This is a genomic window from Nocardioides perillae, assembly GCF_013409425.1.
Taxonomy (GTDB): Bacteria; Actinomycetota; Actinomycetes; order Propionibacteriales; family Nocardioidaceae; genus Nocardioides; species Nocardioides perillae.
The window spans coordinates 1,312,079-1,542,764 of sequence record NZ_JACCAC010000001.1; the positions used below are offsets into that span (position 1 = coordinate 1,312,079).

Genomic DNA, 230,686 nt, shown 5'->3' on the forward strand with positions numbered 1-230,686 from the left:
GGCCACTTCGACAAGGCCGGGGTCACCCCCCGCCGCCACCTGGTCGAGGTCCGCACCGCCGACGCCGCGTCCTACACCGTCGGGCAGGAGATCACCCCCGACGTGTTCGCCGCCGGCGACGTGGTCGACGTGACCGCCACCAGCAAGGGCAAGGGCTTCGCCGGCACGATGAAGCGCCACGGCTTCGCCGGCGTCTCGGCCTCGCACGGTGCCCACCGCAACCACCGCAAGCCGGGCTCCATCGGCGCCTGCGCGACCCCCGGTCGCGTCTTCAAGGGCATGCGGATGTCGGGCCGGATGGGTGGCGACACCGTCACGACCCAGAACGTCACGGTGCACGCCGTCGACGCCGAGAAGGGCCTCGTGCTGCTGAAGGGTGCCGTCCCCGGCCCCAAGGGCGGCGTCGTGGTGCTGCGCTCGGCCGTGAAGAAGGAGGGCCGCAAGTGAGCGCCGCCAAGAAGGTCGACTTCCCGGCCGACGTCTTCGACGTCGACGTGAGCGTCGCCGTGATCCACCAGGTCGTGGTGGCCCAGCAGGCCGCCGCCCGCCAGGGCACCCACGCCACCAAGACCCGCGCCGACGTGCGCGGTGGTGGCCGCAAGCCCTACAAGCAGAAGGGCACCGGCCGCGCCCGCCAGGGCTCGACCCGCGCCCCGCAGTTCGCCGGTGGTGGCGTCGTGCACGGCCCGCAGCCGCGCAGCTACGACCAGCGGACCCCCAAGAAGATGAAGGCCGCCGCCCTCAAGGGCGCGCTGACCGACCGCGCCCGCAACGGCCGCATCCACGTCGTCGACGCGCTGGTCTCCGGCGAGAAGCCCTCGACCAAGGCCGCCCTGGCCTCGCTCGCGGACCTCTCGACGCGCCGCCGCTTCCTCGTCGTGCTCGAGCGCAGCGACACCCTCACGTGGCTCTCGCTGCGCAACGCGCCCGACGTGCACCTGATCGCGGTCGACCAGCTCAACACCTACGACGTGTTGCTCAGCGACGACGTGGTGTTCAGCCAGGCCGCGTACGACGCCTTCGTCGCCCGCTTCGCCACCGCCGAGGAGGCCGCCCAGTGAGCACGCTGCACAAGGACCCCCGCGACGTCGTGATCGCGCCGGTCGTGTCGGAGAAGAGCTACAGCCTGCTCGACGAGGGCAAGTACACCTTCCTCGTGCGGCCCGACTCCAACAAGACCGAGATCAAGATCGCCGTCGAGAAGATCTTCGACGTCAAGGTCGTCTCGGTGAACACGATCAACCGCCAGGGCAAGGCGCGTCGCACCCGCTTCGGCATCGGCCGCCGGCCGAACACCAAGCGCGCGATCGTGACCCTGCGCGAGGGCGACCGCATCGACATCTTCGGAGGTCCGGTCTCCTGACCGGATGACGAGCGAGGACTGAACTGATGGCAATCCGCAAGTACAAGCCGACCACCCCGGGCCGCCGCGGCTCGTCGGTCGCCGACTTCGTCGAGGTCACCCGGACCACGCCGGAGAAGTCGCTGACGCGCCCGCTGCCCAAGAAGGGCGGCCGCAACAACCAGGGCCGGATCACCACCCGGCACCAGGGTGGTGGCCACAAGCGCGCCTACCGCATCATCGACTTCCGTCGCTACGACAAGGACGGCGTGCCGGCCAAGGTCGCCCACATCGAGTACGACCCGAACCGCACCGCGCGCATCGCGCTGCTGCACTACGCCGACGGCGAGAAGCGCTACATCGTGGCGCCGAAGGGCCTGACGCAGGGCACCGCGGTCGAGTCGGGCCCGAACGCCGACATCAAGGCGGGCAACAACCTGCCGCTGCGCAACATCCCCGTCGGCTCGACGATCCACTGCGTGGAGCTGCGTCCCGGCGGCGGCGCCAAGATCGCCCGCTCGGCCGGCAACAGCGCCCAGCTGGTCGCCCGCGAGGGCACCCGCGCCACGCTGCGCATGCCCTCGGGCGAGATGCGCTTCGTCGACGTGCGCTGCCGCGCGACGGTCGGCGAGGTCGGCAACGCCGAGCAGTCGAACATCAACTGGGGCAAGGCCGGCCGCATGCGCTGGAAGGGCAAGCGCCCGACCGTGCGCGGTGTGGTCATGAACCCGGTCGACCACCCGCACGGCGGTGGTGAGGGCAAGACCTCCGGTGGTCGCCACCCGGTCTCGCCCTGGGGCAAGCCCGAGGGCCGCACGCGCAAGCGCAAGGCCTCCGACTCCCAGATCATCCGTCGTCGCAAGTCCGGCAAGGGTAGGAAGTAACGCACATGCCTCGCAGCCTGAAGAAGGGTCCCTTCGTCGACGACCACCTGCAGAAGAAGGTGGACGCGGAGAACGAGAAGGGCTCCCACAACGTCATCAAGACCTGGTCGCGCCGCTCGATGATCGTCCCGGACATGATCGGTCACACGATCGCCGTCCACGACGGTCGCAAGCACGTCCCGGTCTTCGTCACCGACTCGATGGTCGGTCACAAGCTGGGCGAGTTCGCGCCCACCCGCACCTACCGCGGGCACGTGAAGGAAGACCGGAAGGGACGTCGTCGATGAGCACCACCGAACGCCGGCGCACCAGCGCCCGTCGCGAGTCGCTGCTCGGTGACCAGCCGGGCGCCTTCGCCACCGCGAAGCACACCCGCATCACCCCGATGAAGGCCCGCCGCGTGGTCGACATGGTCCGCGGCCTGCCCGTCGACGAGGCCCTGGCGCTGCTGCAGTTCGCGCCGCAGTCGGCCTCCGAGACGGTCTACAAGGTGCTCGAGAGCGCCGTGGCCAACGCCGAGACCACCGAGGGTCTCGACACCGCTGACCTGGTCGTCGCGGCCGGGCGGGTCGACGAGGGCCCCACGATGAAGCGCTGGCGCCCGCGCGCCCAGGGCCGGGCGACGCGCATCAACAAGCGCACCAGCCACATCACCCTGGTCGTCCAGCCGGCCGACGTCGTCGCGCAGAAGAAGGGACGGACTGCCTGATGGGGCAGAAGATCAACCCGAACGGCTTCCGCCTCGGCATCTCCACCGACCACAAGAGCCGGTGGTACGCCGACAAGCTGTACCGGTCCTACGTCGGTGAGGACGTCGCGATCCGCAAGCTGCTCTCCAAGGGCATGGAGCGGGCTGGCATCTCCAAGGTGGAGATCGAGCGCACCCGTGACCGCGTGCGCGTCGACATCCACACCGCGCGCCCGGGCATCGTCATCGGTCGCCGCGGCGCCGAGGCCGACCGCATCCGCGGCGAGCTCGAGAAGCTCACCGGCAAGCAGGTCCAGCTGAACATCCTCGAGGTCAAGAGCCCCGAGGTCGACGCTCAGCTGGTCGCCCAGGGCGTCGCCGAGCAGCTCGCCGGCCGCGTGCAGTTCCGCCGCGCGATGCGCAAGGCGATGCAGACCACGATGCGCTCGGGTGCCAAGGGCATCCGGATCCAGGTGTCCGGCCGCCTCAACGGCGCCGAGATGTCGCGCACCGAGTTCTACCGCGAGGGCCGCGTGCCCCTGCACACCCTGCGCGCCGACATCGACTACGGGTTCTACGAGGCCCGCACGACCTTCGGCCGCATCGGCGTGAAGGTCTGGATCTACAAGGGCGAGGTCGCGGGCACCCGCGCCGAGCGTCAGGCCCAGGCGGCCGCCCGTGCGGGCGCCCCGGGTCGTGGTGGCCGTCCGCAGCGCGGGGGCGAGCGTCCGGGCCGCGGCTCGCGCGGCGACCGCCCCACGCGTGCGGACCGCACCGACGCGCCCGCCGTCACGGAGGCCCCGGCCGGCGGCGACACCGCCCTGGCCACGCCTGCCGCCGAGCAGAGCCAGGAGGGCTGAGACCATGCTGATGCCCCGCCGTGTCAAGCACCGCAAGCAGCACCACCCCGACCGTCGCGGCGCCGCCAAGGGCGGCACGTCGCTGGCGTTCGGCGAGTTCGGGATCCAGGCGGTCGAGGGTCACTACGTGACCAACCGCCAGATCGAGTCCGCCCGAATCGCCATGACGCGCCACATCAAGCGTGGCGGCAAGGTGTGGATCAACATCTACCCCGACCGTCCGCTGACGAAGAAGCCGGCCGAGACCCGCATGGGCTCCGGCAAGGGCTCGCCCGAGTGGTGGGTCGCCAACGTCAAGCCGGGCCGCGTCATGTTCGAGCTCTCCGGTGTCAGCGAGGACGTCGCCCGCGAGGCCATGCGCCGCGCGATGCACAAGCTCCCGATGAAGTGCCGGTTCGTGACCCGCGAAGCAGGTGAATTCTGATGGCCAAGACCGATCTTGCGGCCCACGAGCTCGACGAGCTCAACCAGGTCGACCTCGAGGCGAAGCTCCGCGAGGCCAAGGAGGAGCTGTTCAACCTCCGCTTCCAGGCCGCCACCGGGCAGCTCGAGAACAACGGCCGGCTCCGCACGGTCAAGAAGGACATCGCGCGGATCTACACCGTGGTGCGCGAGCGCGAGCTCGGCATCCGCACCGCGCCCGAGGCAGACGAGAAGGACGGTGCCGCGTGAGCGAGCAGACCACCGAGCGCTCGGCGCGCAAGGTCCGCGAGGGCCTCGTCGTCAGCGACAAGATGGACAAGACGATCGTGGTCACGGTCGAGGACCGCGTGAAGCACGCGCTCTACGGCAAGGTGCTCCGCAAGACCTCGCGCCTCAAGGCGCACGACGAGCAGAACCAGTGCGGCGTCGGTGACCGGGTCCTCATCATGGAGACCCGCCCGTTGTCGGCCACCAAGCGCTGGCGCCTCGTCGAGGTCCTCGAGAAGGCCAAGTGAGCCCACGTCCGACCCGCTCCGGCGGGCTCGGCACCATCCCATCCAGTTCGGCCAGGCTCGGCCCCGCTGAGGGCCGCAGAACCGGCACGACAACCAGGAGAGACTGATGATCCAGCAGGAGTCGCGACTCAAGGTCGCCGACAACACCGGTGCGAAGGAGATCCTCTGCATCCGTGTTCTCGGTGGTTCGGGTCGCCGCTACGCCGGTATCGGCGACGTCATCGTCGCCACCGTGAAGGACGCGATCCCCGGTGGCAACGTCAAGAAGGGTGACGTCGTCAAGGCCGTCGTCGTGCGCACCGTCAAGGAGCGCCGACGCCCCGACGGTTCCTACATCCGGTTCGACGAGAACGCCGCCGTCATCCTCAAGAACGACGGCGAGCCCCGCGGCACCCGCATCTTCGGCCCCGTGGGCCGCGAGCTGCGCGAGAAGAAGTTCATGAAGATCATCTCGCTCGCTCCGGAGGTGCTCTGAGATGGCGAAGAGGGACATGAACATCAAGAAGGGCGACACCGTCAAGGTGATCGCCGGCAAGGACAAGGGCGCCGAGGGCAAGGTCATCGCCGTCCACCGCGAGGACCAGCGGGTCGTCGTCGAGGGCGTGAACCGCGTCAAGCGGCACACCAAGGCGGTCCAGGGCTCGACCGGCGGCATCATCACCGCCGAGGCCCCGATCCACGTGTCCAACGTGATGCTCGTCGAGGGCGACGGCGTGACCCGGGTCGGCTTCCGCCGCGACGAGGTCACCAAGCGCCGCAGCGACGGCTCGACGTACACCGCCCAGCGCAGCGTCCGCGTCTCGCGCAAGACCGGCGAGGAGATCTGATGTCGGAGCAGACCGCAGTGGAGGCGCCGGCCGTGCCGCGCCTCAAGACCCGCTACCGCGAGGAGATCCTCCCCGCGCTCCAGGCGGAGTTCGAGATCAAGAACGTCATGCAGGTGCCCGGCCTGACCAAGATCGTGGTCAACATGGGCGTCGGCGAGGCGGCGCGCGACTCGAAGCTGATCGAGGGCGCGATCCGCGACCTCACCGCGATCACCGGCCAGAAGCCGCAGGTCACGAAGGCCCGCAAGTCCATCGCGCAGTTCAAGCTGCGCGAGGGCATGCCGATCGGCGCGCACGTCACGCTGCGCGGCGACCGCATGTGGGAGTTCCTCGACCGCCTGCTCTCGCTGGCGCTGCCCCGCATCCGCGACTTCCGCGGCCTCTCGCCGAAGCAGTTCGACGGTCGCGGCAACTACACCTTCGGTCTCACCGAGCAGGTCATGTTCCACGAGATCGACCAGGACAAGATCGACCGCTCCCGCGGCATGGACATCACCGTGGTGACCACCGCGACCAACGACGAGGAGGGCCGGGCGCTGCTCAAGCAGCTCGGCTTCCCCTTCAAGGAGAACTGACATGGCGAAGACGTCGCTGAAGGTCAAGGCGGCCCGCAAGCCGAAGTTCGCGGTCCGCGGCTACACCCGCTGCCAGCGCTGCGGCCGGCCGAAGGCGGTCTACCGCAAGTTCGGCCTGTGCCGCATCTGCCTGCGCGAGATGGCGCACCGCGGCGAGCTGCCCGGTGTCACCAAGTCCAGCTGGTAATCCAGACCTCCCGTCCCACACAAACGTCGCTGCAGGTCGTGCCTGAGGTGCAGGTGCGAAACCACGGTGGAGAAAGGGCCTCGCGGCCATGACGATGACTGACCCGATCGCAGACATGCTCACGCGTCTGCGCAACGCCAACCAGGCGTACCACGACGCGGTGACCATGCCGTACTCCAAGCTGAAGGCCGGCGTCGCCGAGATCCTCCAGCAGGAGGGCTACATCACCGCGTTCGAGGTGAAGGACCCCGCCGAGGGCGAGGTCGGCAAGAGCCTGACCATCACGCTCAAGTACGGCCGCAACCGGGAGCGCTCCATCGCGGGCGTGCGCCGGATCAGCAAGCCGGGCCTGCGCGTGTACGCCAAGAGCACCGGCCTGCCCAAGGTCCTCGGTGGCCTGGGCGTCGCGATCATCTCGACGAGCCAGGGCCTGCTGACCGACCGCCAGGCCAACCAGAAGGGCGTGGGTGGGGAAGTCCTCGCCTACGTCTGGTGACGAGAGACCGAGAAGAGAGGACTGACGCATGTCACGCATCGGCAAGCTCCCGATCACGGTCCCGTCCGGTGTCGACGTCGCCATCGACGAGCGCCTGGTGACCGTCAAGGGGCCCAAGGGCACCTTGAACCACACCGTCCCCGCCCCCCTCACGGTGGAGCAGGCGGACGGCGTGCTGGAGGTCAAGCGTCCCGACGACGAGCGCGAGAGCCGCTCGCTGCACGGGCTGACCCGCACCCTGATCAACAACATGGTGGTCGGCGTGACCGAGGGCTACACCAAGCGCCTCGAGATCACCGGCGTGGGCTACCGCGTCCTGCCCAAGGGCCCGACGCAGCTGGAGTTCCAGCTCGGCTACTCCCACCCGATCATCTTCGACGCCCCCGCGGGCATCACCTTCACCACCGACGGCCCGACCAAGGTCGGCGTCGAGGGCATCGACAAGCAGCTCGTCGGCGAGGTGGCCGCCAACATCCGCAAGCTGCGCAAGCCGGAGCCCTACAAGGGCAAGGGCGTGCGCTACGCCGGCGAGCAGATCCGCCGCAAGGTCGGAAAGGCTGGTAAGTGACCATGGGCATCTCCCTGTCGAACAACAAGCACACCGCGTCGCGGGTGCGTTCGCGCCTGCGCCGCCAGATGCGCGGCCGCAAGCGGATCTCCGGCACGCCGGAGCGTCCGCGCCTGGTGGTCACGCGCTCGGCCAAGCACATCTCCGTGCAGGTCGTGGACGACCTGGTCGGCAAGACCCTCGTCTCCGCCTCCACCATGGAGAAGGACGTGCGCTCCCTCGAGGGCGACAAGACGGCGAAGGCCACCAAGGTCGGCGAGCTCGTCGCCGCCCGTGCCAAGGCCGCCGGTGTCGAGGGCGTGGTCTTCGACCGCGCCGGCAACAAGTACCACGGCCGCATCGCGGCCCTCGCGGACGCTGCCCGCGAGGGTGGCCTGGCCTTCTGATCGCAGACGAAGAAGAGAAGAGGAAAGTCTCATGAGCGGAGCCCAGCGCGGACAGCGCGCCGGTGGCGGGGGTCGCGGTCGCGACGACCGTCGCGGCGGCGGTGCTGCTGACAAGACCGCCTACGTCGAGCGCGTCGTCGCGATCAACCGTGTCGCCAAGGTCGTGAAGGGTGGTCGTCGCTTCAGCTTCACCGCCCTCGTCGTCGTCGGCGACGGTGACGGCCTGGTCGGCGTCGGCTACGGCAAGGCCAAGGAGGTGCCGGCCGCCATCGCCAAGGGCGTGGAGGAGGCCAAGAAGGCCTTCTTCAAGGTCCCCCGGATCCAGGGCACCATCCCGCACCCCGTCCAGGGTGAGAAGGCCGCCGGCGTCGTCATGCTGCGCCCGGCCTCGCCCGGTACCGGCGTCATCGCCGGTGGTCCGGTGCGCGCGGTGCTCGAGTGCGCCGGCATCCACGACATCCTGAGCAAGTCGCTCGGCTCGTCGAACCAGATCAACATCGTGCACGCGACCGTCGAGGCGCTGCGGATGCTGGAGGAGCCGGAGGCGGTCGCCGCCCGTCGTGGCCTGCGCGTCGAGGACGTCGCCCCGAAGGCGCTCCTGCGGGCGCGCGACGAGGTGCCCGCGGGCGTCTCGGCGGAGGTGTCGGCCTGATGGCACAGCTGAAGGTCCAGCAGAAGAAGTCGACGATCGGCTGCAAGGCCAACCAGCGCGACACCATGCGCTCGCTCGGTCTCAAGCGCATCGGCGACGTCGTCGTCAAGGAGGACCGCCCGGAGATCCGCGGCATGGTCCACACCGTCCGTCACCTGGTGACGGTCGAGGAGGTCGAGTGACATGACGCTCAAGCTGCACCACCTGCGTCCCGCCCCGGGCGCCAAGACCGCCAAGACCCGCGTGGGTCGCGGTGAGGGCTCCAAGGGCAAGACCGCCGGTCGAGGCACCAAGGGCACCAAGGCCCGCTACCAGGTGCCGTCCGCCTTCGAGGGTGGCCAGATGCCGCTGCACATGCGGCTGCCGAAGCTCAAGGGTTTCAAGAACCCCTTCAAGGTCGAGTTCCAGGTCGTCAACCTCGACCGCCTCGGCGCGCTCTTCCCGCAGGGTGGGGCCGTCGCGGTGGAGGACCTCGTGGCGAAGGGTGCCGTCCGCGACGGCCACCCCGTCAAGGTCCTCGGCCAGGGCGAGATCTCGGTCGCCGTCCAGGTGAGCGCCGACGCGTTCTCCGCCTCGGCGCGCGAGAAGATCGAGGCCGCCGGCGGCTCGGTCACCGTCCGCTGAGCGACGGCTGACCCACCTGCCACACGCACGACGTCGGGGCGCGGTGACCTGCACCAGCAGGGCGCCGCGCCCCTCGTCGTACCCCGGCCTCTCTCGGGGCCACGTCGGTGGCGGCCGCCCGCGGCGGCCGTGACCGGCGACACCGTCCGCCCCTGTTAGGCTTCCGGCGTCCTTCGCGGAGCTGCGGGGGCCCTTGCCTGCAACGAAAGAGGTATCCGTGCTTCGCGCGTTCGCCAACGCCTTCCGGACGCCGGACCTGCGCCGCAAGCTGCTGTTCGTCCTCGGCATCATCGTGCTCTTCCGCCTGGGCTCCCAGGTGCCGGCACCCGGTGTCGACGTCGAGAACGTGCAGGCGTGCATCGACGGACTGGACGACAACGGGGTCTACAACCTCATCAACCTGTTCTCCGGCGGCGCACTGCTCCAGCTGACGATCTTCGCGCTGGGGATCATGCCCTACATCACCGCCAGCATCATCCTGCAGCTGCTCGTCGTGGTGATCCCGCGGCTCGAGGCGCTCAAGAAGGAGGGCCAGGCGGGGCAGACCAAGATCACGCAGTACACCCGCTACCTCACCCTCGCGCTGGCGATCCTGCAGGCCACCGGCATCGTGGCGCTCGCGCGCTCGGGTCAGCTGCTGCAGGGCTGCACGCGCCCGCTGCTGCACAACGACGGCACCGCGACCTTCCTGGTCATGGTCATCACGATGACCGCCGGCACCGCGGTGATCATGTGGTTCGGCGAGCTCATCACCGACCGCGGCGTCGGCAACGGCATGTCGATCCTGATCTTCACCCAGGTGATCGCGACCTTCCCCAGCTCGCTGTGGCAGGTGCAGGTCTCGCAGGGCTGGTGGACCTTCGGCATCGTGATGGTGATCGGCCTGGTCATCGTGGCCGGCGTCATCTTCATCGAGCAGGCGCAGCGGCGCATCCCGGTGCAGTACGCCCGGCGCATGGTGGGCCGCAAGATGTTCGGCGGGTCCTCGACCTACATCCCGCTCAAGGTCAACCAGGCGGGCATCATCCCGGTCATCTTCGCCAGCTCGCTGCTCTACCTGCCGGCGATGGCGGTGCAGTTCAACACCAACTCGACCAACCCGGTCGTCGACTTCCTCAACACCTACTTCGTCAGCGGCACGCACCCGCTCTACATGGCGGTCTACTTCGCGCTGATCATCTTCTTCACGTACTTCTACGTCTCGATCACCTTCAACCCCGTGGAGGTCGCAGACAACATGAAGAAGTACGGCGGCTTCATCCCCGGGATCCGGGCGGGCAAGCCGACCGAGGACTACCTGTCCTACGTCCTGTCCCGCATCACGCTGCCAGGTGCGCTCTACCTCGGCCTGATCTCGTTGGTGCCGCTGATCGCCTTCGCGGTCATCGGGGCCAACCAGAACTTCCCCTTCGGCGGCACGTCCATCCTGATCATGGTGGGCGTCGCGCTCGACACGGTGAAGCAGGTGGAGAGCCAGCTCCAGCAGCGCAACTACGAAGGATTCCTCCGCTGATGCGTCTGATCATCATGGGGCCCCCGGGGGCCGGCAAGGGCACCCAGGCGAAGGTCGTCGCCGCCCGCTACGGCGTCCCGGCGATCTCGACCGGCGACATCTTCCGCGCCAACGTCGGCGAGGGCACGCCGCTGGGCCTCGAGGCCAAGCGCTACATGGACGCCGGCGAGTACGTCCCCGACGAGGTCACCAACCAGATGGTGCGCGACCGCCTCGCCGAGACCGACTGCGAGCCCGGCTTCCTGCTCGACGGCTACCCCCGCACGGTGGCGCAGGTCGAGGTGCTCGACGGCATCCTCGCCGAGGCGCACTGCCCGCTCGACGCGGCGCTGGTGCTCACCGTCGACGACGAGGAGCTCGTGCAGCGCCTCCTGCACCGCGCGCAGACCGAGGGTCGCAGCGACGACACCGAAGAGGTCATCCGCAAGCGCCAGGCGGTCTACAACGAGCAGACCGCGCCGCTGCTGGAGACCTACGACGCCCGTGGGCTGCTGGTGCGCGTCGACGGCATGGGCGGGGTCGACGAGGTCTCCGCGCGCATCGGCGCGGCGCTCGACGCCCACCGCGGCTGACCCCGCGACCGTACGACGAGGGGACGGGGCCGGCTGTGGGCTTGCGCGACCGCGGGGTCGAGGTGAAGACCCCCGACCAGGTCGACCTGATGCGCAAGGCCGGCCTCGTCGTCGGGCGCACGCTCGAGCTGTTGCGCTCCTCGGTGCGCGCCGGCGTCTCGACCGCCGAGCTCGACGCGGTGGCCGAGGACGCGATCCGCTCGGCCGGCGCGACCCCGTCGTTCAAGGGCTACCACGGCTTCCCGGCCTCGATCTGCACCTCGGTCAACGACGAGGTGGTCCACGGCATCCCGGGCGGCCGGGTGCTCGCCGAGGGCGACGTGGTCTCGATCGACTGCGGCGCGATCGTCGAGGGCTGGCACGGTGACGCCGCGATCACGATCGCGGTGGGCTCGGTGCCGCCCGAGGTCGAGGCGCTGATGGTGGTGACCGAGGAGGCGATGTGGCGCGGCATCGCCGCGGCGCGCCCCGGCGGGCGGGTCACCGACATCTCCCACGCCATCGAGACCCACGTGCGCGCGCAGGGGTCCTACGGGATCCTCGAGGACTACGTCGGCCACGGCATCGGCTCGCAGATGCACCTGCCGCCCAACGTCCCCAACTACGGCAAGCCGGGGCGCGGGCCCAAGCTGGTCGAGGGGCTCGCGCTCGCCGTCGAGCCGATGGTCACCCTCGGGGGCAAGGAGACCGACGTGCTCGACGACGACTGGACCGTCGTCACGACCGACCACTCGTGGGCGGCGCACTCCGAGCACACCTTCACCCTCACCGCCACCGGCACCTGGGTGCTGACCGCGCTCGACGGCGGCGAGGAGCAGCTCGGGCGATTAGGGGTGCCTTTCGGCGGACGGTAGGTTCGCCCGGTGCTGCTGCGGACCTTCGGCTTCTCCTTCCTCGTCACCGTCGTCGGACTGGTGGCGGCCTTCCTCCACGCCGGCCCGAGCGCCCTGGCGATCGCGGCGATCCTCATCGTGCTCGAGGTGTCGCTGTCCTTCGACAACGCCGTGGTCAACGCCAAGGTCCTGCGCGGGATGTCGCAGTTCTGGCAGATGATCTTCCTGACCGTCGGCATCCTCATCGCCGTCTTCGGCATGCGGCTGCTCTTCCCGTTCGTGGTCGTCTGGGCGTCCGCGGGGCTGCCACCCACCGAGGCGTGGGAGCTGGCGATGGCCGGCGAGGACGTGCCGCAGGGCGAGGAGACCTACGCCGAGATCCTCGAGGCCGCCCACCCGGTCATCGCGGCCTTCGGCGGCATCTTCCTCATGATGATCTTCCTCGACTTCTTCCTCGACTCCGAGAAGGAGCGGCACTGGCTGAAGCCGGTGGAGAAGCACTTCCAGACCCTCGGGCAGATCGGTGGCGCGGCCATCGTCATCTCGCTCGGGCTGCTGCTGGGCCTCGGCTACGCCTTCGAGCGCGAGGAGCTCGGCGGCGTGCTCGCCGCGGGCATCCTCGGCCTGCTGACCTACCTCTTCGTCACCGGGCTCGGCGACCTCTTCGCCCGCACGTCGGGCATCGAGGACCGCGCGGAGGAGGCGTCCGGGTCGGGCGGGAGCAGCTCGGGGGCGTCCGAGGGGTCGACCGGCCAGGTCAGCGCGGCCGCCGGCGACCCCGGCACCGCCGGCTCGGGCCGCGGCGGCGTCGGCACCCAGGTCGAGCACGACGCGGAGTCGGCGCAGGAGATCGAGTCGAGCGGGTCGGCCGGCCAGCTGGCCCTGGCCACCGGCAAGGCGGCGTTCTTCATGTTCCTCTACCTCGAGGTGCTCGACGCGAGTTTCTCCTTCGACGGCGTCATCGGCGCCTTCGCGATCACCAGCGACCCGATCACGATCGCGATCGGCCTGGGCGTGGGCGCGCTCTACGTCCGCTCCATCACCGTCTACCTCGTGCGCAAGGGGACGCTGTCGCAGTTCGTCTACCTCGAGCACGGCGCGCACTGGGCGATCGGCGCCCTCGCGGTGCTGCTCTTCATCACGATGGGCGTGCACATCCCCGAGGTCGTCACCGGCCTGATCGGCGTGGTCTTCATCGTCTCGTCGTTCCTGTGGAGCGTGCGGCACAACAAGCGCCACCCCGAGGAGTCGCACGTCGACGTCTGAGCGCGTGGCCCTCCGCTGGCAGCGGCGTCGTCGGGCCGGGGTGGGCGCCGAGTGACGCGGGCGGCACCCCCGAGGCGGCCCCCACCCGTGCCGTACGCGTCACTCGGCGGCGTGCGGCCTCGCGACGGGTCGGGCTCCGCTCACCGTGAGGAGACGGTGCGCGACCAGGCCGAGGGGCGGGAGGCGCCGGCCGCGTTCACCGCGACCACGCGCAGGCGGTAGCGGCCGCGCGGCACCTGCAGGCTGACCCGCACGACCGGGCCGCCGACGCGCACCGACGCGCTGGCCAGCACCCGACCAGTGCGGGAGAGCCGCTGAACCTGCACGCGCTGGGCGGTGAGCGCGACGTTGGAGACCGCGGCGCGCCAGGACCCGAGCACGGTCAGCTGGCCGCCGGCGGGGCCCGGCACGAGCCGCACGCGGCTCGGGGCGGCGGGGCGCACCGGGGTGGGCTCGACCCGCGGCACCGTCACCACCGCGCGGGCCTCGAGGCCGAGGCCGTCGGCGGTGACGGCGGCGACGGCGAGCTCGTGGCTGCCGGGCGGCAGGGAGTCGAAGGTCGCGCTGCGGGCCTCGGGGCCGAGCACCGTGGGGGTGGCCCCGACCCGGCGCACCGACCACCCGGTGACGGGCGCGTCGCCCGGGGCGGCCGGCGGGGCGGTCCAGGTGAGGGTCGCGCGGCGCGTCGTGGCGTCGTACGCCGTGGTGAGGCCGGTCGGCGCGGGAGCGGCCGCCCCGGGGGAGCAGGAGGGCGCGACGCCGAGGGTGTAGCCGCCGAGGCTGGCGTAGGCGCTGTAGCCGTCGGTGGCGGGGTTGCGCGCGCCGACGCCGTCGACCAGCAGGGTGTAGGCCCCGGCCGGCAGCGCGGCGAGGTCGAGCGCGGCGTCGAGGCCCGCGGCGGGGGAGTAGGGGTCGGTCGCCGGCCCCGTCGAGGCCGGGTCGGCGGTGGCGACCGTGCGGCCGTCGGCGTCGACCAGGCGCAGCCGGGCGTCGAGGTTGGGCCCGACCGAGGCGACCGACACGGTCGCGGCGAAGGCGCCGTCGCAGCCCTGCTGCACCGCGAACGCGTCGACCTCCCCGGTGCTGCTGACGACCCCCGCGGCCCTCGAGGTCAGCGGGGTCGCGGTCTCCGGCGTGCCGCCGTGGTCGTCGGTGCGCGCGGGCAGGCCGCTGCGGCGCACGACGTCGAGGTCGTCCTGCAGCGGCACCTGGCGCACCGCGCCGTCGACGTAGGCGTAGTTGACGGCGCCGGCGTACTCCCCGCGGCTCCACTGCGTCAGCGAGGCGTAGCCGCCGCCCATGATCGGACCCCAGACGCCGTGGCCGGGGTAGTACTCCTCGCTCGGGGTCGCGTCGTGCTCCAGCCCGAGCGTGTGGCCCACCTCGTGGCTGATCGTCTCGGCGAGCTGCACGGGGTCGTTGTCGAGCGGGCTGCTGAAGGCCCACGCCGGCCCGAGCTCACCGCTGCTCACCGCGTCGAAGACGCCGATGAAGGCGACGCCCACGCAGCCGAGGCCGCACAGCACCGACGGCGCCTCGGTCGAGCGGGTGACGAGGGCACGCACGCCGTAGACCTGGTCGGCCGTGCTGCTGCGCAGCAGCACGGCCTCGCTCTCGGGCCGCTCGGTGGTGACGTCGACTGCGAACGGGGCGAAGTCCTCGGCCACCCGCTGCCAGACCTCCTGCACGATCGCGCGCTCGGCGCTGCTGAAGGTGGCGGGGTCGCCGTCGCGCTCGTTGAGCCCGGGGTAGAACGCGTCGGGCAGGCTCGGGCCGCCGCCGGGCGGCTCCTCGTTCCACCAGGTGCCGGCGACCTCCGCCCCGTCGAAGTCGAGGTAGATCGTCCGCTGGGCGCCCGGGAGGCTGTGCAGCCGGAAGGTGTCGGCGAGGGGGTGGGGCGTGCGCGCAGCGCCCGTGCGTGCCTGCGCGTCCGCGCGGGTGCCCGACGTCGGCGCGGGCGGCTCGTCGCCGCCGGTGTCCACGACGTACGACGGGCCGCCGGGGAAGCTGCGCACGGTGCTGCCGCCGTCGGCGTGCTCGCCCGGTGCGGTGCCGTCGACCGAGCCGGCCGCGCCGGCCGGGCCGGCCTCGCTCGCGGCCGCGGTCGGCACGCCGCCGGTGGCCGCGGCGGTCAGCGTGAGCGGCAGGAGGGCGGCGGCCAGCAGCCGCGCGGGGGAGCGCACACCGGGGTGATCGGTCGTCGCGAGGCCGACCTGAAGGGATCAGAGGCGGCTGCGGCCGTCCCACCCGCCGCGCGGTGCCCCGAGGCCGAAGAACTGCGCCAGGGTGGGCGCCACGTCGACGGTGTGGGCGTGCGCCGAGGAGGTGCTGCGGCGGCGCACGGCCGGGTGGCCGCCGGCGAGGAAGAACGGGATCGGCCGGGTCGCCGGGTGCCCGTGGTTGCCGGGGATGGGGTTGCTCGACGGGTCGGGGTCGGAGAAGCGACAGCCGGCCTTGCAGTAGACGACGACGTCGCCGGCGTTGGGGCCCAGGCGCAGGCCGGGGGTGCGGGCGCGGTCGTGCGCGACGAGCACGCCGGGGTGGGCGCGCGCGATGCGCAGCATCCGGTCCACGCCGGCCTGGCGGCGGGTGGCCGGGCCGGTCCAGTAGAGGAGGTCGGCGCCGCCGTTCTGCGCGATCGCGACGTTGCCGGCCAGCAGCGGGTCGTCCTCGAGCGGCCCGGCCAGGGTGATGAGGTTGCCCGGCGTGGACCAGTCCATCGAGTGGTCGGCGAGGAACACCAGCAGGCTGTCGCGCCAGCGCCCGGTCGACCTCAGCAGGTCGACGAGCCGGGCGACCTGCTGGTCGGTGGCGGTGAGGGCGGCGCGGCGCGCGAGGCGCGCGTCGGCGTAGGGGCCGGTGACGTCGCTGTGCCCGGTGCGGTCGATGTCGCCGAGGTTGACGAAGACCAGGTGCGGGTCGAAGGCCTCGACCATGTCGAGCGTCGCCTGCATGGTGAACAGGTCGGGCGCGTGCTCGCTGACGGGGATGATGGGGGCCGGCTCCCAGCGGTGGGTGGCGCGGTTGCCGAAGACGCCGTAGAGGTACTCCTTGCTCAGCACCGTGCCGGTCACGCGCCCGGTGGCGTTGAGCCGGCTGATCACCGTCGCCGCGCGGATGTCGCCGCGGCGGTCCATCGTGCGGTCGGCGCCGAGCTTCCGGTCGTAGATGTCGTTCGCCGGCACGCCGCTGCGGTCGGGCCGCACGCCGGTCATCATCATCACGTGGTTGGGGATCGTCTCCATGATCGGCAGCGACGAGGCCCGCGGGAAGTTGCGGCCGGCCGCGCGGAGCCCGGCGACCGTCGGCATCGTGGTCGGCGTGATCTCGTCGGGCCGGCAGCCGTCGAGCACGACGACGTAGGCCCGCTTGCGCCCGCCCGCGCGGGCGTCGGCCGCCGCAGCGCTCGGGGCGCCGAGCGCCGAGGAGATCGCGGTGGCCGCGGCGCCCGCGCCTGCCACCTGCAGGAGGTTGCGGCGACCGGTGCGCAGCAGCTCGGCGCCCTCGGCGAAGCGCTCGCCGGGGTGGGTGCAGCCGGTGTGCCCGCACATCAGCGGTCGCCTCCGTCCGTGCGGGGGCCGACAGGGGCGTCGGCGGCCTCGACGCGGCCGGTGCCGGCCAGGGTGCGGTAGCTCACCGACCAGACGGCCTCGGCGGCCCGGTCGGCGCGCGGGTCGGTGGCGCCGCTGCCCTCGCGGGGGCGCAGGACGAACCAGTCCATCTGCGCCCGGGCCGGGGTCACGTCGAGCACCGAGAAGCCGTGGGAGTCGAAGTCGAGGTACTTGATGTGGCGGTTGTTGGCCAGGATGCCGGCCTCCACCACCTCGGTCGTCGCGCCCGACGGGTCGCCGGTGATGTCCTTGAGGTTGTTGCTGGTGACCGAGGAGCAGACGAACTCGACGCCCGCGGAGTCGCTGAGCGGAGCGGTCGCCACGTCGTACGGCAGCTCGCAGGCCCAGCCGGAGTGGATGTCGCCGGTGAGGAAGAGCGCGTCCTTCACCCCGCGGTCGCGGATGTGGTCGAGCACCTCGCGGCGGTCGGCGGTGTAGCCGTCCCACTGGTCGGTGTTGTAGGGCGCGCCGTCGGCCGGCAGCAGCCCGGTCACGTCGTTGACCGGGTCGAGCAGGTCGCGGGGGACCTGCCCGAAGGTGACCGGCGCGATCATCACCGGGTTGCCGACCAGCTTCCACTGCGCGCGCTCCTGCTGCAGCGAGGCCTTGAGCCACGCCATCTGCTGGCGCCCGAGGATCGTGCGGTCGGGGTCGCTCACGGTGGCGTCGGGGTTGGGCACGGGCGTCGGCACGCCGCCGACCTGCTGGCTGCGGTAGGTGCGCAGGTCGAGCATGCTCAGCTCAGCGAGCTGGCCGAACTGCAGCCGGCGGTAGAGCCGGGCGCCGTCGCCGAGACGGGCGGTGCCGTCCATGAGCACCGGCATCCACTCGTCGTACGCGCGGTGGGCGCGGGCGCGCCGGCGGACGTAGTCGCCCTCGGAGGCGTCGTGGTTCTCCGCGCCGTCGCGCCACTGGTCGTTGGTGACCTCGTGGTCGTCCCAGGTGACGATCATCGGCGCCAGCGCGTGGAGGTCCTGCAGGTCGGGGTCGCGCTTGTACTGCGCGTGGCGCTGGCGGTAGTCGGCGAGGCTGACCATCTCGCGCGCGGGCACGTGGCGGCGGACGTCCTCGTTGCCCTGGCCGCGGCCGTACTGGCCCGGGGCGTACTCGTAGAGGTAGTCGCCGAGGTGCAGCACGGCGTGCAGGTCGCGGCGCCGCGCGAGGTGGCGGTAGGCGCTGAAGAAGCCGGCCTGCAGATTGGCGCAGGAGACCACGCCGAGGCGCAGGTTGCCCGGCAGCGCGTCGCGCGCGGGGGCGGTGCGGGTGCGGCCGGGACGGCTGGCGACGCCGCGGTGGACGAAGCGGTAGTGGTACCACGTCGCGGGGCGCAGGCCGGTCGCGAGCACCTTGACGGTGTGGTCGCGGCTGGCGCTGGTGGTGACCGTGCCCTGCTTCACGATCCGCCGGAAGCGGGCGTCGGTGGCGACCTGCCACGTCACGTGCGCCTTCGGGCCCTTGCCGGAGCCCGGGGTCGCCGCGGCGGTCGGGGTGAGGCGGGTCCACAGCACGACGGCCGTCGGTTGCGGGTCGCCCGAGGCCACGCCGTGCGCGAAGAGCTGCGCGCTGCTGCGGCGGGGTCGGGTGCGGGGGGCCGGCTCGGCGGCGGCGCTGCCGCTCGCGAGGGCGGTCGCGCCGACGGCGCCGGCCGCGCCGGTCGCGAGGACGGTGCGGCGCGCGACGTGCTGGGGGTCAGGGGTGGTCACACTGGATTGAACGACGCCGGGAGGGGGTGGTGACGGTGGTTCGGCGAAAGTCGCCGGTTGTTCGGCTGCTGGTCACCGGGGGCGGTGGGGCCTCGGCGCGGCGTGCGTCATGCGGAGGCGACGCGATCGCGCGCGCTCCGCATGACGCAGGCGGCGTGACGGAGTGGCCGGCGAGGGCGCGCGGCGGCGGGCGCGGCGTACTGGCTGGGGACGACGGGCGCCTCGGGCCTGCCTGTGGACGCACGACGGCCGACCCCCGTGCGGGGGCCGGCCGGCGTGGGGCAGCGTCGGGGTCAGAGGCGGCGCAGGACCGCGGTGACCTTGCCGAGGATCGTGGCGTGGGTGCCGTCGATCGGGTCGTAGGCGTCGTTGTGGGGGAGCAGCCAGACCTGGCCGTCCTTGCGCTGGAAGGTCTTGACCGTCGCCTCGCCGTCGATCATCGCCGCCACGACCTCCCCGTTGTGGGCGGTGGGCTGCTGGCGCACGACGACGTAGTCGCCGTTGCAGATCGCCGCGTCGACCATCGAGTCGCCGGAGACCTCGAGCATGAAGAGCGTGCCGTCGCCGACGAGCTGCTGGGGGAGCGGGAAGACGTCCTCGGTGCGCTGCTCGGCGAGGATCGGCCCGCCGGCGGCGATGCGGCCGACCATGGGGACGTACTGGGCGGCGGGGAGCGCGTCGCCGATGCCGGTCTCGTCGAAGCCGGTGTCGGTGGCCGCGCCGACCGCGCGGCGCCCGGCGGCGGACTCGGGCAGGAAGACCTCGAGGGCGCGGGGGCGCTTGGGGTCGCGGCGGATGAACCCCTTCTCCTCGAGCACCTTGAGCTGGTGGGCCACCGAGGAGGAGCTCGACAGGCCGACGGCGTCGCCGATCTCGCGCATGCTCGGGGGGTAGCCGCGGTGCTCGACGGCGTCGCGGATCACGTTGAGCACCCGCTGCTGGCGCGGGGTCAGGCCCGTCGCGTCGGGGGGTCCGTCGGGCAGCTCGGCCACCCGCTTCTTCGTGCCTGCCATCGTGCGCCTCCCGTGCCCGCGCCGGAGCCGTCGCGCGGGTGCGTCAGCGCAGGGCCGGGCGCCCGGGAGGCTCCGTGGTCCCGCCGTTCGGGACCGGTGAGCGCACGCTAGCGCGAGCGGGCGGGGTGGTTCAAACACCTGTTCGAACGGCGTGTCGGGCAGACTCGCCGCCATGAGCACTCCCGCCGCCGGCCCGTCCGTCCTGTCCGCCGTCGTCACGGGTGCCGCGCGCGGCATCGGCCGGGCGGTGGCGGAGAAGCTGGTGCAGCGGGGGTACGCCGTGGTGGTCACCGACGTCGACGGCGCGGGCGCCGAGCAGGCCGCGGCCGAGATCGGGGCCGTGGCCGGACTGGCGCAGGACGTGCGCTCGGAGGCCTCGCACGCGACCGTCGCGGCGGAGGCGGCGCGCCACGGTCGCCTCGCGGTGTGGGTCAACAACGCCGGCGTCGGTCACGACGGCGCCCTCGCCGACCTGCCGTCGGACCAGGTCGACCGGCTCGTGGACGTCAACCTCAAGGGTGCGCTGTGGGGCACGCGTGCGGCGCTGGCCGGCTTCGGGCCGGCCGGCGGCGACGTCGTCAACATCGCCTCGTTGTCGGGCCTGGGTCCGGTGCCGGGGCTGTCGACCTACGCCGCCACCAAGGCCGCGGTCGTCTCCCTCACCATGTCGGTGCAGGCCGAGACGCCCGACGAGGTGCGCGTGCACGCACTGTGCCCCGACGGCGTCGACACCGAGATGGTCGCCACGATGCGCGACGACGGCCTGGCCAAGGCGCTCGTGCGCTCCGGGGGTCGGCTGCTGAGCGTCGACGAGGTGGCCGCCGAGGCGGTCGGGCTCGTCGGCGGTCACCGCGTCGTGCGCACGCTGCCCGCCTGGCGCGGCGGGGTCATGCGTGGCAGCTCGCTGCTGCCGTCGCTCGCGCAGCAGGGGATCGCGGTCTTCGCCAAGCAGGGGCGCGCCGCGCTCCGCCGCAACTGACGCGGCTGCCGCTCGTCCCGGCGTACGTCTGGGCCCCGGTGGTGGGGCAATTGCTGGGTTGTGGCCCGGTTACCGACGCGTAACCGGGCGCCAACCCAGCAATTGAACGGTCGCGGCGGGGTGATGGCGCACCCCGAGCGCGAGTCGAACACACTTTCGGCCAGGCCCTTGTGCTGTTCGAACACGTGCTCTAACGTCGTACGTGTGTTCGATCGAACGTGTGGTCGACAGCAGCGCCGCAGCCCGGCTCGTGAGGACTGTCGGTGGTCGCCCGTAGACATCTGCTCGACCGGACACACCCGACGCGGCTGACCGCCCCTTCCCCGGAGGTCCCCATGAGCACGATGACGATCGACCCCACCTTCCTGAGCCCCGCCCGCACGACTCAGGGCCGCACGACTCAGGGCCGCACGAGCCAGGGCCGTACGACGCCCGCTCGCCGCCCTGCCGCGGCCCGCGGCGAGCTGCGGCTCACCCGCCGCGGCCGGCTGGTGGTCTTCGGGCTCTGCCTCGCCGTCGTGCTGGGCGCCGCGCTCTTCCTGGGCCAGTCGTCGGTCGCCACCGACCGCCCGGGCACCGACGTGCCGACCGAGGTCATCACCGTCGGCACCGGCGACACGCTGTGGGAGATCGCGAGCGAGCGCGCCGCGACCGGCTCCGACATCCGCGAGGTGATGGTGCAGATCGAGCGGCTCAACGCCCTCGAGTCCGCCGCCCTCGACGCGGGCCAGCGCCTGCGGGTGCCGCTCGCCGGCTGATCGTCGTCCCGCCGGGCCCCACGCCCGGCGTCGTGCCGACCTTGCTCGGTCGGCACCACGGACGCCCGCGGGTCGCCTCGACCCCGACCTGCGGACCTGGGGAAGACGGAGGGCGGGACACCCCACGGTCCCGCCCTCCGGCCACGTCCGGGGTCGGCGAGCGCCCCGACCCTCCCCGAGCCAACCAGCGCCGCAGCCGAGCCGGCCCACCCGAGCAGCAGCGCCTCAGCGCGCGGCGCGCCGCCCGCCCTTGGCGCGCGGACCCGCCGCCGGGTCGCGCACCAGCCCGAGGGCGCGGGCGAGCATCGTCACCAGCATGAGCGCGACGAAGAGGCACGCGATCGCCCCGAGGCTCGCGAGCGCGAGGAAGGCCCACGCCGAGCCCTGCCCGCCGCGCGCGGTGGCGCCGAAGTCGATGGCCGAGCGCACGAGGTAGAACCACGCCAGCGTGGTGAGCGCGGTGCCGAGCACCATCGCGACGACCCGGCCGCGGCTGCCGGGGGCGCTGCGGGGCGCGGCCCGGCGCGGGGCTGCGCGCTTGCCGCTCACCGGCGGCCCACCGCTCGCCCACCTCGTCGCTGCACGCCGCACCCTCCCACGAGGCCATCTTCCCCGACGACGGTGACGTGGGACGGGCGACGTGCGGGCGGGTGTGGCCCTACCGTGTGGCCGTGGTGCAGGAGCAGGTGACCGACGGCCTGGAGTCGGCCAGCGACGTCGACGGGGTCGCGACCGCCGTGCTGCACCTGCTGACCGCCCGGCCCGACGCCGTGCGCGCGGGCCTCGCCGTCGCGGAGGGTGGCGGCCGCCGGCTGCTGCTGTGCCTGAGCGACACCCTGCTCCCCGACGCCGACGGCACCCCGGGCGCGCCCGCGTGGTGCGAGATCGACGCCTACGACGACGTGCCGCTGACCCGCGCCGTGCGCACCGGCCGCACGGTCGCGGGGGCCCTGGACACGCTCGCGCTGCCGGAGGCCTTCGTCGAGCGCCAGCGCGGCTTCGGCGTCAGCGCGATCGTCGCCGCGCCGCTCGACGCCGAGCGGCGCTGCGGCGCGCTCGCCCTCTTCCTGGCCCGGCCACCGGCCCCCGAGGACCGAGCCGCCGTCGAGGTGCTCGCCGCCCGGGCAGCGACCGCTCTCCAGCGGCTGCGCGGCGCTGCGGTCGGCGACCCCGTCGAGGCCGACGACGGCACCGACGACACCGACGACACCGACGGGGGCGGCCACGGGCGGGCGGCGCGGCTGCGGCTCCCGGGTGAGCCCGTCGCCCCCGGCGCCGCCCGGCGCTTCGTGCGCGCGCGGCTGGGAGAGTGGGGCGTCGACGACGACGTGGTCGACGACGCACTGCTCTGCGTCTCCGAGCTCGTCACCAACGCTGTTGTGCACACCGGCACCACCGTCGACGTCGACGTCGCGGTGGAGGACGTGGTCGGCGGCGCACGGGTCGTGCTCGGGGTGCGCGACCACGGCAGCCGCCCGGTCGACCCGCGTGCGCTGGTCGCGGCCGTCCGCGGCGGTGACGCAGGGGGCCCCGCCGACCTGGTCGTCTCCGGCCGCGGCCTCGGCCTGCTCGACGCGCTCAGCAGCGAGTGGGGGGCCGAGGCGGGCAGCCCGGACGGCCCTGGTCTGCGGGTCTGGTGCGTCTTCGCCGCCGACGACCCCGGTGCCGACCACGTGGGCGGCTCGGGGAGATGACCACCTGTTCGGGGCGCAGCCACCGTCGCCCGCAGGGGCTACGATCGAGCGCATGACCCACCCCTCGGGACGGTCCGACGGGTCTGGGTTTACCACGCCGCCACCCGTCGTGCCGCCGCAGCCCGCCCGCAGCGCCGCGCCCGCGACCGCGTCGACCGGCCCCACCGCCACGCTGAGCCCGGGCTCGGTGCTCGAGCACGCGCCGTACGGCGTGCTGGTCGGCGACCTCTCCGGCGCGCTGCTCTCGTGGAACCGCGCCGCGGCCGAGCTGCTCGGGCTCGACGAGGCGGCGATGGGCTCGGCGATCTCGTCGTGGTTCGGCGACCCGACGCCGGTCGACGACGCCTTCGGGCTGGCGCAGGCCGGCCTGCTCGACGGCCGCTCTCCCACGCACCTCGTCCACACCCGCGACGGCGCCGTCCACGAGATCACCGCGGTGCCCACGCGGCTCGAGGGCGAGCAGTCGGCGGTGCTGGTGCTCATCAACGACGTCACCGAGCGCACCCGTGCGGTCAACCGCCACGACCGGCTCAAGGCGCAGGTCGCGCTGCTCAACCAGGTCTCGGAGACCCTGAGCGGCGCGCCCGACGCCGACGAGGCGATGGACCGCCTCGCCCAGCTCGTCGTGCCGCGGATGGCCGACTGGGTCACGATGAACACCTACGACGAGCGCGGCCGCACGGTGCGCAGCCACGTGCTCCACAGCGACCCCGACTTCGCCGCGCTGGCCGCGGTGACCGGCGACGAGCTGCCCGACGCGGTCTCCGAGGAGCTGCCCAGCCGCCGCCTGGCGCGCGGCGAGCCGGCGATCCTCATCGAGCGCGTCACCGAGGAGCACCTCGAGGCCTTCGTGCCCGACCCCGAGGTGCGCGCCATGCTGCGCGACCTCGACGTGCACAGCGCGATGGCCGTGCCGATGCCCGGCACCAGCCGGGTCATGGGCTCGATGGTGCTGGTCAACCGGGCCGCCTCGCCCACCTTCACCGCCGAGGACCTCGCGGTCGCCACCGAGCTGGCCCGCCGCGGCGGCGTCGCGCTCGAGCGGGTCGCGGCCGCAGCCGAGCAGCGCGAGCTCGCGACCGCCCTGCAGGCGAGCATGCTCACCGAGCCGCCGGTGCTGCCCGACGCCGAGGTCGAGGTGCGCTACGAGCCGGCCTCGCACGCGGCGCAGGTCGGCGGCGACTGGTACGACGTCTTCGTCGAGCGCAGCGGCTCCGTCGTGCTCTCCATCGGCGACGTCAGCGGCCACGACCCGCAGGCCGCCGCGATGATGGGCCAGATCCGCGCGCTCCTGCGCGGCCTGGCCTTCGGCACCGAGTCGGGCCCCGCCGACCTGCTGACCCACCTCGACACCACCCTCGACGCCCTCGGCATGCGGGCGACCGCCACGTCGGTCGTTGCGCGCCTGCTCCCGGCCGGCGACGACGGCAGCCGCGTCGTGGCGTGGTCCAACGCCGGCCACCTGCCGCCGGTGCTGGTGCCGGCACCGGTCGACGGCGTGCGCCAGCCCGCCCGCGCGCTGGAGAGCCCGCCCAACGTGCTGCTCGGGCTGTGGCCGGAGGCCGCCCGCGACGAGCACCGCGTGGAGCTGGAGCCCGGCGCCGTGCTGCTCTTCTACACCGACGGCCTCGTCGAGCGGCGCCGCGAGGTGATCGACGCCGGCGTCGGCCGGCTGCTCTCCGCCGTCGACGCGCTGGCGGTCGGCGACGACCTCCCGCTCGGCGAGCTGTGCGACTCGCTGCTCGAGAAGCTGCTGCCCGGCCAGGGCGACGACGACGTCGCGCTGCTGGCCGTGCGGCTGCGCGGCTGAGCCCTGGTCGTGGCACCGCCGGCGCGCGCCTGCCCCGTCGAGCTCGAGCTGCAGCCGCAGCGGAGGCCGTGACGTGGAGGTGCTGCCCGACGTCGCCGCGCCCGGCCTCGACGTGCTCTTCTGCGGTCTCGCCGGCGCCGAGAGCATTAAGCTCCGCGACCACCGCTATGAGGGGCCCGGCAACTCCTTCTGGGACTCGCTGCACCGCTCCGGCTTCACCCCGCGCCGCCTCGCGCCGGAGGAGGACGGCACCGTCACGGCGTACGGCGTGGGGCTGACCGACCTCGTCGGCCACTGGGACCCGCGCTGGGTCGAGGTCGACCGGCTGGTGGCGCTGTGCGAGCAGACCGAGCCGGAGTGGCTGGCCTTCACCAGCAAGGGCGCGGCCGGCGAGGCCGCCCGGGCGCTTGGGGTGCGCCCGCTGGCGGCGGCCACCCGCCTCGGCCCGCAGTCGTGGTCGGTGGGGCCGGCGCAGGTGTTCGTGCTGCCGGGGGTGAGCGCGGCCAACCAGCGCCGCGACTACGACGGGCGGCCCACGCGGCTGTCGTGGTGGGCAGACCTCGCGATGCTGTGCGGCCGGGCCTGACCGGGCCCTAGACTCCGCGGCGAGGGGTGGGGGACACAGCATGGGAGCAGCGGTGGCACGGGTGCGCGCACGACGGCGGGACGTCGCGGTGCTGGTGGTGGTCCTCGCGACCCTCGCGGCGCTGGTGGCCTGGGCGGTGCCCACGGCCGGGCCCGACGGTCGGCAGGTCGCGGCGCCCCTCGGGGCCCAGGCGGTGGCCGCCACGGGCACGCCCGTCGCGGCGGAGACGGCGCCGGGCCGGCGCCGGCCCAACGTCGTGGTCTTCCTCGTCGACGACATGCGCGCCGACGAGCTGCGGTGGATGCCGCAGACGCGCCGGCTGCTCGCCGAGCGCGGGCTGACCTATCGTCAGGCGCTCTCGCCGCACCCGCTGTGCTGCCCGGCGCGCGCGGGGCTGCTCACCGGGCAGTACGCGCAGAACAACGGCGTGCAGCACAACAAGGGCCTGCGCGGCGGCTACCAGTCCTTCGACCCGCGCTCGACGGTGGCGACCTGGCTGAAGCGCGCGGGCTACCGCACCGGCTTCGTCGGCAAGCACCTCAACCGCTACGAGCGCTCCGGGCGCCTCGACCCCGGCTGGGACCGCTTCCTGCCGCTGGTCGGGCACACCTACGAGTTCGTCCGCTTCCGCTTTCGCGGCGAGGCGGCCCGCAACGGCTACGTCACGCGCGCGATCCAGGCACGCACGCGCCGGCTGGTGGAGGAGTTCGCGCCCGGGCGTCGGCCCTTCTTCGTGCTGGCCGACCACCTCGCGCCGCACGGCACCAACATCGGCGGCGTCACCGGCCCGCCGGTGCCCGAGCAGCGCTACGCGACGGCGTACGCCGGCACGCGGCCGCCGTCCTTCGACGACCCGGCCTACGACGAGGCCGACACGAGCGACAAGCCCGGGGGACTGGGGCAGTGGGGGCGCGTCGACGACGACGAGACGCGCCGCGAGTTCCTCGCGCGCATCCGCTCGCTGGCCTCGGTCGACGACGCGGTGGGCCAGACGGTCGCGACGCTGCGGCGCCTCGGCGAGCTCGACGACACGGTGCTGGTCTTCACCTCCGACAACGGCTACGCGCTGGGCGAGCACCGCTACCACGGCAAGAACCTCCTCAGCGACGAGGTGCTGCGGGTGCCGTTGCTCGTGCGCGGCCCGGGCGTGCCCGTCGGGGCCGTCGACGACCGCCACGCCACCCTGCTCGACCTGACCGCCACGATCGTCGACCTCGCCGACGCCCGCCCGGGGCTGCGCCTCGACGGTGCGTCGCTGGTGCCCGGGTGGGGTGCCAGGTCCGGCGGGGCGTCGGCGTGGCGGGACACGACGCTGGTGCAGACCGGGGAGCTGGCGCAGCGCGGCGACCCCGCGAGCGGCTGGTCGTGGCGCGGGGTGCTCACCGAGCGCTACTCCTTCGGCTACGACCCGCAGCGGCCCAGCGTGCGGTTCCTCTACGACCGGCTGGTCGACCCCCACGAGCTCGACAACCGCGCCGAGCACCCGGCGTACGCCGCCGTGCGCGTCGAGCTCGCCCGGCGCACCCGCCTGCTCGGCGCCTGCGCCGGCGCGGACTGCCGCCCCACCTTCGGCCCCCTCCCCGAGCCCGTCGGCTAGGTCGGACTGCTCCGCCCCGGCTCACCCCCAGGGCCGGTGTCGGTGGTCCCTGGCAGGCTCCGCGACACGCCGGGAGCACCTCCTCGCCGACCCCTCGCAGCGCTCTGACCTGCGGTTTCGCGACCGCCGTGCAGACCCGTCCAGACAACCGTCAGGACACGCCGCGAGCGGGTTGCGCGGCTGGTGGCCCGGGCGTACTGTCACCACCACATCTAGTACTTACAGCCGTGTAGTTATCCACATCTAGTGCACAGCCGGATGCGGAAGACCCACAGGGACATGGCTGTTCTCCACAGGTAGACCCACAGTTCCATCCCCAGACCAGCCCCTCGCGGAGGGGTTGTCGAGCGCGCCCTGCACACCCCGGAGAGGAGGCCCCGCGATGCACTGCCCGTTCTGCCGGCACACCGACACCCGGGTCCTCGACAGCCGGGTCGCCGACGACGGCGGCGCGATCCGCCGGCGCCGCACCTGCAGCGCCTGCGAGAAGCGCTTCACCACGGTGGAGCAGATGCAGCTCGCGGTGATCAAGCGGTCGGGGGCCAGCGAGCCCTTCAACCGCGAGAAGGCCGTCTCGGGCGTCCGGAAGGCCTGCAAGGGCCGCCCGGTCTCCGCCGACGACCTCAGCCGCCTCGGCCAGCAGGTCGAGGACGCACTGCGCTGCCTCGGCTCGGCCGAGGTGCCCGCCCACGAGGTGGGCCTGGCCATCCTCGGGCCGCTGCGGCAGCTCGACGAGGTCGCCTACCTCCGCTTCGCCTCGGTCTACCGCTCCTTCACCTCCGCCGAGGACTTCGAGCGCGAGATCGACATGCTGCGCCTCGAGCGGGCTACCGCCCCGGCAGGCGACGCCGCAGCCCCTCCGGGCTGACCTCAGACCGCCCGGCACGTAGTGGGGAAGCTGCGTGCCGGGCGCACCACCTCTTCCTCCGAGCACCCGCGAGACCCAGCGCGACCGCACCACCCCGGGACCAGCCAGACCGCCCGGACCACACGACGTACACGAACCACCAGCCGAGGAGACGACAGCACATGACCGAGACGGTGAGCGGAGCCGGATCCGCCCAGGCGAGCCAGCGCGGCAAGGGCCTGACCATCCAGCGCGTCTTCTCGACCGAGGGGGTGCACCCCTACGACGAGATCACGTGGGAGCGCCGCGACGTCGTGCAGACCAACTGGAAGACCGGCGAGACCGTCTTCGAGCAGCGCGGGGCGGAGTTCCCCGACTTCTGGAGCGTCAACGCCTCCACCATCGTCACCTCGAAGTACTTCCGCGGCGCGGTCGGCACCGAGGCGCGCGAGCAGAGCCTGCGCCAGCTCGTCGACCGGGTCGTGCACACCTACGTCAAGGCCGGCCGCGAGCACGGCTACTTCGCGACCGACGCCGACGCCGAGGTCTTCGAGCACGAGCTGACCTGGCTGCTGGTCCACCAGTACTTCTCGTTCAACAGCCCCGTGTGGTTCAACGTCGGCACGCAGAGCCCGCAGCAGGTCTCGGCCTGCTTCATCCTCTCGGTCGACGACTCGATGGACTCGATCCTCAACTGGTACAAGGAGGAGGGCTTCATCTTCAAGGGCGGCTCCGGCGCCGGCCTGAACCTCTCCCGCATCCGCTCCTCCAAGGAGCTGCTCTCCTCCGGCGGCACGGCGAGCGGCCCGGTCTCCTTCATGCGCGGCGCCGACGCCTCCGCGGGCACCATCAAGTCGGGTGGCGCGACGCGCCGCGCGGCGAAGATGGTCGTGCTCGACGTCGACCACCCCGACATCGAGGAGTTCGTGCAGACCAAGGCGCGCGAGGAGGACAAGATCCGCGCGCTGCGCGACGCCGGCTTCGACATGGACCTCGGCGGCGCCGACATCACCTCGGTGCAGTACCAGAACGCCAACAACTCGGTGCGCGTCAGCGACGAGTTCATGCGCGCGGTCGAGGAGGGCGGCTCCTTCGGGCTGCGCTCGCGCGGCACCGGCGAGGTCATCGAGACCGTCGACGCCCGCGACCTCTTCCACAAGATCGCGAAGGCCGCGTGGGAGTGCGCCGACCCGGGCCTGCAGTACGACGACACCATCAACGACTGGCACACCAACCCCGAGACCGGCCGCATCACCGCGTCCAACCCGTGCTCGGAGTACATGTCGCTCGACAACTCCTCGTGCAACCTGGCGTCGCTGAACCTGCTGAAGTTCCTGAAGGACGACGACACCTTCGACGGCGAGACCTTCGCCAAGGCCGTCGAGCTGATCATCACCGCGATGGACATCTCGATCTGCTTCGCCGACTTCCCGACCGAGCCGATCGGCCAGACCACCCGCGACTACCGCCAGCTCGGCATCGGCTACGCCAACCTCGGCGCGCTGCTGATGGCGATGGGCCTGGGATACGACTCCGACGGCGGTCGCTCGATGGCCGCGACCATCACCTCGCTGATGACAGGCGTCTCCTACAAGCGCTCCGCCGAGCTCGCCGGCATCGTCGGGCCCTACAACGGCTACGCCCGCAACGCGACCGCCCACAAGCGCGTGATGCGCAAGCACCAGGCCGCCAACGACGCCGTGCGCACCCTGCACGTCGCCGACAACCAGGTGCACAAGCTGGCGACGCAGGCGTGGGCCGACGTCATCAAGCTGGGCGAGGACAACGGCTTCCGCAACGCGCAGGCCTCGGTGCTCGCGCCCACCGGCACCATCGGCTTCATGATGGACTGCGACACCACCGGCATCGAGCCCGACTTCTCCCTGGTGAAGTTCAAGAAGCTCGTCGGCGGTGGCTCGATGCAGATCGTCAACCAGACCATCCCGCGCGCGCTGAAGAAGCTGGGCTACCAGCCCGAGCAGGTCGAGGCGATCGTCGCCTACATCGGCGAGCACGGCCACGTCATCGACGCCCCCGGCCTGAAGACCGAGCACTACGAGGTCTTCGACACCGCCATGGGCGCCCGCTCGCTCAAGCCGATGGGCCACGTGCGGATGATGGCCGCCTGCCAGCCCTTCCTCTCCGGTGCGATCTCGAAGACCGTGAACCTCCCCGAGGACGCCACGGTCGAGGAGATCGAGGAGGTCTACCTCCAGTCGTGGAAGCTGGGCCTCAAGGCCACCGCGATCTACCGCGACAACTGCAAGGTCGGCCAGCCGCTCTCCGACGGTGGCGGCAAGGCCAAGAAGGACGCGGCCGACAAGGCCGATGCCGCCGATGCTGCCGAGGCTGCCGAGGCGGCGACCAAGGTCGTCGAGAAGATCGTCTACGCCCCGACCCGCAAGCGCCTGCCGAAGTCGCGCACCTCGCGCACCACCTCCTTCACCGTGGGCGGCGCCGAGGGCTACATGACCTCCGGTGCCCACGACGACGGCGAGCTCGGCGAGGTCTTCCTCAAGCTCGGCAAGCAGGGCTCGACCCTGGCCGGCGTGATGGACGCCTTCTCGATCGCGGTGTCGATCGGCCTGCAGTACGGCGTGCCGCTGGAGACCTACGTCTCGAAGTTCACCAACCTGCGCTTCGAGCCCGCCGGCCTCACCGACGACCCCGACGTGCGGATGGCGCAGTCGATCATGGACTACATCTTCCGCCGCCTGGCCTTGGACTACCTGTCCTTCGAGTCCCGCTCGGCGCTGGGGATCTACTCCGCCGAGGAGCGCCAGCGCCACCTCGAGACCGGCTCCTACGAGCCCGTCGAGGAGACCGGCTCGGCCGCCGAGCTCGTCGACGCGCCGGTGGTCGAGGCGCGGGCCACGACCGCCGAGCCCGTCGAGGCCGAGCTCGTCGAGACCAAGGACACCGAGGGCGCCAGCGCCCGCGAGGTCCCCGCGCAGCGCAGCGCCGGTGGTGCCCACACCACCGCCGAACTGATGGAGAAGATCACCGGCACCGCGGTCGACTCCCCGCTGTGCTTCACCTGCGGCACGAAGATGCGCCCTGCTGGCTCGTGCTACGTGTGCGAGGGGTGTGGCAGCACCAGTGGTTGCAGCTGACCGGTAAACGCCCGACGAGGGCCCGCGGCGTTGCCGCGGGCCCTCGTGCTTGGCGAGTGAGGATTGATCCTGCCAGTCGCCGCCCTCCTTGGGCCTTGGGTGGCCCTGGGCGACACGCGGTTGGTCGCCCTAGATCACCCCACGGTCGGAGGAGTTCGAGGCCAGGCATCCACAAGTGGCCAGGTCGACGACCGGTCGTGCGCTCGAGCGGGACGTCCACCGGCTGCTCAACTGCAGGGAGTGTGGTTGCCGCGTGCCGTGTCGGGGGGTTAGATCCTGTCGTGACAAACAACCTGGTGTCGCTGTTCGACGTTCTCAACCATCGGCTCCTCAGAGTTGCCGAGTACCAGCGGCCCTACGCGTGGGAATCGAAGCAGCTGGCAGACCTGTGGGGCGATCTCGACCTGGTCGGCAAGGACGCCCACTACGCGGGGACCCTCGTGCTGCAGAAGACCGGGGCGCCGGTGGTGGAGAGCTCGGCGGGCACCGACCTCACGACCTTCGAGGTGGTGGACGGCCAGCAGAGGCTCACGACGTGCATCCTCCTGCTCGACCGCCTGCGGCTGGCTCTGGAGAAGGTGGATCCCGCCTCGCACGAGGGTCTGGCAGAGGCCGTGGCGGACTTGAAGCGGCTGGTCCACGTCCGGGTCGACGGAGTTGATCGGGTGCGGCTCGAGCTGGCGTCGGAGCTCGACCACTACTGGGCACAGAACTTGCTGCAGGGCGTGCCCTACGTCGGCACCATCATGGTGGGAGGCCAGCAGCGGCTCAAGGCTGCTGCGGAGTTCTTCGAGGCGAGGTTGCACGACCTGGTCGAGGGTGTCGACGAGTCGTTGGCTGCCGAACGGCTAATCGACCTCAAGAAGCGGGTGGGCCGGCTGCGGTTCCTGGTGTACCCCGTGGAGTCGAGCGCCGAGGTGGGCGTGCTCTTCGAGACCCTCAACGAGCGCGGGCAGTCGCTGACGGAGCTGGAGAAGGTCAAGAACTACCTTCTCTACCTCGCTCGTCAGCTGCCTCCGGGCCAGCAAGAAGCGCTCGGGAAGGAGATCCAGCGTGCCTGGGCCGAGATCTTCCGCAACACCGCCGCGTTCTCCTGGGCCGACGACGCAGTGCTGCGTGCCCATTGGCTTGCCACCCAGGACCCCCGACCTCGCGAGTGGAAGGGGACCGCGTCGATCAAGGCCAAGTTTCCTCGATCGCGCTACGTGCCCGGGTCGGTGCGGCTCGAGGCCGTCGGCCGCCCCGTCCTGGACGAGGACAAGACTGCAACCTGGGACAGTCTCTACAACGACGTGCGGGACTACGTCAGCACGTTGGAGCGCTGTTCGGCCTACTTCCGGGACCTCCACTCGGAGGGTGCCGCATACGACGGGTTCGCGGCGGCCGACGCGCAGGAGGCCCGCCGGTGGAACGCTGCCCTGGCGCGCAGCGACGTCCAGTTCCCGTTCCGCCCGCTCTTGTTCGCCGCCCGCCTCCGCTACCCGTCGGACGGGGCGTTCTACGCCGAGCTGACCAGGCTCTGCGAGCACTTCTCCGCGCGCGTCTTCGCGATCTGCCGCTTCAGGAGCAACGGGGGGCAGAACGACCTGAGCCGCGCCGCGCACGAGCTCTACACCGGGGCGAAGTCGCAGGCCGAGATCCTCGACTCGATGCGACGGTGGATCTGGGCATGGGCACCAGACGAGCGCGTCGAGCTGGCGTTCCGGCTCGAGGAGGATTGGTACGGACGGCGGAGCCACAAGTACGTCCTCTACGAGTACGAGCTCTACCTGAGCGGCAAGGCGTCCACGGATGCGCGTCCCTGGCGTGACTTCATGGACTCGCGCAACCGCAAGACGACCGAGCACATCCTCCCGCAGCACCCGGATGCGGACAGCCAGTGGCTCCAGGACTTCCCGGGCGACCAGCACCGGCGACTCGTCAACAGCCTGGGAAACCTGGTGCTGACCTACGACAACTCCTCCTACCGCAACTTCGAGTACACGAAGAAGCGGGGCGTGGAAGGGCAGGGCACCTGCTACTACTCGGTGAAGGCGACGGCTGGCGAGCGGCACATCGCCAGCACGTACGGTGAGTGGACCCCGGCCTCGGTGCGCCATCGGCTCGACGAGATCCGGGTGTGGGCACTTGCGCGCTGGCACGTGGACCCGGTGGTCGACGCCGAGGCCGACGAGGATCCGTTCGAGGAGGGAGACGTCCCTGTCGAGGAGGTCCAGACGGGCGGGGATGGATGAGGGGGTCCGGGGGCTCGCAGAGGCTTCGCCGCTCTGTCGGCACGCCACTGCCCTGCCAGCACGACCCGATCCATCGCTGGGCCCGTCTCGCGGAGCAGTCCAGTGTCGCGGCAACCGCTGACGAGGGGAGGTCGGGTGTCGTCCCACAGTCTTGAGGTCGGAGGGTTGTACGACCCCACGCGCACCTCGTGGCCCACGACCGAGCAGGTCCGGCTCGGCCGGTCCATGGCCGAGCTCGTGCGCTTCTGGCCTGGAGCGACCGAGGGCGAGCTGCGGGCTCACGACAGAGGCGGCGCGCAGTTCGCACTCGTCGACGAGAGCCCCGACCTGCTCGTCCTCGCCTACCGGTTCGGGGACCTCGAGTGGTCCGACGCGCCGTTCCAGGCCCAACGGATGACGACCACAGGGGCAGGCTGGCCGAGCGGTGGGCCGGCCGCTCCGGTCGTCTTCAGGACCGTCCTCGTGGACTCGCGTTCCGGGCGCGTGTTGTCGCTGCGCCACGACGAGTGGTCCGTCGCTTTCTCGAACGCCGTCCGTGTCTCCGTGGCTGAACAGCTGGTCGTGCAGCCCGACGACCAGGCGGCGGGCCAGCGGCTGGACGCGTTGTACGACCGGTTCCGCACACCGCTCGACATGGTGCGAGCCGTCGCCGTGGCGGGATGCCGGACGGAGGCTCCCATGACATCAGGCGCGTCTGTCCACTTCTACTGACACTGAAGGCAAGGATGGTGCCCGTGCGGACCCACGCGGTGTACGTGGCGGCTTCGCGGGCGGCGCAGCTCAACTTGGAGACAGGCCTGGGTCACCAGGTCTGGGGGTGGCGGCTGGGTGCTGTGGACGACGAGGTGCGTCGACGGCTCAAGGCGGGTGACCACGTCCTCCTGGGGGCAGGCGGTCCGTCGCCCCGGGTGCCTCCCGGTGGATGGCGTGACGCCGCGCTGGGAAGGCTCGTCCGCTGCGAGGCCCTCTCAGGCATTCATCACGGGACCGAGCCGGTCTGGTCGGACGAGGTCTACCCGTTGCGAGTCCGACTGAAGATCCTTTCCGACCAGCGACGTCCTGCGCTCGATGGGTGCAGTCCCAGAGGTCCTGGAGGCCATGCGGATGTCGGCGAACAAGCGCGGCGCTCCGGTCATGGTCACGCCTTAGGAGCAGGCGCAGCGCGACGGCTGCCGGCTCAAGCCTCCCGGAGGTCCGGCTGGGCGCACCAGCCGTCGACGTACTCGTCCCAGAGTCGTTTCGCCATGTGCTGGACGGCCCAGAAGGCGGTCTGGAGCTCGCCGAGGTCGAGGTCGTCAGCAGCGAGCTCGTGCTCGATGACGACTACTCCCTCACGCCAGAACGTGCGGCAGAACACGGCGCCCCCATTCACCTCGTTCATCTCGAACAACAGCTGAGGACTGAGCGGGACGTCCAGGCCCAGGTGTCCCCGGAGCCAGACGTAGTAGTCGCTGTCGCCCTGCACCCCGACCCACATCCGTCCGCCGCCGAGGAGAGGGAACGGCCAGTCGCCGTCGGAGTCCTGCGCGACGTGGTCCTGCTCGATGACGCGCTCGAGCAGCTTCTCGACGTGCGCCTGCACGAAGTCCTTCCGCACGTTGTCCCTTCCTTCGGTTGGAGCTGGCTGGCAGGACGGTAGGTCGATCAGGGCGTCGCCCGCAGATGTTCCGGCAATTCGCCCCTGCTCGCGGCCGGCGCGCGTCCGAGCGGGTGTCGGTGGCCTGGCATAAGCTTCGTGCTCGTGTTCGACTTCGTTGATCTCTTCGCCGGCGTGGGCGGTTTCCACGCTGCTCTCAGCAGCGTCGGCGGGAGGGCCGTGCAGGCGTCCGAGATCGACCCGAAGCCCGCGGCTGTCTACGAGTCGAACTGGGGTCTGCGGCCCGACGGTGACGTCCGGGCCCTGGCGGCCGATGCTGGTCGGCTCGTCAAGGACCACGCAGTCCTCACTGGCGGCTTCCCGTGCCAGCCGTTCAGCAAGTCAGGTCGCCAGCTGGGGGTCGCGGAGGACCGCGGGACGCTCTTCCACGACATCATCCGGATCTTGCAGGCAAAGACCCCGCCCGTGGTCATGCTGGAGAACGTCCGCAACATCGCCGGGCCCAGGCAGCGCGAAGCGTGGCACGGCGTCGTGGACGGTCTGCGCAGTGCCGGCTACCGCGTGTCCAGCACGCCATGCGTCTTCTCTCCGCACCTCCTGGCACCTGACGACGGCGGCGCAGCGCAGCTGCGCGAGCGCGTCTACATCATGGGTGTCCACGTGGGGCGGGAACGCGCACTCCTGGAGACCGCCGTGGCGCCTGTCGTGGCCAACGCACCGCAGAACGGCTGGGATCCCTGGCGCTGGAGGGTCGCGGACCACGTGCTGCTCGAGGAGCCCAGCGGCGCAGACCGTCAGCGGTACGCCGTCGACGGGGTCGAGGCGGACATCATCAACACCTGGAACGAGCTGCTCGCGCTCCTCGGACCAGACGTGAGGCTGCCGGGGTTCCCGATGTGGGAGCCGATGTGGCGGGTGCGTCGTCCAGCCCTGCGCGCACTACCGCCGTGGAAGCAGGAGTTCGTCAAGGCGAACCACCAGTTCTACCTGGACAACCGCGGCCCCATCGACGAGTGGCGTCGTGCTCGTCGCCGGCTGCCGATCGCGCGGTTCCCCATGAGCCGCCGCAAGCTGGAGTGGCAGGCACAGGACGGTGAGCGTGACCTCTGGCAGCACCTCGTGCAGATGCGGCCGTCAGGCATCAGGGTGAAGCGGGCGACATGGACGCCGGCGCTGGTGGCCATGAACCAGACGCCGATCTACGGTCCTGGCCGACGTCGCCTCACGCCGCTGGAGACCGCGCGGTTGCAAGGGTTCGACCCCAGCACGTTCTCCTTCGGGGGGCAGGCCGAGTCCCTTAGCTACAAGCAGATGGGGAACGCCGTCAACGTCGGGGCGGCGGCGTACGTCTTCCGACGTTTCGTCGAGGCGAATGCAGCGGACATCGCGGCGCACGGTCCCTGCGGCAGGTCGGTGGTGGAGACCGTCCTGGACCACGTTCCGCCGGCGGTGGAGGGTGCCGCTTAGAACCCGAAGGTCGCGTCGATGATCTCGCGCAGCCGCAGGGCCGCGGCCCGGTCGAGCTGGATCGTCTGGCTTACCTTGGGATGGCTCACCCGGGTGTCGGACCCGTAGGTGCTGAGCTGGAGCAGGCGGGCTCCGCCGGGCGTGCTGAGGACCTGCCAGCCGCAGTCGACCTCGGTGGGGTGAGGCCTGCTGTCGCCGTTCATCTCGGAGAGGTCTCGCACGCGTGCCATGCCGGCGACACTAGTGGCTGGGTCAGGTGTCCGTCCGTCGTTCGAGAGCGGCGCGCCACGCGCGTTCGACGAGGTCAGCCGCGTCCTCTGGTGGAACGTGCTCCCAGATGCGGAGCGCCCGCCAACCCTCCGCAGTGAGCTGCGCGTCGGTGTCCCGGTCGCGCTCCTGGTTCCGCCTGATCTTCCAGTCCCACCATTCTGCATTCGAGCGCGGCCTGTGGTGGTGCTGGGGGCACCCGTGCCAGAAGCACCCGTCCACGTAGACAGCCAGCCTGGCCCGGGTGAAGGCGATGTCGATCGTCCGGCGCCGGTTGCCAGGCACCTTCACCTGCACCCGGAAGCGCAGTCCTCGACGGTGCAGCTCGCGGCGCAGCAGCAGCTCGGGGGCGGTGTCGCGGCGCGCGAGCGTCGACATCTTTTTTGATAGCGCCCCACCGGGGCTGACCCGTCCGGGTTCGTCCGAGCGGGCCGACATGAGGACGAGTCTCGCAAATGGTCGCTCGCTGAGCGCTTCGGAACGTAGGGTCGAGGTGCACAAAGCTGCAAGCTCGGGAGGAGTGGCGTGGCAGACAGCGAGATCAGCATCCGTCCTGGAGTGGCGATGCTGGGCTTGTTCCCCCACATGAAGTACCAGCCCTGGTACGCCTTGGGTGAGCTGGTCGACAACGCCATCCAGAGCCACCTGGCCAACAAGGAGGCTCTGCTCGAGGTCGACCCGGACCACCGGCTCGTGGTGAGCATCGAGTTCGAAAGGGCCGACGGAGGATCCATCACCGTCACGGACAACGCCGCGGGCATCGATGCTCGGAACTGGGAGCGCGCCTTCCGCGTGGCGGAGCCACCCGCCGACGCCTCCGGTCTGTCCCAGTTCGGCGTCGGCATGAAGGCGGCCTGCTGCTGGTTCGCGCGCGAGTGGTCGTTGAGGACCAAGGCGCTCGCTTCCGACGTCTCGCGGACCGTCAGCTTCAACGTCCCCGAGATCGTCGCCAGCCGTGACGAGACGCTCGTGGTCCTCGAGGAGCCGATGGACGTGCGCGAGCACTTCACGGTCATCGAGATGCGCAACCTGCACCGCCCGGTCAACAAGGTCATGCGCGACAAGGTGACTCAGTACCTCGGCGGCATCTACCGGCAGTTCATCCGCGACAAGGAGCTGACGCTGCTGGTCGACGGCACCAAGGTCGACTACGACGACCCGCCCGTCCTCGTCGCGCCGTTGTACAACGACGCGGGTGGCGAGCTGCACACGTGGCGCCAGGACGTCGACATCCGTCTCGACTCCGGTCGGCGCGTCACCGGGTTCGTGGCCATCCGCGAGACCGGGCAGACGAGACAGGCAGGCATCGCGCTCTTCTACCGCCGCAAGGTCGTCACCGGTTCGGGCGAGGAGTTCTACAAGCCCTATGAGATCTTCAAGTCCGGCAACAGCTTCGAGTCGCAGCGCATCTTTGGCGAGCTGCACATGGACGACTTCGCCGTGACCTACACCAAGGACGCGCTGGTCTGGTACGACGAGGAGGACGAGTTCGTCGACCTGCTCCGGGCCGAGCTGGACGCTGCACCGTGGCCCCTGATAAGGCAAGCTCGGGAGCATCGCAAGAGGACGCCCGAGCAGGAGCCGGGCGAGGCAGCCAAGAAGATGCTGGACCACATAGTGGAGGCCTTCGTCGCGGTCGAGCACGACATCGAGGGCGCCTCGGGTGACGACACGTCGACCGAGCAACCCGTGCTCCCGGGTGTCGGCACAGGTCAGCCGGAGCAGCCGCCCGGCCCGCCGGTGGACCGGGTGATCACGATCGACTTCCAGGGGACCACCTGGGACGTCGACCTCCGTCTCGTCTCGGACAACGCGGTCCTCCGGTGGCTGACGGTCAAGAAGGAAGGCGACCGCAGCCTCGTCATCAGCGTCAACCAGGCGCACCCGTTCATGCGCGCCTTCTGCGAGACACCGAGCCAGGAGCTCGAGCCCGTGTGGCGCGTGGCCGTGGCCCTGGGGCTCGCGCAGGAGATGGCACGCCTGGGTGGGGCAGTCATGCCCGGACTGGTGACCGAGAACGTGAATGCGCTGCTCCGCGGCGTCCTGGCGCACAAGAGCTGAGGGGAACAATGACGCAGCAGCACGTGCAGGTAATTGAGGGGCGGGGCCCCCAGGCCGGCCAGGTGAGGTGGGTCCCGGTGGTCGGGCCGGAGACCACTCGGCTGCTCAGTGCGTCGCAGCTCGACGAGGACGGCGAGAACAACGTCAGGACGCAGTCCGTCGGTGTCCTGGCCCGCTGCGCCGACCCGACGAGCGACGAGTGCCGCACCGGGCTGGTCGTCGGCTACGTCCAGAGCGGGAAGACCCTGTCTTTCACCACGGTGATCTCGCTGGCGAGGGACAACGGGTTCCCGCTCATCATCCTCCTGGCCGGGACCAAGCAGAACCTGCACGAGCAGACGTCGCAGCGGCTCTCCCACGACCTTGCGGTCCAGCGCGACGGCGGCTTGTCCCCGTGGGCGCTGCTCGAGAACCCGACGGCCGCATCGGCGGCAACGGTTGCCCAGAACGTCGTGTCGATGACCGACCCGACCGTGCCGGAGATGTTCCGCCGCGCCACCGTCGTGACCGTGATGAAGAATCCGGCCCGCCTGAGGCGGGTGAAGGAGCTCATCGAAGCGCTCCCGCAGTACGGCGTCGACGGCTCGGAGGTGCCGGTGCTGGTCGTGGACGACGAGGCGGACCAGGCAGGTCTCAACGCCGCCGTCCAGGACGACGACGCCACGGCGACGTACCAGTCGATCCTGGAGCTGCGCGCCGCGCTGCCGCGGCACACCTACCTCATGTACACCGCGACTCCCCAGGCGCCGCTGCTCATCAACCTCGCCGACGTCCTGTCGCCAGACTTCGTCTCGGTGCTGACGCCTGGGTCGGGATACACAGGCGGGCAGCACTTCTTTGTGGACCACAAGAACCAGTTCGTCCGACGGCTGTCGACGAGTGCCGTGAACGAGGCCCTCTCGGTCACCGACGAGCCGACCGAGGACCTCAAGCTGGCCCTGGCGAGCTACTTCCTGGTGGTCGCCCAGCGCGCGAAGGGCCCGGTGTCGATGCTGGTGCACCCCAGCCACACCACGGACCTCCAAGAGACGTACGGAGGCTTCGTCGCGGCGCTCAGCTCGCAATGGCGCCAGCTCCTGCAGCTGCCGGGCGAGGACCGCGAGGAACTGGTCGACAGGTACTTCCGGAAGGCGTACGACGACCTGGTGGCTGGGGGAGCGGCGATGCGGTCGCTAGAGGACCTGCTGGTCGCGGTGCCGCACTGGATCGGAGCCACACAGGTCAGGGTGGTGAACTCCGGCACTCCTGCCGACAGCGACATCCGCTGGAACACCGCCCCGAGCTGGATCCTCGTGGGCGGCAACAAGCTTGACCGGGGGTTCACGGTCGAGGGCCTGACCACGACGTTCATGCCCAGGCGGCTCGGTGCCGGTCAGGTGGACTCAGTTCAGCAGCGTGCCCGGTTCTTCGGCTACAAGGGGTCGTACGCCGACCTTTGCCGCGCCTGGCTGAACGGCACCACAGCCGACGCCTTCGAGCACTACGTCCATCACGAGAAGCTGCTGCGGGAGGAACTGGTGAAGGTCGACGAACAAGGCATCAGCCTGAAGGACTGGAAGCGCCTGATGCTCCTCGACCCGACGTACAAGCCCACTCGCAAGGCTGTCATTGACCTGCCCTACTTCCACGACCGCATCAAGGGGGACTCCTGGGTGTCGGTGGCCAAGGTGCCGGCCGTCGACGTCTCGACCAACATCGCGTCGGCGGACAGGCTGCGCACGGACCACGCGGCCGGTGTCACGCGTGACGAGCGAGATGGGCGCGACGACCGCCGCAACACCAAGGTCCTCGTGCCGATGGAGGACTTCCTGGAGTTCCTCGCCGACTGGACGGGACACCCGGACGACGTGGCCCTGGTGAACCAGATGGGACTTCTCCTGCGTGCCCGTCTCGACGACGATCCATCGCTCAAGGTCGAGGTCTACTTCATGGACGACGGCGAGCTCCGGTCGCGCACACCGGTCGACGGCACCCTGCCCCTTGCAGTCGGTCACTCGGCGAAGTACATCGGTGACGCGAAGTTCTTCACGCCCGGGTTCACCTCGGTCCAGCTGCACCAGGTGCGGGTGGCTACCAGCGAGCAGGTCGTGGTCGGGCTCAGCGTCCGCGTCCCGGCGAGCCTCGCCGGCGCGGTGCTGGTGCAGGCGTGAGCGAGCTCACCGGAGCCGACCTGCTCGGCGAGCTGCGCAAGGTGGTGGCCCCCGCGGCCGCGGGATTCGCCGTGCGCGACGTGCCGTCATCGCCGGGCTACAAGGTCGGCCGCGGGGCGGACGGCGTGATCGCGCTCCTCACCCCAGCGGATCCGCAACCAGAGCCGCCGACCCGGCTGCGGACGCTGGACCTGGACCCTCGGGTGAAGGTGACGATCGAGGACGGCGGACGCACCGTCGAGGCCGAGCACGGGCTGGTCCGATTGCGCCTCGACGACGACGAGCTCCTCGAGCCCTTCCTCGGCGTCGCTGCCGCGATCATCCGGTTGCTGGGCCGCAGGCCCTCGCCGGGGCAGGTGAGCGCCGGGATGCGGCGACTGGTCCGCATCTTCGACCCGGCGCAACCGCCTCGCGGCAGCGTCCTCGGACTCTGGGCAGAGCTGGTGCTGGTCCTGCACTCCGCGGACCCCCGCGCCCTGGTGGACGCGTGGCACGCTCATGTGGACGCGCGGTTCGACTTCTCTGCCGAGGGCTCACGGCTGGAGGCGAAGGCGACGACCCGTGACGCCCGGGTGCACATGTTCAACCTGCGGCAGCTCAAGCCGGTCACCGGGGCCGAGGTCCACGTCGCCAGCATGATGACGACCGAGACCGGGGCTGGCCGGTCGGTGGGCGAGCTCGTCGAGCAGCTCGAGAGCCTGCTCTCGGGCGACGGGGCCCGGCAGATGAAGGTGCACACCATGGTGGCCGACACCCTGGGCAGCGACTGGGCGCGCCACCTTGGTCGCAAGTTCGACGAGCGGCAGGCACGCGAGTCGCTCGTGCTGCTCGAGCCGGCGCAGGTTCCCCAGGTCGAGGAGCCGCCGTCGGAGGTGCTGGAGGTGTCGCTCACGGTCGACTGCACGGACGTCCCGACGGTGCGACCGTCCAGAGGGCTCGCCGCGCTGGTCGGCCCTGTCGCAGCCCGCGGGAGGGCAGTCGGTGCGCGCTGACTCCGGTCGCTGGACTGAGATCGCACCCTCCCGCTTCCCGCACGAGCGCGAGGGGCTGGAGCACGTCCGTGCTGAGCTCCCCGACGCCGCGCCGTACCACGCGTGGAGCAACTTCGAGTTCGTCGCGCTCGACGGGACGCCGCACGAGGTCGACCTGCTCGTGCTCGGCCCCGCAGGCTTCCACCTCGTCGAGCTGAAGGCCTGGTCGGGGCGCATCGAGCTCGACCCGATGGGCGGTGAGCACGACTGGCTCGAGCACGTGCCTGGCCGCGGTCGCCCCCTGCAGCGGCGCAGCCCGCTCGGTCTCACCCGGCTGAAGGCGCAGTCGTTCCGCAGCTGGCTCGAGCGCCACGCCCGCGGCACCGCGACCGGCGTCCCGTTCGTCCACGAGTCGCTGTTCCTCCACGGGCCGGGTGTCGACTGCCGACTCCCGCAGCACCTGAAGGCGCGCGTGTTCGGCCGCGAGGACGCCGCGGGCAACCGGCTCGGCCGGATCGTGCTCGACCGGCTGGCGATGCCGCCGAACCGCGGCGCCGGCGTGTCGGAGAGCCAGGCGCGCGGGCTGGTCCGCCTGCTGGAGCGGGCAGGTCTCCGTCGACCGGCGCAGCCCCCGCGGGTCGGGCAGTGGCGGCTGGAGGCCGAGCCGCTCGACGCGGGCTGGGGCTGGCAGGACACCCTCGCGGTGCACGACGCCTTCACCGACGAGCGGGTGCGCGTCCGTCGGTGGTTCGTGCCACCGGGCACCTCCGCGCACGACGAGGTGGCGGTCCGTCAGGCGGCCGAGCGCGAGTTTCGGATGCTGCGCGGGCTCGACCACCCCGGCCTGGTGACGCCCACGGAGTACCTCGAGGTCGAGGGGGCCGTCGCAGCACTCGTCTTCCCCCACGACCCTGGTGCGGTCGAGCTCGGGAGCTGGCTCGCCGGCGCCGGCCGCCAGGCGGGCCTCGACCGCCGCCTCGACCTCGTCCGCGCGTTCTCCGAGGTCGTGCGCTACGCCCACGACCACGGCCTGGTCCACCGGGGGTTGCGGCCCAAGGCCGTGCTCGTCTCGGCCGACGAGGCGGTGCGCGTCAAGGACTGGCAGGCGGCGGGTCGGGCCGAGGCCGGGACCGCGACGGCCACCACGCACGCGCGCGACCTGCTGGAGCACGACCACGCAGCCAGCCTGTACGCCGCGCCGGAGGCGCTGCTCGGCGCGGCCGGCGATCGTCGCGTCTCCGACGTGTTCTCCGTGGGCGCCATCGCCTACGAGGTGCTCACCGGGGTCGCGCCGGCGGCCCACCCCGACCAGCTGCGGCAGCGGCTCAGCAGGGACGGCGGCCTCGACGTCGCCGCGGTGCTCGACGGGGCACCCGAGACGCTGGTCGACCTCCTCCGCGAGGCAACGGCACCCGTCGTCGCGGACCGGTTGCCGAGCATCGACGACCTGATCGCCGGCCTCGACCTCGTCCTCGAGGAGCTGACCGCTCCTGACGAGGAGCCCCGCCTGGCGGTCGACCCGCTGGACGCCGCGCCGGGCGACGAGCTGGAGGGCGGCCTCGTCGTCGTCCGGGCCCTCGGCGAGGGAGCGACCTCGAAGGCAATGCTCGTGCGCCGTGCCGACGGCACGCAGGCGGTGCTGAAAGCCGCACGCGACCACAGCCGCAGCGGCCGCCTCGTCGAGGAGGCCGCCAGCCTCCGGCGGCTACCGGAGGCGTCGCAGCTCGTGCGGCTGCTCGACGGCCCGCTTGAGGTGGGCGGCCGGACCTGCCTCCTCCTCGACGTGGCTGGCGAGCGCTCGCTGGCCCACCACCTGGGCAGGGGGCGGCTCACCCTCGACCAGCTCCGGCGGTGGGGCCGGGACCTGCTCGAGGTCCTCGCGGTGCTCGAGCGCGCCGGCACCTTCCACCGGGACGTGAAGCCGGCGAACCTCGGGGTGCGCACGCGCAGCACCGACGGCCAGCCGCACCTGGTGCTCTACGACTTCTCGCTCGCCGCCGTCCCTGCGACCGACCTCGCGGCCGGCACCGCGGGCTACCGGGACCCTTTCCTGGGGCCGCCCGCCCGGCTGGCCTACGACGCCGCGGCCGAGCTCTTCAGCGGGGCGGTGACGCTGCACGAGATGGCGACCGGCGCGCTGCCGGTGTGGGGCGACGGCATCACGCCGGCCGCCCTGCAGGACGGCGAGGTAGTGCTGCACCGTGCGGCGTTCGACCAGGTGGTCGCCGACGGCCTCCTGGCCTTCTTCCGGCGTGCGCTTGCTCGAGACGTGGAGCGCCGGTTCGACAACGCCGACGACATGCTGCAGGCATGGGAGCGGATCTTCGTCGACGCCGAGCGGCAGCAGGCGACACGCACGCCCGACGAGGAAGCAGCGGCAGCGACCCTCACGACGCCGCTGGCGACGAGCGGCTTGTCGCCGCAGGCGGTCTCGGCACTCGAGCAGCACGGGGTCGCGACGGTGGGCGACCTGGTGACCCTCTCCGCCTTCGACCTCGCTCGCACCCCGGGTGCCACCCAGTCGACCAAGGACGAGCTGGTCCGCCGCGCACGCCAGTGGCGGGCGACCCTCACCTCCGACAGCACGCCGACGGCCGCCAGCGTGGATGCCGTCCTGCAGCAGGTGCTCCCGGAGGGCGACGACGTCGCCGCGCGGGCGGTCCGCCTCGTCCTTGGGCAGGTGGACGAGGTCACGGGTGCCGGACCGCTCGCCTGGCCGACAGCAGCTGTTCTCCGCAACGAGCTCGGCGCTGACCGCTCCGTGGTCGCGGACGCCTGGAGCCGGTTCCTGCCGACGGTGGCTGACTCGCGCCTGGTGCAGGAGGTCCGCGACCAGGTCTTCGACCTCGTGGCAGGCCTCGGTGGCGTCGCCACCGCTGACGAGGTCGCGCAGCGCTTGCTCGAGCGCCGAGGCTCCCACGCGGGCGGGGAGCAGCGTCACGCGCAGGGGCTGGCGCTCGTGCGGGTCGCGGTCGAGTCGGCGCCCGGCAAGGCCGTCGTCCGGCGGGCAGGCGACGTCCTGCTGGTGACCGCCGACACGCAGCTCGACCTCACCGCCGCTGACGACGCTCTCGAGGCGGCTGCGCGGCTGGGACGGTCGGCGCAGGACCTCTGCCAGGGTGACGCCCTCGCGGCGCCGGCCACGGTGGTCGAGGTGCTGCGAGCCGTCGTCACCGGCACGCCGCTGGAGGACCTGCCCGAGGTTCGCCTGCGCGAGCTGGCGGCCGCCGCGGGCGGCATCGCGGTGAGCGCGCGGGGCGAGCTCTACCCCCGGGGCATGTCCGCCGTCAGGGCCCTCCGGCTCTCGGCCGGCGCCCTGGTACCTGGTTCGGGCGGTCTGCATCCCCGGACCATCCAGCAGCGCGTGCGTGCGCGCTTCCCCGAGGCCCAGGCGGTCCCGGACCGCCCGCGGCTCACCGACCTCCTCGAGGAAGCCGGCGTGGCGCTGACCTGGGGCGGGGACGCGTACGTCGCCCCTGCGTCGCTCGGCACCTCCCGGTCCAGCGTCACCGCCAGCAGCCACCACGCGGGTTCGGCGCCGGAGGACGTCCGCACGGTCGACGCTCGCCTGCGACGCAGCATCGACGAGCGCGGGTTCCTGGCGCTGGCCGTGCCGCAGCGCTACGCCGGCGACGCCGTCGTGAGGCTCGAGCGCGAGCACGGCGCGAGCAGGTGCGACGTCGACGCCTGGGTCCTCGAGCAGCTTCACGAGGAGTCACGCCAGCACGGGGTCGGCTGGGGCTTCATCCTGCGCACCGACGCCCGGTCGCTGCCGGACCCCGACCGCGTCCAGCTCGACGGCATCGTCCGTCGGGTCGCCTCGAACCTCGAGGAGCACGTCCGTCACCAGGCAGGTCCGGTGCTCCTCGTCGGGGCGGGCCTGCTGGCGCGCCACCGGTGCGTCGACCTCCTCGAGCCGTTGGCGTCCCTGGCCACCGCGCGCTCGCACGCCGTCTGGCTGCTCGCCCCGCAGCCGAGCGCTGCTCCGACCCCGACCCTCGACGGCGCCGCCGTCCCCCTAGCCTCGCCGACCCAGTGGCTGGCGCTGCCCAGCCGCTGGGCGGTCGACCGACCCACCGCCGTCCCGGCCTGAAGGAGCACCACCCGTGACCGTCGACCAGCGCGCCCTTCTCACCGACCTGCAGAAGCAGGTCCGGTCCTTGGAGGACGACGTCCGCGAGCGTGCGGCCGCAACCACCCAGGTCGACGACCGGCTGCGCGCCGAGCACGCCGAGGCGAGGCGGGTGGGACGGACGGCGTCGTCGTTCGGCGAGTGGCGAGACTCGCAAGTGACGCAGGCCGCCGTGGCGTGGGTCCTCGGCACCGTCTTCGTGCGGTTCTGCGAGGACAACCGACTGGTCGACGAAGCGTGGTTCGCCGGCCCCGGTGACCGGCTGCGGGAAGCAGGGGAGCGGCAGACCGACCTCCTGGTCCGCCGGCCGGAGCTGAACGACCGGGACTGGTTGCTCGCTGCGTTCGACCACCTCGCCGGCCTGCCGGCGGTGGCCGCGCTGTTCGACCAGCGGCACAACCCGCTGTACCGGCTGGCCGTGTCCGCTGATGGTGCCGAGGCGCTCCTGGCGTTCTGGCGCCGACGCCGCGAGGACGGCGCGCTGGTCCACGACTTCACCGACCCGGACCTGTCGACCCGGTTCCTCGGCGACCTCTACCAGGACCTGTCGGAGGCGGCACGCAAGCAGTACGCGCTCCTGCAGACCCCGGACTTCGTCGAGGAGCTGATCCTCGACCTGACGCTCGATCCGGCGATCGAGACCTTCGGGCTGGAGGGACTGCGGCTGATCGACCCGACCTGCGGGTCGGGCCACTTCCTGCTCGGCGCCTTCGACCGGCTGCTGGAGGCGTGGACCAGGCAGTCGCCGGGCCTGCCGGTGCGCGACCGAGTAGCCAAGGCGCTCGGGTCGATCCACGGCGTCGACGTCAACCCGTTCGCCACCGCGATCGCCCGCTTCCGGCTGACGGTCGCGGCACTCAAGGCGGAAGGGGTCACGAGGCTGGCCGAGGCGCCTGGGCACCGGCTGCACCTCGGCACCGGCGACTCCCTGCTTCACGGCAAGACCGAGGGCGGCGAGCTGTTCGACTCCGGTCTTGGCGGCCACCTGTACGGCGTCGAGGACCTGGACCAGCACCCGGGGATCCTGCAGCGGGGGCGGTACCACGTGGTGGTCGGCAACCCGCCGTACATCACCGTCAAGGACAAGGCGCTCAACGAGGCCTACCGCGCCGGCTACCAGACGTGCTCGGGTAAGTACGCGTTGTCGGTGCCCTTCGCCGAGTTGCTCTTCAAGCTTGCGGTGACTGACGGGGACCGGCCCGGCTACGTCGGCCAGATCACGTCGAACTCGTTCATGAAGCGCGAGTTCGGGAAGAAGCTCATCGAGCAATTCCTGCCTAGTCAGGACCTAACGCACGTCATCGACACTTCTGGCGCGTACATCCCTGGTCACGGCACGCCAACTTTGATCCTGGTAGGTCGTCGTCGGCACCCGCGCTCAGGGAAACTCCGCGCCGTCCTTGGCATCCGCGGTGAGCCGTCCGCCCCGGTCCACCCAGCGCGCGGTCTGGTATGGCGATCGATCGTAGACCACCTAGGCCGGGGTGGCTTCGAGAATGAATACATCTCTGTCGCGGACCTTCCCCGTGCCCGGCTCGCTACGCATCCCTGGTCTCTATCTGGTGGGGGCGCGGAAGGCCTCAAGGCCCTAATAGAGCAGTGCCCAACTGTTCTCAGCGCAAGGACGAACGAGGTCGGGATCGTCGCCGTGCTCGGCGAAGAGGAGGCTTTTGAGACGGCACGCCACTGCAGTGAGCGAACTGTTCAACTCGTGGTCGGAGAAGCAATCCGAGATTACAGCCTCACGTCGTCTCCGCGATGGTGGCCATACGGTGACGACCTCTCGGTCCGTCCAGACGCCTCGAACTCCCGGTGGATGTGGCCCTTCCGCCGACTAGTCGCGGGCTATCTCATGTTCGGGAAGACCCGCGAGGAACGGGGAATGGAATGGTTCGAGTACGGAATGCTTGCGAGGTCGAAGTTGCGAACGCCGCTCGCCATCAGCTTCGCCGAGGTCGCGACGCACAACCACTTCGTGCTCGACCGCGGCGGGAAGGTCTTCAAACAATCGGCGCCGGTCATCAAGTTGTCGAAGGGTGCGACGGAGGATGAGCACATGGCGCTGCTGGAGGTCTTGAACTCATCGACCGCGTGCTTTTGGCTGCGGCAGGTCTGCGGCGCAAAAGGCGGGTCCGGTATTGGCCGGGGGATCCAGCCCGAGGACTGGATGGAGCGATATAACTTCAACTCCTCGAACGTGCAGAATTTGCCGCTCCCAGCCGAGATGGCTTCAAGTCGAGCGCGGGACATAGAGGGTTACGTTCGTCGGATGGAAACATCGAGCCCTGAGGGTCGGGTCGCGGCGGGTGTCGTTGGCCGCGACCAGCTGGCGGCGGCGCGTGTCGAGTACGAGAGTGCGCGCCAACTCGCCATATCGGCGCAGGAGGAACTCGACTGGGATGTCTACAGGCGCTACGGAATTCTCGATGAGGACCTCGTTGCCCCGAGCGAGCTACCCGATCTACGACTAGGAGAACGGGCTTTCGAGATCAGACTCGCGCGCATGGTAGCCGGAGGTGAGGCTGAGACGGCGTGGTTCGAGCGGCACCGCTCCACGCCGATCACAGATATCCCGGACCGCTGGCCCGAGTCTTACCGCGAACTCGTCGAACGTCGGATGGAACTCATCGAGACGCACCCGCACCTGAGGTTGCTCGAGCGCCCGGACTGCAAGAGGCGCTGGGCCGACGACCCGTGGGAGGTCAAGCAGGAGCGCGCGCTGCGCGGCTGGCTGCTCGACCGGCTGGAGGACGAGTCGCTGTGGCGGGACGCCACCGGGCGGCCGCTGGTGCAGTCGGTGGCCCAGCTCGCCGGCCGGGTGGCCTCCGACCAGCAGCTGCTCGAGGTGCTGGAGCTCTGGGCCGACCGGCCCGTCGCCGACCCGGCGAAGGAGCTCGCCCGGCTGGTGGCGGACGAGCACGTGCCGTACCTCGCGGCGCTGAGGTTCAAGCCGTCCGGCCTGCGCAAGCGCGAGGAGTGGGAGCACACGTGGGCGCTCCAGCGCCGCGAGGACGCCGGCGAGACGGTCGACGTGCCGGTGCCCCCGAAGTACACCACCGCCGACTTCCTCAAGACGTCGTACTGGCGGCACCGCGGCAAGCTCGACGTGCCGAAGGAGCGGTTCATCTCCTACCCCGGCGCCGAGCGCGGCGCGGACACCAGCCTCGTCCTCGGCTGGGCCGGCTGGGACCACGCCGAGCAAGCGATGGCGTTGGCCACTCTGGTGCTCGACCGGCAGCGCCAGGACGCCTGGGAGGCCGACCGGCTCACCCCGCTGCTCGCGGGCGTGGCCGAGCTCGAGCCGTGGGTGCACCAGTGGCACGGGGAGGTCGACCCCCGCATGGGCATGTCGCCGGCCCAGGCCGTGACGGCCACCCTCGAGCAGCAGCTCGCCCGGCTGCACCTCACCCGCGCCGACCTGGCAGCCTGGCGACCCGCGGCACCGGCTCGTGGCCGACGCCCGCGCACGACCGACGCCTGAGGAGACCCGTGACCACGTACCTGCGCGACGTCATCACCATCCCCGAGCGGGTCAGCGCGAGCGACTTCGTCGTGGGCCTGGCCGAGGGGGTCCAGGACAAGCGCCGGACGCTCGACGACTACGTCGTCACGCCGCAGCTCGCCGAGTGCTTCGACAAGGCGCTGGGGCTGGTCGCCGGGGCGCTGCAGGACCGGCGCTCACGGGCAGCGTTCCTGCACGGTTCCTTCGGCTCCGGCAAGAGCCACTTCATGGCGGTGCTCTACCAGCTGCTCCAGCGCGACCCCGAGGCACGGGCCGTCCCCGAGCTGGCACCGGTCGTGGCCAGGCACGACCCCGCCACGCAGGGGAAACGGGTGCTGCCGCTCACCTTCCACATGATCGGCGCCACGTCGCTGGAGCAGGCGGTCCTCGGTGGCTACGTCCGGCAGGTCCGGCAGGAGCACCCCGACGCGCCGCTCCCACCGGTGCACCGCAGCGACGCCCTCATGGAGAACGCCGACCAGCAGCGCTCCCGGATGGGCGACGAGGCGTTCTTCGCCGCCCTCGCAGAGGGATCGACGTCCGGCAGCGGAGGCTTTGGCGGGATGGCGGCCGGCACCTCGGCTGGCGGCTGGGACGCCGCGTCGTACGACGCCGCACGGCAGGCGCCGCAGGGCGACCCCCGTCGCGACCGCCTCGTCAGCGACCTCGTGCGCACGCTGTTCACCTCGTTCGAGGCGAGCGCCAGCTTCCTCGACCTGGACACCGGCCTCGCGGTGGTCGCCCGGCACGCCGCGTCGCTCGGCTACGACGCGGTGGTGCTCTTCCTCGACGAGCTCATCCTGTGGCTCGCCTCCCACCTCGGCAACCGCGAGTTCGTGACCAGCGAGGGCGCCAAGCTGGCCAAGCTCGTGGAGTCGCAGGACGCCAGCCGCGCTGTCCCCCTGGTCAGCCTCATCGCGCGTCAGCGCGACATCACCGAGTTCCTCGGCAGCCACGTGCCGGGCGCCGAGCGCACCGCGTTCGGCGACGTCTTCGGCTGGTCCCGCGGCCGCTTCGACGACATTCGGCTCGAGGACCGCAACCTGCCCGTCATCGCCGAGAAGCGGCTCCTCAAGCCGAAGGACGAGCAGGCGCGGCGCGTCCTCGACGAGGCGTTCGCCGCCGTCGACCGCCGCCCCGAGGTCTGGGACGTGCTCCTGACCGGCAGCCAGGTCGAGGGCGGTGGCACCGGCTCCGACCACGACGCCTTCCGCCGCACCTACCCGTTCAGCCCCGCCCTCGTCGCCACGCTCGTGGCGATCTCGCAGGCGCTGCAGCGGGAGCGGACGGCGTTGAAGGTGATGCTGCAGCTGCTCGTCGACGGGCGTGAGGAGCTGCAGGTCAACGACCTGGTCCCGGTGGGCGACCTCTTCGACGTCCTCGTCGACACCGACGCGCAGGCGGTCACCGAGGAGCTCAAGAAGTCCTTCGACACGGCCCGACGGCTCTACCACTCGAAGCTGCGCCGGGCGCTCCTCGACCAGCACCAGCTGACCCCGGAGCAGGCCGAGGCGCTGCCGCGCACCCATGCCTTCGTGGCCGACGACCGTCTCGTCAAGACCCTCCTGCTCGCGGCGCTCGCCCCCGACGTCCCCGCGCTCACCGGCCTCACGGCCAGCCGCCTGGCCGCGCTCAACCACGGGACCATCCAGGCGTGGATCCCCGGCATGGAGGTCGCCGTCGTCCTGCAGAAGATGAAGGACCTCGCCGCGCAGGTCAGCGAGGTGTCCGTGGGCGAGGGCGACGACCCGGTCATCTCCGTCGAGCTGTCCGAGGTCGACTACGAGGGCGTCATCGAGCGCGCCCGCGGCGTCGACAACGAGGGCAACCGGCGTCGCGCCCTCCGCCAGATGGTGTGGGACCAGCTCGGCGTCCGCGAGGAGAGCACGCTGGGCGGTGGTCAGTCCTGGAGCACCGTGTGGCGAGGGCGCCGGGTCAGCGTCGACCTGGTCTTCGGCAACGTGCGCGACCGCGGCGAGCTGCCCGACTCCGCCGTGGTGGCCGACGGCGAGCGGTGGAAGGTGGTCGTCGACTACCCGTTCGACGCGGAGGGGCAGAACCCCCGCAGCGACTTGTCGCGCGTCGAGGAGCTGCAGGGCACGGGAGTGCGGTCCAGCACGCTCTTCTGGATCCCGGCCTTCCTGACCAGCCAACGGCTCGAGGACCTCGGGACGCTCGTGGTGCTCGACCACCTGCTCACCGGGTCAGGTGACCGCTTCTTCCAGTACGCCCAGCACCTCAGCCCGATCGACCGGGAGCAGGCCCGCCAGTTCCTGCAGCAGCGCCGCACGTTGCTGCGGGAGAAGCTCACCGGCTGCCTGAAGCAGGCCTACGGGGTCGCCGCCCGCAACGAGGCCGACATCGACGCCGCTAGCGCGCTCGAGAGCCCCTTCGCCACCTTGGCCGAGGGCTTCCGACCGGTGCACCCGGTGGGTGCCACGCTCGGCGACGCCTTCGGCCACCTCGTCGACCAGGCGCTCAGCCACACCTGGCCGGGCCACCCGAAGCTCGTCCCGGGCGACCAGGAGGTGCGGCCCGCCGACGTCCGCAAGGTGCTCGAAGCCTGCACCGCCGCCGTCGAGCAGCCGGGCGGCCGGCTGCAGGTCGAGCAGCGCGACCGGCCGGTGCTGCGGCGGATCTGCAACACCCTCGAGGTCGGCCGGTTCCACGAGAACCACCTGCAGCTCGACGAGGGCACCTTCCCCTGGGGCCGCCGGCTGGCGCAGGCCGCCGCGCGGGAGTCGCTCGGCGACCGGCTGCCGGTCGGCCGGCTGCTCGGCTTTCTCGACGAGCCCGAGCCGCGGGGGCTCGACCGGTCCACGAGCGGGTTGGTGATCAGCGTCTTCGCCCTGATGCAGGACCTCGCGTGGTACCGCGAGGGCGCGCCGGTGCCGGCGCCGGCCGTCGATCAGGTCACCTCGGCGTACGAGCTCCGCAAGCCGGCGCTGCCCGACGTGGCGACCTGGACGGCGGCCCGGGAGACCGCCCGCGCCGCGCTCGACGTGCGGGTGACCGAGCTGCTCAGCGCGGCGAACGTCGCCCGCCTGGTGGCCGGTGTCCGCCAGGCAGCCGACCGGCACGCCGACGGCGCCGCCGAGCTCGACCGGCTGCTCTCCCAGCACCGCGACGACCTCGGCCTCGCCGACGGCGCCCCGCGGTGCGCCACCGCTGCGGCCGCTCGCTCGCTCGTGGAGGCGGTGCGGAGCACGCCCGCCGACGCGGACGTGCTGCGGCTGCTGGCCTCGGTGGAGTGGCCGTCGACGGCCGAGGCTGCGCGTCGCTCGCTGGAGCAGGCGGCAGGCGTGGCACGCGCCCTGCGCTCGGCCAACTGGGAGGTGCTGCGGGTGCTGCGCGCCGTCGAGGACCACCGTCGCGACCAGGCCGAGTCCCTCGCGCGACGCCTCGAGGACGCCGCACGGCACGACGAGATGGCCACCAGCCTTCCTCCAGAGCTCACGACCGTCGAGCGCGAGGCCGTCCGCCTCCTCGCAGTGACGCCGCCAACGCCGCCAACGCCGCCCCCGCCGCCCGCTGGTGAGCGGCGCACCGTCGTGGCGCGCGACATCGCGCAGGTGCTCGACGAGCTGAGGGCCGCCGCTGCCGCGCAGCCGGACGCCACCGTCGTCGTCACCTGGACGGTCCAGCCGTGACCGGAGCCCCCGTGGTCGACCAGCGGGACGTGCGCGCCGCCGTGCACAGGGCCTGGGTCCAGCAGCAGCGTCCCGAGCGGCTGCTGCTGCTGCGCGGCCAGCCTCAGTGGGCAGGTGGCGACGTCGTGCGCGTCGACGACGTGGACGTCAGGGTGGCGCCGGCCGTGTCGCCGCTCGCCGTCCGCGACCTGCTCGCCTCCCACCCGGACGACCGGCTCGTCGTCGTGACCGACGTGCCGGAGTCCGAGCTCGGTGCCGACCTCCTCTCGCGGGCCGTGCGCCAGCGGGTCGGGGCGGTGGACACCTGGGACGCCGTGCGCGGCGCCTTCGGCGTCACCCGGCCGGAGGCCCTCGACCCTGCCCTGGTCCGCGACGGCGAGGTCCTGGCGAGGGCGCTCCTGGACCGGATGCCGCCCGGGGGGTGGCCCTCGCCCGTGTCCGGCCTGCTGACCCGCGAGCACGCGTACCGCAGCCTCGCCTCGGAGCTGCTGCGCACGCCGAGGGACCTCGACGCCGCCGGTCTCCTCGACTGGTCCAGGGACGCTCTCGGGACCCTGGCGTTGCACGAGATGGAGCCGCGGCTCCGCGAGCTCCTCGTCCCCTGGGTGCTGCGGCACACCGGCTCGGGCACCGGGCCGGTGGTCGACCTCGCGGTCGCCGGCCGAGGCACCGACGCCGTCGCCATGGGGCTCGTCGCCGGCGCGGCCTGGTCCACGGGGTCGAACGACCGGGTCAAGGGCAAGGTCGAGCAGGTGCTGGGCCGCCCGACGCTGCCGGCCGACGAGGCCAGCCGGTGGGCGGAGCTGTCGCTCGGCTGGGTGCTGCGCCGGCTCGGCACCGACCGCCGCGCGGTCGACGAGGTCCTCGAGCAGGCCGACCGGCTCCTGGCCGAGCTGGGCGCCGAGGCCCTGGCCGGTCACAGCAAGGTGGTGCCGTCGGGCCTGCGGGCGCGTTGTGCTGCCGTCGCCGAGGTGCTCCCCGGGGCCGCCGCGGGGGACCGTCGCGCGCTCGACCAGGCGGAGACCCGGATCCTGGCAGTGCGGGCACACGTCCTGGCGGGCACCGACCCGGTGGCACAGGCGCTGGAGATGGCAGTGCGCCTCGTGCGCTGGCTGCAGGTGCGCGAGGGGCTCCCGGCCCACGCCGAGGAGGCCCTTCGTTGGCAGGTCGCCACGGGTGGGTGGGTCGACCGCGCCCGGCAGGTGGTGGCGAACGGCGTCAGCGACCCCCAGGTGCAGGCCAGCCTGGCCGCCGTCCACGCCGCGGCGAGCGCGCGCCGCGCTGACGTCGACGCGGCCGCTGCAGCGCACGTGGCGTCGGCAGTCGCGGCCGACCAGCCTCCCGGACGGCTCGTCCCGGTCGAGGACGCACTGCAGAGGTTGGTGCAGCCGCTCGCGGCGTCCGCCCCGGTCCTGCTCCTCGTGCTGGACGGCATGTCCGCCGCGGTCGCCTCCGAGATCGTCGAGTCCGCAGCTGCCATCGGCTGGACCGAGCACCAGCGCGACCCGGCCGCGGGCCGCGACGTGCTGATGGCCGGGCTGCCCACCGTGACGGAGGTGTCGCGCACGAGCCTCCTCGCCGGCCGGCGGACGCGGGGCGGCCAGCGCGAGGAGCGCGCCGGCATCGCAGAAGTGCTCGGCGCCGGGACAGCGCTGTTCCACCTCGGTGACCTCCTGGCGGGCGCCGGCCGCGACCTCCCCGACGAGGTCCGCGACGCCGTGCAGGACACCTCGACGCGCGTGGCGGCCGCCGTCCTCAACGCCGTCGACGACAGCCTGTCGGGCGGGGACCCGGCACGGACGCGCTGGACGGTCGACAAGGTGCGGCACCTCGAACCGTTGCTCGAGCGGGCGCGCGCTGCGGGCCGGGTGGTCGTCCTCACGTCCGACCACGGCCACGTCGTCGACCAGGGACCAGCGAGCGACGTGCTCTTCCAGCGGTCCGGCGCCGGAGCGCGTTGGCGTGCCGGCGCCGACGACGTAGGGCCCGAGGAGGTCCGGCTCAGCGGACCCCGCGTCCTGCAGTCGGACGGCGACGTCGTGGCGGCCGTGGGGGAGCGGCTGCGGTACAAGCAGCGCAGCGAGGGCTACCACGGCGGCGCTGCGCTGGCCGAGCTGGCAATCCCGTTCGTCGTGCTGGCACGTCGAGGCTCCGAGGTTGTCGGTCACGGGCAGGTGGGGACTGTCGCTCCGGAGTGGTGGACGTCGCCCGCGGTGGCCGACTACGGGACACCAGGGGAGGACACCTTGTTCGACTGACGGCTGTCGGTGGGTCGTGTGACCATCGTCGGCGGAAGGAGACGCACATGCCGATCCCGCTCATCGCGGCTGGCCTGATCGCCGCTGGCGCTGCCTCAGGGGGCGGTGGCCTCGCCCTCGGCGGCAAGGGAGCCCGCGACCTCAAGAAGGCCAACGACCGGCTGAGGGGAGCCGCGCGTCGTCCCACCGCGGAACGAGACCTGACCGAGGCAGCCGTCGCGCGCACGAACGCGGGGCTGCAAGAGCTGGGGGAGCAGCAGGATCGGTGCCTCCAGGACGTCGTCCTCAGGATGGGTGAGTTCCTGCGGCGCCATGCCCGGCAGGTCAAGGAGAGCGAGCGGCTCCTGGTCGACGGCATCGACGCCACCGTCAGTGCTGTGCCAGGTACGTCGAGGATCGACGCCGACGCGGTCGCCTGGGTCCGCGGTGCGGTCACCACGGCCTTGGCCGGCACCACGGTGTCCGCGGGTGTCACGGGAGCCGTCGGCACCTTCGGGGTCGCGAGCACCGGGGCTGCGATCTCCGGGCTCTCAGGCGCAGCGGCGGAGAGCGCCACCCTCGCCTTCCTCGGCGGTGGCAGCCTCGCGTCCGGCGGTGGTGGGATGGCCCTCGGTGCGACCGCCCTCAACTTCGTGACGCTAGGACCTGCGGTCCTCGTCGGCGGTCTCGTCGTCGCGAACCAAGGCACGAAGGCACTCACCAAGGCACGGGAGTACGAAGCGAGGATCGAGGTGACCGTTGCCGAGCTCTCGGCGACGCGAGCCCGCCTCGAGGCCATCGACGCACGCGTGGCAGAGCTGGCGGACCTGCTCGAGAGACTCCGCGATCGCGGCACGCGAGCTCTCGACCTGCTGGAGTCCGAGCCTTTCGAGCCCGATCGGCACGTCGACCGGTTCCAGGCGGCGCTCACCGTCGCAATGGCCGTGCGGGACGTCGCTGCGACGCCCGTGGTCGACGGCGCTGGGGACCTCAACGACAGGACGGCGACGTTCTCCGTGAAGTACCGACCAATGACAGAGGAGCCAGGTGACTGACGACAAGAAGGTCCACGTCGGCAAGGTGGTCAAGCAGGGCGGCGAGGTCGCCACGGGTGCGTCGGGCATCAACGCACTGCACAACCTCGTCCAAGCGGCGAAGGAAGTCTTCGTCGTCCACGAGGAGGAGAGCACCAAGCGCAAGCGGCTTGACGCGTACGAGGCCACGGAGGTTGCGAGGATCAGGGCTGCGGAGAGCGCCCTCAAGGACTACTTCGCGCAGGTCTTCGCCGAGCGGCGCCACGTGATCGACGAGAGCTTCGAGCGGTTGGACCGTGCCATGGAGGACGGCGATGCTGCCACGGTGCACCAGGTAGTGCGCGGCATCGTGGACATCGCGCAGTCATCGCCGCTCGCCGACCTCGGGGACCTCGGAGAGATCCGCAAGGCCCTCGACGACCCGGACCAGGTCTGGGAGCTCTGAAGCTCCAGCGCGAAGCCTGTCGCACGAGGTCAGGCAGCACTCTGCGCTATCGGCGGACGTGCGCCCTCGCCCCGCCGTACCGTTGCGCCGCCGGACGACGCGCAGGGGAGGGCCCATGTCGATCGAGCAGGCGGTGCGGGCGACGCTCGCCGCTCATCCGTGGAGCAGCAAACGAGTCATCGGCGGTCTACGGCACCATGAACGGCGACGAGCGAGAGCTCTTGTTGCCTGCCTTCAAGGAGCGCGACACCACGGTCCTCACCGCGCCCCGCGTGCTCGACGAGGGCGTCGACGTGCCGGAGGCGGACCTCGGCGTCATCGTCAGCGCGAGCAGCAGCAAGCGCCAGATGATTCAGCGCATGGGCCGCGTGCTGCGTCTGAAGCAGGGCGATCGCACGGCGCGCCTTGTCGTCCTCTTCGCTGAGGGAACCGTGGAGGACCCCCGAGAGGGGGCTTACGAGAGCCTCATCGGCTTCGCGTGGGAGGTCGCCGACGAGGCGGAGGTCTTCGCGTCCTCGGCCTCCGTGCCGCGCGTGCTCGAGTTCCTGCGTCCGACGTTCGACGGGCCCGAGGCGCCCTCGACCCGGGACCGCGGCTGCGCCCCGTCGTACGCCCCGCGGCCACGTTGAGGAGCACCGCTCCCTGCAGTCCGGCGGGCACGATCGCCCGTTGATGTGTGCCGAGTGGCGCGATTCCGCAGCACTGTGTCGGTGGCTCGACCTAGGTTGCTGCGGAGCAAGGGGGATCGATGGACAAGTGGGACGAGTACAACCGATGGAACGCCGCGGTCGCCGAGGTCGTGTTCCCGGCGCTCGAGCAGCCTGGACCTGTCTACCTCGACTTCGAGGACGACGTGATCGAGGCGCTGTCGACGCGGATGAGCCTGGCGACGGACCGGGTGCCCGCGGCGCTCGCTGCGGCAGTGGCGGCCACGTTGGTGGATGGGGGCCCGGCAGCGGTCTTCGAGCTGCACATGACTCGGTTGCGCCGGTGGGTGCGGGCAGGGCGGCCGGGGTCACCCCCATTCCTGGCGGTGCTCGCCTCGTTCTGCCTCGCGGCCGAGCAGATGACCCGCGGCGACGGCATGGCGGCCCACAACTTCTTCGGTCGGTTGCGCGCGGTGCTTGGGTGGGACCTCGAGGACTCACGGCTCGACCAGGCCTACCGGCGGGTGGCGGAACGCTTGTGGGGCGAGCTCAACCGGTGGCTCGTCGAGCTCGACGGCCAGCGCGGACTGCCCACCGCGTACGCCCTCAGCCACCGCTTCGTCGGTCTGACCGTCTCGCAGGCTCTGGTGCGGAGCGGTGACCGCGAGAAGCTCAAGCACTTCTTCCGCCAGTACGGCTTCTCGCCGGGCGCCGACGTGGCGCCAGGTGAGCTCGCACTCGTCCTCGACAGCTGGATGTCGCAGCAGCCGTGCCCTGTCTCAGCGAGCCTCGAGCGGCTCTGGCGTCGTGGTCAGGCACGCGAAAGGATCGCTCAGGCAGCGGCAGTCGCCCTCTCTTCCTGGGACGGTGGTGTGCGCGAGCGTCGTGGCTCTGCCGATGGCAAGCCCGCCGCTGGCCACCTCGCACTGACCCTCGAGCTGGGGTCGTTCCCGAGGAGGCGCTTCGCGCTGCAGGCCCTGCTCTACCTGCCGCAGCCGGAGCGTCCCCGGGACGCGACCGTGCTGACGGCGACCCCTCGTGCAGACGTCGAGCTGGTGCCCGACCTCCCAGGCACGCTCAGCCTCGGGCGTGGCAGCTCCTTGCACGCCGGTGACGTGCTCGGCGGGCTCCTCCGGTTGCAGGACACGCTGACCGGTCAGGTCCTCGAGCGTCGTCCGCGGCGGTTCGTCCTCTTCCGGGAGGACGAGCTGTCGAAGCGCTGGGTCGAGGCACCGCAGGTGATGCTCGGCGACAGCGTCCGCATCCTGGTGCACAACGACCTCGTGCCGCGTCTGCGGTCCGTGCTCGAGGTGGTCGCCCGACCAGGCTGGGCCGAGCTCCAGCGTTACGCTGGCCAGCCGGACGAGTGGTCCCTGTTCGGCGGTGTCGAGGTCTTCACTCACCCGGGCGACCTGGTCAACCCCCAACGCATGGACGACTTGTTGCCGCTGATCCCGCTCACGCGGAGCCAGCTCAAGGTGGCAGGCGGCTTCTCGCTGCCGGGGCAGGTCCGCGGCAAGTGGCACACGTGGTCGCCTCCTGAGATCCGCGCGGTCAGCGACGCCCCTGGCGGCTTCCTCGTGCGACTGGTCGACCTCGGAGGTCGTGGCCTCGGCGAGGACGTGACCGAGACGGTGCTGGGCGAGTGGCAGGACTCCGGGGCGGGCGTGCTGGTACAGCCGCTGGCAGAGCTCGAGCTCGAGGACGGGGACTACCGTGTCGAGCTGGTCAGCCTCGTCTCGAAGGGCGTCCTATCGACGACATCCGTCCTGCTCCGTAGCGCCGACTCGCCAGACACCCGGCAATGGGCCCTGCTCGACCCGATCTCCTACGGACCCGGCGTCGGCGTGCTAGGGGCGCCCGTCGAGGCCGAGACGCCGGTCGTCCGGGGACACCTCGTCCAGGGGGCCCGCGGAGCTGCCCTCCTGCAGGACAGGGTGCCGGGACGTCCCGGCTGGTCCACCGGGGAGCGCTCTTCCGCACGGACCGAGTCCAGCGTCCGGCTCACCATCCCGGACGCTGACTCGTGCGTGTTCACCGGCAAGCACCGCGAGCACGTCGACACGGTCCCGGTCAACTCGTCGGGAAAACCGCTCGAGCCGTGGTCCTTCGGCCGGTGCACCGGCTGCGGACTGGTCCGCCGCTACCCCACACGGCTCAAGCGGTCGACGTACGGGCGCCGCCGCGACGACGCGCCGCCCGTCGAGGTCAGGAGGCAGAACGACGTGAGCGACCTGCCCGCAGCGGTGGTCGAGCACGACCGCCAATGGGCGACCGCGTTCGACGCCATGCTTCACACCGGAGGAGGGTCCTGGGCACAGCTCGAGCGCATCGCGTTCCAGCTCGAGCCGTCGGCGCTGTTCCTCGACCAGATGGCCCGCACGCTCGAGGTGCTCGGCCACCTCGACGTGCGACGGAGTGCAGACACCCTCGACCCCGTGGCCTGGGAGGTGTCGCCCACCATCCTCGCGGGCACGACCGACGGTTTTCTCTTCTCCGGCTTCTGGCCCGGAGCGATGTACGTGACCGTCGGATCGGCCATCGAGGACGCGGGCGGCACGCTCGCGGTCGACGATCCGTCGGACGACTTCGCCTCGTACTATGCGAACGCCTCACCCGACGAGCTCCGCGAAGCCCTGATGACTGTCGGGGAGGACATCCCGGTGGTCCCACAGGCGTGGGAGGCGCTCGCCGCGGAGCTGCCCCCGCTCAGCGAGGTCCTGACTGCTCTGCCGCGCCAGCGAGCCGTGCCCACGGGCGAGATCACGTGGTTCCAGCCTAGGGACGCGACATGGTCGAAGGTCTCGTCCCTCGACGCGCCCGGCGCGTTCCGGGTACGGAGGTTCAAGACGCTCGACGTCGTCCGTAGTCAGGCAGACGTCGACGAGGGGACCTTCGCCCGGTCGACCGTGCAGCTGAGCAAGCACCTCGGCGCATTGATCGCCGGTCGCGCGCCTCTCGTCGCCTACGACGACGTGCGGGGGCACCTGGTGGTGCCGCTCGGGGCTGACCTCCCGGGCCTCTACGGCCGCGCCCTCGTCGCTGCCTCGGGACGGCCGCCGACGGCCGATCGACGCACGCGACTGCTGCGTTACGCCGACGTCCCTCCCGACCTCGCCGGTCACGTCTACCACCTCCTGAGGAGCTGAACGTGCGCCCCGTCCCCGCACCGCACCAGGTCGCGTCGTCCCTCGAGGACGACCTGCTGTCCTACATCGACACCGCCTACTGGCTTCGGGACCCCGAGGTGATGACAGAGCGGAGAGCCGTCCTCACGGCGCCGGGCACGCTCTTCCAGGAGCCCCTGCTCGAGCCCGTGCTTCCATATCCGGGGACGGTCGACGCAAGGACCACCTGTGTCCGAGCGGGGTTGTCGGAGTCCGAAGCCGACGTGCTGCTCCGCAGCGTCTTCGGCGAGACCGCTGCTGTCGGGATGAAGCTCCGCCAGCACCAGGCCGACACGATGCTGTGCTCCCTGTCAGAGGGCGAGGGCGCACGCCACCCCGTGGTGACGTCCGGCACCGGCTCGGGGAAGACGGAGTCCTTCCTGCTGCCGGTGCTCGCTAGGTTGCTGGTCGAGGCTCGCGGGTGGTCCGCCGACGAAGAGCTCCGCCCATGGTGGGACTCCCAGCCGCTCAAGTGGCGTCCCACGCGCTCGGGCGGACGTCCTGCGGCGGTGCGGGCCATCGTCCTCTACCCGATGAACGCCCTGGTCGAGGACCAGGTCGCACGTCTTCGGCGCACGCTGCGGCGGCTGGAGCGTCTGGGCGGGCCGCGACTCTGGTTCGGCCGCTACACCGGGGCGACGGTTGGACGCTCCGGCATGCCGAGCGGCGGTCGGCACAGGGACCTCGTGAAGGTCGCGGGTGAACTTCGGGCCATGTGCCAGGAGATGGACGACTTGGCCACGGCTGGCGACGACCTGACGTCACAGCTGACAGATCCACGCGCGGTCGAGATGGTGACGCGCTGGGACATGGTGGCGGCCCCCCCGGACGTCCTGGTGACGAACTACTCGATGTTGAACGTCATGCTCATGCGACAGGTCGAGCAGCCGATCTTCGAAGGCACTCGTGCTTGGCTCGCGGCTGACGGCGACCGAGTCGTCACCTTGGTCGTCGACGAGCTCCACCTGTACCGGGGCACTCAGGGCGCTGAGGTCGCCATGATCGTCCGGAACCTGTGCGACCGCCTGGGACTGGCGCCGGACAGCCCGCAGCTCCGCATCATCGCTACAAGCGCGTCCTTGGACGACGACCGTGGTGACTACCTGCAGTCGTTCTTCGGGACGCCAGCGGAGCGCTTCATGACGGTCCCCGGCCAGCAGGCCGAGCTCGGGGTCCACCGCCGGCTGGACCCCGTTCAGGTGCGACGAGATCTCGACAGCGGCGACATCGGCGGCCTGGACCGTGACATCGCAGCGGCGTGCTTCGACGGGACGCCTGGCGCGCCGCTTCGCGCGACCGCCCTCTCGACGGTGGCGGACCGGCTGTTCGGCAACCGCGACCACGACGCCCTGCTCGCGGAGGTGCTCGCTCGTCTCGGTGACCAGCCCGCGGAGGGACAGATCCCCTTCAGGACCCACCTCCTCCTGCGATCGATGCGAGGGATGTGGGCGTGCTGTGATCCGTCGTGCACAGAGGTCGAGCCCGCGGCCTCAAGGGCAGTCGGCAAGTTGTACGCCCGCCCGCGGCACTTCTGCCGGTGCGGCGGACGTGTCCTCGAGCTGTTGTACTGCGACCACTGCGGTGACCTCGGACTCGGCGGCTACCTCATCTCAGGCGGGGAGGACGGCTGCTTCCTCGCGGCGACTCCGGCGGACGTCACCCCCGACGCTGAGAAGGTCGTGTTCCGGCGGCCTGCCAGCTCCTACGTCTGGTACCGACCAGGTCTCCCCAACCACCTGCCGACCTGGGAGCACCCCAGCCCCGGTGACACCAAGATCAGGTTGACCTTCCTCCCGACCGAGCTGCACCCGCGGCTCGGCTACCTCGACCACACTTCTCGCACGGACGCCACCGGCGTGACTTTGTCGTGGAGCGGCGGTCCTCCTGGCTGGGCACCGCCTGCGCTACCTTCGAGGTGCCCCTCCTGCGGCCACGCGGACGTGCAGCAGCGGTTCCGGCAAGGCGTCGTGCGGTCGCCGGTCCGTGCCCACACGCAAGGCACCGACCAAGCCGTCCAGCTGCTCGTGTCGAGCGTGGTGCGGGCAGTCTCCACGTCCGAGCGCCCGGAGAAGACGATCGTCTTCACCGACAGTCGTGAGGATGCCGCCGCCACGGCGATGGGGCTGGCCGAGAACGGCTTCGCCGACCTCGTGAGACAGCTCGTCGGTCGCAGCCTGGAGAAGGAGGACGACGTCGTCCGCGTGCTGCGCGACGGGGCGGTCGGCGGCAGGCTCGCTCCGGGTGAGATGGCACGTTACGACCAGCTCCGCCAGCAGCACCCCGAGGTCAGTCTCGCCTACGCGGCGATGGCCATGGGGTTGGCGCAACCGGTGCACCTCGAGCAGGTCGCGGCTTTCGAGGCGAGCCGGGGGAGGGGGCGCGCCACGGCGTGGCCAGACCTCGTGGACCAGCTGATGGTCGAGCTGGTCGCACTGGGGGTGCCGCCGGGGGGTCAGCGAGCGATGCTGCTGCAGCTCGAGGACGGGTCACCGTGGCACCGGGTCTTCGAACCGCCCGCGCCAGGAGATTGGGATCCTCTCCCTCACGGGCCAGCGCGCCAGAAGTACCACGAGCTCTATCGACGCTACCTGGTGATGGCGCTCGGTGACGCACTCCTCGGCGGTCGCGGACGTGACCTCGAGATGACGTTGGTCGGCCACCTGTCGCTCCGAGGCGCTGCCGAGCGGATCCCACCGGACCTCGGGGAGGTGCTCCCGACGGCGCTCAGGCTGATGGGAGCGAGCAACCGGTGGTCGCCGGGTCACCAGCCGGCGAAGACCGTTCTCCCCCGGCGCGTCAAGGACTACCTCCTACGGGTCTGCGCCTCGCGAGGGCTGCCGGCCGAGGAACTGGAATCGTTGGTGGTCGAAGCACTGGGGCTGGTGACCGAGGAACGGAACTTGGCGCTAGGTCGTCTCGACCTGCCGCTCGAGGTCCAAGCCCCGGGTGAGCAGGTGTGGATCTGCCAGTCGTGCGCCGCCCGTCACCTCCACCCCTCAGCAGGTGTCTGCATGCGGGAGAGATGTACCGGCGCGCTCGTGGCACAGCCGTTGGCGCCTCTGGCCGCAGACGACTACTACGTAAGGCTGGGTCGACTCACGCCTGCCCGGATGGCTGTGGCTGAGCTGACGGGCCAGACGAGCCCTCCATCGTTGGCTCGTGCGAGGCAACGCCGGTTCCGGGGAGCGCTGCTGCCGCGTCCGCAGGAGAACGAGCGCAGCTCTCCGCTCGACGTGCTGAGTGTGACGACGACGATGGAAGTAGGTGTCGACATCGGGTCGCTCAGCTCGACGGTGATGGGAAACATGCCTCCGCAGCGGTTCAACTACCAGCAGAGAGTGGGGCGCGCGGGTCGCGCGGGTCAGCCGTTCTCGTACGCAGCGACGCTGTGCCGAGACCGTTCGCACGACGACTACTACTTCAACGAGTCGATGAGGATCACCGGAGAGGCGCCACCCCAGCCTTTCCTGGACACACAGCGTGTGGCGATCCTGCGACGCGTCGCCGCGGCCGAGGTGCTCCGTCAAGCGATGTTGTCATTACCTGAACCGCCTGCTCCGGGTCGGAGCGTGCACGGCTCCTTCGGGCGCGCCGCAGACTGGGGCGCGCGCAGACAGGGAGTGGCCAACTTTCTCGCGACGTCCCCAGCGGTGGAGCGTGTTGTTCGTCGACTCGCCGCCCACACCGGAGTCAGTGACGTGGAGGTCGACGACCTGGTGTGCTGGTTGCGCCAGCGGCTGGCCGACCGCATCGACGCTGTCGTCACGGACCCGCTTTTCACCCAGTGGGAGCTGTCGGAGCGGCTGGCCAACGCCGGTGTCCTGCCGATGTTCGGCTTCCCGACGCGAGTGCGCACCCTGTGGTACCCCGCGGGCGGAGGCAAGGTGGAGGAGGTGTCGGACCGGCCGCTAGGGCAAGCCGTGTCCTTGTTCTCATCAGGCTCCCTCGTGACGAGGGACGGTTGGGTCTACGAGGCCGACGGTTTCGCCGACTACGACCACCGGGGGCGGTCACGAAACCCGCTCGAGGCACGCGTCGAGATCAGGCGGTGCACGGTGTGCAGCTTCGCGGACTCCGACACCGGGACGGCGACGAGACCGGGGTGCCCAGTCTGCGGTGGGCAGGTGCGGGCGTCGACGATGTTCCAGCCAGGTGGGTTCCGGGCCGGCGGCCGCAGCGACAGACGGGGCGAGGACCTCGAGTCGACGAGTGCCAGCAGGCCGGTCCTCGGTTGGGTCGAGACGTCGAAGGACGCGCTCCGGGCAGGAGCCATGGACTTGTGGGTCGTCGACCAGGGCAAGCTCCTGACGGTGAACGACAACGCCACTCGATTGTTCGCGACAAAGCGCGAGGCGGACGGCAGCTATGTGGTGGTCGAGGACGGCGGCGGGGGGCCCAGAGGTGCCATCGGTGAGGTCAGGGTGACCGACGCCCTGCTGATCCTGCCCAGGGACGTCTCGCTGCCCGGAGGCGTCGTCCCCACGCTTCGTCACGAGTGCCGGAACGGCGGCCCCGCACTGCACTCCTTCGCGGAGGCCCTTCGGCGCGGTGCGCAGGCCGAGCTCGACATCGAGCCCAATGAGATCACGGTCGGTCTGCAAGGCAGGCGAGTCCACGATGTCGTGACGGCCAATCTCTATGTCGCGGACACGTTGGAGAACGGCGCTGGGTACGCCTCTGAGCTTGGTGTCCCTGACCGTCTGCTCACCGTGGTCCGCAGGATCGCCGACGGTCTGGGCCAGACATGGACGAGCGACGCCCACACGTCGTGTGACTCTGCCTGCCCCGACTGCCTCCGCGCTTACGACAACAGGCACATGCATCCGGTGCTCGATTGGCGGCTCGCTCTCGACGTCGCCGATCTCGCGCTAGGCCGTGAGCTCGACGAAGCACGGTGGCTCGGGCTGGCGCCCGAGGTCGTCGATCGCTTCATCACCGCCTTCGGTGGAGTGCTCGGCGGGGTAGCACCTGGGGAGGTCAACGGGTTGTCCTACGTACGCCACGGCAAACGCGCAGTCGTGCTCACCCATCCGATGTGGCGTTCCGACAGCCCACAGCACGTCCCGCGGTTGCAGGAGGTCGTCTCTGCACTTCGCAGCGAGAGCGCGTCGGCAGTCGCGACCCACGACGTGCGTTCGGCGCGCTCTTACCCTGAAGGCCTTTACCGACTGCTGCTCGATTGATCAACTTTTGGGAAGGCATCGTCTTGCGCAACCGATTGGTCACCCTGCTCGACCTGGGCCTCGACGAAAGTTTCAATGCGGCAATGGCATTCGTGCAGGGGGTGCTGAGCAACGTCAATGCTGGCTACACGGTTCCGCACCTCGATGTGGACTTCGTCCGGTCGAGGGACCCGCTGACGATCCAGGGAGCCATCTCGTCGAGGTGCGACGTGCTGCACGTGATGGCGCACGGTGACCACTCTGCGAGCCCGTCTTTCGTGTCGTCCGACGGCGCGACCGAGGTGGACCTCGGAGTCCTGGCTGAGGGCCTTGCGCGAGGCCTCGACGGGATTGCGGGCGGTGCGGTGGTCATTGCCGACGGCTGCAAGACCGGTATCGGCATCTGGCAACGAGCGATCCGGGACTGTCTCGAAGGCGAGATCACCTACATCGGGACCACCGCCAACATCGGATGGCACGAGTCAACGGTCTTCTGCTCGGCCTTCTACGGGTCGCTGCTTCGGGACCGAGGCCGCGGAAGGTCGGCTGCCCAGCAAGGTATGGACGCAGCAGAACGCGCCGCCAAGGCATACGAGGTGCTGACCGACAGGAAGTGCCCGTTCAGGGTGTCGACCCTGACTCCGAGCAGTCGTGCCAAGAGGGCGATACGCGGTGCGAACGGGTGACAGGGTGGTTGGAGGCAGCCAGACGGCTGACCGTTGATCTGGGGCTCGATGCCGACGACGCCTGGGGCCGATGCGCGACGCGCTGAAGGGCGCTGGCTATCCGCGGCCCAGGGCTCCGTGCCGGCCCCGGGCCGTCGCAATTGATCCTTCGCCACGGGTAGACCCCCACTCTGCCGCAGGCAGAGGGGACGTCAGTGAGGGCTTGTCGCCCGCGGCAGCGGGAACGGCCCCGACCCCTGCACCCGCCGCGGCGGCCTGAACACCTGAGCCGGGCGCCCGACCGACTCCTGCGACAGCACCTCGTTGCCCGACTTGTCGACGACGGGCTCGAGGAACTCCCGCATGCGACGGTTGAAGGTGTCGCGCTTGAGCGGTTCGCCCAGCACCGCCTCGTGGGCGTGCCGCAAGCGGCTCAGCGTGAACGGCGCGCGCAGCAGCCCGTCAGGGTCTGGCAGCCGCTCGTAGCGGCGCCGCATCCGGCGCAACCCGGTGGTCACCATGTCGTCGTGGTCGTAGGCCAGCGGCGTCCGGGTGACCCGCCGGCCTCGCGAGGCGTCGCCGCGCACCTGCACGGTCTGCGCCTCGGGCGTGAGCCGGGCCAGGTCGTGCTCGGTGATCGCGGCGGACCACGCCAGCGACACCACCCATCCGCGCGGATCGCGCGACGGGTCGTCGTACACGCCGAGCATGCGGAGGTCGAGTCGCCGGGGGCGGTGGCCGAGCTTGACCTCGAGGACGTCGCCGACGGTCTCGGTGACCCGCTGGCACTCACGCACGAAACGACCCGGCAGGGCTAGGGGGTCGGGCCCGGCGTCGAGGGCGACCACGCCCAGTGCGTGGCGCCCTCCCTCGGGATCCGGCACCAGCGTGAAGAGCGCCAGGTCGACGGCGAGGTTGGGTCGGGGGTAGTCGTCGAGGGGGCGGCTCACGCCGGTCACCTTAGCGAGCATCTGCGGGAAGTTTGCGCAGACCTGCGCCAATGTCTGCTACAGTCCTTTTTGTGAGGATCTGCGCAAAGCGGATCCGGTGAGGAGGTGGACGATGCTCCACGTAGGACAGGGCACGACGATCGGGGCACTGACCGTGTTCCCGGTGTGGAACGGCCGGGCGGGCGTCCGGCACTACGTCACGGACGCGGCGGCGCTCGAGGTCGCCGAGGTCGAGGGCGGCGCGGTGCCGCAGCTCGGCGCCGTCAACCGGGGCAGCAAGGACGTGCTGGTGCTCGACGGCCAGCTCTTCGAGGGCGGGTGGCAGCACCGGATGGCGGCGCGCTCCGCCGTCGTCGGGGCCGGCGAGCGCGGCACCGTCGACGTCGTGTGCGTCGAGCAGGGACGCTGGGGTGGGGCGCGCGAGCAGGTGACGCGCGGCCGCCGCGCCTCGACCTACGTCCGTGGCGGTCTCGACGCCCGCGGCGCGGACGACGCGCAGTCCGAGGTGTGGCGCCGGGTCGGCCGCGACGCCGTCGGCCTACCGACCGGCTCGTTCGTCGAGCACCTCGACCGCGCCGGCGACCGGCTGCAGCGACGGGTGGCCCGTCTGCGCCCGCTGCCCGGGCAGACCGGCGTGCTCGTCGGCGTCGGTGGGCACCCGCTGCTGCTCGAGGACTTCGACCACCCGCGCACGCTCGCCGAGCAGTACGACGCGATCCTGCGCGCCGCCGTTCTCGACTGCGCCGGCCGCCCGGCCGAGCCGACGCCCGGGCGGCGCGCGCGACGGGTGGTCGAGCGGTTGAGCCGGGTGCGCCCGGAGGGGCCGCTCGACGCGGACGGGCGCAGCCGGCTGCTGCGCGCCCGCACCGACCGGCTCGACGTCGCCGTGCTCGAGCGCGACGGGCGACGCGTGCACCTGCGCGTCGTCTCGCCCCACCACCCGGTGGTCGTCGGTGCCTGAGAGCGCGGTGGGCCGTGTCGTGGCCCTCGTCGCTTCGGGCAGGGTCGACGCGGCGGAGGTCGTGCCGGCGCTGCGAGCGGCGCTGGGAGCCGGCGGAGTCGCAGACGACAGCCTCGACGCCACGCTCCGCAGGCTGGCCGGCGTCGAGGACGACCGCGACGGCGGCGGCACCTGGACCGAGGTCGAGGCGGCGCGGGTCACCGGGCGCCTCACCGAGGAGCAGTACGCCGTGCTGCGCGCCGGCGTGCTCGGCCACGGCCGGTGACGCTGTCGGCGCGCGACCGTACGGTGGGCCCATGCCTCGACCACGTCTCTGTCGCCACACACGGCGCTAGTCGTCCTCCCGGCCGGGTGGGCGGCGCGCCGACCGGACGACGGAGGCGAACGAGGTGGCCCACACCGACAAGACCGACCCGTTCAGGGTCAAGATCTGGCACGGCGCGCTGGGGCGCGTGGCCGAGCACGACCACACCGACGGCATCTGCGACCTGCCGCGCACGTTGGCGGACTTCCTCGCCCAGGATCCTCGCCGCACGTCGGCCTGCACGTGGTCCTGGGCTGACGACGGCACGGGGCTCTGCGGTTGCGAGGTCTGCCGCGGGCAGACGTCGGAGCGCCGCGTGCGTCGTGGCGAGCGCCGCCGGACGCGGATGAGCCTCGGCGAGGAGCGCAAGCGGTGGCGTGCCGCCGGCTCGCTGAGCGCGACCGCCGCTGTCGGTGGTCCCTGACACGCTGAGGCACGAGGTCGGGTCGCCGCACTCAGCGGCTGCGGCGGCTCGGCCTCGACGGGGACCGCCGCCGCTCGGGACTGGCCGCCCCACGGCTCGACAGCTGTGGCTCCGCCGCCGCGACGCGGGACGGCGTCGCTTCCACCACGACCGGCATGCCGGTCCCGCTCGGCGGGTCCGCACGCCGACCAGCACCCACCACCCGTCGCACTCCGCGCCGGGTCCGCACCACAACGGGGGAACACCATGAAGCTCGATGCCCACCTCGGCGTCGACGTCGTCGCCCACGAGGCCGACGACACCGTCGACGTCCTGCTCCACCTCGAAGCGCCCACGGCGCACACCGTCGACCGCGCGCCCAGCACGCTGCAGGTCGTGCTCGACCGCAGCGGCTCGATGGCCGGCCGTCCGCTCGACGGCGCCAAGCGGGCCCTCGTCGCCCTCGTCGAGCGGCTCGAGCCGACCGACAACCTCGGTCTTGTCGTCTTCGACGACACCGCCGAGGTGGTGGTGCCCGCCGGACCGCTCACCGACAAGGCCGGGGTGCTCGACCGCATCCGCGCCGTCCGGCCCGGCGGCACCACCGACCTGAGCGCCGGCTACGTCCGGGCGCTCCGCGAGGTGAAGCGTGTGTTCGCCGAGCCGTGGGACGTGCTGTTCCCCGACGGCGATGACCCGCAGGCCACCACCGGCCGCGCAGGAGCGACGGTGCTGATCATCAGCGACGGTCACGTCAACGCCGGGCTGCGCGACGTTGACCGGTTCGCCGACCTCGCCCGCGCGGCGTACGCGGACCGGGTGACGACCACGACCCTCGGCTACGGCGAGGGCTACGACGAGACGTTGCTCAGCGCGCTGGCGCGCGGCGGCAGCGGCAACCACGTCTTCGCCGCCGACCCCGACGCCGCCGGGGCGGCGATCGCCCAGGAGGTGGACGGCCTGCTGGAGAAGGTGGCGCTGGCCGCGTCGTTGACGGTGCGGTTCGCGCCCGAGGTGGCGATGCTGCGGCTCTTCAACGACCTGCCCGCCCAGCAGGTCGGCGACGGAGCCGTCATGGTCGAGCTGGGTGACCTGTGGTCCGGGGAGGCGCGCAAGCTGCTGCTGCGGCTGCACGTCCCGGCGATGCCGGCCCTCGGGCTGGCGCAGGTCGCCTCCCTTGACCTGCAGTGGGTCGAGCTGCCGGGTCTCGTCGAGCACACCGTGTCGCTGCCGATCAGCGTCAACGTGGTGCCGGGCGACGAGGCGGCGCAGCGGGTCCCCGACCCGACCGTGCGCTCGGAGGTGCTCTTCCAGGAGGCCCAGGAGGCCAAGCGCAAAGCGTCGGAGGCGTTCGAGCGGGGCGACCTCGACGTCGGCCGCACCTACCTCGGTGAGACCGAGCTGCTCCTCGACGGGGCCGCCGGGCTGCTCGACGGCGCCGGCAAGGCCGAGCTGGACGCCGAGCGCGCCGACGTGCGACGGATGCAGCAGCTCAGCACGGAGGCGCCGCCGACCCACGTGTCGAAGCTGACGCGGGCCAGCTACCACCAGCAGAACCGCAAGCGCGGTCGGCGCCGCGAGTCGGACGGTGGCCAGTGAGCCCGATGCGCCCGGTGGAGCCGACGCGGCTGACCACCTCGCAGACCGACCGCGCCGCCGGGGTGCTGCTCACCGCTGCGTGTGGTGACGCGCTCGGCGTGCCCTACGAGTTCGCCCGCCCGCCGGCTGCCGACGAGCTCGCCGAGATGCTCGGGGGCGGCCTGGGCGACGGCGCGCCGGGGGAGTGGAGCGACGACACCGCGATGGCCGCTGCTATCGGCCGGGTCGCGGCGACCGGGGCCAACCTGACGAAGCGCGAGGCGCTCGACGAGGTCGCGCTCGGGTTTCTCCAGTGGTTCGACGGCGGCCCGCCCGACGTCGGCATCCAGACCTCCGCCGTGCTGACGGCGAGCGCGCGGCGGCTGGCGGCCGAGGGTGGTCCGCCGTCCGAGGTCCTGGCCGCCGAGGCTGCGGCCTACGCCGAGCGCAACCCGCGCTCGGCCGGCAACGGCGCGCTCATGCGCACCGGCCCGGTGGCGCTGGCCCACCTGCGTGACCGGGACGCGTGTGCCCGCGCGGCCCGCGCTGTTGCCGAACTGACCCACGCCGACCCGCTGGCGGGTGACTCGTGCGTGCTGTGGTCGGAGGCTGTCCGCGCGGCGGTGGTCGACGGCCGGCTCGACGTCGAGGCCGGGCTCGACCTCATCCCGGGCGAGCGCCGCGAGCAGTGGGCGGCGTGGCTCGCCGAGGCGCAGGACGTGTTGCCCGACGGGGAGGTGCCCGGGCGGCGCTTCACACCCAACGGGTTCACGGTCACGGCGCTGCAGGCGGCGGTCGCTGCGGTCACGGGCACGCCGGTGCCTGACCTGCGACCGCGCGAGGCGTCGTACCCGTGCCTGCACCTGCAGCACGCGCTGCACGCAGCGGTGCGCATCGGTGACGACACCGACTCGGTCGCGGCGATCGCCGGGGCGTTGCTCGGTGCACGGTGGGGCGCGAGCGCGGTGCCGTGGCGCTGGCGCCGGCTCGTCCACGGCTGGCCCGGGCTCGACGGGCGTGACCTCGTCTCGCTGGCGACGAAGGCGGCCCGCGGCGGTCGGCTCGACAGCAAGGGGTGGCCGGACGTCGACGACGTGCCCTACGACGAGTACGCCTCGCCTCACGTCGTGCTGCACCCCTACGACGACGGCGTGGTGATCGGGACGACGCGCACTCGCGGCGCGGGCGTCGACGCGGTCGTCTCGATGTGCCGGGTGGGCCGCGCGCAGGCGTGCTTCGACGGCGCGACCGAGCTGGTCGAGTCGCGGCTCATGGACGCCGAGGACCGCGACGCCAACCCCAACCTCCACTTCGTCCTGGCCGACACCGCCGACGCGGTGCGTGGGCTGCGGGCGGAGGGCAAGCGGGTGCTGCTGCACTGCGTCGCCGCCCAGCAGCGGACGCCGAGCGCGGCCGTCGCGTACGCCGTCATGCTCGGCGCCGACCCGGAGGAGGCGCGCGAGCGGGTGCTCGCGGTGTTGAACGAGGCGCGAGGGTACGGGCGGGTGTGGGAGGCGGCGGGGGAGGTGCTGGCCCGCTGAAGGGTCCGGATTCGGCGCCCGGCGTTGTTCGTTCTGGCTGTCCGCTTGCCGTCGGCGCCGCTCCGGCGTGCCCTTTTCAGCACCGAGCAAACTCTTGGCGTCGAATTGCGTCATGTTTGGACTGTGGGCGCGTGTCACCCACGTTCGGCACGGGAACGGCCCGTGTCTCGGGATCACGGCCAAGGCCGCGGAGGGGTATGTCGTGCGTGTGTTGGTGAGGGCCGTCTCGGTCCTGCTGATCGGCGGGGTCCTGGCAATCGGAGGGGTCGTTGCGCTGACCGCTGTCGGCCTGGTCGATTTCAAGTGGCCGTTTTCCACCACGACCATCGACCGGAGTCAGCCGGTGCTGCTCGAGTCCGTGCAGGACGTCAATCGTTACGTCGGCGCTGTCGGGAACCTCGAGGTGGTTGTCGACCTGGAGCGAGACGTTGAGTGGTTGCCCGGTTTCCTAGCCGGTGAGCGTTCCCTCTTCGTCGCCGCTGGCACAGTGGACGCGTACGTTGATCTGGCGAGCCTGGAGGCCGGTGACCTCGTCGTGTCCGACGACCGCACCAAGGTCACCATCACCCTCCCGTCCGCGGTGCTGGGCGAGCCAAATCTCGACCAGGATCGCACCTACTTGTTCGACCAGGAACGGGGCGTCCTGGACCGTCTTGAAGATGCCCTTTCGACGCCGGATCAGCAGGAGCTCTATCAGGAAGCGGAGTCGAAGATCGGCGCCGCGGCGGAGGCGTCCGATTTGAAGGATCAGGCCGAGGCCAACACCGAGGCGATGCTGGTCGGCATGTTCGCCGGGATGGACATGACGACAACGGTCACCTTCGATGAGTGAACGCATTGACTGACCGCGGCCCGCTGGGTCGGCATGACGAGAACGGGGGAATCGCGGTGGCTGGGAACGAAGCAGCGGAGCGTGTCGAACTACAGGTGATCGCCGACGACGACGGTGTGGCGGTGCTCGGTCCGCCGGCCGAGGTCGAACGCTTCCTCGTCGCGGAGGGACTGGTCGACGCCCGGCCGCTCGAGCTCTCCCGACTGCATGGAGCGGCCAGCGTGGGTGGTGCCGTCGCCCAAGCCGGCTCGAGCATCGCGGCGGACTCCGGTCGCTGGGTCAAGCTGACCAAGGAGTCGGCGAAGGCGATCGAGCGACACGGGCTCCGACAGAGCTCGAAGAGCGGCCTGACGACCGGCGTCATCAGGGGCCCGAAGGGTCAGGTGAAGGGGTTCGTCGAGTTCGCCAGGGGACCGGGGGCGTCGCTCACCAACCCGGCGGTGCTCGCGGGTGCTGCGGGGATCATGAGCCAACTCGCCATGCAGCAGGCGATGGACGAGATCACCGACTACCTCCAGCGCATCGACGCCAAGCTCGACGACGTCCTGCAGGCGCAGAAGGATTCGGTCGTGGCGAGGCTCGTCGGATCGGGCTTCGTCATCGACGAGGCGGTCACCGTGCGCAACCGGCGCGGCCGCGTCGACGAGGTGACGTGGTCGAAGGTGCAAGCAGTGCCATCGACCATCGCGGAGGTGCAGGGTTATGCGTTGGCGCAGCTCGACGCGCTGGCGCAGAAGCTCGAGGGTGCTCGCAGGGTCGGCACCATCGCCGACGTCGTCCAGGAGGCGGAGGGCAAGACGCAGGAGTGGCTCGCAGTCCTCGCGCGCACGTTCCAGCTCCAAGACGGGATCGCGGTGCTCGAGCTGGACCGGGTGCTGGACGCGGCGCCGGAGGAGCTCGATGCCCACCGCACCGGGCTGCGGGAGGCACGCCAGGACCGGCTCCACCTCATCGAGCAGGCGACCCGCCGGCTGCTCGACCGGATCAGCGAAGCTGCGACGGTCGCCAACCAGAAGGTGCTCCGGCACCCGTCGGCCTCGCCCACAGCTGTCGGCGCAGGGGAGAAGGTCACCCGGAAGATCGAGGACTTCTACGAGTTGCTCGGGTTGTCCGGCGAGCGTCGGGAGATGGAGGTGCGGCGGTGGACCACGGCTGCCGGGGAGGTCCGTGACCGGGCGCTCGAGCAGGGCGTCGACACGGCCCAAGCCGTTCGCCGCCGAGGTGGTGCCGTGGCGGGCACCGCTCGCGACGGCGCCCGAGATGCTCGCGTTCGGCTCGGAGCGCGGTTGAAGCTCGTGCGTGGCGCCGGTCCAGACGAAGTGGACGACCCCGACGAGTGACGAGCAGTGATCAGTCGTCGCAGAGCTCGCACACGCCCGAGACCGACCGCTCGACGAAGTGGACCTCGCACGTGCCGCGCGAGCCTCGTCGCGGCTCGTGCCACCGCCACCCCCGTGCGCCTTGAACCACGGCAGCTCGACCAACGGGCGACCCTTCGCATCGACGTACCCCTTGCCGATCCACGCGGCGACCTGGCCGTCGCCGGCGAGCGCGATGTAGGAGCCGCTCGACGGGATCCAGACCAGCTCCCAGGTGACGCCTTGGAGCGCGTCGCGGATGAGGCGCTTGGCCTGGTCCGACCGGTGGCCGAAGGCCTCGAAGGCCGCCTCGATGTCGAAGTACTGCCGCCCGACGCCTGCGACCTCCTTCTCGCAGTGGCTGCGCAGTCCGTTCTGGTCGACCTGTGCGGGGGTGGCCTCGGTCAGCTCCGAGTCAGCGAAGAGGTGAGGACAGGCACGGATGTGCACCTTGCCCCGCGGGTTGGTGCCGAACAACGGCTCTCGGCTCAGGTCGGCGGTCACCCTGCAGAGTCTCCGCCGCCTGGAGGCGGGCGGCGTCATCCTCGCGGGTCCGACTGTCGGTGGTCACCCCTAGCGTGGACCTCGGGTCGAGATGAAGGGGGATGGCTCATGGGGGATGCACGACAGGCGTCGTGGGGGCGCGCGGTGGACGCGGCGTGGCTCGCGTTCCGACAGCAGCTCGCCGACCACCTCGCGGAGTTCGAGGACGGCGCGAAGCTGGTGATCGAGCTCGAGATGGGCGTCGACCACGACGACCTCGACGGGTCGCTGCCCTACGTCCAGTTCGTCGGCTGGGACGACGGCCGTCAGGTGAGGGCCGAGGTGTCGTCGCAGCACTACCTCGACCCGCGGTACGCCGTGGGACCGCACGGTGCGCAGGTGCTGCGCAGCGTGGGCTGGGAGCCGCCGACCCACGCGCCGGACGAGCAGCCCGACGACGGCTCGTCCAACTGGTGGGCGGACCACGAGCTCCGCGAGGCCGATCTCGCGGCCTGCCGCGCCACCGTCGCCCTGCGCGACGTCTTCGGCGCGCCGCACCCGTCGTTCCTCCGCACCGACGCCCGCCTGCAGCTCACCGGCGCCGCCGGCGGCGGTGGGGCGGAGGCCACCGCCGACGAGCGTGGGGCAGGTGAGGGCGACGACGAGGAGCCGCCCGTCCGCTTCCCCCACGGGGTCGACGAGCTGCGGGGGATGGTGGTCGAGGCGCTCGGGCGGGTCGTCGACCACCCGGTGCAGCTCGACGATGACGGTGACGTCCCGCTGGTCGCCGGCCGGAGCATGCTCTTCGTGCAGGCGCTGCCGGACGAGCCGACCCTGCAGCTGTGGTCGCCGCTCGTGAGCGGGGTCGACGACCCGGACCGCGCCGCAGACGAGGTCGCCCTGCTCAACCGCGACGTCCTCTTCGGCGCGTTCGTGCTCACCGACACGGGCGACGTGCACTTCCGGCACCACCTGTGCGCGATGCCGTTCGCGCCGCTGCAGCTGCGACTGGTGGTGGCGCGGGTGCTCTCCGACCTGGACCGTCGTGCCGGCGACCTCGTGCGGCGCGTCGGCGGGACGCGGTTCTTCGACGACCTGGAGCCGGACGAGGACGACGACGTGCCGGTCCTCGAGGTGAGCGAGGGCGCCGACCCCGACGAGCACCACCACAGCCACGACGAGGCGGACGGTCGCCTCCGCGGTGAGCTGCTCGTGCTGCGCGAGCTGATCGCGGCCGGGGCCGCGGCACCCGCGACGGTGGCGGCGCTCTTCGACGGTGACCTCGAGCTGATGGCGCTCGTCGTCGACGACCTGCTCACCGACCCGCCCGCGACGCTCGACGTCGCCGACGCGGTCGCCGCGCTGCGCGGTGGCCTCGTCTTCGCCGCGGAGCGCACGGCTCGGTTGCGCTGGTCGCGGTCGGCCCGCCCGCCCGGGCGGCGGCCGCGGTCGCAGCAGCAGGAGCTGCTCACCTCCGACGACCTGGGCGAGCCGGTGCTCGACCTCGGCGGCGATGGGTGAGTCGCGCCGCCATGGCGGCCGTGCGCGGGAGAGGGTGACGACGTGCCTCGACTGATGCCCGAGCAGCCGACCTTCACCACCGACTCCGAGCGCGAGGTGTGGGAGCGGCTGCGCGACGGGCTGGGCGACGACGACGTGCTGATCGCGGGGCTCCGTCTGACCGACGTCGACAAGGACCACGAGGCGGACCTGGTGGTGCTGATGCCCGACTTCGGGGTGCTGGTGATCGAGGTCAAGGGCAGCAGCGTCTGGTTCGACGACGGCGGGTGGTGGCAGCAGCGCGGCGGCAAGGCGCGCAGCATCGACCCCGTCACACAGGTGCGCACCACCAAGTACGCCGTCCGTGACTACGTCGCCCGCGACCCGCGGTGGCAGCGCGCCAACCACGTCTCGTGGGGCCACATGCTCGCGTTGCCCTACAGCGAGGTCGCCGACGACTTCGACGCCCCCGACTGCCCGCGGTGGGCCGTGCTCGACCGGCACGACCAGGTCGACCTCGCCGAGCGGCTGCGGGCGATGGCGCCGCGCACCTGGCAGGGCAAGCCCCCGCCCACGGCAGAGCAGGTCGAGGTGATCGCCGAGATCCTGCACGGCCGGCCGTCGGGCACGGCGTACGACGTCAATGCCGAGTCGGACGAGCGCGCGGCCGCGGCCGACCGCCTGACCCAGGAGCAGGCGACCATCCTCGGCGTCACCCGGCTGCTCAACCGCGTCGAGGTGCGCGGCGGCGCCGGCAGCGGCAAGACGGTCCTCGCACTGCAACAGGCCAAGCAGCTCAGCCACGGCGGGCACGGCAAGCCGCGTCAGCGCGTCGCGCTGCTGTGCTACTCGCTCGGCCTGGCTGCCTACCTCAAGCGGGTCACCGAGTCGTGGCACCGCAAGGACCGGCCCGCCTTCGTCGGCACCTTCCACGACTTCGGTCGGCAGTGGGGAGCGCCCGAGGGCGACCGCCAGGACAGCAGCTTCTGGGAGCAGGAGCTGCCGCGGACGATGGGCGAGCTGGCCGAGGGGCTCGCCGACAAGGACCGCTACGACGCGATCATCGTCGACGAGGCGCAGGACTTCGCCGACGACTGGTGGCGCCCGGTGCTGAAGGCGTTGCGCGACGAGGAGCAGGGCGGGCTGTACGTCTACTCCGACGAGAACCAGCGCATCTTCGCCCGCTTCGGCCGCCCGCCGGTGCAGCTCGTCCCGCTCGTGCTCGATCACAACCTGCGCAACACCCGGCAGATCCACGAGTCGTTCGGCCCGCTTGCGCCGTCGCGCATGTACGCCCGCGGCGGCGACGGGCCCGCCGTGCGGTTCATCGCCGCGAGCACCGAGGACGCCGTCGAGGTGGCCGACGACGCGGTCCTCGAGCTCCTGGACGCGGGGTGGCGGCCCGAGCACGTCGCGCTGCTCACCACCGGGCAGCGCCACCCCGTGCAGGTCGAGCGCACCGAGCACCGCGACCAGGACGGCTACTGGCAGAGCTTCTGGGACGGCGACGACGTCTTCTACGGCCACGTCCTCGGCTGCAAGGGCCTCGAGCGGCGCGCGGTCGTCCTCTGCCTCAACGAGTCGACGGTCCGCGACCGCGCTCGCGAGCGGTTGTACGTCGGGATGTCGCGCGCCACCGACCAGCTCGTCGTCGTCGGTGACCCGGCGTTCGTCCGCCAGTACGGCGGGGTCGAGGTGGCGAAGCGGCTGGGGGTCGGTTGACACTCCCGCCACGCCTCGTCGGAACGCAGTGACGCAGCGTCAGCCCGACGCCCCCGCTGCGCCCGCGGCCTCGATCGCGGCGGCCAGCTCTGCATAGGTCAAGCGATCCGTGAGCCGGTCAAGGGTGCTCAGACCGAGCGAGCGGCGGCCCTGTCCTTCGACCGCCATGCGTGACAGGACGAAGAAGGTCCACTGGTCCACGTCGAGCGGGTCGTAGTCATCGTGACGGGTGGCGGTCTGCAGGCAGAAGACGTAGACGTCGGAGTTGAACGTGCGGGTGCCGGGGCGGGCGGCCTCGTCGCTCCAGTCCTCGGCCGACAGCCCGCCGAACCGGATGGTGGAGTGGACCTTCTGTGGCCACGACTGGAGGTAGGCACTGGACTTGACCTCGACTCGGAGGCCCGACGGGGTGAGCACGTCGAACGAGTGCCAGTCGGGCTGATGCTCCGTGGCGCCGACCGCCCTTAGCACGAGCCACTCGGCCAGGAAACCCCGTGTCGTGTTCGACCGCAGGTCACGCACCGCATAGGCCCAGAAATCCCGAACGGTGGCGTCGAGGCCGATGAAGGGCTCGTCGCCGGTCAGCCGTGGCGGGGGAGGGGGCTCGTGGGGCCCCAGCGCGGCGGTCACGGCGTCGAGCCTGGCAGGTCGACCTCCACGACGTAGGCGTCGTGGTCCGACAACCTGCGTCCGCCCGCTTCGGCCACCACCCGGACAGCCCCGGCCACGGGCCACGCACGAGGAACCGCGATGTGGTCGATGCTCAAGAGCCCGGGGATCCGGTGCGCGAGCGGTGCCGTCGGCACGATCAGGTCCCACCGCTCCAGTGCCGCCAGCAGGTGGGACCTGCTGGCCTTGCTCCCGGCATGCTCCTTGGCCACTCACGGCGTGGTTCCAGTCGCCGCCGAAGACGAATCCGCCCGCGGGCAGAGCTGCGACGAGCGTGTCAATGGTCTTCTCCGTCCGCGCCCCGTGGCCGCCCTCGCCCCACGGCTCTGCCCCACCGACGCCTCGCGGCCATGGTGTGGCGCCCGAGGTGTGCGCGGTGGCCCGGCACGTCGAGGCGCTCGCTGACCTCCGTCGTCAGCAGGACGTCGCACCTCAGCGATTCGAGCAAAGCGTTGCCGACAGCTGGGTCCGATCAGAGCGCGGCGTACACCGCTTCCTCAAAGTCTCCGTAGAGCTTCCAGGCCTCGTGACGCGTGATGAAAGGCAGCGAGTTGGTGTAGATCGAGGCGCAGATGCCGGTCGTGCGGTCGATGAAGAAGTGGGTGTTGAAGAGCCCCGCCCACGACCCGGTGCCGGCGCGGCGGCGGCCAGGGATGTCGTGGCTGTTGAGCAGGAGTCCGTAGCCCCACTTGTTGCCGGGTCCGGCATACATCGTGTCGGTGATCGGCGGGTCCGCGGTTGGGATCTCGGCGGGGAAGTCGAGGTCACCGATCTGGTTGGTGAAGGCGGCGTCGACCGTGGCTTCGTCCAGGATGCGCACGCCGTTGAGCTCGCCTCCTCGCAGGAGCGCCTGCTCGAAGCGGATGTAGTCGCGGGGGGTGGAGAAGAGGCCATGGCCGCCTGCCCACCAGTCGGGTTCGGGGTTGAGGATGTTGCCGGCCGACGCCCATGTGCCGTCCTCGCCCCTCACGTGGACGGTGACGGCGTTGTCCATCTGCGTCTGGTCCGGGTGGAACGTGGTGCTGCTCATGCCGAGCGGGCCCGCGATGCCCTCATCGATGACTGCGTCCAGCTTCTTGCCGGCGACGGCCTCCACGACGCGGCCGAGCCAGTCGGTGTTGATGCCGTACACGAACTCCTCCCCGGGGTGCGCCGTCATCGGCGCACCGAAGGCGGCCATCGACCCGGGTACGACGTTCGGGACGCCAGTCGCCGCTTCGTACTTCACGAGCCGGTCGTTCCAGAACCAGTACCCCAAGCCAGAGGTGTGCGTCACGAGGTGGTGAACCGTCGCCTTCGTGCGCGGCTCGACCAGGATGGGCTCGTCCCCGTCGAACCCCTCGAGCACCTTGACGTCGGCGAAGTCCGGGACGTACTCCTCCACCGGAGCGTCGAAGTCGAGTTCGCCGCGTTCCTTCTGCTGCAGCGCAGCGACGGTGCAGACCATCTTGGTCATCGACATGATGCGGAAGTGGGTGGAGGTGCCGACCGGGTCATCAGACTCTCCGGCTATGCGGATCCCGGCCCCGCCTTCGTAGAGGACGCCGTCGCGGTCGGCGACGATCGCGGCGACGTGCGGCACTGCACCGTCCGACACGGCGTCGGTGAGCACGCGGTCGATCCCGGACCCGTCGATGTGTGTGGCCATGGCTGCTCCTCAGAGTGCGGGGACGGTTTCTCCGTCCGGCTGCCGACCACCGTCTTGCAACCCGTGGCGAGTGGGAACCGACAAGACGTCTGAGTCGGAGGAGTGACGACCGCCACATGGCGGTGGCAGGCTGGCGATCCCGCCGATCTACTGAGGCGCCCGAACTGCGATTCCCTGATTGCGCAAGATGTGGAGAGACCTGTGACAGCCGAGGTGCAGCCGGTCGCGCGCCCGCCGTTCGACGCCGAGCTGCGGGCCGGCCTGGCGGTGGTCGGCGGCATGTTCCCGCCGACGATCACGCCCGACCTCATCGACTTCATGCGCGTGTCGTACGCCGCCCCGCCCATCGAGGACCTCCTCCTCGCCAAGGGCATCGTCTGCACCGACGACGTGGTCGTCGCTCCGGACGGGCACGAGGTCGCCGTGTCGGTGCTGCGTCCCAAGGATGCGCCTGGTGAGCGCCCGGGGGTGGTGTACGCGCACTCGGGCGGGCTGATGTTCGGCGACCGCTTCAGCGGGATCGACCTGGTTCTCGACTGGGTGTCCGACTTCGGCGCGGTCCTCGTGACGGTGGAGTATCGGCTGGCACCTGAGCACCCGCACCCGTACCCCTTCGACGACATGTACGCCGCGCTCGAGGCCGCTGCCTCGCGTGCAGGGGATTGGGGCTTGCGGCGTGACCGCCTCGTGGTCGCGGGAGCGAGCGCCGGAGGTGGGCTCGCAGCAGGCCTTGCGCTCGCAGCCCGCGACCGAAACGGACCGGTGCTACGGGGTCAGGTACTCGACTACCCGATGCTCGACGACCGCGGCAGCACGGCCTCGACCCATCAGTTCGACGGCATCGGCGTGTGGGACCGCGTCAGCAACGAGACCGGCTGGACTGCTCTGCTCGGCGACGCCCGCGGCACCGAGGCCGTGTCAGAGTACGCCGCCCCCGCCCGCGCAAGGGACCTCTCGGGCCTGCCTCCGGCATTCATCGACGTGGGTGCCGCCGAAATCTTCCGCGACGAGGCGATCGCCTACGCGGACGGGATCTGGCGTGCGGGCGGTGACGCGGAGCTGCACGTGTGGTCGGGGGCCTTCCACGCATGCGACATCTTTGCCGCCCATACCTCCGTCGGCCGCGCCATGATCCGGGCCAGGAACGACTGGGTCGAGCGGATCATCGCCGACTGAGAACCGGACTACGCTCGCTCGCAGAAGGAGGTCCGTCGTGCAGGAGCTGCTCGGCCGCATTGCCCGGCTCGACCCGAGCGCGAGCCTCGGGCTGCGCGTCATCGCCTGCTTCGACGAACTCATGGTCGGCAACGTCAACACGCGCGCGCTGCTTGCCGCTGCCGCATCGCTCGCTGGCTGCGTCGCCGGCTTCCACTCCGAGACGCCGGCAAGGACCGTGCGCATCGATCCCCGCGGCCACCACGCGGCCGACGTACGACCGGAGGTGGACCCGGCGTTCCAGCAGGATGCGAGCGACGGACTGACAGTGTGGTTGGAGCGGAACGGGGAGCGGCAGCCCAACGACGCCATCGTGCTGGAGCGACTCGCCCTGGCGGTTCGCATGCGGCACGGCCGCGGGCGTGAGAGCGACCACCGGCGCGACCTGAGCCTGCTGCTCGATCCCGAGGTGGACGTGCAGGCACGCTGCGTTTCTGCGATCACCCTCGGACTGCGTCCGGGGACGCGCTACCGAGTGGTCTGTGCGCCCCTCTTCGCCGTGTGGCCCGAGCACCCCCAGGGCCCCGAGGACGTCGTTGCAACGCGTTTCGGTGCCATCCACGCGCTGGTCCTTCCGGCCAGTGCCCACGAGGTGGCCGCTGTACCCAGCGGGGTCGGCGTCGCCACCGAGGTGGAGGACCTCCACCACTCCTTCCGCACAGCTCTCGTCGCGCTGCGGCTGTGCGATCCGCCGGCGGTCGGGTCGGTTCTGGCCGACGACTTCGGCGGACTGATCGGGCTGCTCGCCGACGCGCCGGACGGCTCCTTCCAGCCCGACGTCGCGCTGGTCGACGCAGTGATGGCCTACCCGTGGGGCGCGGAGACCTTGTCCTCGGTGGTCCGGTCGCACTCGTTGCGGCAGGCCGCTCGCGAAGCCGGCGTGCACCACAGCACGATGCAGTCGCGCCTCGAGACCGTGAACGCGACTCTCGGGTTCGACCCGTTCGAGGGCTACGGGCGCACGCGCCTTGGCACGGCGTACCTCGTCTGGCGCCTGCGCCACTCGCGCGTCTTGGACCTGCCGGCGCCTATCGCCACACCTTGAGGGTGTGACGGCCGATTCGACTACATCCGCGATCACACCCGCCGTCCATCGCGACCACCTCGACCGCGTCACGGAAGGCGTCGTCGCGGTCGGCGAGCCAGGTCTTGAACGCCGCCTTCGACCGGCCCTCGACCATGTCCAGCAGCCTTGCTGGGCCGGCGCCATCGCGGACCGGGGTCAGGGCGATGATCACGGTGACGTACTTGTCGCCACGCCTGGTGTGGCGCCAGACGTGCTCATCGACGCCGATGACCTTCACGCCCTCAAACCGCGTGGGGTCGTTGATCAGCAGCCGCTTGCCTTCAGCCAAGCCCGCGTTGTTGGCGGTGTCCCACGCTACCCCGAGTCCCTCGGCGACACGGGCGACGGTGAGCTAGAGGAATGGAGCTTGCTCGGCTTCGACGCCGCCGCAAGCTCCGGTGAAACGGTCGGTACTGGTCGGTCGTCCTCGGTCACCACCGGATGGCGGCGTCCCCCACGCTCGGCGTTTGCACAGGTCAGCGGCTCGTTCGCCCAGTGGGCGCATCAAGCGACAGACGCAAAGCCGACGTGATCAGGTCGTCGGTTCGATTCCGACAGGCGGCTCCGGCGAACAGCCCCTGACCTGCGCAAACGCAGGGCAGGGGCGGTTCGGTCCTGGTGGTCGCGCGATGCGCTGGCCTCACGGCTCTGCCCGACACCGACGTCGCTCTCCTCTGCGACGGACCCCTCGCCGGCTGAGCGCTCGCGGCCGGCATCCTGTCCGTGTGCCGATAGGCCTCGCACCGCTCGGCAACGCAGCGTGGCGTTGCGTCGCGACCTGGCGACGGCTCGGCGGGGCGCGATCGTCTCGTGCGTTGGCGGACTACGGGAGCTTGGACGCGAGGACGTCGGCCGCCAGGATCTCGGGTGCTGCGCCGAGGAGGTGCTGGTTGGCCGTCAGGGCTGCGACGATGGCGCCGTTGGCGTGGGCGTCGCGAGCGGCCTCGTCGGGGAATGCATCGAAGATCCAGAAGGTGTCGGCGTGGGTCCTGACCGCGAACCAGACAATCGTTCCTACCTCTTCGTTGGCGAGCGCGACAGCGCCGGCGAGCAGATCGGCGAGCGCGTCGTGCTGTCCATCGGCCGCGACGATCTTGGCGACGAAGGCATACGGAAGTGATGCGGGTGTGGACATGAGGGGTTCTCCTAGGTGTCGAGCTTCCTTGGTGAAGCGAGATGAGCGTATGACGAGCAAGGGCATGTGAGAAGTGGCGTATACGGCAGTATTGCTATTGTTCGCGCCATGCGTATCGGACTGATCGCGATCGACGGCTGCTTCGGTTCGGCTGTCGCGTCGGTCATCGACATCGTGCGGGTGGCCGACGGAGCCCGCGGCGATGTCGACCCGCGGATCGACCCGATCGAACTCGCCATCCTCGGACCGAAACGGAGAGTGACCACGACGGCATCGATGACCCTGTCGGTGGACCACCCGCTGTCGGAGTCCGCAGAGTTCGACGTGGTCGTCGTCCCTGCGCTCGGAACCCTCACGGCCGCCGCTACCAACGACGCCCTCCAGAGCCGAGATGCTCGTTCGGTCATCGCCTCGCTCGGGCGCCTCGACGACGCGACCACCCGGATCGCCGCGGCGTGCACCGGCGTGTTCGCTGTCGCCGAGACCGGACGGATGCATCATCGGCGGGCGACGACCAGCTGGTTCCTGGGGCCGGAGTTCCTGAAGCGCTATCCGACCGTCGCCCTCGATCTCGACACCATGGTCGTGGTCGACGGGAACCTCGTCACCGCCGGCGCCGCGTTCGCCCACATCGACCTCGCGCTCTCACTCGTGCGATCGATCAGCCCCGACCTGGCCCAACATGTCGCCAAGCTCCTCATCATCGACGAGCGTCCGTCGCAGGCGGCCTTCGTCGCCTACGAACATCTCCGGCACGAGGACCCGATCGTCGTCGAGTTCGAACGCTTCGTGCGCGCCCGCCTGGACGAACCGTTCAACGTCGCCTTCGTCGCGCAGTCGCTCGGCACCAGCCGGCGCACCCTCGAACGGCGAGTCCGTGCGGCGCTCAACCTCACTCCGCTCGGCTTCGTCCAACGGCTTCGCATCGAACGAGCTCGGCACCTCTCAGCAACCACGGACCTCACCTCCGCGGAGATCGCGCTACGGGTCGGCTACGCGAACGCCGAGACTCTGCGCTCCCTCCTGCGCAGGGAGCGACGCCGTTCCTGACCCATCGCCATGCCCCTAGCCGGTGTCCTAGTGCTCGACTGGAACCACCTCTCAGCACGTCGCGTCGACGCTCCTGCGTCGCCCTCGGACGACCCACTCGACACGCCCGCAGCACAGGCCATGTGACGTGTCCCGGCTTCCCGGACGGTCGGGGTTGGGTGGCTGTGATGTCGCTGCGTTCTCGTCGAGGGGGTCAGCAGACTCGATCAGGGTCGATCGGGATGAGACGCGAAGGCGGTCAGGTCAGGGCGACCGAAGCCGGCCGGCGGGGTAGCGTCGGTCACGTCGAGGTCTTTCGGACGGATGGCGTAGGAACCTCGATCGTCGGGAGACCTCGACGTCTATCTGCGGACCGACGCGCCCGGCCGACCTACACCCTCATCTGGGAAGAGCCCGTACGCCGCGCCCGACGGTGCTCCGCGGGTGCGCCGCGCTGGCGGCACTGCTTCAGCGCCAGGCGTACCGACGCTCCGGGCGGCCCACCTCGCCGTACTTGAGCCGCACCTCGGCGCGGCCGAGGGTGACGAGGTGCTCGAGGTAGCGCCGGGCGCTGACGCGGGCGATGCCGACGACCTCGCCGGTCTCGGCGGCGGACAGGTCGGTGCCGGCGCCGCGGAGCGCCTCCTCGACCAGGCGGAGCGTCTCGGCGCTGAACCCCTTCGGCAGCCTGGCCGATGCCGTCGGCCCCGACGCGCCGCCGAAGACGCGGTCGACGTCGGCCTGATCGGCCTCCGCCTCGGCGACGGCGAGCTGGCCGTAGGCCTCCTGGTAGTGCACCAGCCGCTGGCGCAGGTCGTCGTAGGAGAACGGCTTGATCAGGTAGTGCACGATGCCGCCGCGCAGCGCCCGGCGCACCGTCTCGGCCTCACGGGCGGCGCTGATGACGATGACGTCGACGTCGGGCTTGACCTCGCGCATCTGCTGCAGCAGGTCGAGGCCGAGCACGTCGGGGAGGTAGACGTCGAGCAGCACCAGGTCGGGCGCGAGCTCCTCGACGGCCACCAGCGCCTCGGCGGCGTTGTGCGCCACCCCCACCACCTCGAAGCCGGGCGTGCGCTCGACGAAGCCGCGGTGGATGCGCGCCACCATGAAGTCGTCGTCGACGACGAGCACCCGGATCACCGCGGCGCTCCCGGCAGCGTCGCGGTGAAGACCGCACCGCCGTCGTTGCGCACGGCCACCTCGCCGCCGCGGCGCCGGCACACCAGCCGCGTCAGCGCCAGGCCGAAGCCGCGGCCCGCGTCCGCCCCACCCGCGTCCGCCGCACCCGCCTGCGCCTTGGTCGACCAGCCCTGCACGAACACCGCCTCCTCGTCACCCGGCGGCACGCCCGGGCCGTCGTCGCGCACCTCGACCAGCACCCCCGGCAGCTCGCCACCCCGCGGCACCGCCCGGTCGACCTCGCCGTCAGCGACGTCGGCGACGTCAGCCACGCCGACCGCCAGCGGCGTCGCCGCCAGGTGCACGGTGACGGTGCCGCCGACCCCACCCGAGACCGCGTCGACCGCGTTGTCGACCAGGTTGCCGACGACCGTGGTCACGTCGCGCGACAGGTCCTCGTCGAGCACGTCGAGGTCGGAGGTGGGGGAGAGGCGCAGGGTGACCCCCTTCTCGTTCGCCAGGCTGACCTTGGCGATGAGCAGCGCCGCGACCGTGGGGTCCCCGATCCGCGAGGTCACGGCACCGTCGAGCCCGGCCCGCTCGCGCCCGACGCCCTGGACGAAGCCGATCGCCTCGTCGTACTCCTCCAGGGTCAGCAGGCCGCTGATCGTGTGGAGCCGGTTGGCGAACTCGTGGGTCTGCGCGCGCAGCGTGTCGGAGACCGCGCGGGTGCTGCCGAGCTCGCGCTCCAGCGAGCTGAGCTCGGTGCGGTCGCGCAGGGTGGTGACCGAGCCGATGACCCGGCTGCGCGAGCGCAGCGGCACGTGGTTGAGCACCAGCACCCGGTCGTCGGCCAGGACCATCCGGTCGACCCCGCCCTCTTCGCTCAGCGCGCGGCCCAGCACCGGGTCGACGTCGAGCTCGGCCAGCGTGCGCCCGACGCTGTCGGCCGGCAGGCCGAGCAGGTCGCGGGCGCTGTCGTTGAGCAGCGTCACCCGGCCGTGGGTGTCGAGGGCGACCACGCCCTCCTTCAACCCGTGCAGCATCGCCTCGCGGTGCTCGACCAGCGAGGCGATCTCCACCGGCTCCAGGCCGAGCGTCTGCCGCTTCACCCGGCGCGAGAGCAGCAGCGAGCCGACCACCCCGAGCAGCGAGGCGACGCCGAGGTAGATCGCGAGGTTGGGCGCCGCGCGTTGCAGCAGCTGCAGCGTGGAGGGGTAGGCGCGCGCCACCACCACGAAGCCGACCAGCTCGCCGGTGCGCGCCGGCTCGTCGGAGAGCACCGGCACGTGCGCCACGACCGAGCGCTGGCCGCTGCGCTCGACCACGCCCGTCCACGACCGGCCCTGCAGCACGTCGCTCTCGCCGAGCGGCAGCTCCTCGCCCAGCAGGGTCGGGTCGGAGGAGACGACCACCACGCCGTCGGCGCGCACCAGCGTCACCCCCGTCGCGCCCGACTGCGCCCGCAGCGACTCCGCGGCCGCCGGCAGGGCGGCCCCCAGCCGCGGCTCGGCGTCGGGGAGCCGTTCGCGCACGAGCGCGGTCGCCGCGAGGTTCTCCGCCGCCGACAGCGCGGCGCGCCCCGCCACCCGGCGGAAGTCGGCGGCGGACTGCGCGATCGAGATGGCGGCCACGAAGACGAGCACGACGAGCACGATGAGCAGCTGCAGCAGCAGGAACTGCCGCGCCAGCGTCATCCGTCGCACCGTCCGGCCTCCTCCTGGTCCGCAGAAGTGTCGCAGCGCACACGGGCGCCGCACAGGCCTGCGGACGCGACCACAATGACCACAACGGCCGTTGCCTCCGCAACCGTGACCACGGTCACACGCGGCGATCACAGTGGGCTCGTCGCCGCCCCCCGGGCGGCACCGCACCCCCCGACGAAGGAGCCCCCCATGCGCCGATCCCGCGCACTCGCCACCGCCGCCGCCCTCGGCCTCTCGCTCACGCTCTCCGCCTGCTCGGTCACCGGCGACCAGGCCGCCGGCGAGGGCGGCGAGGCCGACTCGCTGGCCGACCTGCGGATCATGGTCCCCAACTCCGCCGGCGGTGGCTACGACACCACCGCCCGCGTCGCCGCGAAGGTGATGGAGGACGAGGGCATCGCCGAGGGCATCGAGGTCTTCAACCTCGAGGGCGCCGGCGGCACCGTCGGCCTGGCACGCACCGTCAACGAGGCCGGCAACGGCGACCTCGCGCTGCTCATGGGCCTCGGCGTCGTCGGCGCGAGCTACACCAACGACACCGACGCGACGCTCACCCGGACCACCCCGCTGGCCAAGCTCATCGAGGAGCCGGGCGCCGTCATGGTCCCGAAGGACTCGCCCTTCGAGACCATCGACGACCTGGTCGCCGCGTGGCAGGCCGACCCGAGCGGCCTCACCGTCGGCGGCGGCTCCTCGCCGGGCGGGCCCGACCACCTGCTGCCCATGCAGCTCGCCGAGGCCGTCGGCATCGACCCCCGCGAGGTCAACTTCGTCTCCTACGACGGCGGTGGCGACCTGCTGCCCGCCATCCTCGGCAGCAAGCTCGACTTCGCCACCTCCGGTGCCGGCGAGTTCCTCGACCAGATCGAGAGCGGCGAGGTGCGCGTGCTGGCCACCAGCGGCGAGGAGCGCCTCGAGCAGGTCGACGCCCCGACGCTGGTCGAGTCCGACGTCGACCTGGTCTTCACCAACTGGCGCGGCATCGTCGCCCCGCCCGAGGTCGACGACGCCGACCGCGACGCCATGATCGCCGCGCTCGAGCAGCTGCACGCCAGCGACGGCTGGGAGCAGGCGCTCGAGGACAACGGCTGGGAGGACGCCTTCATGACCGGCGACGAGTTCGAGGCCTTCCTCACCGAGCAGGACGCCCGCGTGCGCGACACCCTGTCGCAGCTGGGGCTGGCGTGACCTCGCCCGCCACCCCCGTGGTCCGCGACCGCGCCGAGCTGGGCTTCGCGGCCCTGCTCGGCGTGGCCGGCGCGGTGGTCGTGCTGGACGCCCTGCGCATCCAGGCGGCGTACTCCCAGTCCGACCCGGTCGGGCCGCGCACCATGCCGCTGGTCGTCGGCGCGCTGCTGGTGGTCTGCGCCGGCGTGCTCGCCGTCGACGTGTGGCGCGGCGGGCACGGCGCGGCCGAGGGCGGCGAGGACGTCGACCTCGGCCACCCGACCGAGTGGCGCACCGTCGTGCCGCTGGTCGCGGTCTTCGTCGCCCACGTGCTGCTCGTCGACAGGCTCGGCTGGGTGGTCTCCGGGACGCTGCTCTTCTGGGGCAGCGTCTGGGCGCTCGGCAGCCGGCACCCCGTGCGTGACGGGGTCGTGTCGCTGCTGCTCTCGCTCGGCACCTTCTACGGCTTCTACGTCGGCCTCGGCATCTACCTGCCCGCCGGCGTGCTGGAGGGGATCCTCTGATGGACGTGATCGGCTCGCTCCTCGAGGGCTTCGCCACCGCGGCGACGCCCACCAACCTCGCCTACGCGCTGCTCGGCGTGCTGCTGGGCACCGCCGTGGGTGTGCTGCCCGGCCTCGGCCCGGCGATGACGGTCGCGCTGCTGCTGCCCGTGACCTACGCGCTCGAGCCCACCAGCGCCTTCATCATGTTCGCCGGCATCTACTACGGCGGCATGTTCGGCGGCTCCACCACCTCGATCCTGCTCAACACCCCCGGCGAGTCCTCCTCGGTGGTGACCGCGATCGAGGGCAACAAGATGGCCAAGTCCGGCCGGGCCGCGCAGGCGCTGGCCACCGCGGCCGTCGGGTCGTTCGTCGCCGGCACCATCGGCACGGCGCTGCTCGTGCTGTGCGCGCCGATCGTCGTCGGCTTCGCGGTCAGCCTCGGCTCCCCGTCGTACTTCGCGATCATGGTGCTCGCCCTCGTCGCCGTCACCGCCGTGCTCGGCAGCTCGCGCGTCCGCGGCTTCTCGGCGCTCGGGCTCGGCCTCGCGCTCGGCCTGGTCGGGATGGACCCCGTCACCGGGCAGCAGCGGCTCACCTTCGACCAGCCGCTGCTCGTCGACGGGCTCGACGTCGTCATCGTCGCCGTCGCGATCTTCGCCGTCGGCGAGGCGCTGTGGGTCGCCGCCCACCTGCGCCGCACCGCCGCCCACGTGATCCCGGTCGGACGGCCGTGGATGGGCCGCGAGGACTGGAGCCGCTCGTGGCGGCCCTGGCTGCGGGGCACGGCGTACGGCTTCCCCTTCGGCGCGATGCCGGCCGGCGGCGCCGAGATCCCGACGTTCCTCTCCTACGTCACGGAGAAGCGCTTCGCGCGCAAGCCGGAGGAGTTCGGCCACGGCGCCATCGAGGGCGTCGCCGGGCCGGAGGCGGCCAACAACGCCTCGGCCGCGGGCACGCTCGTGCCGATGCTCTCGCTGGGCCTGCCGGTCAACGCGACCGCCGCGGTGATGCTCGCGGCGTTCACGCAGTACGGCATCCAGCCCGGGCCGCTGCTCTTCGACCGGGAGCCGCAGCTGGTGTGGGCGCTCATCGCCTCGCTCTTCATCGGCAACGTGCTGCTGCTGCTGGTCAACCTGCCGCTCGCGCCGGCCTGGACCAAGCTGCTGCAGCTGCCGCGGCCCTACCTCTACGCCGGGATCCTCTTCTTCGCCACGCTCGGCGCCTACTCGGTCAACCTGCAGGCCTTCGACCTCGGGATCCTGATGGTGCTCGGCCTGCTCGGCTTCGCGATGCGGCGCTGCGGCGTGCCCGTGCTGCCGCTGGTGATCGGGCTGATCCTCGGCCCGCGCGTCGAGGAGCAGCTGCGCACGTCGCTGCAGCTCAGCGGCGGTGAGGTGTCCGGGCTGTTCAACGAGCCGGTGGCGATCGTGGTCTACGCGCTGATCGCGCTGCTGCTGGCCTGGCCGCTGCTGGCCAAGCTGCTGCCGGGGCGGTCGCCTGCCCGCGCTGGCGCTGCTGCGGAGGGCGCCCCCGCCGAGCCCGACGACGAGCGCGAGCTCGTGTCCAGTGAGAGGAGCCGGTGATGACGGTGGTGGTCGGCTACGTGCCCACCCCCGAGGGAGCGGCGGCGCTCGAGCAGGCCGTCGACCACGTGCGGTCGCGGGACGCCCGCCTGGTCGTGGTCAACACCTCGCGCGGCGACCGGCTCGTCGACGAGCGCTACGCCCTCGACGACCAGGTCGCGCGAGTGCGCGAGCGCCTCGACGACGCCGGCGTGGCCTACGACGTCGTGCACGGCGTGCACGGGCGCGAGGCGCACGACGAGCTGCTCGACGCGGCGCGCGACCACCGCGCCGACCTGCTGGTCATCGGCCTGCGGCGGCGCACGCCGGTGGGCAAGCTGCTCCTCGGCAGCACCGCCCAGCGTGTGCTGCTCGAGGCGCGGTGCCCGGTGCTGGCCGTCAAGCCCTGAGGGGATTCCGGTGGCCCCGGTGGGGTCAGGGCTCGCGGTCGTAGCGCAGTCCGTCCTCGGCCACCCGCGCCCCGGCCGAGACCTCGTGCGGCGTGAGGCGGCCGTCGTGGCCGAGGTGCGCGACGGGCACGTCGTGCAGCGCCACGAACACGTCGGAGACGAGCCGGCGGTGGCAGCGCCACCACAACGACTCGCTGCACATGAAGGCGACCGCCTGCCCGACGTCGGCCCGGGCGGCCAGGTCGACGAGGAGCTCGTCGAGCCCGGCGCGGAACTCGTCGGTGCGGGTGTAGGCGGCGTAGGCGCGGAACGCCTCCACCCGCCACCACGGGTCGGCGTCGGCCTCCTCGGGCGTTAGCCGTCGCCGCCCGCCCAGCCGCGGCTCCCAGCGGTAGTCCACGCCGTGCTCGGGCAGCCACCGGGCGAGCTCGTCGGTCGCGGTGTGCGGGTGGCGGCGGCTGCCGGGGAAGCGGCGCACGTCGACGACGAGCCCGACCCCCGCGCCCGTGAGCAGCGTCGCGAGCTCGTCCTGCCCCGCCGTCCCGTGCCCGAAGGACACCGCGGTCGGGGGTGCAGTCGCGGGCCCGTGCGGGGGAGCAGCGTCGCTCATGCGGGGGCGGTACCCACCCCGCCGCCGCGCGGCATGATGACGCGGTGACCGCCAGCCCCGCCCACCACCGCGAGACCGCCGAGGCGGCGTTGCGGTGGGTGCTCGACCAGGTGCGGTGGGACGCCGCCGGCCCCTGGGTGCCCGAGTCGGTCGCCGTCGACCCGCTCGACGGATCAACCGACGGAGCAGCCGCCGGAGCAGCCGGCGGGGCGGCGACCCCACCCGACGGCCGGCGCGGCATCCACAGCGGCACCGGCGGCCTCGCGCTGCTGCTCGCCGAGGTGCGCCTCGCCCGCCCGTGGACCACCGAGGAGGCGACGCTGGCCGCGGCGGTCGCCGATCAGCTGCGCGCGGCCACCGCCACCGAGACCGAGGTGTCGTTCTTCGACGGCCTCGCCGGCACCCTCTCCGTGCTGCTGGCGCTGGGCGAGCCGGGCGCCGAGGCGGTGATCGAGCGGCTGCTCGCGCTCGCCACGCCCGACGGTTGGCCGACGCCGTGGCTCGAGCCCCCGACGTACGCCCCGGACGCCCGGATCTGCGACGCCACCCTCGGGACCGCTGGTGTGCTGCTCGCGGCGGCGTGGGCGCACCGGCGCGGGGTGCCGCGCGCCGACGAGCTGGCCGCCCACGCGGCCGCGGTGCTGCTCGGCGAGGCGGAGGAGACCGCGGACGGGCCGCGGTGGCTCTTCGTGCCGCGCCGCTTCCGCGACACCCCGCCCACCGAGATGCCCGGGTGGTCGCACGGTCAGGCCGGCATCGCCTCTGCCCTCGCGGTCGCCGGGAGCGAGCTCGGGCGGCCCGACCTGGTGGAGGCAGCCCGCCGCGGCACTGAGCGGCTGCTCGCCCTTGCCGACACCAGCGGCGGCGGCCTCACCGTGCCGCGCTACGTGCCGCCGTTGGAGTCCGGCGACGACCCCGTCTCCTACGGCTGGTGCCACGGCGCTGCCGGCACCTCGCAGGTCTTCGCTGCGCTCCGCCACGCCGGGGTGGCCGACGTCGGCGGCCACCCGCCCGCACACTGGCAGCGGGCCGCCTTCCGCTCCGTGCGGGCCGCCGGCGTGCCGGCGCGGCTGCGCCCGGGGCACTGGGACAACGACGGTCAGTGCTGCGGCACCGCGGGCGTCGGCGACCTGCTGCTAAACCTGTGGCAGCGCGACCGCGACGGCGACCACCTGGCGTACGCCGTGGAGATCGGCGACGCCCTCGTCTCCCGCGCGCAGGGCACCGGGTCGCACCGGTGGTGGCGGTTCGTCGAGCACCGCGCGGAGCAGCCGCTGCTGCCCGGGGTCGGGTGGATGCAGGGCGCGGCGGGGATCGCGGCGTACCTCCTCCGGCTGGCCCGGCTGCTCGAGCAGGGGCCGGACGCGCCGGCCGTGGAGCGGGCCGACACCTGGTGGGCGCGGGGGTGAGGGTGGGCGGTCGGGTCGCGGTGGTATCGACACGCTCGCCGGGGCTCGCTGCTCGACCTGGGGTTGCCGGGGTGCTCGGCGTGTCGTCGTGCAGACGTCACGTGCGGGTCGGCCGGGCGTCGACGGGGGCTGCCTGACTGGTGGGGCACGACCTCCCCAGCCCTGGTCATCTCGGAAGGACCTCGCATGCCCAGCACCACCTCCACCTCGCCCCAGGCCACGTCCGGCGGGTCCGGCTTCTCCCGCCGCGGCTTCCTCGCGCTGTCCGGCGCGGCCGCCGCCGCGGCGTACGGCTTCTCGGCCGCCCCGGCGTGGTCGCAGCCGCGCTTCTCCTCGACCCCCTTCACGCTCGGCGTCGCCTCGGGCGACCCGACCCCCGACGGCTGCGTGCTCTGGACCCGGCTCGCGCCCGAGCCGCTGGCGCCCGACGGTCGCGGCGGCATGCCGACCGCCACGGTGCCGGTGACCTGGCAGGTCGCCACCGACCCCGGCATGCGCGACGTCGTCAAGGCCGGCATCGAGCGGGCCGTGCCCGAGCTCGCGCACTCCGTGCACCCCGAGGTGCGCGGGCTGCGGCCGGGCGCGGACTACTGGTACCGCTTCCGCGTCGGCGACCAGGTCAGCCCCGTCGGCCACGCCCGCACCGCTCCGGCGCCCGGCAGCACGCCGGCGCAGCTGAGCTTCGCGCTCGCCTCCTGCCAGTCGCTGCCCGGCAACAGCCGGTACGCCGCCTACCGCACGATGCTCGAGGACGACCTCGACCTGGTCGTGCACGTGGGCGACTACACCTACGAGCGGCGCGGCGACGAGACCCTGGCGGACTTCCGCACCAATCACGCGCGGTACAAGCTCTCGCCCGACCTGCAGGCCGCCCACGCGGCGTTCCCCTTCGTCGTCACCTTCGACGACCACGAGGTCGAGAACAACTGGGCCGACCTCGTCAGCCAGCCCGACGGCGAGGCGAGCAACGAGCTCGGCCGCTTCACCCAGCTGCGCGCCAACGCCTTCCAGGCCTACTACGAGCACCTGCCGCTGCGCCGCCCGCAGCGCCCCGTCGGGCCCGACATGCTGCTGCACCGCCGCGTCGACTGGGGCACGCTGGCCAGCTTCCACGTGCTCGACACCCGTCAGTACCGCTCCGACCAGCTCACCGAGGCCTTCCCCGGCGGCCCGCTCGACCCGCGCGTCACCGACCCGAGCCGCACGCTGATGGGCGACGAGCAGGAGCGGTGGCTCTTCGCCGGGCTCGAGGCGTCGCAGGCGCGGTGGAACCTCGTCGCGCAGCAGACGATCATGGCGCAGGTCGACTACGACGGCGGGCCGGGCGTCAGCGTCAACCACGACCAGTGGGACGGCTACGCCGTGTCGCGCGACCGCCTCCTCGGCTTCGTCGAGCAGGCCCGCCCGAGCAACCCCGTCGTGCTCACCGGCGACTGGCACTCGGCGTGGGTCAACGACCTGCGGCTGCGCTTCGACCGCCCGGAGACCGAGGTGCTGGCGACCGAGCTCGTCGGCACGTCCATCAGCTCCGGCTGCGGCTGGGCGGCTGCGGTCAAGGCGGCGCGACCGAACAACCCGCACGTCAAGTACCTCAACCCCGACCTGCGCGGCTACACCCGCGTCATTTCCACGCCGCAGCGCATGGTCGCCGACTACCGCGTCGTCACCTCCGCCTCCGACACCGTCGGACGCGCCCGCACCGACGCCACCTGGGTGGTCGAGGACGGACGACCCGGCGCCGTCGCCGACTGACGCGCCGCCCGCACCCCTCGTCGTACGGCGGGGGGTGCGGGTGGGCGGGCGGCAACGGTGAGGGCGGGCGGGAACGGTGAGGGCGGGCGACGCGTTGGGCCCAGGGACGGTGTCCCCGACGGAAGTGACCCATGGACGAGCAGACCCTGCTCAATCTCGGCCTCGTGCTCCTCTTCGTGATCGTCGGCGGGATCTTCGCCGGCACCGAGCTGGCGCTGGTCTCGCTGCGGCAGAGCCAGGTCGACCGGATCGAGCAGCAGAGCGCGCGCGGGGCACGCGTGGCGCGGGTGGCCCGCGACCCCAACCGCTTCCTCGCGGCCGTGCAGATCGGCGTGACGGTGGCCGGCTTCTTCTCGGCCGCCTACGGCGGGTCGACGCTCGCGCCCGACTTCGCGCCGCTGCTGGAGGGCCTCGGGCTGGGGGAGAGCGCGTCGCAGACCGTGGCGCTGGTGGTGCTGACGCTGTTCATCGCCTACCTCTCGCTCGTGCTCGGCGAGCTGGTGCCGAAGCGGATCGCGCTGCAGCGCTCGGCGCAGGTGTCGCTGCTGGTCGCGCCGCCGCTCGACAAGTTCGCCACCCTGATGCGCCCGGTGATCTGGCTGCTGTCGGTCTCGACCAACGCCGTGGTGCGCCTGCTCGGCGGCGACCCGCACGCGGTCAGCGAGGAGGTCGACGAGGAGGAGCTGCGCGACATGGTCACGCAGCACCGCGGCCTCGAGGAGGACCAGCGCCGCATCGTCGGCGACGTGCTCGCCGCCTCCGACACCATCCTGCGCGAGGTGATGCGACCGCGCGCCGACGTGGCCTTCGTCGACGGCGGCGCCACGCTGCGCGAGGCGCTCGAGCAGGTGCGCGGGCGCCCCTGGTCGCGCTACCCGGTCACCGGCCGCGGCTTCGACGACGTCACCGGCTTCCTCCACGTGCGCGACCTGCTCGAGGTCGGCGTCGACGACACCCGCACCGTCGCCGACGTGCAGCGCCCGGTGCTGCTGCTGCCGTCGGTGAACAAGGTGCTGCCCACCGTCGCCACGATGCGGCAGGAGGGCACGCACCTCGCCGTGGTCGTCGACGAGTACGGCGGCACCGACGGCATCGTCACCCTCGAGGACCTCGTCGAGGAGCTCATCGGCGAGATCCGCGACGAGCACGACGCCGCCGACGAGCACGACCCGGGCACGGAGTCCGTGGCCGACGGCGGGCTGTCGATCGAGGACTTCGCCGAGCGCTACGCCGTCGAGGTGCCCGACGGCGACTACGAGACCGTCGCGGGCTACCTGATGGCCCAGCTCCAGCGCATCCCGGCCGTCGGCGACGCCGTCGACGTCGACGGGTCGGTGCTGGAGGTCGCCGCGATGGACGGCCACCGGGTCCAGCGCATCGCCGTGCGCCGCGGCGAGGCGCCGGCGGAGCCCACGACGGCGCCCTCGACGCCCGGCTCCTGAGGGGTGCCGCCGCCGTGCGCGGCGGTCCGGTCCGAGGTCCGGTCCATCCAGGCGACGACCAGCATGTGCGGCACGGTGAGCGCGAGCAGCAGCACGAGCGCGCTGCCGAGGGCGGCGCTGGTGTCGGCCGCCGTCGAGGTCGCCGCGACCAGGGCGACGAGCACGCCGGTGGCGGCGAGGGACGGCCACGCGGCCTGGCGCGCGAGCGCAGCGACGGCCTGACGCGGACGGCCCGCGTCGAGGAGCGCGGCGGTGCGGTCCTGCGCCAGCACGAGGCGCGCGCAGTGTCGCAGCCCGTGCCACGCCCCGAACCACACCGCGAAGGCCAGCAGCGGCGGTGCCAGCGCGCCGAGCAGGCCGACCGCGGCCACATCGGCGACGACGGACCGCTGCTCGGCGCGGGCCGCCGCAACGACGGCCACGCCCGCGGCGGCCACCCACACGACGGCGAGCGCGCCGCGCACGAGCGGCTCCGCGAGCAGGCCGCCCAGGCCGGGGGAGACCGCGTCGGCGACGCCGACCAGGTCGCTGCCGCTGCGGGCCAGCGGGAGCAGCAGGGCGCCGGTGCCCGCGAGGCCGACCGCGGCCGCGACCCCACGGCCCGGGCGCCACCGGGTGGTCGCGCGTAGCACCTCCAGCTCCCCGGCAGCGAAGTGGTGCAGGCTCAGCGCCAGCACGGCCGCGAGCGCCGCCGGGGCGGTCGCGGGAGTCGTGAGCAGCACCCACGCGCCGGCCGCGAGGGCGGCGTACACCGTCGCGGCGACGAGCGGCGGCTGCCCCGAGAGTCGCGCTGCCAGCGCGTGGTCGACCGCCCCGTGCGGCAGCCCGGCGACCAGCGCGAGGAGCGCGGCGACCAGCACGACGGGGCCGGTGGGCGCGACCCCGGCGACCACGAGGAGCACCGACAGCGCGGCGGTGACGACGACGGCCTCGCGCGACCGGCGGACGGCGCCGACGAGCAGCGCGGCACGCGGCTCGGTCACCGTCGTCAGCGCCACGTCGCACCTGCCCTCGATCATCCTTGTCCGTCACCATACCTCGACCTTCTGCAGAACTCCTAGACCACCGATTTGGACAGAGGTGCAGAATGCACCTCGAGACGCAGGCCACCCCTGGGGGTGAGGTCAACGAACCCCTGTGGCCAGCGGCCTCACGTCGCTTCGACGCCGTGTCGAAGTTCGTTCACGCAACAGACGGAGGTCGTTCCAGTGATTCCCGAGCAACTCACCCAGGGCCAGTACGACACGGTCTACAACCTGCTGTCGCTGGTGATCGCGGCGCAGCTGTTCACCGCGCTCTTCCTCGTCGCCGCGCAGCCGCGTGTGCTGCCGCGCTACCGCCAGGCGCTCCTGGTCTCCGCGGTGGTGTGCGGCATCGCGGCCTACCACTACTTCCGCATCTTCGACTCCTTCCGCGACGCCTTCGTCACCGACGCGGTCGGTGGGCGCGGCACCTACACCCAGGCGCCGGGCGCGTCCTTCAACGAGGGCTACCGCTACGTCGACTGGCTGCTGACCGTGCCGCTGCTGCTGGTCGAGCTCGTGGTGGTGCTGGCGCTCGCACGCAAGCTGCAGGCCTCGCTGCTGTGGCGGCTCATCCCGGCCTCCGCGCTGATGATCGCGCTCGGCTACCCGGGCGAGGTGGCGAGCAGCGACGCCGTGCGCCACGTCTTCGGCCTGCTCTCCACGATCCCGTTCCTCTACATCCTCTACGTGCTGTTCGTGGAGCTCACCAAGTCGCTCGACCGGCAGCCGCCGGCCGTACGCGACACGATCTCCAAGCTGCGGATCCTGCTGTTCGCCTCGTGGGGCGTCTACCCCATCGCCTACCTCGTGCCGCTGCTCGGCTTCGACGGCGCGGACGCCTGGGTCGGCAAGCAGGCGGGCTACTCGATCGCCGACATCCTGGCCAAGTGCCTCTACGGCCTGCTGATCTACCGCATCGCGCGGCTGAAGTCGTTCGCCGACGACCCGGCCTTCGCCGAGGCCGAGGAGGGCACGGCCGAGGGTCACGCCAGCGGCCGGTCGGGTGTGCAGGTGCCTGCCTGACGCCTGACCGCCGTGCCGCCCGCACCCGTCGTACGCCGGGGGTGCGGGCGGTCGTGCGTCTGAACGGTTGCGCGGGGGGGGGTGCCGACGGCTGGTCGTCGGCTCGCTGTCGGCGCGGCGTGCTGTGCTGTGCCGGTGAGCGTGAGGTCGAGGTGGGGTGCGGGCGTGGTCGCGGTCGTCGTGGCGCTCGCGTCGACCGCTGCGTGCTCGGTGGGCGGCGGGTCGGTGCTCGCCGACCCCGACGCACCCGTGGGGGTGCCCGACGACGCCGAGCAGGCGCGGGTGGTGCGGGTCGTCGACGGCGACACGGTGATCCTGCGGGGGAGCGGCGAGGGTGTCGTGCCCGACGACGAGGCGCGCGTGCGGCTGCTCGAGGTCGACAGCCCCGAGTCGGTGGCGCCCGACCGGCCGGTCGAGTGCTTCGGGCCCGAGGCCTCGGAGGGCCTCGCCGAGCTGCTGCCCGCCGGGGCGACCGTGTGGGTGGCACCCGACGAGGAGCTCGAGGACCCGTTCGACCGGCTGCTGCTCTACGTCTGGACGACCGACGGTGAGTTCGTCAACCGCTCGCTGGTGCGCGAGGGCCTCGCCGAGGCGGTGCTCTACGAGCCCAACGACCGCTACATCGCCGAGGTGCGGGCCGCCGAGCGGGCCGCGCGCGACGAGGGCGCCGGGCTGTGGGGCGCCTGCTGAGGCTCGCTCGTCGTCCGGCTCGGGTGACAGGGTGTCGTCAGAGAGCGGCGAGCAGGTCGGCGGTGCTGACCACCGTCGCGAACTCCCCGTGCAGGTTGGTCGCGGTGGCCCGTGCCAGCTCGGCGGCGGTCATGACCTCCCCGTCGGGTGTCGCGCGGTCGAACGTGTGGGTGGCGTCGAGCGCGAACCAGACCGTGAAGCCGAGGTTGCCCCCGACGCGGGCGGTGGTCTCGCAGCAGTGGTTGGTCGTGATGCCGCAGACGACCAGGTCGCTCACCCCATCGGCGCGCAGCCACGCCTCGAGGTCCGGGGTGCCGTGGAAGCTGCTGTTGACCGACTTCGTCACGGTCAGCGCGGGCTCGCGCTCCTCGAGGTAGGGCTTGAGCCGGTGCCCCGGCTGGCTCGGGTGGAGCGGGCTGGACGGGTCGGCCGACGAGTGCTGGACGTGCACGACCGGGCGGCCGGCCGCGTGGAAGGCGCGCACGAGTGCGGCGACGCGGTCGTCGCACGCCGGGTTGTCGCGCTCGCCCCACCACGGGTCGTCGAAGGCCTGCTGCACGTCGACCACGACGAGCGCCGTGCGCGCGCCGAGCGCGACTGCGTGTCCTGCCACCGGTGAGCCTCCCTCGTGTCGAGGCGACACCGTAGTGGGGGGGCGCGGGTGCCGGCGGGTGCGCGACGGTGCAGGTCCCCACATTCCTCGAGTACGTGTTCGAATGGTGAGACTGAAGGCCTCGGATGCGCAGTGGTTGTCGGTGGTCCCTGCTGGACTGGTCCCGTGACGGTGACCGCGCTTCGCACCCCGCTCGCAGCCCCGGTGCTGCCGCGGCTGGCGAGCGCGCGCGCCGAGGTCGCGGCGGTGCAGGGGCTCGGTCTGGAGCAGGTCGACCTCGACGACCTCGGCACCGCGCTCGAGCAGCTCGCCGCCCTGGAGGCGCAGGTGCAGGCGGTGCGGCTGACCGTGCTGGCCGAGGCGGAGCGTCGCCGCGTCGCCGACTCCTGTGCCGCGACCGGCACCGACTCCTGGGCCGCCGGCCTCACCGGCGACCGGCGTGAGGCGATGCGCGGCGGGCTGCTCCTCGCGCGCGACCTGGAGGAGCGCTTCCACCACGTCCGCGACGCGTTCGCCGCCGGGCGGATCAACCTGGCGCAGGTGCGGATCGTCGTCGACGCCTGCCGCCAGGTGCCCGAGGCGGCCACGCCGCAGCAGTGCTCGGACGCCGAGCAGTGGGCGGTTGCCAAGGCCTCCGGGGCCGCCAACCGCTCCGGCAAGCCGATGCAGCCCAAGCGGCTGCGGCAGGTGGTGCGCCGCATGTTCGACCCGGTCGACCGCGAGCTGGCCGACCAGCACGAGGCCATCATGCTCGGGCGTCAGCGTCGGCGCGCCGACCGCGAGTGCTTCTTCGCCTTCGGCGACGACGGCGACGGCACCTTCAGCGGCAAGTTCCGCATTCCCGAGCTCCACGGCCGGCTGCTGCTGCACGCGCTGCAGCGGCTCTCGGCCCCGCGTCGGCTCGGGCGCGACCGCGACGGCCGCACGGTCGTCGACGAGACCGTCGAGCCGCTCGGCACCGCCGAGCTGCACGGCCACGCCTTCTGCGAGCTCCTCGAGCACCTGCCCACCGACGGCCACGGGGCGGTCGGCGCCACCGTGCTGGTGACGGTCGGCCTGGCCGAGCTCCAGCAGCGGCTCGCCGACCACCTCGTGCCGCTCGACGCGGTCAACGCGTGGCACGGCTCCACGGAGACCGGCACGGGCCGCCTCGACACCGGCACCCGCACCGGGGTCGGCGACGTGCGCCGGATGGCCTGCGGTGCCGGCATCGTGCCGGTCGTCATGGGCGGCGAGGGCCAGCCGCTCGACGTCGGCCGGGAGCGACGGCTCCACACCCGCGCCCAGCGGCAGGCGCTCGCCGTCGTCCACGACACCTGCGCCGCCCGCGGCTGCGACCGGCCCTTCGCCTGGTGCGAGGTGCACCACCCGCACGCGTGGTCCGAGGGTGGCGACACCAGCCTCGACAACGCGGTGCCCCTCTGCGCGCACCACCACCGCCGCGCCCACGACCCGACGTGGCGGCTGCAGCGGCACGGCGACGGGTCGTGGCGGTTCCACCGGCGGACGTAGGCCGACCCCCCGCCCGCCCCACCCGGCACCCGCCACGTCCCCGCTCCCACCCGAAGACCGGGTGTGCCCCGCCGCGCCCGCGTGCGGCGTACGGTCGCCGGGCGGGTGGTCGAGGGCGCGCCCTCGGCACGGCACGATGGCGGCATGGCCGAGGACCAGCAGCACGGAGTCGTCTTCCCCGCCGATGCGCAGGGGCGCCGCAGCACGACCGCGGTCGGTCGCGCCGTCGTGGCCGACGCGCTGCGCCCCGTCGACCCGGTGGGTGCGGGGGCGGTCGAGCGGGAGACGGCGTGGCGCTCGGAGTACGTGCCGTGGTTCCGGCGCCTGGTCGAGGCCGGGCTCGCGACCCCCGACGGGGCGGTCGACATCGCGCGCGCCGGGCTCGACTCACTGCACGAGCGCATGCGGGTGCGGTCGGGTCCCGAGACGGGCGCGGCGGACCTGCCCCTGCGCGAGTGGCCGCAGCCGCCGGCGACGGGCGGGCGGCTCGAGGTGCGCGGCACGGGGGAGCGGGTGGAGGAGCTGGTGCTGCCCCACCGCGGCGACCGGCTGCGCGGCGACGACCTGCGGCGGCAGGTGGACCGCTGGGTGGAGGCCGGCGTCGTCGAGCCCACGGTGGCCGAGGCGCTCGCCGAGGTGCAGGCGCACCCCGAGTGGCTGCGGCTCGAGGGCCACACCGTCGCGGTCGTGGGTGCGGGGTCCGAGATGGGTCCGCTGCAGGCGCTGAGCCGGTGGGGGGCGCGGATCGCGGCCGTCGACCTGCCCCGCAAGGCGGTGTGGGACCGCGTCAGCGCCACGGCTCGTGAGGGCGCCGGTCACCTGGTCGCGCCCGTCACCGACGGGCAGCCGGGCGCCGACCTGCTCGCCGAGGTGCCGGCCCTCGCCGACTGGCTCGGCGAGCAGCCGGGCACGCTCGTGGTCGGCAACTACGTCTACGCCGACGGCGCCACCAACGTGCGGGTCAGCGTCGCCGTCGACGAACTGTCGCGACGGTTGCTGGCCGGCCGCGGCGACGTCGCGCTCGCCTTCCTCGCGACCCCGACCGACGTCTTCGCCGTGCCCGCCGACGCGGTCGACCACGCCACGCGCGCCTACGAGCACCGCTCGCGCCTCGCCAAGACCGTCGGTCGCCCGCTGCGCACCGTCACCGGCGGACGACTCCTGCGCCGGCCCTACGCGCCGGGCTCCGACCCGGGCGTCGTCGACTCGCTCGTGCCGCAGCAGGGCCCCAACTACGCGCTCGCGAAGCGGCTGCAGCGCTGGCGCGCCACCGTCGCGCGCCACGACGGCGTCACCGTCTCGATGAACGTCGCGCCGCCCACCCGCACCCGGTCGGTGGTGAAGAACCGCGCCCTCGCCGCGGCCTACGCCGGCGCCCACCGCTTCGGCGTCGAGGTCTTCGACCCCTCGACCTCCCACGTCCTCATGGCCGCGCTGCTCGTGCACGACCTGCACACCGGCGGCGGCCCGCGGCACGAGCACCCCTGGCAGGACGAGGCGTACGCCGCGGCGCACGGCGGTCTCTGGCGCGCGCCGTACGCCCCGCGCAGCGCCCTCGGTCTCGCCGCCCTGCTCGGCGCCGGGGCGGCGCGCAGCTGAGCCGGCGCCGGCTCGAGGCGGCGGGGGTGCGCGGCGGCGCGTCGCAGGCGCCGGGCGAGCACCTCGCAGCCCGCCTGCACGGACAGGGTCGCGCGTGGGCAGCGCGTCACGGGCGCCGGGCGAAGACCTCCCCGCCGAGCAGCAGGGAGCGGATGCGCTGCTCGGTGCGCTCGCGCTCGGCGGCCGCGCGCGCCCGCTCGTCGCGCTCGAGGTGGGCGTCGATGCGCTGGTCGACGCGGGCGCCGAGCGCCGTGCCGATGCCCGCGGCGGCCGCGCCGCCGGCCGCGGCCCCGCCGACGGCGCCGACCGGCCCGGCCAGGGCGCCCAGCCCGCCGCCCAGCCACGCACCCGCTCCGGTGACCGCGGTGCTCGTGCCGATCGAGGCGCCCTGCGAGACCACGGCCTGCCACCACGGCTCGCCCGAGGCGACGTCGGTGTGGACCGCCTTGACGTCGAGCACCCGCCCGACGACGCCGAGGCCGCGGTGCAGCACGCCCAGCCCGCGGTGGTGCTCCGCCACCCGTGCCGAGGCGCTGGGCGGCAACCGGCGCGCGGCCGCGGCGGCCCGGACCTCCGCCCACCGGCTCGACAGCACGTCGCGCGCAGCGGCCAGGGACAGCGACCGCGCGCCGAGGCGAGGCGCGGCCGCGGCGACGAGCCCGGCGCTCCAGCCGCCCACCGTCATCCGGGTGCAGAGCTCCCACAGCTGCGTCCCCTGCTCGTCCACCCGGTGCTCGGCGTCGTCGAGTGCGGCTTCCCACTGGGCACGCAGCTCGTCGGCGCGGGCGCGCAGCGCGTCGTGCACGCAGACCAGTCCCGCCTCGCGAGGGGACAGCGCGCCACCGACCGGCACCGCGACGGCCAGCGGCGAGACCACCGTGCCGGTCACCGGCAGGCCCTGCGCCCGGGCCTGCTCCCGCACCTGCGCCATGCCGTCGAGCACGGTCTCGAGCGTGCCGGCCAGGCCGTCGAGCAGCCAGCCCAGCTCGCAGGTCGCGCGCGCCGCGCCCTCGGCGCCCACGAGCAGCGTGGCGGTGCGCTCGGCGAACGCCTCGGCCGCCGCCCCGGACCACTCGGCGAGGGCACCGGCCCGCTCCGCGGCGACCCGGTCGGCCGTGCGGGCCAGGGTCGGCCCGAGCTCGACGAGCAGGTGCTGGGCGGCGTGGCGCAGCGCAGCGGGCTCGCCCACCACCTCGGTGTCGAACGCTCCGCTCACCCGCCGCCCCCCTCCGGCCGCGCGGTCTGAAACTGCGCCACGACGGCCTCCGCGTCGGTGATGCCGACGTCCTCCCCGGTGAGGTGGACCGCGGTGCCCAGCACGTGGGCCTCGGCGCTGACCCGCGAGGCTGCGTCAGTCGCCGCGGCCAGGGCGGCGGCGACCACCGACGCGGCGTCGCCCAGGTCGCCGCGGCCGCCGCGCGCCGCGAGGTCGCCGTCGGGGCCGGCGAGCCGGTCGAGCTCGAGGCCCGCGTCCTCCAGGCCGTGGGCGGCGGAGGCCAGCCGGCTCAGGGGCACCCGCAGCACGCCGGCGCCGTCGGACCCTGCACCACCACTGCTCACGACCCACCCCCGTCCGGTCCCGGCCGACGCCCGGGCGCGTCCACGGCCCTCGCCGCGGCCTCCAGCATCGGGCGCCCCGCCGGCCTCGGCAACGGCCGTCGGCGCCGCCTGTGGAAGACGCGGCGGCACGACCCGGCCCGGCGCCAGGTGGACCAGACGTCCGCGTGGCGCGGGGGCCGATCGGCGCCGTCGGGCGGCTCCGGTGCCCCATGCTGGCCGGGACCCCACCCGCGCAGGAGGCCGCCGTGACGCTCGAGATGCCCGTCGTCCGGGAGACCCGTGCTGCCCCGCGCCCGACGCGGACCGCGCCGCAGACCCCGTCGCTGCGCCGCCTCGTCGGCACCCGTGCCGCCCGCGGCCCCCGCGGGGCCGCCGCCTCCCAGGCTCGGCTGCTGGCCACCGTCGACCGCGTCGAGGCGCGCCTCGAGGCCGCCAGCCGCAGCGAGCGGCTCGGCCCGCTCGACCCCGCTCAGCGCGACGCGCTGGCCGGGGCCGTCGCAGCCGACCGGGTCGTGCTGACCGCGCTGCGCGCGCAGGTGTGCGCCGCGGCGACCGCCGACGAGCTCAGCGCCGCGCGCCGCGCGGTGCGGACGCTGCGCGGCGACGACCACCGTACGCTGCTGCGCACGGCCGTGGCGGCCCGCCGCCTCACCGCGTGGGCCGGCGAGGTCGCCGAGCTGCACGCAGACGACCCCCAGGCGCTCGCGCTGCTCGCGCAGGCGCTGGACGAGGCCGCAGATGCGCTCGCCGCCGCCTCGCGCCTCGGCGTGACCAGCACCCGTGCCGAGGCCGCCGCCGTGCGCCGCCGCCTCGCCGCCGCTGTCGACCAGGTCTGGGTGCTGCACGAGGGGCAGTGACCCCGGCACCACGACGGAGGGCCCGGAGCGCGACGCGCTCCGGGCCCTCGTGGTGTGCAGCAGGTCAGCGCACCCGCACGCGGGTGCGGGCCCAGCTGCCCTTGGTGTCGCCGTCGCCGGGGAAGCGGACGGCGATGCGGTGCACGCCGCGCTCGAGGCGCACCGTGAACGACTCGACCCCGCGGTCGGCCTCGTCGATCCGGACGCGGCGCAGCAGCTCACCGTCGTCGAACACGTTGACCGTGCCCACGCCCGCGCGCGGCGGCACGCGGTAGGTCACCGTGATCCGCACCGGGCCCTCGCCGCGACGCACCTGACCGGCGCGGTCGGCGCGGACGCGGACCTTCGACGCGGCACGCGGCGCCTGGACCCCTCGCGCCTCCGGGCCGGCCCACAGGAGGGCGGTGCCGGCCTGGCTGAGCATGCCCTTCGGGTGGGTGCGGAAGAAGACCGAGGTGCCGAAGACGAACGCCTTCGCGCCGGTCTCCTCGTCGACGCCCGACACCGCGGCCGCCTTGCCTGCCGCGGCCTGCGGGCCGCCGGCGCCGTCGGTGGCGCCGTCGTTCGGCAGCCAGTGACCGGCGAGGAACGGGTCCTCGGCGTCGTACGACTGCTCGGCCGTCGTTCCCTCGCCGAGGCCGTCGAACCAGGTCGCGGGGTAGATGAAGGAGCGGTCCTGCGGGAAGTCGCCGAGCACGCCGGCGGCCGGGGTGTCGACCGCGACGATGCCGTTGCCGTCGCGACGGCCCGTGACGGCCGTGCCGCTGACCAGCCCGAACGACGCAGCGGAGGCGAAGGCGCCGGCGCCGCGGCCGGTGATCGCACCGCCCTCGTCGAGCCACTCCTGCACAGCCGTGCGCGCGGCCGAGCCCTCGGCCGGGGCGAAGGTGCCGCCCACCCAGATGACGTCCACCCCGTCGAGCGTCGCCGCGTCCACGGTGGCCGGGTCGAGCCGCACCAGGTCGTCGAAGCCGAGCTCGGTGAGCGAGAGCAGGTCGTCCTGCGTGCCGGTCCACCCGATCCGCAGGTCGCGCAGGCCCTTGGTGGACTCGTCGCGCAGCGCCGCGGTCTCGCGGCCGGTCGCCGGTCGGAAGTCCACGCCGTACGTCGTGGCGAGCTCGCGTGCCTTCGCGGTCGCGCGCGGCGCGACGACGGCGGTGCCGTCCTCCAGGAGCGAGACGGCGATGCCCTCCTCCAGCAGCGCGTTGAGCGCCTGGAAGTCGGGCAGGCCCGCGACCGGGAAGGCGAGGTGGCGCTGCTGGCGCGGCGCCGTGCCGGGGCGCACGGTCGTGACCGGCGTCGTCGGGCCGACCGGCTCGACGTCGGAGGTCGAGCCGACCTTCGCGACGTCGGCGCCCCACAGCTCGGCAAGCGACCAGGCCGAGATGTCGTACATCGTCGGCACCTTGTCGGAGATGTCGTCGCCGAGGTCGAGCAGCGCGTTGGCCAGGCCGCGCTTGGCCTGGTGCATGTCGACGACGTAGGAGCCGGCGGGGTAGGTCGTGCCGCCGACGGTCGTCGCGCGGTCGAGCGTGCCGACCTCGACCTCGTGGAAGAGCAGCTGCTCGACCAGGGCGCGGGCGTCGGAGTCGCTGCGCTGGCCGCCGCCGACCGGGATGACGTAGGCCCGCGGCAGCACCACGGGCTCCTGGTCGTCGGCCTCGTCCCAGTGCTCCTTCCACTGGGTCGGTCCCTCGGTGACCCTGTTGATGTTCTCGGTCGTGAGCGAGACCTTCGGCTCGCCCGCCGCGCCGCGGCGGAACACCTCGATCTGGTTCTGCACCATCTCGCGGGCGTTGGCGGGGACGGCCATGTAGCCGAGCATCGACTTCATGGTCTCGTAGGCGACCTCGGTGTTGATGGGCGCGGTCACGGCGGTCTGACGCGTGCCGGTGCGCGGCAGCGGGAGCTCGACGGTGGCCGACGCGGCGCCGTAGTAGGCGGCGTACTGCGCGGTGAAGATCGGCGGGAAGTCGTCCCAGCCCGACGGGGTGTCGCGGTAGGGGATCTTGATCTTGCCGTTGTTGACAAGGGTCGTCCCGGTCGGCGAGGCCGGGTCGTAGTAGGTGTTGCCGCTGATGTTCGCGGCGGTGACGTCCTGCTCGACCTTCAGCGCGAGCGCGTAGTTGTGCGGCAGGTAGACGTCGTACTCGTAGTTGGAGCCGTGCGGCGGGCCGCAGGGCTCCACCTGCAGCACGCGGGTGTAGCCGTGGAAGTCGGCGGCGTAGACGGCCTGGATCGCCTGGGCGACCCGCACGAAGGACTTCGTCTCCGGCGTCTGGTTGGTGATGACGTCGCGGTTGGGATCGAGGCCGAGCGCGGTGGCCCGGTTGCCGAGGGTGCGGCCGTCGGGGTTGAGCGTGGGCGAGAAGTAGAGGCGCGTCGTGCGCAGCATGTCGAGGACAGCCGGGTCGGTCGAGGTGGCGAGCTCCTCGATGTACTGCATCGCGGCGTCGGTGCCCTCCCACTCGTTGCCGTGGATGTTGTTGCTGATCCACACCGGCGTCTTGTAGCCGGCCGCCAGCGCCTCGTCGCCCGCCGCGGCGGCCGGGTCGGCCTTGATCTGCTCGCGCCAGGCAGTCTGCTGGGCGGTCTCGGCCGTGGTCTCCGGCGCGGTGACGGTGACGAGGTAGAGGTCGCGGCCCTGGGTGGACTGGCCGACGACCTGCACGGAGACGCGGTCGCTGGCGGCCATCAGCTCCTGGAGCTTCGGGGCGATGTCGGAGAAGCGGATCGTGCTGCTCTCGGCGGCGGCGTCGGGCTCCTGGTCCTCGTAGACGCGCAGCGTCGGCTCGGTGGGGTAGGAGGTGGGCATCTCGACCGGGTCGCCGGCGACCGGCGCGGCCGCGGCGCGGCGGGCGACGTCGGCGCGCGACTCGGCGCCGGGGGCGGTGCGGGCCGTGGCCGGGCCGCGGCCCTGGTCGGCGGCGGCGGGGCGGGCGGAGGGACCACCGGGCTCGGCGGTGGCGCTGCCGGGGCTGACCAGGACCGTCGTGGCGGCGAGCGCCAGGCTGGTCAGGACGATCCCCGAGGACTTCTTCGTCACGTGCTGCTCGATTCTCTCGGTGCGGGAGGACCCGTCCCTGTGCCGCGGGTCACAGCGCGAGGGGAGGGGGGCGCCAGGATGTCCCACCCCGGCCCGCTTGCCCAGGGCTCGGCGGCCACCGTCCGCGGTCGTGACCTTCTCGTGACCTTCCGGCGCAGCGGGCGGGTCCGCGCTGCTCAGACCTCGTCGCCCGCGAGCCGCTCGAGGCGGGTGCGCAGCAGGTCAGTGCGGTGCGCGTTGCCGTGCAGCGCGACGTACTGCTCGCCGAAGATCGCGAGGAGCGCGTCGTCGAGGCGGCGCACGGCGCCGGCGGGGTAGCGGTAGCCCATGCGCGCGATCAGCGCCCCGGTGTCGACCGAGGCGAGCAGCGCCGCCAGCTCGTCGAGGCTCGTGATGCCGAGCTCGAGGAGGAGTCCCGCGATCCAGGAGTAGTGGTCGCTGCGCGACCAGCCGGCGTCGGCGTACTGCGCGGAGAGGAAGGAGGCGAGCTCCTGGCCGCTGATGCGGGGGTCGGCCGGGTCGGCGCCCGAGCCGTCGAGGCCGGAGGTCTCGCTGCCCGCGACGCGTAGCCGCTCGCGGATCGCGGAGAACTCGCGGTCGGCGAGCTCGAGCAGGCCGGCGGCGAGGGTGAAGCGGCGGTCGAGGTCGCTCACGTGCTCGTCGGGGATCGTGCCCTTGTAGCGGATGTCGTGCTCGAACTCGGCCCACGCGTGCTGCAGCACCGTGCGCACCTGCACGCTGGCGGCGTGGTCCCCGAGCCCGTCGGGGTCGTCGCGCGCCGTGCGCACCAGCAGGTGGCGCGAGGCGTAGCCGAAGCGGCCCTGGCTCGCGGTCTCCTCGCCGAGGTCGCGGTCGTCGATGACGACGAGCTGGTCGGCGAAGAGCTGGGCGACCGCCGCGACGTCGCTGTGCACGTAGGTGATGACGCGCACGCCGATCTGGTCGGTGATGCCGACGAGCGGGTCGTCGTAGGCCGGGCGGCCGTCGACCTCGCGCACTGCCTTCGCCGCGAAGCTCGCGACGCTCTTCGTGCGTCCGGTGACGGTGAGGTAGTTGATGCCGGCCTCGTCGAGCAGCGACTCGATCGCGGCGGTCCAGCGCCGGGTGGGCTCGACGAGGGTCGGCTGCAGCGCGGCGTACTGCCGCACGGCGCGCGCGACCGGCTCCGCGACCCGGGCCGGTGCCGCCGCCCGGGCCTCCGCCGCCGCGCGCTCCTCGGCCACGACCGGTGGCAGCAGAGCCGGCAGCGTGGGGGTCACGATGTAGCCCGTCGCGCCGTCGCCGTAGATCGTCGTCTCCAGCGGCCGCCGGGTCGCGAAGAGCGCGACGTAGGCGCACACCACCGCGTCGACCTGGTCCTCGGTGCGGCGCAGCGCGGCCTTCGTCGCGGCCGTGGCGACCTCGTCGCGCAAGGCGTGCCACGGGCCGGCGTGGCGCAGGTGCAGCGGTGTCGCAGCGGTCTCGAGCGACTCGAGCAGCTCGACGAGGCGCAGCAGCTCGGCGCGCAGGTCGGCGAGGGCGCGGCCGGGCTTGGCCTTGTACTTCAGCGTGCGGGGGAGGTCGAAGAGCGCGACCGTCGCGGGGTGGGGGTAGACCTCGATCGCGCGGCGCCCCGAGGCCGAGACCGGGTCGATGTCGAGGCCCAGCCGCGCCGCGAGCCGGGCGCCGCGCGGGGTCTCGCGGAACTCCGGCTTGCCCCGGTTGGCCGGGTGGGCGCCCGCCTCGTAGGCGCGGAAGTCGCGGTTCAGCTCGGCCTCGCACGGCCGGTTGCCCGTCTCGTTGACCACGATGAGCGGGGCGTCGACGGCCACCAGGCAGTCGCCGCGGGTGAAGGGCTCGAGTGCCGCGACGACGGTGTCGTCGGTGGTCGCCGCCGAGACGTGCAGCAGCCGGCCGTGCTCGTCGAGGACCGCGAGCCCCGACGGCGCACGCTCCCCCCACGCGAGGTCGATCCCGACGAAGTGCACGGGCACATCCTGCCCGTCACCCGTGCGGGTGGGGGGGTGCTGCCTACGCTCGAGGCATGCCGCGCCGCGTCCGCACCCTGCTGGGCGCCGCGGTCGTGGCCGTCGTGCTGGCCGTGGGCTTCGTCGCCGTCGACCGCCGCCCAGCGCTCGACGTGCCGGTGGGCGGCCCCGTCGCCGCTCCCGGGACGCTGGTGTGGGCCAGCGGCACCCGGCTGCAGGTCGGGGACACGGCGTACGACCTCGACGAGGCGCCCGACGAGCTCGTCGCCACCCGTGGCGGCCTCTACTACCTGGCCGGGTCCACCCTGCACCACTACGCCGACGGCGCCTTCCGCGAGGTGGGCGAGGTCGGCGCACGGGCGTCGCTGGTGACGTCGGCCGACGGCCGCTGGCTCGGCTTCGTCGACGCCGAGCGCGGCCCGCTGTCGCTGCGCAGCGGGCGGGTCGCCGAGTTCACGGTCGTCGACACCACCACCGGGGAGGTCGTCGCGCGCGACGCCACCGGCAACGGGGCGCGGGGCCAGGACCTCGACGCGCTGTACGCCGAGCGGCCGCCCTACCTGCTCGGCTTCGAGGACGGCGCGGCGCTGGTGCAGCCGGCGCTGGGCCCGCCGCGGGCGCTCGACCTCGCCACCGGGGAGGGGCGCGACCTCACCGACGCGGTCGTGCCCTCGCCGCCGGGTCCCGGTGGCCTGCCCGGCCGCGTGGTCGCCGCCGGCGACCTGACGCGCTTCGAGCGCGACGACGGGGCCGGTGGCCGCAGCGGCATCGGCTCGCCCGACGGGCGCCGCGCCGCGTGGGTGGGGGAGGACGTGGGCGGCCAGGCGCTGGTCTTCGTGCTGGAGTTCAGCGAGGGCCGCGACCTGCCACGCGGGCTGACGCTGCCGCGGGGCCGCTTCTTCCTGCGCGGCTGGCTCGACGACACCGCCCTCGTCGGGTCGGTGAGCCGGCCCGGCGGCGACGGTGGCGTCGAGCAGCTCGTGCGCTGCGACGTGGTCGCGGGTCGCTGCGCGGCGGTGCCCGGCGGGCGGGCCGCCGCGCCGGTGCTCGTCGCGCCGGTGCCGTCGTCGGCGTCGGCGCCGGTGCCCGCGCCCGTGACCACGACCACTGCCAGTCGTTGAACCTGCGTCCAACAGACCTCGGGAGGTCCGCCGTGCCGCACGCCCCGCTCCGCACCCTCGCCCGCACCGCCGTCGCCGGGCTGGCCACCGCCCTGGCGGCGAGCGCCCTGGGCGTCGTCTCCGCCCCGGCGGCGCAGGCGACCGCCGCGCCCGACGACCTGCCGCGCGGAGTGCCGGCGGCCGCCACCCGGCCCGAGCCGGCGCTGCGCGCGCCGCAGGGCTGGCCCTTCGCGCAGCGGCTCTCGCGCACGTCGGGCACCGGCCGGCTGCACGGCGGCGCCGACTACTGGTCGGACTTCCTCTACGACGACCACGGAGCAGCGCTGCCGACCGGGCTGACGCTCGACAACACGGCGATGCTCGCGCCCGAGCAGGGCGTCTACACCTACCCCGCGGGCCCGGCGCGCGGCAACGGCGCCGACGTCTTCGTCGCCGCGACCGGCCTCGACCGCCGCGCGTCCTACTGGCGGGTCGACTGGAACACCCTCGTCGACCCGGCCGTGCCGCTGGCCGTGTGGGGTCTCGACACCGACGCGTCGGCCGCGACCGGGGTGGCGACGTGGCCCGCCGCGGCCGGTCTGACCTCGGCCGGGCTGGACCGCGCGCTCGTCGTCTCGAGCCGCGGCGCGTGGCTGCACGACCTGCGCACCGGTCGCGTCGTCGACGTCGCCGACCGCGGCGGCCGGCTCACCGTCGACCGTGCCGCCCGCTCGTTCGTCGTGCGCGTCCCGCGCCGCCTACTGCCGGTCGGCGGGCAGTGGCGGGTGCGCCTCGCCACCGGCCTCGCCGCACCCGACGGCCGCTCGATGGCCGCCCCGCAGACCACGGGCGGCCTGCCGCTGCCGCCGGGCGCGGCCCGCGCCTACAACGTCGCCTACCGGACGGCGGCGCAGGAGCCGGCCGTCTTCCGCAGCAGCCGCACCGCGGCCCTGGTCGCCGCGCTCGAGCTGCTGGCGGCCGGCACGCCCCTGCTCGACCAGCTCGGTGCCGACGGGCAGGCCCGCTTCGTCACGGGGAACTTCTGGAGCGAGGACCACCAGGCCGACGCGCTCGCGACCGGCGACGTCAGCGAGTTCAGCCGCGTCGTCGACTGGGCGCGGCTCGCGCGCCGGGCGCGCACGCCCGAGCCGCTCCTGCGCGGGCACAGCAACCGCTGGTACGTCAGCCGCCTCCGCCTGGGGCAGGGCGTCGTGGCCGACGAGGGCCAGGGCACCGGCGACGGGCGGCCCAACTACCTCGGCCGGATCCAGCCCTACTCCGTCTACGTGCCGCAGACCTACCGGCCCGGCCGGCCCGCGCCGCTGACGTGGACCCTGCACTCGCTGAGCGTCAACCACAACCAGTACGCCGCCTACGACCCGGTGCTGCAGCAGCAGCTGTGCGAGCAGCGCGGCTCGATCTGCGCCGGCACCCTGGGCCACGGCCCCGACGGGTGGTACTTCGACGAGGCGGAGGTCGACCACTGGTCGGTGTGGGCCGCGCTCGCCCGGGCCTTCGACCTCGACGAGCGTCGCACCGTCATCACCGGCTACTCCATGGGCGGGTGGGCGACCTACCACCTCGGGTTGGCGCACCCGGACCTGTACGCGGCCGCCGTCAGCCTGGCGGGCCCGCCGCAGTGCGGGGTCTCCCTCGACGGCGACGCCCTGGTCTACCCGGCCTTCGAGGGGCGCTGCACCACCGACGGCCGGGCCTACGACCTGGTCGGCAACGCCCGGTGGCTGCCCTTCCGCATCGGGCACGGCACGCTCGACCAGCTCGTGCCCTTCCCCTCGGTCGAGCGGCAGGTGCAGCGCTTCGACGCGCTCGGCCTGCGCCACCGCTTCGTGCGCTACCCCGCCGAGGACCACCTGCTCTTCGCCACCCAGGACCGGTTCGACTCCGTCGTGTCCGGCCTCGGCCGCCCCGTCGTGCCGCACCGTCCCCGCGACGTGGACTTCACGTGGCGCCCGCACCTGAGCCGCAGCGACCTCGGCATCGGCGCGACCACCGCCTACTGGCTCGACGGGCTGCAGGCCCGGTCGACCGGCCCCGGCTCGCTCGCCCGGGTGCGCGCGGTGTCGGCGGCCCTGCCCGGCCGCGCCGTGACCGTGCGCCGCACGGGGCCGGCCCCGGTCGCCTCGCCGCTGCCGGCGGTGCGCTCGGACCTGACCTGGGACCTCGGCCGCGCCCTGCCCCGGCGCCAGGCGCTGACGCTGCGGCTGACCAACGTCGCCCGGGTGGGCGTCGACATGCGCCGCGCAGGGCTGCGCTGCGGCACCGTGCGCGTGGTCACCGACGGCCCGGTCACGCTCGTGCTGCGGCGCCTGCCCGGCGGCACCCGCACCGTGCGGGTCGCCGACGACCGGGTGCTGCGGCTGCGCTGCTGACGGCTCAGGCCGGGGCGTCCTCCGCGGGCGCCCCGCCGACGTTGGCCATCCAGACGATGCCGAAGCGGTCGCGGCACTGGCCGAAGGTGTCGCCCCACATCTGCGGCGCCAGCTCGACGTGCACCTCGCCACCCTCGCCGAGACGCGCGAAGGCCGCGCTGACGCGCTCGAGGTCGTCGCCGTTGAGGCACAGGTTGACCTGGCTGCCCGGCACGACCGGGTCGCCCGGTGCGCCGTCGGAGGCCATGATCCGCATGCCGTCGTCGGTGAGCAGGTGGGCGTGCATGACGCCGTCGGCGGCCTCGCCCTCCATGCCGTACTGACCGAAGGTGACGACGTCGAGCCGGCCGCCGAGCACGTCGGCGTAGAAGGTCATCGCCTCGCGGGCCGTGCCGTCGAAGACGAGGTAGGGGGTGAGGCTGGTGGCCATGGGGGTCCTCCGCTGGATCGTGGGTGGTGGGTGCTGGGTGGGTGGAGCAGGTACGCCGGGCAGACCGGCGGCGCGCCCCGGACTCATCGCAGCCTGGCGGACGGGTCCGACAGGATGGGTCGGTGAGCTCGCTGCGCCTGGTGCTGATGGCCGACACCCACCTGCCGAAGCGGGCGAAGGACCTGCCGGCCGCGCTGTGGGCGGCGGTCGACGAGGCCGACGTGGTGGTGCACGCCGGCGACTGGGTGGACGAGGCCACCCTCGACGCGCTCGAGGCGCGCTGCGCCGCGGCCGGCGCGCGGCTCGTGGCCTGCTGGGGCAACAACGACGGACCCGGCCTGCGCGCCCGGCTGCCCGAGGTCGCGCGCGTCGAGCTCGACGGGCTGCGGCTCGGCGTCGTGCACGAGACCGGCGGCAAGGCGGGGCGCGAGGCGCGGGCGGACGCGGCGTACCCCGACCTCGACGTGCTCGTCTTCGGCCACAGCCACGTCCCGTGGGACACCACGACCCCGCGGGGCCTGCGGCTGCTCAACCCAGGCTCGCCGACCGACCGACGGCAGCAGCCGCACTGCACCTACGCGACGGCCGTGGTCGCCGGCGGCCGGCTGGGCGAGGTGGTGCTCCACCGGCTCCCACCTCGCGTGCCGCGCGGGGGCGGGCGGTAGGTTCGGGGCCGTGGCGGACGACTACTGCGAGCACTGCGACCTGCCCCTCAGCCAGTGCGTGCACGGCCGCCCCGCGCCCGTGGCGCCGCCCGCCCCGCCGAAGGCGAGCCCCGTGCGCACCCGCGCCGCGAGCGCGCCGTCCTCGGGCACGACCGCCCGCGCACCGCGCGCCGCGAAGGCCGCGCCGGTCAAGCGCGCGGTCGTGCGCAAGTGGACCCAGCCGGCCGAGCTGCGCCCCGCGATCCTCGCCGTGCTGCAGGACGCCGAGGCGCCCCTCGGCCACGACGAGGCCTTCGCCCGCCTCGAGGAGCGGGTCGGCGACGCGCTCCGCCCGGGCGACCGCGACCCCAACCCCCAGGGCGAGATGCGCTGGCGCGCAGCGGCCCGCAAGGCGCGCAAGGAGCTGATCGACGAGGGCCTGCTCGCGCAGGCCCCGGGCACCTGGGGGCTCACCGACGCCGGCCGCGCCGCCGACCTCGGCCCGCTCGCCTGAGACCTCGCCGTGGTGGGTACCGGCCTGCCATGGCAGACGACGAGGACCTGAAGAAGGGCGACGAGGTCGAGTGGAAGTCGCACGGCGGCAAGGCCGTCGGCGAGGTGGAGGAGAAGATCACCAGCGACACCGAGGCCGGCGGCCGCACGGTCAAGGCGAGCAAGGACGACCCGCAGTACCTCGTGAAGAGCGAGAAGTCGGGTGGCGAGGCCGTCCACAAGCCGGGAGCGCTGAAGAAGAAGTCCTGAGCGCGGTGCCCGCGGCGGCGGTCTCGGGACGACGTCCGACCCCCCGGACGTCACCGCCGCCGCGGGGACCCCGCCTCGTACCCCCGCCTCTCGCGAGCATGCGGGCGTGTCCCCGCCGGCCCGCCGGGTACGTCGTGGCGTGAGCACACCACCACCTCGCCCGGCCGTGCGGCTGGCATCGGCGGCCGCGTCCGGCGGCGGCGCGCTGCTCGCCGCCGGCGTGCGCGTCGTCGCCGCGGCCCGGCCGGCCGCCAAGCCGCTGCACCCGCGCGGACGGCTGCGCCACGGCACGCTCGTGCGCCGCGGCGCCGAGGCCACCGGGGCGCCCCGCACCGGTGTCGCCTGGCTCGACGAGCCCGGCACCGACGCCGCCTGGGTGCGCACCTCGCGCGCCGTCGGCCTGCCGGCGCCGGCCCCCGACGTGCACGGCCTCGCGCTGCGCCTGCACCTCGACGACGGCCCCGCCGACGTGCTCCTCGCCTCGACCGGCCGGGGCCGGCTGACCCGCTGGCTGCTCACGGCCGGGGTCGACCCGTGGTCGCGGCCGCAGACCAGCCTCCTGCCCTACCGCAGCCCCGTGGGTCCGCTCCTCCTCGGCGCCCGCCGGGTCGACGCACCCGAGGACGGCGCGCCGGAGGAGCCCGTCGTCGAGCTCTCCTGGGCGCGGGGGAGCGGACCGTGGCACCCCTTCGCCGAGCTGTGCGTCTCCGGGCGCGAGGTGACCGACGCCGACGGCGACGCCCACCGCGGCCATCCCAGGCACGCCCCGCCGGACGTCTCCTTCGACCCCGTGCTCCGCGTGCTGCCGGGCCTGGCGCACTACCGCGTCGTCGCCCGGCTGCGGGAGCCGGCCTACCGCACGGCGCGCGCCCAGCGCGACGACTGACCCCGGGCGACCCGTCGCGTGGTCGGCTCAGCGGCAGGGCACGCCGCCGACCCGCGCGAGGCCCTGCAGGTCGCCGGGGCCGTACTCGACGGTGCCGACGCCCTCACCGTGCATCAGCTCGCGCGGGTCCTCGACGTGGGCGAGCCCGACGAGGTGGCCGAACTCGTGGTCGACCACGGCCTGCTGCAGCGCGCGGGCGCGGTCGCCGCCGCGGGTCTGCTCGTCGATCTCCTCGAACGCCTCGGCGTCGAGCAGCACGCTGCCGGTGCGGTAGAAGGACCGCTGGCCGCGCGGACCCACCGCCACCGCGCCGCCGAGCCCGGCGACGTCGCCGGCGAGGTCCTCGAACTCCGCCGCGGTGCCCCACCCGACCAGCACCGGCGGCGGGTCACCCATGAGCCCGTCCTGCCGCTGGAAGAAGTCGCGCTCGTCGGTCTCGCCGACCAGCTCGAAGACCAGGCCGGTCGCCTCCGACGTGCGCTCGACCGCGGTCGCGACCATCTCCTCGGCGTCCTCCGGGGCGCCGTCGAGGTTGACCTCGTAGCGGATCGGGCGGCACGGGTCCCAGCCGACGGGACTGCCGTCGGGCTGCTCCTGGAGGAAGGCGAACTGACCCTTGCCACCGGGGATCGTCGGGGCCGCGGTGATGCGGTCGGGGCCGAGGCCCACGAGACGGCGCACCGAGTCGAAGTCGGCGCCCGGCGCGAGGGCCACCAGCCCGGTGACGACGAGGACCGTCAGCACCAGGCCGGGCACCAGCCCGCTGCCGCCGCCGACCCGTCGCCGCCGGCGGTGCTGCGGCGGGGGCGCGAAGGGCCCCGCGAGCGGGCTGGTGGTGCCGGGCAGGGCGCCGAGGCCGTAGCGGCGGTCGAGGTCGTCGAGCTCGCGCATGCGCTCCTCGAGCTCCCGGGCGCGCCGACGCCGCTCCCGCTCCTCACCCCGTCCCACGCCGCCGAGCCTACGGTGGCGGCACTAGCCTGGTCGGCCTGATGCAGTGCGACTACTTCGACGCGGGCGCCTGCCGCTCGTGCACCTGGATGGGCCGGCCCTACGCCGAGCAGCTGGCCGCGACCCAGGCCCACTGCGCCGAGCTGCTGGCGGCCGTGCCCACCGCGGCGGACCTCGCCTGGCTGCCGCCCGTGCCCAGTCGCGAGGCGGGCTTCCGCTCCAAGGCCAAGATGGTCGTCGCCGGCACCGTCGAGGCGCCCACCCTGGGCATCCTCGGCCCCGACGGGCGGGGCACCGACCTGCGCCACTGCGGTTTGCACACGACCGGGCTCCACGTCGCGCTCCCGGTGCTCGCCGGCTTCGTCACCCGCGCCGCGCTCACGCCGTACGACGTGCCCACGCGCCGCGGCGAGCTCAAGCACCTGCTGGTCACGGAGTCGCCCGACGGCGAGCTGATGGTGAGGCTGGTGCTCCGCTCGCGCGAGCCGGTCGCGCGCGTGCGCAAGCACCTGCCCTGGCTCGCCGAGCAGCTGCCGGGGCTGACGGTGCTGTCGGTCAACCTGCAGCCGGAGCACAAGGCGGTGCTGGAGGGCGAGGTCGAGGAGGTGCTGACGGCGCGCGCCACGCTGCCGATGCGGGTCGGCGACGTGCGGCTGCACCTGCGCCCGCAGAGCTTCTTCCAGACCAACCTCGCGGTGGCCGCGGCCCTCTACGACCGCGCCCGCTCGTGGGCCGCGGGGGAGGGACGGGTGTGGGACCTCTACTGCGGCGTCGGTGGCTTCGCGCTGCACCTGGCCGGCCCCGGGCGCCAGGTGGTCGGGGTCGAGCTCAGCGCCGAGGCCGTCGCCAGCGCGGAGCAGTCCGCGCGCGAGCAGGGCCTGGGCCCGGGGCAGGTGCGCTTCGTCGCCGGCGACGCGACGGCCTGGGCCGTGGGCGCAGCCGCGCGCGGGGAGCAGCCGCCGGACCTCGTCGTCGTGAACCCGCCGCGGCGCGGCGTGGGGGAGGAGCTGGCCGCTTGGCTCGAGGCCTCGGGCGTGCGGCAGGTGCTCTACTCCAGCTGCAACACCGCGTCGCTGGCACGCGACCTCGCCGCGATGCCCTCGCTGCGGCCGGTGCGCGGGCAGGTGCTGGACATGTTCCCCCAGACCGCGCACCACGAGGTGCTGGTCGACCTGCGCCGCTGAGGGTCGCAGCGCGGCTCGGCCGTCCGGGAGGGGTGGGCCGGGGCCGTCCGTTCGACCCCAGCCCGGCGACCGGGCCGCCGAGCGGGAGGCGACACGGCGTACGGGCCTCCGCTCGGCTGCGCTGCGGCAGCGATCCGTCCGGGGCCGCGCCCGGATCGTCACCCGAGCACTCCCCGGACGCCCCGCTGCGCGGCGTCCGGCAGCGGTCGGTACCCCCACGGGGTGCGGGCATGCGCCTCCGCGGGAGAGAATCCCTCCTGACGGTCCGCCGGGGGGTGCGGGCCCGGTGCGAGGAGGTGGCCGCGTGGCGTTCCCCGTCGTCGACGGCCTGCGGTCGCTCGAGCTCGGCCACCCCGGCGAGCAGCGCCGCCGTCTGCTCGGCCTGGTGCTCGAGGGCCGCAAGCGGGCGACGGCCGGCCTCGTGGCGGAGTACGCGCGCGAGGGCGAGCCGGTCGAGCACGTCGGCGAGCGGCTCGCGCTGCTCGACAGCGACGGCCACCACGTCGGCACGGTCCGCGTGGAGCGGGTCGACGTCGTCCGCTTCGACGAGGTGCCCGACGACTTCGCGCTCGCGGAGGGCGAGGGCGACCGCTCCGGCGACGACTTCCGCGCGTCGCACCGCGCCTTCTGGGAGGGCGACGGCGAGGTGGTGGCCGACGACACCGGGGTGGTGCTGGTGCGCTTCGCGCTCGAGCCCGACCTCGTGGGGGAGAGACGCCGGGTGCTCGAGCGGCTGGCGCAGCTGCGCGGGCAGCACGCCGAGTTCGTCGACGCCTCGCGCGACACCAACGCCGACGACGAGCACGACCCGGAGGGCGCGACCATCGCCTTCGAGCGCTCCCAGGTCGAGACGCTGGTGCGGCAGGCCGAGCGGCGACTGGCCGAGGTCGACGAGGCTCTCGCGCGCCTCGAGGACGGCAGCTACGGCACCTGCGCCGTGTGCGGGCGCCCCATCGCGCCCGAGCGGCTCGCGGCCCGCCCGGCGGCGACGCGCTGCGTGGCCTGCGCCTGAGGCGCTGCCCGCCCAGCAGCCCGCTCAGCCCCCGGCCGCGGCGATGCCCTCGCGGCAGGCGCGCTCGAGCGCGCGCTGGCGGCGCCACCGCGCGACGACGCCCGGCACGGGCGGGAGGCCGACCTGCTCGGGCACCACGTCGACGGCGAGGCCGCGCCCGTCCCACCGGCCGTGCCACGCCCACTGGCCCCACCGCTCGAAGTCGGTCGTGGCCTCCTGGCCGAAGACGGTCGCGGGGCCCGCCTGCGGGCCTGGCTCGTCGGCGAGTGCGACCACGGGTGCCGCCGGGTCGGTGGCGTCCACGCGCACCGCGGTCGCGCGCAGCGCGGTGCCGCCGGCGGGGTCGCCCACGACGAGCAGGTGGGCCCCGCCGTCGCGGGTGGCGTCGGCGCCGGGCAGCGGACCCGCCGCGACGACCTCGAGGTCGACGAGGAGCCGCGGCAGCCACCACCAGTGCTCGCGGCGCAGCATCACCGAGTCGGCCAGGACCCGCGTCGGCGGGTGGCGCAGCAGCTCCTGGGTCAGCAGCTGCTCGCAGAAGCGGTCACCGTGGAGGTCCTCCTCGAGGCGGGGGCGGCAGCGCAGCACCAGCGGCTCCCAGCCGGCGCCGGCCCGGGTGGCGTCGGTGAGCGCGAGCAGCACCTCCGGTGCCGCGCCGAGCGAGCGCGCCGCGTCGGCCACGGCGTACGGCAGCGCGAGGACGGGGCCGCCGTCGCCGACGAGCGGCACCACCCCGCGCACCTGCGGCGTGGCCGACATGGCCGGGTCGTGCCACGCCACGGCGGCCACCGGGGCGGCGCGCACCGCGCGCAGGACGTCGCTCACGCGTCGCATCGTGGCACGCCGTGCGGACGCGTCGGGCCGTCGGCCGCTCGTCGTGCCGGACGCGCCGCTCGTCGCGCCGCGCCGGAGGTGACCGTTGCCACACCGGTGGCGACGGAGCACGATGGCCCCCGGCCCCGCCTGCTCGGACGGCACCGCCGTCCACCCCTCCCCCTGACCGGCGGGCCCAGGAGGTGCGTCGTGCCCGCCATCGTCATCGCGGCTGCCGTCGGGGTCTGCTTCTTCCTCGGCTACCGCTACTACTCGCTCTACCTCGCCGACAAGGTCTTCGGGCGCGACCCGGCCTTCGTGACGCCGGCCCACGTCCACGCCGACGGCGTCGACTTCGTGCCGACGAACAAGCACGTGGTCTTCGGCCACCACTTCACCTCGGTCGCGGGTGCCGCGCCGATCGTGGGCCCGGCGATCGCGGCGCTGTGGGGCTGGGGCCCCGCGCTGGCCTGGATCGTGCTCGGCACGATCTTCGCCGCGGGCGTCCACGACACCGGCTCGCTCGCGGTCTCGGTGCGCCACGGGGCGAAGAACATCGGCACCATCGCCAAGGACGTCATCAGCACCCGGGCGCGCACGCTCTTCCTGCTGATCATCTTCTTCCTGCTGACCCTGGTGAACGCCGTCTTCGCGGTCGTCATCGGCAACCTCTTCGTCGCCAACCCGGGCGCGGTCATCCCGATCTTCGTCGAGATCCCGCTGGCCATCGGCATCGGTCAGTACATCTACCGCACCCGCTCGGCGGCGCTCGTGCCCTCGATCCTGGGCGTCATCGGCCTCTACCTGCTCATCTGGGTCGGCCAGCAGGTGCCGATCGAGGTGACCGGCCTCGCGAACGCGCTCGGCGTGGAGCAGGAGCGCAACGTCTGGGTCGTCATCCTCTTCGTCTACGCCTTCATCGCCTCGCGGCTGCCGGTGTGGATGCTGCTGCAGCCCCGCGACTACATCAACTCCCACCAGCTCTTCATCGCCCTCGGCGTCATCGGCCTCGGCATGCTGGTCGGCTGGAACACCGTGGTGGCGCCGGTGGTCAACGACGTGCCGGAGGGCACGCCGTCGATCTTCCCGTTCCTCTTCATCACCATCGCGTGCGGCGCGATCTCGGGCTTCCACTCCCTGGTCTCCTCCGGCACCACCTCGAAGCAGATCGACAAGGAGGACGACGTCCGCTTCGTCGGCTACCTCGGCGCCGTCGGCGAGGGATCGCTGGCCACCGGCGCGCTGCTCGCGGTCACCGCGGGCGTCGCGGCCTCGCAGGCCGACTGGAACGCGCTCTACCCCGACTTCGCCACCGCCTCCGGCGGCGCCGTGGGCAACTTCGTCAACGGCGTCGGCGTCTTCGCCAACAACCTGGGCATCCCGCTCGACCTCGCGGTCATCTTCGCCGCGGTCGTCGTCATCTCCTTCGCCGCCACCACCATGGACACCGGTGTCCGGCTGCAGCGCTACGTCGTGCAGGAGATCGCCGAGATCGCCGGCTGGCACAAGCTGGCGCGCAACCTCACGCTCGCCGGCATCGTCGCGGTCGTCGTGCCGCTGGCGATGGCGCTGCTCCCGGGCGGCGGCGAGGCCGGCTACACCTTCGGCGTGCTGTGGCAGCTCTTCGGCACGACCAACCAGCTCACGGCCGGGCTCGCGCTCGCGGTCATCGCGGTCTGGGTCACCAAGAACGGCCGCAACCCCGTGCCGGTGCTCGTGCCCCTCGTCGGCCTCTTGATCATGACGTCGTGGGCGCTGGTCGAGAACCTCCGCAACTTCGTGGAGGCCGGCGAGTGGGTGCTCGCCCCGCTCGACGCGATCATCTTCGTGCTGGCGGTCTGGTTGGTCGTCGAGGCGTTCTTGGCCCTGCGCGGCTCACGCGGGCGTGGTGCCCGCACCGACGCCGCCCCGGTCGACGACGACAGCCCGGTCGGACGCGCGTGAGCACGCGGTCGGGCGGGGCCGACCCGGAGCCCCGGGTCGTCCTCGTCCGGCCGTGGACCGACGGCCACGGCGGCGGTGGCTGCTGCGGTGGCGAGGTGCGCGACGGGATCGCGCTCGACGGCTCCCGGCTCGCGCCGGCGCCCGACCCGGCGCACGTGCACGCACCCGCGCCGGCCGACGTGGTGGGGGAGGTGTGGCGCGCCGTGCGCGCGGCGCTGCCGGCGGTCGACGTGCAGGTGGTGAGTGCCGGCAACCCCTGGCTGGCCGCCCACGTCCTGCGCGCCGTACGCCGCCACGACGGGCTCGGCGCCGGCCTGCGGGCCGCCCTCGGCTCGTCGGCCGCGGGCGCGGTGCTGGTCGACGGGCGCCGCGTCGCGGACCTCGAGACCGAGCCGGTCGCCACCGTGGTGGAGGCGGTGGTCGACGCGGTGGTCGCCGCCGTCGCGGGGCACACCCGCGCCGGTGGGGGCGGGCAGCCGCGCGCTCGATAGCGTCGGCGCCATGACGCACCCTCAGGCACCCCTGGAGCAGCGCACCCTCGGCCGGACCGGGCGGGAGGTCTCGGTCGTCGGCCTCGGCACCTGGCAGCTCGGCGCCGACTGGGGCGACGTCAGCGAGGCCGACGCCCTCGACGTGCTCGCCGCCTCGGTCGAGGAGGGCGTGACCGTCCTCGACACCGCCGACGTCTACGGCGACGGCCGCAGCGAGCAGCTGATCGGCCGCTTCCTCGCCGAGCACCCCGACCTCGCCGGGCGGATCACCGTCGCCACCAAGATGGGCCGGCGCGTGGAGCAGGTGCCGGAGCACTACACGCTCGAGGCCTTCCGCGAGTGGACCGACCGCTCGCGCCGCAACCTCGGCGTCGACACCCTCGACCTGGTGCAGCTGCACTGCCCGCCGAGCGAGGTCATCGACGCCGACGCGACCTACGACGCCCTCGACACCGTGGTCGCGGAGGGCCGCACCGCGGCGTACGCCGTCTCCGTCGAGACCGTCGCCCAGGCCCGCTCCGCGATCGCGCGGCCGGGCGTGGCCAGCGTGCAGCTGATCATGAACGCCTTCCGCCTCAAGCCGCTCGACGAGGTGCTGCCCGCGGCGGTCGACGCCGGGGTCGGCATCGTGGTGCGGGTGCCGCTGGCCTCGGGGCTGCTGAGCGGGAAGTACGACCGCTCCACCACCTTCGCCGCCGACGACCACCGCAGCTACAACCGCGACGGCAGCGCCTTCGACGTCGGCGAGACCTTCAGCGGCGTCGACTTCGAGACCGGCCTCGCCGCGGCGGAGGAGTTCACCACGCTCGTGCGCGAGCACGGTCCCGAGGGCGCCACCCCGGCCCAGGTCGCGATCGCCTGGTGCGTGCAGCAGGTCGGCGTCACCACGGTCATCCCGGGTGCCCGCAACCCCGAGCAGGCGCGCGCCAACGCCGCCGCCGGCCGCCTCGGCCCGCTCGCCCCCGAGCTCACCGACGGCGTGCGTCGGCTCTACGACGCCCGCATCCGCGAGCAGGTCCACTCCCGCTGGTGACGGGCGACCGCCGGCGCTGAGGCCGGCGGGGACACCGGGAGTCCTCGCGCACCAGGTGAGCGAGGACTCCCGCTGTCCTGTCAGGCGCCGAGGGGGTCGAGGTCCTCGTGCTGGCCGACGACCTCGGCGAGGCGGCCGAGGTGGTGGTCGCCGTCGCCCAGCAGGTGGTCGAGGGCGGTGAGGCGCGCGGTGTAGGAGCCGATGGCGTACTCGGCGGTCATGCCGATGCCGCCGTGCAGCTGGATCGCCTCCTGGCCGATGTGGCGCGCGGCGCGGGAGACCTGCAGGGCGGCGCGGGCGGCCGCGTCGGAGGCCCGCTCGCGGTCACCGGTCATCAGCACCATGAGGGCCCACGCCGCGACCGAGCGCGCGAGCTCGAGCGAGACGTACATGTCCGCGGAGCGGAAGGTGAGTGCCTGGAAGGTGTTGAGCGTGACGCCGAACTGCTTGCGGCTCTTGAGGTAGCCCGAGGTGGCCTCGAGTGCGTAGGCCATCGCGCCGAGCGCCTCGTGGCAGGCCACGATCCGGCCGATGTCCATGACCGTCGCGATGCTGTCGGTCAGGTCGAGGCCGGGCGCGCCGAGCGGGGTGCCCGGCGTGCCGTCGAGGACGACCTTGGCCGCGCGGGAGCCGTCGAAGAGCGGGTAGCCCTCGCGGGACAGCCCGGCGGCGTCGGGCTGCACCAGGAAGGCGCCGGTGCCGCCGTCGGGCAGCGCGGCGGTGACCACGAGCAGGCCGGCGTGGGCACCGAAGGGCACGGGCTCCTTGGTGCCGGTGAGCGTCCAGGTGTCCCCGTCGGCGCTCGCGGTCACCGACTCGGCCGAGGGCGACCAGCGCGAGCCGGGCTCGGCGTGGGCCAGGGCCGGCACCAGCTCGCCGGCGGTCAGCGCGCCCAGCACCTCGGCGCGCTGCTCGGGCGAGCCGGCCGCCGCGACCAGGCCGCCGGCCAGCACGACGGCGGTCAGGAACGGCTCGGGCGCGATGACCCGGCCGAGCTCCTCGGCGACGATCGCGACCTCGGCCGGGCCGGCGCCCGACCCGCCGTCGTCCTCCCCGAAGGGCAGCCCGAGCACGCCCATCTCGGCCAGGCGCGCCCACATCGTCTCGTCGTAGCCCGGGTCGGCCTTGGTGGTCTGGCGGCGCAGCTCGAAGTCGGAGTACTGCTTGCCGACCAGCCCGCGCACGGCCTCGCGCAGCGCCTGCTGCTCCTCGTCGTGGCTGAAGTCCATGTCTCGTCTCCTTCGGTCGGCCGGGTCAGAGGCCCAGGATCGTGCGGGCGATGATCTGGCGCTGGACCTCGTTGGAGCCGCCGTAGATGGAGGCCTTGCGGAGGTTCAGGTAGGTCGGCGTGGAGCGGCGCGCCCAGCCGGGCAGGGCGCTGTCGTCACCCGCGCCGGAGGCCAGCGACGCCGGCCCGGCGAGGTCGACCACCAGCTCGCTGACGGCCTGCTGCAGCTCGGTGCCCTTGAGCTTCAGCACCGAGCTGGCGGGGTGGGGCTTGCCGTCGGCGGAGTGCGCCACCACGCGCAGTGCGGTGAGCTCGAGGGCGAGCAGCTCGTTCTCGAGCTCCACGAAGCGGCTCGCGACGAGCGGGTCCTCGAGCAGCGTGCCGCCGCGGCTGCCGCGCTGCTCCTTCGCGAACCCCTTCGCCTGGGCCAGGATGCGCTTGGTCGCGCCCACGGGCGCGACGCCGACGCGCTCGTTGCCGAGCAGGAACTTCGCGATGTCCCAGCCGATGTTCTCCTCGCCGACGAGGTTCTCGGCCGGCACACGCACGTCCTCGAACCACACCTCGTTGACCTCGTGGCCGCCGTCGATCAGCTCGATCGGGCGCACGGTCAGGCCGGGGGAGGTCATGTCGATGAGCAGCATCGAGATGCCGCGCTGCTTCTTCACCTCGGGATCGGTGCGGACCAGCGTGAAGATCCAGTCGCCGTACTGCCCCAGGGTCGTCCACGTCTTCTGGCCGTTGACGACGTAGTCGTCGCCGTCGCGCACCGCGGTCGTGCGCAGCGAGGCGAGGTCGGAGCCGGCGTCGGGCTCGGAGAAGCCCTGGCTCCACCAGATGTCGAGGTTGGCGGTCTGCGGCAGGAAGCGCTGCTTGAGCTCCTCGGAGCCGAAGTGCGCGATGACGGGGCCGATCATCGAGGCGTTGAAGGCCAGCGGGATCGGCACGCAGGCGCGCTGCAGCTCCTCGTGCCAGATGTGGCGGCGGAGGGCCGACCAGTCCTGGCCGCCCCACTCGACGGGCCAGTTGGGCACGGCGAGGCCGGCGGCGTTGAGCACCCGCTGGGACTCGACGATCTGCTCCTTCGAGAGCTCGCGGCCCTCGCGGACGGTGTCGCGGATCTCCTGCGGCACCTCGGTGGTGAAGAAGTCGCGCATCTCCTCGCGGAACGCGGCGTCCTCGGCGGACAGCTCCAGCTTCATCGGCCCATGCCTCCTGTGCCTCCTCGTGGCTCCCGGCGACCGCGCGAGGCTGCTCGCGGGTCAGGTGCCCTCATCATGGCCGGTCGCGGCAACCGGCGGCGAGGGGGCCGCGGGTCGGTCGCGCGTTGGGTCGGCTCGTCACGATGGTGGGGTGGAGATGCAGCCCCGCCTCGTCGACGTGCACCGACCCCGCGACCCCGCCCGCGCCGAGGGCGTCGTGCTCGTGCTGCACGGAGGGGCCTCGCGCCAGGGCCGCCCGACGGTCAGCCCCACCCAGCTGTCGGTCGTGCGCATGGTGCCCGTCGCCCGCCGCGTCGCGCGCGCCGGCCGCGGCCGCCTGGCGGTGCACCGCCTCCTCAACACCTACCGCGGGTGGGACTCCGAGCACACCCCCGTCGACGACGCGCGCGCCGCGCTGCGCACCCTCACCGAGCAGTACGCCGGGCGGCCGGTCGCCCTCGTCGGCCACTCGCTCGGCGGCCGGGCGGCCCTCCTCGCCGGGCAGGCCGACGGCGTGGCGTCGGTGGTCGCGCTGAACCCGTGGCTCTACCCCCACGACGACGCCGACCTCACGGGTCGGCGGGTGCTCTTCGTGCACGGCACCGACGACCGGATCGCGCCGGCCGCGCACGCCGAGTCGGTCGCCCGGCGGCTCGGGCGCCGCGCCGACGTCGGCTTCGTGCACGTGCCGGGCGGCAAGCACGCGATGCTGCGCCAGGGCTCCGTCTTCGAGCGGGCAGCGGCCGACTTCGTGTGCGCCACGCTGCTCGGCGACACCGTCGCCGACGGCCCCGTCGCGCGGGTCCTGGCCGGCGAGGCGGTCACCTCCGCCTGACCCGCCGCGTCGGGCGCGGCCGGGCGCGGCTGGGCGCGGCTGGGCGCGGCCGGGGGTGGCGGCGCCTCAGCCGCCCTCCGGCTGGCACACCGGGCACCAGAAGACGTTGCGCGCGGCCTGCACGGCCGCCTGCACCGGCGTGCCGCAGCGCCGGCACGGCAGGCCCGTGCGGCGGTAGACGTAGTGCGCGTCGACGCGGCGTGCGGGACCGCCGGCGCGCTCGCGGTCCTCCGGCTCGGTGGTCACGATCCGCCCGGAGCGCACCCCCGCGCGCATCAGCAGGACCAGGTCGTCCCACAGCGCCCGCCACACCGCCTCGGGCACCTGCCGACCGGGGAGCAGCGGGTGCAGCCCGTGACGGAAGAGCAGCTCGGCGCGGTAGACGTTGCCGATCCCGGCCACGACGGCCTGGTCCATCAGCAGCGTGCCGACCGGGGCGCGGCTGCCGAGGATGCGCGCCGTCGCCCGGTCGGGCTGCACGCCGGCGCGCAGCGGGTCGGGCCCGAGCCGGGACACCAGGGCGTCGCGCTCGGGGGCCTCGAGCAGCTCGCACGCGATGGGGCCGCGCAGGTCGAGCCAGTGCTCGTCGGACTCCAGGCGCAGCCGCAGCGCACCTCGCGCCTCGGGGGCCGGGCCGGCGCCGTCGGCGAACTTCCCGTAGAGCCCGAGGTGGACGTGCAGGAGGCGGGTCGGGCGAGCCCGCGGCGGCGCGCCGGGCTCGACGTACTCGTGGAAGAGGTGCTTGCCCCACGCGTCGGTGCGGCGCAGCTCGAGGCCGTCGAGCAGCGCGGCGCCCTCGGCGAAGCGGCCCTGCGGGCTGCTGGCGCGCACGACGGCGCCCTGCAGCAGCCGTCGGTGCCGACGGGCCAGGCGGTGGATGGTGTGACCCTCGGGCACGCGCTGAGCCTAGGCAGGCGGGGCCAGCACGCCGGCCGCCCGCGCGGCCTCGGCGTAGGCCTCGGCGAGCGTCGCGGTCGTCTCGTGCGCGTTCAGCCCCGAGGGGTTCGGCACGACCCACACCTCCGTGGCGCCCCAGCGCTCCGGCTGCCTGCCCGGGGTCGCGCGGGGGAGGGAGAAGGCCGTGCGGTACGCCGTGACGCCGGCGACCGCCACCACCACCGGCCGCTCCCGCTCGACCAGTGCGCGCAGGACAGCGCCGCCCTCGCGCAGCTCGGCGGGCGTGAGCTCGGCGGCCCGGGCGGTGGCGCGGCGGGCCAGGTTGGTGATGCCGATGCCCCGGGCCCGCACGTGCGCCCGGTCGTCGTCGGTCATGCCGTCGGAGGGCGAGATCCGCCGCTCGACCACGCCACCGAGGTGCATCGCCGGCCAGAAGCGGTTGGCGGGGTGGGCGAAGTGGGTCTGCGTGGCCGCGGTCCACAGACCGGGGTTGATGCCGACCACCAGCAGCCGCAGCGGCGGGTCCCCGGGTCCGGGCAGCAGGTCGGGCACCTCCGCGTCGTAGAACGACGAGAGCTCGGCGCGGGTGAAGCGGGCCACGAGCCGCAGCGTGGCACACGGTCGGTGGCGGGGCCCTCGGCGGAACCGGGCCCGACCGGCTACCGTCCCAGGACTGTGAGCAGACGACGCGGTCTCGGGGCCGCCACGTTGACCGGGGTGCTCGTGCTGGGCGGGGGGCTCCTCGCGGGGTGCGGTGCCGACGAGGGTGGGGCGGGCGGTGGGTCGGACCCGCGGTCCGACGGTGCGACCGGGACCGCCACCGAGCCCGCGGCGGAGCCCACCGCCGACGCGGCGCCGAGCGCCTCCTCGGGCGCGACCCCGCGTGAGGTGGGCGGGCAGGTGCACGTGCTGGGGCTGCACCGCGGCAGTGCGGCCGGCGGCACGACCGGCCCGCCGGTCCGGCTGACCGGGCCTGACGACGTGGCGGTGCTGGGGCTCGACGGTCGCCGCGCCGCCCCCCTGGAGCGGGAGCTGCGCGCCGCCTGGCGCGACTGGCAGGCGACCGAGCCGGCGCCGAGCTGGGCCCTGGCGGCCGCGGTGGTCTCGGTCGGCTGCGAGCGGCCGGTCGACGTCGACGTGGAGCTCGAGCCGCTCACGGTCACGGCCGTGCCGCGCGCGGCCGACAAGGGTGTGCAGTGCCTGGTGCCGGTCACGACCGTCGCGCTCGTCGAGGTGCCGACAGACACCTTCACCTGAGCCGGGGGTGCAGGTCGGGCAGGGCGGCTGCGACCATGGGGCTGCCGTCGGAGGAGGACCCGTGAGCGACCAGCACCACCAGCGCACCGACCAGCGCCCCGACCAGCCGCGTCGGGCGCGGCACCTGATCGACCCGACCGCGCCGCGGGTGCCGTCGTCGTCACAGGGGATGAGCCTCACGACGGTGCAGCGCTGGGTGATGTCGAGCCTGGCCGTCACCACGGTGCTGCACCTGGTCGTCGGCATCCTCGTCGCCGCGGCGTTCCTCGACACCACGCGCCCCGGGGCGCAGGAGGGCCTGCTCGTCATCGCCGGCGCGATGGGGGTGCTGGGCGTGGCGGTGGCGTTCCTGATCCACGGCCGCTCGGCCCTGACGCCGTGGCTCGCGCTCGGCGTGCTGCCCGCGGTCGTCGGCGCGTTCTTCGTGCTCTGAGAGCCGCGACGGGTCAGGGCGTCGGCGTCGTCGGCGGCGTCGTCGTCGGTGGGGCCGCGGTCGGGTCGTAGGTGATCCCGAGGCCGTTCGGCACGGCGCGCTGCCGACCGTCGGAGGGGGCGTTCACGACACCCGTCGAGCCGTTGCGTCGCCGCGCGACCATCGTGGACGAGCCGCCGCCGTCGAGGTTGAGCGCCTGCTCGGCGCCGAGCGCGGCCATCTCCGCCGCGAGCTCGCGCATGGTGAGGCCGCGGCTGTCGGCCTGCCGGCCGTCGACGACGAGGAAGAGCAACCGCCCGCCGTCGTCGTCGACGCCGACGGCGGTGCGGGGGTGCAGCTGCACGTCGTCGCGGGTGAGGTCGACCCCGTCGCGCAGCAGGACGACGCTCCCGCTGATCGCCACCGGCGCGGTCTGGGGCAGGCGCCAGTCGACGCGGACCCGGCTGCCCGGTCGCAGCCGCGCGAGCGCCTTCGCCCCTGCGCCGCGCCCGACGAGCACGAGCCCCCGGATGCGCTGCCCGGAGCTGAGGCGCGGCCGGTTCGAGCGCACCCGCCCGCCGACGACGACCACCTCGCGCACCCGCGTGCGCTGCCCGTCGGTGACCCGTGCGCCGGAGGTGCGGCCCCACGACGGCCGGTAGATCCCGACCGCGCCGGGCCGCACGGTCGGCGAGTTCAAGTGCCCGATGCGCAGCCCGGGGTGCTGCCGCACGCTCGCGACGAGCGGCAGCTCGCCCACGTGCGGTGCGCCGGTCTCGTCGAGCCAGAACGACCGCGTCCACCCGCTCGCCGGGGCCGAGCGCAGGCCCTCGCCGCGGTCGCGCGAGACGCCGAGCGGGGCGCCGGTGTCGTCGATGTCGAAGAAGTCACCGTTGACGCCGGCGACCGCGCCGTCGCGGGCGAGCAGCGTCGTGAGCGGGGCGCGCCCGCGCACGAGCGGCTGCGCGACGTGCTCGAGCGCCAGCCCTGGCTGCGCGAGGTCGTAGGTCAGCAGCTGCGCGCGCACCGGCCCCCGCGGGTCGGTCCACGTCCAGCGCCGGAAGGTCAGCCCCGGCACGACCTCCCACGAGGTGTCGCTCGTGACCACCCGCTCCCGGCGCGCCTGCGCCGCGGTGGTGCCGCGCCGCAGCGGCCGGGCCGCGAGGCCCACGACCCCGTCGGAGGAGTGCACGCTCGGCCCGTCCGCCGAGCCGGTGCGGGGAGCCGGTGCGGGGCGCTCGGTGCCACCCGGCTCGGCCTGCGAAGCCGGCACGGGGGCGAGCAGCGCCGCACCCAGCACGACCGGCAGCACGCCGGCGGCGAGGAGGCGGGCCCCGCCCCACGGCGTACGACGGGGCGTCGGGCGGGCGGGCGCGGGGCGGTCCGGGACGGGCACGCGCCCCACCCTAGGGACGGATGGGGCGCGTGGGACGCGCTCGAGGAATCCGGTCAGCGGCGGGGCACGACCGGCAGGTGCACCCGCGCCTGGTCCACCACGACCGCGCCCGGCGTGCGGCTCGACATGCCGACGAAGGTCTCGCTGACCGGCGAGGCGACGAGGAAGAGCGACTGCCCGGCCGGCACGTCGACGGCGACCGACGGCAGCGCGATGCGGCGCTGGGCCCCGGTGAGCGGCGACGTGGAGACGAAGGGCAGGACGTTGTTCTGCACGAGCTTCGCGTCGAGCGGGCTGGTGCCGACCGCGAGGCCGAAGAACGCCCGGTTGTCGACGCCGAGGGCCGTGACCGCGCCGGTGAGGTGCGGCGAGCCGGCGATGCGGATCGGTCCCGCCGCGACCTCGACCGGCAGCGGCACGCCGGCGGCGGTGGTCGAGGCGACGGTGCCGACCTCGACCACCTGGTTCGGCGCAGGAGAGCGGACCGTGGTGCAGGTCGAGGTCGGGGTGGCGAAGTGCATCCGGCCGTAGCCGCCGAGGGCGACCCGCCGGCCCCGCAGGCGGGCGTCGAAGAACCTCACGGCGAGGTCGGCGAAGTCGCCGCCCCCGAGACGCCGGCTGCACGGGTCGGAGGAGACCGAGACACCCTGCGGCAGCACGGCAGGCAGCACGTGACCGCCGTTGTAGGCGACGAAGATGCTCTGGCGGCGGGCCCGCGGGGTGATCGCGCGCTGCCAGTTCTGCACCGCCTGCTCGAGCGGGAAGAGCGTGTCGGTCGTGCCCTGCCCGATCAGCACCGGGATGTCGAGCCGACGCCCGCGCGCGACGTGCCACTTGGGGCCGTTGGCCTCGAAGAAGGAGTCGAGGTCCTCGGTGCCCGGGACGCTGCCGTCGGGCCAGGTGCCGGTGACGGCGCCCTCGACCAGCGCCTTGTAGACGCGCTCCGGCAGCGCCTGGCTCGGCAGCGCGGCGGCGCTCAGCGCCAGCGCCCACTCGGTGCGCACGACCCGCTGCGGCGCGAGGCTCTCGGTCAGGTCGTGCCAGGTGATCTCCGGGGCGAGGGCGTCGAAGACCGGCTTGCCCCGCGTGCGCAGCAGCTCGAAGGCGCCGAGGAACTGGTAGCCGCCGCCGTAGCTGCCGCCGATCGCGCCCAGCCGCGGGTCGCCGGGGCCGTCCTTGCGGACCCAGCGCTGCTGCGCGATGAGCGCGACGAGCCGGCGCACGTCGTGGCCCTCGAAGGCGGGGTTCTCGACGTGGGCCTTGCCGCCGCTGGCGCCGAAGCCGCGCTGGTCGAAGGAGAGCACGCCGTAGCCCGCGCGCAGCCAGCGCGCGAAGGCCGCCGGGTCGGTGGTGCGCGAGCCGCCCCAGCCGTGGCTGTGCATGACCATCGGGACCTTGCGGCGCGGCGAGGCGGTGGCCGGCTTGAACATCGTCCAGCAGATGTCGACCGGCTCGGTGCTGCCCGGCTCCGGCACGCTCTGCAGGCAGCCGTTCGTGACGCGGGTGGTCGCGCGCGCCGCGAGGCCCGCGGCGCCGACCGTGGCCGGAGCGGCGGTGGCCGCGCCGCCCGTCGCCGGGGCCGCGGCGGGGGTGCCCGCGGTCGAGCCGGTGGTGGGCGCGACGGCGAGGCCGGCGGCGGCGACCGCGGCGGCGGCGAGCAGGGCGAGGCGGGGGCGGGGCGAGCGGTGGGTCACGAGGGGCCGTCCTGGGGTCGGGTGCTTGGTGGGCTCAACTGCCGAGACGTGGTGGAGGTCACGCCTGGCGCCGTGCCCATCGGCCGGTGGGGGCGTGGTCTGCGTCACACGCCGGGCCCTGGGGATGTCGGCGACGGCTGGCACGCTGGAGCCATGCCTGTGACCGAGCGAGACCTCCCCGACCTGGTGATCGGCGACGACGGGCTGGCGCGACCGCGGTGGGCGGCCGTCGACCCGCTGCTGCGCGACTACTACGACACCGAGTGGGGCATGCCGGTGCGCGACGAGCGCGGGCTCTTCGAGCGGCTGAGCCTGGAGGCCTTCCAGTCCGGGCTGTCGTGGGTGACGATCCTGCGCAAGCGGGAGGCCTTCCGAGCGGCCTTCGCCGGCTTCGACCCCGACGCGGTCGCGGCCTTCGACGAGCACGACGTCGCGCGGCTCATGACCGACTCCGGCATCGTGCGCAACCACAGCAAGGTCGAGGCGACCATCGCCAACGCGCGCGCCACCGTCGCGCTGCGCGCCGACGGTGGCCTGGGCGACCTGGTGTGGTCGTTCCGGCCGCACGAGACCCCGCGGCCGCGCACCTTCGCCGAGGTGCCGACCACCTCGCCCGAGTCGGTGGCGCTGGCGAAGGAGCTCAAGCGGCGCGGGTTCGCCTTCGTCGGGCCCACGACCTGCTTCGCCCTGATGGAGGCGGTCGGCCTCGTCGACACCCACCTCGTCGGCAGCCACCGTCGCGGCAGCTCCGGCGTCTGGTCCTGACGTTGCCTGCCCGCCCGGCGTGCCTGCGTACGCCGTGGGGTCAGAGGCCGGCGGCCTTCTCCAGCGCCGCGAGCTCGTCGTCGAGGTGGGTCAGCAGCCGCTGCAGGTGCGGCACGGTGCGGCGGCAGCCGGTGAGGCCGAAGCCCATCGTCCCGTCGTAGGACGCGCAGGTGATGTTGAGCGCCATGCCGTTGATGGGGATCGACAGCGGGTAGGTGCCGACCAGCTTCATGCCGTTCCAGTACTGCGTGCTGCGCGGGCCGGGCACGTTGCTGATGATCAGGTTGAAGGGCGGGCGCACCACGCCGTTGAGGCGCAGCAGCGGGGTGATGACCGAGGGCGCCATCCCGATCGCGCTCATCGCGATGATCTGCGCCGGCGTCATCGTCGAGAGCGCCTCCTTGCCCGAGCGCATCGAGTCGTGCACCGAGCGCAGCCGGTCGGCGGGGTCGGCGAGGTGGGTGCCGAGCTGCACCATGACGCAGCCGACCGCGTTGCCGCCGTCGGTGGAGGCCACCTGCGACTGCTTGGCGTTCAGCCCGACCGGCACCATCGCGACGACCGAGGTGTCGGGCAGTGCGTCGAGCTCGGCGAGGTAGGAGCGGACCGCGCCGCTGCACATCGCCAGCACCACGTCGTTGATGGTCGTGCCGGTCGCCTGGCCGATCGCGCGCATCCGGTCGACCGGCCAGTCCTGTGCCGCGAAGCGCCGCGAGCCCGTGATGGTCTGGTTGAACAGGGTGCGGGGCGCGCGCAGCGACAGCGCCGATGTCTCGCCCTTGACGCCGCGGGTCAGCGTGCGCACGAGCGCCCCGGGCATGCCCGCGGCCTCGGCGGTGATGCCGAGCGCGCTGCGCACCACCTGGGCGGGCAGCTGGGCCAGCGAGCGCTCGGCGTCGGCGCGGGTCTGCACGGCCTTGGTGGGCGGTCGCGCGGCCCACGGGGCCGGCAGGTCGCGACGGTCGGGGTCGGTGCTGAGCATGCTCTGCATCAGGCGCATGGCCGAGACGCCGTCGACCAGCGCGTGGTGGATCTTGGTGTACATCGCGAGCCGGCCGTCGGCCAGGCCCTCGATCACGTGGGCCTCCCACAGCGGCCGCTCCCACGCCAGGCGCTGGGAGTGCAGCCGGGAGCACAGCTCGAGCAGCTCGCGGACCCGCCCCGGCTCGGGCAGCGCGCTGTGGCGCACGTGGTGCTCGATGTCGAAGAGGTCGTCGCGCTTCCACACCAGCTGGCCGGCCGCCTTGAGCCGGCGCTCGGGGTGCTTGAGGAAGAGCGGGGCGACCTGGTCGTCGCGGCGCATCTGCTCGAAGACCTCGCGCACGTAGCCCGGGCCCGCACCCTCCGGCCGCTCGAAGAGCTGCAGCCCGCCGACGTGCATCGGCTGCTGGCGGCTCTCCGCGAGCAGGAAGGCCGCTGAGGCCGGGTCGATGGGCGTGGCCACGGGCGGACCCCTCTCCTGGTCGGGTCGCCTCCGCCGACGTCCCGGGTGGTCGATGGTGACGCACGGTGACCGGCGCCACAAGGAGAACGACGCACCCGTCTCGCGGTTCCGCCCTCGCTAGGCTGCGCGCGTGCTGCTCGCCCTCGACACCGCGACCCCCCGGGTGACCGTCGCCCTCCACGATGGCAGCGACGTCGTGGCGGAGCACGTCGCCGAGCAGGGGATGCGCCACGGGGAGCAGCTCGCCCCCGCGATCGAGGCGGTGATGCGCGAGGCCGGCGTGGTCCGCCAGGACCTCACCGCCGTCGCCGCCGGCGTCGGCCCCGGCCCCTTCACCGGTCTCCGGGTCGGCCTGGTCACCGCCCGCACCCTCGGCTTCGTCCTCGACGTCCCCGTGTACGGCGTGTGCTCGCTCGACGTCCTCGCCGTCGAGGCCGTCGCCACGGGCGCGGTGGCGGCGGGGGTGTCGGAAGCGGCGGGTGAGGCGGACCAGGGGTTCCTCGTGGCGACCGACGCCCGGCGCAAGGAGGTCTACGTCGCCGCCTACGCCGCCGACGGCACCCGCGCCGACGGCCCCCACGTGCTGCGCCCGGCCGACGTGGCCGACGCGGCCGGGCGCCTGGTGGTGGGGGAGGGCGGCGCGCTCTACCCCGACGTCTTCACGCGCGCCACGGGGCCGCTGCGGCCCTCGGCCGGGTGGCTGGCGCGGGTGGTCGCAGAGGAGCTCGCCGAGCTGCTCGACCCCGAGCCGCTCTACCTGCGCCGACCCGACGCGGTCGCGCCGGGCGCGCGCAAGCCCGCCTCGTGAGCCGTCGGTGAGCGAGCAGGTCCGGGACGCGCAGCCCCCCGACCTGCCTGCCCTCGTCGCGCTCGAGCGCACCCTCTTCGGTGCCGAGGCGTGGGACGAGGCGTCCCTGCGCGCCGAGCTCGACGGCCCCGGCCGACGGCTGCTGGTGGTCGAGGACGGGCCGCGCGTGGCGGCGTACGCCTCGACGATGGTGCTCGGCGACGTCGCCGACCTGCTGCGCATCGGGGTCGACCCGGCGCGGCAGGGGCGCGGGCTGGGCGGCGCGCTGCTCGCGGCGGTGGTCGACCACGCCCGGGCCGCGGGCGCGCACCGGCTGCTGCTCGAGGTCGCGGCGACCAACGCCGCGGCGCTCGCGCTCTACGGGCGGGCGGGGCTGGTGGAGGTCGACCGGCGGCGCGGCTACTACCGCGACGGCGTGGACGCGCTGGTGCTCGGGCTCGCGCTGGCCTGAGCGGCGTCGGCGTCGGCGGCGCCGAGGGCGGTCGGGCCCGCGACGAAGGTGTGCGCGGTGCGGAAGCCGAGGCGCTCGTAGACGCGCACGGCGGGCGCGTTGGTGGTGTAGACGCCGAGGGTCGCGGTGCCGTTGCCGCCCGCGACCGCGCGGTGGGCGAGCGCGGCGCTGAGCACGCGCGCGAGGCCGTGGCCGCGGTGCTCGGGCAGCACCGTGACGGCGCGGATCAGACCGGCGCCGCTGGGCTGGCGGATGAGCACGCCGACGCCGGCGAGGGTGCCGCGGTGGGTGACCCCGAGCCAGGCCTCGGCGCCGGGCACGCCCGGCCGGGCGAAGGAGTCCGCGTAGCCCGCGTCGAGCACCGCCTCCACCGCGTCGCGGTCGGCGGCGTCTGACTCGTCGAGGTCGACCACCTCGACGCCGTCGCGGGTGGGCTGCTCGGGTGCGGCCGCGGTCCACATCCAGTGCCAGTCGAGGCGCTCGACGGGTCGCCAGGAGTCGGGCAGGTCGGCGGCGGAGGTGTGCTCCGCGCTGACCCGCACCGGCGCCTCGCCGGTGGCGGCGATCGCCGCCATCAGGGGGCCGAGGTCCTCGGGCGGGCCGAGGCAGGAGAAGGCCGGTCCGCGCCACCCCTGGCGCCCGGACGCGCCGTCGACCACCGCGGCCCACCCGTGCACCCAGGCGCGGGCGCCCGGGCGGGTCGGGTCGACGTGGTGGTGGAGGAAGGGGTCGTCGACGACCGCGGCCAGCTCGCCGATCGGGATCTCGCGCACCGGCACATCCTCCCCGACGGCTCTGCGGGTGGCGGTGGCGGCACAATGGCGGCCATGAGCGCCGACGGACCCCTCGTGCTCGGCATCGAGACCTCCTGCGACGAGACCGGCGTCGGCATCGTGCGCGGGCGGACCCTGCTGGTCGACGCGGTCGCCAGCTCGGTGGAGGAGCACGCGCGCTTCGGCGGCGTCGTGCCCGAGGTCGCGAGCCGCGCCCACCTCGAGGCGATGGTGCCGACCCTCGAGCGCGCCGCGGAGCAGGCAGGGATCCGGCTGCACGAGGTCGACGCCGTCGCCGTGACCAGCGGGCCCGGCCTCGCCGGCGCCCTGCTCGTCGGGGTCGCGGCCGCCAAGGCGCTGGCGCTCGGCCTCGGCAAGCCGCTGTACGGCGTGAACCACCTCGCCGCCCACGTCGCCGTCGACCAGCTCGAGCACGGCCCGCTGCCCGAGCCCTGCCTCGCGCTGCTGGTCTCCGGCGGCCACTCCAACCTGCTGCGCGTCGAGGACCTCACGACCGGCGTGACCCCGCTCGGCGCGACCATCGACGACGCGGCCGGCGAGGCCTTCGACAAAGTGGCGCGGCTGCTCGGCCTGCCCTTCCCCGGGGGACCGCACGTCGACCGCGAGGCCCGGTCGGGCAACGCGGTCGCGATCGACTTCCCGCGCGGGCTGACGAGCCGCCGCGACCTCGAGCGGCACCGCTTCGACTACTCCTTCTCCGGCCTCAAGACCGCGGTCGCCCGCTGGGTCGAGGCCCGTGAGCGGGCCGGCGAGCCGGTGCCCGTGGCCGACGTCGCGGCGAGCTTCCAGGAGGCGGTCTGCGACGTGCTGGTGCGCAAGGCGCTCGACGCGGCTGCCGACCAGGGCGTCGACGACCTGCTCATCGGCGGCGGTGTCGCCGCCAACTCCCGGCTGCGGGCGATGGCGGAGGAGCGGGCCGCGAAGGTCGGCGTCCGGGTCCGTGTGCCGCGCCCGGGGCTGTGCACCGACAACGGCGCGATGGTCGCCGCCCTCGGCGCCGAGATGGTCGCCCGCGGCCGCACACCGTCGTCCCTCGACCTCCCCGCCGACTCCTCCCAGCCCATCACCACCGTCGCCGTCTGACGCCGAGGGGTCGCGCGCTGGGCTCGCGTCGAGGGGTCGCGCGCTGGGCGCACGCGTACGTCGAGGGGTCGCGCGCTGGGCTCGCGTCGAGGGGTCGCGCGCTGGGCTCGCGTCGAGGGGTCGCGCGCTGGGCACACGCGTACGTCGAGGGGTCGCGCGCACGACGAGGGGTCACGCGCTGGGCGCATCCAGCCCAGCGCGTGACCCCTCGGCGGTAGCGCAGTCGGTGACCCCTCGGCGGTAGCGCAGCCGGTGACCCCTCGGCGGTAGAGCAGCCGGTGACCCCTCGGCGGGGTGGGGTCAGGGTCGCGGCAGGACCACGGCGAGGTCGCCGAAGGGGTCCATCGACACGACCGGCGTCGCGCGCTCGACGGAGCCGTCGAGCTCGAGGCGGAGCACGGACGCCTCCTCGCCTTGGAACGCCGCGGCGAGCACGGTGTCGGCGTCCTCCCACCCCACGTGCGTCAGGTCGGTCGGCGGGTTGCTGCGCGAGAGCCACGCCACCTGCACCTCGCCGGTCGCGGTGTCGAGCACCGTCATCGAGCGGTCGCCGATGCCGTCGCTGTCGCTGCCGGTCGCGGTCACCCAGCGGCCGTCGGGGCTCATGGAGCGCAGCACGAGGTCGCAGTCGGGTGCGCGCAGCTGCTCGCCCGCGGCGCCGACGACCACCGCGCAGGCGCGGTCGCCGGAGAGGTTGCCGGCCACGACACCGGTCTGGGGGTCGACGCCGACGGCCTCGTCCACACCCGCGACCGTGGTCACGGTGCCGTCGCGCCCGGCGAGGAGCACCTCGCTCCGGCCGTCGGGGTAGGTCGCGTTGAGCACCAGCCCGGCGGGCCCGATCCCCACCGGGGTGAAGCCGCCCAGCGAGGGCAGCTGCACCACCACGTGCTCGTCCGACGCCAGCACCTCGTCGTCGGGCGCGAGGACCGCTGCCTGCTCCGCGCCGACCTCCTGCACCCACCCGACCTCGCCGAGGCTCGGCGCGCCGACGAGTGCGTCGAGAGCGGCCGGCAGCTCCACGGGGTCGCCCAGCGGGCGGCCCAGCTCGTCGAGCACGAAGAGGCGTGAGTCGCCGGCGTCGCCCGTGACGAGCAGCCCGCCGGCCCAGCGCACCGCGTCCTGCGGCATCTCGACCGCGTCGACGACCAGGTCGCCGGCGACGACCGCGTCGCGCCGCACGTCGATCCACGGCACGTCGGTGCGGGCGCCCTGCGGCAGCCCGACGGTCGTCAGGTCCACCTCGCCGACCGGCTCGTAGGTGCGCTCGACCGGCGCCGCCGGGGCAAGGCGCCCGTCGTCGGCGGCCAGCTGGCCAGAGGCCGCCAGTCCGAGCGGCGCGGCGACCGCGAGCGCGGCGGCGACGCCGGCACCGGCGCCGATCCGGCGGTTGCGACGGATCCGGCCGGCTCGGCCCTGCACGGCCTCGAAGCTGATCGAGGGCGCCCCGTCGTGGGTCAGGGTGTCGGCGCGCTGCGTCAGCGCGTCGCGCAGGCGGTCGGCCTGCGGGTCCGTGGGGGTCATCGCCCCTCCTCCAGGGTCTGGGTGCGGGTGTCGGTGCCGTCGGTGCTGGTGTCGATGCCGGTGTCGGTGGGGGTGTCGCGCGGGTCGAGCCCGGCGGGCACGCGCACGCGCAGCGCCGCGAGCGCGCGGCTCGCCTGGGACTTCACGGTCCCGGGGGAGATGCCCAGCGTCTCGGCGATCTCCGCCTCGCTGAGCCCCTCGTAGTAGCGGAGGACGACCACGGCGCGCTGCTTGGTCGGCAGCGTCTGCACGAAGGACCAGACCGCGGCGGCCTGCCCCTCGTCGTACTCGTCGCGGTGGACCTCGACGTCGGGCACGAGGTCGGTGCTGTGCTCGCGACGCTTCCACGGCCGACGCCACAGCGAGTTCAGCTCGTTGACCATGATCCGGCGCACGTAGCCGTCCAGCGAGCCCTGGTCGCGCACCTTGTCCCACGACAGGTAGAGCTTGGCGAGCGCGGTCTGCGCCAGGTCCTCGGCGGTGTGCCGGTCGCCCGAGAGCAGGTACGCCGTGCGGAGCAGGCTCGCCTGCCGCGCGGCCATGTACGCCGCGAACTCCTCGTCGACCCGCGACCGGCGGGTCGGGCGCTGCTCAGGCGTCGCCTGCACGGCCACCCCTCTCACTGCTGTGTCCACGTCGGCCACCGTCGGCTCACCATCCTTCCGGCACCAGGACGCGGCCGCAGTCGATCAGGTTGCACGGGTCACTAGGTTGAGCCCATGCACCAGGTGAAGGCCGTCGTCGCGCGCAGCAAGGGAGCTCCGGTGGAGCTCGTCACGATCAACGTGCCGGACCCGGGTCCGGGGGAGGCGCTGGTGCAGGTGCAGGCCTGCGGGGTGTGCCACACCGACCTGCACTACCGCGAGGGCGGGATCAACGACGACTTCCCCTTCCTGCTGGGCCACGAGGCCGCGGGGGTGGTCGAGGCCGTCGGCGAGGGCGTGACCGAGGTGGCTCCGGGCGACTTCGTGGTGCTGAACTGGCGCGCGGTGTGCGGGGAGTGCCGGGCGTGCACGCGCGGTGAGCCGCAGTACTGCTTCGCCACCCACAACGCGACGCAGAAGATGACGCTGGCCGAGGGCCCTGACGCGGGCACGGAGCTGTCGCCGGCGCTGGGCATCGGCGCGTTCGCCGAGAAGACGCTGGTCGCGGCCGGGCAGTGCACGAAGGTCGACCCCGAGGCGCGGCCGGCGGCCGTGGGCCTGCTGGGCTGCGGTGTGATGGCGGGCCTGGGTGCGGCGATCAACACCGGCGGCGTGACCCGCGGGTCCAGTGTCGCGGTGATCGGCTGTGGCGGTGTGGGCATGGCCGCGATCGCCGGGTCGGTCCTCGCGGGTGCCGACACGGTCATCGCGGTCGACGTCGACGACCGCAAGCTGGAGATGGCGAGGGGCATGGGCGCCACCCACACCGTCAACTCGCGCGAGACCGACCCGGTCGCGGCGATCAAGGAGATCTGCGCGGCGAGCCTGCTGCACCCCGGTGCCGAGGGTGCCGACGTGGTGGTCGAGGCGGTGGGCCGCCCCGAGACGTGGGAGCAGGCGTTCTACGCCCGGGACCTGGCCGGCACCGTGGTGCTGGTCGGCGTGCCGACGCCGGACATGGAGGTGCCGCGGATCCCGCTGATCGACGTGTTCGGTCGCGGCGGGGCGCTGAAGTCCAGCTGGTACGGCGACTGCCTGCCGGGCCGTGACTTCCCGATGCTGGTGGACCTCTACCGCCAGGGCCGGCTCGACCTCGACGCGTTCGTGACCGAGGAGGTCGGCATCGGCGACGTCGAGGCCGCCTTCGAGAAGATGCACGGCGGCCCCGGCGTCGAGCCGGTGCTGCGCTCGGTGGTGGTCCTGTGAGCGCGGCCGCGCCCGGCGGCCTCCGCGTCGACCACGCGGTCTCCTCCGGCACCTTCAGCCTCGACGGGGAGACCCACCAGGTCGACAACAACCTGTGGGTGGTCGGCGACGACGCCGAGTGCGTGGTCGTCGACGCCCCCCACTCCGTCGACGACGTGATGGCGCTCGTGGGTGAGCGGAAGGTCCGCGCGATCGTGCTCACCCACGCCCACGACGACCACTGCCGCATCGCCCCGGCGCTGCGCGAGCGCACCGGCGCGCCGGTGCTGCTGCACCCCGACGACAAGCCGCTGTGGGAGCTCACCCACGGCGGGCCCGACGACCTCGACGCCACGCTGTGGGACGTCGACCTCGCCGACGGCCAGCGCCTCGAGGTCGCCGGCACCACGCTTCAGGTGCTGCACACCCCGGGCCACGCGCCAGGCGCGGTCTGCCTCTACGCCGAGGACCTCGGCTGCGTCTTCACCGGCGACACGCTCTTCCAGGGCGGGCCGGGCGCGACGGGGCGCTCCTTCAGCGACCGGCCGACCATCGAGGCCTCGATCCGGGCGCGGCTCTTCGCCCTGCCCGACGACACCGTCGTCCACACCGGCCACGGCGACGACACCACCATCGGCGCCGAGCGGGCGGCGCTGGGCGAGGGCTAGAGCGGGCGGACGGAGAAGGCGCGGCCCTCACCTGCGACGCGGGTGAGGACGACCGTGGCCTCGGCGTCGCCGCTGAGGGCGAGCCGCTTGCGCAGCTGCTCGGGCACGACGGCGACGCCGCGCTTCTTGATGGTCAGCCGGCCCACGCCGCGCTCGCGCAGCGCTGCCCGCAGCTGCTTCTCGCGGTAGGGCAGCTGCTCGAGCACCTCGTAGGCCCGGGCGAAGGGGGTGCGCACCGCGTCGTCGCCCGTCACGTAGGCGATGTGCTCGTCCACCAGCCCGCCCTCGACCGCGGCCGCGACGGCGGTGACCAGGCCCGCGCGGACGACCGCGCCGTCCGGCTCCCACAGGTAGCGCCCGATCGCGCGCACCGGCCGCGGCTGCCCGTCGTACGGGTCGTCCTCCTCGGTCACCGTCGCGAGGCCGGAGCCGCCGGCGGGGATCACGGTGGCCCGGCGCGACGCGGTGGCGAGGCGGCGCGACCACAGCGCGGCCTCCTTCACCTCGCCCGCCTCGCTGACCCACTCGGCCTCGACGCCGGCGGGCACGAGGTCGTGGGGGATGCCCGGGGCGACCTTGACCACCGCGGGCGTGCCGCGCGACTCGGCGAGCAGGCCCTCGATGAACGACCACGGCGGCGTCCATCCCTCGGCGTCCAGCTCCCGGCCGCGGGCGGAGCGGCGGGCGGGGTCGGCGTACGCCGCGCCGAAGGCGGCCACGTCGACGGCCGTGGCGTCGGCGACCTGCACCGCGCCCGCGAGGCCGAGGGCCGCGAGGTTGGCGCGTGCGACCTCGACGCGCACGGGGTCGAGGTCGACGCCGGCGGCCGTGAGCCCGGCGCGTGCCATCGCGACCAGGTCGCCGCCGACGCCGCAGCCGAGGTCGACGACGGAGGCGGGTGCGGCGAAGGCCAGCCGGGCCGCGCGGTGGGCCGCGACGCGGGCGCGGGTGGCCTGCTCGAGGCCGTCGGGGGTGAAGTACATCCGCACCGCGTCGTCGCCGAGCTTGGCGACCGCGCGGGCGCGCAGCTGCACCTGGGTCAGCGCGGCCGCGGCGTGCTCGGCGACCGGCTCGGTCCGGCGCACGGCTGCTGCCGCGCGCACCACGTCGCCGTCGGCGTCGGCCCAGGCGTGGGTGGCCTCGACCAGCAGCTGCTGGCCCGCGTCGGTGAGCAGCCAGCGGAAGGCGTCGAGGTCCACGGTGGCGATCCTCGCAGCCGCCGACCCTCCTGGCACTCCTTCGGGGTGAGTGCTAATGTCCGCGTTGGCACTCTCCTGGTGAGTGTGCCAGCGCGAGCGCGACGAGCGTGCGACCCCCGCGACGGCGTACTCCTCGACCCGGCCCGCGACCCGAGACCATCAAGCGACGTGTGCAAGAAAGTGGAGGTCGACACCGTGTCGGTCAACATCAAGCCCCTCGAGGACCGCATCGTGGTCAAGCCCCTCGACGCCGAGCAGACCACGGCGTCCGGCCTGGTCATCCCCGACACCGCCAAGGAGAAGCCCCAGGAGGGCGAGGTCGTGGCGGTCGGCCCGGGTCGGTTCAACGAGGACGGCGACGAGCGCATCCCCATGGACGTCTCCGTGGGCGACAAGGTCATCTACAGCAAGTACGGCGGCACCGAGGTGAAGTACGGCGGGGACGAGTTCCTCATCCTCTCGGCGCGCGACGTCCTCGCGATCGTCTCCTGACCCTGCTCACACCCCTGAGCACCCCCTGACGGTCCGGGACGCGCCGGCGCACAGCGCCCGCGTCCCGGACCGTCTTCCTTCCACCCTGAGGAGCACCTGATGCCCAAGATCCTGGAGTTCGACGAGAACGCCCGGCGGGCGCTCGAGCGCGGCGTCGACGCGCTCGCGAACGCCGTCAAGGTCACGCTCGGCCCCAAGGGCCGCTACGTCGTCCTGGACAAGAAGTGGGGCGCCCCCACGATCACCAACGACGGCGTCACCGTCGCCCGCGAGGTCGAGCTCGACGACCCCTTCGAGAACCTCGGCGCGCAGCTGACCAAGGAGGTCGCCACCAAGACCAACGACGTGGCCGGTGACGGCACCACCACGGCGACGGTCCTGGCCCAGGCGATGGTCCACGAGGGCCTGCGCGCGGTCGCCGCCGGCGCCAACCCGATGGGCCTCAAGCGGGGCATGGACGCCGCGGCCGAGGCCGTCGGCGACGCCCTCCGCGCGGCCGCCCGCGAGGTCGAGACCCGTGAGGACATGTCCTCGGTCGCCACGATCTCCTCGCGCGACTCCCACATCGGCGACCTGCTCGCCGAGGCCTTCGACAAGGTCGGCAAGGACGGCGTGATCACCGTCGAGGAGTCCAACACCATGGGCACCGAGCTGGAGTTCACCGAGGGGATGCAGTTCGACAAGGGCTACATCTCGCAGTACTTCGTCACCGACCCCGAGCGCATGGAGGCCGTCCTCGACGACCCCTACATCCTCCTGCACCAGGGCAAGATCTCGGCCGTCGCGGACCTGCTGCCGCTGCTGGAGAAGGTCATCCAGTCGGGCAAGCCGCTCTTCATCCTCGCCGAGGACGTCGACGGCGAGGCGCTCTCGACGCTGGTCGTCAACAAGATCCGCGGCACCTTCAACGCCGTCGCGGTGAAGAGCCCCGCTTTCGGCGACCGCCGCAAGGCGATGATGCAGGACATCGCGACCCTGACCGGCGGTCAGGTCGTCGCCCCCGAGGTCGGCCTCAAGCTCGACCAGGTCGGCCTCGAGGTGCTGGGCCAGGCCCGCCGCGTCGTGGTGACGAAGGACGACACCACGATCGTCGACGGCGCGGGCGACGCGGCCGAGGTCGAGGGTCGCGTCAACCAGATCAAGGCCGAGATCGAGTCGACCGAGTCCGACTGGGACCGCGAGAAGCTCCAGGAGCGCCTCGCCAAGCTGGCCGGCGGCGTGTGCGTCATCAAGGTCGGCGCCGCCACCGAGGTGGAGCTGAAGGAGAAGAAGCACCGCATCGAGGACGCCGTCTCCGCGACGCGCGCCGCGATCGAGGAGGGCATCGTCCCCGGCGGCGGCTCCGCGCTGATCCACGCCGTCTCGGTGCTGGAGAAGGACCTCGGCCTCACCGGTGACGAGGCCGCCGGCGTGCGCATCGTGCGCAAGGCCGCCGACGAGCCGCTGCGCTGGATCGCCGAGAACGGCGGCGAGAACGGCTACGTCGTCACCACCAAGGTCCGCGAGCTCGGCGTCGGCAACGGCTACAACGCCGCCACCGGCGAGTACGGCGACCTGGTCGCCCAGGGCGTCCTCGACCCGGTCAAGGTCACCCGCTCCGCGCTGGTCAACGCGACCTCGATCGCGGCGATGCTGCTCACGACCGAGACCCTGGTCGTCGACAAGCCCGAGGAGGAGGAGCCCGCGGCCGCCGGCGGCCACGGGCACGGTCACGGCCACTGAGGCCAGCCGCTCCACCCGCGACACCGCGCGACGGCGCCGGTCCCCTCGAGGGGGCCGGCGCCGTCGCCGTCCCGCCGCCCGCACCACCCGGCGTACGCCGTCATGCGGGCGAAACACGCACGCCCCGGCCGCGAAACCAGGGCAGGGCACGGTGGTCCCCGACCCCGTCGACCGACGGGCGACCGGCCCCACCGACCCCGAGGTGACCCATGCTCTGGCGCGTGCGCACGACCCTGCCCGACCGCCCCGGCGCCCTCGCGGTGCTGGCCCGCCACTGCGGGGAGGCGGGCGTCAACATCCTCGGCCTGCAGATCTTCCCCGGGATCGAGGCGGTCACCGACGAGCTCGTGCTGCGCACGCCGGACGGCTGGACGACGGCCGACACCGCCGCCCTCGTCGAGGGCGCGGGCGGGGTGGCCGTCAGTGCCGCCCCCTGCACCGAGGCGGCGCTGGTCGACCAGCCCACGCGCTACGTGCAGGCCGCCCGCACCGTCCTCGCGCAGCCGGCCAGCTTCCCCGAGGTCGTCGCCGCCCTCTTCGACGCCGAGGCGGACCCCGAGCCGCACGCACTCACACCGGTGCAGGACGTGATGGACATGACCGTCGGCGACGTGCAGGTGCAGGTGCGCCGGACGGCGCCGTTCACCGCGACCGAGCACGCCCGCGGGGCGTCGATGGCCGACCTGGTGAGCGACGTGCTCGCCCGCGCGCGCGCCGACGAGTCGGCCGCGGTCGCTCCGGTGGCGGGACGACGGCTCGGCGGCGGTGCGGCGCCGTCGTTCGAGCACGACGGCGACGTCGTGCGCGCCGTGGTCGACGGCACCGTCGTGGGTGCGGCCGCGCTGCGCGCCGAGGTGGAGCCCGGGGTGCGCGAGGTGCGCCTGCGCGTCGACGCCGCGTGGCAGCGGCGCGGCATCGGGACCCGCCTGCTGGTCGAGGTCACGCGGCTGGCCGGGGCGTCCGGGGCCGGCGAGGTGCTGCTCACGACCCGGGCCGACAACCAGGCGGTGCTGCCGATGGTGCTCGCCGCGGGCCTGAAGGGCCGGATCCGGATGGCGGCCGACGTGCTGACCGTGCGGGTGCCGGTGCGCGACCTGCGGCCGTCGCGGTCCTGAGCGGCGCCTAGACTGGGGCGGTGGATGTTCCCGAGAAGTTCGCGACGCTGGGCCTGACCTACGACGACGTCCTGCTGCTGCCGGGGGAGTCGGACCTCGCGCCCTCGGACATCGACACCACCTCGCGGCTGACCCGCGAGATCTCGCTCAAGGTGCCGCTGGTCTCGGCCGCGATGGACACCGTCACCGAGTCGCGGATGGCGATCGCGATGGCGCGCCAGGGCGGCCTCGGGGTGCTGCACCGCAACCTCTCGATCGAGGACCAGGCCTACCAGGTCGACCTCGTCAAGCGCACCCAGACCGGCATCATCTCCAACCCGGTGACCATCGGGCCCGACGCGACGCTCGAGCAGCTCGACCGCATCTGCGGCGAGTACCGCGTCTCCGGCCTGCCCGTGGTCGACGCCGACCAGCGGCTGCTCGGCATCATCACCAACCGCGACCTGCGCTTCACCCCGGTCGCGGAGTGGGCGACCACCAAGGTCGACGAGGTCATGACCCCGATGCCGCTCATCACCGGCGACGTCGGCATCTCCCGCGACGACGCGACCCTGCTGCTGCGCAAGCACAAGCGCGAGCGGCTGCCGCTCGTCGACGGCGAGGGCCGGCTGGCCGGCCTCATCACCGTGAAGGACTTCGTGAAGTCCGAGCAGTTCCCGAACGCCTCCTACGACGCCGACGGCCGGCTGCTCGTCGGCGCGGCCATCGGTTACTTCGGCGACGCGTGGGACCGCGCGACCCGCCTCGTCGAGGCCGGCGTCGACGTGCTCGTCGCCGACACCGCGCACGGCCACGTGCACCTGCTCCTCGACATGGTCAGGCGCCTCAAGACCGACCCCGCCACCCGCCACGTGCAGGTCATCGGCGGCAACGTCGCCACCCGCGCGGGTGCGCAGGCCTTCGTCGACGCCGGTGCCGACGCCGTCAAGGTCGGGGTGGGGCCTGGCTCGATCTGCACCACCCGCGTCGTCACCGGCGTGGGCGTCCCGCAGGTGACCGCCGTCCACGAGGCGTCGCTCGCCGCGACGCCGGCCGGCGTGCCGGTCATCGCCGACGGCGGCATGAAGTACAGCGGCGAGATCGCCAAGGCGCTCGTCGCCGGCGCCAGCACGGTGATGCTCGGCTCGCTGCTCGCCGGTTGCGAGGAGAGCCCGGGCGAGCTGGTCTTCGTCAACGGCAAGCAGTACAAGTCCTACCGCGGCATGGGCTCGCTCGGCGCGATGTCGAGCCGGCAGAAGAAGTCCTACTCCAAGGACCGCTACTTCCAGGCCGAGGTCGCCAGCGACGACCAGATCGTCCCCGAGGGCATCGAGGGCCAGGTCGCCTACCGCGGCCCGCTCGGCGCCGTCGCCCACCAGCTCGTCGGCGGCCTCGTGCAGTCGATGTTCTACGTCGGCGCCCGCACCGTGCCCGAGCTGCAGGAGAAGGGCCGCTTCGTGCGGATCACCTCCGCCTCGCTCACCGAGAGCCACCCCCACGGCGTGCAGATGACGGTCGAGGCGCCCAACTACACCGGTCGCTGAGCCGCGAGGGGCGGACGCCCTGGCAGGATCGCGGGCCGTGACCCCCGACGTGCCGCTCGAGACCACGGTCCTCGCCGACCGGCCCGACCTCCTCCCTGCGGTGTGGGGCATGGCCAGCACCTGGCCGGAGTTCATGAAGCACGACCCGATCGGCAACACCTACTACTCCTGCGTGGAGCTGTTCGCCGAGCACGTCCTCGTGTGCCGCGACGAGCACGGCGAGGTGGCGGCCACGGCGTTCTCGGTGCCCTTCGTGCTCGGCGACGAGCCGCTGCCCGTCGACGGCTGGGACGGCGTCATCCGGCGCGGCCTGCGCGGCCGGCTCGCCGGGGACGAGCCGGACTGCGTGTCCGCGGTCGAGATCGCCGTCCGCCCCGACCTGCAGGGCTCGGGTCTGTCGGGCCGGGTGCTGGCGGCGCTGCGCGACAACGCCGGCCGCCTCGGCTTCGACGAGCTGGTCGCGCCGGTGCGGCCCAACGGCAAGACCGATCCCGCCGAGCCGATGGAGACCTACGCCCGCCGCACGCGCGACGACGGCCTGCCGGTCGACCCGTGGCTGCGGGTGCACGTGCGAGCCGGCGGCCGCATCGAGGACGTCGCCCCCCGCGCGATGGTCATCCCGGGCACGCTCGAGGAGTGGCGCCGGTGGACGGGGCTGCCGTTCGACCGGACCGGCCCGGTGCACGTGCCCGGCGCCCTCGCGCCGGTGCACTGCGACCTGGAGCACGGCACGGCGACCTACGTCGAGCCCAACGTGTGGGTGCGCCACCGGACCTGACGGCGCAGCGCGACCGGGCCGCTAGCCGGCCGGCGGTCGACCGGCGACGTAGGCCTCGAGCTCGCGGCGTGCCTCGGGGCCGAGCGTCCCCGCCCCGGCGAGCAGGTCGCGGTGCACCCGCTCGCGCGCCGCGGCGTAGACCGGGTCGCCGAGGGCGTACGGCGCGTGGCGGACGTACCAGCTGCGGAACGTGCGTGCGCCGAGGCGCTGCAGGGCGCGAGCGAGCACCCCCGGCCGGCCGCGGCGCACCCAGAAGCCGAGCCCCTGGGCCACGACGAACGCCAGCGCGAGGGCTGCCGCCATGACCGTCAGGGTCGAGGCCAGCTCGTCGCTGGCGAGGTTGTCGTTCACCGTCGCGACGCCGCCGTAGTAGACGGGGAGCAGGATCCCCACCTGATCGGCGACCGGGCCGAGCTGCTCGGCGGTGTCCTCGAGCTCGCGGAGCGCGTCGAGGCTGGGCTTCGACTCCCAGGCGTCCCGTGCGGCGTCAGCGGCGTCGAATGGGCTCCCGATGCCAGCGTCTCGCGCTCGATCGAGCGCATCGAACGTCGTCGTGACATCGGTGAGCGTCTCGCGGCTCTCGTCCAGCGTGCGCTGCAGCTCCTCTTGCCGCGGTGTCTCCTGGTCCAGGTAGTCCACCGCGTCGCGGATCTCGTCGCGGTTCTCCACGACGTACTCCGCGCGCTGGTACTCCTCCACCAGCGTGGGGACGGCCGCGACCGCGGCGTCCACCTTGCCGCCGAGCGTCTCGGCGTCGCTGAGGAGGACCGCGACGGCCGCGCCCGCGCCGTACGCCTTGACGACCAGCACCAGCAGCCCGCCGACCACCAGCCGCCCGAGCTCCAGCCTGCGTCGGATCGGGGTCGCGTCGGGGCGGCTCATGCGCACGCGGTCCCCGGGTGGGCCCGCCTCATGCGCCGATAGGCTGCCGCCCATGACCGAGATCGAGATCGGCCGGGCCAAGCGCGCCCGGCGCGCCTGGTCCTTCGACGACGTCGCGATCGTGCCCTCCCGGCGCACCCGCGACCCCGAGGAGGTCAGCGTCGCCTGGCAGATCGACGCCTACCGCTTCGAGATCCCGGTGATCGCCGCGCCGATGGACTCCGTGATGTCGCCGGAGACCGCGATCGCGCTGGGCCGCCTCGGCGGCCTCGGCGTGCTCGACCTCGAGGGCCTGTGGACCCGCTACGCCGACCCGACGCCGCTGCTCGAGGAGATCGCCGGGCTGCACGGCGTCGACGCCACCCGCCGCATGCAGGAGGTGTACGCCGAGCCGGTCAAGGCCGAGCTCGTCGGGGAGCGGCTGCGCCAGATGCGCGACGCCGGGGTCACCGTGGCGGGCGCGCTCTCGCCGCAGCGCACGAAGGAGTTCGCGAAGACGGTCGTGGACGCCGGCGTCGACATGTTCGTCATCCGCGGCACGACGGTCTCCGCCGAGCACGTCTCGAGCCAGGCCGAGCCGCTGAACCTCAAGGAGTTCATCTACGAGCTCGACGTGCCGGTCATCGTCGGCGGCTGCGCCACCCACCAGGCGGCGCTGCACCTCATGCGCACCGGCGCGGCCGGCGTGCTGGTCGGCTTCGGCGGGGGAGCGGCCCACACCACGCGCACCGTCCTGGGCGTGCGGGTGCCGATGGCCTCCGCGGTCGCCGACGTCGCCGCCGCGCGCCGCGACTACCTCGACGAGTCGGGCGGTCGCTACGTCCACGTCATCGCCGACGGCTCGATCGGCCGCTCGGGCGACATCGCCAAGGCCGTGGCCTGCGGCGCCGACGCCGTCATGGTGGGCTCGCCGCTGGCTCGAGCCGACGAGGCGCCGGGTCGTGGCTTCCACTGGGGCGCCGAGGCGTGGCACCCGGAGCTGCCGCGCGGCGAGCGCGTGGAGTTCGGCACCGTCGGCTCCCTCGAGCAGATCCTCTTCGGCCCCTCGGCGGTCGCCGACGGCACGATGAACCTCGTCGGCGCGCTGCGCCGCTCGATGGCCACGACCGGCTACACCGACCTCAAGGAGTTCCAGCGCGTCGAGGTCGTCGTCGAGTGAGCGCCCGCCCGTGACGGTGCTGCGCGTCGCCGCCGGCCAGGCCGAGGCGCGGCCCGGCGGCGACGAGACCACGGTGCGGGCCAACGCCGCCACGGCGGCCCGGCTCACCACCCGCGCCGCCGCCGAGGGCGCCCGGGTGCTCGTGCTGCCCGAGGCGTTCCTCACCGGTCACGAGCCGGGCGCGTTCGCCGGTCCGCTGCCCGCACCCCGCGACCTCTCCGGCCCCGTGGGCGGCTGGCTCGCCGAGCTGCAGCAGGCGGCGACCGACGGCGACGTCGTCGTCGTGGTGTCCACCGCGCTGGACCGCGGCACCCGGCGCACGCTGTCGTCGCTGGTCGTGAGACCGGGCGGCGAGGTCGTCGCGGCCTACGACAAGCAGCACCTCGACGGCCTCGAGCGGCGCCACTTCGTGGTCGGCGACGCCGGCGCGAGCGTGGAGGTCGACGGCGTCCGGCTCGGGCTGTCGATCTGCTACGACGGCTGCTTCCCCGAGCACGCCCGCGCGGCCGCCGCCGACGGTGCGCAGGCCTACCTCACCTCCGCCGCGTGGTTCCCCGGTGGCGAGCACCGCCGCGACCTGCACGTCGCGTCCCGCGCCCTCGAGAACGGCGTGTACGCCGTGCTCTCCGGGCTCACGGGCCGGTGCGGCGCCCTGCGGTTCACCGGCGGGTCGGCCGTCGTCGACCCCGAGGGCCGGGTGCTGGCGCGGCTCGGCGAGGAGGAGGGGCTGGCGATCGCCGACGTCGACACCGACGTCGTCGCGCAGGTGCAGGAGGCGCACCCGATGCTGCGCGACCGCCGCAGCGACCTGGGCACGCGTCACCTGCGCTGAGGGCGGGTACCGCCCCGCATGCTCACCTGGGACGTCGACGAGCGCCGCGCCCACCCGTGGACGCGGCTCTACGTGAAGGGCATGTGGCTGCACCGCGACAAGACCGCCTTCGAGGGGGCGCAGCACACGCTCGACCAGGCCCGCCGGCTGCAGGAGTCCGGCGACGCACCGCCCACCCGGCTGACCCGGCTGCTGACCCGGGTGCGGCGCAGCGAACGCCACGGCCTGCCGGTGTGGGTCGTGCGACCACGCCGGGGCCGGCCGGTCGCGCGGGTGGTCTACGTGCACGGCGGCGGCTACGTCCACCCGCTGACGCCCGACTACTGGCGACTGGTCCGCGCCCTGGTGCGGGCGCCGGCGGAGGTGGTCCTGCCCGCCTACCCGCTGGCTCCCGGGGCGACGCTCGACGACGGCCTGCCGCACCTGCTGGAGGTGGTGCGCGAGGACGGCGCCACCGACCTGCCGACCGTGCTGGCCGGCGACTCCGCCGGGGGCGCCCTCGTGCTCGCGCTGGCGCGCCGCCTGGTCGACGGCGCCGGGCCCGTGCCCGCCGGCGTCCTCGCGCTGTCGCCGTGGCTCGACGCCGAGCTCGCCGAGGACGAGGTCCGCGGGCTCGAGAGCTCCGACCCGATGCTGGCCGAGTCGGGACTGCGCGAGGCGGGCCGCCGCTGGGCGGGGGAGTGCGACCCGGGGCACCCGTGGGTGAGCCCCGTCCACCTCGACCTCGACGGCCTCCCGCCCGTCGACCTCTTCGTCGGCGACCAGGACATCCTGCGCCCGGCGGTCGACCGGCTGGCGGAGCGGGCACGCTCCGCCGACGTCACGGTGCGCGTGCACGAGCGGCCCAGCATGTTCCACGTCTGGGTCACCCGGGCCATCCCTGAGGCGCGGCGCACCCGTCGACGGTTGCGCGACCTCGTGCGGCACCGGGCGAGCAGGGTCGGTTGACAAGTCGGCACGATGTGTCGATGAGCACGCTCGCTACCGAGAGGTAGGCAGGGCGACGACGGTCACATACTCTCGGTACATGACCGCCCAGAACCCCACGCCGGACCCGCTGCTCGACGGTCCGCAGGACCCCGAGCACGACCCCACCGCGACCTACGCGCTGGAGCCGGCCTACGTCGCCGCGCTGACCGGGCGCGTGCGGGCCACCTCGGGGGAGACCAAGGCGGTCAGCTCCCCGATGGACGGCAAGCCGCTGGCGCACGTGCCCCAGTCGAGCGAGGCCGACGTGGTGGAGGCCTTCGCGCGCGCCCGCCGCGCGCAGGAGGCCTGGGCGCGCACCTCGCTCGACGACCGCGCCGCGGTGCTGCTGCGCCTGCACGACCTCGTGCTCGACCGGCAGGACGAGATCTGCGACCTCGTGGTGCTCGAGTCGGGCAAGGCCCGCAAGCACGCCTTCGACGAGGTGCTCCACGTCGCGCTCACCGCGCGCTACTACGCCCGGACCGCCCACGACCACCTCGACACCCAGCGCAAGCTCGGCATCGTCCCGGGCCTGACCCGCGTCGAGGTCAACCGGGTGCCGAAGGGCGTCGTCGGCATCATCTCGCCGTGGAACTACCCCTTCACCATGGCGCTGTGCGACGGCATCCCGGCGTTGCTCGCGGGCAACGCGGTGGTGGCCAAGCCCGACGCGCAGACGATGCTGACCGCGCTCCTGGGCGGCCAGCTGCTCGAGGAGGCGGGCTTCCCGCGCGACCTGTGGCAGGTCGTGGCCGGTCCCGGGTCGGTCGTCGGCACCTCGATCATCGGCAAGGCCGACTACGTCTGCTTCACCGGCTCGACGGCCACCGGCAAGCGCGTCGCGGCCGGCTGCGCCGAGCGGCTCATCGGCTGCTCGCTCGAGCTGGGTGGCAAGAACCCCTTCCTCGTCCTGCGCGACGCCGACCTCGAGCGGGCGGCCGAGGGCGCCGTGCGCGCCGCCTTCTCCAACGCCGGTCAGCTGTGCGTCTCCGCCGAGCGGTTCTTCGTGGCCGACCAGGTCTACGACCGCTTCGTCGAGCGCTTCGTCGCCCGCACCGAGGCGATGACGCTGGGTGCGAGCCTGGAGTGGGGCGTCGACATGGGTTCGCTCATCTCGGCCGAGCAGCTCGCCGCGGTCACGGCCCACGTCGACGACGCGGTCGCCAAGGGCGCCCGGGTCCTCGCCGGCGGTCGCGCCCGGCCCGACCTCGGCCCGTTCTTCTACGAGCCGACCATCCTGGAGGGCGTCACCCCCGAGATGGCCTGCTTCGGCGACGAGACCTTCGGGCCGGTCGTCTCGCTCTACCGCTTCCACGACGAGGCCGAGGCGGTCGCCCGTGCCAACGACGGCGACTACGGCCTGAACGGCTCGATCTTCAGCCGTGACGGCGGCCGCGCCCGCGCCCTGGCCGCGCAGGTGAAGTGCGGCACGGTCAACGTCAACGAGGCCTTCGGTGCCACCTTCGCCTCGGTCGACTCCCCGATGGGCGGCATGCGCCAGTCGGGCATGGGCCGCCGCCAGGGCGCCGAGGGCATCTGGCGCTACACCGAGAGCCAGTCCGTCGCCACCCAGCGCGGGATGGCCCTCGCACCGCCGCGCGGGGTGTCCGACAAGACCTACGGCAAGGTCATGACCGCGAACCTGCGCCTGATGAAGAAGCTCGGGAGGGCCTGATGAGGGTCGACGGCACCGGAGCGCACCGCGCGTTCGACTACGACGTCCTGGTCGTCGGCTCGGGCTTCGGCGGCTCGGTCACGGCGCTGCGGCTGACCGAGAAGGGCTACCGCGTCGCGGTGCTCGAGGCCGGCCCGCGCTACCGCGACGAGGACTTCGCCACCACCTCGTGGGACCTGAAGAAGTTCGTCTGGGCGCCGGCCCTCGGGATGTACGGCATCCAGCGCATCGACGCGGTGAAGGACTGCCTCATCCTCGCCGGCGCCGGTGTCGGCGGCGGCTCGCTGGTCTACGCCAACACCCTCTACGAGCCCCTCGACCCGTTCTACCGCGACCCGTCGTGGTCGCACATCACCGACTGGAAGTCCGAGCTGGCCCCGTTCTACGACCAGGCCAAGCGGATGCTCGGCGTGGTGGAGAACCCCACCCGCACCGCCAACGACGACGTCATGCAGAAGGTCGCCGAGGAGATGGGTGTCGGCCACACCTTCCACCCGACCCCGGTCGGCGTGCTCTTCGGTGAGCCCGGCGAGACCGGCGGCAAGCCGGTGGGCGACCCCTACTTCGGCGGCGCCGGGCCGGACCGCAAGACCTGCACCGACTGCGGTCAGTGCATGACCGGGTGCCGCCACGGCGCGAAGAACACCCTGGTCAAGAACTACCTCTACCTCGCCGAGCAGCAGGGCGCCGTCGTGCACCCGCTCACCACGGTCACCCGCGTACGCCCGCTCGACGGCGGCGGCTACCGCGTCGACGCCCGCTGGACCAAGGCCAAGGTGTCGCGCTTCGGCAAGGACCGCGCCACCCGCACCTACACCGCGGAGCACGTCGTCTTCGCCGCGGCCGCGCTGGGCACGCAGAAGTTGCTGCACAAGCTGAAGGGCGAGGGCGACCTGCCCCGCATCTCCGACCGGCTCGGCGTGCTGACCCGCACCAACTCCGAGGCCATCCTCGGCGCGATCTCCCCGGCCGACGCGGGCCACGACTTCACGCGGGGCGTCGCGATCACCTCCTCCTTCCACCCCGACGAGGTCACCCACATCGAGCCGTGCCGCTACGGCGTCGGCTCCAACGCGATGGCCCTGATGCAGACCGTCCTGACCGACGAGGTCGACGGCGAGCCGCGCTGGCGCACGTGGCTGCGCGAGCTGTGGACCCAGCGCCGCAACGTGCGCGACCTCTACGACCTCAAGCACTGGTCGGAGCGCACGGTCATCGCGCTGGTGATGCAGACGCTCGACAACTCGATCACCACGGTGCCGAAGAAGACCCCCTTCGGGTGGCGGATGAGCTCGAAGCAGGGCCACGGCCAGCCCAACCCGACCTTCATCCCGGTGGCCAACGAGGCCGTGCGCAAGATGGCCGAGACCATCGACGGCACGCCGGGCGGCACGATCGGCGAGCCCTTCGGGATGCCGCTGACCGCCCACTTCATCGGCGGCTGCACGATCGGGGAGAGCGCCGAGACCGGTGTGGTCGACCCCTACCACCGCGTCCACGGCTACCCCGGGCTGCACATCGTCGACGGGTCGACGATCTCGGCCAACCTCGGCGTCAACCCGTCGCTGACGATCACCGCCCAGGCGGAGCGCGCGATGTCGTTGTGGCCCAACAAGGGCGAGGCCGACCGGCGCCCGCCGCTGGGGGCCGCCTACGAGCGCGTGCCCCCCGTCCCGCCGCTACACCCGGCCGTGCCGGAGGCGGCTCCCGGGGCGCTGCGGCTGCCCATTGTGGGCGTCAGCTGACGCGCGCAGAAATTGGTCGTCACCCGCCGTAACCCCCCGTCGTACCCCTCGTTGAGACCATCGGAACCGGCAGCAAGCTCCCTCCCAGGCCGGCTCCCGTTGTCCGCAGCGCTGTCCGCAGACGCGCGGACACACCAGGGCCCGGCCACCCTCCCTCCCCGGCCGGGCCCTGGTGCGTTTTCGGGCGGGGCGGCCGTGTCGAGGCACCCCCGCCGCAGTCGATATCCTCCGGCGGTGACCACTCCGGACCACGACCTCGTCCTCGTCGTCGACTTCGGCGCGCAGTACGCCCAGCTCATCGCCCGGCGGGTGCGGGAGGCGCGGGTCTACTCCGAGATCGTGCCGCACACCGTGCCCGTCGAGGAGATGCTGGCCCGGCGCCCGAAGGCGATCATCCTGTCCGGCGGTCCGTCGTCGGTCTACGCCGACGGGGCGCCGGGCATCGACACCGGCGTGTTCACCGCCGGGGTGCCGGTCTTCGGGATGTGCTACGGCTTCCAGCTGATGGCGCAGGGCCTCGGGGGTGAGGTCTCGCCGACCGGCGCGCGGGAGTACGGCCGCACCGGCGTGCGGGTCTCCGAGCACGGCACGCTGCTCTCCGACGTGCCGGCCGAGCACCGGGTCTGGATGTCGCACGGCGACTCCGTGACCGCGGCGCCGGAGGGCTTCACCGTGCTCGCCTCGACCGACGTGACCCCGGTGGCCGCCTTCGAGGACGTGTCGCGCCGCCTGGCCGGCGTGCAGTGGCACCCCGAGGTGCTCCACACCGAGCACGGCCAGGGCGTGCTGGAGCACTTCCTCCACGAGATCGCCGGCTGCCGCCCGACGTGGACGATGGTCAACATCGTCGAGGAGCAGGTCGAGGCGATCCGCGCCCAGGTGGGGGAGACCGGCCGGGCGATCTGCGGGCTCTCCGGCGGCGTCGACTCGGCCGTCGCGGCCGCGCTGGTGCAGCGCGCGATCGGCGACCGGCTGACCTGCGTCTTCGTCGACCACGGCCTGCTGCGCAAGGGCGAGGCCGAGCAGGTCGAGCGCGACTTCGTCGCCGCCACCGGCGTCTCGCTGCACGTCGTCGACGCCCAGCGGCGCTTCCTCGACGCGCTCGCCGGCGTCAGCGACCCCGAGGAGAAGCGCAAGACCATCGGGCGCGAGTTCATCCGCGTCTTCGAGGCCGCCGAGGCCGAGGTGCTCGGCGACGCCGCGGAGGCGGGGGAGAAGGTGGCGTTCCTCGTGCAGGGCACGCTCTACCCCGACGTCGTCGAGTCGGGCGGCGGCGCCGGCACCCACAACATCAAGAGCCACCACAACGTCGGCGGCCTGCCCGACGACCTCGAGTTCGAGCTCGTCGAGCCGCTGCGCACCCTCTTCAAGGACGAGGTCCGCCTCGTCGGCGAGCAGCTCGGCCTGCCGGCCGAGATCGTGTGGCGCCACCCCTTCCCGGGCCCTGGCCTGGGCATCCGCATCATCGGTGAGGTCACCGCCGACCGCCTCGCGATCCTCCGCGAGGCCGATGCCATCGCCCGCGAGGAGCTCACCGCCGCCGGGCTCGACCGCGACATCTGGCAGATGCCGGTCGTGCTGCTCGCCGACGTCCGCTCCGTCGGCGTCCAGGGCGACGGCCGCACCTACGGCCACCCGGTCGTGCTGCGCCCGGTCACCTCCGAGGACGCGATGACCGCCGACTGGGCCCGGCTGCCCTACGAGGTGATGGAGCGCATCTCGACCCGCATCACCAACGAGGTCGCCGAGGTCAATCGCGTCACGGTCGACATCACCTCCAAGCCGCCGGGCACGATCGAGTGGGAGTGAGCCCGCCGGGTACCTCGCTGCGGTGAGCCACGCCGTACCCCCTGCGCTCGGCCCGGCGGCCGCGCCGACCCGTCAGGAGCGCCTCGACGCGCTGCCCTTCACCCGCGCCCACGGGAGGCTCGTCGCCGGCTCCGGCGTGGGCTGGGCGCTCGACGCCATGGACGTCGGGCTCATCGGCTTCGTCATGGCCGCGCTCGCCGTGCAGTGGGACCTCGGCCCGACGACGCTGTCGTGGATCGCCTCCGTGGGCTTCGCCGGCATGGCCGTCGGCGCGAGCCTGGGCGGACTGCTGGCCGACCGGCTCGGGCGGCGACAGGTCTTCGCGCTCACCCTCCTCGTGTACGGCGTGGCGACCGGCGCCGCGGCCCTCTCCTGGTCGGTGGGGGCACTGCTGGTCTTCCGCTTCCTCATCGGCCTCGGGCTCGGCGCCGAGCTGCCGGTGGCCTCGACGTTGGTCAGCGAGTACGCCCCCGCGCGCATCCGCGGCCGGGTCGTGGTCGCGCTCGAGTCGTTCTGGGCGGTCGGGTGGACCCTCGCCGCGCTGATCGGCTACCTCGTCGTGCCCACCAGTGACGACGGGTGGCGCTGGGCGCTCGCCCTCGGCGCGGCGCCGGCGCTCTGGTCGGTGGTGGTGCGGCTCGGCCTGCCCGAGTCGGTGCGCTTCCTCGAGTCGCGCGGGCGGCACGCCGAGGCCGAGGCGGCCGTGCGGCGCTTCGAGGAGTCGGCCGGGGTGACGGCGCCCGCCCACCCGGTCACCGAGCAGCAGCCGACCCCACCCCCGCCGCGCCCGGGGCCGGCCGCGGTGTGGGCGCCCGGCCGCCGACGGGCGACCGCGTCGATGTGGGCGGTGTGGTTCGGCACGAACTGGTCCTACTACGGCGCCTTCCTCTGGCTGCCGACCCTGCTCGTCGCCTCCGGGATGGACCTGGTGCGCTCCTTCGGCTTCACCCTCGTCATCACGCTCGCACAGCTCCCGGGCTACCTCGTCGCGGCGGTGCTGGTCGAGGTGTGGGGACGCCGGCTGACCCTGTCGACGTTCCTGCTCGGCTCGGCGGGGGCGGCCCTGGCCTTCGGCACCGCCGACACCGAGCGCGGGGTGCTGCTCGCCGGGCTCGCGCTGTCCTTCTGCAACCTCGGCGCGTGGGGCGCGCTCTACGCGGTCTCGCCGGAGGTCTACCCGACGCCGCTGCGCGCGACCGGCGTCGGCGCGGCCGCGGGCTTCGGCCGGCTGGCCTCGATCGCGGCGCCGCTCTCGGTGCCGCCACTGCTCGCGGTCGGGGGAGAGCCGGTGCTGTTCGCGGTCTTCGGTGCCTTCTTCGTGCTCGCCGCCGCGGCCACGTGGGGCCTGCCCGAACGCACCGGCGCCGCGCTCGACTGACCGGGTGGTCGGCCGGGCGCGGCGCCGGAGTGCGTCGTGCGCGGGTGGGCGGTCAGTCGACCGGCTTCAGCGGGTCGTGCCCGACCCGCATCAGCCGGTGGCGCCACGCGGCCTGGCCCGCGGTGGGCTCGAGGTCCTCACGGCGCTGGCTGAGCACGCGCTCGACGACCTTCTCCATCACCTCGACGTCGTCGGGTGTGCAGTCGGCGCGGCGCTTGCCGAGGATCGCGAGCACCCGCTGGCCGAGGGGTGACCCGGCGTGGTCGGGCTCGGCCTCGGAGTCCTCGTCGGCGCTGTCGACCATCAACCAGTCGCGCAGCTCGCGCGAGGTCATGTTCACGACGCGGTGGAACTCGTCCCACAGCTCGTCCTCGACGATGGTCTCGGCCACGGTGCGTCCTCCTGGGGTCGGTGGTGCGGTCGCCGGTGCGGTACCCGCCCTCGCCGGGCACATGACCCGACCCCCGGCGGGAACCTCGCGGTGTGAGCAGCGAGGAGCGGCCCGGGGCCGCGCAGTGGGTGCCCGAGCGGCCGGGTCTGGCCGCGCTGGCCGAGGCGCTGCAGGCGTGCCGGGGCTGCGAGCTGCACCGCGACGCGACCCAGGCGGTGCCGGGTCGCGGTGCGCACGACGCCCGGCTGGTGCTGCTCGGCGAGCAGCCGGGTGACCGGGAGGACCAGGAGGGCATGCCGTTCGTCGGCCCGGCCGGGCGCTTGCTCGTCGAGGCCCTCGGGCAGGCCGGGCTCGACCCCGCCGCGGTCTACCGCACCAACGTGGTGAAGCACTTCCGGTGGTCGGGGACGCGAGGGAAGCAGCGGCTCCACAAGTCGCCCGCCCAGGCCCACGTGCGCGCGTGCGCCCCGTGGCTGGTCGCCGAGCTCGGCGTGGTGCGCCCCGAGGGAGTCGTGCTCCTGGGCGGCACCGCGGGCAAGGCGGTGTACGGCGCGTCCTTCCGCGTCGGGGAGTCCCGCGGTCGGCTGCTCGAGTGGCCCGAGGGGTGGGGTGGCGACGGGGTGCCGGACGGTCCGGCCGGTGGGGTCGCCGGTGGTGCGGGCGAGGCGGGTGACCCGCCGTGGGTCGTCGCGACGACCCACCCGGCGGCCGTGCTGCGGGCCGACCCGGCCCAGCGCGACGACGCGCTCGCCGGCCTGGTCGCCGACCTGCGGCTGGTGGCCGACCAGCTGCGGTAGCCCGGGCCTCAGCCCGGCAGCAGCTCGACCTGCTCGGCGGCGAGGATCGCGGCGCCGACGAGGGAGGCCCGCTCACCCAGCGTGCTCGCGAGCACGGGGGTCGCGGCGACCGCGTCGAGGGCGTGGCGGCGCAGGCCGAGCCGCACGGAGTCGAGCAGCAGGTCCCCCGCGCGTGCGAGCTCACCGCCGATGACGACGAGGTCGGGGTTGAGCAGGTTCACGACGCTGGCGACGCCCCAGCCGAGGTGCAGCCCGGCGTCCTCGAAGCTGCGCAGCGCGGCGACGTTGCCGCCCCGGGCCGCCGCGACCACGTCGTCGAGCGTGGCGTCGGGCAGCTGGCCGGCCATCATCTGCTGGATCGTGGGGATCGAGGCGTAGGCCTCGAGGCAGCCGCGGCTGCCGCAGCGGCACACCGGGCCCTGCTCGTCGAGGGTGAGGTGGCCGACCTCGCCCGCGGTGCCGCCGCTGCCGCGGAAGATCCGGTCCTCCAGGACGATGCCGGCGCCGACGCCGGAGGAGATCTTGACGAAGACCGAGCTGGCGGTGCCGCGCGCGACGCCGCGGCGGTGCTCGGCGAGCGCGCCGAGGTTGGCGTCGTTCTCCGTGTGGACGGGGGCGCCGAAGGCCTCGCCGGCGGCCGCCGCCGCGTCGATCCCGACCCAGCCGGGCAGGATCGCCGACGAGCGCACGACGCCGTCGGTGATCGGGGCCGGCAGGCCGAGGCCGACGGCGCGCAGGTGCTCGCCCGCGTGGGTGTGCTCCGCCAGCACGCCGTCGAGCAGCTGGCGGGCCAGTGCCAGGCCGTCGCGGTGGTCGTGGCCGGGGTGCAGGGGCCGGCGCACCTCGGCCAGCACGGTGCCGGTGAGGTCGGCGACGGCGACGGAGAGGTGGCTGTGGCCGAAGTCGACGCCGGCCACGAGACCGGCGCTGCGCGCGATGCGCACGGTGGTGCCCCGCCGACCGCGGCCGGGCTCGGTGGTCACCATCCGGGCCGCGTCGAGCTCGCGGACGATGCCGGACACCGTGGCGGGCGCGAGGCCGGTGCGGCGCGCCAGGTCGGCCTGGGTGACCGGGTCGTCCTCGTGCGTGATCTGGCGCAGGACGCCGAGCACGCGCTGCTGGTTGGCGACGCGCAGCGACGCCGTCGACCCGGGCGCGGCGGGTGCGGCGGCACCGTCGATCCGCGTCGTGGGGGGCATGGCGGAACTGTGACCCATGGTCCGCTCGACGTCAAGAGTCGTGCGCAAAGGGCTTCTGTCGAACGGTTGGAACGATCTACTGTTCGACTCTTGACGACAAGCGCAACTCGTTCCACACTCGTCGCAGTCCACCACCGGGCCGGTCACCGCGGCCGGCCCCACGGCCCTAGGAGCACTGCATGACCCGCACCACGCACCGCTTCGCAGTCTCGGTCGCTGCGCTCGTGATCGGATCCGTCGGCCTGTCGGCCTGCGGCGCCAACGACGCCGCCGGCGGCGGCGGCGGCGAGGGCGGCGACGCCGCCACGATCGCGTTCTTCCTGCCCGAGACCCAGAACGCCCGCTACGAGACCTTCGACCGCCCGATCTTCGAGGCCAAGGTCGAGGAGCTGTGCGCCGACTGCGAGGTGCTCTACTTCAACGCCGACCAGGACAAGGACGCGCAGGCAGAGCAGGTCGACAGCGCGATCACCCAGGGTGCGGACGTGCTGGTCCTCGACCCGGTCGACGGCGAGGCGATCTCGGCCTCGGTCGCCGACGCCCAGTCCCAGGACATCCCGGTCATCGCCTACGACCGCTTCATCGACGGCGCCGACTACTACATGTCCTTCGACAACGAGCAGGTCGGCCGCCTGCAGGGCGAGGCCCTCGTGGAGGCCGTCGGCGACACCGGTCGCATCCTCATGGTCAACGGGTCGCCCGACGACGCCAACGCGGGCCAGTTCAAGGCCGGTGCCCACTCGGTGATCGACGAGTCGGGCCTGGAGGTCGTCGCGGAGTACGACACGGTGCAGTGGGAGCCGGGCAACGCGCAGCAGTTCGTGACCGACACGATCGCGAAGGTGGGCGCCGACACCATCGACGGCGTCTACGCAGCCAACGACGGCACCGCAGGCGGCGCGATCGCGGCCCTCACCGGTGCGGGTGTCGCCCCGGCGGACCTCCCGCCGGTCACCGGTCAGGACGCCGAGCTGGCCGCGGTGCAGCGCATCGTGGCCGGTGAGCAGTTCATGACCGTCTACAAGTCGATCAAGACCGAGGCCGAGAAGGCCGCCGAGGTGGCCGTCGCCCTCGCCCAGGGCGAGGAGGTCTCCGACACCGAGGACTTCCAGGGCGTGCCGTCGTTCATCTTCGACCCGGTCGTCGTCACCCAGGACAACGTGCAGCTGCTCGTCGACGAGGGCTTCTGGTCCGTGGAGGACATCTGCACCCCGGAGTACGCCGACGCGTGCGCCGAGATCGGTCTGAGCTGACTCCCATGACCGTCCCGCTCCACACGAGCCCCACCGGGGACAGCGCGGGCTCCACCGAGCCCGTGCTGTCCCTGACCGGGGTCAGCAAGCGGTTCGGCGCCGTGCAGGCGCTGACCGACGTCCACTTCGACGTGCACCCCGGCGAGGTCGTGGCGCTGGTCGGCGACAACGGCGCCGGCAAGTCGACGCTGGTCAAGGTGATGTCGGGCGTCTACCAGCCCGACGCCGGCGACATCACCTTCTCCGGGCGCAAGGTCACGGTGGGCGGCCCCGGCGAGGCGCAGGCCCTCGGCATCGCCACCGTCTTCCAGGACCTCGCGCTGTGCGACAACCTCGACGTCGTCGCCAACCTGTTCCTGGGCCAGGAGCGGCGTCGCGGTCCGTTCATCGACGAGGTCGGCATGGAGCAGGAGTCGTGGCGGCTGCTGCGCAGCCTGTCGGCCAAGATCCCCTCGGTGCGCATCCCGATCGCCTCCCTCTCGGGTGGGCAGCGCCAGACGGTCGCGATCGCCCGCGCCCTCGTCGGCAAGCCGAAGGTGGTGATGCTCGACGAGCCCACCGCCGCGCTCGGCGTCGCCCAGACCGCCGAGGTGCTCAACCTCGTCGAGCGGCTGCGCGAGCAGGGCCTCGGCGTGGTGCTCATCAGCCACAACATGGCCGACGTGCAGGCCGTGGCCGACCGGATCGTGGTCATGCGCCTCGGCCGCAACGCCGCGGAGTTCCGCACCACCGAGGTGAGCACCGAGCAGCTGGTCGCCGCGATCACCGGTGCGTCCGACAACGTCGTGGCGGCCCGCGCCGGCCGCGGCCGCGAGGAGTCCTGAGATGACCGACAGCACCACCGCCACCACGCCCGTCGCCACCCCGGCGCCGCGCCTCGACCAGGCCGACGAGCGGCTGATCGCGACCCAGGGGGTCGGAGGCTACCTGCGGGCGACGGCGCAGCGGCTGCGCTCCGGCGAGCTCGGCAGCCTGCCCGTCGTCCTCGGCCTCGTCGTCATCGCGGTCGTCTTCTACTCCCTCGAGCCGGTCTTCCTGTCCTCGCGCAACCTCGAGGGCATCATGCAGTTCGCCGCCCCGGTCGGCGTGATCTCGCTGGGCATCGTGCTCGTGCTGCTGCTCGGCGAGATCGACCTCTCCGTCGGCGCCGTGAGCGGCTTCACCGCGGCGCTCATGGCCGTGCTGACGGTCAACCAGGGCCGCCCGATCTGGCAGGGCATGGCGGTCGCCATCGCGGCCGGCGTGCTCATCGGGCTCCTCTACGCCTTCCTCTACGTGCGGGTGGGCGTCCCGTCGTTCGTCTTCTCGCTCGCCGGCCTGCTCGGCTTCCAGGGCCTGCTGCTCTACACCCTGGGCGACAACGGCACGATCAACCTGTCGCGCGACAGCTTCCTGGTCGACCTGGCACGGTTCCAGTTCCTCAGCGGCGGCGCGGCCTACGCGCTCGTCGCGGTGATCACGCTGGTCTTCCTCGCCTCGCAGCTCGCGACCTACCGCTCGCGGTCGGCGGCGGGGCTGTCCACGCCGTGGGTGCCGCTCATCGCGGTGCGCACCGTGGCGCTGGGCGCCGGCCTCGCGTTCCTCACCTCCTACCTCGGCGTGAGCCGCGGCTGGCCCTACCTGTGGCTGTTCTTCGTGCTGCTGGTGGTGCTGATGGACCTCGCGCTGCGCCGCACCACCTGGGGTCGCCACCTCTTCGCGGTCGGCGGCAACGAGGAGGCGGCGCGCCGCTCGGGCATCAAGGTGGGCTTCGTCTACACCACCGCCTTCGTCGGCACCTCGACGCTGGCGGCCCTCGGTGGGCTGCTCGCCGCAGCCCAGGTCACCTCGGTCTCGCAGGGCAGCGGCCTCGGCGACACCAACCTGACGGCCATCGCGGCCGCGGTCATCGGCGGCACGAGCCTCTTCGGCGGCCGGGGCTCGGCGTACTCCGCACTGCTCGGGATCCTGGTGCTCACCTCGATCCAGAACGGGCTCAACCTGCTCGGCGTGGACTCCTCGGTGCGCTTCATGGTGACCGGCGGCGTCCTGCTCCTGGCGGTCGCCATCGACTCGGTCTCGCGCCGGGCGCGCGCGGCCAGCGGGCGCGGTTAGCCCTTCCTGTCAGCCAGCCGCCGTCGGGTCCCAGCCGCCCGGCGGCGGTTCGGCGCGCCCGGGTCCGTGCGTGTGGGTTGACGGTCTGGATCCGGACGACCATGCTGAGCGCGCTGCGCGTGCCTCATCGGGGGGGCACGCCACGTTCTCGGGGGTCTCCCATGCGCATTCGTCGCTTCTCTGCTCTCGCTGCTGCCCTCCTCACCGCTGTGGTCGGAGTAGGTACCAGCTCTGCCGTCGTCTCGCCTGCCCAGGCCGGCGACTACCGGTACTCCAACACCATCTCGTGCGGTTCCCTCAGTCCGATCCGCACGGCTGGTGTCGTCTTGCGGGGCAACTACACAGCCGACCTCGGCTGGAGCGGGTACACCTTCACCTGGAAGGACTCGCGTTCGGAGCTGTACTTCAACGCCTGCGGAACCGCGGCTCCCTACGGTCAGTACGCCGCGACCGCTGGCTACCAGAAGCTCCGCACCGAGTACCGCGTGTCGAGCGTCAAGGTCACGGGGTGCGACGCCAGCGCGAAGGTCAACTACGGGCGCGACAAGGACGGCAACAACATCGGGGTCGAGACAGGTGTCAGCTGCAGTCTCGGGTCCGAGGTCAAGAAGCACGTCATCACCACGTCGAGCAGCAACCGGCCTGCGCGGCTCGTCCACGGTGGGACGATCGAGATGAGCGGGACCTACTGCAACTACGCGCAGTTGGCCGGTCTCGGCACGGTGCACGCCCCCAACTACAACTTCACCTACGCGCCGGTCCAGCGCGTCCGGAAGGTCACGGCCTGTTGAGTCGGCGCCGCCTGGCGGGGGCCGCGCTGCTCGTCCTCCTCGTCACGTCGTGCTCGAGGGCGCCGGACGCGGCGGCGTGGACCCCCTTCCAGGAACGCCTCGCCGACGTGGTGGTCGACCACACTGCTGCGGGCCTCGACCTCTCGGAGCCGGGTCTGGGGCCGCGGCGGCCGTGGGACGCGCTCGTCGCCGAGCTCACGCTGCGTCGCCTCGACTCGTGGGAGCGGACGTCGGTGTTCCTCGACGAACGTGTCGACGAGGACCTCGCAGCCGAAGGCAGGAGACGCCGCGGCGACCCGGCCTTCGCCGCCCTCCTCTACGAGGCAGCACTGGTGGCTCGCGACCACCGCCGTGCTGCGGCGACGGTGGAGGCGCAGGCGCTTGCCGTCGAGAGTGCCGCCCGAGCCGGCTTCGACGCCGACCCGACTCGAGCGAGCGTCGCCGGGCTGCAGTCGACGTTGCTCGCCCGGTTGGCGCTGGGCCGGCTCGGATCAGAGGCCGAGCTGCCCTGCGGACCCTTCGCCACCCCGTTGCCGATCGAGGTCGCCCGCGTCGTCAGGACCGTCGACTTCGGTGCTTGCGACGAGGGTGCGCCACGGTGGCCGCTGCATGCGGATGGCGTACCGCCCGCCGTTCTCTCGGTCGACGACCTCGTCCGCGTCCTGTTGCACTCGGGTGGGGATCCGGCTGCGGTCGCCGAGCGGTTGGTGGCGAGTGCTCCTGAGCACGGCATTGCTCCCCACGCCGTGTCGTTCCTCGCCGCCTGCGATGCTCGGGCCGCGTGCTCCGACCTGTTCGAGGCGGCACGGCAACGTCTGCGCCTCGTCGCCTCGACGGGAGGCTCGGGGGCGGAGTTCGTCGAGGCCGGCGGTTTCGACGACTTCGCCGAGAACGCGTTGGTACGCGCAGTCGCGTTCCCGGCGGGGGCCCCCTTCACCGCGCACACGTGGACGCCGCAGGTGGAGTGGGGACTCTCCCGCGACGACGTGGACGGCGATCGAGCCGCGAGGCAGACCGCGGCTGCGGACGACCTCATGGCGGCGACGGCGGTCGCGGCGCCGGCAGACCCGCGGGAGGCGATGCCGCTGCTCGGGCTCGCCCTGGGAGCGCGTCCGGGCCTCGTCGGCGGCCTGACCGAGAGGTACGGCACCTGCGCCTTCGCCGACGAGCACCGCGACGCACTGGGCAGGTCGCTCGTCGTGCCGCCGGGCGTGCAGGCCGTGCCGCCCCTGGCTCGGGTCGGACTGGCCTTGGACGTCAAGGCCGCCCTGAGGTGCGGCGTCGCGGTGCCGCGGACGTTCGACGGAGCGCGCCGCGAACAACTGCTGATGTCGCCGCCGAGTCCTGGCAGCACCGCGGAGGCTGGCGGACTCCACGACGCGTGGGCGTCGGTGGAGGCGGCGTGCCTGCTCGACGGCGAGCCGCCGCCGTTCGCGGGTGAGCTCGCCTCGTCGGCCGGTGACTACCTCGAAGCACTGCGGGGCGTGGACTTCACCTACGACTTCCGTGTCCTCGACACGTTCGCCGCTCACAACGTGCGGGCCATCGCAGCGGGTGGTTGCACAGCAGGGTCGTCCTGGTTCCGCGCACTGTGGTGAACCGACCCGCACACGGGGCGGCGACGGTTCGGCGCGCCCCGGGGTGCGTGGGAGGATCGGGGCCGTGCCCCGACCCGCCGCTCCGCCCGCCCGCCGCGCTGCCGCGCTGGGCGCCGCGCTGCTCGCGGGACCCCTCGCGGCCTGCACCGGCGGCGGAGGTGAGCCCGGGGACGACACCCCGACGGTGGCGCTGCTGCTCGCCGACGACGCCCGGCCCCACTGGCAGGCGCGGACCGTGCCGGCCTTCGAGGCACAGCTCTCGCGGGCCTGCCCGGAGTGCCGCCTGGTCACCCACGTCGCCGACGGCGACGCCGCGGTGCAGGCCGACCAGCTGGCCGAGGCGGTCGAGGACGGCGCCGACGCGGTGGTGCTCGCCCCGACGTCGGCGACGGCCGGCGCCGAGCTCGTGGCGAGCGCCGACGAGGTGCCGGTCGTGGCCCTCGACGGCGCCCTGCCCGGCGCCGCCCACGTCGTGACCACCGACGGCGCCGCCGTCGGGCGCCAGCAGGCCGCGGCCGTGGTCGCCGCGCTGGGCGGCGCGCGTGACGCGCGGCGCGCACGGGTGCTCCTCCTCGACGGCGCCGACTCGGGGGCCGAGCAGGCGCGCCGGTCGGCGCTGCGCCAGGCGCTGCGCCGTGCCGGGGTGCGGCCGGTCGACGCCGCCGGGCTCACCGACCAGGGGGCCGCCGCGGCGGCCGAGGCGGTGCGGGCTGCCGGTGGTGCGGGTGCGGTCGACGCGGTGGTCGCGGCCAGCGACGTGCAGGCCGGCGGGGCGCGCGAGGCACTCGGTGCGCGACGGGTGCCGGTGGTGGGCGCCGGCGCCGACCTCGACGCCGTACGCCGTCTGGTCACCGGCGCGCAGGCCGCCACCGTCTGGAGCGACGACCGGGCCCTGGGCTCGCGCGCCGCTGCGGTCGCGGGCGCGCTCGCTGCGGGCCTCGAGCCACGACCGCGCCCCGGCACCGAGGTCGTGGCGGGCGTGCCGACCGACGTGGTCGCGCCGCGGCCGGTCACCCTCGACGAGGTCGCGCGGCTGCTCGTGCGCCGCGGGGTCGTCTCGGTCGAGGAGGTCTGCGACGCGGACACCCGCGCCGCGTGCGAGCGCGCGGGCCTGGTCTGAGCCCCACCCGCCGGGGGCGAGCCGTCAACCGCGCTCGGCGGGCTCGGCGTGCTCGGCGGCGGGGTCACCGGCGGGGGTGGCCTGGTCGTCCGGTGCGTCCTTGAGGAAGAGGTACCAGTAGGACGTCGCGACGAAGACGACCGCGCCCACGAGGTTGCCCGCACCGGCGACCAGCCAGTTCAGCAGGATGTCGCCCCACCCGAGGTCGACGCCGGCGAAGACCGCGGCGGGCAGGAAGAACATGTTGGCCACGACGTGGTCGAAGCCCATCGCGACGAAGGCGGAGATCGGGAAGAAGACCGCCAGCACCTTGCCCGAGACGGTCGGCGCCGCCAGCGACATCCAGACCGCCAGGCAGACCAGCCAGTTGCACCCCACCCCGCGCAGGAACGTCTCCAAGGCGGTGTGCTCGGTGGCCTTGCCCAGCGCGATCGACTCCAGCCGGTCGTGGGTCATCCCGGCCGCCGTCGAGGGGTCGGCGCCGACGTCGCCGACCACCCCGGTCTGCACGGCGAGGAAGAACGCCACGACGAGGGCGCCGACGAGGTTGCCGAGCAGCACGAGCGAGAGGTTGGCGGCCACCTCGCCGATCCCGAGCCGGCCGCGCATCGCGCCGAGCGGCACCAGCAGCATGTTGCCGGTGGCGAGGTCGGAGCCGGCGACCAGCACCAGCACGAGGCCGAGGGTGAAGGCGATGCCGGTGAAGAGCGTCGGCAGCGTGCCCCAGGTCGCGGTGTCGAGCCCCGCGGAGACGGTGATCGCCACCAGGCCGCCGAAGGCGATGTAGGCCCCGGCGAGGAAGGCGCTGACGAGCACCCGGTCCCAGCTGCGGTGCACCTTCTTCGCCCCGGTCGCGACCGCGACGCGGGCGACCTCCTGCGGTTCGCGAGCGGACACCTCGACCTCCCCGTGGCCTCGGGGGCCGCGCGGCCGCGGCCCACCTCGGTGCGTACCCAGGGCGGGCCGGACCACCCCCACCCCTCTCCGGGATCCGAGCCCGGAACCCGAGCCCAGCAGGTCAGAGCCAGGGCGCGCCGCGCACCACGAGCGCACCCTCCGGCGCGGCGGTCGGGTCCCCCAGCCAGGCCGGGTCGGCCACGCCGCTCGCCGCCCAGCCGTCCCAGGTGCGGGCCACCTCGCGGCGACCCGCCCGGACGAGCACGACCCCGCCGCGCACGACGGTGAGCACCGACGCGTCGAGCACCTGCAGCAGGTCGGCGGAGCCGGAGTCGCAGGCGTCGCAGCCGCAGGCGGGGTGCACGTCGAGGAGTGCCGCGCCCGTGTCCGGGGCGCGCGCGCCGACCTCGAGCACAGGCAGGTCGCCCGCGGCCGCCGAGACCGCGACGAAGGTCAGCGCCCCCGGCGCGGTGGGCACGAGGAGCGTCGGCTGCCCGCCGAGCTGGGGGAGACGGGGGCTGGGGACCCAGGTGAGCGCCTCCGGCCGCTCGACCCGCGCCAGCCCGCGGTCGACCAGCACCTCCTCCCACGCGGCGAGCCGCGCGTCGAGGATGCGGTGGCGTCCGGGGTCGGTGACGCGCGAGTACGCCGCCTGCGGCGCGTCGCGCTCCGGCCACGGGTCGGGCCACCCCGGCGTGGCCGCGCCGGTCCGCGCGAAGGTCCGGTCGACCTCGGCGAGCAGGTCGACCGCCCAGGCACGGTCGCGGTCGTCGTCCACCCCGCGATGGTCGTCGAGGTGACCGGCTCCGTGCCACCGGGTTCCGGGCGGGGCCGGGCAGCGACCGGCCGCAGACAGCGGAAGATCCCGGGCACCAGGTGCCCAGGACCTTCCGCTGTCGTGCGCAGGCGCGCTCAGCCGCGGGCGACCCAGGGGGTGGAGGAGCGCGGCTGGCGCAGCCAGTCGACCGTGGACTCCGACGGCCCCGAGACGCGCACGGCGACCCGGACCTCGTCGGGGCGGCTCAGGGCGGCGCGCGACATCCGCATGCGCACCTGGTCCGTCGCGTAGTCGACCGTCATCTCGTAGGACCCGTCGACCGGCTCGCCCCACTGGTCGGGGCCGAAGCCCTCGGTGCGGACGAGCTGGTAGTCGGTGCCGACGAAGTAGCCGCCGACGAAGACGAACTCGGGGCCGCGGTCGGCCGGGTCGGTGTCGAGGTAGACCGCACCGCCCGAGCCCGACGCGGGGTCGCGGCGCAGGTCGTCGTGGGTGGTGGTGACCACGACGGCGCGGTCGGTGTGGCGGACGACGACCGAGCGGAGGTCGGAGCCGTGACGGGTGTCGTCGGCGTCGCGGACGCCGATCGCGGCGGCGTCGGCCGGCGAGGCCAGGGCGACCACGGCCGCGACCGCGGTGGCGCTCGCGAGGGCCGACAGGGTGGTGGTGCGGCCGGTCCGGCCGGGGAGGGTGCGCATGGGGCTGACTCTGTCTCTGTGAGGTGCGCCCGCCGGCTCTCCGGCGGGTCACGACACCAGGACGCACCCCGACCGTGAGAGGTTGCACGGCATGTACCAGGACCACCAGCCGTGCCGGGTCTGCGGCGCCGAGGTGCAGCCGCGGCCGCGGCGCGAGCCCACGCGCACCGAGGCCGACGACACCGTCGACGAGCGCCACTGCACCAACCCCGACTGCGCCACGCACGGCGACGGGCCGGACGCCCCGACCCCCTAGCCCGGTGCCGCGCCCAGCTGCGCCTCGGGGCGCAGCAGCGCGGGCAGCGGCTCGCCCGAGGCGGTCGCGGCCAGCTTCCGCCCCAGGCCGGGGGCCTGCTTGAAGAGGTTGTGCCCGACGGGGAAGAGCACCCCGTCGCGCTCCCACACCGCGAGACCGTCCTCGCTCCACGGCAGCCGGGTCACCCAGCAGTGGCGCACGTCGACGGGGTCGGGGTCGAGCCCGGGCAGGGCGCGCCGCACGTAGGCCGACGCCCGGGCCGCCAGCGACGCGAGGTCGTCGGCGTCGGGCAGGCTGCCGTCCTCACGGGCGAGCGTGTCCTGGCTCAGCCCGAGGGCGTACGTCGTGCCGCCCGGGGGAGCGGCGGCGTAGACGCCGGGCTCGCCGAAGGTCTCGCCGGAGTCCTGCAGGGTCGCGAGGCGCGCACGCGGCTCGCCGCGCACGGCGAAGGTCAGCCGCACGTGTGCGCCGTGCCGCACCGGCAGCGACAGCCCGGCGGCGCGCGCGAGCGCCGCGGTGCCGCGCCCTGCGCAGACCACGACGCGGGAGTGCCGGGTGGTGCTGCCCCCGGCGCGCACCTCGACCTCGCCGTCGACCGGCCGCACCGAGAGCACCTCGTCGGCCACCAGCCGGTCACCGAGCGCCTCGACCAGCGCCCGCACCATCGCGGTGGTGCGGATCGACCCGCCGCGCTCGTCGACCGCGGCGGGCCCGTCGTACGCCGCGAGGATCGGCAGCCGCGCGGCCACCCCCGCCGCGTCGAGCCGGGTCACCGGCACCCCCTCCTGCTCGAGGAGCGGCACCTTCTGCTCGACCCCGGGGCCGATCAGCAGCGCACCGTCGTCGGAGACCAGCTCGACCCCCAGCTGGGCCGACCACTCGTCGAAGACCGCGCGGCTGGCGACGGTGTCGCGCACCAGGCGCGGGTCGTCGTGGGCGTGGCGGAAGATCCGCGACTCCCCGCCCGACTGCCCGTGCCCGGGAGCGCCGTGCTCGAGCACCCGCACCGACGTGCCCCGCTCGAGCAGCGCGTAGGCGGTCGAGAGCCCCACGATGCCGGCCCCGACGACGGCCACCTCTGCGTCTGCCACCTCTGCGTCTGCCACCCTCCCTGCCTACCCGCGCGGTGGGCGCCGGGACCGCCCCCTCAGGCGGGGCGGGCGGCGGGGCGCGCGGAGGGCACGGCGTAGGTCGTGGTGCGCTCGCGCAGGGGCCGGCCGATGCCGGCGCCGATCTCGGTGAGCTCCGCGACGGTCTTGGCCGAGCCGTGCTCGGAGCCGGCCATGCGCGAGATGGTCTCCTCCATGAGCGTGCCGCCGAGGTCGTCGGCGCCTGCCTGCAGCATCGCGCGGGTGCCCTCGACGCCGAGCTTGACCCAGGAGGTCTGCACGTGGTCGACGCGGCCGTGCAGCAGGATCCGGGCCATCGCGTGCACCGCGAGGTCGTCGCGGTGGGTCGAGCCGGCACGCGCGACGCCGGCGAGGTAGATCGGGGCGGAGGTGTGCACGAAGGGCAGCGGCACGAACTCGGTGAAGCCGCCCGTCTCGTCCTGGATCCCCGCGAGCAGCCGGAGGTGGGCGACCCAGTGGCGGGGGTGGTCGACGTGGCCGTACATCATCGTCGAGCTCGACCGCAGCCCCACGCGGTGGGCGGTCGAGACGACCTCGACCCAGGTGGCGGTGGGCAGCTTGCCCTTGGTCAGCACCCAGCGGACCTCGTCGTCGAGGATCTCGGCGGCCGTGCCGGGGATCGAGCCCAGCCCGGCCTCGCGCAGCGAGACCAGGAAGTCCTCGATCGACTGCCCGGTGCGCGCCGCGCCGGAGACGACCTCCATCGGGGAGAAGGCGTGCACGTGCATGCCCGGCACGCGCTCCTTCACCGCGCGGACCAGGTCGACGTAGGCGGTGGCGGGCAGCTCGGGGTCGATGCCGCCCTGCATGCACACCTCGCTCGCGCCGAGGTCCCAGGCCTCCTGGGCGCGGTCGGCGACCTGCTCCAGCGACAGCGAGAAGGCGTCGGCGTCGGTGCGCCGCTGGGCGAAGGCGCAGAAGCGGCAGCCGACGTAGCAGACGTTGGTGAAGTTGACGTTGCGGTTGACGACGTAGGTGACCTCGTCGCCGACGACCTCGCGGCGCAGATCGTCGGCGAGGCGGCAGACCTGCTCGAGCAGCGGTCCCTCCGCGGTCATCAGCGTCAGCGCGTGCTCGTCGCCCAGCGCAGCGGGGTCGGCCTCGGCCGCGCGCAGGGCCTCGCGGCCCTCGGCGTGCAGGATCGCGGGCGTCGAGGTCAGCTGCGCAGCTTCGCCGACCGCACCCCAGTCGCCGTAGACGTCGTCGAAGTCGGAGCGCCGGTCGGCGCTGCGGCCCTCGGTGTCGACGGCGGCGTGCAGGTCGGTGCGGCCGGTGCCTGCGCCGCCGCGCGACAGGGTGCTCTCGGGCTCCTGCCACGGCCTGCCCTCCGGCCGCACCCCCGGCAGCGCGAGCCCGTCGCGGCCGGCGAGGGCGGCGACGTGGCCCAGCACGCGCGGGTCGATCCACGGCTCGCCGCGCAGCGCTCCGCGCACGTGCTCGGGGTGCACCGTGAGCCGCGGGCGCAGCTCCAGCCCGCACTCGGCGCTGACGGCGCGCAGCCGCTCGAGGGAGGGCCACGGCCGCTCCGGGTTGACGTGGTCGGGGGTCAGCGGCGACACCCCGCCCCAGTCGTCGACGCCGGCACCGAGCAGGGCGCGGCACTCCGCCGAGCCCTCGGAGTGGTCCACGAGGTTCGGCGGGGCCTGCACCCGGGCCTTGGGTCCCAGCACCACGCGCGTCACCGCGATCGCGGCTCGGTAGTCGTCCAGGCCGAGGTCGTCGCTGTGCCGCATCGCCGTGTCGGGCTTGGCCCGGAAGTTCTGGACGATGACCTCCTGCAGCGCGCCGTAGGCGCGGTGCACCTGCCGCAGCGCGAAGACCGTCTCGGCCCGCTCGGTCAACGTCTCGCCGATGCCGACCAGCAGCCCGGAGGTGAAGGGCACCGCGAGCCGCCCGGCGTCCTCCAGCACCCGCAGCCGCAGGGCCGGGTCCTTGTCGGGCGAGCCGAAGTGGGCCAGGCCCCGGGTCTCGAAGAGCCGTCGCGAGGTGGTCTCCAGCATCATCCCCATCGACGGCGAGACCGGCTTGAGCCGCGTCATCTCCTCCCACGACATGACGCCGGGGTTGAGGTGCGGCAGCAGGCCGGTCTCCTCCAGCACCGTGACCGCCAGCGCGCGGACGTAGGCCAGCGTGGAGTCGTAGCCCTGCTCGTCGAGCCACTCCCGCGCCTCGGGCCAGCGGTCCTCGGGGCGGTCGCCGAGGGTGAGGAGCGCCTCGAGGCACCCGGCTGCCGCGCCCTGGCGGCAGATCTCGAGCACCTCGTCGGGGGAGAGGTACGCCGCCCGGCCGGCCCGCGCGCCCGCGGCGGGGGACTCCACGAAGGTGCAGTAGTGGCACCGGTCGCGGCACAGCCGCGTCACCGGCACGAAGACCTTGGGGGAGTACGTCACGACACCCGGTCGGCCGGCGGCCTCCAGGCCGGCGTCGCGCACCCGGGCCGCGGCGGCGCAGAGCCGGTCGAGCTCCTCGCCGCGGGCGGCGAGCAGGGCGGTGGCCTCGGCGAGGTCCAGGGCGGCGCCGCGCTCGGCGCGCGCGACCGCCCGGCGTACCTGCGCGGGCGTCACCTGGTCGTCCGCTGCGCTCCCCGGGCTCCCCACCGCCCCAGTGTCGCAAGCGGGCCGCCTCCCACCGGAGGCGGCCCGCTCGACGGACGTGGGTCGCGCGTGGTGCGCCGAGCTCAGATGCCGAGCGAGCGACCGATGATCTCCTTCATGATCTCGGTCGTGCCGCCGTAGATGCGCTGGATGCGGCTGTCGACGAAGGCCTTGGCGACGGGGTACTCCATCATGTAGCCGTAGCCACCGTGCAGCTGCACGGCCTGGTCGACGATCTTGGTCTGCAGCTCGGTCGTCCAGTACTTCGCCATCGAGGCCAGCTTGGCGTCGAGCTCGCCGGCGTTGTGGCGGCGCACGCAGTCGTCGACGAAGACGCGGGCGACGTGGGCCTCGGTGGCCATCTCGGCGAGCACGAAGCGGTTGTGCTGGAACTTGCCGATCGGCTTGCCGAAGGCCTCGCGCTCGCGCGCGTAGGTCAGCGACATCTCGAGCACCGCCTCGATGGCCGCGACCGCGATCATCGCGATCGACAGGCGCTCCTGGGGGAGGTTCTCCATCAGGTGGATGAAGCCGTGGCCCTCGGTGCCGAGCAGGTTCTCCTTCGGCACGAGCACGTTGTCGAAGAACAGCTCGGCGGTGTCCTGCGCCTTCAGGCCGACCTTCTCGAGGTTGCGGCCGCGCTGGAAGCCCTCCATGCCGGTCTCGACGACCAGCAGGCTGATGCCCATGGCGCCGGCGTCGGGGTCGGTCTTGGCGCACACGATGACCAGGTCGCTCATGATGCCGTTGGAGATGAAGGTCTTCGACCCGTTCAGCACCCAGTGGTCGCCCTTGTCGACCGCGGTGGTGCGCATGCCCTGCAGGTCGGAGCCCGCGCCGGGCTCGGTCATCGCGATGGCCGAGATCAGCTCGCCGCTGACCAGGCCCGGCAGCCAGCGCTGCTTCTGCTCGTCGGTGCCGAGGCTGGAGATGTAGGGCACGACGATGTCGGTGTGCAGCGGGAAGCCGAGGCCGCTCGCGCCGACCTTGGAGATCTCCTCGCTGACCACGAAGTTGTAGCGGAAGTCCTCGATGCCCATCCCGCCGTACTGCTCGTCGACGTCGAAGCACAGCAGCCCGGTCTCGCCGGCCTTGCGCCAGACCTCGCGGTCGACCTTGCCGTCCTTCTCCCACTGCTCGTGGAAGGGCACGACCTCCTTCTCCAGGAAGCTGCGCACGGTGGCGCGGAAGTCCTCGTGCTCCTGCTCGTAGAGCGCGCTGGTCATGTCTCTCCTCGACTGGTGGGGCGGGGCGCCACGACCGTGACACCGTCACTGTCATCATGACGGTCGCGCGCCCCTTCGACAAGCGTCGATCACAGCCCTACTGTCACAGTCATGGTGGACAGCGAGGGCGAGGAGCCCGGTCAGGCACTGCTGACCGTGGACGAGCTCGCCGCGGCCGTCGGGTTGACCGTCCGGACGACCCGCTACTACGCCAGCCTCGGCCTGCTCCCGCCACCGCAGCGCCGCGGGCGGGTCGCGGTCTACGACGAGCGCCACCGGGCGCGCCTCGAGATGGTGCGTGCCCTGCAGGACCACGGCTTCACGCTGCAGGCCGTCGAGCGCTACCTCTCCTCCGTGCCGCTCGACGCCGGGGTCGAGGACCTCGCGCTGCAGCGCGCGATGCTCACCTCCTGGACCACCGAGCCGCCGCAGCAGCTCAGCCGCGCCCAGCTCGAGGAGCGGGCCGGGCGCCGGCTCACCGACGACGACCTCGACGTGCTGCTGCGCATGGGCGCGGTCGAGCGGGCGGGTCGCCGGTGGGTCGCCATGCCGCACCTCGCGGTCGGCGTCGGACTGCTCGAGCTCGACCTCCCCGTCACCGCGCTGGAGTCGGCGACCAAGGCCATCACGCGCCACATGGAGTCGCTGGCCGAGGAGCTCACGACGATCCTCCACACCGACCTCGTCGTGCCCTTCCGCAGCGGCGAGCACAGCCCGGAGGAGTCCGCACGCTTCGAGCGCACCTACGCCCGGCTGCGCCAGCTCACCCTCGAGGCCGTCGTCAGCGGCTTCCAGCGCGCCGCCAACGACGTCATCGCCCGCGCCCTCACCCGCCGGTAGGCGGCTACGAGCCGGTCAGGCGAGGGCGGGCAGCCCCAGCCGCTCGCCGGCGCGCGCGACCAGGTCGCGGCGGGCGGCGCGGCCCTCGGGCACGGGCAGGATCGGGTAGACGTGCAGCGCACCGGGCTGCTCGACGTACTGCACCTCGACGCCGGCTGCCACGAGCCGGTCGCGGAGCAGCCGGCTGTCGGGCAGGCACACGTCGCGGTCGCCGACCCACAGGTCGACCGGCGGCAGGCCGGCGAGGTCGCCGTGCAGCGGGCTGACGCGGGGGTCGGCGACGTCCCACGGGGCGGCCCACACGCGGGCGACCTCGTGCAGCGCGGCGCGGGCCAGCCACGGGTCGCGCCGCTCGACGGCCTCGATCTCGGGGTTGGCCATGGCCAGGTCGACCCACGGGGCGAGCAGGCCGAGCCCGCGCAGCGTGCCGCGAGCGGCGGGGGAGGAGTGCTGCGCCGCGAGCAGCGCGAGGCCGCCGCCGGCGGAGTCCCCCGAGACGTACGCCGGGCGGCCGGCCGCCGCGAGCTCCTCCAGCAGCGCGGCCACCAGCGCCAGCGCCTGCTCGGCGTGGTGGTCGGGCGCGAGGCCGTAGAGCGGCACGAGGACCTCGCAGCCCAGCCCCTCGACGTACGCCTGCGCGAGCTCCCAGTGCTGGCGCACGACCTCGTTGACGTAGGCGCCGCCGTGCAGGTGCACCACGACCGGGCCCGTCCCCGGCGTGCCGGGGGGCGCGAGCGAGACGACCGGGAAGCCACCCACCTCGCGGCTGCGCACCGTCAGCGCCCGCGTGATCGCCCACGGTGGGCTCGGGTCGCCCTTCGGGCGCGCGAGCATCGCCGCGCCGCCCGCGGGGTCGGTGAACCGTCGCTTGCGCGTGGCGCGCATGAGCGCGCCGACCGCCGTCATCTGCCAGGACACGTGGGGAGGCTAGGCGGCGCGGCGTCAGTAGGGTGGGCGCCATGCCAGGCGAGGTGGGGCCGTGCTGATCTCGGCGGAGGCGCGCGCGGTCTTCGTGCACGTGCAGAAGACCGGCGGCGTGACCGTCGAGCGCCACCTGCGCAGCCAGCTGCCCGACGCCGAGGTGCTCCGCGAGCGCCACGCGCCGCTCACGAAGGCGCTGCAGCGACGCCCCGAGATCGCCGACTTCTACGTCTTCGGCTTCGTCCGCAACCCGTGGGCACGGCTGGTGTCGTGGTGGTCGATGGTCGACCACTGGCACCGCAACGGTGCCGGCGCCCCGATCGTCGCGCGGCAGCAGGCGCGCGCCGCGGCCGGCGTCGTGGCCGACGACGCCGCGCAGGACCCGATGCGGGGCCTGACCCACCAGCGCAACAAGTTCTGGCAGGCCGTCGCGGGCTACGGCTCCTTCGAGCGGTTCGTGCTCGAGGGGCCGGCCGAGTGGCCGCGGCTGCGCACCCCGCAGGTCGCGATGCTGTCCGCGCCCGGGCGCGAGGCCGACTTCGTCGGTCGCACGGAGCGCCTCGACACCGACTTCGCGGCGGTCTGCGAGCGGCTCGGCGTCGAGCCGCCGCCGCCCGGGCGCCGCAACTCGTCGGGTCACGGGCACTACACCGACTACTACGACGACCGCACCCGCCAGGTCGTCGCCGACCTCTTCGCCCCCGACGTCGAGCGCTTCGGCTACCGCTTCGGCGACTAGCCGACCGGCGGCCCCGCGGTCAGGACACCCACTCCTTCAGCTGCCGGATCGTGCCGGCGGGGTCGTCGGAGGCCGGGACGACGTTGAGGCAGGTGACACCCGACTCGCGGAAGGCCTCGATGCGCTCGCGCACGTACGACGCGGGGCCGACGAGGTTGGCCGCCTCCAGCCACTCGGTGGGCACGAGTGCCTCCGCCTCCTTCTTCTTGCCCGAGAGGTAGAGCTCCTGGATCTGCTCGGCCTCCGCCTCGTAGCCGTAGGCGCGGGCGACGTCGTTGTAGAAGTTCTTCCCCTTCGCGCCCATGCCGCCGACGTAGAGGGCGAAGAGCGGCCGGGCGAAGTCGAGCAGCGCCTTGGTGTCGGGGCCCTCGCCGATCGCGACCATGCCGCCGGCGGCGACCTCGAGCGGGCCCAGGCCCGCCTGCCGCTTCGCGGTGCCGGCGGCGAGCGCCTCGCCCCAGACCAGGTGGGCCTTCTCGGGGTGGTAGAGGTGGGGGATCCAGCCGTCGGCGTACTCCGCGGTGTGCTCGACGTTCTTCGGGCCCAGCGCGGCGATGTGGATCGGGACCGTGTCGCGCTCGGGGTGGGTGAGGATCTTCAGCGGCTTGCCGAGGCCGGTGACCCCGCCGTGCTCGCGGGTCAGCGGCAGGTGGAACAGCCCGTCGGCGGTGAGCGGCTCGCGCTTGAGCCCGCGCCGGACCAGGTCGACGACCTCGCGGGTGCGCGCGAGCGGCTTCTCGTAGGGCACGCCGTGGAACCCCTCGACCACCTGCGGCCCCGACGCGCCGAGGCCCAGGATCGCGCGGCCGCCGGAGACGTTGTCGAGGCCCGCGGCGGTCTGCAGCAGCGCACCGGGGGTGCGGGAGTAGACGTTGAGGATCGCCGAGCCGATCTCGACCGTCTCGGTCTTCGCAGCGAGGTAGCCCATGAGCGTGGGCGAGTCGAAGCCGTAGGCCTCCGCGACCCACACGCGGTCGAGTCCGGCCTGCTCGAGCGCGACCACCTGATCAGCGGCGGCGCGGGGGTTCCCGTCGTACATCAGCGGCAGCGCGATCTTCACGCCGCTCACCCTAGGGGCGCTGTCCAGACCCTCCGGCACCTGCCGCGGCGTCCAGCGGACCGGTCCCGGGGCCGGTGAGCCCGAGGGCGTCACCCAACGGCCCGGCGAGCTCCGCGGCGTAGGTCGAGGTGATGTGGCCGGGGTCGCGGTAGGTCAGCGTCGAGCCCACGACGACCGGGCAGGAGCCGTCCCAGCAGAACCACCGGTCGGTCTCGACGACCTCGACGTCGGCCTCGCGCGCGACCTCGACGGACAGGTCGGCGAACCACGAGGCCCGCTCGGCGGGCTCGAACATGCACTCCGCCAGCGACGGGTCGCCCTCGGTCATGCAGGTCGCGGGGTCCTCCGGGGCGCGGGGGACGTCCTCGAGCAGGACCAGTCGGTCGGCGTGCGGCGCCAGCGCGGCGAAGAGCCGCTCGTAGCCGGCCCGCATCTCGGCGCCGACCTCGTCGCGACCCGTGAGGTGGCGGCCCGCGTCGTCGTAGACGCCGTTGACCGGCGGGGAGGTCGACACCACGACCAGGTCCGGCTCGACCTCGGCGACCTGGTCGGTCGCCCAGTCGCGGAAGTCGGAGCACTCCGGCCACGGGTCGCGGGTGCCGAGGGCCGCGACGGTGACGTCGGCGGCGGTGCACTGCACCTTGACGAGGTGGTAGGTGCGGTAGCCCGCCTCCTCCGCGATGCGCTCGAAGGCCGGCACCCACGCGCGGGCGTGGGAGTCCCCGAGCAGCACGATGCTGCGCTCGGCGTCGGTGTCGCCGCCGGGGCACAGCTCGCGCAGGGAGTCGTCGGCGTAGTCGCAGGTGACCGGGGCGACGTCGTCGCGCAGCTCGAGCAGGTCGGGCGAGAGGTCGCTCGGCACCGCCATCCCGCTGCGGGCCGCGAGCACCGAGGCCTGCACCAGCGCCACCGCCGGGTCCGCGGCGAGGTCGACCGCCGCCGGGTCGTCGACGCCGAAGTCGCTCAGCGTGATCGCCGGGTCGTCGCCGAGCTCACCGCCCGCCCAGCGGGTCCACCAGGTGCCGCCCGCAGCGGTCACGAGCACGAGCACCAGCGAGGCGGGGTAGAGCACGAGCCCGCGCGGCACCGTGAAGGTGCGGGTCGAGCGGAAGGGGGTCTCGACGAAGCGGTAGGTCAGCCCGGCCAGCGCGAAGGTCGCCACGAGCGCGAGGGCGGTGGCCACCAGCCCCGGCTCGCGGCCCAGCCGCGCCTCGAGCACCACCAGCACCGGCCAGTGCCACAGGTAGAGCGAGTAGGACCAGTCACCGACGAGCCGCATCGGCGCGGCCCCGAGCCACCGGGTCGCCGCGGGCACCGGCTGCTCGGGGCGCAGCTCGAGCCCGGCGAGCAGCACCGCGGCGGAGCCGAGCACCGGCAGCAGCGCGGCGTACCCGGGGAAGGGCGTGGCCTCGGTGTAGAGCAGGCAGGCAGCGACGATGGCGACCAGGCCGCCCGTGGCCAGCACCGCGCGGCCCCGCGGCGCCAGGGAGCGCACGAGCGCCGGGCCGACGAGGGCGGCGAGCGCGCCGACGCCGAGCTCCCAGGCCCGCGCGAGGGTGGAGAAGTACGCCGTCTCCGGCGACGCCGCGGTCGTCCACACCGACCACGCCAGGCTGGTCGCGGTGAGCAGGCCCAGCGCGAGGACGACGGTGGTGCGCGGCAGCGCGTCGCGCTCGGCGCGGCGACGGCCGCTGCGTGCGGGCCGCGCCCGGCCGGAGCGCCGCGCCGCCCACGCCAGGCAGCCGAGCAGCACGAGCGGCCAGACGAGGTAGAACTGCTCCTCCACCGCGAGCGACCAGTAGTGCTGCAGCGGCGAGGGGCCCTGGTCCTGCGCGAAGTAGTCGACGCCGGAGGAGGCGAAGCGCACGTTGGCCGCGAAGAGCGACGCCCAGACCGCGTCGGTCAGCACGTCGCGCGCCTCGACCAGGCTGGTCCACAGCAGCGAGGCGACGACCGTCGCGACGGTGACGACGGTCGCCGCGGGCAGGATCCGCCGGGCGCGGCGAGCGTAGAAGCCGCCGAGCGAGACCCGGCCCGTGCGGGCGACCTCGCGGAACAGCAGCTGGGAGATGAGGAAGCCCGAGATCACGAAGAAGACGTCGACGCCCACGAAGCCGCCCTCGACCGGCGCGAAGTCGGCGTGCGCCGCGATGACGGTGAGCACCGCCACCGCCCGGAGGCCCTGGACGTCCTCGCGCAGCCGGTGCGCGCGCCGCGGGGGGTCGACCCGGGGCGGCGCGTCGGCGCTGCGGTCGGTCACGTGCGGCTCCCGGGGCTCACCTGGCAGCGGTCACGCAGGGGCGCGACCACCCGACGACCGTAGCAACCTCAGGTGGCGGGGTCCTCGCCTCCGCGGGGACCCGCGGCGGTGCCGTGCCAGGAGTCCCAGAGCGCGGCGTAGGACCCGCCGGCGGCGACCAGCTCGTCGTGGGTGCCGAGCTCGCGGATGCGGCCGTCCTCGACGACGGCGACCCGGTCGGCGTCGTGGGCGGAGAAGAGCCGGTGGGCGATCGCGACCACGGTGCGGCCCTCGAGCACGGCCGCGAGCGACCGCTCGAGGTGGCGCGCGGCGCGGGGGTCGATCAGCGCGGTCGCCTCGTCGAGCACGAGCGTGTGGGGGTCGGCGAGCACGAGCCGCGCGAGCGCGACCTGCTGGGCCTGCGGCGGCGTCAGCGCCCGCCCGCCGGAGCCGACCACGGTGTCGAGGCCCTCGGGCAGCGCGTCGACCCACTCCAGCGCGTCGACGGCCTCGAGCGCGGCGCGCACCGCCGCGTCGTCGGAGCCGGGCGGCGCGGCCAGCGCGAGGTTGTCGCGCAGCGTGCCGACGAAGACGTGGTGCTCCTGGGTCACCAGGGCGACGTGGCCGCGCAGCTCGTCGAGGGGCAGCTCGGTCAGCCCGACGCCGCCGACGGTCACCGCGCCGCCGGTGGGCGGGTGGATGCCGGCCAGCAGCCGCCCGAGGGTGGACTTGCCCGCGCCCGACGGCCCCACGACCGCGATCCGCTCGCCGACGCCGACCGCGAGGTCCATGCCGTGCAGGACCTCGCGGCCCTCCACGTAGGCGAAGCGCACGTCGCGGGCGTCGAGCTGCTCACCGTCGGGCCGGGCGCCGCTCACCTCGCGGTCGTCGGGCACCTCCGCGACACCGAGCAGCCGTGCCAGCGACGCCGCGCCGAGCTGCAGCTCGTCGAGGATCGACACGATCCGGTCGACGGGGTCGATGAGCATCTGCACATAGAGCGTCGCCGCGGTGACGTCGCCCAGCGACACCTGCCCCTGCACGTGCAGCCAGCCGCCGAGGAGCAGCGTCGCGACGGTCGGCAGCAGGTAGGAGATCTCCATGCTGGGGAAGAAGACGGTGCGCAGCCGCAGCGTGTAGCGCTCGGCGTCGAAGGAGTCCGCGACCTCGACGTCGACCGCCCGCACCCGCTCGCGGCCCAGCCCGAGCGCCTCCACGGTGCGGGCACCCTCGACGGTCTCGGTGAGCGTGGCGTTGATCTGGGAGTACGTCGCGGACTCGCGCAGGTAGCCCGCCTTGGCGCGCGCGAGGTACCACCGCAGCCCGACCACCAGCGGCGGCACGCCGAGCAGGCACGTCAGCGCGACCCACCAGCCGACCGACAGCGCAGCGGCGAAGGTGAGGACGGCCGTGACGACCGCGATCACCCACTCCGGCAGCGCGCGGCGCACCGACCACGCGAGCTGGTCGACGTCGCGGCTGGTGCGGGTCAGCAGGTCGCCCGAGCCCGCCGCCTCCACCACGCCGACCGGCAGCGCGAGGGCGTGGGCCACGAAGTCCTCGCGCAGCTCGGCGAGCACCTCCTCGCCCAGCACCTGGCTGAGGTAGCGCGCGTAGCGCGTCAGCACGGCCTGCAGCACGACGAAGCCGGCCAGCAGCGCCATCGTCCGGTCGACCGCGGCGACCGAGGAGCCGCGCTCCACGGCCTCGACGAGGTCGCCGATCAGCCGGGGCGCGGCCAGCCCGGCGAGGGCCGCGAGGCCGTGCAGCAGCAGCGCGCCGAGCAGCATCCGCGGGTGCCGGCGGCACAGGTCGACGGCGTAGCGGCGCACCCGCCGGCTGCCCGCCACCGGCAGGCTGGTCGTCGCGCTCACCGGCCGGCCCCAGCCGGCTCGAGGTCGCCGGTCTCGCGCGCCACCACCAGGCGGTACGCCGGGTCCTGCGCGAGCAGGTCGGCGTGACGGCCCGTCGCCACGACCCGCCCGTCGACGAGGAAGGCGACCTCGTCGCAGACGTCGAGCAGCAGCGGGCTGGTGGTGGTCACGACGGTGGTGCGTCCGGCGCGGTGGACGGCCAGGCGCGTCGCGATCCGCGACTCGGTGTGGGCGTCGACGGCCGAGGTCGGCTCGACCAGCACGAGCACCTCCGGGTCGGCGGCGAGGGCGCGGGCGAGCACGAGGCGCTGGCGCTGGCCGCCGGAGAAGCTCCGGCCGCGCTCCGCGACCACGGTGCGCAGTCCCTCGGGCAGCGCCTCCAGCACGTCCTCGGCGGACGCCGTGCGCAGCGCGCGGCGCACGGCCGCCTCGTCGCCGCGCTCGCGCACGTCGAGGCGCTCGCCCAGCGGGCCGCTGAAGAGGCTGGCGCCGGTGTCGGAGACGACGACGCGCTCGCGCACCTCGGCCACCCGCAGCGCCGACAGCGGCACCCCGCCGAGGGTCACGTCGTCGTCCGGCTGGGCCGCCGCGAGCCCGAGCCGGTCGGCGAGGTGCGCGGAGTCGTCGGGCCGCTCGCTGACCACTGCGACCAGCCGCCCGCCGGGCACGCGCAGGCCGCTGCGGGCGTCGACCAGGTCGCCGCCGGGCGGGGGAGAGGGCGCCGGCACCGCCGGGTCGGCGAGGTCGGGGCGGGTGCCGAGGACCCGGACCACCCGCCGCGCCGCGACGCGCGCGCGGATGAACTTGTCGGCGTACTCGGTGGCGGTGCGCAGCGGGATCAGCAGGAACGCGGCGTAGCCGTAGAAGGCGACCAGCTCGCCGACGCTGATGTCCCCGCGCACGGCTGCGCGCGCGCCGAGCCAGACCACGACGACGACGAAGACGCCGGGCAGCAGCACCTGCAGCGCCTCGAGCACCGACTGCACCCGGGCGACCTGGACGCCGGCACGCCGGGTCTCCTGCGAGTCGCGGCGGTAGCGGCCGAGGAAGACGTCCTCGCCGCCGATCCCGCGCAGCACGCGCAGGCCGGCCACGATGTCGGTGGCGGTGTTGGCGAGCCCGCCCATCAGGTGGCGCTGGTGGGCCGCGCGGCCGTGGAGCGGGCGCAGCAGCGGGCCGATGAGCAGCATCAGCAGCGGCACTCCGAGCAGCACCACGAGGCCGAGCGGCACGGAGGTCTGCAGCAGGATCACCGAGACCAGCAGGAAGGACACGACCGCCCCGGCGAAGCGGGCCGTGACGTCCATGACCTGGCCGAGGTGGGACAGGTCGGTGGTGCCGATCGCGACCACCTCGCCGGTCGAGACCCGGCGCGGCAGCGTGCCGCCGAGGTGCACCGCGTGGCGCCCGACCAGCTGGACGGTGCGGTAGGCCGCGGTCAGCCAGTTGGTCACCGCGAAGCGGTGCCGCATGACCCCGCTGGCGGCCTGCACGAGGCCGACGACGAGCAGCACGCCTGCCCACAGCAGCAGGGCATCGGTGTCGCGCGCGGCCACGCCGCGGTCGATCGCGCGCCCGATGACGGCGGGCATCACGGCCTGCGACGACATCCACACGACGCCGAAGCCCATGCCGGCGAGCAGCGTGTGCCACTGCCCCCGGGCCATCCACCACAGGAACCGGCCGGGCGAGCGGGTGTCCGGCGTGCCCGGGTCGGCGAGGGGGAAGGTGCGCACCGACGAACGGTACGGACTCCCCGGCTGCAGGGGCCAACCGTTTCCGGGTGGGCCGCGCCACGTGCCGGGTCGCGCGGCGCGCCGAGCGCTCAGTCGCGGCCGGCGCGCTCGACGGCCGTCGGCACGCCGAGCAGGAGGAGCAGCGCCACCGCGCCGACGCAGGCGGTCGCGACGACCGCCGCCTGCGTGCTGACGACGAAGGAGAAGACCAGCGCCACGATGCCGACGAGGAGCAGCGCGATGCCGCCCAGCGCGGCGGCGACCAGGTAGTGGGTCGTGCGCACGAGGCGGTCGCGGGCGTGGCCGCCGTAGAGCCGCCGGTGCAGCGCGATCGGGGCGAGCATGGTGGCGGTGGTGACGGCCGCGAGCACGACGAGGCCGAGGTAGAGCACGCGCTCGAAGGCGCCCGTCTCCTCGAAGCGGTCGGCGAAGGGCAGCGTCAGCAGGAAGCCGGCGATGAGCTGCGTCCCGGTCTGCATCACGCGCAGCTCCTGCAGCAGCTCGCCCCAGTGGCGGTCGAGGCGCTCGGTGGGGGTCTCGTCGCGGTCCGGGTGGACCTCGCCGCCGTAGCCGTCCTCGCGGTCCCCGCTCACGACGCCAGCCCCTCGACCACCTCGGCGCCGCGCAGGAGCCCGAGCAGCGCGCCGGGGAGCAGCAGCTTGGAGCGGCGCACGCCGCTGCCGACCACCGCCACGGGCACGTCGAGCACGCGCGCGTCGACCAGCAGCCGCCACGCCGCCGGCAGCCCGAGCGGCGTGATGCCGCCGTGCTCCATGCCGGACTCCTCGACCGCCCGCTCCACCGGCAGGAAGGAGCACTTCCGCACGTCGAGCAGCCGCTTCACCGCACCGTTGACGTCGGCGCGGGTGTCGGCGCGCACCAGGCACGCCGCGACCCGCTCCTCGCCGGCCCGGCGCCCACCGACGAGCACGCAGTTGGCGCCGGTGTCGGTCCCGAGGGAGTACGCCGCGGCCAGCGCGGCGGTGTCGGCCAGCGCCGGGTCGATCTCGACGACGCCCACCCCGCCCGCGTGCTCCCAGGTCGCGAGGGCGTGGCGCACGGGGTCGGCGAGCAGGTCGGGCCGGGTCAGCGCGGGCACGGTGGTGAGCGCGCCCAGCGTGGGGGTGCCGGGGATGCCGGGGGTGCTGCGAGCGCCGGGCGCGTCGGTGGTCACGACCCCATCCTGCCCAGCGCTGCCCATGCACCGCGGTAGCCCGCGCGCCGGATCCTCACACCACCCTCACGTCGCGTTCACCTCCGCGTCGCCGCGGCGTCGCGACCGGGTGCCCACCCTGGGGAGGTGGCCCTCCCGAGCAGCCCGAACCGCACGTCCGTGCAGCGCAGCCTGGTCGTCACGCCGGCGGTGGTGGCCCACCGCGGTGCCAGCGGCGTGCGGCCCGAGCACACCCTCGCGGCGTACCGCACCGCCATCCGGCGCGGCGTCGACGACGTCGAGCTCGACCTGGTGCCGACCCGCGACGGGGTGCTCGTGGCGCGCCACGACGTGGAGCTGTCGGCCACCACGGACGTCGCGGACCACCCCGAGCTCGCGCACCTGCGCACCACCAAGGTGGTCGACGGCCGCGAGGAGACGGGCTGGTTCGTCGAGGACCTCACGCTCGCCGAGGTCAAGCGGCTGGGAGCCCGCGAGCGCTCGCCGCACGCCCGGCCCGGCAGCGCCCGCCACGACGGTCGGGAGGGCGTCGCCACCCTCACCGAGGTGCTCGCCGCGGTGCGGGCCGAGTCGGTGCTGCGCGGGCGCGAGGTGGGCGTGGTGCTGGAGATCAAGCACGCCGCCCGCGCCGAGGCCCTCGGCCTGCCGGTCGAGGAGCGGCTCCTCGCCGACCTGCGCCGCTACGGCCTGGACCACCCGCGGGCCCGCGTGACGCTGATGTCCTTCGAGACGACGGTCCTGCGCAACCTGGCGCGGATGACCCGGCTGCCGCTGGTGCAGCTGCTCGACCGCCCCGACCGCCGGCCGGCGGACCTGGCCGCGGCGGGCGACCCCACGACGTACGCCGACCTGGCGAGCCCGGAGGGCCTCGCGCTGCTCGACGAGTACGCCGACGGCATCGGCGCCCACAAGGAGCTGGTGCTGCCGCGCGACGCCTCCGGCGCGACCACCGGCCCCTCGTCGCTGGTGCGCGACGCCCACCGGCAGTGGCTGACCGTGCACGTGTGGACCCTGCGCGCCGAGAACCGCTTCCTGCCCCGCGAGCTGCGCTCCGCCGGCGGTCCCGACGACCACGGCGACCTGCTGGGCGAGGCCCGCGCCTTCCTCGACGCCGGCGTCGACGGGCTGATCTGCGACCACCCCGAGGTCGCCCTCGCGGCCCGCGCGGAGCAGCTCGCCCGCGCCTGACCCGAGGCGACCAACCGTCGGGCAGTCGTCACCCCGCGCCCCCCGCGGCGTCACCGGGAGGTCGACGGGCGGCGGTCGGATCCAGCCATGACCTCTCGGAAGACACGTACCCCCGCCCTCCTCTCCGTCCTCGCCCTGGCCGCGCCGGCGCTCGTCGCGCTCGCCGGCCCGGCGACCGCAGCCCCGGCGCAGGCCGAGGGCCCGAAGCCCGGCCACCCGCGCACCGTGCCGGTCGTGATCGGCCACCGCGGCGCGTCCGGCTACCGCCCCGAGCACACGCTGGCCGCCTACGAGCTCGCCATCGCCCAGGGCGCCGACTGGATCGAGCCCGACCTGGTCTCGACGAAGGACGGCGTGCTCGTCGCGCGCCACGAGAACGAGATCTCGGGCACCACCGACGTCGCGGACCGCCCCGAGTTCGCCGACCGCCGCACGACGAAGACGATCGACGGCCGCGCGGTCACGGGGTGGTTCACCGAGGACTTCACGCTCGCCGAGCTCCGCACCCTGCGGGCGGTCGAGCGGCTGCCGCAGGTGCGCCCGGACAACACCGCGTTCGACGGGCGCTACCCCGTGCCGACCCTCGACGAGGTCCTCGCGCTGGCGAAGCGGGCCTCGCGCGAGACGGGCCGCCGCATCGGGGTCTACCCCGAGACCAAGCACCCCACCTACTTCGACTCGATCGGCCTGTCGATGGAGGAGCCGCTGGTCGCCGCGCTGCGACGCCACGGCCTGGACAAGCCGTCGGCCAAGGTCATCGTGCAGAGCTTCGAGACGAGCAACCTGCGCGACCTCGACACCATGACGAAGGTCGACCTCGCGCAGCTCGTCGACGCGTCGGGCGCGCCGTACGACCTGGTGGCCGCGGGTGACCCCCGCACCTACCGCGACCTGGTCACGCCGGCCGGGCTGGCCGAGATCGCGACCTACGCCGACGGGGTGGGCGCCCACAAGTTCCTCGTCGTCCCCCGTCGGGCCGACGGCTCGGCGGCCGAGCCCACCACCCTGGTCGACGACGCGCACGCCGAGCGGCTGGTGGTGCACGTGTGGACGATGCGCCGGGAGAACCAGTTCATGGCCACCGACTGGCGCCGGGGCACGGACCCCGACGCCTACGGCGACCTCGCCGCGGAGACCCGGGCCTTCCTCGACGCCGGGGTGGACGGCATCTTCGCCGACCACCCCGACGTCGTGGTGCAGGCGCGTGACGCCTGGCTGGCCGCGCGCCGCGGGCGCTGAGCCCCCGGCACCCCGACTGCGGCCGGGTGGGTGCTGCGATCAGGCGGGACCGTCCCGGCCGCGGCGCCGCCCGGCCAGGGCGACGGCGGCGAGGCCGGCACCGCCCGCCAGCAGCCACGGCAGCGGCAGCAGCCACCGGACGTCGTCGCCGCCGACCCGGTCGCTCGCGATGAGCGCCCACAGGCCGACCAGGCCCAGGAAGGCCACCCCCATCACCAGCTGGCCGACGTCCACCGGGTGGCGCCCCTCGGCCCAGGGGCCGCGGGCGGCCGTGCCGGTCAGCACCTCGGTGCGCTCCTGCTCGGTCATCGTGTCGTCACCTCGATCTGGCCGACCTCGAGCTCGAGGTCGAGGGTCAGCGCCGACGAGCCGTCGGCGCCGGGGGACAGGGCGCGGGAGCGGTCGAAGCCGCCCTCCTCGGAGCCGAAGGTGCGGATCGCGCCCGGGCCGTGGACCCGCAGCTCGCCCGTCACCGGGAGACCCTCGGGGACCAGCACCTCGATCCGGCCGACCTCCCCGTCGACCTCGAGGGTGCGCCCGAGGAGCGCGTCGGGGTCCGCGACGCCGGTGAGGTCGACGACGAGCTCGCCCGCGCCGAGGTCGTAGGAGGTCGCCACCTCGGAGGCCTGCTGGGGGGTGACGACCGTGCGCTCCCCGTCGTAGCGGTCGGCCGCCGTCGAGACCACCAGCGCGAGCGTGGCGAGCAGGCCCAGCGCGATCAGCCCGCCGGCACGCCCCCAGAAGGCGCCGAGCACCAGCAGGGCACCGATCGTGGCCAGCACCAGCGCGGGGTAGGCCGAGCTGATCACCGGCGCGCCCGCCACGTCGGCCAGGCTCAGCAGCCCGATGCCGAAGGCCGCGGCCGCGAGCGTGCCGGCGAAGAGGCGTGGCCCGCGTCGACGCGGGTCGGGCGGCGAGGGCGGTGCGGGAGGCGCAGGCGGCGGGGGAGCGGCGTACGCCGTGGGCCCGCCGGAGGCCGGCGGCGCAGGGTAGGCGCCCTCGGCCGGGTGAGGGTCGGGCACCGGCGCGGGTGGGCCCCACGCACCAGGCGGGCGTGCGGCGCGACGCTGGTCGCGGCGGCGCAGCAGCAGGTAGACGACGAGGGCCAGCAGCGCGAGGGGCCACGGGAAGAAGCCGGGGCCCCACGCGTCGCCGAGCAAGGCGAGCGCGGCGAGCACGCCGACCGCGACCAGCGCGACGGAGCGGCTGCGCTCGTCGAGGGAGAAGGGCGCACCGACCGCGCCGTCCTCGGGGACCAGCAGCCAGGCGGCCGCGTAGAGCAGCAGTCCCGCACCACCGAAGAAGGACAGGACGACGAGGCCGACCCGCACCAGCACGGGGTCGACGTCGAGGTGGCGGGCGAGGCCGCCGGCGACGCCGGCGACGTAGCGGTCGGGGCCGGTGGTGCGGCGCAGCCGGCCGAGGTCGCGGACCTGCTCGCCGGTGACGCGGGGGCCCTCCTCGCTCGCGGTGGCGGCGGCGGTGGCGGTCGCGGTGGCGGTGCCGCCCGGTGCGGGGTCCGGCTCGGGTCCCGGTGCGGGGCCCGGTGCGTCGCCGGGCGGTGGTGTGGTGGTCATGGCTCCAGCCTGGGGCGCCGCGGGGCTGCGCACCATCGGGGACGACCCTGGTCGCGACCCCGGGACGTCCCCGATGGTCGGGGACCTCGCGGCGGGGGAGGATGGGGGGGACATGAGCACCTCCGCCCCCGCCCGCCTCGAGCCGCGCCGCGCCTACCGCGACACGCAGGCGCCCGTGCTCGGCGGCGTCGCGGCCGGGGTCGCACGGCACGTCGGGGCGCCCGTGGTGTGGGTGCGCGCGGCCTTCCTGCTGGCGACGACGCTGGGCGGCTTCGGCGTCGCGCTCTACGGCGCGCTCTGGGCGTTCCTGCCCGCCGAGCCCCCGCCGGAGCTCACCGGCGACGAGCCGCCCGGCCTGGCCGGGGCGCGCCGCGACGGACGGCGCCCCGGACGGGCCCGCCGCCTCGCCGACCTCGGCCCGGCGGTGGCGCTGGCCGCCCTGGGGGTCGGGGCGCTGCTGCTCCTCGACGCCGTGCTCGGCACGGGCGGGCTGTTCTGGCCGCTCGCGCTGGGCCTGGCCGGCGTCGCCCTGGTGTGGCGCCAGGCCGACGAGGCGCAGCGCGAGTGCTGGCTCGACACCACCGGGCGGGCCGACCCGGTGCGTGCGGTCTTCGGCAGCGGTGGCGTCGCGGCGTACGCCCGGGTCTCGCTCGGCGGCCTGCTCGTCCTCGCCGCGCTGGCCGTGGTCGCCCTGCGCGACGGCTCGGCCGCGGCGGCGCGCGAGGGGCTCGTCGTCGGCCTGCTCGGGGTGGCGGGCCTGGCGCTGGTGGTGGGGCCGTGGGTGCTGCGGCTCGCCGGCGACCTGACGGCCGAGCGGGCCGAGCGCATCCGCTCGCAGGAGCGCGCCGACGTCGCCGCCCACCTGCACGACTCGGTGCTGCAGACGCTGGCGCTGATCCAGGTCAACGCGGGTGACCCCGCGGCGGTCGCCCGGCTCGCGCGGGCCCAGGAGCGCGACCTGCGCACGTGGCTCTACGCCGGCCGGGTGGCCGACGATGAGACCGTCGCCGCGGCCGTCCGGGCGGCTGCCGCCGGGGTGGAGGACGCCCACGGCGTCGTGGTCGAGGTCGTGGCGGTCGGCGACGCGCCGCTCACCGAGTCGCTGCGCCCGGTGGTGCTCGCGACGCGCGAGGCGGTCGTCAACGCCGCCCGCCACGCGGGCACCGGCCACGTCGACGTCTTCGTCGAGGTGGCGCCCGGCTCGGTGGAGGTGTTCGTGCGCGACCGCGGGCGCGGCTTCGACCCGGCCGCCGTGCCGGAGGACCGCCACGGGGTGCGCGGCAGCATCCTCGACCGGGTGCGCCGCCACGGGGGCGAGGCCGAGGTGCGCTCGTCGCCCGGCCAGGGGACCGAGGTGCGGCTGAGGATGCCGCGGGAGGAGCAGCACGGTGACGGCTGAGCAGCAGGGAGCCGGTCAGGCGGCCACGGGTGCGGGGCGGGTGCCTCCCGTGCGGGTCGTCGTGGTCGACGACCACGCGATGTTCCGTGCGGGGGTGCGCGCCGAGCTCGCGGGCGCGGTGGGCCGCGGCGAGGTCGACCTGGTGGCCGAGGCGGCCGACGTCGCCGAGGCGGTGGCGGCCGTGCGCACGCACGCGCCCGACGTCGTGCTGCTCGACGTGCACCTGCCCGGGGGCGGCGGCGTCGAGGTGATGCGGCAGGCGCCGGCGCCGGCGGGCACGCCCGGCACGCGCTACCTCGCGCTCAGCGTGAGCGACGCCGCCGAGGACGTGATCGGCACCATCCGCGGCGGTGCCCGGGGCTACGTCACCAAGACGATCACCGGCGAGGAGTTGGTGGCGGCCGTGCGCCGGGTCGCCGAGGGGGACGCCGTCTTCTCGCCGCGCCTGGCCGGCTTCGTGCTCGACGCCTTCACCGGCTCGCCGGACGCGCCCCCGGTGGCGGCGGTCGACGAGGACCTCGACCGCCTCACCGAGCGCGAGCGCGAGGTGATGCGGCTGATCGCGCGCGGCTACGCCTACAAGGAGGTCGCGCGCGAGCTCTTCATCTCGCCCAAGACGGTCGAGACCCACATGGGCAGCGTGCTGCGCAAGCTGCAGCTGTCCTCGCGCCACGAGCTCACCCGCTGGGCCTCCGACCGCCGGCTGCTCTGAGCTCCGGGCGGGGGCTGCATCACCCGCAGGGGAGGGGGTACCGACAGGGGAAGTCCCGTCCCACCAGCCCCACCCGAAGCGAGGCGTCGTGGCCCACCCCTCTCCAGCGACGGCCCCCGAGGCCGACGACGAGACTGGGCTGCGCCGGTCGATCACCGGTCCGCAGCTGTTCTTTTACACCCTCGGCGACGTGCTCGGCTCGGGCATCTACGTGCTCATCGGCCTGGTCGCCGCGGCCGTCGGCGGTGCTTTCTGGATCGCCTTCGCCGTCGGCGTCTCGATCGCCGCGATCACCGGCACGGCCTACGCCGAGCTGGTCACGAAGTACCCCCAGGCCGCCGGCGCCGCGCTCTACGTCAACAAGGCCTTCGGCAGCCGCGCGCTGACCTTCCTCGTCACGGTCTCGTTCCTCTCCGCCAGCTTCGCGGCCGCGGGGTCGCTGGCCGGCGGCTTCGCGTCGTACTTCTCGACCGTCTGGGCGAGCCCGCCCACGCTGGCGGTGACGATCGGCTTCGTCGTGGTGCTGACGGTGGTCAACTTCGTCGGCATCACCGAGTCGGTGGTCCTCACGATGACCATGGCCGTCGTCGAGATCGTCGGCCTCGTCATCGTGCTGGTCATCGGCATCTGGGTGGTCGCCGCGGGCGACGCCGACTTCGGCGTGCTGACCGACTTCGACACCGGCGGCACCAACTGGGCGCTGGCGATCCTCGCCGGCGTCGCGCTGTCGTTCTTCGCGATGACCGGCTTCGAGAACACCGCCAACGTCGCCGAGGAGACCATCGACCCGCACCGCTCCTTCCCGCGCTCGCTCGTCGGCGGCATGGTGACGGCCGGCGTCATCTACGTCCTGGTCTCGATGGCGGCCGCGCTCACGGTGCCCACCGAGGACCTCGCCGGCTCCGACGCCGCGCTGCTCGAGGTCGTGAAGGCCGGCGTGCTGCCGATCTCGACGCCGTTCATGACCACGCTCTTCGCCTTCATCGCGATGATCGCGATCACCAACACGACGCTGGTCGCGGTCGTCACGCAGCCGCGCATCCTCTACGGCATGGCCAACGAGGACGTCGTGCCCGGCGTCTTCGCCCGCATCCACGCCGGCCGCCGCAGCCCGTGGGTCGGCCTGCTCTTCAGCGCCGTCGTGGTCTGCCTGCTGCTCGTCGTCGGCACCTACGCCCCCGAGGTCGAGGGCACCAACCTCGTCGAGCGGCTGGCGCTCGTGACGGTGGTCTTCCTGCTGTTCATCTACAGCCTCGTGATCGTGGCCTGCCTCAAGCTGCGCGGGCGCGACGAGAGCGAGCGCACCTTCCGCGCCAGCACGCCGCTGCTGGTGCTCGGCCTCGTCGGCAACGTCGCGATCCTCGCCTGGTCCGTCGACGACGACCCCACCTCGCTGCTGTGGTGCGCGGGGCTCCTCGCCGTGGGCGTGGTCCTCTACCTCGCCGAGCGGCTCACCGGCTCCCGGAAGGAGGCCTGACGTGCACGTCATCGTGACCACCGACGGCTCGAAGCAGTCGCTCGCCGCGGCCGAGCACCTGAAGTCCTTCGCCGACCCCGAGAAGGTCACGGCCGTCTCGGTGCTCGCCGTCGTGCGACCGCTCGCCGCCGTCGCCTTCGCCGACGACATCACCCCGGCGGAGCGGCGCCGCGCCGACACCGAGGCCGGGGGCTTCCGCGCCGCCGCCCAGCGCTCGGTCGACGCGGTCGCCGCGGTCTTCGACGACTGGGGGCCGCGGGTGCACAAGCGCATCCGCTCGGGCTCGCCGGCCGCCGAGATCATCAAGGCCGCCGAGCAGTACGACGCCGGGCTCGTCGTCGTCGCCGCCGGCGGGCGCGGCATCAGCGACAGCGTGCTCGTGGGCAGCACGGCACAGCGGGTGCAGCACTACGCGCCGTGCCCGGTGCTCGTCGTGCGCCCGGCCCGCCGCCGACCTCGACGGGGGAAGGCCGCCGGCGGCTGACTAGGCTGCGGGCCATGGAGATCCTGCGCCTGGTCCTGCTCTTCCTGCACATCCTGGGGTTCGCGGCGCTCATCGGCGGCCTGCTGTCGCAGGTGCGCGCGCCGGAGAAGCGCGTCCTCGACGTCATGCGCGACGGCGTCGGCACCGCCTTCCTGACCGGCCTGTTCCTCGTCGGCGTGCTCGAGGCGGGCGACGCCGACGTCGACCACGTCAAGATCGGCGTGAAGTTCGCGATCGGGCTCGTGCTGCTCGGCCTGGTGATGGCCAACATGCGCAAGCCGCGCATCCCCGACGGCCTCTTCTGGGGCCTGCTGGCGCTCAGCGTCGTCAACGTGGCGGTCGCGGTCTTCTGGTCCCCGGTCCACACGTGAGCGCCGCCGTGGCGCAGCCGGCCGCGCCGGAGCACGTGCTCACGCTGTCGTGCCCCGACGGGCCCGGCATCGTCGCCGACGTGACCCGGCTGCTCGCCGACGCCGGCTGCAACATCGAGCAGTCCCAGCAGTACGGCGACCCCGACACCGACCGCTTCTTCCTGCGGGTGCAGGTGCAAGCCGGCGACGTCGGCCTCGACGAGCTGCGCGACCGCTTCGCCCCGCTCGCCGAGCGGCGGGGGATGACCTGGCAGCTGCGCGACGCGGCGAGCCGCCCCCGCGTGCTGATCCTCGTCAGCCGCTTCGGCCACTGCCTCAACGACCTGCTCTTCCGCTGGTCCTCCGGCGCGCTGCCGGTCGACGTGGTCGGCGTGGTGTCCAACCACACCGACTTCGAGCGCCTCGCGGGCAACTACGGCGTGCCGTTCCACCACGTGCCCGTCGCGCCCGGTGGCAAGGCCGAGGCGGAGGCCGCGCTGCTCGAGGTGGTCCGCGGTGAGCAGGTCGACCTGGTGGTGCTCGCGCGCTACATGCAGATCCTCAGCGACGACCTGTGCCGCGAGCTCGAGGGCCGCGCCATCAACATCCACCACTCGATGCTCCCGAGCTTCAAGGGCGCCAAGCCCTACCACCAGGCGCACGACCGCGGCGTCAAGCTGATCGGCGCGACCGCGCACTACGTCACCGCCGACCTCGACGAGGGCCCGATCATCGAGCAGGAGGTCACCCGCGTCGACCACGCCATGAGCGTCGAGCAGCTCGTCGCCGCCGGCCGCGAGCTCGAGTGCCAGGCCCTCGCGCGCGCCGTCCGCTGGCACGCCGAGTCGCGGGTGCTGCTCAACGGTCGTCGCACCGTCGTGTTCCGCTGACCCGCCCCCCTCGCCGTACGCCGGGGGTGCGGGTCGACGACTAGCCTGCGCCCGTGGACGGACGCAGGCTGCTGCTCGGCGACTGGACCCCGCTCGTGCGCGACGGCATCGACGTGCTCCGGGCGGGACTGGTCGTCGCCACGGTCGCGGCGGCGCTGGCCGGGGACGCGAAGGCCGTGGTGGCGCTCGGGTCCGCGACGGTCCTCGCCCTGCTGGCGCGGGTGGTCGACCTGCCGCGCGCCTACGACGTCACGTTCGTGCTGGTGCTCTCGCTGCACGCGACCGGCGAGGCGCTGGGCTGGTACGACGCGGTCCCGTGGTTCGACCGGGTCGTCCACGTCGTCCTGCCGTGCCTCGTGGCCCCGGTGCTCTACATCGGGCTGGCGCGGCTCGAGGTGCTCCCCGACCCGCGCGACGACACCCGCGCGCGCCACCTCGTGGGCATGGCGGTCGTCGCCTTCTGCCTCGGCATGACGGTGGGGGGCCTGTGGGAGGTCGTGGAGTACGGCTCCGACGGCTACCTCGACACCGCGCTGTCGGAGGGCAACGCCGACACCGTCGGCGACCTCGTCGCCGATGCCGCCGGGTCGCTGCTGGGAGCCTTGCTGCTCGTCGCCTGGACCCGGTGGGGGTGGGGCTCCGTGCGCCGCGTCGACGGCGTCAACACCTACGAGGACACCGACGCCTGACCCGACCGCCGGCGCGTAGGCTGGACCCACGATGAGCACCCCCTTCACGCTGTCCGGGCTCGAGCTGCCGCAGGAGGCGCCCCGGCGCCGCGGCCCGTCCGCCGAGGAGCTCCTCGAGGGCCTCAACGAGCCCCAGCGGGCGGCGGTGACCCACGCCGGCGCACCGCTCCTCGTGGTCGCCGGCGCGGGCTCCGGCAAGACCCGCGTGCTGACCCGCCGCATCGCCTGGCTGATCTCCGAGCGCGGCGCGCACCCCGGCTCGATCCTCGCGATCACCTTCACCAACAAGGCCGCGGCCGAGATGAAGGAGCGCGTCGAGGAGCTGGTGGGCGGGCGCGCCCGCATCATGTGGGTCTCGACGTTCCACTCCGCGTGCGTGCGCATCCTGCGCAAGGAGGTCGATCGGATCGGCCTCAAGAGCAGCTTCTCGATCTACGACGCCGCCGACTCCAAGCGGCTCATGACGCTGGTGTGCCGCGACCTCGACCTCGACGCGAAGCAGTTCCAACCCGGCGCGGTGCTGCACTGGGTGTCGTCGCAGAAGAACGAGCTCAAGGACGTCGACGCGGTCAAGGCGGAGGCCCGCAACCGGATCGAAGAGTCCTACGCCGCGGCCTACGACCTCTACCAGCGCCGGCTGCGCGAGGCCAACGCCATGGACTTCGACGACCTCATCATGTCGACGGTCCACCTCTTCCAGGCCTTCCCCGACGTGCGGGAGACCTACCGCCGCCGTTTCCGCCACGTCCTCGTCGACGAGTACCAGGACACCAACCACGCGCAGTACGCCCTCGTCCACCAGCTGTGCGCCGCCGACCCGGAGGGCGGGACGCACGCCGACGCGGAGGGCGCGGGCGGGGTCGAGCCCTCCGAGCTGATGGTGGTCGGCGACGCCGACCAGTCGATCTACGCCTTCCGCGGCGCCAACATCCGCAACATCCTCGACTTCGAGCAGGACTTCCCCGACGCGGCCTCGATCCTGCTGGAGCAGAACTACCGCTCCACGCAGACGATCCTCGAGGCCGCCAACGCCGTCATCGGCCACAACAAGGGCCGCAAGGCCAAGCGGCTGTGGTCCGACGCCGGCCGGGGCGAGCGGATCGTCGGCTACGTCGCCGACGACGAGCGCGACGAGGCGCGCTTCGTCTCCGAGGAGATCGACAGCCTCACCGACGAGGCCGGGGTGCGGCCCGGCGACGTCGCGGTGTTCTACCGCACCAACGCCCAGTCACGCGTCTTCGAGGAGGTGTTCATCCGCACCGGCCAGCCCTACAAGGTGGTCGGCGGGGTGCGGTTCTACGAGCGCAAGGAGGTGCGCGACGCGCTCGCCTACCTGCGGCTGCTGGTCAACCCGGCCGACGAGATCTCGCTGCGCCGGGTGCTCAACACCCCCAAGCGCGGCATCGGCGACCGGGCCGAGGCGTGCATCGCCGCGCTGGCCGAGCGCGACGGCACCACCTTCTGGGAGGCGCTGCGCCGTGCCGACCAGGCGCCGGGCCTGGCGACGCGGTCGCTGAAGAACGTCGAGGCGTTCGTCGCCGTGGTCGAGGAGCTGCAGTCGATGGTCGACGCCGGTGAGCGCGCCGACGTGGTGCTCGAGTCGGTGCTCGACAAGTCCGGCTACCTCGCCGCGCTCGAGGCCTCCGACGACCCCCAGGACGAGGTGCGCGTCGAGAACCTCGCCGAGCTCGTCGCGGTCGCGCGCGAGTTCAGCGACGACCCGGTCGCCGGTCCGTCCGCCGACCCCGCCGACGTCGAGGCCGAGCAGGTGGCGCCCGGTCTGCGCGACTTCCTCGAGCGGGTCGCGCTGGTGGCCGACGCCGACCAGATCCCCGACCCCTCCGGCGAGGAGCAGGGCGTCGTCACGCTCATGACGCTCCACACCGCCAAGGGCCTGGAGTTCCCGGTCGTCTTCCTGACCGGCCTCGAGGACGGCGTCTTCCCGCACAGCCGCTCGCTCGGCGACCAGCCCGAGCTGGAGGAGGAGCGGCGCCTGGCCTACGTCGGGGTGACCCGGGCGCGGCAGCGCCTCTACCTCTCCCGCGCCGTCGTCCGCTCGGCCTGGGGCGCGCCGGCGCACAACCCGGCCTCGCGCTTCCTCGACGAGATGCCCGTCGACCTCGTCGACTGGCGTCGCACCGAGGCCGCCCAGACCTCGTGGAACCGGCCCGACCTCGCGAGCGGCTCGACGGCGTACGGCTCGGGTCGCGGCAGCTTCGGCGTCGCGACCGCCGCGGGGCGACGCAACTTCTCCTCCGCCGCGCTGCGGGCCGACGCGGCCGCCAAGCAGAAGGCCGCCCGCCCGATCCCGTCGCTCGACCCGGGCGACCGGGTCGTGCACGACTCCTTCGGCCTCGGCACGGTCGTCACCGTCGAGGGGCAGGGCGAGAAGTCGGTCGCCTCGATCGACTTCGGCTCCGAGGGCGTCAAGCGCCTGCTGCTGCGCTACGCCCCGGTGGAGAAGCTGTAGGTCAGGGGGTGACGCCGTTGACGGCGAGCGCCTGGAAGGGGTCGACCGGGTCGCCGGCACCGGGGCGCACCTCGAGGTGCAGGTGCGGGCCGAAGCTGTTGCCGGTGGAGCCGACGTAGCCGATGACCTCACCGGCGCGGACGGTCTGCCCGACGCTCGCGGCGAAGGCCGTCTGGTGGCAGAACCACAGCTCCGTGCCGTCCTCGAGGGTCAGCACGGTCTTGTTGCCGTAGGCGCCGTCGTAGCCGGTCTCGGTGATCGTGCCGTTGGCGACGGCCTTGATCGGGGTGCCGGACGGGGCGGCGAAGTCGAGGCCGGTGTGGTAGCCGGAGGAGTAGTAGCCCGCGGCCATGCCGAACGTGTTGGTGAGGCGGTAGGAGTCGAGCGGCAGCACCCACTGGTTGGCCGCGATCTTCTTCGCCTGCACCTCGGCCTGCTGGGCGAAGGCGGCCAGGGCGGCGTTGCGCTCCTTGGCCTGCGCCTCGGCCTGCTGCAGCAGGTCGGCGTCGGCGGCGTCCTCGAGGGCGTCGCGACGCGAGTCGCGGCTGACGACCGCGCGCCGGTCGGCGAGCAGGCTGGCGCGGGCCACGGCGCTGTCGCCGGTCAGGGCGCTGGCGACCGCGAAGCCCCGGTCGGCGACGGTCGCGCCCTCGTCGGGCGAGGTGGGGGAGGCGAGGGCACCGCCCACGGCGACGGCCAGGACGGCGACGCCGGCCAGCACGGGCACGGGCGGGAGCGCGGAGACGACGGAGGGGCGCGCAGCGTGCTTGACGGCCTTGCGCTTGCCCGGGGTGCTCGCGGCGGGAGCGCTCGCGGCGGGGGTGACGCGCGCCACGTCGGCGGCGGACGCATGCGGTGCGTCGAGGGGGGTACGGGACGTGCGGGTCGAGAGCGTGCGGCGTGCCGAGGAGTCGCGCACAGCGCGACGGTCTGCTCGGTGGTTTCCCATGGGGGCAGGGGACCCTTCGTCGGGGGACGGCGGCCAGCGAGCCTCGACCATAACGGATGCCCGTACGCCCCTGAAATCCCCGGTCCGGACATCTGTGGACCGCCCTGTCGGGCCATGCCCGGGCCCCGGTCGACCGGGGTGTCGACGTGACGCGTTCCACGCCGCTGGGCCCTCCCTGGGCGTGGTGGGCCCCGCGCGGCCGGGTCTAGGGTGCGAGGCGGCATTCCCGGACCGACCACACGTCCCGGTCGTCCGGACATCGACAGCGAGGACTGGTTGCATCGTGGACCTGATGGAGTACCAGGCGAAGGAGCTCTTCGCCAAGCACGGGGTGGCGACGACGCTCGGTCGCGTCGTCGAGACCGCCGACGAGGCCAAGGCAGCTGCCGAGGAGCTCGGCGGCGTCACCGTCGTCAAGGCGCAGGTCAAGGCCGGCGGTCGCGGCAAGGCGGGCGGCGTGAAGCTCGCGAAGACCGCCGACGAGGCGCACGAGCACGCCGGCAACATCCTGGGGATGGAGATCAAGGGCCTCACGGTCAACCGCGTGCTGGTCACCCCGGCGACGCCGCCGCAGGAGGAGTACTACTTCTCCTTCCTGCTCGACCGCGCGAACCGGCAGTACCTCTGCATCGCCAGCGTCGAGGGCGGCGTGGAGATCGAGGAGGTCGCCAAGACCAACCCCGACGCGGTCAAGCAGATCCCGATCGACCCGGGCACCGGCGTCGACGCGGAGAAGGCGCGCGCGATCGCCACCGAGGCCGGCTTCCCCGAGCCCGTCTTCGAGCAGGCCGTCGAGATGATCGAGAAGCTCTACCGGGTCTTCGTCGAGGAGGACGCGACCCTCGTCGAGGTCAACCCGCTCGCGCGGCTCGAGGGCGACGTGCTCGAGGCGCTCGACGGCAAGGTCTCGCTCGACGAGAACGCCTCCGAGGTGCGCCACCCGCACCACGAGGAGTTCGAGATCCGGGAGGAGGCCGACGCGCTCGAGTCGAAGGCCAAGGACAAGGGCCTCAACTACGTCAAGCTCGACGGCCAGGTCGGCATCATCGGCAACGGCGCGGGCCTGGTCATGTCGACGCTCGACGTGGTCGCCTACGCCGGCGAGGCGCACGGCGGGGTCAAGCCCGCCAACTTCCTCGACATCGGCGGCGGCGCCAACGCGCAGGTGATGGCCGACGGTCTCGACGTCATCCTCGGCGACCCGCAGGTCAAGAGCGTCTTCGTCAACGTCTTCGGCGGCATCACCGCCTGCGACGAGGTCGCCAACGGCATCAAGGGCGCGCTGGAGATCCTCGGCGACGAGGCCACCAAGCCGCTCGTCGTGCGCCTGGACGGCAACAACGTCGAGGAGGGTCGCCGCATCCTCGACGAGCTCGCGCACCCGCTGGTGACGCAGGTCGACACCATGGACGGTGCGGCCGACAAGGCCGCCGAGCTCGCCCACCAGGCCTGACGAGAAGGACCAGAAGAGATGTCTATCTACCTCGACAAGAACTCCAAGATCATCGTCCAGGGCATGACCGGTGGGATGGGCTCCAAGCACACCACCCTCATGCTCGAGGCGGGCTCGAACATCGTGGGCGGCGTCAACGCCCGCAAGGCCGGCACCAGCGTGGAGCTCGCCGGCCAGGAGCTGCCCGTCTTCGGCACGGTCGCCGAGGCGATGGCCGAGACCGGCGCGGACGTGTCCGTCGTCTTCGTGCCCCCGGCCTTCACCAAGGACGCCTGCGTGGAGGCCATCGACGCCGGCATCGGCCTGCTCGTGGTGATCACCGAGGGCGTGCCCGTGCAGGACACCGCCGAGGTGTGGTCCTACCTGCAGGGCAAGTCGACCCGGATGATCGGCCCGAACTGCCCCGGCATCATCACGCCGGGCGAGTCGCTGGCCGGCATCACCCCGCACACCATCGCGGGCAAGGGCCCGGTGGGCCTGGTGTCGAAGTCCGGCACGCTGACCTACCAGATGATGTTCGAGCTGAAGGACTACGGCTTCTCCACCGCCATCGGCATCGGCGGCGACCCGATCATCGGCACCACCCACATCGACGCGCTCGAGGCCTTCGAGAAGGACCCCGAGACCAAGGCGATCGTGATGATCGGCGAGATCGGCGGCGACGCCGAGGAGCGGGCCGCGGCCTACATCAAGGAGCACGTCACGAAGCCGGTCGTCGGCTACGTCGCGGGCTTCACCGCTCCCGAGGGCAAGACGATGGGCCACGCCGGCGCCATCGTCTCGGGCTCCTCGGGCACTGCGCAGGCGAAGAAGGAGGCCCTCGAGGCCGCCGGGGTCAAGGTCGGCAAGACGCCGTCCGAGACCGCCGCCCTCATGCGCGAGGTGCTCGAGTCGCTCTGAGCCCCGGCTCGGAGCAGCACGCACGACACCGACGGCCGACCGGCGCCCCCGTGGCGCCGGTCGGCCGTCGTCGTGTCCGCGGGCCGCTGCCCCGCACCTGCTCCGACGCGCGGGAGGCGCGGTCGGTTGCCTGCGACGCCGAGCGACGCGGGCGGCACCCCTCGCACGGGTCCGGAGGGTGCCGTGCGCGCCACTCGGTGAGGAGCGGCGTACGCCGGGAGTCGCCCTCCGCGCTCGTGGGCGCCGGTCAGCGGTCGAGCGCTCCGAGCCGCTCGGCGGCGCGGTCGACGAGGCGCAGGAAGTCGTCGGTGGCGATGGTGCGGGTGCCGGCCGGCACGAAGCCGAGCTGCGCGACCGCGCGGCCGCGGCGCACGACCGCCATGAGGTAGCGCACCGACTCGGCGTCGCTGATCTCGACGGTGATGCGCCACGCCGCGACGTCGACGTCGCCCCGGCCGCGGGAGGCGAGCTGCTCGACGTCGCTGCCGAGGTCGCGCTCGGGGCAGCCGGCGACGCGGGCGCGCAACCGCTCGACGAAGGCTCGCGCGCCCCGGTCGGCCGGGAAGGCGCCGAGCGTCTCGGTGAGGCCGAAGGCGGCCGGCAGGTCGGCCTCCGGCACGACGAAGGTGCGCGTCCGGTCGCCCCGCAGGTCGGAGAAGTCCGCCTCGTCGCAGCGGGTGGCGGCGGCGTTGACGCGGGCCTCGACCGGGTCGGTGCCGACCCACGGCTGGCGCACCCCGGTGACCGGTGGCAGGTCGACCACCGACAGGATCGCGGGCACCTCGCCGGCCGGGAGCGGGTCGGTGCCGACCGTGCGCGGCGGCGCCGCGCAGGCGCCGGCGCCCGGGGTGCCGCAGAAGGCGTTGACGGCCGCCGCCGTCGCCGAGGCGAGCGGCGCGAGGTCGGCGGGACGGCCGTCGTGCACCGTGCGCGCCAGCGTGGTGGTGAAGCGACCGGTGCGCGCCACGGCCACGCTCACGGTGCTGGTGGGGCGGGTCCAGCGGCGCAGCACGAAGACGCGGGCGTCGTCGCCGACGGCCGGCAGCCGGTAGGTGCCGAGCAGCTGCGTGCGGGGCTCGCGGCAGCCGGCGTACCACCCGAGCGCCCGGCGGAAGGCCTCCCCGGCCGACGACGCGTCGGCGGAGAGCTCGGTGAGCTGGGTGGCCGTGACCCGCGGCCGTGGCCCGCGCGCGGGCGCGTCGTGGCGGCGTACGGCGGCGGCCACGCCGTCGGGGTCGGCGAACGGCTCCTGCTGGCAGGGCACCACGAGCCCGTTGCCGTCGGTGTTGTCGCCCGAGGCCCCGGCCCGCCACACCCGGCCCGGCGCGAGGCGGCGCACCTGGCCCACGGCGAGCAGGTCGTCGGGGGAGAGGTCGGGGGCCTCCTGGGTCGGCGGGGTCGCGCGGGGCGCGGCGCTGCTGCCCCGCGGGCCGGCGGAGACCGCCGTGCTGCCGGCCTGGGGCGCGGCGGAGCCGCCCGGCGCGGCGGCGGACTCGCCCAGCCGCCCCGCGACCTCGCCGGACGCGCCGACGACGGAGCCGCCGAGCAGCAGCGCGGCCACCGCCGCGACCGCGCCGACGCTCGTGTGGGTGCGCCGCCGCGCGGCTCCGGCGCGGCGCAGGATGGTGGGCCGCGGCCACCGGGTGCCGGTGGCGACGTGCGTGCCCAGTGCCTCGACGGTCGGGCGGATGCTGGTGGTCGGCACCTCCCGGTGCAGCGAGAACTGCGCGGTCGCGAGCTGCAGCTCGCGCTCGGCGGCCTCCTGCGGGAGCGAGACCTCCCGGGCCATGTCGGGCAGCGACACCTGCGCGAGGTGGGTGAGCACGAGGAGGCGGCGCTGGGTCGGCGACAGCTTCGCGAGCGCGGCGAGGGTGGCGCGGTGCTCCTCGCCGAGCGCCTTGTCGCGGTGCCAGAGCCGCGCCGTGTGGCGGCGCTGGGCGTGCGACCAGGCGTGCGGTCGCACCCAGGCCTCGGGCGACTCGAGGCGCGAGACCTTGCGCCAGTGGTGCCAGGCGACGACGAAGGAGTCCCGCACCGCGCTGCGCGACGCGGGGAGGTCGCCGGTGAGGGCGTAGGTCTGCAGCAGCAAGCGGTCGCGGGCGTCCTTGTAGAAGGCGTCGAAGCCCTCGGGGTCGGAGTGCACCATGACGCCGCCGAGGGTACGTCGCCCCGGCGTGGGAGCGCGATCCGAGCGGCGGCGCCGGTCACGATGGACCCGTCATGACCTCCCTGCTGCCGCGCCCCACCACCGCCCGGCCGGGCCCGGCCGAGCCGGGTCGCCCGCTGGCGCTCGTGGCGACCACGGGCGGTGTCGGCGCGGCCCTGGCCACGCTCGTCCCGTGCCTGCTGCTCGCCGTGGTCGGCTGGTTCCTCACCGACGCCGGCGCCCACGGCACGCCGCGCGACGCCCTGCAGGTCGGCGCCCTCGGCTGGCTCGTCGCCCACGGCTCGGGGGTCTCCGTGCGCGGCACCGCCGTCACCGTGCTGCCCCTCGGCCTCACCCTGCTGGCCGCGTGGGCGACGTGGCGGGTCGGTCGCCGCGCCGGTGAGGCGCTGAGCGGCCACGGGCCCGATGCCGACCGCCTCGCCGACGGCGAGCGCGACTGGACCGTGCCGGGCGCCACCGCGCTCTTCGCCGTCGGCTACGCCGTCACCGTGGTCGTCGTGGCCGCGCTCGCCGCCGACCCGTCGACCGCGCCCTCGACCGGCCGCGCCCTCGGCGGGGCCCTGCTGCTCGCGGTGCTGCTCGGCGGCACCGGCCTCGCGGTCGGGTCGGGCCGCGCCGCGGTGTGGCTGCCGATGCTGCCCCGGCTGGTGCGACCGGCCGCCACGGTGGCGCGTGCGGTGCTCACCTGGGTGCTCGGCGCCGCCGCCCTGCTCCTGCTCGCCGCGCTCCTGCTCGACGGCGGCGCCGTCCTGCAGGTCGTCGACGACCTCGGCGCCGACGCCGGCGACGTGGCCCTCCTCGTGGTGCTGACGCTGCTGCTGCTGCCCGGCGCCGTCGTGTGGTCGGCCGCGTGGCTGCTCGGTCCCGGTTTCGGCGTGGGCGCCGGCACCGTCGTCTCGCCGGCCCTCACGGTGCTGGGCGCGCTCCCGCTCGTGCCGCTCGTCCCGGCCCTGCCCGCGGCGGGGAGCGCACCGCGCTGGGTGGTGGTCGGCGTCGCCGCCGTCCCTGTGCTGCTCGCCGCCGTCGCCACGGCCCGGGTGCAGCGCCACCAGCCGACGCTGCGCTGGGACGACGGCGTGCTCCGCGGCTGCGTCGGGGGCGTCGCCGCGGGCGTGCTCCTCGGCGTGCTCGCCGCGCTCGCCGGCGGCGCCCTCGGCCCGGGCCGGATGGCGGTGGTCGGCCCGCTGGCCGGCGACGTGCTGGTGCACGCGGTCGCCGCGCTCGGCGTGGGCGGTGCGCTCGGGGGCGCCGTGGCCACCGCCTGGCAGCGCCGCGCCGCGCGCCGGGGTGCGTAGCGTCGCTGCGTAGACTCCGCGCCGTGCCCGACCCCCAGCCCGCGCGCCTCGTCGTGCTCGTGTCGGGATCCGGCACCAACCTGCAGGCGCTGCTCGACGCGAGCCAGGACCCGGCGTACGGCGCCCGCGTGGTCGCCGTCGGCGCCGACCGCGACGGCATCGAGGGCCTCGCCCGGGCCGAGCGCGCCGGGGTGCCGACCTTCACGGTGCGGGTGCGCGACTTCCCCTCCCGCGAGCACTGGGACCGCGCGCTGGCCGAGCAGGTCGCGGCCTCCGAGCCCGACCTGGTGGTGAGCGCCGGCTTCATGAAGCTGCTGGGCGGGGCCTTCCTGGAGCGCTTCGGCGGCCGGGTGCTCAACACCCACCCCGCGCTGTCCCCGGCCTTCCCCGGCACGCAGGGCCCGGCCGACGCGCTGGCCTACGGCGTCAAGGTCACCGGCTGCACCCTCTTCGTCGTCGACGCCGGCGTCGACACCGGTCCGATCCTGGCGCAGGAGGCCGTGCCGGTCGAGGCGGACGACGACGTCGAGACGCTGCACGAGCGCATCAAGGTCGCCGAGCGCCGGATGCTCGTCGACGCCGTGGGCCGCGCGGCCCGCGAGGGGCTGCGGGTGGAGGGACGCCGCGTCCGGTTCGGCGCCTGACGCCCGGCTTCCCTAGGATGGCGGCCACACGACTGGCGCGGGTGGGTCCACCACCGGGGAGTGACGCCGGGAGCATCGACCGCCTGGGTGCTCCCTCCCGAACCGACGTCCCACAGGAGTGCGCGTGAGCGAGCAGCCCGCCCCCGACCGTGTCCCGATCAGGCGAGCCCTGGTCTCGGTCTACGACAAGTCCGGCCTCGAGGATCTCGTGCGCGGGCTGCACGACGCCGGGGTCGTGCTGGTCTCCACGGGCGGCTCGGCCGCGCTGATCGAGGGCCTCGGCCTGCCGGTCACCCGTGTCGAGGAGCTCACCGGCTTTCCCGAGTGCCTCGACGGCCGGGTCAAGACGCTGCACCCCCGGGTGCACGCCGGCATCCTGGCGGACCGCCGCCTCGAGTCCCACGTGGCGCAGCTCGCCGAGCTCGACGTCGACCCCTTCGACCTCGTGGTGTCCAACCTCTACCCCTTCACGCAGACCGTCGCCTCGGGCGCGAGCCCCGACGAGTGCGTGGAGCAGGTCGACATCGGTGGGCCGTCGATGGTGCGCGCCGCGGCCAAGAACCACCCCTCGGTCGCCATCGTCACCTCGCCCGAGCGCTACGCCGACGTGCTCGCGGCCGTCGCCGCGGGCGGCTTCACGCTCGAGGAGCGCCGGCGCCTCGCCGCCGAGGCCTTCGTCCACACCGCGTCGTACGACGTGGCCGTCGCGTCCTGGATGGGCAACGTGCTCACCGACACCTCGGGCGGCAGCGGCTTCCCGGCCTGGGTCGGCGCGACCTACGAGCAGGCCGCGGTGCTGCGCTACGGCGAGAACCCCCACCAGGGCGCCGCGCTCTACCGCGCCGGCCACGGCCCGGCCGGGCTCGCGGGCGCCGAGCAGCTGCACGGCAAGGAGATGTCCTACAACAACTACGTCGACACCGACGCCGCGCGGCGTGCGGCCTACGACTTCGACGAGCCGGCCGTGGCGATCATCAAGCACGCCAACCCCTGCGGCATCGCCGTCGGCGCCGACGTCGCCGAGGCGCACCGCCGGGCCCACGCCTGCGACCCGGTCTCGGCCTTCGGGGGCGTCATCGCCGCCAACCGCCCGGTCACGGTCGCGATGGCCGAGCAGGTCGCCGAGGTGTTCACCGAGGTCGTCGTGGCACCGGGCTACGAGGAGGGCGCGCTCGAGGTGCTGGCTCGCAAGAAGAACGTGCGGGTGCTGGTCTGCGAGCCGCTCGAGCGCGGCGGCGTCGAGACCCGGCCGGTGAGCGGCGGGCTGCTGGTCCAGCACCGCGACTCCTTCCAGGCCGACGGCGACGACCCCGCCGGCTGGACCCTCGCGACCGGTGAGGCCGCCTCGCCCGAGGTGCTCGCCGACCTGGTCTTCGCCTGGCGCGCCTGCCGCTCGGCGAAGTCCAACGCGATCCTGCTCGCCAAGGACGGCGCCGCCGTCGGCATCGGGATGGGCCAGGTCAACCGCGTCGACTCCTGCCGGCTCGCCGTCGAGCGGGCCAACAGCCTCGCCGAGGGCGAGGAGCGGGCGCGGGGCGCGGTCGCCGCCTCCGACGCCTTCTTCCCCTTCGAGGACGGCCCGCAGGTGCTCATCGACGCCGGCGTCACCGCGATCGTGCAGCCCGGCGGCTCGGTGCGCGACGAGCTCACCGTCGCCGCCTGCGAGGCCGCCGGCGTGACGATGTACTTCACCGGCACCCGCCACTTCTTCCACTGACCGGCCGAGCAGGGAGCACGCACATGACCGCACAGAAGCTCGACGGCACCGCGACGCTGAAGGCCATCAAGGCCGAGCTCACCGAGCGGGTGGCCCGCCTGCGCGAGCAGGGCGTGGTGCCCGGGCTCGGCACGGTGCTGGTGGGCGACGACCCGGGCTCGCACTGGTACGTCGGCGCGAAGCACAAGGACTGCGCCGAGGTCGGCATCGAGTCCATCCGCGTCGACCTGCCCGCCACCGCCACCCAGGCCGAGGTCGAGGCCGAGATCGACCGGCTCAACGCCGACCCGGCCTGCACGGGCTTCCTCGTGCAGCAGCCGACGGGGCTCGACGAGTTCGCCCTGCTCTCGCGCGTGGACCCCGCCAAGGACGTCGACGGGCTGCACCCGACCAACCTCGGCAAGCTCGTGCTGGGCGAGGCCGGGGCGCTGCCGTGCACGCCCACCGGCTGCATCGAGCTGCTGCGCCGCCACGGCGTGGAGCTGGCCGGTGCCGAGGTGGTCGTCGTCGGCCGCGGGCTGACCGTCGGGCGCCCGCTGGGGCTGCTGCTCACCCGCCGCTCCGAGAACGCGACCACCACGCTGTGCCACACCGGCACCCGCGACCTGGCCCACCACGTGCGCCAGGCCGACGTGGTCGTCGCGGCCGCGGGCGTGCCGGGCATCATCACCGCCGACATGGTCAAGCCCGGCGCCGCGCTGCTCGACGTGGGCGTCTCCCGGGTCGACGGCACGATCGCCGGCGACCTCGCCGACGACGTGTGGGACGTCGCCGGGTGGGTCTCGCCGAACCCCGGCGGCGTGGGCCCCATGACCCGCGCGATGCTGCTGTCGAACATCGTCACCGCCGCCGAGCAGCAGGTCGACCGCTGACCGTGGCCGCGCAGGGCAGCCCCGACCCGGGGATCGAGCCGGGGGTCGAGCCGGAGCCCCGTCGCTACCCCTCGACGCTGGGCGGCGCGTGCTACCTGCTGGTGCTCCTGGCCACCGCGGTCGGCCTGGTGCTGGTCGCCGTGGACGACTGGCGCACCGGCGTGCGCTGGGTCGGCGGCGCGCTGCTCGCGGCGGCAGTGCTGCGACTGGTCCTGCGCGAGCGCGACGCCGGCATGCTCGCCGTGCGCCACCGCGGCACCGATGCCCTGCTGCTCAGCGCCATGGGCGCCACGCTGGTCTTCCTCGCCGGCTCGGTCCCCGACCAGCCGCCGCCCCTCTGAGCCACGGCACAGCACGACGGCCCGGCACCTCCGTGGAGGCGCCGGGCCGTCGGCGTACGGCGGGTGGTGCGGCTCAGATCAGCCCGAGCTGGGTGACCGCGTCGCGCTCCTCGGCCAGCTCGGCGGTGGAGGCGTCGATGCGGCCGCGGGAGAAGTCGTCGATCTCGAGGCCCTGCACGATCGACCAGTCGCCGCCGGCGGTGGTGACGGGGAAGGAGGAGACGAGGCCCTCGGGCACGCCGTAGGAGCCGTCGGAGACGACCGCCATCGAGACCCAGTCGCCCTCGGCGGAGCCGAACAGCCAGTCGCGGGCGGCGTCGACGGTCGCCGAGGCGGCGGAGGCGGCCGAGGAGGAGCCGCGCGCCTCGATGATCGCGGCGCCGCGCTTGGCGACGGTGGGGATGAAGGTGCTCTCCACCCACTCCTGGTCACCCACGACCTCGGCGGCGTTGCGGCCCGCGACCTCGGCGTGGAACAGGTCGGGGTACTGCGTGGCGGAGTGGTTGCCCCAGATCGTCATCTTGGTGATGTCGGTGACGGGCGCGCCGGTCTTGGCGGCGAGCTGCGAGATCGCGCGGTTGTGGTCGAGGCGGGTCAGCGCGGAGAAGCGCTCGGCCGGGATGTCGGGGGCGTTCTTCAGCGCGATGAGGGCGTTGGTGTTGGCCGGGTTGCCGGTGACGCCGACACGCACGTCGTCGGCCGCGACCGCGTTGAGGGCCTTGCCCTGCGCGGTGAAGATGGCGCCGTTGGCCTCGAGCAGGTCACCGCGCTCCATGCCGGGACCGCGCGGGCGGGCGCCGACGAGCAGGGCGAGGTTGACGCCGTCGAAGATCTTCTCCGGGTCGCTGCCGATCTCGACGCCGGCGAGACCGGGGAAGGCGCAGTCGTCGAGCTCCATCACGACACCCTCGAGGGCCTTGAGCGCCGGCTCGATCTCGAGCAGGCGCAGCTCGATCGGCCGGTCGCCGGCCAGCGAGCCGCTGGCGAGGCGGAAGAGCAGGCTGTAGCCGATCTGGCCGGCCGCGCCGGTGACGGCGACCTTGAGGGGGGTGGTGCTCACGGCGACTCCTCGGTGTGGCCCCGGGCTCTCCGCGGGGCGGGTGCAGGCTGGGTCGCTGGCACGCTAGCAGCGCGGCGCGGCGCCACCGACCCAGCCCCCGTGCGGTGGTAGGGCAGGCTGGGTGCGTGCCTGCCCGCCTGCGCCGCGCCCTGCCCGCCGGGCTCCTCGGCCCGCTCCTGCTCGTCACCGGCTGCAGCGTCGGCTTCCCCCCGACCCTCGGGCCCACCGGGATCGACGGCCTCGCCGTCCCGACCCCCTCGCCGGACCCCACGTCGTACGCCGTGGGGGTCGACCACCCCTTCCTGCCCCTGGCGCCCGGGGCCCGCTGGGAGCTCTCCGACGCCGCGGCCGGCGCCCGGCTCGTCGTCGAGGTCGGCGGGACCCGCGAGGTCGCGGGCATCGCCGCGACCGAGCTGATCGTCACCCGCGCCGTGCCGACGACGCTGGACGGGGCTCCGGCACGGCCCGTCACCGCGTGGCTGGCCGAGGACGACGCCGGCCACGTCTGGCTGCTCGCCGGGGAGGGCGACGGCCGCAGCTGGGAGACCGGCGCGGACGGCGCGGAGGCCGGCCTGCTGCTGAGCGCCGACCCGCGACGGGGCGACGGCTACGCCCTGTGGGCGGAGGACGGGGAGCCCGCGGCGACCGTGCGCGTCGGTGCGACCGACGGCAGCCTGGCGGTGCCGTGGGGCGTCGCGGACCGCACGGTGGAGCTCGCCCTCGACACCGACCTCGCGCGCCCCGGCGACGAGCTCGCGGTGGTCCTGGGGGAGGGCGTGGGCCCGGTGGCGGTGGCCGACCTGGTCGCCGACGACGACCTGGTGCTGGTCGAGCGCGGCTGACAGGGTGGGCGCGGGACCGACCCGCCGCGCGTCCGATATCTTGACGTCGAGCAATCCGGTCCGACCGCACCCGACCGACCAGGAGTCGTCACGCCATGGCCACCATCATCTACACCCACACGGACGAGGCGCCGCTGCTGGCGACGTACTCCTTCCTCCCCATCGTCTCCGCCTTCGCCGGCGCCGCCGGCGTCGACGTCGAGACCCGCGACATCTCGCTGGCCGGCCGGATCCTGGCGCAGTTCCCCGAGCGCCTCACCGAGGAGCAGCGGGTGGGCGACCACCTCGCCGAGCTCGGGCAGCTCGCGACCACGCCCGAGGCCAACATCATCAAGCTGCCCAACATCTCCGCCTCCGTGCCCCAGCTCAAGGCCGCGGTCAGGGAGCTGCAGGGCCAGGGCTACGACCTGCCCGACTACCCCGAGAACCCGCAGACCGACGAGGAGCGCGAGACCCGCGCGAAGTACGACAAGGTCAAGGGCTCCGCGGTCAACCCGGTGCTGCGCGAGGGCAACTCCGACCGCCGCGCGCCGGCGTCGGTGAAGAACTACGCCAAGGCCCACCCCCACCGCATGGGTGCGTGGAGCAGCGACTCGAAGACGAACGTCGCGACCATGGGCGAGCGCGACTTCCGCTCCAACGAGCGGTCGGTCGTCGTCGAGGCCGACGACACCCTGCGCATCGAGCACGTCGCCGCCGACGGCACCACCACCGTGCTCAAGGAGTCGGTGCCGGTGCTCGCGGGCGAGGTCGTGGACGCGACCTTCATGGACGTCGCCGCCCTGCGCCGCTTCCTCACCGAGCAGGTCGCGCGGGCCAAGGCCGAGGGTGTGCTCTTCTCCGCCCACCTCAAGGCCACGATGATGAAGGTCAGCGACCCGATCATCTTCGGCCACGTGGTCCAGGCGTTCTTCCCGACCCTCTTCGAGCAGTACGGCGAGCAGCTGGCCGCCGCGGGCATCTCGCCCAACGACGGCCTGGGCGCCCTGCTGTCCGCGGTCGGCGACCTGCCCGACGGCGACGCGATCAAGGCCGCCGTCGAGCAGGGGCTGGCCGACGGTCCCGCGCTCGCGATGGTCGACTCGGACAAGGGCATCACCAACCTGCACGTGCCCAGCGACGTCATCATCGACGCCTCGATGCCGGCGATGATCCGCACCTCGGGCCACATGTGGGGCCCCGACGGCGAGGAGCACGACACCCTCGCGGTGATCCCGGACTCCTCCTACGCCGGCGTCTACCAGACCGTGATCGACGACTGCCGCGCCCACGGCGCCTTCGACCCCGCCACGATGGGCTCGGTGCCCAACGTCGGTCTCATGGCGAAGGCGGCCGAGGAGTACGGCTCGCACGACAAGACCTTCGAGGTGCCGGCCGCCGGCACGGTGCGCGTGGTGGCCTCGAGCGGCGACGTGCTGCTCGAGCACGAGGTGCAGCCCGGTGACATCTGGCGCGCCTGCCAGACCAAGGACGAGCCGATCCGCGACTGGGTCAAGCTCGCCGTCTCGCGCGCCCGGGCCACCGGCGCGCCGGCCGTCTTCTGGCTCGACGAGACCCGCGCGCACGACGCGAACCTGATCGCCAAGGTGCGCGAGTACCTCCCCGAGCACGACACCGAGGGCCTGACCATCGAGATCATGGCGCCGGCCGAGGCGACGGCCTACTCCCTGGAGCGGATCCGCCGGGGCGAGGACACCATCTCGGTGACCGGCAACGTGCTGCGCGACTACAACACCGACCTCTTCCCGATCCTCGAGCTCGGCACCTCGGCGAAGATGCTCTCGGTGGTCCCGCTGATGAACGGCGGCGGCCTCTTCGAGACCGGCGCCGGCGGCTCGGCGCCCAAGCACGTGCAGCAGCTGGTCAAGGAGAACTACCTGCGCTGGGACAGCCTCGGCGAGTTCTTCGCCCTCGTGCCCTCGCTCGAGCTCTACGCCGAGCAGGCCGGCAACCCGGCCGCGCAGGTGCTCGCCGACGCCCTCGACCGCGCCACCGAGACCTTCCTCAACGAGGACAGGTCGCCGACGCGTCGCGTCGGCGGCATCGACAACCGAGGGTCGCACTTCTACCTCGCCCTCTACTGGGCGCAGGAGCTCGCGGGCCAGGACGACGACGCCGCGCTCGCGGAGAAGTTCCGGCCGCTGGCCGACACGCTCGCCGCCCAGGAGGAGGCGATCGTCGCCGAGCTCAACGGCGTGCAGGGCAGCCCCGCCGACGTGGGTGGTTACTACCGCCCCGACCCGGCCAAGGCCGACGCGGTCATGCGGCCGTCGCGGACCCTGAACGAGGCGCTCGCCTCGCTGGGCTGACCCGGCGCGGTCGGCGCCGTGCCGACCCGGGCGACCGGCGCGAAAACCGGTCGCCCGCTGTCGGTGGCGGCGCGTAGCGTCCTCGGCGATGACCGAGACGACCACCGCCAGCGCCCACGAGCGCGTGGTGCCCTCCACGCACCCCGACGCCCCCGGCCCGCACCGGCCGGGGGCGTCGGCGCGTCCGGGCGCGCACGTCCCCGTCGGGCCCGGCCACCACGACGACCCCGCCCGGCGCCTCGACTGGCGCCGGCTGCGCGGTCGCGTCGCCGGCGTGGCGCTGCTCGCCTCCCTCACCGCCGCGGTCGGGCAGGCCGTGGGCACGGTCGTGGCCGGGCGGCTGGCGGCCGGGCCGACCGGGACGCTGGTGTTGGCGCTGGCCGCCTGCGTGGTCGGGGCCGCGCTGCTCGACACGGCGGGCCGCACGGCGTGGGCCGGGGTCGTCGACCGCGCCGAGGGGCGGCTGCGTGCCGACCTGCTCGACGCCGCCCTCCACCAGCCGCTGGCGCTGCTCTCCGAGCAGGCCGTCGGGGAGGTGCTCGACCGCGTCGACGACGACACCCACGAGGTGGGCACGCTGGTGCGCCGCCAGGTGTGGGACGCGCTGCGCACGGTCTTCGCGACCCTGCCGCTCCTGGTCGTCGCCGGCCTGACCTGGTGGCCGGCGTGGATCCTCTTCCCGCTCGTCGCCCTGGCCACCATGCTCGCGATCCGGCCGCTGCTGCCCGAGGTCGCGCGACGCAAGGTGGTCGAGGAGGTCGCCTGGACCGACCAGGCCGCGGCCATGGAGGAGGGCGTCGCCGGGCGCGACGACCTGCGCACCAGCCTGGGCCAGGCCCACGTGCTGCGCCGCTGCGCGGAGCTGTCCGCCGAGGTGCACCGGCTGCTCGACCGCGTGCTGCGCGCCGAGACGCGGGTGGCCCGCCGCGCCGGGCTGCTGCTCCACGGCCTGCTCGCGGGCGTGGGCGTGGTCGGGGTGGCGCTCGCGGTGGGCGACGACCTGTCGGTCGCCCGGCTGGTGACGCTCTTCCTCGTCACCACGACCTTCGTCGGCCAGGTCGACATGGTGGCCCGGCACCTGCCCGACCTCCAGGCCGGCCTGGGCGCGCTGGTGCGGCTGCGGCAGCTGCTCGACACCGAGGCCGAGCCGGTCGGCGGTGCCCCCGTGCCCGACGGCCCGCTCGACGTCGAGCTGCGCGACCTGCACTTCGCCTACGCCGAGGGCACCTTCGCGCTGCGCGACGTCACCCTCACGATCCCGGCGGGGGAGACCCTGGCGCTGGTCGGCCGCACCGGCTCCGGCAAGTCGACGCTCGCCGCGCTCGTCTCGCGCGCCGTCGACCCGCCGCGCGGCACCGTGCTGCTCGGCGGCACCGACGTGCTCGACCTCGACCTGCAGGCGCTGCGCGCGGCCGTCGGCGTGGTCACGCAGCGCACGGAGATCCTCGCCGGCACCCTCGCCGACAACGTCGCGCTCTTCGGCGACGTCCCCCGCGAGCGGGTCGAGGCCGCCGTCGACGAGCTCGGCCTCGGCGACTGGGTCGCGGGCCTGCCCGACGGTCTCGACACCCTGCTCGGCCCCGGCGGCACGACCCTGTCCGCCGGCGAGGAGCAGCTCGTCGCCTTCGCCCGGCTGCTCGTGCGCGACGTCGCCGTGGTCGTGCTCGACGAGGCGACCGCCCGGATGGACCCCCTCACCGAGGCGCTGGTCGTCCGCGCGGCCGACCGGCTGCTCCAGGGTCGCACGGGTGTGCTGGTGGCCCACCGGCTCTCCACCACCGCCCGGGCCGACCAGGTCGCCGTCCTCGAGGCGGGCCGCGTCGTCGAGCACGGCCCGCGCGCGGAGCTCGCGGCGGGCACCGGACGTTTCCGGGCGCTGCTCGAGGCCGGGGGCGCGCTCGACGACGGTCTCGAGATGGTCGACGCCACCGACACCGACGACACCGACGACACCGACGACACCGTCCACACCACCGATGCCGCCGACACCGCCGAGAGGGCCGACGCGCCCACCGGGGCGGTCGGCGGGGTCCGGCGCAGCGGCGAGCCGCCGGCGCTGCCCGAGGTCGGCACGGGCCTGGGCCTGGCCCGGGGCACCTGGCACGCGCTGAGGGTGCGTCCGCTGTGGGGCCTGCTCGGCGCCCTGCTCTTCCTGCTCGCTGCCATGGTCGGTGCCTTCGGCGCGGTCACCGGTTTCCTGTGGGGCCTGGTCGTGCAGGAGCTGCAGGCCGGCGGCCGCCCGGTGGCCCTGACCGCGGCGCTGGTGGTCTCGCTGCTCGCCGCGCCGCTGCTGCTCGCCGCCGCCTTCCGGCTCTACCCGCGCTGGTGGGTCGAGGTGATGCTGCGCGTGCGCGTCGCGGTGCTCGCCGGCCAGACCGGGCAGCGCCGCCTCACGCGCACCCCGCCCGGCGAGGTCGTCGCGCGGGCCATGGACGCCGACCGCTTCGCCCGCTACGCCGACCGCTGGGTCGACCTGGTCAACGGCCTGGTCATCGTGGCGCTCACGACCGCGCTCGCCCGCAGCCTGCTCGCCGGCGCGGTGCTGCTCGTCGTCATGGCCGCCTCGGCCGCCGCCTCCACGCTCGGGCGCCCCGTCGCCGGACGCTCCGCCACCGCGTCGTCGGCGGCGCGCGCCGGCTTCGGCCGGGCGCTGGTCTCCGCGCTCGAGTCCGCCCGCACCGTCAAGCTCGCGGCGGCCACCCCCGCGGTCCACGCCCACCTGCGCCGCGTCGACGGCGGTCGCGTCGACGCCGCGGTGCGCGAGCACCGCGTGCAGGCCGTGCTCGACGGCGTCCCGGTGGTCGTCGTGCAGGCGGGTGTCGTGGCCGCCTGGGGCGTCTACTTCCTCGACGGCTGGGACCTCGCGACCGCGCTGCTGGTGGCCAACGCGGTCAACGGCTTCGACTGGTTCGGCCGGGTGGCGGGCGCCGTCATCACCGAGGCGCCGGGGGTGCGCTCCTGGCAGCAGGCGACCAGCCGGCTCGCCGGCGGCACCGACCTGGTGGCGCTGCCGCCGGGCGTCGACCTGGTCACGGGCGCCGCGCCGGCGCCCGACCCGGCCCCGCGCGTGCCGCTGCGGCGGCTCGAGCTGCGCGGCGTCGAGGCGGTGCACGACGACGGCACCCGCGGCGTCGTGGGCGTCGACCTGAGCGTCGAGGCCGGTGAGCTGGTGCTGCTGGTCGGCCAGGTCGGCTCCGGCAAGTCGAGCCTGCTGGCCGCGCTCGCCGGGCTGGTGGAGCACACGGGGTCGGTGCGGTGGAACGACCGGGAGGTCGACGACCCGCAGACCTTCCTGCGCCCCGGGCAGGTCGCCCACGTCGCCCAGGTGCCGCGCGTGCTGTCGGGCACCTTCGCCGACAACGTGCGGCTCGACCACCCGCGCACGCTCGCCCGCGCCGTCGCCGACGCGCGGCTCGAGTCCGACGTCGCCGACGCGGGCGGGCCAGACGCCCTGGTCGGGCACCGCGGCGTGCGCCTTTCCGGCGGGCAGGTGCAGCGCCTCGCCCTCGCCCGGGCCCTCGCTGCCGACACCGAGCTGCTCCTCGCCGACGACGTGTCGAGCGCCCTCGACGCGGCGACCGAGGTCGAGCTGTGGCAGGCGCTGCGTGCCCGCGGCACGACCGTCCTCGGTGCGACCAGCAAGCAGGCGGCGCTCGAGCAGGCCGACCGCGTCGTGGTGCTCGTCGCCGGCGAGGTGGCGGCGGTGGGTCCCTGGCGCGAGCTCGCCCCGACCTGGGGCGACCTGGCCGGGTGACGCAGCCGGCCCAGCGTGCAGGTCCGGCTGGGCGGTGTCGGCCATGATGGGGCCACCATGAGCACCCGCACGAGCACCCGCGCGCCCCTCCCCGTCCGACCCGTCCGACCCGTGCGCCCCGCACGTCGCGCTCGCGGTCGGGCGCTCGCCGTGGCGGTGGCGGGGTCCGTGCTCGCGCTGTCGGCCTGCTCGGCGGCCGAGGACGCCGTCGCGGGTGCCGTCGGCGACGCCGCGTGCGCGCTGGCGCGCGAGTCGCTGGGTGGTGTCGAGACGCAGGTGCGCGACGCCGCCGACCGGATCGGCGCCGACCCCGCTGCGGCGCGCCGCGAGCTCGAGGCTGCCCGCGACGCCCTCGCCGCCGCCGAGGACAGCCTCTCCGGCGAGACCCGCCAGCAGGTCGCCGAGGCACGCGCCGCCGTCGAGCGCCTGCTCGAGGAGGCGCGGCAGGCGGGGGAGGGCGCGGTCGACCAGCAGCAGGTCGAGCAGGCGCAGCGCGACCTCGGCGACGCGGTCTCCGGTCTGGCGACCATCTGCTGACCGGCTCCGACGGTGCGCGGGCTCACACCGGCCCGAGCGGAACATCGCGGGGGAGTCGGCGGTTGCCGCACCTCGTGACCTTCGCACCGACCGACCTCGCCCGCGACCCGGCCGCACCGGCCGACACCGGTGCGCCCTCGCGGGCCCACGCGGCGCTGGCGGTGCTCGCGCTCGCCACCGGCGGCTTCGCGATCGGCACGACCGAGTTCGTCACGATGGGCCTGCTGCCCGAGATCGCGACCGGTGTCGGCGTCTCGATCCCGGAGGCGGGCCACGTCATCTCCGCCTACGCGGTGGGTGTCGTCGTCGGCGCGCCCGTCCTGGCCTTCCTGGGCGCCCGGCTGCCGCGCCGTGCGCTGCTGGTGGCCCTCATGGCGGCCTTCGCGGCCGGCAACGTGCTGAGCGCGGTCGCCGGCTCCTACGGGCTGCTCGTCGTCTCGCGATTCCTGGCCGGTCTCCCGCACGGCGCCTACTTCGGCGTCGCCTCCCTCGTCGCGGCCTCCCTGGCCGCGCCCGGGCGCGCCGGCCGCGCCGTCGCGTCGGTGATGCTGGGCCTCTCGGTGGCCAACGTGGTCGGCGTGCCCGCCGCAACCGTGCTCGGGCAGCACCTGGGGTGGCGGGCGGCGTACTGGCTGGTCGCGGTGCTGGGCCTCGTGACGACGGCGCTGGTGCTCCGCTTCGTCCCGCGGACCCCCGGGGACCGCGCCGCGACCGGGCGCCGCGAGCTGGCGGCGCTGAAGCGGCCGCAGGTGCAGCTCACGCTCCTCGCCGGCGCGATCGGCTTCGGCGGCATGTTCGCCGTCTACTCCTACATCGCGCCGACCGTCACCGAGGTGGGCGGGCTCGGGCGCTCGGCCGTGCCGATCTTCCTCTTCGCCTTCGGCACCGGCATGGTCGCCGGCACCTGGCTCGCCGGTGTGGTGGCCGACTGGTCGCTGCAGCGGGCCATGCTCATCGGCTCGGCCGGCATGGGGCTCGTGCTGCTGGCCTTCTGGGCGCTCGCCCCCTTCGGCTGGGCGGCGCTGCCCGCGGTCTTCGGCGTCACCGTGCTCGGGTCGGTGCTGGTGATCGGCCTGCAGCTGCGCCTGATGGAGGCCGCGGGCGACGCCCAGACCATCGGCGCGGCGATGAACCACGCCTCGCTCAACACCGCCAACGCGCTCGGCGCGTGGCTCGGCGGCCTGGTCATCGCCGGCGGCCTGGGATTCCGCGCGCCCGCGCTCGTCGGGGTGGGCCTGTCGGTCGCCGGCCTCGCCGTGCTGCTGGTCGCCGCCGCCCAGCAGCGGCGGGCGACGACCGGCGCCTGACGGCCCTCGCGCCACCGGGACCCGGTGGGGCCCGCGGCGCCGCGGCTGACAGAATGCGGGCCATGTCCAGCACCCCGCCGACCGCCCCGACGACGCGCCCGCGGGTGCTCTCGGGCATCCAGCCGACGGCCGACTCGTTCCACTTCGGCAACTACCTCGGGGCGCTGCGGCAGTGGGTCGACCTGCAGGACGAGCACGAGCCGTTCTTCTTCGTCGCCGACCTGCACGCCATCACCGTCGAGCAGGACCCGAAGGTGCTGCGTCAGCGCACCCGGCGCGCCGCGGCGCAGCTGCTCGCCATGGGCGTCGACCCGGAGCGCTCGGCCGTCTTCGTGCAGAGCCAGGTGCCGGCCCACGCGCAGCTGGGCTGGGTGCTGCAGTGCCTCACCGGCTTCGGCGAGGCCCGGCGCATGACGCAGTTCAAGGACAAGTCCGCCAAGGGCGGCGAGGGTGCGGCGAGCGTGGGGCTCTTCACCTACCCCGTGCTGCAGGCCGCCGACGTGCTGCTCTACCGCCCGGCCTTCGTGCCCGTGGGCGAGGACCAGCGCCAGCACCTCGAGCTGACGCGCGACCTCGCGCAGCGCTTCAACAGCAGGTACAAGAAGACCTTCCGGCTGCCCGAGCCCTACATCTTGAAGGCGACCGCGAAGATCCTCGACCTGCAGGACCCGGCGCGCAAGATGTCGAAGTCCGCCTCGTCGCCGGCCGGCATCGTCGACATGCTCGATGACCCGAAGGCGTCGGCGAAGAAGGTCCGCTCCGCGGTCACCGACTCCGAGACCGAGGTGCGCTTCGACCCCGAGGCCAAGCCCGGCGTCTCCAACCTCCTCACCATCTTCTCCGCGCTCACCGGCACCGGCGTCGACGAGCTCGTGCAGCGCTACGACGGCCAGGGCTACGGCGCGCTCAAGGGTGACCTCGCCGACGCGGTCGTCGAGGTCGTGACGCCCTTCCGCGACCGCACGCTCGCCCTGCTCGACGACGCGGCTCACCTCGACGCCGTGCTCGCCGACGGCGCGGCGCGCGCGGGCGAGGTGGCCGAGCGCACCCTCGCCGACGTCTACGACCGGGTCGGGTTCCTGCCCGGGGGCGCCCGGTAGGGTCGAGCCGTGCCCACGATCGGAGTCGCGCTCGCCCTCCCCGAGCCCTGGGCCCGCGAGCTGCAGGACTACCGCATGTCGATCGGCGACACCACCGCGGAGAAGATCCCGACGCACATCACCCTCGTCCCCCCGGTCGAGGTCGACGACGACGCCGTCGGGTCCGTCGAGGAGCACCTCGAGGCGGCCGCGGCCACCGTGCCGGCCTTCGAGGTCCACCTGCGCGGCACGGGCACCTTCCGCCCGGTGTCGCCGGTGGTCTTCGTCGCGGTGGTCGAGGGCATCAGCCAGTGCGAGCAGCTGGCCGAGGCCGTCCGCAGCGGCCCCCTGGCGACCGACCTCAGCTTCCCCTACCACCCGCACGTCACGGTGGCCCACCACCTCGACGACGCGGCCCTCGACCGCGCCTTCGCCGAGCTCGCGGGCTTCGAGTGCCGCTTCCGGGCCGACGACTTCCACCTCTACGTGCACGACGACGCGGTCGGCTGGCGCCCGGCCCGGCGCTTCGCGCTGCCGGCGACCGTCCGGGTGGGCTGAGCCGTGGCCTCGCCCCAGGAGCGCCTGGTCGCCCTGCGGCGACGACGGCCCCTGGTCGACCACGTGGTGCGCGCCGTCGAGCACTACGCCGCGGTCAAGGGCAGCCTGCAGGCCGGCGCGATGACCTACTTCGGCTTCCTGTCCTTCTTCCCGATCCTCGCGCTGGCCTTCACGCTCGTCGGCTGGTTGAGCCTGGTCTTCCCCGACTCCCAGGACGCCCTGGTCGAGGTGATCCAGTCGGTCCTGCCGGGGCTGATCGGGCCGCTCGACACCCAGATCTCGCTCGAGGAGATCGAGGCGGGTGCCCGGGTGGCCGGGCCCCTCGCCTTCGCCGGCGTGCTCTACGCGGGCCTGGGCTGGGTCTCCGCGATGCGCGACGCCCTGGTGGTGGTCTTCGAGGTCGACGGCGACCAGCCGAACCTCGTGGTCGCGAAGCTGCGCGACCTGGGCGTCCTGCTCACCGTCGGGGCGGTGCTCCTGGTGAGCGTCGTGGTGTCCGGCTTCGTCGGCGGCTTCGCCGAGGAGCTGCTCGGGTGGCTCGAGCTCGACGAGGAGCTGGCCCCGCTCGTGGTCGGGGTGTCCCTCGCCGTCGGCTTCGCCGCCAACGTCCTGCTCTTCTACCTGATCTTCCGGCTGTTGGCCCGTCCCGACGACGTGCCGACGCGCTCGCTGCTGGCCGGCGCGCTGCTCGGGGCGGTCGGCTTCGAGGTGCTCAAGCGGCTCTCGAGCCTGCTCCTGGGCAGCACCGGCGGCGGCGCCGCGCAGGCCTTCGGCATCGCGCTCGTGCTGCTGGTGTGGATCAACTACTTCAGCCGGGTCGTCGTCCTCGCCGCGTCCTGGGCCTGGACCACCCGCGCGGCCCGCGAGGTGCGCGACGAGCGGGAGTGGGCCCGTCGCTCCATGGAGGAGCTCGTGCGCGTCGACCTGCGCGAGTCCCACCACGTGCCGCTCAACGACGACGGGCCCCCGGTCGAGGCACCCCGGCCCGCCCGCGCCTTCGCGACGGGGGCCGCCGCCACCCTGGGCACCCTCGGTGCCGTCCGACTCCTGCGACGCAAGGACCCCCGATGACCTGGACCCGCAAGCAGGCCGTGCTGGTGCTGGCCGTGGCCGCCTTCACGGCGCTGAGCTTCGCCAACTTCGCCGCCACGCTGTACGACGCGTGGTCCGGCGGCGAGGACCGCCCGCCCGGCTACTACGCCGCCCACTCCGTGCTGATCGTGGTCAACCTCGCCATCGCCGCGGCGCTGGGCACCCTCGGCGCCCGTGCCTGGCGGGCGACCCGCCGCTGACCGCTGGACGCGCCGACGGCGCGGCCCCCGGGGTCGGGGACCGCGCCGTGGCGGGTGGTGCGGGTCGGGCGGGCGGTGCTCAGTGACCGTGGCGCATCGCGGTGCGCAGGTCCTTGTTGAGTTGCGAGATCACGTCGAGCGGGATCTCCTTGGGGCAGGAGTTGGTGCAGGCACCGATGTTGGTGCAGCCGCCGAAGCCCTCGGCGTCGTGCTGGGCGACCATGTTGACCACCCGCTCGTCGCGCTCGGGCTGGCCCTGCGGCAGCGCGCCCAGGTGCGTGATCTTGGCACCGAGGAAGAGCGACGCCGAGCCGTTGGGGCACGCCGCGACGCAGGCGCCGCAGCCGATGCAGGTGGCGACGTTGAAGGCGCGCGCGGCGTCCTCCTGCGGCACCGGGGTGGCGTGGGCGTCGGGAGCCGCGCCGGTGTTGACCGAGACGTAGCCGCCGGCCGCGATGATGCGGTCGAAGGCAGAGCGGTCGACCACGAGGTCCTTGATCACCGGGAACGCGTCGGAGCGCCACGGCTCGATCACGATCTCCTGGCCGTCGCGGAAGGAGCGCATGTGCAGCTGGCAGGTCGTGGTGACCTCCGGGCCGTGCGCCTCGCCGTTGATCATGAGGTCGCACGAGCCGCAGATGCCCTCGCGGCAGTCGTGGTCGAAGGCGACCGGGTCCTCGCCCTGCTCGGTGAGCCGCTCGTTGAGCACGTCGAGCATCTCGAGGAAGGACATGTCGGGGGAGACCCCGTCCAGGTCGTAGTCCCTCATCTCGCCCTTGGCGTGGGCGGCCGGCTGGCGCCAGATCTTCAGCTTCAGTCTCACTTGTAGCTCCGCTGCTTCATCTCGATGGCCTCGTAGACCAGGTCTTCCTTGTGCAGCACCGGCTGCCCGTCCTCGCCGCCCCACTCCCACGCCGCGACGTAGGCGAAGTTGGCGTCGTCGCGCAGCGCCTCGCCGTCCTCGGTCTGGGACTCGGCGCGGAAGTGGCCGCCGCAGGACTCGCGGCGGTTGAGCGCGTCGATGCACATCAGCTCGCCGAGCTCGATGAAGTCGGCGACGCGGCCGGCCTTCTCCAGGCTCTGGTTGAGGCTGTCGGCGGTGCCGAGCACGCGCAGGTTGCTCCAGAACTCTCGCTTGAGTTCGCGGATCATGTCGATCGCCTTGCGCAGGCCCTCCTCGCTGCGCTCCATCCCGCAGTACTCCCACATGATGTGGCCGAGCTCGCGGTGGAAGGAGTCGACGCTGCGGGTGCCGTTGATCGACAGGAACTTCTCGATGCGCTCCTCGACCGAGCGGCGAGCCTCCACCACGGCCGGGTGGGACTCGTCGATCTTCTCGAAGGGGCCGTCGGCGAGGTAGTCGCGGATCGTGTTCGGCAGCACGAAGTAGCCGTCGGCCAGGCCCTGCATCAGCGCCGAGGCGCCCAGGCGGTTGGCGCCGTGGTCGGAGAAGTTCGCCTCGCCGGTCACGAACAGGCCCTTGAGGTTGGACTCCAGGTCGTAGTCGACCCACAGCCCGCCCATGACGTAGTGCACGGCCGGGTAGATGCGCATCGGGACCTCGTAGGGGTCCTCGCCCGTGATCCGGGCGTACATGTCGAAGAGGTTGCCGTACTTCTCCTCCACCGCCGCGCGGCCCATGCGCTCGATCGCGTCGGAGAAGTCGAGGTAGACGCCGCGGCGGAAGTCGCCGACCATCGGGCCGACGCCCCGGCCCTCGTCGCAGACGTTCTTGGCCTGGCGCGAGGCGATGTCGCGGGGCACCAGGTTGCCGAAGGACGGGTAGATCCGCTCCAGGTAGTAGTCGCGGTCCTCCTCCGGGATCTCGCGGGGGTCCTTGGTGCAGTCCTCCGCCCGCTTCGGCACCCAGATGCGGCCGTCGTTGCGCAGCGACTCCGACATCAGCGTCAGCTTCGACTGGTGCTCGCCGGAGACCGGGATGCAGGTCGGGTGGATCTGGGTGTAGCAGGGGTTCGCCATGTAGGCGCCCTTGCGGTGCGCGCGCCACGTCGCGGTGACGTTGGAGCCCATCGCGTTGGTGGAGAGGAAGAAGACGTTGCCGTAGCCGCCGGAGGCCAGCACGACGACGTCGGCCAGGTGGGTCTCGATCTCGCCCGTCACCAGGTTGCGCGCGATGATGCCGCGGGTGCGGCCGTCGGCCACGATCAGCTCGAGCATCTCGTGCTTGGTGTAGGTCGTGACGGTGCCGGCCGCGACCTGGCGCTCGAGCGCCTGGTAGGCGCCGAGCAGCAGCTGCTGGCCGGTCTGGCCGCGGGCGTAGAAGGTGCGGGAGACCTGCACGCCGCCGAAGGAGCGGTTGTCGAGCAGGCCTCCGTACTCGCGGGCGAAGGGCACGCCCTGCGCGACGCACTGGTCGATGATGTTCACCGACTCCTCGGCGAGGCGGTAGACGTTGGCCTCGCGCGAGCGGTAGTCGCCGCCCTTGACGGTGTCGTAGAAGAGCCGCTCGACGGAGTCGCCGTCGGCCTTGTAGTTCTTCGCGGCGTTGATGCCGCCCTGGGCGGCGATCGAGTGGGCGCGGCGCGGGGAGTCCTGGTAGCAGAAGGACTTCACCTGGTAGCCGGCCTCGCCGAGCGTGGCGGCCGCGGCGCCGCCGGCCAGGCCGGTGCCGACGATGATGACCGAGAGCTTGCGACGGTTGGCGGGGTTGACCAGGCGCGCCTCGAAGCGCCGCTTGGTCCACTTCTCGCTGATCGGGCCGGCGGGGGCCTTGGCGTCGCGGATCGGCTCGCCGGGCGTGAAGTAGCCGGCGGCGTCGGAGCGCTCGAGTCCGGACTCGGGGGAGAGGGTGTCGGTCACGGGGAGTCCAATCAGTCGACGATGCCGAGGAGCACGGCGAGCGGCACGATCGCGAAGCCGCCGGCGACCACCACGGCCAGCGTGTAGCCCGCGAGGTTGGCGCGGCGGCGGGCCGCGGCGGAGTTGGTGAGGCCGAGCGTCTGGCTGGCGCTCCAGACCCCGTGGCGCAGGTGCATCGCCAGTGCGGCCGTCGCGAGCAGGTAGAACGCCGCGACGTACCAGAACTCGGGCTGGAAGCCCGCGACGAGGCGCTCGTAGGGGGAGTCGGAGTTGCTGCCCGGCGTGATCGTGCGCGTCGTCAGGTGCAGCACGTGGAAGACCACGAAGAGCAGCAGCGCGGTGCCGCCCCAGCGCATCGTGCGCGAGGACAGCGTGGCCCCGGCTGCCTTCTTCACGGTGTAGCGCTGCGTGCGGGCCTTCGCCGCCCGCGCCCACAGCGTGTACGCCGCGTAGGCGTGGCCCACGAGCGAGAGCAGGAGGACCACGCGGATGATCCACAGCAGGCCCTCGTAGGGCAGCAGCGGCTCCCCGATCTCGCGGAGGTGCTCGGCGTAGGAGTCGAAGGACTCCTGGCCGGCGAACACCTTGAGGTTGCCGTACATGTGTGCCAGCACGTAGCCGACGAACACCAGGCCGGTGACGGCCATGAGGAGCTTCAGCGCGATGGTCGACCGGGTGGACCGGGTCGACCGGGCGCTGCCTTTGACGAGGGTCGGGGTTGCCACGACCGCCAGGCTACCGCCCGGTCAGGTGACCCCGACCCGCCTCGGGTGTGACATAGGTCCCGTTACCGGCCGGTCGGGAACTCCCGGGCGCCCCTGGTCGTACAGGCGCCGACCGCTGGTGTCCAGGTGCGGTCCACGAGCTCGTCGACCGCCTCGGCCCACGACCGGCACCGCGCTGGCCGCGGCCTCGCGCAGCGCGTGCGCGCAGGTGAGCTCCGGCGACGGGTGCACCAGCAGGACGTCGAGCGAGGCCACCGCGGTCGCCAGGTCGCCGCCGCGCAGCGCCCCGGTCGTGCGGACGCCCGGCACGTGCTCCTCGAGCCAGCGGCGCTGCGGCCCTTCGCCCACGACCACCAGGCGCACGCCGGGGACGGTCGCGACCTCGGCCAGCCGGCGTACGCCGTGGCGCTTGCGGAGGGTGCCCACGAAGCCGAGCCACGACCGGGCGGGGCGCCCCCGTGGCGCCCCGTCCGGGCCAGCGGTCGTGCAGCCAGCGGTCGTGCAGCGCGGGGGTGGAGGCCGCCGCGTCCACGCCCGGCCGGCGGCCGGCAGGCGCCGCGGAGGCCGGCACGGGCCCGGTCGGCAGCAACGTCGTCACGCAGACCAGCGTGGCGGGCGCGCGGAGCCGGCGGGCCGACGCGGAGCGGCCGTCAGGACAACACGAGGTGAACCGCGTCGGGGCGAGACGCACCCCACACGGGCACGCTGTGGCCCCCGCCACGGCCGCGCACCTACGATCCCCACCCATGACCACGCCGACCGGCCCGACCAGCGACACCGCGGAGGGCGGCCTCGACGAGCCGACCGAGCTCGAGCCAGCCCAGGGCTCGCTCGCGCTCGCCTCGCCCGAGGACACCGCCGGTCGCGCGGAGTGGGAGGCCGCGACGGCCGCGGTCCTGCGCAAGGCCCGGCGGCTCCGCGACGACGAGCCCGACACCGCGGTGTGGGAGCGACTGACCCGCACGACCCTCGACGGCCTCGCGGTGGCACCCATCGGCACGCCCGAGCACGTCGTGGACCTGCCGCCCGTCGGCGCGCCGGGCGCCGCCCCCTTCACCCGCGGTCGGCTCCCCGGTCGCCCGGAGGGCGGCTGGGACGTGCGCACCGTGGTCGGCGGGCAGGACGCGGAGGCGCTGAACGAGCTGGCGCTGCTGGACCTCGAGAACGGCGCGACCTCGCTGTGGGTCGAGGTCGGCGGGCCCCTCGCGGCCGCCGACCTGCCGGCCCTCCTCGACGGCGTGTTCCTCGACCTGGCCCCGGTGGTCCTCGAGGCGCCCGCCGACCCGCTCGGCGCCGCCCGGGCGCTCGTCGCCCACCTCGCCGACCTCGGCGTCACCCCGGCCGAGGGCACCAACCTCGGCGTCGACCCCGTCGGGGTCGCCCTGCGGGGGGTCCGGTCGCCCGACTCCCCGCCCGACTCTCCGCCGGGCTCCCTCCCGAGCGCCGACGACGTGGCCCGGGTGGTCACCGAGGCCGCTGAGCTCGCCCGGTCCGCCGGCACCCTGGCGCTCGTCGTCGACGGCACCGCGCTGCACGACCGCGGCGCCTCCGACGCCCAGGAGCTCGGCTACGTGCTCGCGCTGGGCGCGGCGTACCTCCGCGGGCTCACCGCGGCGGGGCTCGACGTCGACGACGCCCTGGGGCTGCTGGAGTTCCGCCTCGCCGCGACCGACGAGCAGTTCCCCACGATCGCCAAGCTGCGCGCCGCGCGCCAGGCGTGGTCGCGCGTCGCCGAGCTCTCGGGTGCCTCGCCGGAGGCGGGCGGCATGCGCCAGCACGTCGTGACCTCGCGGCCGATGATGAGCCGCTACGACCCCTGGGTGAACATGCTGCGCACGACCGTCGCGGCGTTCGCGGCCGGCGTGGGCGGCGCCGACAGCCTCACCGTCGTCCCCTTCGACGAGCCGCTGGGCGTGCCCGAGGCGCTGGGCCGCCGCAACGCCCGCAACACCTCCTCGCTGCTGATCTGGGAGTCGCACCTGGCCGCCGTCGCCGACCCGGCCGGCGGCTCCTACGCCGTGGAGCGCCTCACCGCCGACCTCGCCGAGGCCGCGTGGGCCGAGCTCGGTCGCACCGAGGAGGCCGGCGGCGTGCTGGCGGCCCTGGGCGACGGCTCGCTGCTGGGCCGGGTGGCCGCGGTGGTCGAGCGGCGCGAGGCCGAGGTGGCCACGCGCACCCGCCCGCTCACCGGGCTCAGCGAGTTCCCGAACCTCCGCGAGGAGCTCCCCGCTCGCGCCCCGCACCCCACCCCGCGCACGGTGCGCCCCTACGGTGCGTCCTTCGAGGCGATGCGCGACGAGCCGGCCGCGCGCCCGGCCTTCCTCGCCACGCTCGGCTCGGTGGCCTCGCACACCGCACGGGCCACCTTCGCCAGCAACCTGCTGGCCGCCGGCGGCGTCGACGTCGCCGTGGCCGGCCCGACCGCCGACGTCGACGAGCTGCTCGAGGCCTACGACGGCCAGCCGGTCGTCGTGCTCGCCGGCGCGGACACGACGTACGCCGCGTGGGGCGCCGACGCCGCCCGGGCGCTGCGCGAGGCCGGCGCGACCCGCGTCGTGCTGGCCGGCAAGCCGGGGGAGCGCACCGTCGACCCCGACCTGCTCGACGACTCCTGCGCGGTGGGCGTCGACGCCCTCGCGTTCCTCACCCGCACCCGGGAGGCCCTGGCATGAGCACCGCGCGCGTCCCCGACTCCTTCGCCGGCCTGCCGCTGCGCGGCGACGCGGCCCCCGCCGGGCCGGCAGCGAGCGCCGGCGAGCCCTGGCTCTCGCCCGAGGGCATCCCGGTGCTGCCGGTCTACGGCCCGGAGCACGTCGAGGGCCTGGACGCACTCGACACGTGGCCGGGACTCAGCCCGTTCCTGCGCGGGCCCTACCCGACGATGTACACCACCCAGCCCTGGACGGTGCGGCAGTACGCCGGCTTCTCGACCGCGGAGGAGTCCAACGCGTTCTACCGCCGCAACCTCGCGGCCGGGCAGAAGGGCCTGAGCGTCGCCTTCGACCTCGCGACGCACCGCGGCTACGACTCCGACCACCCGCGGGTGCGCGGCGACGTCGGCATGGCGGGCGTCGCGATCGACTCCATCTACGACGCGCGCACGCTCTTCGAGGGCATCCCGCTCGACGAGATGTCTGTGTCGATGACGATGAACGGCGCGGTGCTGCCGGTCATGGCGCTCTACATCGCCGCGGCGGAGGAGCAGGGGGTGTCGCCGGAGAAGCTGGCCGGGACCATCCAGAACGACATCCTCAAGGAGTTCATGGTCCGCAACACCTACATCTACCCGCCGCAGCCCTCGATGCGGATCATCTCCGACATCTTCGCCTTCACCGCCGAGAAGATGCCGCGCTTCAACTCCATCTCGATCTCGGGCTACCACATCCAGGAGGCCGGGGCGACCGCCGACCTCGAGCTGGCGTACACCCTGGCCGACGGCGTCGAGTACATCCGCGCGGGCCTCGAGGCCGGCCTCGACATCGACCGCTTCGCGCCGCGGCTGTCGTTCTTCTGGGCGATCGGCACCAACTTCTTCATGGAGGTCGCCAAGATGCGGGCGGCCCGGGCGCTGTGGTCGCGGCTGGTGCGCCAGTTCGACCCGCAGAACCCCAAGTCGCTCTCGCTGCGCACGCACTCGCAGACCTCCGGGTGGTCGCTCACCGCCCAGGACGTCTTCAACAACGTCCAGCGCACGTGCGTCGAGGCGATGGCCGCGACCCAGGGCCACACCCAGTCGCTGCACACCAACGCCCTCGACGAGGCCATCGCGCTCCCGACCGACTTCTCCGCGCGCATCGCCCGCAACACCCAGCTGCTGCTGCAGCAGGAGTCGCGCACCACCGAGGTCATCGACCCGTGGGCCGGCTCGTGGTACGTCGAGCGGCTCACCCACGACCTCGCCGAGCGGGCGTGGGCCCACATCCTCGAGGCCGAGCGCGCCGGCGGCATGGCGAAGGCCATCGAGGAGGGCATCCCGAAGATGCGCATCGAGGAGGCGGCCGCCCGCACGCAGGCCCGCATCGACTCCGGCGCGCAGAAGGTCATCGGCGTCAACACCTACCGGCTGCCGGCCGAGGACCAGCTCGACGTGCTCAAGGTGGACAACGACGACGTCTACCGCCAGCAGCTCGCCAAGCTCGAGCGGCTGCGCGCCGAGCGCGACGACGCCGAGGTGCAGCGCACGCTCGAGGCGCTCACCGCCTCCGCCGACCGGGGCGCGTCGCGCGGCTCGCTCGACGGCAACCTGCTGGCGCTGGCCGTCGACGCGGCCCGCGCCAAGGCCACCGTCGGCGAGATCTCCGAGGCCCTGGAGAAGGTCTACGGCCGGCACCAGGCCGTCATCCGTACGATCAGCGGCGTGTACCGCGAGGAGGCCGGGCAGGCCGGCGACAGCCGCACCCAGGCCGTGCTCGACGCCACCGCCCGCTTCGAGGAGGAGGAGGGCCGCCGCCCCCGCATCCTCGTCGCCAAGATGGGCCAGGACGGCCACGACCGCGGCCAGAAGGTCGTCGTCACCGCCTTCGCCGACCTCGGCTTCGACGTCGACGTGGGGCCGCTCTTCTCCACGCCCGAGGAGGTCGCGCAGCAGGCGGTCGACGCCGACGTGCACATCGTCGGCGTCTCCTCGCTCGCCGCGGGCCACCTCACGCTGGTGCCCGCGCTGCGCCAGGCGCTGGCCGAGCAGGGCCGCGAGGACAT

201 protein-coding genes, 2 pseudogenes and 1 riboswitch (2 of these 204 cut by a window edge) are annotated in these 230,686 nt (G+C 73.8%); of the genes and pseudogenes, 142 read left to right on the forward strand and 61 right to left on the reverse strand.

Annotated elements, in window-relative coordinates:
* The 24 genes from rplC to BJ989_RS06240 form a co-directional block, all read left to right on the forward strand.
* Positions 1–447 carry the 3' portion of a 50S ribosomal protein L3 gene (gene rplC, locus BJ989_RS06130; protein ID WP_179517437.1) on the forward strand. Its footprint begins 219 nt before the window's first position, so the window shows 447 of its 666 coding nt (coding positions 220–666); its start codon lies off the left edge, out of view; it ends in the stop codon at positions 445–447.
* The gene (gene rplD / locus BJ989_RS17130) at positions 444–1,061 is read left to right on the forward strand and encodes a 50S ribosomal protein L4 (protein WP_343049141.1); all 618 of its coding nucleotides are present in this window, start codon (positions 444–446) and stop codon (positions 1,059–1,061) included. The genes rplC and rplD overlap by 4 nt, the downstream gene beginning before the upstream one ends.
* The gene (gene rplW / locus BJ989_RS17135; RefSeq protein ID WP_343049142.1) at positions 1,058–1,363 is read left to right on the forward strand and encodes a 50S ribosomal protein L23; all 306 of its coding nucleotides are present in this window, start codon (positions 1,058–1,060) and stop codon (positions 1,361–1,363) included. The genes rplD and rplW overlap by 4 nt, the downstream gene beginning before the upstream one ends.
* Before the next feature lie 26 nt (positions 1,364–1,389).
* Positions 1,390–2,226, forward strand: a complete 837-nt coding sequence (rplB, locus tag BJ989_RS06140; RefSeq protein ID WP_179517439.1) for a 50S ribosomal protein L2 — start codon at positions 1,390–1,392, stop codon at positions 2,224–2,226.
* 5 nt (positions 2,227–2,231) lie between these two features.
* On the forward strand, positions 2,232–2,513 hold the full coding sequence (rpsS, locus tag BJ989_RS06145) for a 30S ribosomal protein S19 (RefSeq protein WP_090969263.1): 282 nt from the start codon (positions 2,232–2,234) through the stop codon (positions 2,511–2,513).
* Positions 2,510–2,935, forward strand: a complete 426-nt coding sequence (gene rplV, locus BJ989_RS06150) for a 50S ribosomal protein L22 (RefSeq protein WP_179517440.1) — start codon at positions 2,510–2,512, stop codon at positions 2,933–2,935. The genes rpsS and rplV overlap by 4 nt, the downstream gene beginning before the upstream one ends.
* The gene (gene rpsC, locus BJ989_RS06155; protein ID WP_179517441.1) at positions 2,935–3,774 is read left to right on the forward strand and encodes a 30S ribosomal protein S3; all 840 of its coding nucleotides are present in this window, start codon (positions 2,935–2,937) and stop codon (positions 3,772–3,774) included. Before rplV ends, rpsC begins: the two co-directional genes overlap by 1 nt.
* Positions 3,775–3,778: 4 nt before the next feature.
* Positions 3,779–4,198: a 50S ribosomal protein L16 gene (rplP, locus tag BJ989_RS06160; protein ID WP_179517442.1), complete on the forward strand. Its 420-nt coding sequence runs from the start codon at positions 3,779–3,781 to the stop codon at positions 4,196–4,198.
* Positions 4,198–4,446, forward strand: coding sequence for a 50S ribosomal protein L29 (gene rpmC, locus BJ989_RS06165; protein WP_179517443.1), 249 nt, complete (start codon positions 4,198–4,200; stop codon positions 4,444–4,446). Before rplP ends, rpmC begins: the two co-directional genes overlap by 1 nt.
* The gene (gene rpsQ, locus BJ989_RS06170) at positions 4,443–4,712 is read left to right on the forward strand and encodes a 30S ribosomal protein S17 (RefSeq protein WP_179517444.1); all 270 of its coding nucleotides are present in this window, start codon (positions 4,443–4,445) and stop codon (positions 4,710–4,712) included. Before rpmC ends, rpsQ begins: the two co-directional genes overlap by 4 nt.
* Positions 4,713–4,818: 106 nt before the next feature.
* Positions 4,819–5,187 (forward strand): 50S ribosomal protein L14, encoded by a 369-nt coding sequence (gene rplN / locus BJ989_RS06175; protein ID WP_011757324.1) that lies wholly within the window; start codon positions 4,819–4,821, stop codon positions 5,185–5,187.
* Position 5,188: 1 nt separating this feature from the next.
* A complete protein-coding gene (gene rplX, locus BJ989_RS06180) occupies positions 5,189–5,539 on the forward strand; it encodes a 50S ribosomal protein L24 (protein ID WP_218848744.1) in 351 nt (116 codons plus the stop codon).
* On the forward strand, positions 5,539–6,114 hold the full coding sequence (gene rplE, locus BJ989_RS06185; protein WP_179517445.1) for a 50S ribosomal protein L5: 576 nt from the start codon (positions 5,539–5,541) through the stop codon (positions 6,112–6,114). The genes rplX and rplE overlap by 1 nt, the downstream gene beginning before the upstream one ends.
* 1 nt (position 6,115) lies before the next feature.
* Positions 6,116–6,301, forward strand: a complete 186-nt coding sequence (locus BJ989_RS06190) for a type Z 30S ribosomal protein S14 (RefSeq protein WP_010831721.1) — start codon at positions 6,116–6,118, stop codon at positions 6,299–6,301.
* A gap of 88 nt (positions 6,302–6,389) precedes the next feature.
* Entirely contained in the window at positions 6,390–6,797 is a 408-nt protein-coding gene (gene rpsH, locus BJ989_RS06195; RefSeq protein ID WP_179517446.1) for a 30S ribosomal protein S8, read from the forward strand.
* 28 nt (positions 6,798–6,825) lie between these two features.
* On the forward strand, positions 6,826–7,365 hold the full coding sequence (rplF, locus tag BJ989_RS06200; RefSeq protein WP_179517447.1) for a 50S ribosomal protein L6: 540 nt from the start codon (positions 6,826–6,828) through the stop codon (positions 7,363–7,365).
* Positions 7,366–7,367: 2 nt separating this feature from the next.
* The gene (gene rplR / locus BJ989_RS06205) at positions 7,368–7,751 is read left to right on the forward strand and encodes a 50S ribosomal protein L18 (protein ID WP_179517448.1); all 384 of its coding nucleotides are present in this window, start codon (positions 7,368–7,370) and stop codon (positions 7,749–7,751) included.
* Positions 7,752–7,782: 31 nt separating this feature from the next.
* Positions 7,783–8,403, forward strand: a complete 621-nt coding sequence (gene rpsE, locus BJ989_RS06210) for a 30S ribosomal protein S5 (RefSeq protein WP_179517449.1) — start codon at positions 7,783–7,785, stop codon at positions 8,401–8,403.
* Complete coding sequence (gene rpmD, locus BJ989_RS06215; RefSeq protein WP_139977682.1) at positions 8,403–8,585, forward strand: 50S ribosomal protein L30; 183 nt, start codon at positions 8,403–8,405, stop codon at positions 8,583–8,585. Before rpsE ends, rpmD begins: the two co-directional genes overlap by 1 nt.
* Position 8,586: 1 nt before the next feature.
* Positions 8,587–9,027: a 50S ribosomal protein L15 gene (gene rplO, locus BJ989_RS06220; RefSeq protein ID WP_179517450.1), complete on the forward strand. Its 441-nt coding sequence runs from the start codon at positions 8,587–8,589 to the stop codon at positions 9,025–9,027.
* A 217-nt stretch (positions 9,028–9,244) separates the two neighbouring features.
* Positions 9,245–10,540 (forward strand): preprotein translocase subunit SecY, encoded by a 1,296-nt coding sequence (gene secY / locus BJ989_RS06225; RefSeq protein WP_179517451.1) that lies wholly within the window; start codon positions 9,245–9,247, stop codon positions 10,538–10,540.
* Positions 10,540–11,112, forward strand: coding sequence for an adenylate kinase (locus tag BJ989_RS06230; RefSeq protein WP_179517452.1), 573 nt, complete (start codon positions 10,540–10,542; stop codon positions 11,110–11,112). Before secY ends, BJ989_RS06230 begins: the two co-directional genes overlap by 1 nt.
* 35 nt (positions 11,113–11,147) lie before the next feature.
* Positions 11,148–11,966, forward strand: coding sequence for a type I methionyl aminopeptidase (gene map / locus BJ989_RS06235; RefSeq protein ID WP_179517453.1), 819 nt, complete (start codon positions 11,148–11,150; stop codon positions 11,964–11,966).
* A gap of 9 nt (positions 11,967–11,975) precedes the next feature.
* Positions 11,976–13,211 carry a DUF475 domain-containing protein gene (locus tag BJ989_RS06240; RefSeq protein WP_179517454.1) on the forward strand — a complete coding sequence of 412 codons (1,236 nt, stop codon included), beginning with the start codon at positions 11,976–11,978 and terminating at the stop codon, positions 13,209–13,211.
* Between the two features lie 140 nt (positions 13,212–13,351).
* Here BJ989_RS06240 and BJ989_RS06245 read toward each other — a convergent pair whose 3' ends face one another.
* From BJ989_RS06245 to lexA, 4 genes are all read right to left on the reverse strand, one after another.
* Positions 13,352–15,394 (reverse strand): fibronectin type III domain-containing protein, encoded by a 2,043-nt coding sequence (locus BJ989_RS06245; RefSeq protein ID WP_179517455.1) that lies wholly within the window; start codon positions 15,392–15,394, stop codon positions 13,352–13,354.
* Between the two features lie 39 nt (positions 15,395–15,433).
* A complete protein-coding gene (locus tag BJ989_RS06250) occupies positions 15,434–16,762 on the reverse strand; it encodes an alkaline phosphatase family protein (RefSeq protein ID WP_179517456.1) in 1,329 nt (442 codons plus the stop codon).
* Entirely contained in the window at positions 16,762–18,525 is a 1,764-nt protein-coding gene (locus BJ989_RS06255) for an alkaline phosphatase D family protein (protein WP_179517457.1), read from the reverse strand. Before BJ989_RS06255 ends, BJ989_RS06250 begins: the two co-directional genes overlap by 1 nt.
* A gap of 293 nt (positions 18,526–18,818) precedes the next feature.
* Entirely contained in the window at positions 18,819–19,538 is a 720-nt protein-coding gene (lexA, locus tag BJ989_RS06260) for a transcriptional repressor LexA (RefSeq protein ID WP_179517458.1), read from the reverse strand.
* Between the two features lie 172 nt (positions 19,539–19,710).
* Between lexA and BJ989_RS06265 the strand changes: the two genes are divergently transcribed.
* Together BJ989_RS06265 and BJ989_RS06270 are read left to right on the forward strand one after the other, a co-directional pair.
* On the forward strand, positions 19,711–20,517 hold the full coding sequence (locus tag BJ989_RS06265; protein ID WP_179517459.1) for an SDR family oxidoreductase: 807 nt from the start codon (positions 19,711–19,713) through the stop codon (positions 20,515–20,517).
* Positions 20,518–20,852: 335 nt separating this feature from the next.
* Positions 20,853–21,275, forward strand: a complete 423-nt coding sequence (locus BJ989_RS06270) for a LysM peptidoglycan-binding domain-containing protein (protein WP_179517460.1) — start codon at positions 20,853–20,855, stop codon at positions 21,273–21,275.
* Positions 21,276–21,500: 225 nt separating this feature from the next.
* On the opposite strand, the gene BJ989_RS06275 is transcribed toward BJ989_RS06270, so the two are convergent.
* Positions 21,501–21,824, reverse strand: coding sequence for a hypothetical protein (locus BJ989_RS06275; protein ID WP_179517461.1), 324 nt, complete (start codon positions 21,822–21,824; stop codon positions 21,501–21,503).
* Between the two features lie 122 nt (positions 21,825–21,946).
* Between BJ989_RS06275 and BJ989_RS18705 the strand changes: the two genes are divergently transcribed.
* From BJ989_RS18705 to BJ989_RS06315, 8 genes are all read left to right on the forward strand, one after another.
* Positions 21,947–22,969, forward strand: a complete 1,023-nt coding sequence (locus tag BJ989_RS18705; RefSeq protein WP_179517462.1) for an ATP-binding protein — start codon at positions 21,947–21,949, stop codon at positions 22,967–22,969.
* Between the two features lie 52 nt (positions 22,970–23,021).
* Entirely contained in the window at positions 23,022–24,779 is a 1,758-nt protein-coding gene (locus BJ989_RS06285; RefSeq protein ID WP_179517463.1) for a SpoIIE family protein phosphatase, read from the forward strand.
* A 73-nt stretch (positions 24,780–24,852) separates the two neighbouring features.
* Positions 24,853–25,365, forward strand: a complete 513-nt coding sequence (locus BJ989_RS06290) for a mismatch-specific DNA-glycosylase (RefSeq protein WP_179517464.1) — start codon at positions 24,853–24,855, stop codon at positions 25,363–25,365.
* 40 nt (positions 25,366–25,405) lie between these two features.
* Complete coding sequence (locus BJ989_RS06295) at positions 25,406–26,962, forward strand: sulfatase family protein (protein ID WP_179517465.1); 1,557 nt, start codon at positions 25,406–25,408, stop codon at positions 26,960–26,962.
* Between the two features lie 382 nt (positions 26,963–27,344).
* Positions 27,345–27,830, forward strand: a complete 486-nt coding sequence (gene nrdR, locus BJ989_RS06300; RefSeq protein WP_179517466.1) for a transcriptional regulator NrdR — start codon at positions 27,345–27,347, stop codon at positions 27,828–27,830.
* A 161-nt stretch (positions 27,831–27,991) separates the two neighbouring features.
* Entirely contained in the window at positions 27,992–30,922 is a 2,931-nt protein-coding gene (locus BJ989_RS06305) for a vitamin B12-dependent ribonucleotide reductase (RefSeq protein ID WP_179517467.1), read from the forward strand.
* Between the two features lie 296 nt (positions 30,923–31,218).
* Positions 31,219–33,156, forward strand: coding sequence for a GmrSD restriction endonuclease domain-containing protein (locus BJ989_RS06310; RefSeq protein WP_179517468.1), 1,938 nt, complete (start codon positions 31,219–31,221; stop codon positions 33,154–33,156).
* A gap of 165 nt (positions 33,157–33,321) precedes the next feature.
* Entirely contained in the window at positions 33,322–33,867 is a 546-nt protein-coding gene (locus BJ989_RS06315; RefSeq protein ID WP_179517469.1) for a hypothetical protein, read from the forward strand.
* 466 nt (positions 33,868–34,333) lie between these two features.
* On the opposite strand, the gene BJ989_RS06320 is transcribed toward BJ989_RS06315, so the two are convergent.
* Positions 34,334–34,753, reverse strand: coding sequence for a T3SS (YopN, CesT) and YbjN peptide-binding chaperone 1 (locus BJ989_RS06320; RefSeq protein ID WP_179517470.1), 420 nt, complete (start codon positions 34,751–34,753; stop codon positions 34,334–34,336).
* 138 nt (positions 34,754–34,891) lie between these two features.
* Here BJ989_RS06320 and dcm point away from each other — a divergent pair, with 138 nt between their 5' ends.
* Positions 34,892–36,220, forward strand: a complete 1,329-nt coding sequence (gene dcm / locus BJ989_RS06325) for a DNA (cytosine-5-)-methyltransferase (protein ID WP_179517471.1) — start codon at positions 34,892–34,894, stop codon at positions 36,218–36,220.
* On the opposite strand, the gene BJ989_RS06330 is transcribed toward dcm, so the two are convergent.
* Positions 36,217–36,450: a hypothetical protein gene (locus tag BJ989_RS06330; RefSeq protein ID WP_179517472.1), complete on the reverse strand. Its 234-nt coding sequence runs from the start codon at positions 36,448–36,450 to the stop codon at positions 36,217–36,219. The genes dcm and BJ989_RS06330 overlap by 4 nt on opposite strands.
* A 22-nt stretch (positions 36,451–36,472) precedes the next feature.
* The gene (vsr, locus tag BJ989_RS06335) at positions 36,473–36,925 is read right to left on the reverse strand and encodes a DNA mismatch endonuclease Vsr (RefSeq protein WP_179517473.1); all 453 of its coding nucleotides are present in this window, start codon (positions 36,923–36,925) and stop codon (positions 36,473–36,475) included.
* 87 nt (positions 36,926–37,012) lie between these two features.
* On the opposite strand from vsr, the gene BJ989_RS06340 reads away from it, so the two are divergent.
* The 13 genes from BJ989_RS06340 (at position 37,013) to BJ989_RS06400 (ending at position 66,331) form a co-directional block, all read left to right on the forward strand.
* A complete protein-coding gene (locus tag BJ989_RS06340; protein ID WP_179517474.1) occupies positions 37,013–38,548 on the forward strand; it encodes an ATP-binding protein in 1,536 nt (511 codons plus the stop codon).
* A 77-nt stretch (positions 38,549–38,625) separates the two neighbouring features.
* Positions 38,626–40,698, forward strand: a complete 2,073-nt coding sequence (locus BJ989_RS06345) for a Z1 domain-containing protein (RefSeq protein ID WP_179517475.1) — start codon at positions 38,626–38,628, stop codon at positions 40,696–40,698.
* Positions 40,695–41,690 (forward strand): PD-(D/E)XK motif protein, encoded by a 996-nt coding sequence (locus BJ989_RS06350; RefSeq protein ID WP_179517476.1) that lies wholly within the window; start codon positions 40,695–40,697, stop codon positions 41,688–41,690. Before BJ989_RS06345 ends, BJ989_RS06350 begins: the two co-directional genes overlap by 4 nt.
* On the forward strand, positions 41,680–45,762 hold the full coding sequence (gene pglW, locus BJ989_RS06355) for a BREX system serine/threonine kinase PglW (RefSeq protein WP_179517477.1): 4,083 nt from the start codon (positions 41,680–41,682) through the stop codon (positions 45,760–45,762). The genes BJ989_RS06350 and pglW overlap by 11 nt, the downstream gene beginning before the upstream one ends.
* 13 nt (positions 45,763–45,775) lie before the next feature.
* Positions 45,776–49,282, forward strand: coding sequence for a BREX-2 system adenine-specific DNA-methyltransferase PglX (gene pglX, locus BJ989_RS06360; protein ID WP_179517478.1), 3,507 nt, complete (start codon positions 45,776–45,778; stop codon positions 49,280–49,282).
* A gap of 8 nt (positions 49,283–49,290) precedes the next feature.
* A complete protein-coding gene (locus tag BJ989_RS06365; RefSeq protein WP_179517479.1) occupies positions 49,291–52,953 on the forward strand; it encodes a BREX-2 system ATPase PglY family protein in 3,663 nt (1,220 codons plus the stop codon).
* The gene (gene pglZ / locus BJ989_RS06370) at positions 52,950–55,211 is read left to right on the forward strand and encodes a BREX-2 system phosphatase PglZ (protein WP_179517480.1); all 2,262 of its coding nucleotides are present in this window, start codon (positions 52,950–52,952) and stop codon (positions 55,209–55,211) included. Before BJ989_RS06365 ends, pglZ begins: the two co-directional genes overlap by 4 nt.
* Positions 55,212–55,258: 47 nt before the next feature.
* Positions 55,259–56,245 carry a hypothetical protein gene (locus tag BJ989_RS06375; protein WP_179517481.1) on the forward strand — a complete coding sequence of 329 codons (987 nt, stop codon included), beginning with the start codon at positions 55,259–55,261 and terminating at the stop codon, positions 56,243–56,245.
* Positions 56,238–56,669: a hypothetical protein gene (locus tag BJ989_RS06380; RefSeq protein WP_218848746.1), complete on the forward strand. Its 432-nt coding sequence runs from the start codon at positions 56,238–56,240 to the stop codon at positions 56,667–56,669. The genes BJ989_RS06375 and BJ989_RS06380 overlap by 8 nt, the downstream gene beginning before the upstream one ends.
* 155 nt (positions 56,670–56,824) lie before the next feature.
* A complete protein-coding gene (locus tag BJ989_RS06385) occupies positions 56,825–57,298 on the forward strand; it encodes a helicase-related protein (protein ID WP_343049491.1) in 474 nt (157 codons plus the stop codon).
* Between the two features lie 119 nt (positions 57,299–57,417).
* Positions 57,418–60,465, forward strand: a complete 3,048-nt coding sequence (locus tag BJ989_RS06390) for a hypothetical protein (protein ID WP_179517483.1) — start codon at positions 57,418–57,420, stop codon at positions 60,463–60,465.
* A gap of 2 nt (positions 60,466–60,467) precedes the next feature.
* A complete protein-coding gene (locus BJ989_RS06395; protein WP_179517484.1) occupies positions 60,468–65,666 on the forward strand; it encodes a DEAD/DEAH box helicase in 5,199 nt (1,732 codons plus the stop codon).
* Positions 65,663–66,331: a hypothetical protein gene (locus BJ989_RS06400; protein ID WP_246283412.1), complete on the forward strand. Its 669-nt coding sequence runs from the start codon at positions 65,663–65,665 to the stop codon at positions 66,329–66,331. Before BJ989_RS06395 ends, BJ989_RS06400 begins: the two co-directional genes overlap by 4 nt.
* Positions 66,332–66,522: 191 nt before the next feature.
* Here the strand turns inward: BJ989_RS06400 and BJ989_RS06405 are convergent, their stop codons facing one another.
* Complete coding sequence (locus tag BJ989_RS06405) at positions 66,523–67,260, reverse strand: NrtR DNA-binding winged helix domain-containing protein (protein WP_179517485.1); 738 nt, start codon at positions 67,258–67,260, stop codon at positions 66,523–66,525.
* Between the two features lie 112 nt (positions 67,261–67,372).
* Here BJ989_RS06405 and BJ989_RS06410 point away from each other — a divergent pair, with 112 nt between their 5' ends.
* The 9 genes from BJ989_RS06410 to BJ989_RS06450 all read left to right on the forward strand — a co-directional run bounded on the left by BJ989_RS06410 (position 67,373) and on the right by BJ989_RS06450 (position 77,942).
* Positions 67,373–68,221: an ARPP-1 family domain-containing protein gene (locus BJ989_RS06410; RefSeq protein WP_179517486.1), complete on the forward strand. Its 849-nt coding sequence runs from the start codon at positions 67,373–67,375 to the stop codon at positions 68,219–68,221.
* Complete coding sequence (locus BJ989_RS06415; protein ID WP_179517487.1) at positions 68,214–68,486, forward strand: hypothetical protein; 273 nt, start codon at positions 68,214–68,216, stop codon at positions 68,484–68,486. Before BJ989_RS06410 ends, BJ989_RS06415 begins: the two co-directional genes overlap by 8 nt.
* A gap of 124 nt (positions 68,487–68,610) precedes the next feature.
* Positions 68,611–68,949, forward strand: coding sequence for a hypothetical protein (locus BJ989_RS06420; RefSeq protein WP_179517488.1), 339 nt, complete (start codon positions 68,611–68,613; stop codon positions 68,947–68,949).
* A 246-nt stretch (positions 68,950–69,195) separates the two neighbouring features.
* The gene (locus BJ989_RS06425; RefSeq protein ID WP_179517489.1) at positions 69,196–70,527 is read left to right on the forward strand and encodes a vWA domain-containing protein; all 1,332 of its coding nucleotides are present in this window, start codon (positions 69,196–69,198) and stop codon (positions 70,525–70,527) included.
* 5 nt (positions 70,528–70,532) lie between these two features.
* On the forward strand, positions 70,533–72,047 hold the full coding sequence (locus tag BJ989_RS06430; RefSeq protein WP_179519432.1) for an ADP-ribosylglycohydrolase family protein: 1,515 nt from the start codon (positions 70,533–70,535) through the stop codon (positions 72,045–72,047).
* 202 nt (positions 72,048–72,249) lie between these two features.
* Entirely contained in the window at positions 72,250–72,879 is a 630-nt protein-coding gene (locus BJ989_RS06435; protein ID WP_218848747.1) for a DUF4230 domain-containing protein, read from the forward strand.
* Between the two features lie 5 nt (positions 72,880–72,884).
* Complete coding sequence (locus BJ989_RS06440) at positions 72,885–74,219, forward strand: hypothetical protein (protein WP_179517491.1); 1,335 nt, start codon at positions 72,885–72,887, stop codon at positions 74,217–74,219.
* A gap of 630 nt (positions 74,220–74,849) precedes the next feature.
* A complete protein-coding gene (locus tag BJ989_RS06445) occupies positions 74,850–76,241 on the forward strand; it encodes a T3SS (YopN, CesT) and YbjN peptide-binding chaperone 1 (protein ID WP_179517492.1) in 1,392 nt (463 codons plus the stop codon).
* 42 nt (positions 76,242–76,283) lie between these two features.
* Positions 76,284–77,942: a nuclease-related domain-containing DEAD/DEAH box helicase gene (locus BJ989_RS06450; RefSeq protein ID WP_343049144.1), complete on the forward strand. Its 1,659-nt coding sequence runs from the start codon at positions 76,284–76,286 to the stop codon at positions 77,940–77,942.
* Between the two features lie 39 nt (positions 77,943–77,981).
* On the opposite strand, the gene BJ989_RS06455 is transcribed toward BJ989_RS06450, so the two are convergent.
* Positions 77,982–78,572 carry a hypothetical protein gene (locus BJ989_RS06455; RefSeq protein WP_179517493.1) on the reverse strand — a complete coding sequence of 197 codons (591 nt, stop codon included), beginning with the start codon at positions 78,570–78,572 and terminating at the stop codon, positions 77,982–77,984.
* A 511-nt stretch (positions 78,573–79,083) separates the two neighbouring features.
* Positions 79,084–80,259: a serine hydrolase domain-containing protein gene (locus BJ989_RS06465; RefSeq protein ID WP_179517495.1), complete on the reverse strand. Its 1,176-nt coding sequence runs from the start codon at positions 80,257–80,259 to the stop codon at positions 79,084–79,086.
* Positions 80,260–80,460: 201 nt separating this feature from the next.
* Between BJ989_RS06465 and BJ989_RS06470 the strand changes: the two genes are divergently transcribed.
* The gene (locus BJ989_RS06470; protein ID WP_218848748.1) at positions 80,461–81,435 is read left to right on the forward strand and encodes an alpha/beta hydrolase fold domain-containing protein; all 975 of its coding nucleotides are present in this window, start codon (positions 80,461–80,463) and stop codon (positions 81,433–81,435) included.
* Positions 81,436–81,472: 37 nt separating this feature from the next.
* A complete protein-coding gene (locus BJ989_RS06475) occupies positions 81,473–82,519 on the forward strand; it encodes a helix-turn-helix domain-containing protein (protein ID WP_179517496.1) in 1,047 nt (348 codons plus the stop codon).
* 40 nt (positions 82,520–82,559) lie between these two features.
* On the opposite strand, the pseudogene BJ989_RS06480 reads toward BJ989_RS06475, so the two are convergent.
* Positions 82,560–82,892 (reverse strand): annotated as a pseudogene (locus tag BJ989_RS06480) (transposase); the annotation flags it as partial.
* Between the two features lie 471 nt (positions 82,893–83,363).
* Complete coding sequence (locus BJ989_RS06485) at positions 83,364–83,675, reverse strand: putative quinol monooxygenase (protein ID WP_114332294.1); 312 nt, start codon at positions 83,673–83,675, stop codon at positions 83,364–83,366.
* 108 nt (positions 83,676–83,783) lie between these two features.
* Here BJ989_RS06485 and BJ989_RS06490 point away from each other — a divergent pair, with 108 nt between their 5' ends.
* On the forward strand, positions 83,784–84,725 hold the full coding sequence (locus BJ989_RS06490) for a GlxA family transcriptional regulator (RefSeq protein ID WP_003941078.1): 942 nt from the start codon (positions 83,784–83,786) through the stop codon (positions 84,723–84,725).
* 447 nt (positions 84,726–85,172) lie between these two features.
* Here the strand turns inward: BJ989_RS06490 and BJ989_RS06495 are convergent, their stop codons facing one another.
* Together BJ989_RS06495 and BJ989_RS06500 are read right to left on the reverse strand one after the other, a co-directional pair.
* Complete coding sequence (locus tag BJ989_RS06495) at positions 85,173–85,847, reverse strand: response regulator (RefSeq protein ID WP_179517497.1); 675 nt, start codon at positions 85,845–85,847, stop codon at positions 85,173–85,175.
* A complete protein-coding gene (locus BJ989_RS06500; RefSeq protein ID WP_179519435.1) occupies positions 85,844–87,523 on the reverse strand; it encodes a sensor histidine kinase in 1,680 nt (559 codons plus the stop codon). The genes BJ989_RS06495 and BJ989_RS06500 overlap by 4 nt, the downstream gene beginning before the upstream one ends.
* Positions 87,524–87,721: 198 nt before the next feature.
* Between BJ989_RS06500 and BJ989_RS06505 the strand changes: the two genes are divergently transcribed.
* Genes BJ989_RS06505 through BJ989_RS06520 form a run of 4 tightly spaced genes read left to right on the forward strand, consistent with a single transcriptional unit; the run spans position 87,722 to position 91,180 of the window.
* Positions 87,722–88,720: a Bug family tripartite tricarboxylate transporter substrate binding protein gene (locus tag BJ989_RS06505; RefSeq protein ID WP_179517498.1), complete on the forward strand. Its 999-nt coding sequence runs from the start codon at positions 87,722–87,724 to the stop codon at positions 88,718–88,720.
* Entirely contained in the window at positions 88,717–89,223 is a 507-nt protein-coding gene (locus tag BJ989_RS06510; RefSeq protein WP_179517499.1) for a tripartite tricarboxylate transporter TctB family protein, read from the forward strand. The genes BJ989_RS06505 and BJ989_RS06510 overlap by 4 nt, the downstream gene beginning before the upstream one ends.
* The gene (locus tag BJ989_RS06515; RefSeq protein ID WP_179517500.1) at positions 89,223–90,791 is read left to right on the forward strand and encodes a tripartite tricarboxylate transporter permease; all 1,569 of its coding nucleotides are present in this window, start codon (positions 89,223–89,225) and stop codon (positions 90,789–90,791) included. The genes BJ989_RS06510 and BJ989_RS06515 overlap by 1 nt, the downstream gene beginning before the upstream one ends.
* Positions 90,791–91,180, forward strand: a complete 390-nt coding sequence (locus BJ989_RS06520; protein WP_179517501.1) for a universal stress protein — start codon at positions 90,791–90,793, stop codon at positions 91,178–91,180. The genes BJ989_RS06515 and BJ989_RS06520 overlap by 1 nt, the downstream gene beginning before the upstream one ends.
* A gap of 25 nt (positions 91,181–91,205) precedes the next feature.
* On the opposite strand, the gene BJ989_RS06525 is transcribed toward BJ989_RS06520, so the two are convergent.
* Entirely contained in the window at positions 91,206–91,790 is a 585-nt protein-coding gene (locus tag BJ989_RS06525; RefSeq protein ID WP_179517502.1) for a DUF488 domain-containing protein, read from the reverse strand.
* A gap of 44 nt (positions 91,791–91,834) precedes the next feature.
* Between BJ989_RS06525 and BJ989_RS06530 the strand changes: the two genes are divergently transcribed.
* The 3 genes from BJ989_RS06530 to BJ989_RS06540 all read left to right on the forward strand — a co-directional run bounded on the left by BJ989_RS06530 (position 91,835) and on the right by BJ989_RS06540 (position 96,393).
* Positions 91,835–93,199 (forward strand): lanthionine synthetase LanC family protein, encoded by a 1,365-nt coding sequence (locus BJ989_RS06530; protein ID WP_179517503.1) that lies wholly within the window; start codon positions 91,835–91,837, stop codon positions 93,197–93,199.
* A 186-nt stretch (positions 93,200–93,385) separates the two neighbouring features.
* On the forward strand, positions 93,386–94,951 hold the full coding sequence (locus tag BJ989_RS06535) for an alkaline phosphatase D family protein (RefSeq protein WP_218848750.1): 1,566 nt from the start codon (positions 93,386–93,388) through the stop codon (positions 94,949–94,951).
* A gap of 131 nt (positions 94,952–95,082) precedes the next feature.
* Entirely contained in the window at positions 95,083–96,393 is a 1,311-nt protein-coding gene (locus tag BJ989_RS06540) for a hemolysin family protein (protein ID WP_179517504.1), read from the forward strand.
* Positions 96,394–96,446: 53 nt separating this feature from the next.
* Here BJ989_RS06540 and BJ989_RS17560 read toward each other — a convergent pair.
* Positions 96,447–97,412, reverse strand: a pseudogene (locus BJ989_RS17560) (beta-carotene 15,15'-dioxygenase, Brp/Blh family); the annotation flags it as partial.
* 189 nt (positions 97,413–97,601) lie between these two features.
* Between BJ989_RS17560 and BJ989_RS06545 the strand changes: the two are divergent.
* Positions 97,602–98,441 (forward strand): bacteriorhodopsin-like, encoded by an 840-nt coding sequence (locus BJ989_RS06545; RefSeq protein ID WP_179517505.1) that lies wholly within the window; start codon positions 97,602–97,604, stop codon positions 98,439–98,441.
* Between the two features lie 135 nt (positions 98,442–98,576).
* A complete protein-coding gene (locus tag BJ989_RS18710; protein WP_179517506.1) occupies positions 98,577–99,131 on the forward strand; it encodes a thermonuclease family protein in 555 nt (184 codons plus the stop codon).
* Positions 99,132–99,168: 37 nt separating this feature from the next.
* On the opposite strand, the gene BJ989_RS06555 is transcribed toward BJ989_RS18710, so the two are convergent.
* On the reverse strand, positions 99,169–99,744 hold the full coding sequence (locus BJ989_RS06555; protein WP_218848751.1) for an isochorismatase family protein: 576 nt from the start codon (positions 99,742–99,744) through the stop codon (positions 99,169–99,171).
* Between the two features lie 165 nt (positions 99,745–99,909).
* On the opposite strand from BJ989_RS06555, the gene BJ989_RS06560 reads away from it, so the two are divergent.
* Complete coding sequence (locus tag BJ989_RS06560) at positions 99,910–101,256, forward strand: DUF222 domain-containing protein (RefSeq protein ID WP_179517508.1); 1,347 nt, start codon at positions 99,910–99,912, stop codon at positions 101,254–101,256.
* Between the two features lie 144 nt (positions 101,257–101,400).
* Complete coding sequence (locus BJ989_RS06565; RefSeq protein ID WP_179517509.1) at positions 101,401–102,855, forward strand: hypothetical protein; 1,455 nt, start codon at positions 101,401–101,403, stop codon at positions 102,853–102,855.
* A gap of 106 nt (positions 102,856–102,961) precedes the next feature.
* Here BJ989_RS06565 and BJ989_RS06570 read toward each other — a convergent pair whose 3' ends face one another.
* Together BJ989_RS06570 and BJ989_RS06575 are read right to left on the reverse strand one after the other, a co-directional pair.
* A complete protein-coding gene (locus BJ989_RS06570) occupies positions 102,962–104,071 on the reverse strand; it encodes a hypothetical protein (RefSeq protein WP_179517510.1) in 1,110 nt (369 codons plus the stop codon).
* Positions 104,068–104,379, reverse strand: a complete 312-nt coding sequence (locus tag BJ989_RS06575; protein WP_179517511.1) for a hypothetical protein — start codon at positions 104,377–104,379, stop codon at positions 104,068–104,070. The genes BJ989_RS06570 and BJ989_RS06575 overlap by 4 nt, the downstream gene beginning before the upstream one ends.
* Before the next feature lie 281 nt (positions 104,380–104,660).
* Here BJ989_RS06575 and BJ989_RS06580 point away from each other — a divergent pair, with 281 nt between their 5' ends.
* Positions 104,661–105,272: a hypothetical protein gene (locus BJ989_RS06580; RefSeq protein ID WP_179517512.1), complete on the forward strand. Its 612-nt coding sequence runs from the start codon at positions 104,661–104,663 to the stop codon at positions 105,270–105,272.
* Between the two features lie 64 nt (positions 105,273–105,336).
* Here BJ989_RS06580 and BJ989_RS06585 read toward each other — a convergent pair whose 3' ends face one another.
* Entirely contained in the window at positions 105,337–108,318 is a 2,982-nt protein-coding gene (locus BJ989_RS06585) for a M14 family zinc carboxypeptidase (RefSeq protein ID WP_218848752.1), read from the reverse strand.
* A gap of 176 nt (positions 108,319–108,494) precedes the next feature.
* Positions 108,495–110,285, reverse strand: coding sequence for a DUF429 domain-containing protein (locus tag BJ989_RS06590; protein ID WP_179517513.1), 1,791 nt, complete (start codon positions 110,283–110,285; stop codon positions 108,495–108,497).
* 56 nt (positions 110,286–110,341) lie between these two features.
* Between BJ989_RS06590 and BJ989_RS06595 the strand changes: the two genes are divergently transcribed.
* Both BJ989_RS06595 and BJ989_RS06600 read left to right on the forward strand, forming a co-directional pair.
* Positions 110,342–111,406, forward strand: coding sequence for a hypothetical protein (locus BJ989_RS06595; RefSeq protein WP_179517514.1), 1,065 nt, complete (start codon positions 110,342–110,344; stop codon positions 111,404–111,406).
* Between the two features lie 32 nt (positions 111,407–111,438).
* On the forward strand, positions 111,439–113,775 hold the full coding sequence (locus BJ989_RS06600) for a prolyl oligopeptidase family serine peptidase (protein ID WP_179517515.1): 2,337 nt from the start codon (positions 111,439–111,441) through the stop codon (positions 113,773–113,775).
* A 4-nt stretch (positions 113,776–113,779) separates the two neighbouring features.
* Here BJ989_RS06600 and BJ989_RS06605 read toward each other — a convergent pair whose 3' ends face one another.
* Entirely contained in the window at positions 113,780–114,205 is a 426-nt protein-coding gene (locus BJ989_RS06605) for a VOC family protein (RefSeq protein WP_179517516.1), read from the reverse strand.
* Between the two features lie 122 nt (positions 114,206–114,327).
* Here BJ989_RS06605 and BJ989_RS06610 point away from each other — a divergent pair, with 122 nt between their 5' ends.
* The 4 genes from BJ989_RS06610 to BJ989_RS06625 all read left to right on the forward strand — a co-directional run bounded on the left by BJ989_RS06610 (position 114,328) and on the right by BJ989_RS06625 (position 116,497).
* The gene (locus BJ989_RS06610) at positions 114,328–114,870 is read left to right on the forward strand and encodes a metallophosphoesterase family protein (protein ID WP_343049145.1); all 543 of its coding nucleotides are present in this window, start codon (positions 114,328–114,330) and stop codon (positions 114,868–114,870) included.
* Positions 114,871–114,880: 10 nt separating this feature from the next.
* A complete protein-coding gene (locus tag BJ989_RS06615) occupies positions 114,881–115,363 on the forward strand; it encodes a hypothetical protein (protein WP_179517517.1) in 483 nt (160 codons plus the stop codon).
* Positions 115,364–115,392: 29 nt separating this feature from the next.
* On the forward strand, positions 115,393–115,611 hold the full coding sequence (locus tag BJ989_RS06620) for a hypervirulence associated TUDOR domain-containing protein (RefSeq protein ID WP_179517518.1): 219 nt from the start codon (positions 115,393–115,395) through the stop codon (positions 115,609–115,611).
* 139 nt (positions 115,612–115,750) lie between these two features.
* Positions 115,751–116,497, forward strand: a complete 747-nt coding sequence (locus BJ989_RS06625; protein ID WP_179517519.1) for a hypothetical protein — start codon at positions 115,751–115,753, stop codon at positions 116,495–116,497.
* 27 nt (positions 116,498–116,524) lie between these two features.
* Here the strand turns inward: BJ989_RS06625 and BJ989_RS06630 are convergent, their stop codons facing one another.
* On the reverse strand, positions 116,525–117,445 hold the full coding sequence (locus BJ989_RS06630) for a zinc metalloprotease (protein ID WP_179517520.1): 921 nt from the start codon (positions 117,443–117,445) through the stop codon (positions 116,525–116,527).
* Positions 117,446–117,486: 41 nt separating this feature from the next.
* Here BJ989_RS06630 and rlmC point away from each other — a divergent pair, with 41 nt between their 5' ends.
* Both rlmC and BJ989_RS17140 read left to right on the forward strand, forming a co-directional pair.
* A complete protein-coding gene (gene rlmC, locus BJ989_RS06635) occupies positions 117,487–118,629 on the forward strand; it encodes a 23S rRNA (uracil(747)-C(5))-methyltransferase RlmC (RefSeq protein ID WP_179517521.1) in 1,143 nt (380 codons plus the stop codon).
* 304 nt (positions 118,630–118,933) lie between these two features.
* Complete coding sequence (locus BJ989_RS17140; protein WP_218848753.1) at positions 118,934–119,641, forward strand: ASCH domain-containing protein; 708 nt, start codon at positions 118,934–118,936, stop codon at positions 119,639–119,641.
* Positions 119,642–119,665: 24 nt separating this feature from the next.
* On the opposite strand, the gene BJ989_RS06650 is transcribed toward BJ989_RS17140, so the two are convergent.
* Positions 119,666–120,466, reverse strand: a complete 801-nt coding sequence (locus BJ989_RS06650) for a pyridoxamine 5'-phosphate oxidase family protein (RefSeq protein ID WP_179517522.1) — start codon at positions 120,464–120,466, stop codon at positions 119,666–119,668.
* A gap of 198 nt (positions 120,467–120,664) precedes the next feature.
* Here BJ989_RS06650 and BJ989_RS06655 point away from each other — a divergent pair, with 198 nt between their 5' ends.
* The 3 genes from BJ989_RS06655 to BJ989_RS06665 are packed head-to-tail and all read left to right on the forward strand — an operon-like array spanning position 120,665 to position 123,922.
* Positions 120,665–122,398, forward strand: a complete 1,734-nt coding sequence (locus tag BJ989_RS06655) for a carbon starvation CstA family protein (RefSeq protein ID WP_179517523.1) — start codon at positions 120,665–120,667, stop codon at positions 122,396–122,398.
* Positions 122,395–122,889 (forward strand): hypothetical protein, encoded by a 495-nt coding sequence (locus BJ989_RS06660; RefSeq protein ID WP_179517524.1) that lies wholly within the window; start codon positions 122,395–122,397, stop codon positions 122,887–122,889. The genes BJ989_RS06655 and BJ989_RS06660 overlap by 4 nt, the downstream gene beginning before the upstream one ends.
* A gap of 10 nt (positions 122,890–122,899) precedes the next feature.
* Positions 122,900–123,922: an aldo/keto reductase gene (locus tag BJ989_RS06665; RefSeq protein ID WP_179517525.1), complete on the forward strand. Its 1,023-nt coding sequence runs from the start codon at positions 122,900–122,902 to the stop codon at positions 123,920–123,922.
* A gap of 80 nt (positions 123,923–124,002) precedes the next feature.
* Here the strand turns inward: BJ989_RS06665 and BJ989_RS06670 are convergent, their stop codons facing one another.
* Both BJ989_RS06670 and BJ989_RS06675 read right to left on the reverse strand, forming a co-directional pair.
* The gene (locus BJ989_RS06670) at positions 124,003–125,151 is read right to left on the reverse strand and encodes an acyl-CoA dehydrogenase family protein (RefSeq protein WP_179517526.1); all 1,149 of its coding nucleotides are present in this window, start codon (positions 125,149–125,151) and stop codon (positions 124,003–124,005) included.
* Positions 125,152–125,176: 25 nt separating this feature from the next.
* Positions 125,177–126,352, reverse strand: coding sequence for an acyl-CoA dehydrogenase family protein (locus BJ989_RS06675; RefSeq protein ID WP_179517527.1), 1,176 nt, complete (start codon positions 126,350–126,352; stop codon positions 125,177–125,179).
* Positions 126,353–126,509: 157 nt separating this feature from the next.
* Here BJ989_RS06675 and BJ989_RS06680 point away from each other — a divergent pair, with 157 nt between their 5' ends.
* Complete coding sequence (locus tag BJ989_RS06680) at positions 126,510–127,187, forward strand: alpha/beta hydrolase (RefSeq protein ID WP_179519439.1); 678 nt, start codon at positions 126,510–126,512, stop codon at positions 127,185–127,187.
* A 66-nt stretch (positions 127,188–127,253) separates the two neighbouring features.
* Here BJ989_RS06680 and BJ989_RS06685 read toward each other — a convergent pair whose 3' ends face one another.
* Positions 127,254–128,084 (reverse strand): Fpg/Nei family DNA glycosylase, encoded by an 831-nt coding sequence (locus BJ989_RS06685; RefSeq protein ID WP_179517528.1) that lies wholly within the window; start codon positions 128,082–128,084, stop codon positions 127,254–127,256.
* Positions 128,085–128,093: 9 nt separating this feature from the next.
* Positions 128,094–128,684, reverse strand: coding sequence for a uracil-DNA glycosylase family protein (locus BJ989_RS06690; protein ID WP_179517529.1), 591 nt, complete (start codon positions 128,682–128,684; stop codon positions 128,094–128,096).
* Between the two features lie 75 nt (positions 128,685–128,759).
* On the opposite strand from BJ989_RS06690, the gene BJ989_RS06695 reads away from it, so the two are divergent.
* Both BJ989_RS06695 and BJ989_RS06700 read left to right on the forward strand, forming a co-directional pair.
* Positions 128,760–129,341: a hypothetical protein gene (locus tag BJ989_RS06695; protein ID WP_179517530.1), complete on the forward strand. Its 582-nt coding sequence runs from the start codon at positions 128,760–128,762 to the stop codon at positions 129,339–129,341.
* 61 nt (positions 129,342–129,402) lie between these two features.
* A complete protein-coding gene (locus BJ989_RS06700) occupies positions 129,403–129,774 on the forward strand; it encodes a hypothetical protein (RefSeq protein WP_179517531.1) in 372 nt (123 codons plus the stop codon).
* A gap of 13 nt (positions 129,775–129,787) precedes the next feature.
* Here the strand turns inward: BJ989_RS06700 and BJ989_RS18715 are convergent, their stop codons facing one another.
* Entirely contained in the window at positions 129,788–131,149 is a 1,362-nt protein-coding gene (locus BJ989_RS18715) for a phosphodiester glycosidase family protein (RefSeq protein WP_179517532.1), read from the reverse strand.
* Between the two features lie 53 nt (positions 131,150–131,202).
* On the reverse strand, positions 131,203–132,843 hold the full coding sequence (locus BJ989_RS06710; protein ID WP_179517533.1) for a CocE/NonD family hydrolase: 1,641 nt from the start codon (positions 132,841–132,843) through the stop codon (positions 131,203–131,205).
* Positions 132,844–132,996: 153 nt separating this feature from the next.
* On the opposite strand from BJ989_RS06710, the gene BJ989_RS06715 reads away from it, so the two are divergent.
* Positions 132,997–133,608, forward strand: a complete 612-nt coding sequence (locus BJ989_RS06715) for a DNA-3-methyladenine glycosylase I (protein ID WP_179517534.1) — start codon at positions 132,997–132,999, stop codon at positions 133,606–133,608.
* Between the two features lie 40 nt (positions 133,609–133,648).
* Here BJ989_RS06715 and BJ989_RS06720 read toward each other — a convergent pair whose 3' ends face one another.
* Positions 133,649–135,052, reverse strand: a complete 1,404-nt coding sequence (locus tag BJ989_RS06720) for a wax ester/triacylglycerol synthase family O-acyltransferase (RefSeq protein WP_179517535.1) — start codon at positions 135,050–135,052, stop codon at positions 133,649–133,651.
* Positions 135,053–135,182: 130 nt separating this feature from the next.
* Between BJ989_RS06720 and tsaB the strand changes: the two genes are divergently transcribed.
* Both tsaB and rimI read left to right on the forward strand, forming a co-directional pair.
* Positions 135,183–135,860, forward strand: a complete 678-nt coding sequence (gene tsaB / locus BJ989_RS06725; protein WP_179517536.1) for a tRNA (adenosine(37)-N6)-threonylcarbamoyltransferase complex dimerization subunit type 1 TsaB — start codon at positions 135,183–135,185, stop codon at positions 135,858–135,860.
* A gap of 7 nt (positions 135,861–135,867) precedes the next feature.
* Positions 135,868–136,311 (forward strand): ribosomal protein S18-alanine N-acetyltransferase, encoded by a 444-nt coding sequence (rimI, locus tag BJ989_RS06730; RefSeq protein WP_343049146.1) that lies wholly within the window; start codon positions 135,868–135,870, stop codon positions 136,309–136,311.
* On the opposite strand, the gene BJ989_RS18720 is transcribed toward rimI, so the two are convergent.
* Entirely contained in the window at positions 136,263–137,084 is an 822-nt protein-coding gene (locus BJ989_RS18720) for a GNAT family N-acetyltransferase (RefSeq protein ID WP_179517537.1), read from the reverse strand. The genes rimI and BJ989_RS18720 overlap by 49 nt on opposite strands.
* Positions 137,085–137,138: 54 nt before the next feature.
* On the opposite strand from BJ989_RS18720, the gene tsaD reads away from it, so the two are divergent.
* Positions 137,139–138,188 (forward strand): tRNA (adenosine(37)-N6)-threonylcarbamoyltransferase complex transferase subunit TsaD, encoded by a 1,050-nt coding sequence (tsaD, locus tag BJ989_RS06740; RefSeq protein ID WP_179517538.1) that lies wholly within the window; start codon positions 137,139–137,141, stop codon positions 138,186–138,188.
* Positions 138,189–138,488: 300 nt separating this feature from the next.
* Here the strand turns inward: tsaD and BJ989_RS06745 are convergent, their stop codons facing one another.
* Positions 138,489–139,712: a hypothetical protein gene (locus tag BJ989_RS06745; RefSeq protein ID WP_179517539.1), complete on the reverse strand. Its 1,224-nt coding sequence runs from the start codon at positions 139,710–139,712 to the stop codon at positions 138,489–138,491.
* Positions 139,709–140,320: a SigE family RNA polymerase sigma factor gene (locus BJ989_RS06750; RefSeq protein ID WP_343049147.1), complete on the reverse strand. Its 612-nt coding sequence runs from the start codon at positions 140,318–140,320 to the stop codon at positions 139,709–139,711. Before BJ989_RS06750 ends, BJ989_RS06745 begins: the two co-directional genes overlap by 4 nt.
* 111 nt (positions 140,321–140,431) lie before the next feature.
* Here BJ989_RS06750 and BJ989_RS06755 point away from each other — a divergent pair, with 111 nt between their 5' ends.
* Complete coding sequence (locus BJ989_RS06755) at positions 140,432–141,562, forward strand: S-(hydroxymethyl)mycothiol dehydrogenase (protein WP_179517540.1); 1,131 nt, start codon at positions 140,432–140,434, stop codon at positions 141,560–141,562.
* On the forward strand, positions 141,559–142,209 hold the full coding sequence (locus tag BJ989_RS06760; protein WP_179517541.1) for an MBL fold metallo-hydrolase: 651 nt from the start codon (positions 141,559–141,561) through the stop codon (positions 142,207–142,209). The genes BJ989_RS06755 and BJ989_RS06760 overlap by 4 nt, the downstream gene beginning before the upstream one ends.
* Here BJ989_RS06760 and BJ989_RS06765 read toward each other — a convergent pair.
* A complete protein-coding gene (locus BJ989_RS06765) occupies positions 142,206–143,408 on the reverse strand; it encodes a THUMP-like domain-containing protein (protein WP_179517542.1) in 1,203 nt (400 codons plus the stop codon). The two genes, BJ989_RS06760 and BJ989_RS06765, sit on opposite strands and share 4 nt — an antisense overlap.
* Positions 143,409–143,603: 195 nt before the next feature.
* On the opposite strand from BJ989_RS06765, the gene groES reads away from it, so the two are divergent.
* The 5 genes from groES (at position 143,604) to BJ989_RS06790 (ending at position 149,038) form a co-directional block, all read left to right on the forward strand.
* Positions 143,604–143,900 carry a co-chaperone GroES gene (gene groES / locus BJ989_RS06770; protein ID WP_179519442.1) on the forward strand — a complete coding sequence of 99 codons (297 nt, stop codon included), beginning with the start codon at positions 143,604–143,606 and terminating at the stop codon, positions 143,898–143,900.
* Between the two features lie 99 nt (positions 143,901–143,999).
* Complete coding sequence (gene groL / locus BJ989_RS06775) at positions 144,000–145,622, forward strand: chaperonin GroEL (RefSeq protein WP_179517543.1); 1,623 nt, start codon at positions 144,000–144,002, stop codon at positions 145,620–145,622.
* A gap of 221 nt (positions 145,623–145,843) precedes the next feature.
* Positions 145,844–146,737 carry a GNAT family N-acetyltransferase gene (locus BJ989_RS06780; protein ID WP_343049148.1) on the forward strand — a complete coding sequence of 298 codons (894 nt, stop codon included), beginning with the start codon at positions 145,844–145,846 and terminating at the stop codon, positions 146,735–146,737.
* 20 nt (positions 146,738–146,757) lie between these two features.
* A complete protein-coding gene (guaB, locus tag BJ989_RS06785) occupies positions 146,758–148,260 on the forward strand; it encodes an IMP dehydrogenase (protein ID WP_179517545.1) in 1,503 nt (500 codons plus the stop codon).
* A gap of 37 nt (positions 148,261–148,297) precedes the next feature.
* Complete coding sequence (locus tag BJ989_RS06790) at positions 148,298–149,038, forward strand: N-acetyltransferase (RefSeq protein WP_343049149.1); 741 nt, start codon at positions 148,298–148,300, stop codon at positions 149,036–149,038.
* Between the two features lie 21 nt (positions 149,039–149,059).
* On the opposite strand, the gene BJ989_RS06795 is transcribed toward BJ989_RS06790, so the two are convergent.
* Complete coding sequence (locus BJ989_RS06795; protein ID WP_179517546.1) at positions 149,060–149,920, reverse strand: hypothetical protein; 861 nt, start codon at positions 149,918–149,920, stop codon at positions 149,060–149,062.
* Positions 149,921–149,972: 52 nt separating this feature from the next.
* Here BJ989_RS06795 and BJ989_RS06800 point away from each other — a divergent pair, with 52 nt between their 5' ends.
* From BJ989_RS06800 to BJ989_RS06830, 7 genes are all read left to right on the forward strand, one after another.
* Positions 149,973–151,079, forward strand: a complete 1,107-nt coding sequence (locus BJ989_RS06800) for a GuaB3 family IMP dehydrogenase-related protein (protein ID WP_179517547.1) — start codon at positions 149,973–149,975, stop codon at positions 151,077–151,079.
* Between the two features lie 10 nt (positions 151,080–151,089).
* Positions 151,090–151,911 carry a carbon-nitrogen hydrolase family protein gene (locus BJ989_RS06805; protein WP_343049150.1) on the forward strand — a complete coding sequence of 274 codons (822 nt, stop codon included), beginning with the start codon at positions 151,090–151,092 and terminating at the stop codon, positions 151,909–151,911.
* 18 nt (positions 151,912–151,929) lie between these two features.
* A complete protein-coding gene (locus BJ989_RS06810) occupies positions 151,930–152,859 on the forward strand; it encodes an alpha/beta hydrolase fold domain-containing protein (protein ID WP_179517548.1) in 930 nt (309 codons plus the stop codon).
* A 79-nt stretch (positions 152,860–152,938) separates the two neighbouring features.
* On the forward strand, positions 152,939–154,555 hold the full coding sequence (locus tag BJ989_RS06815; protein WP_179517549.1) for a succinic semialdehyde dehydrogenase: 1,617 nt from the start codon (positions 152,939–152,941) through the stop codon (positions 154,553–154,555).
* Positions 154,555–156,300 (forward strand): GMC oxidoreductase, encoded by a 1,746-nt coding sequence (locus tag BJ989_RS06820; protein WP_179517550.1) that lies wholly within the window; start codon positions 154,555–154,557, stop codon positions 156,298–156,300. Before BJ989_RS06815 ends, BJ989_RS06820 begins: the two co-directional genes overlap by 1 nt.
* A gap of 234 nt (positions 156,301–156,534) precedes the next feature.
* Entirely contained in the window at positions 156,535–158,109 is a 1,575-nt protein-coding gene (guaA, locus tag BJ989_RS06825) for a glutamine-hydrolyzing GMP synthase (protein WP_179517551.1), read from the forward strand.
* Positions 158,110–158,131: 22 nt separating this feature from the next.
* A complete protein-coding gene (locus tag BJ989_RS06830) occupies positions 158,132–159,487 on the forward strand; it encodes an MFS transporter (protein WP_343049151.1) in 1,356 nt (451 codons plus the stop codon).
* Between the two features lie 52 nt (positions 159,488–159,539).
* Here the strand turns inward: BJ989_RS06830 and BJ989_RS06835 are convergent, their stop codons facing one another.
* Positions 159,540–159,878: a DUF3140 domain-containing protein gene (locus BJ989_RS06835; RefSeq protein WP_343049152.1), complete on the reverse strand. Its 339-nt coding sequence runs from the start codon at positions 159,876–159,878 to the stop codon at positions 159,540–159,542.
* Between the two features lie 92 nt (positions 159,879–159,970).
* Between BJ989_RS06835 and BJ989_RS06840 the strand changes: the two genes are divergently transcribed.
* A complete protein-coding gene (locus BJ989_RS06840) occupies positions 159,971–160,675 on the forward strand; it encodes a UdgX family uracil-DNA binding protein (RefSeq protein WP_179517553.1) in 705 nt (234 codons plus the stop codon).
* 8 nt (positions 160,676–160,683) lie between these two features.
* Here BJ989_RS06840 and BJ989_RS06845 read toward each other — a convergent pair whose 3' ends face one another.
* A complete protein-coding gene (locus tag BJ989_RS06845; RefSeq protein ID WP_179517554.1) occupies positions 160,684–161,874 on the reverse strand; it encodes an ROK family transcriptional regulator in 1,191 nt (396 codons plus the stop codon).
* Positions 161,875–162,053: 179 nt separating this feature from the next.
* Here BJ989_RS06845 and BJ989_RS06850 point away from each other — a divergent pair, with 179 nt between their 5' ends.
* The 6 genes from BJ989_RS06850 (at position 162,054) to BJ989_RS06875 (ending at position 168,730) form a co-directional block, all read left to right on the forward strand.
* Complete coding sequence (locus BJ989_RS06850) at positions 162,054–163,127, forward strand: sugar ABC transporter substrate-binding protein (RefSeq protein ID WP_179517555.1); 1,074 nt, start codon at positions 162,054–162,056, stop codon at positions 163,125–163,127.
* 5 nt (positions 163,128–163,132) lie between these two features.
* Complete coding sequence (locus BJ989_RS06855) at positions 163,133–163,951, forward strand: ATP-binding cassette domain-containing protein (RefSeq protein ID WP_179517556.1); 819 nt, start codon at positions 163,133–163,135, stop codon at positions 163,949–163,951.
* 1 nt (position 163,952) lies between these two features.
* Positions 163,953–165,221: a sugar ABC transporter permease gene (locus tag BJ989_RS06860; RefSeq protein WP_179517557.1), complete on the forward strand. Its 1,269-nt coding sequence runs from the start codon at positions 163,953–163,955 to the stop codon at positions 165,219–165,221.
* 161 nt (positions 165,222–165,382) lie between these two features.
* On the forward strand, positions 165,383–166,012 hold the full coding sequence (locus BJ989_RS06865; protein ID WP_179517558.1) for a hypothetical protein: 630 nt from the start codon (positions 165,383–165,385) through the stop codon (positions 166,010–166,012).
* Positions 166,009–167,610, forward strand: coding sequence for a hypothetical protein (locus tag BJ989_RS06870; RefSeq protein WP_179517559.1), 1,602 nt, complete (start codon positions 166,009–166,011; stop codon positions 167,608–167,610). Before BJ989_RS06865 ends, BJ989_RS06870 begins: the two co-directional genes overlap by 4 nt.
* A gap of 64 nt (positions 167,611–167,674) precedes the next feature.
* Complete coding sequence (locus BJ989_RS06875) at positions 167,675–168,730, forward strand: substrate-binding domain-containing protein (RefSeq protein WP_179517560.1); 1,056 nt, start codon at positions 167,675–167,677, stop codon at positions 168,728–168,730.
* A 24-nt stretch (positions 168,731–168,754) separates the two neighbouring features.
* Here the strand turns inward: BJ989_RS06875 and BJ989_RS06880 are convergent, their stop codons facing one another.
* From BJ989_RS06880 to BJ989_RS06890, 3 genes are all read right to left on the reverse strand, one after another.
* Positions 168,755–169,627, reverse strand: coding sequence for a formate/nitrite transporter family protein (locus BJ989_RS06880; protein WP_179517561.1), 873 nt, complete (start codon positions 169,625–169,627; stop codon positions 168,755–168,757).
* Between the two features lie 121 nt (positions 169,628–169,748).
* Positions 169,749–170,405 carry a DUF6226 family protein gene (locus tag BJ989_RS06885; protein WP_179517562.1) on the reverse strand — a complete coding sequence of 219 codons (657 nt, stop codon included), beginning with the start codon at positions 170,403–170,405 and terminating at the stop codon, positions 169,749–169,751.
* 134 nt (positions 170,406–170,539) lie between these two features.
* The gene (locus BJ989_RS06890) at positions 170,540–171,103 is read right to left on the reverse strand and encodes a hypothetical protein (RefSeq protein WP_179517563.1); all 564 of its coding nucleotides are present in this window, start codon (positions 171,101–171,103) and stop codon (positions 170,540–170,542) included.
* A gap of 91 nt (positions 171,104–171,194) precedes the next feature.
* Between BJ989_RS06890 and BJ989_RS06895 the strand changes: the two genes are divergently transcribed.
* On the forward strand, positions 171,195–171,359 hold the full coding sequence (locus BJ989_RS06895; protein WP_179517564.1) for a hypothetical protein: 165 nt from the start codon (positions 171,195–171,197) through the stop codon (positions 171,357–171,359).
* Here the strand turns inward: BJ989_RS06895 and BJ989_RS06900 are convergent.
* The 3 genes from BJ989_RS06900 to BJ989_RS06910 form a co-directional block, all read right to left on the reverse strand.
* On the reverse strand, positions 171,356–172,450 hold the full coding sequence (locus BJ989_RS06900; protein WP_179517565.1) for an FAD-dependent oxidoreductase: 1,095 nt from the start codon (positions 172,448–172,450) through the stop codon (positions 171,356–171,358). The two genes, BJ989_RS06895 and BJ989_RS06900, sit on opposite strands and share 4 nt — an antisense overlap.
* 56 nt (positions 172,451–172,506) lie before the next feature.
* Complete coding sequence (locus BJ989_RS06905; protein ID WP_343049153.1) at positions 172,507–175,053, reverse strand: bifunctional FO biosynthesis protein CofGH; 2,547 nt, start codon at positions 175,051–175,053, stop codon at positions 172,507–172,509.
* A gap of 113 nt (positions 175,054–175,166) precedes the next feature.
* A complete protein-coding gene (locus BJ989_RS06910; protein WP_179517566.1) occupies positions 175,167–176,309 on the reverse strand; it encodes an acyl-CoA dehydrogenase family protein in 1,143 nt (380 codons plus the stop codon).
* Positions 176,310–176,420: 111 nt separating this feature from the next.
* Here BJ989_RS06910 and BJ989_RS06915 point away from each other — a divergent pair, with 111 nt between their 5' ends.
* Entirely contained in the window at positions 176,421–177,149 is a 729-nt protein-coding gene (locus BJ989_RS06915) for a MerR family transcriptional regulator (RefSeq protein WP_179517567.1), read from the forward strand.
* Between the two features lie 15 nt (positions 177,150–177,164).
* On the opposite strand, the gene BJ989_RS06920 is transcribed toward BJ989_RS06915, so the two are convergent.
* Positions 177,165–178,067, reverse strand: a complete 903-nt coding sequence (locus BJ989_RS06920; protein WP_218848754.1) for an alpha/beta hydrolase fold domain-containing protein — start codon at positions 178,065–178,067, stop codon at positions 177,165–177,167.
* Positions 178,068–178,128: 61 nt separating this feature from the next.
* Here BJ989_RS06920 and BJ989_RS06925 point away from each other — a divergent pair, with 61 nt between their 5' ends.
* Positions 178,129–178,809 (forward strand): sulfotransferase family 2 domain-containing protein, encoded by a 681-nt coding sequence (locus BJ989_RS06925; protein WP_179517568.1) that lies wholly within the window; start codon positions 178,129–178,131, stop codon positions 178,807–178,809.
* A 19-nt stretch (positions 178,810–178,828) separates the two neighbouring features.
* On the opposite strand, the gene BJ989_RS06930 is transcribed toward BJ989_RS06925, so the two are convergent.
* The 6 genes from BJ989_RS06930 to BJ989_RS06955 form a co-directional block, all read right to left on the reverse strand.
* Positions 178,829–179,869, reverse strand: a complete 1,041-nt coding sequence (locus tag BJ989_RS06930; RefSeq protein ID WP_179517569.1) for an LLM class F420-dependent oxidoreductase — start codon at positions 179,867–179,869, stop codon at positions 178,829–178,831.
* A 10-nt stretch (positions 179,870–179,879) separates the two neighbouring features.
* On the reverse strand, positions 179,880–182,129 hold the full coding sequence (locus tag BJ989_RS06935; protein ID WP_179517570.1) for an acyltransferase family protein: 2,250 nt from the start codon (positions 182,127–182,129) through the stop codon (positions 179,880–179,882).
* A gap of 68 nt (positions 182,130–182,197) precedes the next feature.
* A complete protein-coding gene (locus BJ989_RS06940; RefSeq protein ID WP_343049154.1) occupies positions 182,198–183,982 on the reverse strand; it encodes an ABC transporter ATP-binding protein in 1,785 nt (594 codons plus the stop codon).
* Positions 183,979–185,718, reverse strand: a complete 1,740-nt coding sequence (locus tag BJ989_RS06945) for an ABC transporter transmembrane domain-containing protein (protein WP_343049155.1) — start codon at positions 185,716–185,718, stop codon at positions 183,979–183,981. Before BJ989_RS06945 ends, BJ989_RS06940 begins: the two co-directional genes overlap by 4 nt.
* 89 nt (positions 185,719–185,807) lie before the next feature.
* Complete coding sequence (locus BJ989_RS06950) at positions 185,808–186,311, reverse strand: DUF6328 family protein (RefSeq protein WP_179517571.1); 504 nt, start codon at positions 186,309–186,311, stop codon at positions 185,808–185,810.
* Positions 186,308–186,892: a YbaK/EbsC family protein gene (locus BJ989_RS06955; protein ID WP_343049156.1), complete on the reverse strand. Its 585-nt coding sequence runs from the start codon at positions 186,890–186,892 to the stop codon at positions 186,308–186,310. Before BJ989_RS06955 ends, BJ989_RS06950 begins: the two co-directional genes overlap by 4 nt.
* Before the next feature lie 126 nt (positions 186,893–187,018).
* Between BJ989_RS06955 and BJ989_RS06960 the strand changes: the two genes are divergently transcribed.
* Both BJ989_RS06960 and BJ989_RS06965 read left to right on the forward strand, forming a co-directional pair.
* Complete coding sequence (locus tag BJ989_RS06960; RefSeq protein ID WP_179517573.1) at positions 187,019–188,080, forward strand: glycerophosphodiester phosphodiesterase family protein; 1,062 nt, start codon at positions 187,019–187,021, stop codon at positions 188,078–188,080.
* An 87-nt stretch (positions 188,081–188,167) separates the two neighbouring features.
* The gene (locus tag BJ989_RS06965) at positions 188,168–189,319 is read left to right on the forward strand and encodes a glycerophosphodiester phosphodiesterase (RefSeq protein ID WP_179517574.1); all 1,152 of its coding nucleotides are present in this window, start codon (positions 188,168–188,170) and stop codon (positions 189,317–189,319) included.
* A 39-nt stretch (positions 189,320–189,358) separates the two neighbouring features.
* Here BJ989_RS06965 and BJ989_RS06970 read toward each other — a convergent pair whose 3' ends face one another.
* Both BJ989_RS06970 and BJ989_RS06975 read right to left on the reverse strand, forming a co-directional pair.
* On the reverse strand, positions 189,359–189,628 hold the full coding sequence (locus BJ989_RS06970) for a hypothetical protein (protein WP_179517575.1): 270 nt from the start codon (positions 189,626–189,628) through the stop codon (positions 189,359–189,361).
* Positions 189,625–190,896, reverse strand: coding sequence for a PspC domain-containing protein (locus BJ989_RS06975; RefSeq protein ID WP_179517576.1), 1,272 nt, complete (start codon positions 190,894–190,896; stop codon positions 189,625–189,627). Before BJ989_RS06975 ends, BJ989_RS06970 begins: the two co-directional genes overlap by 4 nt.
* A gap of 112 nt (positions 190,897–191,008) precedes the next feature.
* On the opposite strand from BJ989_RS06975, the gene BJ989_RS06980 reads away from it, so the two are divergent.
* From BJ989_RS06980 to pcrA, 8 genes are all read left to right on the forward strand, one after another.
* On the forward strand, positions 191,009–192,295 hold the full coding sequence (locus BJ989_RS06980) for an ATP-binding protein (protein WP_218848755.1): 1,287 nt from the start codon (positions 191,009–191,011) through the stop codon (positions 192,293–192,295).
* A gap of 40 nt (positions 192,296–192,335) precedes the next feature.
* Positions 192,336–193,007, forward strand: coding sequence for a LuxR C-terminal-related transcriptional regulator (locus BJ989_RS06985; protein ID WP_179519450.1), 672 nt, complete (start codon positions 192,336–192,338; stop codon positions 193,005–193,007).
* Positions 193,008–193,095: 88 nt separating this feature from the next.
* A complete protein-coding gene (locus tag BJ989_RS06990) occupies positions 193,096–194,484 on the forward strand; it encodes an amino acid permease (protein ID WP_179517577.1) in 1,389 nt (462 codons plus the stop codon).
* 1 nt (position 194,485) lies between these two features.
* The gene (locus BJ989_RS06995; RefSeq protein ID WP_179517578.1) at positions 194,486–194,968 is read left to right on the forward strand and encodes a universal stress protein; all 483 of its coding nucleotides are present in this window, start codon (positions 194,486–194,488) and stop codon (positions 194,966–194,968) included.
* A 14-nt stretch (positions 194,969–194,982) separates the two neighbouring features.
* The gene (locus tag BJ989_RS07000; RefSeq protein ID WP_179517579.1) at positions 194,983–195,339 is read left to right on the forward strand and encodes a hypothetical protein; all 357 of its coding nucleotides are present in this window, start codon (positions 194,983–194,985) and stop codon (positions 195,337–195,339) included.
* A complete protein-coding gene (gene purU / locus BJ989_RS07005; RefSeq protein ID WP_343049158.1) occupies positions 195,336–196,208 on the forward strand; it encodes a formyltetrahydrofolate deformylase in 873 nt (290 codons plus the stop codon). Before BJ989_RS07000 ends, purU begins: the two co-directional genes overlap by 4 nt.
* A gap of 53 nt (positions 196,209–196,261) precedes the next feature.
* Complete coding sequence (locus tag BJ989_RS07010; protein ID WP_179517580.1) at positions 196,262–196,897, forward strand: DUF2238 domain-containing protein; 636 nt, start codon at positions 196,262–196,264, stop codon at positions 196,895–196,897.
* Between the two features lie 31 nt (positions 196,898–196,928).
* Complete coding sequence (gene pcrA, locus BJ989_RS07015) at positions 196,929–199,367, forward strand: DNA helicase PcrA (RefSeq protein ID WP_179517581.1); 2,439 nt, start codon at positions 196,929–196,931, stop codon at positions 199,365–199,367.
* Between the two features lies 1 nt (position 199,368).
* Here pcrA and BJ989_RS18725 read toward each other — a convergent pair whose 3' ends face one another.
* Entirely contained in the window at positions 199,369–200,286 is a 918-nt protein-coding gene (locus BJ989_RS18725; RefSeq protein ID WP_218848756.1) for a peptidoglycan DD-metalloendopeptidase family protein, read from the reverse strand.
* Between the two features lie 313 nt (positions 200,287–200,599).
* Here BJ989_RS18725 and sucC point away from each other — a divergent pair, with 313 nt between their 5' ends.
* Both sucC and sucD read left to right on the forward strand, forming a co-directional pair.
* Positions 200,600–201,769 (forward strand): ADP-forming succinate--CoA ligase subunit beta, encoded by a 1,170-nt coding sequence (gene sucC / locus BJ989_RS07025; RefSeq protein WP_179517582.1) that lies wholly within the window; start codon positions 200,600–200,602, stop codon positions 201,767–201,769.
* Between the two features lie 18 nt (positions 201,770–201,787).
* On the forward strand, positions 201,788–202,669 hold the full coding sequence (sucD, locus tag BJ989_RS07030; RefSeq protein WP_179517583.1) for a succinate--CoA ligase subunit alpha: 882 nt from the start codon (positions 201,788–201,790) through the stop codon (positions 202,667–202,669).
* Between the two features lie 247 nt (positions 202,670–202,916).
* Here sucD and BJ989_RS07035 read toward each other — a convergent pair whose 3' ends face one another.
* A complete protein-coding gene (locus BJ989_RS07035) occupies positions 202,917–204,815 on the reverse strand; it encodes a SigE family RNA polymerase sigma factor (RefSeq protein WP_179517584.1) in 1,899 nt (632 codons plus the stop codon).
* A gap of 74 nt (positions 204,816–204,889) precedes the next feature.
* On the opposite strand from BJ989_RS07035, the gene BJ989_RS07040 reads away from it, so the two are divergent.
* From BJ989_RS07040 to BJ989_RS07060, 5 genes are all read left to right on the forward strand, one after another.
* A complete protein-coding gene (locus tag BJ989_RS07040; RefSeq protein WP_179517585.1) occupies positions 204,890–206,131 on the forward strand; it encodes a cell division protein PerM in 1,242 nt (413 codons plus the stop codon).
* A gap of 23 nt (positions 206,132–206,154) precedes the next feature.
* Positions 206,155–206,775: a phosphoribosylglycinamide formyltransferase gene (gene purN / locus BJ989_RS07045; protein ID WP_179517586.1), complete on the forward strand. Its 621-nt coding sequence runs from the start codon at positions 206,155–206,157 to the stop codon at positions 206,773–206,775.
* Positions 206,776–206,793: 18 nt separating this feature from the next.
* Positions 206,794–206,871, forward strand: a riboswitch (ZMP/ZTP riboswitch).
* Positions 206,872–206,899: 28 nt separating this feature from the next.
* On the forward strand, positions 206,900–208,492 hold the full coding sequence (gene purH / locus BJ989_RS07050) for a bifunctional phosphoribosylaminoimidazolecarboxamide formyltransferase/IMP cyclohydrolase (protein WP_179517587.1): 1,593 nt from the start codon (positions 206,900–206,902) through the stop codon (positions 208,490–208,492).
* Positions 208,493–208,515: 23 nt separating this feature from the next.
* Positions 208,516–209,364 (forward strand): bifunctional methylenetetrahydrofolate dehydrogenase/methenyltetrahydrofolate cyclohydrolase, encoded by an 849-nt coding sequence (locus tag BJ989_RS07055; protein ID WP_179517588.1) that lies wholly within the window; start codon positions 208,516–208,518, stop codon positions 209,362–209,364.
* Positions 209,365–209,366: 2 nt separating this feature from the next.
* Positions 209,367–209,705 carry a DUF3017 domain-containing protein gene (locus BJ989_RS07060; RefSeq protein WP_343049159.1) on the forward strand — a complete coding sequence of 113 codons (339 nt, stop codon included), beginning with the start codon at positions 209,367–209,369 and terminating at the stop codon, positions 209,703–209,705.
* A 73-nt stretch (positions 209,706–209,778) separates the two neighbouring features.
* On the opposite strand, the gene BJ989_RS07065 is transcribed toward BJ989_RS07060, so the two are convergent.
* A complete protein-coding gene (locus tag BJ989_RS07065; RefSeq protein WP_179517589.1) occupies positions 209,779–210,765 on the reverse strand; it encodes a malate dehydrogenase in 987 nt (328 codons plus the stop codon).
* A 125-nt stretch (positions 210,766–210,890) separates the two neighbouring features.
* Here BJ989_RS07065 and BJ989_RS07070 point away from each other — a divergent pair, with 125 nt between their 5' ends.
* The 9 genes from BJ989_RS07070 (at position 210,891) to BJ989_RS07110 (ending at position 222,443) form a co-directional block, all read left to right on the forward strand.
* Entirely contained in the window at positions 210,891–211,607 is a 717-nt protein-coding gene (locus tag BJ989_RS07070) for a hypothetical protein (protein ID WP_179517590.1), read from the forward strand.
* 95 nt (positions 211,608–211,702) lie between these two features.
* On the forward strand, positions 211,703–213,916 hold the full coding sequence (locus BJ989_RS07075; RefSeq protein ID WP_179517591.1) for an NADP-dependent isocitrate dehydrogenase: 2,214 nt from the start codon (positions 211,703–211,705) through the stop codon (positions 213,914–213,916).
* Between the two features lie 88 nt (positions 213,917–214,004).
* Positions 214,005–217,670, forward strand: a complete 3,666-nt coding sequence (locus BJ989_RS07080; protein WP_179517592.1) for an ATP-binding cassette domain-containing protein — start codon at positions 214,005–214,007, stop codon at positions 217,668–217,670.
* Positions 217,671–217,727: 57 nt separating this feature from the next.
* Positions 217,728–218,207 (forward strand): hypothetical protein, encoded by a 480-nt coding sequence (locus BJ989_RS07085; RefSeq protein ID WP_179517593.1) that lies wholly within the window; start codon positions 217,728–217,730, stop codon positions 218,205–218,207.
* A gap of 74 nt (positions 218,208–218,281) precedes the next feature.
* Complete coding sequence (locus BJ989_RS07090) at positions 218,282–219,514, forward strand: MFS transporter (RefSeq protein ID WP_343049160.1); 1,233 nt, start codon at positions 218,282–218,284, stop codon at positions 219,512–219,514.
* Between the two features lie 53 nt (positions 219,515–219,567).
* Positions 219,568–220,614, forward strand: a complete 1,047-nt coding sequence (gene trpS / locus BJ989_RS07095) for a tryptophan--tRNA ligase (protein ID WP_218848758.1) — start codon at positions 219,568–219,570, stop codon at positions 220,612–220,614.
* A 9-nt stretch (positions 220,615–220,623) separates the two neighbouring features.
* Entirely contained in the window at positions 220,624–221,151 is a 528-nt protein-coding gene (locus BJ989_RS07100) for a 2'-5' RNA ligase family protein (protein WP_179517595.1), read from the forward strand.
* A gap of 3 nt (positions 221,152–221,154) precedes the next feature.
* Complete coding sequence (locus BJ989_RS07105) at positions 221,155–222,222, forward strand: YhjD/YihY/BrkB family envelope integrity protein (protein WP_179517596.1); 1,068 nt, start codon at positions 221,155–221,157, stop codon at positions 222,220–222,222.
* Positions 222,219–222,443, forward strand: a complete 225-nt coding sequence (locus BJ989_RS07110; RefSeq protein WP_179517597.1) for an SCO4848 family membrane protein — start codon at positions 222,219–222,221, stop codon at positions 222,441–222,443. The genes BJ989_RS07105 and BJ989_RS07110 overlap by 4 nt, the downstream gene beginning before the upstream one ends.
* Positions 222,444–222,522: 79 nt before the next feature.
* Here BJ989_RS07110 and BJ989_RS07115 read toward each other — a convergent pair whose 3' ends face one another.
* From BJ989_RS07115 to BJ989_RS17585, 4 genes are read right to left on the reverse strand one after another with little or no spacing between them, the layout of a single operon-like run.
* Positions 222,523–223,266 carry a succinate dehydrogenase/fumarate reductase iron-sulfur subunit gene (locus tag BJ989_RS07115; RefSeq protein WP_179517598.1) on the reverse strand — a complete coding sequence of 248 codons (744 nt, stop codon included), beginning with the start codon at positions 223,264–223,266 and terminating at the stop codon, positions 222,523–222,525.
* Complete coding sequence (locus BJ989_RS07120) at positions 223,263–225,263, reverse strand: fumarate reductase/succinate dehydrogenase flavoprotein subunit (protein ID WP_179517599.1); 2,001 nt, start codon at positions 225,261–225,263, stop codon at positions 223,263–223,265. Before BJ989_RS07120 ends, BJ989_RS07115 begins: the two co-directional genes overlap by 4 nt.
* An 11-nt stretch (positions 225,264–225,274) precedes the next feature.
* The gene (locus tag BJ989_RS07125) at positions 225,275–225,988 is read right to left on the reverse strand and encodes a succinate dehydrogenase/fumarate reductase transmembrane subunit (RefSeq protein WP_179517600.1); all 714 of its coding nucleotides are present in this window, start codon (positions 225,986–225,988) and stop codon (positions 225,275–225,277) included.
* A 21-nt stretch (positions 225,989–226,009) separates the two neighbouring features.
* A complete protein-coding gene (locus BJ989_RS17585) occupies positions 226,010–226,414 on the reverse strand; it encodes a glycosyltransferase (RefSeq protein WP_343049161.1) in 405 nt (134 codons plus the stop codon).
* 320 nt (positions 226,415–226,734) lie between these two features.
* Here BJ989_RS17585 and BJ989_RS07135 point away from each other — a divergent pair, with 320 nt between their 5' ends.
* Together BJ989_RS07135 and scpA are read left to right on the forward strand one after the other, a co-directional pair.
* Positions 226,735–228,660: a methylmalonyl-CoA mutase family protein gene (locus BJ989_RS07135; protein ID WP_179517601.1), complete on the forward strand. Its 1,926-nt coding sequence runs from the start codon at positions 226,735–226,737 to the stop codon at positions 228,658–228,660.
* Positions 228,657–230,686: the 5' portion of a methylmalonyl-CoA mutase gene (gene scpA, locus BJ989_RS07140; RefSeq protein ID WP_179517602.1), read on the forward strand. It continues 148 nt past the right edge of the window; only the first 2,030 of its 2,178 coding nucleotides appear in the window; the start codon lies at positions 228,657–228,659; the stop codon falls past the right edge of the window. Before BJ989_RS07135 ends, scpA begins: the two co-directional genes overlap by 4 nt.

What these genes read in the sequence shown, in the direction of transcription:
- rpsH (WP_179517446.1), top strand. Translation starts at nt 6,390, where the DNA reads ATGACGATGACTGACCCGATCGCAGACATGCTCACGCGTCTGCGCAAC.
- tsaD (WP_179517538.1), top strand. Translation starts at nt 137,139, where the DNA reads ATGAGCGCCGACGGACCCCTCGTGCTCGGCATCGAGACCTCCTGCGAC.
- BJ989_RS06285 (WP_179517463.1), top strand. Translation starts at nt 23,022, where the DNA reads ATGACCCACCCCTCGGGACGGTCCGACGGGTCTGGGTTTACCACGCCG.
- BJ989_RS06820 (WP_179517550.1), top strand. Translation starts at nt 154,555, where the DNA reads ATGAGGGTCGACGGCACCGGAGCGCACCGCGCGTTCGACTACGACGTC.
- BJ989_RS07000 (WP_179517579.1), top strand. Translation starts at nt 194,983, where the DNA reads ATGGAGATCCTGCGCCTGGTCCTGCTCTTCCTGCACATCCTGGGGTTC.
- BJ989_RS06375 (WP_179517481.1), top strand. Translation starts at nt 55,259, where the DNA reads ATGCCGATCCCGCTCATCGCGGCTGGCCTGATCGCCGCTGGCGCTGCC.
- sucD (WP_179517583.1), top strand. Translation starts at nt 201,788, where the DNA reads ATGTCTATCTACCTCGACAAGAACTCCAAGATCATCGTCCAGGGCATG.
- BJ989_RS06895 (WP_179517564.1), top strand. Translation starts at nt 171,195, where the DNA reads ATGTACCAGGACCACCAGCCGTGCCGGGTCTGCGGCGCCGAGGTGCAG.
- BJ989_RS07080 (WP_179517592.1), top strand. Translation starts at nt 214,005, where the DNA reads ATGACCGAGACGACCACCGCCAGCGCCCACGAGCGCGTGGTGCCCTCC.
- rplN (WP_011757324.1), top strand. Translation starts at nt 4,819, where the DNA reads ATGATCCAGCAGGAGTCGCGACTCAAGGTCGCCGACAACACCGGTGCG.
- BJ989_RS06525 (WP_179517502.1), bottom strand. Translation starts at nt 91,790, where the DNA reads ATGAGCGACGCTGCTCCCCCGCACGGGCCCGCGACTGCACCCCCGACC.
- BJ989_RS06230 (WP_179517452.1), top strand. Translation starts at nt 10,540, where the DNA reads ATGCGTCTGATCATCATGGGGCCCCCGGGGGCCGGCAAGGGCACCCAG.
- BJ989_RS06970 (WP_179517575.1), bottom strand. Translation starts at nt 189,628, where the DNA reads ATGACCGAGCAGGAGCGCACCGAGGTGCTGACCGGCACGGCCGCCCGC.
- rplF (WP_179517447.1), top strand. Translation starts at nt 6,826, where the DNA reads ATGTCACGCATCGGCAAGCTCCCGATCACGGTCCCGTCCGGTGTCGAC.
- BJ989_RS06980 (WP_218848755.1), top strand. Translation starts at nt 191,009, where the DNA reads ATGAGCACCTCCGCCCCCGCCCGCCTCGAGCCGCGCCGCGCCTACCGC.
- BJ989_RS06850 (WP_179517555.1), top strand. Translation starts at nt 162,054, where the DNA reads ATGACCCGCACCACGCACCGCTTCGCAGTCTCGGTCGCTGCGCTCGTG.
- rplP (WP_179517442.1), top strand. Translation starts at nt 3,779, where the DNA reads ATGCTGATGCCCCGCCGTGTCAAGCACCGCAAGCAGCACCACCCCGAC.
- rlmC (WP_179517521.1), top strand. Translation starts at nt 117,487, where the DNA reads ATGCAGTGCGACTACTTCGACGCGGGCGCCTGCCGCTCGTGCACCTGG.
- BJ989_RS06865 (WP_179517558.1), top strand. Translation starts at nt 165,383, where the DNA reads ATGCGCATTCGTCGCTTCTCTGCTCTCGCTGCTGCCCTCCTCACCGCT.
- BJ989_RS06445 (WP_179517492.1), top strand. Translation starts at nt 74,850, where the DNA reads ATGGGGGATGCACGACAGGCGTCGTGGGGGCGCGCGGTGGACGCGGCG.
- BJ989_RS06515 (WP_179517500.1), top strand. Translation starts at nt 89,223, where the DNA reads ATGGACGTGATCGGCTCGCTCCTCGAGGGCTTCGCCACCGCGGCGACG.
- trpS (WP_218848758.1), top strand. Translation starts at nt 219,568, where the DNA reads ATGCGGGCCATGTCCAGCACCCCGCCGACCGCCCCGACGACGCGCCCG.
- BJ989_RS06855 (WP_179517556.1), top strand. Translation starts at nt 163,133, where the DNA reads ATGACCGTCCCGCTCCACACGAGCCCCACCGGGGACAGCGCGGGCTCC.
- BJ989_RS06485 (WP_114332294.1), bottom strand. Translation starts at nt 83,675, where the DNA reads ATGTCCACACCCGCATCACTTCCGTATGCCTTCGTCGCCAAGATCGTC.
- rpmD (WP_139977682.1), top strand. Translation starts at nt 8,403, where the DNA reads ATGGCACAGCTGAAGGTCCAGCAGAAGAAGTCGACGATCGGCTGCAAG.
- BJ989_RS06680 (WP_179519439.1), top strand. Translation starts at nt 126,510, where the DNA reads ATGCAGCCCCGCCTCGTCGACGTGCACCGACCCCGCGACCCCGCCCGC.
- BJ989_RS06975 (WP_179517576.1), bottom strand. Translation starts at nt 190,896, where the DNA reads ATGACCACCACACCACCGCCCGGCGACGCACCGGGCCCCGCACCGGGA.
- BJ989_RS06745 (WP_179517539.1), bottom strand. Translation starts at nt 139,712, where the DNA reads ATGACCCCCACGGACCCGCAGGCCGACCGCCTGCGCGACGCGCTGACG.
- BJ989_RS06270 (WP_179517460.1), top strand. Translation starts at nt 20,853, where the DNA reads ATGAGCACGATGACGATCGACCCCACCTTCCTGAGCCCCGCCCGCACG.
- BJ989_RS07075 (WP_179517591.1), top strand. Translation starts at nt 211,703, where the DNA reads ATGGCCACCATCATCTACACCCACACGGACGAGGCGCCGCTGCTGGCG.
- BJ989_RS07135 (WP_179517601.1), top strand. Translation starts at nt 226,735, where the DNA reads ATGACCACGCCGACCGGCCCGACCAGCGACACCGCGGAGGGCGGCCTC.
- BJ989_RS06540 (WP_179517504.1), top strand. Translation starts at nt 95,083, where the DNA reads ATGGACGAGCAGACCCTGCTCAATCTCGGCCTCGTGCTCCTCTTCGTG.
- nrdR (WP_179517466.1), top strand. Translation starts at nt 27,345, where the DNA reads ATGCACTGCCCGTTCTGCCGGCACACCGACACCCGGGTCCTCGACAGC.
- BJ989_RS06390 (WP_179517483.1), top strand. Translation starts at nt 57,418, where the DNA reads ATGGACAAGTGGGACGAGTACAACCGATGGAACGCCGCGGTCGCCGAG.
- BJ989_RS06815 (WP_179517549.1), top strand. Translation starts at nt 152,939, where the DNA reads ATGACCGCCCAGAACCCCACGCCGGACCCGCTGCTCGACGGTCCGCAG.
- rplR (WP_179517448.1), top strand. Translation starts at nt 7,368, where the DNA reads ATGGGCATCTCCCTGTCGAACAACAAGCACACCGCGTCGCGGGTGCGT.
- BJ989_RS06605 (WP_179517516.1), bottom strand. Translation starts at nt 114,205, where the DNA reads ATGGCCACCAGCCTCACCCCCTACCTCGTCTTCGACGGCACGGCCCGC.
- rplB (WP_179517439.1), top strand. Translation starts at nt 1,390, where the DNA reads ATGGCAATCCGCAAGTACAAGCCGACCACCCCGGGCCGCCGCGGCTCG.
- BJ989_RS06265 (WP_179517459.1), top strand. Translation starts at nt 19,711, where the DNA reads ATGAGCACTCCCGCCGCCGGCCCGTCCGTCCTGTCCGCCGTCGTCACG.
- rplE (WP_179517445.1), top strand. Translation starts at nt 5,539, where the DNA reads ATGTCGGAGCAGACCGCAGTGGAGGCGCCGGCCGTGCCGCGCCTCAAG.
- BJ989_RS06620 (WP_179517518.1), top strand. Translation starts at nt 115,393, where the DNA reads ATGGCAGACGACGAGGACCTGAAGAAGGGCGACGAGGTCGAGTGGAAG.
- rpmC (WP_179517443.1), top strand. Translation starts at nt 4,198, where the DNA reads ATGGCCAAGACCGATCTTGCGGCCCACGAGCTCGACGAGCTCAACCAG.
- BJ989_RS06305 (WP_179517467.1), top strand. Translation starts at nt 27,992, where the DNA reads ATGACCGAGACGGTGAGCGGAGCCGGATCCGCCCAGGCGAGCCAGCGC.
- BJ989_RS06595 (WP_179517514.1), top strand. Translation starts at nt 110,342, where the DNA reads ATGCCGCGCCGCGTCCGCACCCTGCTGGGCGCCGCGGTCGTGGCCGTC.
- BJ989_RS07085 (WP_179517593.1), top strand. Translation starts at nt 217,728, where the DNA reads ATGAGCACCCGCACGAGCACCCGCGCGCCCCTCCCCGTCCGACCCGTC.
- pcrA (WP_179517581.1), top strand. Translation starts at nt 196,929, where the DNA reads ATGAGCACCCCCTTCACGCTGTCCGGGCTCGAGCTGCCGCAGGAGGCG.
- BJ989_RS06505 (WP_179517498.1), top strand. Translation starts at nt 87,722, where the DNA reads ATGCGCCGATCCCGCGCACTCGCCACCGCCGCCGCCCTCGGCCTCTCG.
- BJ989_RS06535 (WP_218848750.1), top strand. Translation starts at nt 93,386, where the DNA reads ATGCCCAGCACCACCTCCACCTCGCCCCAGGCCACGTCCGGCGGGTCC.
- BJ989_RS06410 (WP_179517486.1), top strand. Translation starts at nt 67,373, where the DNA reads ATGCTCCACGTAGGACAGGGCACGACGATCGGGGCACTGACCGTGTTC.
- rpsE (WP_179517449.1), top strand. Translation starts at nt 7,783, where the DNA reads ATGAGCGGAGCCCAGCGCGGACAGCGCGCCGGTGGCGGGGGTCGCGGT.
- BJ989_RS06465 (WP_179517495.1), bottom strand. Translation starts at nt 80,259, where the DNA reads ATGGCCACACACATCGACGGGTCCGGGATCGACCGCGTGCTCACCGAC.
- BJ989_RS06755 (WP_179517540.1), top strand. Translation starts at nt 140,432, where the DNA reads ATGCACCAGGTGAAGGCCGTCGTCGCGCGCAGCAAGGGAGCTCCGGTG.
- BJ989_RS06425 (WP_179517489.1), top strand. Translation starts at nt 69,196, where the DNA reads ATGAAGCTCGATGCCCACCTCGGCGTCGACGTCGTCGCCCACGAGGCC.
- BJ989_RS06860 (WP_179517557.1), top strand. Translation starts at nt 163,953, where the DNA reads ATGACCGACAGCACCACCGCCACCACGCCCGTCGCCACCCCGGCGCCG.
- BJ989_RS06915 (WP_179517567.1), top strand. Translation starts at nt 176,421, where the DNA reads ATGGTGGACAGCGAGGGCGAGGAGCCCGGTCAGGCACTGCTGACCGTG.
- BJ989_RS06665 (WP_179517525.1), top strand. Translation starts at nt 122,900, where the DNA reads ATGACGCACCCTCAGGCACCCCTGGAGCAGCGCACCCTCGGCCGGACC.
- BJ989_RS06565 (WP_179517509.1), top strand. Translation starts at nt 101,401, where the DNA reads ATGGCCGAGGACCAGCAGCACGGAGTCGTCTTCCCCGCCGATGCGCAG.
- BJ989_RS06845 (WP_179517554.1), bottom strand. Translation starts at nt 161,874, where the DNA reads ATGCCCCCCACGACGCGGATCGACGGTGCCGCCGCACCCGCCGCGCCC.
- vsr (WP_179517473.1), bottom strand. Translation starts at nt 36,925, where the DNA reads ATGTCGGCCCGCTCGGACGAACCCGGACGGGTCAGCCCCGGTGGGGCG.
- BJ989_RS06795 (WP_179517546.1), bottom strand. Translation starts at nt 149,920, where the DNA reads ATGAGCCGCCCCGACGCGACCCCGATCCGACGCAGGCTGGAGCTCGGG.
- BJ989_RS06810 (WP_179517548.1), top strand. Translation starts at nt 151,930, where the DNA reads ATGCTCACCTGGGACGTCGACGAGCGCCGCGCCCACCCGTGGACGCGG.
- BJ989_RS06500 (WP_179519435.1), bottom strand. Translation starts at nt 87,523, where the DNA reads ATGACGCTGGCGCGGCAGTTCCTGCTGCTGCAGCTGCTCATCGTGCTC.
- rpsS (WP_090969263.1), top strand. Translation starts at nt 2,232, where the DNA reads ATGCCTCGCAGCCTGAAGAAGGGTCCCTTCGTCGACGACCACCTGCAG.
- BJ989_RS06520 (WP_179517501.1), top strand. Translation starts at nt 90,791, where the DNA reads ATGACGGTGGTGGTCGGCTACGTGCCCACCCCCGAGGGAGCGGCGGCG.
- BJ989_RS06190 (WP_010831721.1), top strand. Translation starts at nt 6,116, where the DNA reads ATGGCGAAGACGTCGCTGAAGGTCAAGGCGGCCCGCAAGCCGAAGTTC.
- BJ989_RS07110 (WP_179517597.1), top strand. Translation starts at nt 222,219, where the DNA reads ATGACCTGGACCCGCAAGCAGGCCGTGCTGGTGCTGGCCGTGGCCGCC.
- BJ989_RS06800 (WP_179517547.1), top strand. Translation starts at nt 149,973, where the DNA reads ATGACCGAGATCGAGATCGGCCGGGCCAAGCGCGCCCGGCGCGCCTGG.
- rplX (WP_218848744.1), top strand. Translation starts at nt 5,189, where the DNA reads ATGGCGAAGAGGGACATGAACATCAAGAAGGGCGACACCGTCAAGGTG.
- BJ989_RS06910 (WP_179517566.1), bottom strand. Translation starts at nt 176,309, where the DNA reads ATGACCAGCGCGCTCTACGAGCAGGAGCACGAGGACTTCCGCGCCACC.
- BJ989_RS06490 (WP_003941078.1), top strand. Translation starts at nt 83,784, where the DNA reads ATGCGTATCGGACTGATCGCGATCGACGGCTGCTTCGGTTCGGCTGTC.
- lexA (WP_179517458.1), bottom strand. Translation starts at nt 19,538, where the DNA reads ATGGCAGGCACGAAGAAGCGGGTGGCCGAGCTGCCCGACGGACCCCCC.
- BJ989_RS07035 (WP_179517584.1), bottom strand. Translation starts at nt 204,815, where the DNA reads ATGGTGCACTCCGACCCCGAGGGCTTCGACGCCTTCTACAAGGACGCC.
- BJ989_RS06430 (WP_179519432.1), top strand. Translation starts at nt 70,533, where the DNA reads ATGCGCCCGGTGGAGCCGACGCGGCTGACCACCTCGCAGACCGACCGC.
- BJ989_RS06675 (WP_179517527.1), bottom strand. Translation starts at nt 126,352, where the DNA reads ATGAAGCTGGAGCTGTCCGCCGAGGACGCCGCGTTCCGCGAGGAGATG.
- BJ989_RS07040 (WP_179517585.1), top strand. Translation starts at nt 204,890, where the DNA reads ATGACCTCCCTGCTGCCGCGCCCCACCACCGCCCGGCCGGGCCCGGCC.
- BJ989_RS06890 (WP_179517563.1), bottom strand. Translation starts at nt 171,103, where the DNA reads ATGCGCACCCTCCCCGGCCGGACCGGCCGCACCACCACCCTGTCGGCC.
- BJ989_RS06670 (WP_179517526.1), bottom strand. Translation starts at nt 125,151, where the DNA reads ATGGACTTCAGCCACGACGAGGAGCAGCAGGCGCTGCGCGAGGCCGTG.
- BJ989_RS06250 (WP_179517456.1), bottom strand. Translation starts at nt 16,762, where the DNA reads ATGTGCGGGCACACCGGCTGCACCCACCCCGGCGAGCGCTTCGCCGAG.
- BJ989_RS07055 (WP_179517588.1), top strand. Translation starts at nt 208,516, where the DNA reads ATGACCGCACAGAAGCTCGACGGCACCGCGACGCTGAAGGCCATCAAG.
- groL (WP_179517543.1), top strand. Translation starts at nt 144,000, where the DNA reads ATGCCCAAGATCCTGGAGTTCGACGAGAACGCCCGGCGGGCGCTCGAG.
- BJ989_RS06965 (WP_179517574.1), top strand. Translation starts at nt 188,168, where the DNA reads ATGACCTCTCGGAAGACACGTACCCCCGCCCTCCTCTCCGTCCTCGCC.
- rplO (WP_179517450.1), top strand. Translation starts at nt 8,587, where the DNA reads ATGACGCTCAAGCTGCACCACCTGCGTCCCGCCCCGGGCGCCAAGACC.
- rpsC (WP_179517441.1), top strand. Translation starts at nt 2,935, where the DNA reads ATGGGGCAGAAGATCAACCCGAACGGCTTCCGCCTCGGCATCTCCACC.
- BJ989_RS06715 (WP_179517534.1), top strand. Translation starts at nt 132,997, where the DNA reads ATGCCTGTGACCGAGCGAGACCTCCCCGACCTGGTGATCGGCGACGAC.
- rplV (WP_179517440.1), top strand. Translation starts at nt 2,510, where the DNA reads ATGAGCACCACCGAACGCCGGCGCACCAGCGCCCGTCGCGAGTCGCTG.
- BJ989_RS06295 (WP_179517465.1), top strand. Translation starts at nt 25,406, where the DNA reads ATGGGAGCAGCGGTGGCACGGGTGCGCGCACGACGGCGGGACGTCGCG.
- BJ989_RS06330 (WP_179517472.1), bottom strand. Translation starts at nt 36,450, where the DNA reads ATGGCACGCGTGCGAGACCTCTCCGAGATGAACGGCGACAGCAGGCCT.